We start from the raw sequence: 230,160 nt of genomic DNA, 5'->3' as shown, positions 1-230,160 counted from the left end.
TGGGCAGCGGCCAGACCTACGGCGCCGACCCGCTACTGGCGCGCGCCCACCACGGCTCGGTCAGCAAGGAGCAGCGGGCCCTGGTCGAAGAGGACCTCAAGCGCGGGCTGCTCAAGGCCGTGGTGGCCACGTCGAGCCTGGAGCTGGGCATCGACATGGGCGCCGTCGACCTGGTGATCCAGGTGGAGGCGCCGCCGTCGGTGGCCAGCGGCCTGCAACGCATCGGGCGGGCCGGTCACCAGGTCGGCGAGGTGTCCCGGGGGGTGCTGTTCCCCAAGCACCGCACCGACCTGATCGGCTGCGCGGTGACCGTGCAGCGCATGCTGACCGGCGAGATCGAAACGATGCGGGTGCCCGCCAACCCGCTGGACATCCTGGCGCAGCAGACGGTGGCGGCCGCCGCGCTGGAGCCGCTGAACGCCGACCGGTGGTTCGACACGGTGCGGAGGGCCGCCCCCTTCGCGACGCTGCCGCGCAGCGTGTACGAGGCCACCCTCGACCTGCTGTCGGGCAAGTACCCGTCCACCGAGTTCGCCGAGCTGCGGCCCCGGCTGGTCTACGAGCGGGACACCGGCACGCTGACCGCGCGGCCCGGCGCGCAGCGGCTGGCCGTCACCTCCGGCGGCACCATCCCCGATCGCGGCATGTTCACGGTCTACCTCGCCAGCGAAGCGGAAAAGCCGTCGCGGGTGGGCGAACTGGACGAGGAGATGGTGTACGAGTCCCGGCCCGGCGACGTGATCTCGCTGGGCGCCACCAGTTGGCGGATCACCGAGATCACCCACGACCGGGTCCTGGTGATTCCCGCGCCCGGCCAGCCGGCCCGATTGCCGTTCTGGCGCGGCGACGACGCCGGGCGCCCGGCGGAGCTGGGCGCCGCGCTGGGGGCGTTGACCGGCGAACTGGCGGGGCTGCACCGCGAAGCATTCGAAACCCGTTGTGCGGGGTTGGGTTTCGATGCCTACGCGACCGACAACATGTGGGCGCTGCTCGACGAGCAGCGCACCGCCGCCGGGGTGGTTCCCACCGATACCACCCTGCTGGTCGAGCGGTTTCGCGACGAACTGGGCGACTGGCGGGTGATCCTGCACTCGCCGTATGGGCTGCGGGTGAACGGGCCGCTGGCGCTGGCGGTGGGCCGCCGGCTGCGCGAACGCTACGGAATCGACGAGAAGCCGACCGCCTCCGACGACGGCATCGTGGTGCGATTGCCCGACACCGGCGACACCCCGCCCGGCGCCGAACTGTTCGTCTTCGACGCCGACGAGATCGATCCCGTCGTCACCGCCGAGTTGGGCGGGTCGGCGCTGTTCGCGTCGCGGTTCCGGGAATGCGCGGCCCGCGCGCTGCTGCTGCCGCGGCGCCACCCCGGCCGCCGGTCGCCGCTGTGGCACCAGCGACAGCGGGCCGCCCAACTGCTGGACGTGGCCCGCAAATATCCCGACTTCCCGGTGGTGCTGGAGACCATCCGCGAATGCCTGCAGGACGTCTACGACGTGCCCGCCCTGGTCGCGCTGATGGCCGGCATCGCCCAGCGCAAGGTGCGGGTGGTGGAAGCGGAAACGCCGCGGCCGTCCCCGTTCGCGGCGTCCCTGCTGTTCGGCTACGTCGGCGCGTTCATGTACGAGGGCGACACCCCGCTGGCCGAGCGCCGGGCCGCCGCGCTGTCGCTGGACAGCACGCTGCTGGCCGAACTGCTCGGCCGCGTCGAGCTGCGCGAGCTGCTCGACCCGGACGTCATCGCCGCGACCGGCCGCCAGCTGCAGCACCTGTCGGAGGACCGCGCCGTCCGCGACGCCGAAGGCGTCGCGGACCTGCTGCGGCTGCTGGGCCCGATGACCGAGGAGGAGGTCGCGGCGCGGGCCGGCGGCGCCGAGGTGGGCGGCTGGCTGGAGGGCCTGCTCGCGGCGCGGCGGGCGCTGCCGGTGTCGTTCGCCGGCCGCAGCTGGTGGGTGGCCATCGAGGACATCGGCCGGCTGCGCGACGGGGTCGGGGCGCCGGTTCCGCTGGGCGTGCCGGCAGCCTTCACCGAGGCGGTGGCCGACCCGCTGGGCGAGCTGCTGGGCCGCTACGCGCGCACCCACACCCCGTTCACCACCGCGGAGGCCGCCGCCCGGTTCGGGCTGGGGCTGCGGGTGACGGCCGACGTGCTGGGCCGGCTGGCCGCCGACGGCCGCCTGGTCCGCGGCGACTTCATCGCCGCCGCCGAGATCGCATCCGGAGGCGAACAGTGGTGCGACGCAGAGGTTTTGCGCGTGTTGCGGCGGCGATCGCTGGCCGCGCTGCGCGCGCAGGTCGAACCGGTGAGCACCGCCGCGTACGGCCGCTTCCTGCCGGCCTGGCACCAGGTACCCGGCGGGCACTCCGGGCTGGACGGGCTGATGTCCGTGATCGACCAGCTTGCCGGTGTCCGGCTGCCGGCCTCGGCGATCGAACCGCTGGTGCTGGGTCCCCGGGTGCGGGACTACTCCCCCGCCATGCTCGACGAGCTGCTCGCCACCGGCGAAGTGACCTGGTCGGGCGCCGGGTCGATCTCGGCCGGCGACGGCTGGGTCGCGCTGCACGTTAGTGAATCCGCGCCGCTGACCCTGGCCGGGCCCGCCGACATCGACTTCACCGACGCCCACCGCGCGATCCTGGACACGCTGGCCGGCGGCGGCGCGTACTTCTTCCGCCAACTGGCGCAGAGTCCGATCCCGGACGCAGAGCTGAAAACCGCATTGTGGGAACTGATTTGGGCCGGTTGGGTCACCGGCGACACGTTCGCCCCGGTGCGCGCCGTGCTCGGTGGCGTGGGGAACCGCAGGCGCTCGGCCCCGGCGCACCGGTCACATCGGCCGCCGCGGCTGAGCCGATACAGCGTCGCGCACGCGCAATCCCGACCGACCGACCCGACGGTGGCGGGCCGATGGTCGGCCGTGAGCGCCCCCGAGCCGGATTCCACGGTGCGCGCCCACTACCAGGCGGAGTTGCTGCTCGGCCGCCACGGCGTGCTGACCCGGGGCGCGGTGGCGACCGAGGGCGTCACCGGCGGGTTCGCCACGCTGTACAAGGTGCTGAGCACCTTCGAGGAAGCCGGCCGCTGCCAGCGCGGCTACTTCGTCGAGTCGTTGGGCGGCGCGCAGTTCGCCGTCGCGTCGACCGTCGACCGGCTACGCAGCTACAGCGAGGGCATCGACCCCGAGCGACCGGAATACCGGGCGGTCGTGCTGGCCGCCGCCGACCCGGCCAATCCCTACGGCGCCGCGCTGCCGTGGCCCGCCTCGAGCGGCGACGGTGCGCGGCCGGGCCGCAAGGCCGGCGCGCTCGTCGTGCTGGTGGACGGCCACCTGGGCTGGTTCCTCGAGCGCGGCGGACGGTCACTGCTCACCTTCACCGACGACCCCGCGGCCCACGGCGCGGCGGCCGCGGCGCTGGCCGACCTGGTCTCCTCCCGGCGCGTCGCGTCGATCCTGGTAGAGCGCATCGACGGGACGCCCGCGCTGCAGCCCCAGCCCGGGGGGCCGAACCCGGTCGCCGAGGCGCTGGCCGAGGCCGGGTTCGCCCGCACACCGCGCGGGCTTCGGCTCCGGTAAGGCTGCGCTGGCCATGCCCGAGGGAGACACCGTCTGGCACACCGCGGCCGTCCTGCGCCAGCACCTGGCCGGGCGCATCCTGACGCGCTGCGACGTCCGCGTCCCGCGGTACGCGACCGTCGACCTCACCGGGCAGGCGGTCGACGAGGTGCTCAGCCGCGGCAAGCACCTGTTCATCCGGGTGGGCCGGGCGAGCATCCACTCCCACCTGAAGATGGACGGCAGCTGGCGGGTCGGCGACCGGCCGGTGCGCGTCGACCACCGGGCGCGAATCGTCCTGGAAGCCGGCGCCATTCGCGCCGTCGGGGTGGACCTGGGCGTGCTGGAGATCCTGGAGCGCGACCGCGACGCCGACGCCGTCGCGCATCTGGGACCCGATCTGCTGGGCGAGGATTGGGACGCCGCGCTCGCCGCCGCCAACCTGGCGGCCCACCCGGACCGGCCGCTCGCCGAGGCGCTGCTGGACCAGCGGGTGCTGGCCGGGATCGGCAACGTCTACTGCAACGAGCTGTGTTTCGTCACCGGGCACCTGCCCACCGCTCCGGTGAGCGGGGTGGCCGACCCGCGGCGGCTGGTCTCCCGCGCACGGGACATGTTGTGGCTGAACCGGTTCCGCTGGAACCGCTGCACCACCGGTGATACCCGGGACGGGCGGCAGCTGTGGGTCTACGGGCGAGCCGGGCAGAGTTGCCGTCCCTGCGGCACCCCCATCTCCTACGACGGCTCCGGCGACCGGGTCGCCTACTGGTGCCCGTCCTGCCAGCGCTGACGCGCCGAGTCCGATGGTGGCGACCCGCGGCGCCCGGCTACGCCGCGCTTGCGATCACCACGAGTCCTAATCCCGCGCGTGCGCCAGGAAGAACTCCGCGATGGCCTCCGACCCGTCGAGCGCCCGGGTGGTCGGCCCGATGATCGCCTTGGGCAGGTACTGCCTGCCGCCCGGCCACGTGTGCCCGCCGCTGTCGATCTGGTAGAAGATCACCTCGGTGGACGCCGCGCACGCCGCGGAGTCGAAGCGGTGCACGACGGTCCCGTCCCCGACGTTGGGCAGCGCCTGCACGGACGGATCGCCATGGCACCCGTCGACCGAACGCCACTTGTTCACCATGCTGTTGGCGGAGATGGAGTGGCTGACCCCGCCGCGGCCGCGCACGGCCCCGCCCTGGAACGGCACCAGCGGGTCGGCGGTGCCGTGGGCCTCCCAGACTGACACCGGCCGCGACGGGTTGCACGCCACACCCACGCCCAGGGTGCCGGCCACGGGCGCGACCGCGGCGAACACGTCGGCGCGGTCGCATGCCAGCCGGTTGGACATGAATCCCCCGTTCGACATCCCGGTGACGAAAACGTGCCCCGGGGCGATGCCGTAGTCGTTCTGCAGCTTGCCCACCAGCCCCACTAGAAAGCCGACGTCGTCGATGTGCCGGCGGTCCGCCGGCGACGCCCCCCGCCCGTCGGCCCAGCTCTTGTCGTAGCCGTCGGGATAGACCACCAGCAGGTTGTGCGCGTCGGCGACGGTGTCGAAACCGGTCAGCCCCCGCTGCCCGTTCCCGGTACCGCCGCCGCCGTGCAGGCTCAGCACCAGACCGACCGGGCTACCCGGCGGCACGTGCAGCAGGTAAGTTCGGTCCATGCCGCCGGAACGGAATGTCCCGGAAGCATCCCGAGCGCTAGCCGCCGCCACATGCCGCACACCACAGCCCACCAAGCACACCGCCACCAGGGCCAGCGACAACCACCGCGCGTACGGCATACCGTCAAGACACCGCCGGGGCCGACGCCGGAGCAAACCTGGGTGTGGCAATGGTCGCAATATCACTGATCCTGCACCGTGCCACGCCGCAACGTGCGAATATTCGGGCAGCCCCCGCTGTCAGCGAGCAACGGCACTTCGATGTCACGGGAGTATCAGAAATGACGAGGACCCCCATCCGCAACCCCGGCCTGCTGCTGTTGCTGCTGGCCGCCGGCGTCGTGCCGGCGGCCGGGCTGCTGGGCGCGCTGGGGACGGCGCCGGCCGCCCACGGCACGGCCAACGATGACGCTTTCCTCGCGGCGCTGACGGCCAAAGGCATCAACTACGAATCACCCGAGACCGCCATTCGGTCGGGTCACCTGGTGTGCCAGCGACTCGATGCCGGCGAGCCGCCGCAACAGGTGGCGAACGACATCATGACCAACAGCCATCTCGACGGCTACCACGCCGGCTACTTCGTGGGGGTGAGCATCCGGGCGTACTGCCCGAACTACGCCCCCCAGGCCTGAAAACGTAACACTCAGTTGACGGGCTCGTGACAAGCGCACGAATAAAATAAGTCTGGAAATATTCCCGAGAACTCGAAGGCCAAATGATTCCCAGACTTTTGGTCGGCGTTGCACTCGCCCTCGGCGCTGCTGGCTGGCCCGCAGCAACCGCCAACGCCGACCCAAGCCCGTTCAGCACGCTGAGCTGCAGTTGTGAGGAGACGGCTCCGGCGGGCAGCACCGACATGGTCGACTGGGGAATCCGGCAGGGCCTTTACGACCTGCCGGTCACCCGAATCGACACTTAGGGCTCACTTCCGCCCCCGCGTCCGCCGCTCGACGTAGTGGTGGTAGCGCGCGGCGCGTCGCCGGATGCGAAACGCGCTTCCGCGGGTGCGATGCGGCTGCCCGACAAGGTGTATCGGCTCGCTGTAGAACAGCATCTTGGCTAGCTCCACTAAAACCAGGTAGCACACGACAAAGGTGCCCAGCGCGGCGAAGAACTGCCACGGCAGCGGCGTGAAGCCCAAGGTCCGCGCCAGCGGTGAAATCGTCAGCCCGGCGCCGACGGCGACCACGGTGAGGCTGGTGACCGTCAGCAACGCGCTGGCCCGGCTGAAAAAGAACGGCACCATGCGGGTGCGAATGACGAAGATGATCAGCGTCTGCGTCGCAAGGGATTCCACGAACCAGCCGGTCCGGAACTCGATGGCGCCGGCGTGCAGCACGCCCAGCATCAGTCCGAACGTCAGGAAGTCGAACAGCGAGCTGATCGGTCCGAAGATCAGCATGAACCGGCGGATGAACGCGACGTTCCAATGCGACGGCGCGTGCAGCTGCGCCGCGTCGACCCGGTCGCTCGGGATCGCCAGCTGCGAGGTGTCGTAGAGCAGGTTGTTGAGCAGGATCTGGCTGGGCAGCATCGGCAGAAACGGCAACAGCGCCGACGCGGCCGCGGCGCTGAACATGTTCCCGAAATTGCTCGACGTGCCCATCAACACGTACTTGATGGTGTTGGCGAAGATGCGCCGGCCCTCGGCCACCCCGGTGGCCAGCACCCCGAGGTCCTTTTCCAGCAGCACCACGTCGGCGGCGTCCTTGGCCACGTCGGTGGCGCTGTCCACCGAGATCCCCACGTCGGCGGCGTGCAAGGCCAGCGCGTCGTTGACCCCGTCGCCCAGGAAGCCGACCGACCGCCCCTCGCGCCGCAGCGCGGCGATCAGCCGCGCCTTCTGCTCGGGGGAGATGCGCGCGAAGATGGTGTGGTTCTGCGCGATGCCGGCGAACGCGTCGTCGTCGTCCAACGCGTCGAGCTCCGCGCCGGTGATGGTGCCCTTCGATACCAAACCCATTTCGCCGCAGACCTTTTCGGCGACGCGCGGATTGTCCCCGGTGGCGATCTTCAGCTCGATGCCCAGGTCGGCCAGTTCCGACAGCGATTGGCGCGCCGCGGATTTGGGTTCGTCGGCGAACACCAGGAACCCCGCGAGCGACAGGGCGCATTCGTCCGCGCGGGTGAGTGTCGTCAGTCCCGGAGCCGGTCTCGCGGCCACGGCCACCACCCGGCGCCCGGCGGCGAACAACGCGGCGAGGGTTTCCTCCGCGGCCGGCGGGACGTCCCGGCACTGGGCCAGCACCTGCTCGGGCGCGCCCTTGACCACCAGCACCCGATTGCCGTCGTCGTCGACCAATGCCGACGTGGCCCGGCGTTCGTGGTCGAACGGCAGCATCGCCACCCGGTGCGCTGCGCCGGCCACCAATTGGTGCGCCCCCGAAGAATCCCAGAGCGCGGCGTCGAGCGAATTGGCGCTGGCCCCACCGGTTTCCGGGTCGACATCGGTGGCCAACAGCCCCAGCCGACGGACCGTGTCGCTGTGCGCACCGGCGGGATCGACCGTGTCCACCAACCGGATCCGGCCTTCGGTCAGGGTGCCGGTCTTGTCGGTGATGAGGATGTCGATGTCGCCGAGGTCCTCGATGCACACCAGCCGCTTCACGAGCACCTTCGCCTTGGCCAACTGCCGTGATCCGGTGGCCAGGCCGGTGGAGACGACGGCGGGCAGCAGCTGCGGCGTGATTCCGACCGCGATCGCCAGCGAGAACAGCACCGAGTCGATGATCGGTTTCGCCAACAGCAGGTTGCTGATCAAGATGACCACCATCAGCGCGACGGCGACCTGCAGCAGCAGGTAGGAGAACCGCCGCAACCCTACTTGGAAGGCGGTCTCGGGCTGGCGTTCGTCCAAACCCGAAGCGATCCGCCCGAATTCGGCGTTCTTCCCGGTCGCGTACACCACCCCGATGCCCTCGCCGGCGCTGACGATGGTGCCCATGAAGGCCAGGTCGGTCGCGTCGGCCAGGTCGGTTCCGGGAGGCACCGGTTCCGGTGACTTCTCCGATCCGGTCGACTCCCCGGTCAGGATGCTCTCGTTGCATTCCAGGCCGCTGACCTCGATCAGCCGGACATCGGCCGGCACGGCCTCCCCCAGCGACAACCGGATGACGTCGCCGGGCACCAGCGCGGTGACGGCGAGCGCGACGAACTCCCCGTCGCGGCGCACCACGGCGTTGTGGTGCACGCTCGCGTGCAGGTCGGCGGCCGCCCGCTCGGCGCGGTATTCGTTGATGAAGCCCAGCCCGATGCTGGCCACCAGGATGACGAAGATGATGACCGCCTGCATGCTGTCGCCCAGGAAGTACGAGACGACCGCGGTGCCGGCCAGCAGGATGAGCACCGCGTTGCGCAGTTGACGGCCCAGCACCGCAAGGACATTGACCCGGTGGGTCCGCACCGCGTTCGGCCCGTGGCGCGCCAGCCGGGCGGCGGCCTGGGCGCTGGACAACCCGGCGGCCGAGCTGTCCAGCCCGCGCAACACCTCGTTGACCGAGGCGGCCGCGACCGACGTCGTGGCCGGGGCCGCGGAATCCAGGAGCTCGGCGGTCATAACCAGTCGCGCCGTTTGAACGCCAGGTACAGCACGGCCATCAGCACGAATATCAGGCTGGTACTGGCGATGAAACCGGCGAAGTGGCCGAAGCCCGGGTACGGGACGTTCTGGCCGTAGAACCCGGTGATCGCGGTGGGGACGGCGATGATGGCCGCCCACCCGGTCAGCTTCTTCATGATGGTGTTCAGCCGCGCGTCCTGCAGCGACAGATTGGTCTCGAAAATGGTTGTGACCATGTCGCGCAACGACTCCGTCCATTCCGACACCCGGAGCACGTGGTCGTACAGGTCGCCGTACAGCGGGTCCAGCTCCGGGGCGGTCCCCACCTCGTGGCGGTGGTGTTGAATCGAGTTGACCACCTCCCGCATCGGCAGCGCCACCCGCCGCAGCGCCACCAGGTCCCGTCTCATCTGGAATGTCCGGCGCTGAAAGCCCGCCTGGCCCGGCCTGCCGTCGAACAGGTCGTCCTCGATGGCCTCTACGCAATCGTCGAGGGCCTCGACCGCCGCAAAATGACTGTCCACCACGACGTCGAGCAGTCCGTGGACCAGGGCGCCCACCCCGTACTGTTGACCGCCGATCTCCTCCCATCGCCGCGTGACCGCGGCAATGTCGAAGTCCGGCGTCAGGCGCACCGTGATCAGACCGCGGGGCAGCACGAAGGCCGAAATCCGGTGCATGGACAGCATCCGCCACGGCTCGTCGCCGACGTCCCCGGCGACCTGGACGGCATAGACGGTGAAGAACGTGTGGGTCTCGTAAGCGGTGGCCTTGACCCGCTCCGCCGCCGCCACGGCGTCTTCGACGGCCCAGGTGTTGAGGCCGAGTTCGGCCGCCAGCTCACACAGCGCGCCGTGGTCCGGCGCGCACAGATCGGCCCACACCAGCGTGTCCGCCTCGCGCAGGTACTCCGAGATATCACCGAACGCGAAGTCGTCCTGCGGCTTACCGTGGCGCCAGACGCGGCCCTGGACGTTCGGGGTGCCCTGCACGACGCTATCTTCTCAGCCCGGCCCGGCCGGCGCCTCTCAGTAGGTGGATATCTCGTCCGGCGCGGGCAGGTCGCCGCTGACCATGAAGATGACGCGGCGCCCGACCTCCACGGCGTGGTCGCCAAAGCGCTCGTAGAAGCGACCCAGTAGCGCCGCGTCCACGGCGACGGGAACGCTGTCGGTCCAGTCCTGATCCAGCAGCACCTTGAACAAATGCCGGTAGAGCTCGTCCATCGCGTCGTCTTGTTCGCGAAGTCGAGCGGCCTGCTGCGGGTCGTGGGAGATCAGCACCTGTTTGGCGCTGTCGCCCAAGGCGATTGCCACCTTGGCCATGTCGGCGAAACAGGCGCGGACGTCGTCGGGAAGTTCCCGATTCGGGTGCTCCCGCCGGGCGATCTTGGCGATGTGCACGGCCAGTGCGCCCATTCGTTCGATGTCGGCGGCGATCTGGATGGCGCTGAAGATCGCCCGCAACTCACCGGCAACCGGTTGTTGCAGCGCCAGCAGGGCGAACGCTTCTCGTTCCGCTCGCTCCCGCATCACCACCATTCGCTCATGCTCACTGATGACCTGTTCGGCGGCGCCGAGGTCGGCGTCCAACAGGGCCTCGGTCGCCCCCTTCATGGCTTCGTTGGCCAGGCCGCACATCTCGCCGAGTTGGACGGTCAGCTCGGCCAGCTGCTGGTGATAAGCGGTTCGCATAGCGTAACGGTGGCCAATGCGGGCGCTTTTCGCAAGTGACGAAAGCCCCCCGAAAAGGGCCTGAATGACTTTTTCCGCGGGCGTTACCGCCGGTTAAGCTGCCGCTGTAACCCTTGCGTCATCGTGGACGCGCGGACAATTCAGCTGAGCCCGGAGAACACGGTGCACACACGACGCGGCCTGCCCGGCCTGGGCGTGCTGACGGCTCCGTTGCGCGTCGCCGCGGTGGGCACCGAGATCGCCGCGGGCACCGCCCTGTTGGGCGGCCATGTCGCGGCCAGCATGGGCAGGTCGCTGGCGCGCGCGACGCCGGACGTTCCCGCGCTGGCGCGCGCCGCGGCGGGCGCCGTGCTCGAGGCGGTGGGCGGTCCTCCGACCCGGCGCGTCAGCGGCAACGGGCCCAGGCGCTGGATCGAGGTGCGCGGCCTCGAGGGCGAACATGCCGAAAAGATCGCCGCCGAGGTGCTAGCGGCCGTCCGGGCGCTGCCCGGGGTGCGGCAGGCCCACCTCAACCCCACCCTGGCGAGGGTGGTGGTCACGGTGGCCGACGACGGTCCGTCGGCGGCCGCGCTGTGCCGGACCGTCGCCGATGCGGAACGACCCCACCGCAGGCAGGCCGCGCGGGAACACCCGGCCACCCTGCCGGGTGACGACGCGCTGCTGATGGGGCGGATGATCGCGGCCACGGCCGCCTCGGTGGGCTTGGGCCTATCACTGACCGGCAGCCTGCTGCGGCTGCCCCGACTCCCCGATTTGGTGGCCGTGCCGCCGACGCTGGCCGACCACCTGCCGCGGCTGCGCCGGGAGTTGGAGCGACGCCTCGGGCCCGACGGCACGGATGTGCTGTTCGGCGTCGTCAACGCGACCACCGCAGCCTTGACGCTGTCGCCCACGGCGGCGGCCGCCGAGGCCGCCACCCGCACCATGCTGGTGGCCGAGGCGTTCAACGGCAGGGTGGCGTGGATTCGGCATGAACCCGGGTTGGCCGGCCAGCCGGTGCCCGACGACGCGCCCGCGGCGCCCGTGCGCAACCCGAATCCGCCGGACGGGCCCGCGGAACGCTACGCCAACCGCATCGGTATGGCCGGCATCGGCGCCGGCGCCGCGGTCGGCCTACTCACGCGCAACCCCGACGCCGCCGGCGCCGCGGCGCTGGCCGCGGTCCCCAAACCGTTGCGCACCATGCGGGAAGCGTTCGGCTGCACGATGAATCGCGGCCTCACCACCCGTCACGACGCGCTGGTGCTGCGCCCCCGCGTGTTGCGGACACTCGACCGGATCGACGCCATCATGGTCGACCCGCGAGCGCTGTACACCGACGAACTGACGGTGAGTCGCGTTCTGGGCGTTGAGGATTCGGCACGCACCCAGGCCTGGGAGGCGGTTCGGGCCGCGCTGGGAAACGACGGCTTGAAGCCGGGATGGCACCAGCTGGCCGACATTCCCGGGGCCGGCGGCACCGGCGAGGCGCTGATCAGCCCGGTCCGCGATGCGTTCGCGGCGGCGGTGCTCACCGAAGCGCGGCGGTCACAGCCGCGCGTCTACTCCCTCGACGACGACGGATTGCGTTCCCTGGCACAGGGTTTCGACCAATTGTATCCGGCGGAGGGGCCCATCGACCACGCGGTGGCGGCGGCCGTCGCGGAACTGAAGGCCGCCGGGCACACCGTTGCGCTGTTGACCACCTCGGACATGCGGGGCGCGCACCGGTCCGACGTGACGATCGGCGTGCTGCGGCCCGGACACTGCCCGCCGTGGGCCGCCGACGTCATCGCGAACGACCTGACCGGCGCCTGGCGCCTCTTGCACGCGCTGCCCGCCGCGCGCGCCGCCACCGACGGCGCCGTTCGGTTGTCGGCCTCCGCGTCGGGCCTGGGCGCGCTGATGCTGATTCCCGGTGTGCCGGGGCGCAGTTCGGCATCGGTCAACGTCGGCATGGCCGCCAGCCTGTGGTTCGGATACCGGGCGGCGATCAAGGCCCTGCGGGATCCGCTGCCCGAGCCCGAAACCAGCTACGACTGGCACGCGCTGCCCGTCGCCGAGGTGCAGCGGCTGCTACCCCGCCCGGCCGAAGAGGACCGCGAGGAGGCGCCCAGGTGGTGGCAGCGGGTGCCGCCGGCGCGCGTCCTGCACGACGCGAGCGCGGCGTCGTGGGGAGCCGTCCGCGATTTCGCCGACGAGATGCGCGGTGACCTGGCGGACCCGATCACCCCGCTGCTGGCCACCGGCGCGGCGGCCAGCGCGCTGCTCGGCTCGCCGCTGGATGCCGTCCTGGTGGGCAGCGTGCTGTTGGTCAACGCCGCCCTGTCGGCCGAGCAGCAGCTGCACGCCGAGAACGTACTGAATCGCCTGCTGGCCGTGCAGGATCCGCCGGCCAGACGGCGGGTGGGTCCGCTGGACGCGCACCGCCGCGAGAAGGTGCCGACCAAGCGGCTGCGGCTGGGCGACATCATCGAAGTCCACGCCGACGAGGTGGTCCCCGCGGATGCCCGGCTGCTGCACGCCTCGAACGTGGAGGTCGACGAGTCGACGCTGACCGGCGAATCGCTGCCGGTGGCCAAGCAGACCGAGCCCACGCCGGGAGCCCCGCTGGCCGAACGGACCTGCATGCTCTACGCCGGCACCACGGTGGTCGCGGGCACGGCGGTGGCCGTGGTCACCGCCGTGGGATCGCGGTCGGAGGTGCGCCGGGCGCTGGCGATGGCCCCGCGCAAGCTGCAGGAGATCGGGCTGCAGCGGCAGTTGCGGCACATCACGCGCCGGGCGTTGCCGTTCAGCGTGGCGGGCGGGGGCGCGGTGGGGTTGCTCAGCCTGGCCCGGGGCGCCGGGTTGCGCGAGGCCGTCTCCAGCGCGGTCACGCTGATCGTCGCCGCCATCCCGGAGGGCTTGCCACTGGTGGCGACGCTGGCCCAGCTGGCCGCCGCGCGCCGGCTCACCGGCGAATCGGTGCTGATCCGCAACCCGCACTCGGTGGAGGCGCTGGCCCGGCTGAACGTGGTGTGCTTCGACAAGACCGGGACGTTGAGCGAAAACCGGCTGAAGGTCAAGCAGGTGCGCCCGATGGCGGGCTACACCCCCGGCGCGGTGCTGGACGCGGCGTTGAGCACCAGCTATGCCAGGCACACCCACCGCGTCGAGCACGCCACCGACGACGCGATACACCGGGCGGCCGGCGATCCCGCCCTGCGCGGCGACGGATCCGGGACGCGACGCCTCACCCGGGACGCGTTTTTGCCGTTCCAGTCCGGGCGCCCGTTCGCGGCCGCGCTCGTCGGCACCCGGCTGACCCTCAAGGGCTCACCCGAGGTGCTCTCGTCGGCTTTGCTGCACGACGACCACCCGCTGACGCAACAGGTCGACGAGATGGCGGCCAACGGGTTACGGGTGCTGGCGGTGGCCGAGAGGCAACTCAGCCCGAAGGAGGCGGCGGCCGCGGCGAAGGATCCCGACCGGCTGGAGGCGCTGTGCGCCTCCGGGCTGACGCCCATCGGCCTGCTCGGACTGGCCGACACCTCGCGGGCCGCGGCCCCCGCGGTACTCAAGGAGCTCGCCGCGCGCGACATCGGCGTGCGGCTGATCACCGGCGATCACCCGGCGACCGCGGCGGTGATCGCGCAGGAGCTGGGCATCGACGTCACCGGAGACCAGGTGATCACCGGCAGCGATTGGGAGGCGCTGTCCGCCGACGGGCGGGCGGCCGCGGCCGCGTCGCGGGTGGTCTTCGCGCGGATGACACCGGAACACAAGATCGACGTGGTGCAGACCCTGGAGCGGTCCGGGCTGGTGACGGCCATGGTCGGCGACGGCGTCAACGACGCCGCCGCGATCCGGGCGGCCAGCGTGGGCATCGGGGTTGCGGCGCGGGGCAGCGACGCGGCCCGCACGGCGGCCGACGTGGTGCTGCTCGACGAGCGGATCGAGGCGCTGCTCGACGCCCTCGACGAGGGCCAGCAGCTGTGGCGGCGCGTGCAGTCCGCGGTGTCGATGCTGTTGGGCGGCAACCTCGGCGAGGTTTGCTTCGCGCTGATCACCACCGTCCTGACCGGACGTTCGGTGCTCAATACCCGCCAGATGCTGTTGGTGAACATGCTGACCGACGCGCTGCCCGCCGCGGCGCTGGCCGTCAGCCCGCAGACGGGCACCGAAGAGGTCGAGCGCGACGAGGCGGCGATGTGGCGGGCGATCGGGATCCGCGGCGCCGCCACCACGATCGGCGCCACGACGGGCTGGGCGATGGCCCGCGTGACCGGCCCGCCGCGCCGCGCGGCGACGGTCGCGCTCATCGCGCTGGTCGGCACGCAGCTCACCCAGACGCTGGTCGACTCGCGCGCGCCGCTGGTGGTGTTGACGTCGGTCGGCTCGCTGGGCGCACTCGCGGTGGTGGTCAGCACCCCGGGGCTCAGCCAGGTGTTCGGCTGCACGCCCGTGGACCCGCTCGCCTGGGGTCAGGGTCTGCTGGCCGCGGCGGTGGCCAGTTCACTGTCGGCGCTCGCCCCCGGCCTGCTGCTGCGCGCCTCCGAGGGCGTCCAGCGGCGATTGGTCGGCGGCTGATGGCGCTCGAAAACGGTTGCCATCACGTGCTGTTCACGTCTGGTATACCCCGCGTCCACTCCTTTGGGTCGCGGGCCGGTCGCGCTGGCCGTACCCTCTGGGTAGGGCGGCTATCTGAGGAAGGCAAGCGGGCGGGTGGTTGAGATGGAGCGCGATAATCGGTTGCGGCTCAAGCCTTATCGCTCGGTGTCGGAACACGTCGACGGCGCCTGGTGGCCGCGGTCGACCGACCTGGTCGAGGAGCTGCCCAGGTTGTTGACATCGCTGTCCGAACGGATGGGGCGGGTCGTGATGGTGGGCTACCGCCGCAACGGCTGGGACGAGACGCCGGCCCTGATCGAGGTCGCCGGCCACACGGTCGAGCTGCTCGGCTTCACCAGCGACGAGCCGACCAGCATCATCCTGATCGGCGAGAACGGCCGTCACATCACCCTGCAGGTGATCCGGCCGGACACCGGCGAAGCGGCGGCCCGGGAAGCGCTCGAGCGCGCGGGGATACCCGCCGACGCCGCCCCGGCCGCCCGTTCCACGGTGGCGCGATCGGTGGCCGACGTCGCGGAGAAGCTGGCCCTGCACGAGGGGCTCGGCGACGAGGAACGCACCGCCCAGATCAAGCGCTGGAGCGAGGAGGCCGCCGAGCAGTTCGTCGACGCACCGGTGCAGACCTTCGTGCCGATCCTCGTCGAACACATCGTGCGCAATCGCATGCTCGAGTCCCGCAGGACGACCCCGTCGGCCGTGCCGGCGAGCCGCCGCTGAATCGTCGACGGGGCGTTCGGTGGACGGCGCACTGATCCGCCCCGACCCGGCGCTCCTCGACGCCACCGCCGTCGTCGACAAGCTGCGCACCGACGCCGGGCAGGGATTGACCGCGGCGGAGGCCGCCCGCCGGCTCGCCGTGGTGGGCGCAAACGATATCGAGAGCGTTCCGCCGGCGCCGGCATGGCGAAAGCTGCTGGCGCAGTTTCGCAGCCCGCTGATCTACTTGCTGCTCGCCGCGCTGATCGCCTCGCTCGCGGTGTGGGCCGTCGAGGGGGCCGCCGGCTGGCCGGTCGACGCCGTGGTGATCGCCATCATCCTCTTCCTCAACGCGCTGCTGGGATACGCGCAGGAAGCCCACGCGGAGCGCGCGGTCGGCGCGCTGGCGCGGTTGGCCGCGACGTCGGCCACGGTCGTGCGCGACGGCGCGCGGCGCACCGTTCCCGCGAGCGCGCTGGTCCCCGGCGACGTGCTGCTGCTCGCCGAGGGCGATGCCGTGGCGGCCGACGCCAGGCTGCTCTCGGTCGCGGGGCTACAGGTGTCGGAGGCCGCGCTGACGGGCCTGAGTGAACCGGTGCTCAAAGACGCCCGGACGCTGACGGGGCCGCTGGCGCCGGGCGACCGAGCGGACATGGTGTTCAAGGGCACCGCGGTCACCAAGGGCGTGGGGCGGGCGGTGGTGACCGCCACGGGCATGGCCACCCAGACCGGTCAGATCGCCGGGCTGGTGCGCACGGTCGACCACCAGGCCACACCGCTGCAGCGCGAGGTGGCCCGGGCCAGCCGGCTGCTGGGGATCGCCGTCATGGTGATCGCCGCCGTGGTGATCGCGACGATTTTCCTGGTCTTCGGCATCCACAGCGCCCACGACGTGGTGACGGCCGTGCTCCTGGGCGTCTCGCTGGCCGTGGCGGCCGTACCGGAAGGCCTGCCCGCAATCATGTCCGTCGTTCTCGCCCTGGGAATGCGGCGGATGGCCGGGCTGAACGCCGTCGTCAAGGAGCTGTCTTCGGCCGAGACCCTGGGGTCGGCGTCGGTGGTGTGCTCGGGCAAGACGGGCACCCTCACGACCGGGGAGATGACGATCGTGCGGGTGGTCACCCCCCTCGGCGAGGTGAGGGTCACCGGCGCCGGATATCGGCCCGAGGGCCACCTCGAGCGTGGCGGGTCGGCGCTGGACAACGGCGACGACCTGTGGCGCCAGGCCGCGCTGGTGCTCGACGGTGGCGCCGCCGCGGCCGACGCCACGCTCGACGTGCACGACGGCCAATGGACGAGCCGGGGCGATCCCGTCGGCGCGGCCTTCCTGGTGGCCCACCGGAAGCTCGGCGACGGGCCGCGCCCGGCCCCGGCCGGCGTGACGACGGGTGACCCCGACGAGGTGCTCGGTCGCTGCACCCACCTGAGGGCCGGTGACCGGCTGCTACCGCTCGACGACTCGGCCCGGGCCACGCTCGCAAGCGATGCCGAGCGGCTCGCGCCCGACGCCCTGCACGCCGTGGCGGTCGCCTGCGAGTCGGACGGGAAACTGGTCTACCTGGGCACGGTCGGCATCACCGACCCGCCCCGCCCGGAGGCGGCGGCGGCGATCGCCGAGGCGCGCCGGGCCGGGGTGCGGGTCGTGATGATCACCGGCGACCACCCCCGGGTGGCGGCGCGCATCGCCCGCCAGCTGGGTATCGAGGACAGCGAGTCGGCCGTGTCCGGCGACGAGCTCGCCGCCCTCGACGACGATCAGCTGCGGGAAACGGTGCGCCGGCATTCGCAGTTCACCCAGGTCGATCCGGCGGACAAACAGCGCATCATCGACGCGCTTCAGGCCGAGCATGAGATCGTCGCCGTCACCGGGGAGGGCATCAACGACGCGCCGGCGCTGAAGTCGGCCGACATCGGCATCGCCATGGGCCGCACCGGCACCGAGGTCGCCAGGGAGGCGGCGAACATGATCCTCGCCGACGACAACTTCGCGACCATCGTCCAAGCCATTCGCGAAGGCCGGGGCATCTTCTCGAACATCAAGAAGTCGCTGCGCTACCTGCTGTCCTCCAACATGGGGGAAATCTTCACCGTCTTCTTCGGCGTCGTGCTCGCCGGGGCGATCGGCCTGTCGCAGGGCCACACCGTCGCGCTGCCGCTGCTGGCCACCCAGATCCTGTGGATCAACCTGCTGACCGACGGCGCGCCGGCCCTGGCGCTGGGCGTGGATCCACACACCGAAGACGTCATGAGCCGGCCGCCACGGACGGCGTCGGACCGGGTGATCGACGCCCGGATGTGGAACAACGTCGTCGTGATCGGCGCGGCGGTGGCGGCCGCCACGCTCGTCACGATCCACCTGTACGCGCCCGGCGGGCCCCTGGCGTCGTCCCTGGACACGGCCCGCACCGCGGGCTTCACCGTGCTGGTGATCACCCAGCTGATCAACGCCATCAACGCCCGCTCGGAGACGCGGACCGCCTTCCGCCGGTTCTTCGCCAACGGGTGGCTGTGGGCGGCGATCGGGCTGTCGGCGCTGCTGCAGGTGGCCGTCGTTCAGCTGCCCGTCCTCAACACGGCCTTCACCACCACGCCGCTGTCGGTGAGCCAGTGGCTGGTGTGCATCGCGATGGCCAGCACGGTCCTGTGGGTCAGCGAGATCCGCAAACTCATCCTGCGCCGGACATCACGGCCGTGATCGCCTCGATGTCGGCCGGCCCGGGCAGGCCCCAGCCGGGCTGGTAGCCCAGCAACTCGTCGACCTGCACCGTCTTCATGTCGATGTCGAGCAGTTCGATGGCCTGAAGCGGCACCAGCGCCGGGTGGGCGTAGCCACAGGTGCGGGCCAGCTGGAGCAGTTCGAAGCGCAGGGTGGCGATGTAGTTGGCGCAGCGCACCGACTTCAGCTCCGGGTCGAGGCCGCGCTGCAGCCACGGCGACTGGGTGGCGACGCCTGAGGGGCACCGGCCGGTGTGGCAGCGCTGGGCCTGGATGCAGCCGATGGAGAACATGGCGGTCCTGCCGACGTTGACCATGTCGCAGCCGGTGGCCAACGCCACCAGCGCGTTCTCCGGGATGCCCAGCTTCCCCGACCCGATGAACACCACATCGTGGTGCAACCCGTGCTCGGCGAAGGCCCGGTAGACCCGCGGAAGCGCCCACTTGAAGGGCAGGGCGACGTGGTCGCTGAACACCAGCGGCGCCGCGCCCGTGCCGCCCTCGCCGCCGTCGACGGTCACGAAGTCGACGCCGGTGCCGGTGCGGGCCATGCGCGCGGCCAGGTCACACCAGAACCGCTGCTCGCCGACCGCCGACTTGATGCCGACCGGCAGACCCGTCTCGGCCGCGATCGTCTCCACCAGCTCCAGCAGCCCGTCGACGTCACGGAACGCGGAGTGGCCGGCGGGGCTGCGGCAGTCCACCCCGGCCGGGACGCCGCGGATGGCGGCGATCTCGGGGGTGACCTTGGCGCCCGGCAGCACGCCGCCCAGGCCGGGCTTGGCGCCCTGGCTGAGCTTGATCTCGATGGCGCGGATCGTCGGCGTGGACGCCACCCGGTCGACCAGCCGGGGAAGGCTGAAGCGGCCGTCGTCGTCGCGGCACCCGAAGTAGCCGGTGCCGATCTGCCAGACCAGGTCGCCGCCGTTCAGGTGATACGGCGACACCCCGCCCTCGCCGGTGGTGTGCAGGGCTCCGGCGATCGCCGCTCCTTTGTCCAGGGCGGTGACGGCCGCGCCGCCGAGCGCGCCGAAGCTCATCCCGGAGATGTTGACCACCGACGACGGGCGGAACGCCCTGGCGCGGCCGCGCGCGCCGCCGAGCACCTTCGCCGCCGGCAACGGCACGGCCGGGTCCGGATGCTCCGGCGCGCCGGCCGGCGCCGCGACGGGGAACGCGGCGTGCTTGATGATCGGATAGTTGTGCACCCGTTCCAGGTCGTTGTCGGTGCCGAAGCCGAAGTACCGGTTGGCCAACTTCGACGACGTGTACACCCAGCGCCGCTGGTCGCGGCTGAACGGCCGCTCCTCGTCGTTGTCGGTGACGATGTACTGGCGCAGCTCGGGGCCGACCGCTTCCAGCAGGAAGCGCAGGTGCCCGACGATCGGATAGTTGCGCAGGATCGCGTGCCGGCGCTGCAGCAGGTCCCACCCCGTCAGCCCGGCCAGGCCCCCGGCGGCCAACGCGGCGATCGCGCGCGGCCTCAAGAATCGAAATTCGTGTAGACGCCCAGCAGGTCGCGGGCCGAGACGATGCCGACCAGCGCGCCGTCGCGTTCCACCAGCACGTGGCGGATGTAGCGGTCCATCATCCGGCCAGCGACCTGGTCGACCGTGGCCTCGGCGTCGCACCACACCAGCTTGGTGCTGGCCACATCGGCGGCCCGCACGTTGGCCGGGTTCTTGCCGCCGGCCATCACCCGGACGATGTCGCGCTCACTGAGCAGCGCGGCGGGCCGCGCCTCGTCGCCGACGACGATGGCCCCCACATCGGCGGTCACCATGGCCCTGGCGACGTCGGCGATCGTGGCGTTGCCGGGTACGCGCGCCACCGGGTCGCCGGTGAGGGTCGAGATCGGGATGGACCCGGGCGAAGAAATGTCAGTCACGCCCACCATGCTCGCCACAGGTGGCGGGCCTTACTAGTGACCTGAGTCCTCAATCCGCGTCCATCCGGCCCTAGCCATCGCGGGGCGCCGGGGTCAGGCTGGCGCACATGGGCTCTGTGGCACGCGAGCGGTGGATGCGGCCCGCCCAGTGGGTGGAGCCGGCCCTGGCCGCGGTGACCGTCGCCGCGCTGACGGCCGGGGGGATCGCCTGGTTGGCCGGCGCTCCGCGGGTTGCCGACGGCTGCTGGATCGCGGGCACGGTGGTGGCGGTGGTTCCCGCGGTGGTGTGGGTGCTGGCCGCGCTGCGCCGGAGGCGTTTCGGGGTGGACCTGATCGCGGTGCTGTCGTTGGTCGGCACGCTGCTGGTGGGCGAGTATCTCGCGGGCGCGTTGATCGCGGTGATGCTGGCCGGTGGGCGGGCGCTAGAGGCCGCGGCCGAACGCCGCGCCTCCCACGATCTGCGGGCGCTGCTCGAACACGCGCCGCGCTTCGCCCGCCGCCGCGCCGGGTCCGCGGTGGAGGTCATCGCGTTGGCGGAGGTGGCGGTCGGCGATGTGCTGGTGGTCCGCCCGGGCGAGGTGGTGCCCGTGGACGGGCGCATCTGCGGTGCGGTGGCGGTGCTGGACGAATCGGTCCTGACCGGCGAACCTCTGCAGGTGGAGCGCGGCGCCGGTGAACCCGTGCGCAGCGGGGCGATCAACGCGGGCAGCGCGTTTGAGATGCACGCCACGGCCACCGCCGCCGACAGCACCTACGCGCAGATCGTCCGCCTCGCCGCGGAGGCCGGGGCGGAGAACGCGCCGGTGGTACGGCTGGCCGACCGGTACGCGGCGTGGTTCTTGCCGTTGACGCTGCTGGTGGCCGGTGGGGCATGGCTGGCCAGCGGGTCAGCGGTGCGGGCGGTGGCGGTGCTGGTGGTGGCGACCCCGTGCCCGCTGTTGCTCGCGGCACCGGTCGCGATCGTGTCCGGGCTGTCGCGGGCGTCGCGGCGCGGCGTGGTGATCCGCGGCGGCGGCGCTTTGGAAAGCCTCGGCCGCGCAACGACTTTGGTGATGGACAAGACCGGCACGCTGACCATGGGGCAGCCCGCCGTCATCGACGTCGCGGCCGCGCCCGGCCGGGATGCGATCGAGATCCTGCGGGCGGCGGCCTCGGTGGATCAGATGTCTGCGCATGTGCTGGCCGAGGCGATCGTCGACGCGGCGCGGGCCCGCGGTCTGCCGCTGTCGCTGCCCACCGAGGTGGTCGAGGAACCCGGCCGCGGTATCAGCGCCACCCTGGACGGTCACCGGGTTCACGTCGGCAAACTCCCGCGGGACTCCGTGAGCCCGGATTGGGCCCGCGCGGTGGTGAACCGCGCCCTGCTGGACGGCGCGGCGATCGCGTGGGTCTGCGTCGACGGGCGGCCGACGGGCGCGGTGTTGCTGCGCGACCCGCTGCGTCGCCACGCCCCGCGCACCGTGCGCCGGTTGCGCGAGGCGGGGCTGACCCGCTTGGTCATGCTGACCGGAGACCGCGCCGAGCCCGCCCGCGAGGCCGCGGCCGTGCTGGGTCTGGACGACGTGTACGCCGAGCAAAGCCCGGCGGACAAGGTGGCCGCCGTGCGCGCCGAGAAGGACCGCGCGGTGACCGTGATGGTCGGCGACGGGGTCAACGACGCACCCGCGTTGGCCGCGGCCAGCATCGGCGTGGCGATGGGGGCCCGCGGTTCCACCGCGTCCTCGGAGGCCGCCGGCATCGTGCTGACCACGGATCGACTGGAGCGGCTGGCCGATGCGATGGACATCGCCCGCTGGTCGCGGCGCATCGCCGTGCAGAGCGCGGTCGTCGGCATGGCCCTGTCGCTGGCCGCGATGGCCGTCGCCGCCCTCGGGTACCTCCCACCGGCCGTCGGTGCACTGGTGCAGGAGGGCATCGACGTCGCCGTGATCCTCAACGCGCTGCGCGCCCTGCGCGGCGATCCGGACCTCGAGGTGGACGTCCCCGCGCCGACCGAGCGGCTGTTGCGGCGCTTCGACGCCGAACACGACGAACTGCGCGGCGCCGTCGATCTGTTGCGGGCCGCCGCCGACCGGTTGGCCGCCGCGGCCGATCCGTCGGCCCTCGAGGCGATCAGCCAGGCGCACGCGGTGCTCACCGAGCGGATCATCCCGCACGAGCGCGCCGAGGAGACGCAGCTCTACCCCGCGCTGGCCCACCCGCTGGGCACCCGCGACGCGACCGCCCCGATGAGCCGCACGCACGCGGAGATCCAACGACTCTCCGACCGGATCGGCGCCCACCTGGCGTTGGCCCACAGCGGCGGGGCGATCCTGCCCGACCAGGTCGACGACCTGCTGGCGTGTCTGTACGGGCTGCACGCCCTGCTACGCCTGCATTTTTTGCAGGAGGAGGAAAGCTACTTCACCCTGGCCGAGGACCAACCCGGCCGCCAACCGCCGAAGAGCCGTCAGGCCTTGGCGCACAGGCTATCCCGCTGACGGCGGTCGTTTCATGACGGTGCCGGGAAGCTCCGCGCCGATCTCGATGTCCTCGTAGTCGCGCCCCTCGCCCCCGCGGCCACCCTTGCCGCCCAGCGGCGGCCGCACCGGGACCATCGGGAGACCCGGCGGCTGGGACGCACCCGGCGGAAGTGCGGACACCGCGGAGGCGAGTTGCACCGGCGGCTGGGCGCCGGGCAACATGCCCACCACGGCGGGCGGCATGCTCAGCTTGCCCACCAACACGGAAACGCCCAGCGCGCCGCGGGGCGCGAACGCCCCGGCGCCGAGTGCGTTTGCGAGGGTGGCATTCGCTGACGCCAGGGACGCCCCGCCCTCCGCCAGGCCCTGCATGATGTCGGAGCCGACGCTTTGCAGCGCTTGCGCCGCGGTGAGTTGCGCGAGGTAGCTGAGCAGGTTGACGGGAAAACCGCCGGCGATGAACTGGTCGCCCCAGGTGCTGAAATAGCCGAACCAGCCGCTGTTGGGGTCGAAGGGGGTGACGCCGAGCGTGTCAAGTGTCGACCCCGTGTTGGTCGAGGCCAGGGCGTTGGCGGCGGGCATGATGTTGGCCTGGGTGGTGACGCCCGAGGGGTTGGCGACGGGCGGCGGTGACGAGAACTTTGACAGCTTGACGGCGTTCAGCGAGGTGGCGCCGTAGCGGTACATCGCCGCCGAGTTGTTCACCCACATGGCGTTGTACTCGGCTTCAGTTTCGGCGATCGCCGGGGCGTTGATTCCGAAGAAGTTGGTGGCCAGCAGCAGCGCCAAGCGCGCCCGGTTGGCGGCCACGACGGAGGGATGCACCACCGTCCAGTGCGTCAATTCGAATGCCGCAGTTACTGTTTCGACCGATGCGGCGATTTCCTCGCACTGTGCCGCGGTGGTGCGCAACCAGGCGAGGTAGGGCTCGAACGCCTGGGCCATCGCCACCGCGGAAGGGCCGGTCCAGGTCGCGGCGAGCGACGCCAGCTCGGCGGTATAGCTGGTTGCGGCGGCCTCCAATTCGGCGCTGAGCTCCTGCCACGCGCCGGCGGCATCGATCATCGACCAGGCGCCTGGTCCGGAGTGGATCAGCGCCGATGTGACCTCGGGCGGCAGCAGCCCGAAATCGATCACGTTTCGCCCCGCGAGACGGGCGCGCTCGCGCGACAGTTGATTTGCGCCGCCGTCGACCTATCCGGCCGCGAAATCCTGCTTCCGGAGTGGTGAGGAACCATCGTCGCCCCTCATCCACCGCTGGGCGGTCGGTGTATCACCTTCTTCGGAAGTTCCGCCCCGTATTCGAGGTCCTCGAACTTCTGCTGCTTGCGCTTGCGCCAACCGCTGCCCGCCGAGCTGCCCGGTGGCACCGGCATCATCGGCACCAGCGGCATGCCGGAAAGCCCGGGTTCGGCCGGCAGGGGCGACACCGAAGATGCCAGCTGCACCGGGGTTTGCGTCGCCGGCAGCAGTCCCACCACCGCGGGCGGGGCGGTCAGCTTGCCCAGCGAAACCCCGACACCCATCGCCGCCGCTGGCGCGCCCCCCGGCGCGGCCGAGACGGCGCCGGCCAGCCTGGTGATCGACGCCGCCAGCGCCCCCTCGCCCTCCGAGAGCCCCAGGCCGATGTCGCTGCCCACGCCCTGCAGCGCCTGGGCCGAGGTGTTCTGCGCCAGGTAGCTGAGCAGGTTGACCGGGAAACCGGACGAGATGAACTGGTTGCCCCAGGTGCTCCAATAGCTGAACCAACCAGCGTTGGGGTCGAAGGGGGTGACCCCGAGCTGGTCGATGGTGTTCGCCGTGGAGCCCGCGGAGTTGAGCAGAGCATTGGACACCGTCGCCTGTTGGTTGACCGGCCCCGCCTGGTTGGTGATGGTGAGCGGCGAATTGAATTGCGACAGCGACCCGGTCGCTTGCGACGATGCCGCCTGATAGCGAGTCATGGCCGCCGAGTTGTTCGCCCACATCGTCTGGTATTCGTCTTGTGTCGCTGCGATCGCCGCCGTGTTCTGCCCGAACCGGTTGGTGGCCAGCAGTTGCGCCAGCCGGGTCCGGTTGGCGGCCACCACCGAGGGATGCACCACCGAGGCCTGAACGTCACCGAACGCCAACGCCGCGGCTTCGGCCGAGGCGGCCATTTGCTGGGCCTGTTGCGCGGTCCCGCGGAGCCACAACAGGTAGGGCTGCACGGCCTGCAGCATGGCCATCGCCGACGGGCCGTCCCAGGACTCGATGAGCGACGACAACGACGAGGCGTAGCCGGATACCGTGTTCTCCAGCTCGACGGCCAAACTCTGCCACGCGGCGGCAGCCTCGATCAGCGAACCCACTCCGGGACCGGAGTGGATCAGCGTCGAGGTCACCTCGGGTGGCGCGAATAGGTCCATCACATCTCACATTGTCCTTGCCGAGTACGCGGCCGGAAAGTTTCGTTTACGAGGTTGCAAAGAGCCCGGAAACATTACGCATTCACCCCCTACGGGCGACGCTCGAATCCTTCCCAGTCGAGTCCCGGACCTGACGAACGATATACCCCTGGCGTTAGGGTAACCAAAGCGTTGGGCCGCGTCGGCTTTTTGACGGCAGTCGGCACGGCCAGCAAACGGCTCGCTCAGACGGTCACCGACGTCCCGCGGGGCACCTCGACGATGCGGTCGGCCATCTCGCGGCGCTGCATCTCCCGCGTGAAGTCGGCCAGCGGCGACGCGAAGACCCCGTAGTCGTCGAAATGCACCGGAATGGCCTTCGGCAAGGCCAGCAGCGCCACCAGCTCCGCGCCCTGGCGGCCATCCATGGTTACGGTCAGGCCGAACGGAAGCCGCGGCCCGGCCGGCAGGCGGGTCCCGCCGAGGTGCAGCACGCCCGCGTCGATGGGGTCGAACCGGGCCGGAATCTCTTTGAGTTCCGGGCCACTCACGCCTACAAGCCGGGCAGGCAGATGGGAGCTCCGTAGCAGGGCGGCGGGCCCAGCGGCCGGCGGGGAGCATCTCCCTCCCAGACGAATTGGCCGACGTTGCCCATGCCCCCAACGGGGACCCAGTACCAGTGGTGGCAGACACCCATGTCCCACCGGACGTCCGGCATCGGCAACGGTTGGCCCGGGCACCAGTCGTGCGGGACCGTGAAGTTGTCCAGGGGCACCGGGGGAATGAATTGTGGGGCGACACCGGTTTCCGCCCGGGCGGCGCCCGCGGCCAGCCCCAGACCGGCCAGCGCCAGGCCACCCGCCAGCAGCGCCCCGGTGATGGCCTTGCTGATCGTGCGATTGTTCGACATTGCCCCGCGCCTTTCCTCGACGCCGCGATGCTGAGGATCAGTATCCGCTTGCGCTATGCGATCCAGCAGACAATGAACGGTTCGCTACCGATCCCAGAAATGGCGCCGGTCTTCACGCGGGATTCAGAACGGTGGCGGCGTCGGCTTCGGGCTGCTAACCAGAAGGTGACAATGCGAGAAGGGGAATCTCGCGGCCTCCGGCGGAGGATTCGTATTGCTCGTAGCCGGGGTTCCATTGCTTGGCAAGCGCCCAGAGCCGTTCACGTTCTGGCCCGGTGACTTCCTCACTGACGAAGCGCCCTTGGAAACCACCGCCGAGAAGCGTCACGATCGGATCAGCCTTCACGTTGTGATACCAGGCGGGATGTCGGGCGCCACCGTAGTTCGATGCGACGAGGATCACGCGGTCGCCGTCGCTGAAGTAAATCAACGGTGTGGTCCGCCGGACTCCCGACTTGGCACCCGTACACGTCAATAAGACAGAGCGAGGGAAGGTACCCATCGAACTCACTCGCCCGCGCGTGAGCCGCATCAGTCCGGGATCGACGTGTGGCGAAATATGCCGGAGAAACCACTGCCCTGGCGATGACACCGCGAACTTGCCAACCATGCGCTTAGCGAGACTGCCCGCCAAGCTGTCGGCGACCGGGTCCACGCGCGGTATCGGCATTGCGTGATCGTAGCGGTGCCTATGTCGAACGGCTGGGGGCCCGCACGATGCCAGCAAGGCGCCTCAGCCATCGCCCAATTGATCAGGGCGAGAAGCGTTCACTCGTTGACCGGCCGTCAGAAGGGCGGCGGGTCCTCCTCGTCGTCGGGAGGTGGCGCCAGCGCGAAATAGTCTCCCGGGGACGGTTTTCGGGTCAGACGGGCGTCGCGGTTGTGGCGGCGTTCGGTGGCGATGCGGGTGGCGCGGTTCTGGTTGCGGGTGCGGCGTCGTCGGGGCATCATCGCGGTGCGCTGGGTGCAGTAGTGCGGGTCGGGGTCGGCTTCGGGGGCCGCGCTGGCGCCGGTGGCGCGGCACAGGCTGAGGAACAGCAGCGCGCTGCCCGGGGTGGTGTGACATAGGTGCGCCCGGCCGGGGAGGTCAAAATCAGCGTCGCGTAGGGCAGCTGCTGTTCGTGCCAGCTCCAAACGTCTTCACCAAATGATGGCACCGGATTGCTAAAGAACGTTCTAACCCGTCCGGCTGGACCTGCCTGCACGCCTGGAAAGTGGCGCCGCGAACCGCACGCCAACTCCGCCCGATCACAGCGAAATGAGCCGTACGCGCCAAACGCCGACGCCGGATCTGATAGGCACCACATAAACCTGTACTAGCCCGGGCTGGCCAGGCCCGTTGAGGGAGGCGATTCATGGCACTGCTTTCTCGCGGACATGCCGGTGCAGCGCTCGCGCTCGTCGGGGCAGTAGCGCTACTGGTGGGCGCCGCGGGTTCGGCGGCCGCCGGACCGAACGTCACCCAGATCACGCCTTTCACCTCGCCCTCAGGCAACATCGGCTGCCAGATCGACCCAGTGATGGTCCGGTGTGACATCACCGAGCACACCTGGTCGGCACCCCCCCCGGCCCGCCGACTGTCCGAGCGTCACCGGTTACGGGCAGGGCCTCACACTGCGTGCAGGCGGCCCCGCACGATTCGTGTGTGCCGGAGACACCGCGATGACCCAGGGCAACCCGCTGGCCTACGGGGACTCGATCACTGCGGGAGCGCTGCGCTGCGACAGTGCCGAATCGGGCATCACGTGCCGGGACGTCGGGACCGGTCACGGCTTCACGATCGCTCGCCAGTCCTACGACCTGTTCTGAGTGACAGGCCGGGCTGGACCTACTAGTGCAGCCCGGCGCGCAGCGCCCAAAGGCCGCGGTCGACCGCTTCGGCAGCGACGGGCAGGACGCTGGCGAAGCTGATGAAGCCCGCATAGCGTCTCTTCCAACAGCCCGTACATCAGGTAGCGCAGCAGCGCGGTCTCCGAGTCGCCGGCCCGATCCGGAACGCGCATGCGCCGACGCGGCCGGCATCGGCGAAGCTAGGGCACCGGCCTGTCGCTGACGAATTCGCGGCGGGCGCCCGTCACGGGGTCGTCGAACTCGAGGCGCTGCGCCAGCAACCGCAGCGGCGTGTTGAAGTCGTCGGCAGCCACGTCGATGACGTTGGGGTACAACGGATCACCGTCGATGGGCACCCCAAGCGAGGCCATGTGCACGCGCAGCTGGTGGGTGCGTCCGGTGCGCGGGGTCAGCCGGTACAGCCCGTCCGGGGAAACAAGTTCCACCAGCGTCTCCGCGTTCGGCGCTCCCGGTTCGCAGGCGGCCTGCAAAACGCCGCGCCGCTTGACGATCCGGCTGCGCACCACGCGCGGCAACACCAGGGCCGGATCGACGGCGGCGCGCGCCAGATATGTCTTGCGCACCAAGCCCCGCGAGAACAGCGTCTGGTATGCGCCGCGCACCTCGCGGCGGGCCGTGAAGACCAGCACCCCGGCGGTCAGCCGGTCGAGCCGATGAGCCGGGCTCAGCTCCGGCAGCCCAAGTTCCCGGCGCAGCCGCACCAGCGCCGTCTGCGCCACGTGCCGGCCCCGGGGCATGGTGGCCAGGAAGTGCGGCTTGTCGACCACCACGATGTCCGCGTCGCGGTGAAGCACCGGGATGTCAAAAGGGACGGAAACCTCTTCCGGCAGTTCGCGATAGAGGTAGACGCTGGCACCGGCCGGCAGCACCGTGGCCTCGTCGACCACCGCGCCGCCGGCGTCCACCACCTCCCCGGCCAGCACCTTCGACCGCGCCGGCGCGCCGAACCGGGCGGTCAGCTCGGCCAAAACCGGCCCCCCGCGCAGCCGCACCCGCGCCGGGCCGAGCCCGTCGCGAACGGGAAGCGGCGCCGGCCTCACCACACGCTCAATTCAAAGGCACCGGCTCGAGAATCTCGGCGCGCGCCTCCGGGGCGCTCGCCCGCAATTCGTCCGCCGACACGTCGTCGGGCTGGGCCTGGGACAGGATCTCGGCCTCCACCCGCGCGCAGTAGTTGGCAACCTCGCGCTCGACGTCCCCCGCCGACCAGCCGAGCACCGGAGCCACCACGTCGGCCACCTCGCGGGCGCAGTCGACGCCGCGGTGCGAGTACTCGATGGAGATCCGCATCCGGCGGGCCAGGATGTCCTCCAGGTGCAGCGCCCCCTCCGCCGTCACGGCGTACAGCGCCTCCACCTTCAGGTAGCCCGGCGCCTCCTTGATCGGGCTGAGCAGGTCGGCGTTTCCGGCCGCCAGGCCCAGCACGTCGCCGATCAGCGAACCGTAGCGGTCCAGCAGGTGCCGAACTCGGTACGGATGCAAACCCTGAAGGGCGGCAACGTGTTCCGCCTGATTGACCAGCGCGAAGTAACCGTCGGCGCCCAGCAGGCTGACCTTTTCGGTGATCGAGGGCGCCACCCGGGCCGGGATGAACTGCGCCGCGGCGTCGATCGCGTCGGCGGCCATCACCCGATAGGTGGTGTACTTGCCGCCGGCGATCGCCACCAGGCCCGGGGCGGGCACCGCCACGGCGTGCTCCCGGGACAGCTTGGAGGTCTCCTCGCTCTCGCCGGCCAGCAGCGGCCGCAGCCCGGCGTACACCCCGTCGATGTCGGCATGGGTCAGCGGGATGGCCAGCACGGTGTTGACGGTCTGCAGGATGTAGTCGATGTCGGCCTTGGTGGCCGCGGGGTGGGCCAGGTCCAGATCCCAGTCGGTGTCGGTAGTGCCGATGATCCAGTGGCTGCCCCACGGGATGACGAACATCACCGATTTCTCGGTGCGCAGGATGATGGCGACGTCGCTGACGATGCGGTCGCGCGGCACCACCACGTGCACGCCCTTGGAGGCGCGCACCTGAAACCGCCCGCGCTGCTTGGACAACGCCTGGATCTCGTCGGTCCATACCCCGGTCGCGTTGACCACGACGTGGCCGCGGACTTCCGTGACGGCGCCGTCCTCGGAGTCGCGGACCCGCACGCCGGTCACCCGATCGCCCTCGCGCAGCAAGGCGACCACCTGAGAGGAGGTTCGCACCACGGCGCCGTAGTGGGCGGCGGTGCGTGCGACGGTCATGGTGTGCCGGGCGTCGTCGACGACGGTGTCGTAGTAGCGGATGCCGCCGATCAACGCGCTGCGCTTGAGGCCAGGGCTCAACCGCAGTGCACCGGCCCGGGTCAGATGCTTTTGCGCGGGAACGGATTTCGCACCACCCATCCGGTCGTAGAGGAAGATGCCCGCCGCGACGTAGGGCCGTTCCCACACGCGGTTGGTCAGCGGGAACAAGAACGGCATCGGCTTGACCAGATGCGGCGCCAGGGTGGTCAGCGAGAGCTCGCGCTCGTAGAGCGCCTCGCGCACCAGCCCGAATTCCAGCTGTTCGAGGTAGCGCAGCCCGCCGTGGAACATCTTCGACGAGCGGCTCGACGTGCCCGACGCGAAATCGCGCGCCTCCACCAGCGCTACCTTGAGCCCTCGGGTGGCGGCGTCCAGCGCGCAGCCGGAGCCCACCACTCCGCCCCCGATGACGACGACGTCGAACTGCTCGGTGCCCAGCCGCTCCCAGGCCACCTCGCGATGCTGGGGTCCCAGCACGGACACCGGCGCGCCCAACTCGCTGGGCACGTGGATCGGATCGGTCACGGCAGAGGACTCCTCAGGTGTCGAACCAAGGCTAGTCGAGATCGTCGTGCGCCATCAGCCGACGAGCGGCCTCGGTTATCGATCCCGACAACGACGGGTAAACGGCGAGCGTCTGGGCCAGCTCGTTGACGGTGATCCGGTTTTGGACGGCCACGGCGATGGGCAGGATAAGCTCGGAGGCGATCGGGGCCACCACCACGCCGCCGATCACCACGCCGGTGGACTTGCGGCAGAACATCTTCACGAAACCCTGTCGCAGACCCGACATCTTGGCCCGCGCGTTGGTCCGCAGCGGCAGCATGATCGTGCGGGCCGGCACCGAACCGTCGTCGATCATCGTCTGCGGCACGCCGACGGCCGCGATCTCGGGCCGGGTGAACACCGTCGCCGCCACCGTGCGCAACCGGATCGGGCTGACGCCCTCGCCCAGCGCGTGGTACATCGCGATCCGGCCCTGCATGGCGGCCACCGAGGCCAGCGGCAGCAGGCCGGTGCAGTCTCCGGCGGCGTAGATGCCGGCCACCGAGGTCCGCGACACCCGGTCCACGGTCAAATAGCCGCCGCGGCCCAGCTCGATGCCCACCCGGTCCAGCCCGAGGCCGCCGGTGTTGGGCACCGACCCGATGGTCATCAGGGCGTGGCTGCCCTCGACGGTGCGCCCGTCGGCCAGGGTGACCAGCACGCCGTGGTCTGTGCGGGTGACCGACTGGGCGCGGGCGTTCTTGACCAACTCGACGCCGCGCTCGGAGAACGCCTCCTCCAGGACCAGCGCGGCGTCGGCGTCCTCGTAGGGCAGCACGCGGTCCCGGCTGGCGACCACCGTCACCGGCACGCCCAGCTCGGTGTAGGCGTGCACGAACTCGGCGCCGGTGACGCCCGATCCGACCACGACGAGGCGTTCGGGCAGCGCCTCGAGGTTGTAGAGCTGCCGCCAGGTCAGGATGCGCTCGCCGTCGGGCCGGGCCGACGGCAGGATCCGCGGGCTGGCGCCGGTCGCGATCAGCACGACGTCGGCCTCGTACTCGCTGACGGTGCCGTCGGCCGCGGTCGCCCTGACGCGGTGGCAGGCCAGCCCGGGCGTGGGGTCGATCAGCTCGGCGCGCCCGGCGACCACGTGCACACCCATGCCGAGCAGCTGTTCGGTGATGTCGGCCGACTGCTCCGTGGCGAGTTGCTTGACCCGGGCGTGAATCTGCGGCAGCGAGATCTTGGCGTCGTCGAGGTCGATGTCGAACCCCAGCCGCGGCGCGCGGCGCAACTCGGTGCGCAGCCAGGTCGAGGCGATGAACGTCTTGGACGGCACGCAGTCATCCAGCACGGCCGCGCCGCCGATCCCGTCGGAGTCGATCACGGTGACGTGGGTGGTGTCGGGGTGTGAGGTGGCGGCCACCAGCGCGGCTTCGTAACCGGCCGGGCCGCCACCGAGGATCACGATGCGGGTCGCCACAGCCCCAACCTAGCCGGGGAACCTGGCACCGTGCAGCGCGGCGACGATGCGCACGGCGGCGGGGGCGACGTCTAAGATTTCCCCGTGCCGCTCTACGCCGCCTACGGGTCGAACATGGATCCCGAGCAGATGCTCAAGCGCGCACCCCATTCGCCGATGGCCGGAACCGGCTGGCTGCACGGCTGGCGGTTGACGTTCGGGGGCGAGGACATCGGCTGGGAAGGCGCGCTGGCCACCGTCGTCGAAGACCCGACTTCCAAGGTGTTCGTGGTCCTCTACGACATGACCCCGGCCGACGAGAAGAACCTCGACCGGTGGGAGGGCTCGGAGTTCGGCGTCCACAAGAAGATCCGGTGCCGGGTGGAGCGCATCTCGTCGGACACCAGCACCGACCCCGTGCTCGCGTGGCTGTATGTGCTCGACGCCTGGGAGGGCGGCCTGCCCTCGGCCCGGTACCTGGGAGTGATGGCCGATGCGGCCGAAATCGCCGGAGCGCCAGCCGATTACGTGCACAACCTGCGGACTCGGCCCGCCCATAACGTCGGCCCGGGCACGGGGTGACGTTTCTCCCGCGAGCGACCGTGTTTGTACGGCGACACGCCGCATAGCGCGGCAATTTGCGGACGCTCACGCCGCCCGGGCATGCTCCAATCGCCGCTCGATGCGAGCGACGAGTTCGCGAGGCCGGCACCTCACGTCCTCGGCGATGATCGGCACGACCACCCAGCCCAAGTCCTGCAACACCCCGCCGCGCCGACGGTCACGACGGAAAGCCTCCGGCCCGCTGTGCCAGTCGACGCCGTCGTACTCGGCCGCGACGCGGTACTCGGGCCAGGCGAAGTCGAGCCGCCAGACGTTTCCCTTTAGGTCCACGACCTCGTACTGCAGTACCGGCTCGGGTAACCCGCCGTCGATCATGACCAACCGCGCCTCGCTCTCCATCGGCGACTCGGCCAGCGCGGAAGCCAACGGCAGCAACTCGCGTATGTTGACGACGCCGCGGCGCCCGGACTGCAGCGTGAGCATCCGTCTCATCTCGTCGCGGCCGCACCTTCCGCTGCGCAGCGCCGCATCCAGCGTGGCCAGGGCTCGCGGCCGGCGCAGGCTGCGGGCGACCTCTATCGCCGTCCACGCGGGCGCGGTAGCCGGCCGTCCGCCGACCGTGGTCAGTGGTGCGCCGTCCCGCCGATGCACCACCAGGCCGTCGGCCGATCGCAACCGCCGGCCATCAGGCTCGACGACGTGCAGATCGGGCGTCGCCTCCGTGTCGAAACCGTAGACTGCCGCGGCTGTACCCATGCAAGCTGCGACGCTCGTGCCGGTGGCCAGGTCAAGCCCGCGAAGTTGCAGGGCAGTTGTGAGTCGGCCCCGGCCGTAGATGCCATGCCAAACCTTATGTAGGGCACCGGCATTCACGTGTGCCTCCAGGCCGCGGCGGGAAAGGAACCGCAAGGCCTGGGCGGATGTGACGACTCCGCCCTGCGCGTCGAGCAGCATGCTGAGCTCTGGGTGCATGCCGGCCATGCTGGGCGTGCGAAGTGACGCCGACAATTCACCCTGCCGAGCGTCCGCAAACTGCCGCGCTATGCGGCGTGTCGCCGTACAAACACGGTCGCTCGCGGGAGCTAGAACAAAGCCGACTGTTCGACGATGTTGACCATCACGCGCAGGCCGATCGCCAGGGCCCGCTCGTCGAGGTCGAACGTCGGCTGGTGCAGATCGAGCTGCGGCCCCTGGCCCGACCAGACGCCCAAGCGCGCCATCGCGCCGGGAACCTCCTCGAGGTACCAGGAGAAGTCCTCACCCCCGCCCGACTGGCGGGTGTCGGCCAGCGCGTCGGGGCCGATGGCCTCGATCGCGTGGGTCAGGATGCGTGTCGAGACGTCCTCGTTGACCACCGGCGGCACGCCGCGCCGGTACTGCAGCGTGTGTTCGATGCCCAGCGGCGCCAGCAGCGCCGACACCGCCTCCCGGATGATCTCCTCGAGCCCGACCCAGGTCTGCCGGCTCGCGGTGCGGACCGTGCCGCCCAGCACCCCGGTCTGCGGGATGGCGTTGGCGGCCACCCCGGCGTTGACCGCACCCCACACCAGCACGGTGCCGTTGCGCGGGTCGATGCGGCGCGACAGCACCCCGGGCAGCCCGGTGATCAGCGTGCCGAGGCCGTAGACCAGGTCGGCGGTCAGGTGCGGCCGCGACGTGTGGCCACCGGGTGAGTACAGGGTGATCTCGATCTGGTCGGCCGCCGAGGTGATGGGGCCGTGCCGGACCGCGATCTGGCCGACCTCGAGCCGGGGGTCGCAGTGCAGGGCGAAGATCCGTGACACCCCGGTGATCGCGCCGGCGGCGATGGCGTCGATCGCGCCGCCGGGCATCAGCTCCTCGGCGGCCTGGAAGATCAGCCGCACCCCGACCGGCAGCTCCGGCACCGACGCCAGGGTCAGCGCGGTGCCGAGCAGGATCGCGGTGTGGGCGTCGTGGCCGCACGCGTGCGCGACGTTGGGCATGGTCGACGTGTAGGGCGCGCCGGTCCGCTCGGCCATGGGCAGCGCGTCCATGTCGGCCCGCAGCGCGATCCTCGGCTCCTGCTCGGGGCCGAGGTCGCAGACCAGTCCGGTGCCCCCGGGCAGCACCTTGGGGTTGAGCCCCGCGTCGGCCAACCGCTCGGCGACGAACTGGGTGGTGGCGTACTCCTGGCGGCCCAGCTCGGGGTAGCGGTGGATGTGCCGGCGCCACTCGACCAGGTCGTCGTGGTGTGCGGCCAGCCAGGAGGTGGCGGCGTCGGCGAGGCTCATGCGTGCGCCCGCCGCTCGTGCGCGGCCATGACGCGGTCGCGTTCGGCGGGCGTCTGGGCCAGCTGAACCACCGTGCGGGCCAGCATGATCGCGCCCTCGACGACAGCGCGGTCGGCGCTGGGGCCGGCGGCGGCGGTGGTGAACGCGCGCTGGTGCACCATGGCCCCGCCGGCCTCGATCCCGACGACCGGGTGGATTCCCGGCAGCAGCTGCGTCACGTTGCCCATGTCGGTGCTGCCCATGGGCAGCGCCTCCTCGAACTCGCGGCCCAACGGGTCGCGACCGAGCCGGCGCATCTCCTCGCGAAAGATGTCGGCGAGCCATTGGTCGGGCGTGAGTTCGTCGTACGCGGGTGCCGGGTTCTCGATGTCGTATTCGCAGCCGGTGGCCAGCGCACCCGCGGCGAAGCACGCGTACATCCTGCCCTCCAGCTGTTTCAGCGAATCCGATTCGAGCGCCCGCATCGCGTACTGCAGCGTCGCGTGCCCCGGGATAACGTTGACCGCCTGCCCGCCGTCGGTGACGATCCCGTGCACCAGTTGGCCCGGGGCCAGTTGCTGCCGCAACACCCCGATGGCCACCTGCGCGACGGTCACGGCGTCGGCGGCATTGATCCCCTGATGCGGCGCGACGGCGGCATGGGATTCCTTGCCACGGTAGTGCACGGTCGCTTCCGACAGGGCCAGCGAGCGGGCCGCGGCGATGTCGACGGGCCCGGGATGCAGCATCACGGCCGCCGCGACGTCGTCGAAGACGCCGGCCCGCAGCAGCAGCACCTTGCCGCCGCCCGCCTCCTCGGCGGGGGTACCGATCAGCGCCACCCGCAGGCCCAGGTCGTCGGCGACCTCGGCGAGCGCCAGCGCGGCGCCCACCGCCGACGCGGCGATGATGTTGTGCCCGCAGGCGTGCCCGATCTCGGGCAGCGCGTCGTATTCGGCGCACACCCCGACGGTCAGCGGCCCGCTGCCGAAGTCGGCGCGGAAGGCGGTGTCCAGCCCCCCGGCGGACGCGGTGATCTCGAAACCGCGCTCGGCGACCAGCGTCTGGGCCTTTGCGCAACTGCGATGCTCGGCGAACGCCAGCTCGGGCTCGGCGTGGATGGCGTGGGACAGCTCAACCAGATCGGAGCCACGTCGCCGCACGACATCCTCGACCCTGTCTGAGGGGTTGTCCAATGCGGTGGTGGGCATTCTCGCAGTATCCCACCGCGACCTTAGGGCCCGGGCTACACCAGCCGGGCGACGAATCCCGCCGCCTGTCCGGGGTAGGGCGGCACGCCGTAATCGTGGTGCGCATCCCGGTCGCGACCGCCGACGACGCACACCGGATCACCGGGGACGCAGATGTCGATGGCGCGGCCGGCGAACAGACCCGTCGTCGACAGCGGCGTGTTGAAGCGGTTGCCGGGGTTGCCGAAAACCGCGACCGCCACGACCTTGTTGGCCAGGCCGGGATCCAGCGCCGGCGCCGATCCGAAGTTGCCGATGCGCTCGCCCAGCGGCGGCACCCCGGCCAGCATCGACACCGCGGCGGCGCCCTGCGAGAAGCCGCCGAGCACCAGCTTCGTCGCCGGGCACTGGTCGGCCATCTGCGCGATGTGGTCGCGCGCGTCGTTGGCGGCGTCAGCGGTTTGCAGGAAGTTGTAGCTGGCCGGATAGTTCACCGCGTAGGCGTCGACGCTGCGCGAGCCGAGGGCCGGCTGCAGCGCGGCGAGCAGCGCATCCCCCGCGACCCCGAGGCCGGGCGGCTCGGCGGTGCCGCGGGCGAAGATGAGTTGCACATCGGGGCATCCCTCGGCCCGCGAAGTCGCCACCGGACCACCCGTGATCGAAAAAAGCGACACCGCAACGGCGACGGCCACGCCGACAACCGGCGACCTACGAAGTTTCATGCGGCAGATTTTCACATATTCCGGCAGGCACCACCGCGGCGCTAAGCTCGCCGACTGTGAACGACCCCGAACCCGGCGAGCTGGCGCGGCTGGCGGCGCGGGTCATCGGGCAGCGCACCGGCGTGCCCGAGCACGACGTCGCGATCGTGCTCGGATCGGGATGGCGCCCGGCGGCCGACGCCCTCGGCCCCCCGACCGCCGTGCTACCGCAGGCCGACGTGCCCGGGTTCGCGGCGCCGACCGCCGTCGGGCATACCGGCGAGCTGATGTCGGCGCGCGTCGGCGAGCGCCGGGTGCTGGTGCTGGTCGGCCGGGTGCACGCCTACGAGGGCCATGACCTGTGCCACGTGGTGCATCCGGTGCGGGCGGCGTGCGCCGCGGGGGCGCGCGTCGTCGTGCTCACCAATGCGGCAGGCGGCCTGCGGCCCGACCTGGCGGTCGGCCAGCCGGTGCTGATCAGCGACCACCTCAACCTGACCGCGCGCTCGCCGTTGGTCGGGCCGCAGTTCGTGGACCTGACCGACGCCTACGCGCCGCGGCTGCGGGACCTCGCCCGCCGGGTCGACCCGGGGCTGACCGAGGGCGTCTACGCCGGCCTGTCGGGGCCGCATTACGAGACGCCCGCCGAGGTGCGCATGCTGCGGGCGCTGGGCGCCGACCTGGTCGGCATGTCGACCGTGCACGAGACCATCGCGGCCCGGGCGGCCGGCGCCGAGGTGCTGGGGGTGTCGCTGGTGACCAACCTGGCCGCCGGGATCAGCGGTGCGCCGCTGAGCCACGCCGAGGTGCTCGCCGCCGGAGCCGCGTCGGCAAGCCGGATGGGCGCGCTGCTGGCGAGCGTCGTCGCCAGGTTGTAGCGCACATGACGCCCGAAGAGTGGATCGCGCACGATCCCGACCCGGCGACGGCCGCCGAACTGGCCGCCTGCGGTCCCGACGAGCTGGCGGCGCGATTCGCCCAGCCGCTCAGGTTCGGCACCGCGGGCCTGCGCGGTCCGGTGCGCGGCGGGCCCGACGCCATGAACGTCGCGGTGGTGTCGCGCGCCACCTGGGCGGTGGCGCAGGTGCTGGCCGCGCGCGGCCTGGCCGGCTCGCCGGTGATCGTCGGGCGCGACTCCCGGCACGGTTCCGCCGTTTTCGCCACGATCACCGCTGAAGTGCTTGCCGCGCATGGCTTTTCGGTGATTTTGCTGCCCGGGCCGGTGCCGACGCCGGTGGTGGCGTTCGCCGTGCGTCACACCGGTGCCGCCGCAGGGATACAGATCACCGCGTCGCACAACCCGAAGACCGACAACGGCTACAAGGTCTACGCCGACGGCGGCATCCAGATCGTCTCGCCCACCGATCGCGAGATCGAGGCCGCGATGGCCGCCGCTCCCCCGGCCGACGAAATCGACCGCGCGCCGGTGGATCCCGCGGTCACCGATCTGGTGGAGCGTTACATCGCGCGGGCCGCGGGGGTGCGGCGAGGCACCGGTTCGGTGCGGGTGGCCCTGACGCCGCTGCACGGGGTGGGCGGCGCCGTGGCCGTGGAGGCATTGCAGCGCGCGGGCTTTGGCCAGGTGCACACCGTCGGAGCGCAGTTCGCACCGGACCCCGACTTCCCCACCGTCGCCTTCCCCAACCCCGAGGAACCCGGCGCCACCGACGCGCTGCTCGCCCTGGCCGCCGACGTCACGGCCGACGTCGCGATCGCGCTGGATCCCGACGCCGACCGGTGCGCGGTCGGCATCCCCACCGGGTCGGGGTGGCGGATACTGTCCGGAGATGAAACTGGTTGGCTGCTAGGCGATTACATCTTGGGGCGGATCGCCGACCCTCGGACGGCGGTGGTGGCCAGCACCGTGGTGTCGTCGCGGATGCTGGCGGCGATCGCGCGTGACCACAAAGCCACCCACGTCGAAACCCTCACCGGATTCAAGTGGCTGGCGCGCGCCGACGCCGACGTGCCCGGCGGCACCCTGGTCTACGCCTACGAGGAGGCGATCGGGCACTGCGTCGACCCGGACGCCGTGCGCGACAAGGACGGCATCAGCGCCGCGGTGCTGGTGTGCGATCTCGTTGCCGCGCTGAGGGACCAGGGCCGCTCGGTGGCCGGCGCGCTCGATGATCTGGCGCGGCGGTACGGCGTACACGATGTCGCGGCGGTGTCGCGCCGGGTTGCCGACACCGCCGAGGCCGCCGAACTGATGCGTCGGCTGCGGGAGACACCACCGGCGGCGCTGGCCGGGTTCGGCGCAACCGTCACCGACATCACCGACGCGCTGATCTTCACCGGCGGTGACGACGAGACTTCGGTCAGGCTGGTGGTGCGGCCGTCCGGGACCGAGCCGAAGCTGAAGTGCTACATGGAGGTTCGTTGCGCGGTGGCCGGTGGCCTCGACGATGCCCGGCGGCGGGCCGGCGCGCTGCGCGACGAGCTGGTGTCCACAGCACGCAGCTTATAGGGGCTAGCGGGGCCCGTATTGGCGGTCGCCCGCATCGCCGAGACCCGGGACGATGTAGGCGTTCTCGTTGAGCCCGTCGTCGAGCGCCACGGTGAACAGATGCGCCCCGGGCACCGTTTTCTCAAGCGCGGCAACGCCTTCGGGCGCGGCCACCGCGCATAGCACCGTGATGTCGTCGGCCCCGCGCTCGAGCAGCAGCCCGACGGTGTGCTTCAACGAGCCGCCGGTGGCCAGCATCGGATCCAGCACCAGCACCGGCAGGCCGGCCAACTCGTCGGGCAGCGACTCGAAATACCCGGTCGCCTGATGGGTTTCCTCGTTGCGGGCCACGCCGACGAATCCGACCCGCGCGTGCGGCAACAATGCGAGGGCCTGATCGACCATGCCCAGCCCGGCCCGCAGCACCGGCACCAGCAGGGGCGGGTTGGCCAGCCGCACCCCGAGCGTCTCGGCCACCGGCGTGCGGATCGGGAACGTCTCGCGGGGCGCGTCGCGGGTGGCCTCGTAGACCAGCATCGCGGTCACGTCACGCAGCGCCGCCCGGAATCCGTCGCTGCCGGTGCGTTCGTCACGCATCGTCGTCAGCCGGGCCACCGCCAGCGGGTGATCGACGACGCGCACCTCCACGGTGTTCGACCCTATATAACGATCCGGCCGCATTTGGTTAACGCCCCGCGGAAACCGCCCGCGTCGGCGCCGTCGGCGCGCCACCCCCGCCCCTATGCTCCGGTGGTGCCGGGCGGAATCACGGGTTCAACAGGCTTGATGGGCAGGACATTTCGGGCCCTGCGGCTGCTCGGCGCGGTGGCCCTGGTGGGGCTGGCGGCCATTCCGCTGACCGGGCGCATAGGCCTTGCGGCAACGGCGCTCCCGCAGCCCGCGCACATCGTGATCGTGGTGGAGGAGAACCGCTCGGCGGCCAACATCATCGGCAACAAGTCGGCGCCCTTCATCACCGCGCTGGCCGCGGGCGGCGCCAACATGGTTCAGTCGTTCGCCGAAACACACCCCAGCGAGCCGAATTACCTGGCGATGTTCGCCGGCGACACCTTCGGGGTGACCAGCGACCGCTGCCCGGTCAACGCCGGCGCCGCGCCGAACCTGGGTTCCGAACTGCTGGCCGCGGGCTACACGTTCGCCGGCTTCGCCGAAGGCCTGCCGGCGGTCGGCTCGCCGGCGTGCACCGCCGGCAAGTACGCGCGCAAGCATGTGCCCTGGGCCAACTTCACCAACGTGCCACCGGCGAACTCGCTGCCGTTCTCCGCGTTCCCGATGGGAAATTACGCGAGCCTGCCCACCGTGTCGTTCGTTATCCCCAACAACGACAACAACATGCACGACGGCTCGATCGCGCAGGCCGACACCTGGCTGAACCGCCAGCTGACGGGCTACGCCAACTGGGCGATGGCCAACAACAGCCTGCTGATCGTGACGTGGGACGAGGACGACAATTCCAGTCGCAACCAGATCCCGACGATCTTCTACGGCGCGCACGTCGTCCCCGGCAACTACGGCGAGCGGATCAACCACTACAACGTGCTCTCCACGATCGAGCAGATGTACGGGCTGCCCAAGACCGGGTACGCGGCCACCGCGCCCCCGATCACCGATATCTGGGGTTAGGTCTCGGGCCAGCCGAGCCGGGCGCGTTCCCCGGCCGTCGCTATTGTGTGCCGCATGGCTGCTGACCTCGTGCCCATCCGCCTGAGCCTGTCCGACGGTGACCGCTACACGGTGTGGGCACCCCGCTGGCGGGACGCCGGCGACGAGTGGGAGGCATTCCTGGGCAAGGACGAGGACCTGTACGTCTTCGAAGGCGTCGCCGACCTGGTCGCGTTCGTGCGCTCCGACACCGACAACGACCTGGTCGACCACCCGGCGTGGAAGGACCTGACCTCGGCGCACGCGCACAAGTTCGCACCGGCCGAGGACAAGCAGTTCGATCTGGTCGCGGTCGAGGAGCTGGTCTCGGAGAAGCCGACCGAGGAGTCGGTGACCGCGCTGGCCCGCACGCTGGCGCTCGTCTCGTCCATCGGGTCGGTGTGCGAGCTCGCGGCGGTGTCGAAATTCTTCAACGGCAACCCCACGCTGGGCACCGTGTCGGGCGGGATCGACCACTTCACCGGCAAGGCCGGCCTCAAACGCTGGAACGCGATCGGCGAGATCATCGGGCGCGGCTGGGACGACGTGCTCGGCGCGATCGAGGGCATCGCCACCACCCCGGAGGTCGACGCCAAGCTGTCGGCCAAGGCCGCCGACGAGCTGGCCGAAGAGCCCGAGGAGACCGAGGAGGAAGAGGCGGACGAAGCCGAAGCCGCCGAGGAGACAAAAGAGGAGGCCGAGGAGTCGGAAGGGACCGACGACGAGGAACCCCGCGCGGCGGGCGACACCGTGATCCTGGGCAGCGACGAGGACTTCTGGGTGCAGGTGGGCATCGACCCCATTCGGATCATGACGAGTTCGGGCACCTTCTACACGCTGCGGTGCTACCTGGACGACCGTCCGATCTTCCTGGGACGCAACGGGCGGATCAGCGTGTTCAGCTCCGAGCGGGCGCTGGCTCGCTACCTCGCCGACGAGCACGACCACGACCTGGCCGACCTGAGCACCTACGACGACATCCGCACCGCGGCCACCGACGGTTCGCTGGAGGTCAAGGTCACCGAGGACAACATCTACGTGCTCAGCGGGCTGGCCGACGACATCGCCGACGGGCCGGACGCCGTGGACCGCGACCAGCTGGACCTCGCCGTCGAGCTACTCCGCGACATCGGCGACTACTCGGAGGAGGGGACGGTCGACAAGGCGCTCGACCCGGGGCGCCCGCTGGGCAAGCTGGTGGCCTACGTGCTCGAGCCGGGCTCGGTCGGCAAGCCCTCGGCGCCGTACGCCGCGGCGGTCCGCGAGTGGGAGAACTTGGAGCAATTCGTCGACGGGCGGCTCCGCAGGGAGTAGGCCCACCGTTTGACGGCCCGTTGAGTCTCATCTTTACTGGCGGGTGTCGCTTCCGGGGATCGGCCCGTTACCGCTGTACGGCTTTCAACGCCCGGGCATGCTGTTGTTCGGTTTGCTCCCGCTGGCTCTGCTGGCGGTCTACATCCTGGTCCAGGCTCGCCGTCGGCACCGCCTGCACCGGTTCACCGAGGCGCCCGTGCCCCAGTCGCCGACGCGGCACATTCCGATCGCCGTGTCGCTGCTCAGCCTGATCCTGTTGACCATCGCGCTGGCCACCCCCACCCACGACATGCGCATCCCGCGCAACCGGGCCGTCGTCGTGCTGGTCATCGACATGTCGCAGTCGATGCGGGCAACCGACGTCGCACCCAACCGGCTCAAGGCCGCCGAGGAGGCGGCCAGTCAGTTCGCCAGTCAGCTGACGCCGGGCATCAACCTCGGGCTGGTCGGCTTCGCGGGCACGCCCTACCTGCTGGTGCCGCCGACCCCGCAGCACCAGGCAACGATCGACGCGCTCAAGAAGCTCGACTTCGCCGACAGCACCGCCACGGGCGAGGCCATCTTCACCGCCCTGCACGCGGTCAGCGCCACGGCCATCACGGGTGGCGACACCCCGCCACCCGCCCGCATCGTGCTGCTGTCCGACGGCGGGGAGAACAAGCCGTCCAACCCCAGCGATCCGCACGACGGCGTGTACACGGCGGCGCGGCTGGCCCGCGACGAGGGCGTGCCCATCTCGACGATCTCGTTCGGCACCAAGACCGGTGAGATCGAGATGGACGGGCAGCGGGTCGCCGTCCCCGTCTCGACGGACCAGATGAAGACGATCGCCAAGCTGTCCGGCGGGCAGTCCTACACCGCCAGCAACATCGCCGAGCTCAACAAGAGCTACAACGCCATCGAGAAGGACATCGGCTACCGCGTCGTGGCCGGGCCGGGCAGCGCCGGGTGGTTGCGCCTGGGCGTGCTGGTCGCCCTGATCGCGACGGCGCTGGCGCTGCTGATCAACCGGCGGCTGCCGGTTTGATCGCTCAGGCGGGCAGCCGGCGGTTCAGGAACAGGCCGGCCAGGATGGCGCCGGCCATGGCGACGGACCCCAGCAGCATCCAGGCCAGGCTGGCGTCGCCCTTGACGGTTTCGTAGCCGATCTGGCGCTCGAGGGTCGCGTAGACGCTCTTCAGCGAGTCCAGGCTGTCGGCGTGGAACGACTGGCCGTCGGTGATCTCGCAGATCTTCTGCAGGGTCTGGTCGTCGACCGGAACCGGGATGGTGGCGCCCTCGTACTCGACGGTGCCGTATGGCGTCCCGAAGGAGATCGTCGAGATCTGCACCCCCTCGGCCTTGGCGGCCCTGGCGGCCGTGAACGCCCCCTGCGGGGCGTTGGGGTCCAGCGGCACGTTCTCGGCGCCGTCGGACTCCAGCACGATGCGCGCCGGTGGCGGGCCCTCGCCGCCCCCCATCACCGAGCCGACCGTCGCGATGGCCTGCAGCGCGGTGAAGAGGCCTTCGCCCGTCGCGGTTTTGGGGGCCGGCTTCAGCCGGTCGATCGCCGCCTTCACGGCCTGGCGGTTGGTCGTCGGGGACACCAGCAGCGACGCGTTGGCCGCGAACTGCACTAACCCCAGGTTGATCGCCGGCGTCAGCTCGTCGGCGAATTGCTTGCCGGCCTCCTTGGCGGCGGTGAGCCGGTCGGGGGGGACGTCGGTGGCGGCCATGGACTCCGACACGTCGATGACCAGCATCACGACCGCACGGTTGAGCGGGATGCGGACGTCGGAGGTCGGCCCGGCCATCGCGGTGGTCAGCAGCACCAGCGACACCGCCAGCAGGATCGTCGGCACGTGCCGCCACCGGCTGGGGTGCGCGGGCGCGACCCGCTCCAGCACCTCCATGTTGGCGAACCGCAGCACGCGGCGGCGGCGGGCGAACTGCAGCACGACGTAGATGCCCAGGACCAGCAGAACGACCAGCAGGACCAGGAAGAACCACGCGTTCTGGAAGCCGGTGACCGACACGGGGCCCAGCAGGGGCAGCTTCATGTGCAGCCACACTATGCGCCCGGTGGGCCCCGTGCACCGCCCCGCCGGCTCAGCCGGCGACGAGGTCGCGGCGCTGCGTGAACTTGATGTCGAGGCTGCGGAGATGGGTCTGCAGCCCGGCGTCCTGGATCGGGATCAGGTGTGCGGGCTCGTCGCTCTCGTTGTAGTGGGCGTGCCACATGCCCGGCGGGGTGGTGAAGGCGCAGCCGGCCCGCCAGTCCACCCGGGTGGGGTCGACGATGTCGCCGTGCTCGTCCAGGCGCGTGCCCAGCAGGGTGTAGCAGCCGCTGGGCGGCGCGTCGAGGATCAGGTCCAGGGCGACCGACTGGTGGCGGTGCGGGCGCTGCACCTGATTCGGCGGCAGCACGCCGAACATGGCCCACAGCACGTGGGTGATGGTCAGCGTCTGCTCCTGGTTGGCGTTGGCCAGCAGCACGCTGACCCGGCTCTTCTCGTTGGCGCCCGGGCGCGACGCGATCTCCTCCAGCTTCGCGACCGCATCCGAGCGGCGGAACTTGGTGGCGCGGAACCGCGGCCGGGTGGCGTCGGCGCCCAGGTAGCGCATCAGCGGCTCGTCGTGCACCCAGTAGATGGCCGTGTCGGTGGCCGCGTAGAAGACCGAGTGGGTGCCGGCGGGCAGGGTCAAAAAGTCGCCCTTCTCCCACTGCACCAGCTGGCCGTTGACCGCCGCGAAGCCCCGCCCGTACAGCACGTAGTACAGCTGCGAGGTGGCGTTGGGGCTGGTGTCGACCTGTTCGCCCGGACGGATGCGCAGGAAGTTGGCCAGCAGCGCGGGGCTGGTCGCCGCGCCGGTCTCGATGCCCAGCTCCTTGGACAGATCCAGCGGGATCACACCGGTCGGCCGATCGGTGTAGACCTCCGGATCGAATCGGGTGACCGGGACCCGCGGGACGTGGCCCGAGCCGATGGGGTTGGCGGCCTTGGAGTACTCGAAGTACTCGGCGTCGGAGGCCCAGTCTTGGAAACGACCTTCGAAGCCGTAGTCGGCCACGTTGATCATCGGCGCGGGAATCGTCGGGTCCAGGTTCGGGGTCACGGCTTGTTCGGTGATGGGCATTTTCGCGGCTCCTTCGAGCTGCTCGGGGCTTCTTGAGTGCGTAATGTTTTTTTCGTATCTATCTTGTATCTCAGTTGTGGCCCTGTCAAGGTGGCCATTGGTGTACCGTCACGACACTGCTGGGATACGACTTAGCTACGGAAGGCTGCAGTGGCAACGATCGACCCGCGGCCGGGCACGGCCAAGGACCGCGCGCTGGACTACGTCAAGACGCAGGTGCTCACCGGCGCGTACCCCGGCGGCGAGCTGATCAGCGAGGGCGACGTCGCCTCGGCCCTCGGAATGTCGCGCACGCCGGTGCGCGAGGCGTTCCTGCGCCTGGAGGCCGAGGGGCTGCTGCGGCTGTACCCGCAGCGCGGCGCCCTGGTCGTCCCGGTGTCGCCCGACGAGGTCCGCTCGGTGATGGAGGCGCGGCTGGTCTTGGAGCAGTTCGCCGCGACGAAGGTGGTGGGTCGCGGGCCCGCCACGTGCGCCGCGGTTTTCGAGCGGCTGTCGGGCGAGCTGCAACGGCAGCGCGCCGCCGTCGACCGCTCCGATTGGTCCGCGTTCCTCGAGGCCGACCGCGCCTTTCACGCCATCACCCTGGCCGAATCGGGGAACGCCATTTTGTCGGGTTTCTATGCGTCGCTGCGGGATCGGCAGATGCGGATGATCGGCGAATCGGCGCTGCGCGATCCGGACCGGGTGGCGACGATCCTGCACGAGCACCGCGAGATCGCCGAGGCGTTGCGCGACGCCGACGCCCAGCGAGCGTTGCGCGCGGTGCAGACGCACCTGGCCAGCACGGTGCGCGCCATCGGTCTGGCGGCCGACTTGATTTGAGCCCGGGCGAATTGTGTTAGAAGTCCGCTGATTCGGGGAAGTCCCGTCAAAGATGGCGCCCACCCTGGGCGCCGCTACGACAGGAGCTCGAAGTGATCACATCCATAATCCTCGCCATCGTGGTGGGCGCGATCATCGGTTTGGTCGCCCGCCTGGTGATGCCGGGAAAGCAGAACGTCGGCATGGTGATGACCGTCGTGATCGGCGCCGTAGGCGGCTTGATCGGCTCGGCGGTGGCCAGCGCGCTCGGATACCACAACGCCAACGGTGGCGTGGCCTGGATTCCGTTCTTCATCGGAGTGGGCGCCGCCATCGTCCTCATCGCCATCTACGAATCGCTGGCCGGTCGCCGCACCGGCACCCGGCTCCCCCGCTGAGCCGAAAGCTGCGCCGCTCGCCCACTTTTGGGCGAGCGGCGTCAGCCTGCGATCAGCACCGCGTACCGCGGCTTGATCACGTCGTCGATGATCGCCAGCCGCTCGTCGAACGGAATGAACGCCGACTTCATCGCGTTGATGGTGAACCGCTCGAGATCGCTCCAGCCGTAGCCGAAAGCCTGGACCAGCCGGGACATTTCGAGGCTCATCGTGGTATCGCTCATCAGCCGGTTGTCGGTGTTCACGGTCACCCGGAACCGGGCGCGGGCCAGCAGGTCGAACGGATGGTCCGCGATGCTTTTCACCGCACCGGTCTGCACGTTGGAGCTGGGGCACAGCTCCAGCGGAATTCGCTTGTCCCGCAGGATCGATGCCAGCCTGCCCAACCTGACTTTGCCGTCACCCAGGACGTCTATGTCATCGACGATGCGCACCCCGTGGCCCAGGCGGTCGGCGCCGCAGAACGCGATCGCCTCGTGAATCGACGGCAGCCCGAACGCCTCGCCCGCGTGGATGGTGAAGCGCGCGTTGTTGTCCCGCATGTACTCGAAGGCGTCCAGGTGCCGCGTCGGCGGGTTGCCGGCCTCGGCGCCGGCGATGTCGAAGCCGACGACTCCCTTGTCCCGGAACCGGATTGCCAGCTCGGCGATCTCCCGAGACACCGCGGCGTGCCGCATGGCGGTGACCAACAGCCGCACCACGATCGGCCGGCCCGCGGCGGTGCAGGCCTTCTCGCCGTCGGCAAAACCGGCCAGCACGGCGTCGACGATCTCGTCGAACGAGAGCCCCCGGTCGATGTGCAGCTCCGGCGCGAATCGGATCTCGGCGTAGACAACCGAGTCGGCGGCCAGGTCTTCCACGCATTCGTAGGCGACGCGATGCAGCGCCTCCGGCGTCTGCATCACCGCCACGGTGTGCGAGAACGGCTCCAGGTAACGCTCCAGCGAGCCGCTGTGCGACCGGGTGCGAAACCAGGTGGCCAGCTCGTCGACGTTGGTGGTGGGCAGCTCGTCGTAGCCGATCTGGCCGGCGATGTCCACCACGGTCGACGGGCGCAGCCCCCCGTCGAGGTGATCGTGCAGCAGGGCCTTGGGCGCCTTCTTGATCTGCTCGAGGCCCAATGGTGTTGTCACGTGGTGATCCGATCGATGATCAGCGGCCGGGGAGCCGGTGCCGTGTCGCCGACGCGGTAGCCGCCGTCCAATTCGGCCAGCGCGGCGCCGAAGCGTTCCGGGGTGTCGGTGTACAGGGTGAACAACGGGGCGCCGGCCGTGACCGGCTCGCCGGGGCGGCGGTGGATCCGGATGCCGGCGCCGGCCTGCACCCGTTCGCCCGGACGGGACCTGCCCGCGCCGAGCCGCCAAGCCGCCAGCCCCACTGCCATCGCGTCGATATCGCCCATTGTGCCGCCCCGCCCGGCGGTCACGGTCTCGGAATGCGCACCGATGGGCAACGGAACCGACAAATCCCCACCCTGGGCGGCGATCAGCCGGCGAAAGCGGTCCATCGCGGTGCCGTCGCGCAGCGTCTCGGCGGGGTCGCATCCGTCGACCCCGGCCAACTCGAGCATCTCGGAGGCCAGCCGCAGCGTCAGCTCGACCACGTCGGGCGGGCCACCGCCGGCCAGCACGTCCAGCGACTCGGCGACCTCGAGGGCGTTGCCCACCGTCGCGCCCAGCGGGCGGTTCATGTCGGTCAACAGCGCGCGGGTGGGCACCCGGTGCGCCGCGCCCAGCTCGACCATGGTGTGGGCCAGTTCGCGGCACCGCTCCGCGGAGCTCAGCAGCGCGCCGGAGCCCACCTTCACGTCGAGCACCAGCGCGCCGGTCCCCTCGGCCAGCTTCTTGCTCATCACCGAGCTGGCGATCAGCGGCAGCGACTCGACGGTGGCGGTGACGTCGCGCAGTGCGTACAGCTTGGCGTCGGCCGGGGCCAGCTCGCCCGCGGCGAAGATGGCCGCGCCGACGTCGAGAAGTTGCTCGCGCACCCGCCGGTTGGACAGCGCCGCGGTGAACCCGGCGATGGACTCGAGCTTGTCCAAGGTGCCGCCGGTGTGCCCGAGCCCCCGCCCCGACGCCTGGGGCACCGCCGCGCCGCAGGCGGCGACGACGGCCACCAGGGGCAGGGTGATCTTGTCCCCCACGCCGCCGGTGGAGTGCTTGTCCACGGTCGGCCTCGGCAGGTCGCGGAAGTCCAGCCGTGCGCCGGAGGCCAGCATCGCCGCGGTCCAGCTGGCGGTCTCGCCGCGGTCCATGCCGCGCAGGAAGATCGCCATCAGCAGCGCCGACATCTGTTCCTCGGCCACCTGGCCGTGGGTGTAGGCGTCGACGACCCACGCGATGGCGGCGTCGGACAGCCGCCCGCCGTCGCGCTTGGTCCGGATCACCGTGGGCGCGTCGAATGTGTAGTCGGTCAACGGGGTTCCCGTGGCAGGTCGGCGCTGAAGGCGTCGGGCAGCAGCTCACCGAGGCGGCGGGGCCCGGCCGGATGGTCGACCAGCAGCTCGGGGCCGCCGTGCTCCAGCAGCAGCTGGCGGCATCGCCCGCACGGCATCAGCGGGGACCCCTGCCCGTCGACGCAGGCCAGCGCGATCAGCCGGCCACCGCCGGTCGCGTGTAGGGCGCACACCACACCGCATTCGGCGCAGAGACCGAGGCCATATGAGACGTTTTCCACATTGCAGCCGGTGACCACGCGGCCGTCGTCGACCAGCGCGGCCGCCCCCACCGGGTAGCGCGAGTACGGCGCGTAGGCCCTCGCCGCGGCACTGATTGCCTTGTGGCGCAAGGTTTTCCAATCGACATCAGGCATACCCAACCCCGTTCGCCTTTGGGCACGTAAGACTGCCACCCTAACTCTGACATGGCACTTCGCTTGGCGGACTGCTCGACGCGGGCGGTCCGCGCGCCGGGTTAGGCTGAACTGCCCCGATGTCAGAAGGCGGTGAGGACTGGGTGACCAGACAGGCGACAACCGCGGATCCGGCAACACAATCTGCGCGCGGGCGGCGACCACCCCGGACCCTGTATCGGGGCGACCCCGGCATGTGGTCGTGGGTGTTGCACCGCATCAGCGGCGCGACGATCTTCTTCTTCCTGTTCGTCCACGTGCTGGACGCGGCGATGCTGCGGGTGAGCCCGCAGACCTACGACGCCGTGATCCACGACTACAAGACCCCGATCGTCGGACTGATGGAGTACGGGCTGGTGGCGGCGGTGGCATTCCACGGGCTGAACGGGATCCGCGTCATCCTCATCGACTTCTGGTCCGAGGGCCCCCGCTATCAGAAGGTGATGTTCTGGGTCGTCGGCGTCGTCTTTCTGCTGCTCATGGTTCCGGCCGGCGTAGTGATCGGCATCCACATGACCGAGCACCTGCGATGAGCAGCCCCGACCTGCAGCTCGGCCGGGGCCAGGCGGCCCCGGTGCGCCAGCGCGGCCACGACCGGCCGGCCGGCCTGGACAACCCGCGCTCGCCGCGGCGCCGGGCCGGCATCGGAAACTTCGAGAAGTTCGCGTGGCTGTTCATGCGGTTCTCCGGTGTCGCGCTGCTATTCCTAGCCGTCGGGCACCTGTTCATCATGCTGATGGTCGACGACGGCGTTTACCGCATCGACTTCAACTACGTGGCGCAGCGCTGGGGCTCGCCATTCTGGCAGTTATGGGACTTGGCGCTGTTGTGGCTGGCGCAGCTGCACGGCGGCAACGGCCTGCGCGTCATCATCGACGACTACAGCCGCAAGGACCGCACCCGGTTCTGGCTCAACAGCCTGCTGCTGTTGTCGATGGCGTTCACGCTGGTGCTCGGCACCTATGTGCTGGTGACGTTCGACCCGAATATCGGAGGCTGACATGTTTGCGCCACCTCGCCCCCGCAAGCGGGAGGTGCCCCCATCTCATCGCTTCGTCCCCCTCGCCGCTTCGCGGCTGGGTGTGCCCCCACTGCATCGTCGGCGGCGGTCGAGGTGATCGCCCAACACCGATACGACGTGGTCATCGTGGGTGCCGGCGGCGCCGGCATGCGCGCGGCGGTGGAGGCCGGTCCGCGGGTGCGGACCGCGGTGCTGACCAAGCTCTACCCCACCCGCAGCCACACCGGCGCCGCCCAGGGCGGGATGTGCGCGGCGCTGGCCAACGTCGAGGACGACAACTGGGAATGGCACACCTTCGACACCGTCAAGGGCGGCGACTACCTCGCCGACCAGGACGCGGTGGAGATCATGTGCAAGGAAGCCATCGACGCGGTGCTCGACCTGGAGAAGATGGGGATGCCGTTCAACCGCACCCCCGAGGGCCGCATCGACCAGCGCCGCTTCGGCGGGCACACCCGCGAGCACGGCAAGGCTCCGGTGCGCCGGGCCTGCTACGCCGCCGACCGCACCGGCCACATGATCCTGCAGACGCTCTACCAGAACTGCGTCCGCCACGACGTGCAGTTCTTCAACGAGTTCTACGCGCTGGACCTGGTTTTGACGCAGACCCCGAGCGGCCCAGTGGCCACCGGCGTGGTGGCCTACGAGCTGGCCACCGGTGAGATCCACGTCTTCCACGCCAAGGCCGTGGTGCTCGCTACCGGCGGGTCGGGCCGGATGTACAAGACCACCTCCAACGCGCACACACTGACCGGTGACGGCATGGGCATCGTGTTCCGCAAGGGACTTCCGTTGGAGGACATGGAGTTTCACCAGTTCCATCCGACCGGGCTGGCCGGGCTGGGCATCCTGATCTCCGAGGCCGTGCGCGGCGAGGGCGGCCGCCTGCTCAACGCCGACGGCGAGCGCTTCATGGAGCGCTACGCCCCGACCATCGTCGACCTGGCGCCGCGCGATATCGTCGCCCGCTCCATGGTGCTGGAGGTGCTGGAGGGCCGCGGCGCCGGCCCGCACAAGGACTACGTCTACATCGACGTGCGCCACCTCGGCGAGGACGTGCTCGAGACCAAGCTGCCCGACATCACCGAGTTCGCCCGCACCTACCTGGGCGTCGACCCGGTGCACGAGCTGGTCCCCGTCTACCCGACGTGCCACTACGTGATGGGTGGCATCCCCACCACCGTCACCGGACAAGTGTTGGCCGACAACACCTCTACCGTGCCGGGCCTGTACGCGGCCGGCGAATGCGCGTGCGTGTCGGTGCACGGCGCCAACCGGTTGGGCACCAATTCCCTATTGGACATCAACGTCTTCGGCCGTCGCGCCGGCATCGCCGCCGCGGACTTCGCCGGCATGCATGACTTTGTCGACATGCCGCCCAACCCGGAGGCTATGGTCGTCGGCTGGGTCGCCGACATCTTGAGTGAGCACGGCAGCGAGCGGGTGGCCGACATTCGCGGCGCGCTGCAGCAGTCGATGGACAACAACGCCGCGGTGTTCCGCACCGAGGAGACGCTCAAGCAGGCGCTGACCGACATTCACGCGCTCAAGGAGCGGTATTCCCGAATTACCGTGCACGACAAGGGAAAGCGCTTCAACAGCGACCTGCTGGAAGCCATCGAACTGGGCTTTTTGCTGGAGCTGGCCGAGGCCACCGTGGTGGGTGCGCTGAACCGCAAGGAGTCTCGCGGCGGGCACGCTCGGGAGGACTACCCGAACCGCGACGACGTCAACTACATGCGGCACACGATGGCCTACAAGGAGATTGGGGCCGATAAGCGGGGCACCGATCTGCGCAGCGACATCGCGCTGGACTTCAAGCCCGTCGTGCAGACCCGCTACGAACCAAAGGAACGGAAGTACTGATGTCCGCCGAAGTGGAGCCGCCCTTGCCGCCCGTTCCCGAGGGCGCGGTGATGGTGACCCTCAAAATCGCCCGGTTCAACCCCGACAACCCCGACGCCTTCGCCGAAACCGGTGGCTGGCAGAGCTTTCGGGTGCCCTGCCTGCCCAGCGACCGGCTGCTCAACCTGCTGATCTACATCAAGAGCTACCTGGACGGGACGCTGACCTTCCGGCGCTCCTGCGCCCACGGGGTGTGCGGCTCGGACGCCATGCGCATCAACGGGATGAACCGGCTGGCGTGCAAGGTGCTGATGCGCGACCTGCTGCCAGGAGACCGGCGCAAGGCCAAAAAGGGGGGGCTCACCGTCACGGTCGAGCCGATCCGCGGGCTGCCGGTGGAAAAGGACCTGGTGGTCGACATGGAGCCGTTCTTCGACGCCTACCGCGCGGTCAAGCCCTACCTGGTCACCAGCGGGAATCCGCCTACCCGGGAACGCATTCAGAGCCCCACCGACCGCGCCCGCTACGACGACACCACCAAGTGCATCCTGTGTGCGGCGTGCACCACCAGCTGCCCGATCTTCTGGCACGAGGGCAGCTACTACGGGCCGGCGGCGATCGTCAACGCGCACCGCTTCATCTTCGACAGCCGCGACGAGGCCGCCGCCGAGCGCCTCGACATCCTCAACGAGGTCGACGGCGTATGGCGCTGCCGCACCACGTTCAATTGCACCGAGTGCTGCCCGCGCGGCATCCAGGTCACCAAGGCGATCCAGGAGGTCAAGCGCGCGCTGATGTTTTCGCGCTAATCGGCGCGAGCGTCTGCTCGTCACAACCCGGCGATCTGTCTCGTCTGAGGGGTATGACACAGAAAACCCGCATCGAACCCCTTCCCCCGCGGCGCACCGGGCTGCTGACCCGCGCCATGTACCGGTACGCCAGGCGGCGCTTCGGCGAGGTCCCCGAACCCTTCGCCGTGACCGCCCACCATCGCAAGCTGATGGTCGCCGGCGCCGTGCACGAAACGATGGTCGACCGGGCGTCGAAGGCACTGCCCGTCAGCGTGCGTGAGCTGGCGGTGTTGTGGACCGCGCGCGCCATCGGCTGTTCATGGTGCGTCGACTTTGGGTCCATGCTGCAGCGCCTGGACGGCCTGGACATCGAGCGACTCAAAGACATCGACGATTACGCCAGCTCACCGCTTTTTACCGACGACGAGCGCGCGGCGATCCGCTACGCCGACGCGATGACGACCGACCCGCACACCGTCACCGACGAGCAGGTCGCCGACCTGCGCGCCCGGTTCGGCGACGCCGGCGTAATCGAGCTGACCTACCAGATCGGCGTGGAGAACATGCGGGCCCGGATGAACACCGCGCTGGGCATCACCGAGCAGGGCTTCAGTTCCGGTGACGCCTGCCGCGTGCCGTGGGCCGACGAGCTCCCCCAATCGGTGGACTAACGGATCGTCCGAACTGGGGAAAGACGAATCCTGCAACGAGGAGCCGAATGGTGGAAAGACATCGCCCGGGCTGACGGGGAGAGTTATCGTGAGCCCAAGATGCGAAACGCATCGCACGGGACCGGACCGGGAGAACCGAAATGGACCAACTCATCGCCCCCCCGTCCCATCAGCCGGCGCGGCAACGGCGGCTGGGTGTGGTCGATGGGCTGGGCCCCCACACCACCGCCCGGTTCTACCGACTGCTGTGCGACAAGCACCGGGCGCTCACGGGCGGTTCGTCTCCGGACGTGGTGGTGCACAGCATCTCGGTGCAGCGGCGTCTCGTCGAGGTGGCCTCGGCCGGCGCAGTGCGGCCCGAGAACTCCGAAGCGCTGCGGCATCTCGTGGCCCGGACATGTCGATCCCTCGCTGGAAGCGGCGCGGACGTGATCGCCGTCGCGTGCAACGCCACCACGGTCGATCCCTCGATCGCCACATCTACGTGCATCGGGATGGTCGAAGCGACGGGTAAGGCGCTGCGACGGCTGAACGCCCGCCGTGTCGGCCTTCTCGCGTCGAGCATCATGGTGGCCTCCGCCGCCTACGAGCGCGGCTTGGCCGACGCCGGCATCACCGTCGTGGCACCGGCCGCCCACGATCAGGAGGTGATCGACCGGTTCATCGAGTCACTGCGCTGGTCCGCGACTCCGGTCCCGGTCCCCGCGAGCTTCCTGCGGGCCGTCACCAACCTCAGCGAAGGCGTGGACGCGGTGGTGCTCGACTGCGCCGAATTCTCCGGTGTGGTCGACACGAAGATGGCGGGTAAGCCCGTCATCGACAGCGTGAGCGCGCTGGTCGACGAATCGTGTCGCGCGCTGCTGGATCCCGCCCCGACCGGCGCCGACCCGGCCTCAGGGCCGTCGCAGCGGGGAGCCGGTGAACTTCTCCGGGTTGGCTATATCCCATAGGGCGCAGACCTTTCCGTCGCGCACGGTGATCGCCGTGATCCGCGGCATCATCTCCCGATACCCGTCGGACGCGGGGCAGCCGGCCGTGTAGATCCCCAGTTCGCCGTTGACCAGTCCCAGCTGATACGAGCTGAACATCGCCGGCCCGTAGCGCTGCGCCAGGCCCAGCATGAACCGCACCACCTTGTCCGGGCCGTGGATGACCTGAACGGCGGTGGGCGCCTTGCCATTCGAATCACCGGTGAAGGTGACGTCGGGATGCAGCAGCGAAACGACGGTGTCCAGGTCGCCGGCGGCCATCGCGGCCATCAGCCGGCCGACCACCTCGGCGTGCGACGGGTCGGGCTCGGGCGGTGGCTCGGCGCTGACGGCCTTGCGGGCCCGCGACGCCGACTGCCGGGCGGCCGCCTCGGTGGTGCCCAGCACGTCGGCGATTTCGGCGAACGGCACCGCGAACCCGTCGTGCAGCACGAACGCGACCCGCTGATCGGGCGAGAGGCGCTCCAGCACCACCATCGCCGCGAACCGGGCATCCTCGCGGGCCACCACGGCCGCCAGGGGATCCGCGCCGCCGAGATCGGTCACCACCGGCTCCGGCAGCCAGTTGCCGGTGTAGGTCTCGCGCCGGTGCGCGGCCGAGCGCAACTTGTCCAGGGCCAGCCGGCTCACCACGGTGGTCAGCCAGGCCCGCAGGTCGGTGATGTCGGCGCCCTGCCCGACCCACCGCAGCCAGGCGTCCTGCACGATGTCCTCCGCATCGGCCACCGTGCCGGTGAGGCGGTAGGCGACCGACATGAGATGCGGCCGCAGGGACTCGAATTCGCTGACCTGCTGCGCTGCGGTCATGCAGCGAGCCTAGCGCGGCGACGGCGAGCGCCGGAAAGGCGCGAGTAAGGAGCCGGGCCATGAAACCCAGCGCGGCGACGGCGAGCGCCGGAACGGCGCGAGTAAGGAGCCGGGCCATGAAACCCAGCGTTAGGCTCGCACACAACATGACAGAGCACCTGTGGCTGCACTTCGCCCGGCACAGCGCCGGCATCACGCCGCCGATCATCGTCCGTGGCGACGGCGTGACGATCTTCGACGACCGTGGCAAGAGCTACCTCGACGCGCTGTCCGGGCTGTTCACCGTCCAGGTCGGCCACGGTCGCACCGAACTCGCCGAGGTCGCGGCCCGGCAGGCGAGCACGCTGGCGTACTTCCCGCTCTGGGGCTATGCCACCCCGACCGCCATCGAACTCGCCGAGCGCCTCGCGCGTTACGCCCCGGGCGACCTCAACCGGGTGTTCTTCACCACTGGCGGGACCGAGGCCGTGGAAACCGCGTGGAAGCTGGCCAAACAGTACTTCAAGCTGACCGGCAAACCCGGTAAGCACAAGGTGATTTCGCGGTCGATCGCCTACCACGGCACCACCCAGGGCGCCCTGGCGATCACCGGCCTGCCGGCGTACAAGGCGCCATTCGAACCGGTGACGCCGGGCGGCTTCCGGGTGCCCAACACGAACTTCTACCGCGCCCCCGAGCCGTTCGCCAACGACCCCAAGGCGTTTGGGCGATGGGCCGCCGACCGCATCGCCGAGGCGATCGAGTTCGAGGGCCCCGACACCGTCGCCGCGGTGTTCCTGGAGCCGGTGCAGAACGCGGGCGGCGCCATCCCCCCTCCGCCGGGCTATTTCGAACGGGTTCGCCAGATCTGCGACGAATACGACGTGCTGCTGGTCTCCGACGAGGTGATCTGCGCGTTCGGCCGGATCGGCTCGATGTTCGCCTGTGACGACTTCGGCTACGTGCCCGACATGATCACCTGCGCCAAGGGCCTGACGTCGGGCTACTCGCCGCTGGGCGCGATGATCGCCAGCGAGCGATTGTTCGAGCCGTTCAACGACGGCGCCACCATCTTCCCGCACGGCTATACCTTTGGCGGACACCCGGTTTCGACGGCCGTGGCGCTGGCCAACCTCGACATCTTCGAACGCGAGGGCCTCAACGACCGCGTCAGGCAACACGCTTCGGCCTTCCGCGCCACCCTGGAGCGGCTGTACGACCTGCCGATCGTCGGCGACGTCCGCGGCGAGGGCTACTTCTATGGCATCGAGCTGGTCAAGGACAAGGCGACCAAGGAAACGTTCAGCGCGCAGGAATGCGAACGCCTGCTGCACGGCTACGTCTCGCCCGCGCTGTTCGAGGCGGGCCTGTATTGCCGCGCCGATGACCGCGGCGATCCCGTCGTCCAGGTGGCGCCGCCGCTGATCAGCGGTCAGGCCGAGTTCGACACCATCGAATCCATCCTGCGCAGCGTGCTCCGCGAGGTGTAGCCGCCCTCGCCGAACGGCGACAAACATAACGATTCGCCGAAATACAAGTTGCCATAGCCCATCGGAGGTGTACCTTCGCCGCGATGGGCGCTCTCTAGCCGAACCTCTTAAAGGAGCCGCGGCAGGGTGAATACCGGACTGGGCAACGCGCCCTTTCTGCCGCGGATGATCACCCGCTTTGCGGTGCCGATCGTCCTGTTATGGCTGGGGCTCACCGCCTTTCTCAATATCGCCATCCCCCAGCTGGAAGTGGTCGGCAAAGCGCACTCGGTATCGCTGAGCCCGAAAGACGCCGCTGCGGTTCAGGCGATCATGCGGGTGGGTCAGCTGTTCCACGAGTTCGATTCCAACAACCGGGTGACGATCGTGCTGGAGGGCGACAAGCCACTCGATAACGATGCGCACCGGTTCTACAACGAGTTGATGCGCAAGCTTTCCGCGGACACCGGGCACGTCGCCCACATTCAGGACTTCTGGAGTGATCCGCTGACCGCAGGGGGAGCGCAAAGCCCGGATGGCAAGGCCGCGTACGTCGTGGTGTACCTCGTCGGCACCAACGAAACGCAAGCATACGACTCGGTTCACGCCGTCCGACACATCGTGGACAGCACACAGGCGCCACGCGGGCTCAAGGCATACGTCACCGGTCCGTACGCGCTGATCGCCGATCAGACTGAGGCCGGCGACGAGAGCGTGGCCAAGGTCACCCTGATCACCACCTCGGTGATCGCGGTGATGTTGCTCTTCATCTACCGATCCGTGGTCACCATGGTTCTCGTTCTGGTCATGGTCGGCATCGAGCTGGGGGCGATTCGCGGGGTCGTCGCCTTTCTCGCGTATCACAACGTTTTCGGCCTTTCGACCTTCGCAACGAACTTGCTTACCCTGCTGGCGATCGCCGCCAGCACGGACTACGCGATTTTCATGCTCGGCCGTTACCACGAGGCGCGCTACGCGGGCGAAGACCGGAATGCCGCGTTCTTCAGCATGTTTCGTGGGACCGCGCACGTGATCCTGGGCTCGGGCCTGACCATCGCCGGCGCCATGTCATGCCTGAGCCTTGCCCGGCTGCCGTACTTCAGGACGCTCGGCCCGCCCTGCGCGGTGGGCATGTTGGTCGCGGTCCTCGCCGCGCTCACGCTCGGACCCGCGGCGCTCACCGTCGCCAGCTTCTTCGGGTTCTTCGACCCCAGGCGGAGGCTGAACACACGGCGGTGGCGCCGCGTGGGCACCGCGATCGTCCGCTGGCCCGGCCCGGTGCTCGTGGGGACCTGCCTGGTGGCGTCGGTCGGCCTGCTGGCCCTGCCGAATTACACGACGACTTACGATCTGCGCAGGTTCATGTCCGCCGGCATGCCGTCCAATGTCGGGGCTGCGGCCGCGGCTCGGCACTTCTCGCCGGCCCGGCTGAACCCCGAGGTGCTTTTGATCGAATCCGATCACGACATGCGGGATCCGGTGGACATGCTGGTCCTGGACAAGATCGCGAAAGCCGTCTTTCACAGCCCCGGAATCGCCCAGGTGACGTCGATAACCCGGCCCCTGGGAACGTCCATCAAACAGACTTCGATTCCTTTCATCATCAGCATGCAAGCCGTGATGAATGCCGAGAACATGCAATTCACGAAGGACCGACTGGACGACATGGTCGTCCAGGAGCGCGCGATGGATGTATCGATCGCAACGATGCAGCGCATGTACCAAATCATGGGCGAAATCGTCGACAACACCGTCGACATGGATCACCTCACCCACGACATGTCGGACATCACCGACACCATCAGGGATCACCTGGCGGACCTATCGGATTTCCTGCGGCCCATCGGCAGCTATTTCTACTGGGAAAGACATTGCTACGACATCCCCGCCTGCTGGGCCATCCGGTCGGTGTTCGACACCTTCGACAACATCGACCAGCTGAGCCAGAAATTGGAGGGCCTCGTCACGGACCTGGACGTCCTCACCCGGCTCCTGCCGGAGATGCGGGCGCAGATGCTGCCGATGATTTCGTCGATGACCACCATGCGCGACATCCTGGTCGTCTGGCACGGCACACTTTCGACCTTCTACACCGAACAGGAGATGAACAGCAAAGATCCCGGCGCGATGGCCCGGGACTTTGACGCCGCCCAGGTGGACGATTCGTTCTACCTGCCCCAGTCGGCCTTCGACAATCCGGATTTCAAGCGCGGCCTGAGCATGTTCTTGTCGCCGGACGGCAAGGCCGCCCGCTTCATCGTCTCCCTGGACGGCGATCCCGCGACGCCCGAGGGCATCACGCGCGTCGAACCGATCCAGCAGGCGGCAAGAGAGGCGATGAAGGGAACTCCCATGCAGGGCGCCGCGATCGCCATCGGCGGCGTCGCCGCGACGTTCAAAGACCTGCAAGAGGGCGCCACCTACGATCTGCTGATCGCCGCCGTGGCCGCGATCAGTCTCATCATGATCATCATGATGATCGTCACCCGCAGCCTGATCGCCGCCGCGGTCATCGTGGGGACGGTGCTGCTGTCCCTGGGCTCCTCGTTCGGCCTGTCCGTGCTGCTCTGGCAGGACATTCTCGGCAAGGATTTGTACTGGCTGGTGTTGGCGATGTCGGTCATGCTGTTGCTGGCGGTGGGCTCGGACTACAACCTGTTGCTGATCTCGCGGCTCAAAGAGGAAATCGGCGCCGGCTTGAACACCGGAATCATCCGCGCGATGGCCGGCACCGGCGGGGTGGTGACCGCCGCCGGCATGGTCTTCGCCGTGACGATGTCGCTGTTCGTGTTCAGCGATCTGCAGATCATCGGTCAGATCGGCACCACCATCGGCCTGGGCCTGCTGTTCGACACCCTGATCGTGCGCTCGTTCATGACGCCGTCCATCGCCGCGCTGCTCGGCCGCTGGTTCTGGTGGCCGCATCCCGTGCGCCCGCGGCCCGCCAGTCAGATGCTGCGGCCCTACGCGGCCCGCCGATTGGTGCGCGCCCTGTTGCTCACGCCCGCAGAGGAGTCACCGCCGACGGCCCTGCCCTAGGCGGGCACCGCCGCGCACCGCGGCTCCGACGCGGGCGCGCCCAGTGCCGCCACGGCGGCGGCGACGGCCAGGATCAGCACGACGACGACCGGCCAGACCGTGGAGTGTTTCTGTGCGATGCCGCCGAGGGCACCGCCCAGCACCGTGGTTTCGATGGCCAGCAGCGTCGAGCAAAAGCCGATCAGCGTCCCGCGGTGGGGTTCGGCGGCGACCACGCTGATCCACGATATCGCCGCGGCGAAGACGGCCAGGGCGGCCACCGTCGCCAGTAAGAACACAGTGCCGTAGGCCCACATGTGGAACCACTGCCCGCACAACTGGGCCACGATGGACGCCACGGCGGCGGCCACACTGAGCAGGGCACTGCCCAGCAGCATGCCGCGCACTCCGAACAGCTGGTAGACCTTGCGCCACAGCGCGGAACCGATGACCAGTCCGCTGCTGGATAAAAACACCAGCACATGCAACGTGCCACTCTGGTGCGCGGTACGCAGGGCGTAGAAGGTCGTGCCCAGGGTGAGCGGGGCAAACAACAGGCACGTGATCACATAGCGGCGAAACCACGGCTGGGACCGGGCGACCGCGAAGCCCCGCCGGCAGGTGTCGCGCACGGACATCTTTGGGGCGATCGACGTGGACCGCGCCGGCCCGACGAACAGTGCCGCGAAGCCGGAGGCCGCCAGTCCGAATGCGCCCAGACACAGCAGGTCTCGGTGCAACGCCATCTTGTCGCCGGTGGCCAACCCGGGCACGACGAACAGCGCGACAACGGTGGCGACCACCGACGCGATGGCCCCCTGGACCATCAGCAGCTTCAACGCGGACAGCTTGCTGGAGACCGTGTCGGGGTAGGCGACATTGGAGACCGCGACGATCACTCCGCCCCCGGCGCTCGTCAGCAGAAATACCACCGCCGCGAGCAGGCCATTCCAGGGGATCACCGAGTCGCACAGGATCAGCGCGGCCGCGCTCGCCGCCATCGCCGCCAGCAGCAGGTGCCGCATCTGGCCCACCCGCTGCAGGACCGCCGGCGACATGGAATTTCCCACGATGGAGCCCAGCCCGTACGCCGGAAACAGCAACGCGGCCAGCCAGGTGAGGCCCAGGTGTGCGCAGATGAACGGCAGCACCACGGCTCCATTGCTGAACTGCATCCCGGCGGTGTAAAAGGCGCCCTGGGAAGGCAGGCGCGGGAACGGGTTCGTCTGCGCTGAAGCCCCCTGCAGTAACACGGCCATGACGCCGACATTATGGGCGCTGAGCAGGCAGAACTATCCTCCGATCGGACACCACCGGACGAATTGCATGTCCCCCGATTGGGGGAACCGCTCAGCCGGCGGCGGGAAGCCGCTTGACGGCGTCGACCGCCAACGCCACCTCCCGGGCCCGCGGGGCGGTCGGCTCCTTCGAGAACCGCGAGACGGCGTTACAAAGCCAGGCGAGCGCAGAACGCAGCTCGGCATCGGGTGTCGCGTCACGATGCAGCTGCAACTCCACCAACGCCCGGTCGAGCCCCGAGCGCCGGACCTGCGTCGCCTGCTCGACCCGCTTGAGCAGGTGCTTCAGCGGGCGCGGACCCGACGCGCCGGCACCATCGCGGGAACCCCGCAAGCGAGACCACAACCGATTGTTTGGAATAGCCGACAGTGTAGGGGTTGGAGCCGACCATCGGCTGACGGCCGCTTCTTAACTTCCGTCTCACCAGTCACAGCGCGGCTCCTTCGAATCGCGCGCGCGATCGCCTAGTCTGCACAAGCAATGAACTTCCTCCGCCCCGCATCGTGCCTGGCAGCGGCCCTTTTCCTGGGCGCCGCCCCGGCGACGCTGGCCGCGCCGATCGCTACAGCCGAGCCCGGCGCCGAACCCAACGCCGCCCCCGCGAACTGCCCCTTCAAGGTGAACACCCCACCCGCGGTCGATTCGTCGGAGGTTCCGCAGGCCGGCGACCCGCCGCTCCCGCTGGCGGTGCCGCCCAAGCCGGTCGGCGGCGAGGCGCTGGGCAGCTGCGGCATCGTCGCCGCGCCCGACACGCCGCCGTTGCCCACGGATGTCTCCGCCGACGCGTGGTTGGTTGCGGACTTGGACAGCGGCGCGGTGATCGCGGCCAAGGACCCGCACGGCCGGCACCGCCCCGCCAGCATCATCAAGGTGCTGGTCGCGATGGTGTCCATCAACGCGCTCAACCTGAACAAGTCGGTGCCCGGCACCGCCGAGGACGCCGCCGCCGAGGGCACCAAGGTCGGCGTCGAAGAAGGCGGGGTGTTCACCGTCAACCAGCTGCTGCATGGCCTGCTCATGCACTCCGGCAACGACGCCGCGCACGCGCTGGCCATGCAGCTCGGCGGGATGCAGCAGGCGGTGGAGAAGATCAACGTGCTGGCCGCCAAGCTCGGCGGTAAGGACACCCGGGCGGCGACGCCGTCCGGTCTGGACGGGCCCGGCATGAGCACGTCGGCCTACGACATCGGCCTGTTCTACCGATATGCCTGGCAGAACCCGACTTTCGCCGACATTGTCGCGACGCGGACGTTCGACTTTCCCGGCCACGGCGACAGCCCCGGCTACGAACTGGAAAACGACAACCAGCTGCTCTACAAGTACCCGGGCGCGCTGGGCGGCAAGACCGGTTACACCGACGACGCCGGCCAGACCTTCGTGGGCGCGGCCAACCACAATGGGCGACGCTTGATGGCCGTGCTGCTGCACGGGACGCGGCAGCCGATCGCCCCGTGGGAGCAGGCTGCACACCTGCTGGACTACGGATTCAGCACGCCGCAGGGCACCCAGGTCGGCAACCTGATCGAACCCGACCCCTCGCTGGCGCCCGCCAAGCGTGACGCCGCCGCCGACCGACAGGGCAACGGCGCGCAGGCCGCCGGGCTCATGGGATCGGCCGATGCGCTGCCGATCCGGGTGGGCGTAGCCGTCATCGGAGCGCTCATCGTGCTCAGCCTGATCATGGTCGCGCGCTCGATGAACCGCCGACCCCAGCATTAGACGGCGGCGCGGTGCCGCGCCGTATAACGATTCGCGCAAATCCGCCGATGGTTTTGCCCGTCGGCGGTAGCGTCTACGTCGCTAACGCACGGAACATGAAATTGCGGCGCGGGGCAAAGCGCGAGGGTAAAAAATGAATTCGGTTACCAGAGCCGTGAAGCGAATGTGGTTGCTGCTGGCCGTTGTCGCCATTGCCGGAGTCGCGGGGTTCGGTATCTACCGTCTCCACAGCATGTTCGGCGTTCACGGACACCCCGTTGTCAGGGTCAAGGCCGATCTCGAGGATCCGTTATTCGACCCGAAACGCGTGACCTATGAAGTCTTTGGCCCCGCCGCGACCGCAAAGATCGCCTATTTGGATCCCGAGGCGCACGTGCAACGCCTGGAAAACATTCCGCTGCCGTGGTCGCAAACTGTGACGACGACGCTGACATCGGTCACCGTCAACCTGTTGGCGCAAAGCACCGGCAGCGAGATCGGTTGCCGCATCATGGTGAACGGCGAAACCAAGGACGAACGGTCCCAGACCGGACCGAAGGCGTTGACCTTCTGCCAGGTGAACGCCGGATGAGCGAATCGCTTGTTCCACAGCTGATCCGCCGGTTTGCGGTGCCGATCGTCCTGTTATGGCTGGGGCTCACCGCCGTTCTCAACATCGCGATCCCGCAACTGGAAGTGGTCGGCAAAGCGCACTCGGTTTCGATGAGCCCCGCGGGGGGCGCTTCCATTCAGGCGCTGAGGCGCATCGGAGAGGTGTTCAAAGAGACCGGTTCGGACAACGCGGCCACGATAGTGCTGGAGGACAGCAAACCACTCGGCGATGACGCTCACCGCTTCTACAAGGAGCTGATGCGACGCCTTTCGGCCGATACCAAGCATGTCGCGCACATCCAGGACTTCTGGAGTGATCCGCTGACCGCCGGGGGATCGCAGAGCCCCGACGACAAAGCTGCGTATGCCGTGGTCTATCTCGCCGGCAACAGCGAAACGGCGGCGTACAACTCGGTGTACGCCGTGCGGCATATCGTGGACACCACGCCGAAGCCGCGCGGGCTCAAGGCATACGTGACCGGCTCGACAGCGATGATCGCCGATCAGTCGGAGGCCGGCGACAAAAGCATCGCAAGGGTCACGTTGATCACCGGGGCGGTGATCGCGGTGATGTTGCTCTTCATCTACCGATCCGTGGTCACGATGATCCTCGTGCTCGCCATGGTCGGGATCGAGCTGGGGGCGATCCGGGGAGTCGTCAGTTTTCTGGCCCACCACAACGTCTTTGGCCTCTCGACCTTCGCGGTCAATCTGCTCACGCTGCTGGCGATCGCCGCCAGCACGGACTACGCGATTTTCATGCTCGGCCGTTACCACGAGGCGCGCTACGCGGGCGAAGACCGGAATGCCGCATTCTTCAGCATGTTTCGCGGGACCGCGCACGTGATCCTGGGCTCGGGCCTGACCATCGCCGGCGCCATGTTGTGCCTGAGCTTCGCCCGGCTGCCGTACTTCAAGTCGCTCGGCCCGCCCTGCGCGGTGGGCATGTTGGTCGCGGTCCTCGCCGCGCTCACGCTCGGACCCGCGGCGCTCACCGTCGCCAGCTTCTTCGGGTTCTTCGACCCCAGGCGGAGGATGGCCACTCGGCGCTGGCGCCGCGTGGGGACCGCGATCGTCCGTTGGCCCGGCCCGGTGCTCGCGGCGACGTGCGCGGTGGCCTCCATCGGCCTGCTGGCGCTGCCGAGTTACCGGACGACCTACGATCTGCGCAGATTCATGCCGGCCAGCATGCCGTCCAATGTCGGGGCTGCGGCCGCGGCTCGACACTTCTCGCCGGCCCGGCTGAACCCCGACGTGCTGTTGATCGAGACCGACCACGACATGCGCACCCCGGTGGACATGCTCGTCCTGGACAAGATCGCGAAAGCCATCTTTCACAGCCCCGGAATCGCACAGGTGAAGGCGATAACCCGGCCCCTGGGAACGCCGATCAAACACACTTCGATCCCCTTCATCATCAGCATGCAGGGCATTGCGAATGCCGAGAACATGCAATTCATGAAGGACCGATTGGACGACATGGTGGTGCAGCAGCAGGCCATGACGGTGTCCATCGAAACCATGAAGCACATGTATGACCTGATGGGTCAGATCGTCGACAACACCGTCGACATGGATCACCTCACCCACGACATGTCGAACATCACCGACACCATCAGGGACCACCTGGCGGACCTCTCGGACTTCCTGCGACCGATCGGCAGCTATTTCTACTGGGAAAGACATTGCTACGACATCCCCGCCTGCTGGGCCATCCGGTCGGTGTTCGACACCTTCGACAACATCGACCAGCTGAGCCAGAAATTGGAGGGCCTCGTCACGGACCTGGACGTCCTCACCCGGCTCCTGCCGGAGATGCGGGCGCAGATGCTGCCGATGATTTCGACGATGACCATCATGCGCGACATGCTGGTGGTCTGGCACGGCACCCTGGTCTCGTTTTACAAGGAACAGGAGATGAACAGCAAAGATCCCGGCGCGATGGGCCGGGTCTTTGACGCCGCCCAGGTGGACGATTCGTTCTACCTGCCCCAGTCGGCCTTCGACAATCCGGATTTCAAGCGCGGGTTGAAGATGTTCTTGTCGCCGGATGGCAAGGCGGCCCGCTTCATCGTCTCCCTGGACGGCGATCCCGCGACGCCCGAGGGCATCTCGCGCGTCGAGCCGATCCAGCAGGCGGCCAAAGAGGCGATAAAGGGAACCCCCCTGCAGGGCGCCGCGATCTCGCTGGGCGGCACCGCCTCGATGTACCGGGACATCCAGGAGGGCGCTTTCTACGATCTGCTGATCGCCGGAGTGGCCGCGATCAGCCTCATTCTGATCATCATGATGATCGTCACCCGGAGCCTGATTGCCGCCGCGGTCATCGTGGGGACGGTGCTGCTGTCCCTGGGCTGCTCGTTCGGCCTGTCCGTGCTGCTGTGGCAGGACATTCTTGGCATCAACCTGTATTGGCTGGTGTTGGCGATGTCGGTGATCCTGTTGCTGGCGGTGGGCTCGGACTACAACCTGTTGCTGATCTCGCGGCTCAAAGAGGAAATCGGCGCCGGCTTGAACACCGGAATCATCCGCGCGATGGCCGGCACCGGTGGGGTGGTGACCGCCGCCGGCATGGTCTTCGCCGTGACGATGTCGCTGTTCGTGTTCAGCGATCTGCAGATCATCGGTCAGATCGGCACCACCATCGGCCTGGGCCTGCTGTTCGACACCCTGATCGTGCGCTCGTTCATGACGCCGTCCATCGCCGCGCTGCTCGGCCGCTGGTTCTGGTGGCCGCTACGGGTGCGCCCGCGGCCCGCGAGTCAGATGCTGCGGCCCTACGCGGCCCGCCGATTGGTGCGCGCCCTGTTGCTCACGCCTCCCGAGAAGTCGCCGGAGACGGCGCGACCCTAGGCGACCCTAGGCGGCCTGCAGGCAGGGCGCCGGTGCCATCGCCGAGAGCGGCCGCTCCGGGCTTGCCACCGTGCGCAGGCGGCGCACGACTGCCCGCCGCTTCTCCGCCGCCGGCGCCCCCAGAGCCGCCACAACGGTGGCGATGCCCAGGAGCAGCATGATGACGTCCGGCCAGACCGTGGTGTGAACCTGGGCGATTGCGCCGAGGGCGGCCCCCAACGCTGCGGATGCGACATTGAACAGGGTCGAGGCGAAGCCGATCAGTGTCCCGCGGTGCTCTTCGGCGGCGACGACGCTGATCCACGATATCGCCGAGGGGAAGATGGCCTGACCGGCCACGGTCGCCAGGAAGAAGGCGGTGCCGTACGCCCACATGTGGGACCACTGGCCGCTCGACTCGGCCACGATGCACAGCACGATGGCGGCGACACCGAGCAGGGCGCTGCCCAGCATCATGCCGCGCACTCCGAAGAGGCGGAGAAACTTGCGCCACAGCGCCGAACCGACGACCAGTCCGACGCTGGACAGGATCACCAGCACGCGCACACTCCCGCTCTGGTGAGCGATGCGCAGGGTGTAGAAAAACGTGCCCAGGTTGACTGGAGCGAACAACAGGTAGGTGATGACATACCGGCGGAACCACGGCTGGGTACGGGCGACCGCGAAGCCCTGGCGGTAGGTGTCTCGTACGGACATCCGCGTGGTGATCGACCCAGACCGCATCGGGCCGACGAACAGCGCCGCGATGCCGGATGCGGCCAGGCCCGTCGCGCCCAGCCACAGCAGGTCGCGGCGATACGTCATTTCGTTGCCGTGCGCCAGCATCGGCACCACCAGCAACGCGGTGGTGGTGGCCAGCACCGACCCGGTCGCGCCCTGGGTTAGCAGCAGCTCCCCACGCCGCGATGCGGACAGCTTGTTGGAGACCAGGTCGGGGTACGCGACGCAGCCGATCCCGACGACAACTCCGCTGACCACGCAGGTGAGCAGGAACACCGCGGCGGTCAAACCGCCCGTCCAGGGAATGACGGCGTCGAGCAGCACCATGGCCGCAACGGTCGCTCCGACCGCCGCGAGCAGCAGGTGGCGCATCCGGCCCGAGCGCTGCATGACCGCGGGCGAGATCGAATTTCCCGTGAGCGCGCCCATTCCGTACAAGGGGAAAATCAGCCCGGCCGCCCAGCCGAGGCCCTGGTGGGCGCAAATTATCGGCAGCACGACGGCGCAATTGCTCAGCTGCATCCCTGCCGTGTAGAGCGTGCCCTGGGACAGCAATCGCCCGAACGGGCTTCTCTGCGCCAAGGAGGGTGCGTGCGTGACGGACATAACAAAAGAATTTAGATCCGGTGAAGAGTGGGAAACATCCACCGATCGGATGCCGGGGGTGGAATTGTGAGTCCTCCGATTGGCGGACAAGGGCCCAATGAGCAGCCGGAGCGCGACACTAGACTCACCCAGATGACCAACGCCCGGGGCGGCCTATTGGTTGGATTGACCGCCGCCAGCGTCGGCCTCATCTACGGCTACGACCTGTCCATCATCGCCGGCGCGCAGCTGTACGTCACCGAGGACTTCGGGCTGTCCACGCGGCAACAGGAACTGCTGACGACGATGGTGGTGATCGGGCAGATCGCCGGGGCGCTCGGCGCGGGCGTGCTGGCCAACGCCATCGGGCGCAAGAAGTCGGTGGTGCTGCTCCTGGTCGCCTACGCGGCGTTCGCGCTGCTCGGCGCGCTCTCGGTGTCCCTGCCGATGCTGTTGACGGCCCGGCTCCTGCTGGGGTTGACACTCGGCGTGGCCGTGGTGGTGGTTCCGGTGTACGTGGCGGAATCGGCTCCGACGGCGGTGCGCGGCTCGCTGCTGACGGCCTATCAGCTGGCCATCGTCAGCGGACTCATCGTCGGCTACCTCACCGGATATCTGCTGGCGGGGACCCACAGCTGGCGCTGGATGCTGGGCCTGGCCACCGTGCCCGCACTGCTGTTGCTGCCGTTGCTGATGCGGGCGCCCGACACGGCACGGTGGTACGTGCTGAAGGGCCGCCTGGACGATGCCCGCCGGGCGCTGCTGCGCGTGGAGCCCACGGCCCAGGTCGATGACGAGCTTGCCGAGATCGGTCGCGCCCTCGGCGAGGCCGGCGGCGGCTGGTCGGAGATGCTGCGGCCACCGTATTCGCGGGCCACCGCCTTCGTGATCACGCTCGGCTTCCTGATCCAGATCACCGGCATCAACGCGATCATCTACTACTGCCCGCGGATATTCGAGGCCATGGGCTTCACGGGCAACTTCGCGCTGCTGGGGCTGCCCGCCCTGGTTCAGGTCGCCGGACTGGCGGCGGTGGGCGCGTCGCTGCTCCTCGTCGACCGGGTGGGCCGGCGCCCAATCCTGTTGTCCGGCATCGCCATGATGATCGCCGCCGACGTCGTGCTGATGGCCGTGTTCGGGCGGGGCATCGACGGTGCGGTCCTCGGGTTCGCCGGCATACTGCTGTTCATCATCGGCTACACCATGGGGTTCGGCTCCCTGGGCTGGGTGTACGCCAGCGAGAGCTTCCCGTCCCGGCTGCGGTCCATCGGGTCGAGCACGATGCTCACCTCCAACCTGGTGGCCAACGCCATCGTCGCCGCCGTGTTCCTGACCATGCTGCATTCCCTGGGCGGCGCAGGCACTTTCGCGGTGTTCGCGTCCCTGGCGGTGGTCGCGTTCGCCGTCGTCTACCGGTATGCGCCCGAGACCAAGGGCCGCCAGCTGGAGGAGATCCGGCACTTCTGGGAGAAGGGCGGCCGATGGTAACGATCGCCGCGGGCACCATGGTGCTCGACGGGCAGGCGCACCGGCCGGGCTGGCTGCAGACGGACGACGGGCGGATCCTGGCCTGCGGCGCGGGCCCCGCGCCCCGCCCGGCCGACGCGGACTTCCCGGATTGCACTGTGGTGCCCGGCTTCATCGACATGCACGTGCACGGCGGCGGCGGGGCTTCCTACACCGACGCCGACCTCGACGGCGCCGGCATCGCCGCGGCGGCGGAATTCCACCTGCGGCACGGCACCACGACGACCCTCGCCAGCCTGGTGACCACCTCGCCCGCGGAGTTGCTCGCCGGCGTACGGGCGGCCGCCGAAGCCGCCCGGCGCGGCACGGTCGCGGGCGTCCATCTGGAGGGGCCGTGGCTGAGCCGGGCCCGCTGCGGGGCGCACGACCCCGCCCAGATGCGTTACCCGGATCCGGGAGAGATCGACGCCGTGCTGGACGCGGGCGGCGGCGCGGTCCGGATGGTCACGCTGGCGCCCGAGCTGCCCGGTGCGGACGGGGCGATCCGGCGCTTTCTCGACGCCGGGGTCGTTGTGGCGGTGGGGCATACGGACGCCACGTACCAGCAGACCGAGCGCGCCATCGCCCTGGGCGCCACGGTCGGCACCCACCTGTTCAACGGGATGCCGCCGATGCACCATCGCGAGCCCGGGCCCGCGCTCGCCCTGCTCCGCCATCCGGGCGTCACCGTGGAGCTGATCGCCGACGGCGTGCACGTGCAGCCGGCCGTCGTGCACGCGGTGATCGGGGCCGCGGGACCCGAGCGGGTCGCCTTGGTCACCGATGCCATCGCCGCGGCGGGGCGCGGCGACGGGGCGTTCCGCCTCGGCACCACGGCCATCGACGTCGTGTCCGGCGTGGCACGGGTGCGCGGGACGTCGACGATCGCGGGCAGCACCGCCACCATGGACCAGCTCTTTCGCAGCGTGCATGCCGATGCGGGCCTGGCCGTCGCGGCGCAGACTACCTCGGCCACGCCGGCGCGGGCCCTCGGCCTCGAGCGGGTGGGCAGCCTGAGTGCCGGCTATGACGCCAATCTCGTTGTGCTGGATAGCGATCTGCGGGTGAGGGCGGTCATGGTGGCGGGCCGCTGGCGGGTGCGCGGCTAGCGCAGCCACCGCTTGACGCGGGAAAGGGCCAGCGCCCCAACGGCTCCCATCGCCATCGCGGTCAGCGTCTGCCGCGCTCTGATCCCCTCGTCCAGTTGCACCCGCGGGGCGATGATCACCGGCGCGGGAGGCGCCACATGGCGGGTTCGCGGGTGATCGGATGCCGTCGCCGCCCACGCGGTACAGAAGAGCACGAGATACGAGGTGATGTAGGCGAATACCATCAGGCCCAGCACCGGCCCGAAGGTGGCGCCCGCCGGGCTGCGCAGCACCACGCGCAGGTATACGGAGCCCGCCTGCTTGAACGCTTCGAAGCCGACGGCCGCGATCAGCGCGGCCCGCATCGAATCGGCCAGGCTGACCTTCTCGCGCGGCAGCCGGGCGATCATCCAGGCGAACAGCAACCACGACACCGCCGTCGAGATCACGATCGACAGCAGCCAGAAAAGCCAGTCGAAGACCACAAGCTCCGGTATCCCAAACCATTTCAGCAGCGCGGCCAACGGGGCGTCATGGCCGACAGTCGTCAGACCGACCGTGGCCATGATGACCGCGAACGTCCCGAGCATGGCCAACAGGTCGGAGAGCTTGTTGCGCACGAAGCCCGGCGACTCGATGCGCTCCTCCCACCACATCTCCGTCAACGCCTGCCGCAGATGCGATATCCAGCCCAGGCCCGCCCAGACCGCGGTGGCCAGGCCGATGATCCCCACCGACGCCCGCGCGTCGATCGCCGAGTTCATCAGGTCCAGCAGCTGATCGCCCAGCGGTCCGGTCACCTGCGACCGGATGTGGTCGTCGATCGTCCTCAGCAGCTCGGGCCGCCGGGACAGGATGAACCCGAAGGCCGCGAAACCCACCATCAGCAATGGGAATAACGCGAAGATCGTGTAATAGGTGAGGCCGGCCGCGAAGAAGCCGCCGTTGCGGCCGTCGAACCGCTGGTATGCGCGCAGGACGTGGTCGAGCCATCCGTGCCGGGCCCGCAGCCGATCGAGGATGCCCGCCTTGGCCGGCTCGCTCATGGTGAGACTCACCCTCGTTGCGGAAGGAACCCTAGCCGATCGTAGACCCGCCGAACGGTTTTGCCGGCGATATCCTCGGCGTGCTCCGCTCCCGCCGCGAGCACCCCCTCCAATTCGGCTGGGTCAGCCAGCAATTCGTCGACGCGGGCCTTGATCGGACCGACGAACTCGACGACCGCCTCGGCGGTGTCCTTCTTCAAGTCGCCGTAACCCCGTCCGGCGTAACCCTTGACGAGCTCGTCGATGCCGGTGCCGGTGACCGCCGACTGGATGGTCAGCAGGTTTGACACCCCGGGCTTGGCGTCGGTGTCGAAGCGGATCTCGCGCTCGCTGTCGGTCACCGCCGAACGAATCTTCTTCGCGGACACGGCGGGATCGTCGAGCAGGTTGATCAAGCCGGCGTCGGTGGCGGCCGATTTGCTCATCTTCGACGTCGGGTCTTGTAGGTCGTAGATCTTGGCGGTGGCCTTGGGGATCAGCAGGTCGGGAACCACGAACGTGTCGGGGAACCGGCTGTTGAAGCGCTGCGCCACGTCGCGCGCCAGCTCGAGATGCTGGCGCTGGTCCTCGCCCACCGGCACCAGCTCGGCGTCGTAGGCCAGGACGTCGGCGGCCTGCAACACCGGATAGGTGAACAGGCCCACGGTGGTGGCTTCGCCGCCTTGGCGGGCCGACTTGTCCTTGAACTGAGTCATCCGCGAGGCCTGCCCGAAACCGGTGAAGCAGCCCAGCACCCAGGCCAGCTGGGAGTGGGCGGGCACGTGGCTCTGCACGAACACGGTGCTGCGGGCGGGGTCGATGCCCAGCGCCAGGTACTGGGCGGCCGTGGCCAGGGTCCGCCGGCGCAGCGCCTCGGGATCCTGGGGAATGGTGATGGCGTGCAGGTCGACCACGCAGAACATGGCCTCGTGATCGTCCTGCAGCGCGACCCACTGGGTGATGGCGCCCAGAGCGTTCCCGAGGTGGAGCGAATCGGAGGTCGGCTGCACGCCGGAGAAAATCCGGCGGGATCCGGTAGCGGTGCTCATGATGCACCGATCTTTTCACGCGACCCTTTCCGGGAACCCACGGCCAGCTTCACGTCCGCGAGCCGCTCGGTTGCGGTACCGGCGGTACCGGCTTTAATGTCGCGGGTATGGGGACGAACACCAACACGGGGACGCGGCCACCGATCCACCTCGGCTCGGGAGAGCCGGTCCTGTTGCTGCACCCGTTCCTGCTGTCCCAGGCGGTGTGGGAGGACGTCGCCCGGCGGCTGGCCGACACCGGGCGGTACGAGGTTTTCGCCCCGACGATGGCCGGCCACAACGGCGGGCCGCCCGCGGGCACCTGGTTGCTGTCCTCGGCGGTGCTGGCCGACCACGTGGAGCACCAGATGGACGAGCTGGGCTGGGACACCGCCCACATCGTGGGCAACTCGCTCGGCGGTTGGGTCGCGTTCGAACTCGAGCGGCGCGGGCGGGCGCGCAGCGTGATGGGCATCGCCCCGGCGGGTGGATGGACGCGATGGAGCCCGGCCAAGTTCGAGGTGATCGCCAAGTTCGTCCTGGGCATCCCGCTGCTGATACTGGCCTGGCTGTTCGGCCCGAAGGTGATGCGCCTGCCGTTCAGCCGCCGGCTGGCCACCTACGCGATCAGCGCGACGCCCGACGGGGTCAGCGACGCTCAACTGCTCGGCTGCATCGACGACGTCGTCCACTGCCCCGCCTACTTCCAACTGCTGGGCAAGTCGCTGGCGCTGCACGGGCTGCGGGAGCTGGCCGAGAACGCCGTCCCGGCGCACCTGGTGATCTGCGAGAAGGACCGGATCGTGCCCGCACCCAGGTTCAGCCGGCATTTCACCACGCACCTGCCCGACGACCACCAGGTCACCAAGCTCGACGGCGTGGGGCACATCCCGATGTTCGAGGCGCCGGAGCGCGTCACCGAGGTGATCGTCGACTTCCTCGACGAGTGCACGCCGGCGACCCGGGGCGCCAACCCCTCGGCTAGTTAGCCAGCTTCTTTTCCAGGTTCTCGGCGATCGAGTTGAGGAACTCCTCGCTCTGCTGCCATTCCTGGTCGGGGCCGATGAGGATGGCGAGGTCCTTGGTCATCTTCCCGCTCTCGACCGTCTCGACGATCACGTCCTCCAGCGTCTGCGCGAACTCGATCACCTCCGGGGTGTTGTCGAGCTTGCCGCGGTGCTGCAACCCCCGCGTCCAGGCGAAGATCGAGGCGATCGGGTTGGTCGAGGTCGGCTTCCCGGCCTGGTACTGGCGGAAGTGCCGGGTGACGGTGCCGTGCGCCGCTTCGGCCTCGACCGTCTTGCCGTCGGCGGTCATCAGCACCGAAGTCATCAGCCCCAGCGAGCCGTAGCCCTGCGCGACGAGGTCGGACTGGACGTCCCCGTCGTAGTTCTTACAGGCCCACACGTAGCCGCCCTCCCACTTGAGGCAGGCCGCGACCATGTCGTCGATCAGCCGGTGCTCGTAGGTCAGCCCCTCGGCCTCGAACTTGTCCTTGAACTCCTCTTCGTAGATGCGCTGGAACTCGTCCTTGAACATGCCGTCGTAGGCCTTGAGGATGGTGTTCTTGGTGGACAGGTACACCGGCCACTTGGCGTTCAGGCCGTAGGCCAGCGAGGCGCGGGCGAAGTCCCGGACGGATTCCTTGAAGTTGTACATCCCCATCACGACGCCGCCGTCGTCGGGAATGGACACCACCTCGTGCACCATCGGCTCGCTGCCGTCGGACGGGGTGAACGTGATGGTCACGGTGCCCGGCTTGTCCACCTTGAAGTTCGTCGCCCGGTACTGGTCGCCGAACGCGTGACGACCGATGACGATCGGTTTGGTCCAGCCCGGCACCAGCCGCGGCACATTGGAGATGACGATCGGCTCGCGGAAGATGGTGCCGCCCAGGATGTTTCGGATCGTGCCGTTGGGCGACAGCCACATCTTCTTCAGGTTGAATTCGGCGACGCGGGCCTCGTCGGGGGTGATGGTGGCGCACTTGACGCCCACGCCGTGCCGCTTGATGGCATACGCGGCGTCGATGGTCACCTGGTCGTTGGTGCGGTCGCGGTTCTCGATGCCGAGGTCGTAGTACTCCAGGTTGATGTCGAGGTGCGGCAGGATCAGCATGTCCTTGATGAACTTCCAGATGACGCGGGTCATCTCGTCACCGTCGAGCTCTACAACCGGACCCTTGACCTTGATCTTGTCGGACATCGGGTCAACTCCCTATCTCGCGGCCCACACGTTACGAGCCTTGCGAAGCGGCTAGCGCTTCATTGAACGTCTTGCTCGGCCGCATCACTGCAGTCGTCTTCTCGCTGTCCGGGTAGTAGTACCCACCGATGTCGACCGTCTCGCCCTGCGCCTCGGCGAGCTCGGCCACGATGGTGTCCTCGTTCTCGCGCAGCGAGTCGGCCAGCGCGGCGAAGTGCCGGCGCAGCTCCTCGTCGTCGCATTGCGCAAGTTCCTGCGCCCAGTACAGCGCCAGGTAGAACTGGCTGCCGCGGTTGTCGAGCTCGCCGGCCTTGCGCGACGGACTCTTGTCGTTCTCCAGCAGCCTGCCGATCGCCGCGTCCAGCGTCTTGCTCAGGATCTTGGCGCGCTCGCTGTCGGTCTTGATGCCGATGTCTTCGAAACACGCACCCAGGGCGAGGAATTCGCCGAGGGAATCCCAGCGCAGGTGGTTCTCCTCGAGCAGTTGGTGGACGTGCTTGGGCGCCGAGCCGCCCGCCCCGGTCTCGTACATGCCGCCGCCGGCCATCAACGGCACGATGGACAGCATCTTGGCGCTGGTGCCCAGCTCGAGGATGGGGAACAGGTCGGTGAGGTAGTCGCGCAGGATGTTTCCGGTCGCGGCGATGGTGTCCTGCCCGCGCATCGCGCGCTCCAGCGTGTACCTCATGGCCCACACCTGCGGCATGATCTGGATCTCCAGGCCCTCGGTGTCGTGCTCCTTCAGGTATTTCTTGACCTTCTTGCGCAGCTCGACCTCGTGCGGCCGCTCGGTGTCCAGCCAGAACACCACCGTCATGCCCGAGTTTCGCGCCCGGTTGACGGCCAGCTTGACCCAGTCGCGGATCGCTTCGTCGGTGGCGATGGGCATCCGCCAGATGTCGCCTTCTTCCACGTTCTGGGTCAGCAGCACTTCCCCGGTGTCGAGGTCGACGATGTCGGCGACGCCGTCTTCGGGGATCTCGAATGTCTTGTCGTGCGAGCCGTACTCCTCGGCCTGTTGCGCCATCAGGCCGACGTTGGGCACGGTGCCCATCGTCGTCGGGTCGAACTGCCCGTGGGTCTTGCAGAAGTTGATGATCTCTTGGTAGATGCGGGAGAAGGTCGACTCGGGGTTGACGGCCTTGGTGTCCTTCGGCCGCCCGTCGGCGCCCCACATCTTGCCGCCGGCGCGGATCATCGCCGGCATCGACGCGTCCACGATCACGTCGCTGGGCGAATGAAAGTTGCTGATGCCCTTGGCCGAATCGACCATCGCCAGCTCGGGGCGGTGTTCGTGGCAGGCGTGCAGGTCGCGGATGATCTCCTCGTGCAGCGACGCGGGCAGCGACTCGATCTTGCTGTAGAGATCCACCAGTCCGTTGTTGACGTCGACGCCGAGTTCGTCGAAGAGCTCCTGGTGCTTGGCGAAGGCGTCCTTGTAGAACACCTTCACGGCGTGGCCGAAGACGATGGGGTGGGAGACCTTCATCATCGTCGCCTTGACGTGGAGCGAGAACATCACGCCCGTCTCGTAGGCGTCCTGCATCTGTTCCTCGTAGAACTCGACCAGCGCCTTCTTGCTCATGAACATGGAATCGATGACGTCGCCCTCGCGCAGCTCGACCCTGGGCTTGAGCTCGAGGGTCTTACCACTCTTGGTTGCAAGGACCATCTTCACGTTGCGCGCGCGGTCCAGCGTCATCGACTTCTCACCGTGGTAGAAGTCGCCGTGCCGCATGGTTGCGACATGAGTGCGCGAGGCCGGCGACCACTCCCCCATGCTGTGGGGGTGCCTGCGCGCGTACTCCTTGACGGCCTTGGGGGCGCGCCGGTCCGAGTTGCCCTGGCGCAGCACCGGGTTGACCGCGCTGCCCAGGCATTTGCCATAGCGAGCGCGGATTTCCTTCTCCTCGTCGGTCTTCGGGCTCTGCGGAAAGTCCGGAACCTTGAAACCCTTGCCCTGCAGCTCCTTGACGGCGGCGATCAGCTGGGGCACCGAGGCGCTGATGTTCGGCAGCTTGATGATGTTGGTGTCGGCGAGCTGCGTCAGCCGGCCCAGCTCGCCCAGGTTGTCGCCGACCCGCTGCTCTTCGGTCAGGTGTTCGGGGAACTCGGCGAGGATCCGGGCCGCCACGGAGATGTCACTGGTCTTGATCTCGATGCCCGCCGGCTCGGCGAAGGCCCGCACGATCGGCAGGAACGCGTAGGTCGCCAGCAGCGGCGCCTCGTCGGTCAGTGTGTAGATGACGGTCGGCTGTTCGGCGCTCACGGTCTCTCTTCCGGCGTGGAAAACCTTCGATTATCAGTCAGATCTGGGGAGTCAGCGTTCTTCCTGCCACGTTATCAAGGGCGTTTGGGCAGGTGTCCAGCTGCATTGGCACGAAGTCGGCACAGTAAGATAGTCTCCGTATTGGTCATGAGCGCCAGCGTCAAGCCCCGGCTTGCTGGCCGGCAACCCTCCAACCGCGGTGGGGTGCCCCGGGTGATGACCAGGTCTAGTAGCCACAGGCTGCGCGGCAAGCGCGGGTCCGCCATAACGGACCCCTGACTAGAGGGGAAGACGTGATGTGCACATATCAAGCTCCGTCGGATCGGCTCATGTGTCGACTCGTGTGTCGCTGCTGACCGCGACCCCGATACCCGATTCGCCGATCTCGAAGCAGAAAGCAAACTCACGTGAGCCCCGACAACAGCACCACCAGCAACGACACCGACCCGACCGCGCGCTGGTCGTTCGAGACCAAGCAGGTGCACGCCGGCCAGCAACCGGACCCGGCCACCAACGCGCGCGCCCTGCCGATCTACCAGACCACGTCCTACACGTTCGACGACACCACACACGCCGCGGCCCTGTTCGGGCTGGAGGTTCCGGGCAACATCTACACCCGGATCGGCAACCCGACCACCGATGTCGTCGAGCAGCGCATCGCCGCGCTCGAGGGCGGCGTGGCGGCGCTCTTCCTGAGCTCCGGGCAGGCCGCTGAGACCTTCGCCATATTGAACCTCGCATGTGCCGGGGATCACATCGTGTCCAGCCCGCGGCTCTACGGCGGCACGTACAACCTGTTCCACTATTCGCTGGCCAAGCTCGGCATAGAGGTCAGCTTCGTCGAGGATCCCGACGATCTGGACTCCTGGCAGGCCGCCGTGCGCCCGAACACGAAGGCGTTCTTCGGCGAGACCATCTCCAACCCGCAGATCGATGTGCTGGACATCCCCGGGGTGGCCGGCGTCGCGCACGCCAACGGGATACCGCTGATCGTCGACAACACCATCGCCACGCCGTACCTGATCCAGCCGTTCGCCCACGGCGCCGACATCGTGGTGCACTCGGCCACCAAGTACCTCGGCGGGCACGGCTCGGCGATCGCCGGCGTCGTCGTCGACGGCGGCACCTTCGACTGGACGCAGGGCCGCTTCCCCGGGTTCACCACGCCCGACCCGAGCTACCACGGCGTGGTGTTCGCCGAGCTCGGGCCGCCGGCCTACGCGCTCAAGGCGCGCGTGCAGCTGCTGCGTGACCTCGGGTCGGCCGCTTCGCCGTTCAACGCGTTCCTGGTCGCCCAGGGCATCGAAACGCTGAGCCTGCGCATGGAACGCCACGTCGCCAACGCGCAACGGGTGGCCGAGTACCTGGCCGGCCATGACGGCGTTTTGTCGGTCAACTACGCCGGGCTGCCCAGCTCACCGTGGTACGAGCGGGCAAAGAAGCTGGCGCCCAAGGGAACCGGCGCGGTGCTGGCCTTCGAGCTGGACGGCGGCGTCGAGGCCGGCAAGGCGTTCGTCAACGCGCTGAAGCTGCACAGCCACGTCGCCAACATCGGCGACGTGCGCTCCCTGGTCATCCACCCGGCGTCCACCACCCACGCCCAGCTCAGCCCGCAGGAGCAGCTGAGCACCGGCGTCAGCCCGGGCCTGGTGCGGCTGGCCGTCGGGATCGAGGGCATCGACGACATCCTGGCCGACCTGGATCTCGGCTTCGCCGCTGCGCGCAAGTACGGCGCGAACGCGCAAACCTCGGGCTCCGACCCGCAAGCCGTGGCGGCGTTCTAAGGGGCCCGGCGATGACGATCTCCGACGTCCCCACCCAGACGCTGCCGGCCGAAGGCGAGATCGGCCTGGTGCACATCGGCTCGCTGACCACCGAGAGCGGCGCGGTGATCGACGACGTGTGCATCGCCGTTCAGCGCTGGGGCGAGCTGTCGCCGACCCGCGACAACGTGGTGGTGGTGTTGCACGCGCTGACCGGTGACTCGCACATCACCGGGCCCGCCGGGCCCGGGCATCCCACCGGCGGCTGGTGGGACGGGGTGGCCGGGCCGGGCGCGCCGATCGACACCGACCGCTGGTGCGCGGTGGCCACCAACGTGCTGGGCGGTTGCCGCGGCTCGACCGGCCCCAGCTCGCTGGCCCGGAATGGAAAGCCTTGGGGCTCAAGGTTTCCGAAGATCTCGATACGCGACCAGGTGGAGGCCGACATCGCCGCGCTGGCCGCACTGGGGATAGACGAGGTGGCCGCCGTGGTCGGCGGATCCATGGGCGGCGCAAGGGCTTTGGAGTGGATGGTCGGCCACCCCGACCGGGTCCGGGCCGGGCTGCTGCTGGCGGTCGGGGCGCGGGCGACCGCGGACCAGATCGGCACGCAGACCACGCAGATCGCGGCCATCAAGGCCGACCCGAACTGGCAGGGCGGTGATTACCACGACACGGGGCGCACCCCGGACACCGGCCTGACCATCGCCCGGCGCTTCGCCCACCTGACCTACCGCGGGGAAGCGGAGCTCGACACCCGGTTCGGCAACGACTCGCAGGGCGCCGAGGACCCGGCGAACGGCGGCCGTTACGCGGTGCAGAGCTACCTGGAACACCAGGGCGACAAGCTGCTGGCCCGCTTCGACGCGGGCAGCTACGTCACCCTCACCGAGGCGCTGAACAGCCACGACGTCGGCCGCGGCCGCGGCGGGGTGCGCAACGCCCTGACCGGTTGCCCGGTGCCGGCCGTGGTCGGCGGCATCACCTCCGACCGGCTCTACCCGCTGCGGCTGCAGCAGGAGCTCGCCGAGCTGTTGCCGGGCTGCAGCGGCCTGCACGTCGTCGAGTCCATCTGCGGGCACGACGGCTTCCTGGTGGAATCCGAAGCGGTCGGCGAGCTGATCCGCAAGACGCTGGACTTGGCCCTCCAGACCGGCGAGGCCGAAGGCACGTGTCGGCGGTGACCCGCTCTCGCCAAGACCGCTCCCTGTCGTTCGGTTCGGCCGCCGCGGCCTACGAGCGTGGACGCCCGTCCTATCCGCCGGAGGCCATCGACTGGCTGCTGCCGCGCGGCGCGCGCCAGGTGCTGGACCTCGGTGCGGGCACCGGCAAGCTGACCACCCGGCTGGTGGAACGCGGGCTGGACGTGGTCGCCGTCGACCCGATTCCCGACATGCTGGAAGTGTTGCGCACCTCGCTGCCGGAGACCCGGGCGCTGCTGGGCACCGCGGAGGAGATCCCGTTGCCGGACAACAGCGTTGACGTCGTGCTGGTGGCGCAGGCGTGGCACTGGGTGGACCCCGAACGCGCCATTCCGGAGGTGGCCCGCGTGCTGCGGCCGGGCGGGCGGCTGGGCCTGGTGTGGAACACCCGCGACGAGCGGCTGGGCTGGGTGCGGGAGCTGGGCGAGATCATCGGCTCCGACGGTGACCGGGGCCGCTTCGACGTCACGCTGTCCGAGTCGTTCACCGAGCCTGAACGCCACCAGGTCGAGTGGACGAATTACCTTACGCCGCAAGCCCTGATCGACCTGGTCGCATCACGCAGCTACTGCATCACCTCGCCGACCGAGGTCCGCACCAGGACGCTGGACGAGGTGCGTGGGTTGCTGGCCACCCATCCGGCGCTGGCGAATGCGACCGGGCTGGCGCTGCCCTATGTCACCGTGTGCATCCGGGCGACACTGGCCGAGTAGGCGGGGCTACGGTTCGTCGTCATCCTCGTCGCGTAGGAGTTTTTCGGGGTGGTGGAAGGTGTTGGTGCGGGGTTGGCCTTTGTCGAGGTGTGGGGGCGGGATCCACTCGGTCTGGTGTTTGGCGTTCTTGCGGGTGCTCCAGCCGCCGGGTTTGAGCATCCGGTGATGCGGTCCGCAGGCGAAAGTGAGATCGTCGATGTCGGTGCGCCGGGATTGGGCGTAGTCGGTCACGTGATGGACTTCGGAGAGATAGCCGGGCACGGTACATCCGGGTGCCGAGCAGCCGCGGTCCTTGGCGTACAGGACAATTCGCTGTCCGGGTGAGGCTAGCCGCTTCGTGTGATAGAGCGCCAGAGGTTTGGCGTTGTCGAAGACGGCCAGGTACTGGTGGGCGTGGCGGGCCAGCCGGATCACATCGCTCATCGGCAACCGGGTGCCCCCGCCGGTGCGGCCGGTCCCGGCGGCGGCCTGCAGGTCTTGCAGCGTCGTCGTGACGACGATCGAGGCCGGTAACCCATTGTGCCGGCCCAGTTTTCCCGAGGCCAGCGCCGCGCGGGAGGCAGCCAGCAGCCCGTCGCGGTTGCGTTGGGCGGTGCTGCGGGCGTCACGGTCAATCGCCTCCTGGCGAGGGGCCCCATCGACACAGGGCACGTCGTCGAGCGGGTTGCACATGCCGGGTGCGGCCAGCTTGGCCAACACCGCCTCGAGGGTGGCGCGCAACTCGGGTGTGAGCAGGCCGCGCAGCTCGGACATGCCGTCGGGGCCTTGTTTGCCCAGGGTGAGGCCGCGGCGCCGGGCGCGGTCCTCGTCGCGGTAGGTGCCGTCGGGATTGAGGCAGTCGGCGACGTGATCGGCCAGCTCAGCGAGCTGTTCGGGCCGAAAGTGGGTCCCCGCGCCGGCCAGGTCGGCCTCCACGGCCGCGCGGGTGGCCGCATCCACCGAGCCGGGCAGGTGGTGAAAGAACCGGCGGATCACCGCCACCTGGCCGCCACCCAGCTTGCCCTCCCGTTGGGCGGCGGCCGTCGCGGGCAGGATCGGCTCTAGGGGTTCGCCGGTCAGCCCGTGCCGGGGCCCGAGGTCGGTGGCCTCTTTGACCCGCCGGGAGGCTTCGGCGCGGCTGATCAACGTCGCGTCGGCGATCGCCTGCGGCAGTGTGCCGCCCAACTCCTCGGCGGTGGCCTGGCGGGCCAGGGTGTTGATCAGCGGATGCTCGATGGCCGGCAACTGCCGACGCACCTTCTCGCAGCGCTCCAGCATCCCCAGCTGTTGCTGGAAGTCCATCGCGTCCACCGGCAACGCACGGGCCCGAGCCAAGGCGGCATCAAGGTCGTCGAACACCGCGTCGACCTCGACGTCACCACGTGGACTCACACCCCCAAACTAGCCACCACCACCGACAACAAAGACCCCAAAAATCGCCACAGACGCACACTCCCGCAAATAATTTCGTCAGAAGTTCAGCCCGGAGAACATGACCCGATTGGGGTCGTACTTCTGCCGCACGGTCGTCAGCCGCGACAGGTTCGAACCGAAGTACCGCGCGGGGGCGGCGTTGGCCTCCAGGTAGTTGACGTACCCACCGACCGAGATTTGTTGCACCGCTTGGTGTGCGTTGCTCAGCCAGGTGTTCGCGGCGGCCACCTGGCTGCCCGAGGGCTCGACGTACCACTGCAGCACGGCCGACTGATTGCGCCACGGGAACGCGGTGTCGCCCGCGGCCACGTCCGCGACGGCACCGCCGAGCGGGTCGACGAGCACCGATGCCTGTCCGGCACCCACCGGCCACTGCCCGATCGCTGTGGCGATGGCGTGCGCCGCAGGGGAATCCACCGGGCCGATGACGTCGGAACCGGCAATGAAGGCACGCGCCGGGGGCGACGAGCTGCCCCCGGCCAGGAACATCACCAGATCGGTGCGGCTCATCGTCTTGTTCGACACCGCAATGGGTGCAACACCGACCGCGGACTTGATCGCGTCGACCACACCGGACCCGGCACCCGCGGGGCAGGTCGCCAACACGTGGCAATTCGGCGCCGAGCCGATCATGAGATCCACGATGCCCCAGGTGTTTCGGTCTACACCATTGAGCCAGGACTGCCAACCGACGAGCACCTGCGTGGCCGACGCGGGCGGGAAGTCGAGTCGGACGACGTCGCTGTCGGAGGTCGCGAAGGTGGAAAACGTCATCGACGTCGTCACGCCGAAATTGCCGCCGCCGCCGCCGCGAAGCGCCCAGAACAGATCCGGATTGTCGTTGGGGGAGGCGGTCACCACGTCGCCGCTGGGCAACACCACCGTGGCGGACCGCAGCGCGTCACAGGTCAGGCCCGCGTGCCGGGTGTCGGGGCCGATTCCGCCACCGAACGCGAGACCCGCGACGCCGACGGTCGGACAGCTGCCGCTGGGTATCGCTCGCCCGGCCCCGGTCAATGCCTGGTGGATAGCGTAGAGGGTGGTCGCGGGGGTGACCGTCAGGTTGTTGCCGTCGAAGGTGGCGCCACCGGGAAGGCCGCGCAGGTCGAGCACCATCGTGCCGTTCGCGGCGGAGGCGCCGACGTAGGAATGGCCGCCGCCGCGCGGGGCGATCTTGAGGTTGTTGGCCGCCGCGAACGCGACCGCCTTCTGCACGTCCGGCTGTGACGAAACCGTCACCACCGCAGCGGGAGTGGAGCCGTCGTAAAACGAGTTGAAAACCTTTTTGCTGGTGGAGAATTGAGCGCCGTTGTCCGGAAGCACGACGGCGCCACCGATGGAGGATGCCAGACCGCCCCAACCAACAGCGGGATCCGCTTCCGCCCGCGCGGTGCCCAAAACCGTGCCGGTCGCCAACATTCCGACGGCGCCGCGAAGAAATGCCTGGCGCGAGATGCCCCTCTGCAAGTAGAGCTCCGGCGGACGGCCGCTATTCGTCGTCATGTGCGGAGATTCTTAAACATTTCTCACGCGAAAGCCCGGAATTGGCGTCCGTGTCAGATCACAGTGTGGCTTCGATCCGCCGAATGGCTGGCCGATGCGCGGCGCGCGATAATCGATGCTCGAGCCGCGGCTGGCTCTCAAAAAACTTATTGTGCGAACCTTTACCCCACCGTGTCGCAAACGTGACAGTGATAGCTCAGAGTTCACAACGTGATTCGAGTGCAATCGGCGCACTCCACGACCGAGGGTGAGGCCGCATGAAGGCACCGGCGCGAACGCACCGCTGGATCTGGCTGTTTCGAAACCAGCCCCTGACCGTTCGCCTGCTGGCCGCGGCCGCCGCGCTCCTCACCGCGGCGTCGGCCTTCGCCGCGCCGGCCGGGGCGGACAACCCCGACGACAACTTCATCGACGCGCTCAACCACGCCGGCATCGACTTCGGCGAACCCGGGAACGCGATGTCGGTCGGCCAGTCCATCTGCCCGATGCTTGCCGAACCGGGCGGCAACTTCGCCGCGGCCGCGTCCAGCGTCTCCGGCCGGGGCATGTCACCCATGATGGCGCGCATGTTCACCACCATCGCGATCCAGACCTACTGCCCCGAGCAGATGGCGAACCTGGCCAATGGCAACCTTTCCGGCGTGGTTCCGCAGATGCCGGGCATGGCCGGACAGATCCCCGGCATGACCGGACAGATCCCTGGCATGGCCGGACAGATCCCCGGCATGACCGGACAGATCCCCGGCATGACCGGGCAGATCCCGGCGGCGCCGGGTATCTAGCCGGTGCCCAGCGGGTCGATCGTCCACGCGATGTAGACCATCGCGGCCGCGACCGTCGCGGTGGTGACGAAGTCAATTCCCTTGCTGCGCACCACCAAAAGGCCGCACCGATCGTCGGACAGCACCAGTCGCAGGGCCGCCGCCAGGCCCACGCCGATGCCGATCAGCAGCGAACCGCGCCGCCAGAAGCTCGCCCCCACCAGCGCGAGCGCCGTGGCGAAGGTCAGGCCGACCAGCAGGATCGGCCACTGGGCCCGGACGACGGACCGCGCGCTCATCGCCGCTCGGCCAGCTCGACGACGTTGCTCAGCAGGAACGCCCGCGTCAACGGGCCGACACCACCGGGATTCGGCGACACGTGGCCGGCCACCTCCCACACGTCGGGGTGCACGTCGCCGACCAACCCATTGTCGGTGCGGCTGACCCCGACGTCGACGACCGCGGCGCCCGGACGCACCATGTCGGCGGTCAGCATGTGCGGCACCCCGACGGCGGCCACGACGATGTCCGCCTGCCTGGTGTGCGTTGCCAGATCGCGAGTCCCGGTGTGGCACAACGTCACCGTGGCGTTCTCCGAACGGCGTGTCAGCAGCAGCCCCAACGGGCGGCCGACCGTCACACCGCGGCCGATGATCACCACGTGCGCCCCGGCGATCTCGACGTCGTAGCGCCGCAGCAGGTGCACGATCCCACGGGCGGTGCACGGCAGCGGTGCCGGAACGCTGAGCACCAGCCGGCCCAGGTTGGTCGGGTGCAGTCCGTCGGCGTCCTTGTTCGGGTCGACGCGCTCCAGCGCCGCGTTCTCGTCGAGATGCTTGGGCAGCGGCAACTGCACGATGTAGCCGGTGCAGTCGGGGTTGACGTTGAGTTCGTCGATGGTGTCTTCCAGCGTCGCGGTGCCGATGTCGGCGGGCAGATCCCGGCGGATCGACGTGATCCCGACCTTGGCGCAGTCCGCGTGCTTGCCCCGGACATAGGCCTGCGACCCGGGATCGTCACCGACCAGGATGGTGCCCAGCCCGGGGGTTCGACCCGACGCGGTCAGTGCGGCCACCCGTTGTTTGAGGTCAACGAAGATCTCGTCACGGGTGGCCTTGCCGTCCAGTGTGATTGCGCCCACGCCTGACAGTCTGGCACGCTCCCGGTATGTCAACCCCTCCGGACGTGTTCAGCCCCGCCAAGCTTGGCCCGATCACGCTGCGCAACCGCACCATCAAGTCGGCGACCTTCGAGGCCCGCACGCCCGACACCCTGGTGACCGACGACCTGATCGAATACCACCGCCTGCCCGCCGCCGGCGGCGTCGGCATGACGACCGTCGCCTATTGCGCCGTCTCCCCCGGCGGCCGCACCGAGGGCAACGGCATCTGGATGCGCCCGGAGGCGGTGCCCGGCTTCCGCCGGCTCACCGACGCCATCCACGCCGAGGGCGCCGCGGTGAGCGCGCAGATCGGCCACGCCGGGCCGGTCGCCAACGCCAAGTCCAACAAGGCCAGGGCGCTGGCGCCGGTGCGGTTCTTCAACCCGATCGGGATGCGGTTCGCCAAGAAGGCGAGCCGCGACGACATCAACGAAGTCATCGAAGGCCACGCCAACGCCGCCCGTCTGGCCATCGAAGCCGGCTTCGATGCCGTCGAAATCCATTTGGGCCACAACTATCTGGCGAGCTCGTTCCTGTCCCCGTTGATCAACCGCCGCGACGACGAGTTCGGCGGATCGCTTGAGAACCGGGCGAAGGTGGCCCGCGGCATCGTGATGGCCGTGCGGCGCGCGGTGGAGAAAGAGGGCACGCCGATCGCGGTCACCGCCAAGCTCAACATGGCCGACGGGGTGCGCGGCGGCATCAGCACCGAAGAATCGCTGAGAACCGCCAAATGGTTCGAGGAGGACGGCGGCCTGGACGCGATCGAACTCACCGCGGGCAGCTCGCTGGTCAACCCGATGTACCTGTTCCGCGGCGACGCGCCGCTCAAGGAATTCGCCGGCGCCTTCAAACCGCCGCTGAGTTGGGGCATGCGCATGACGGGCACGAAGTTCCTGCGCGAGTACCCCTACCGCGAGGCCTATTTGTTGCGCGATGCCAAGCTGTTCCGCGCGGAGCTGACGATGCCGCTGATCCTGCTCGGCGGCATCACCAACCGGGAAACGATGGACCTGGCGATGGCCGAGGGATTCGAGTTCGTCGCGATGGCCCGGGCGCTGCTGGCCGAACCGGACCTGATCAATCGGATCGCGGCCGACGGCGCCGCGCACAGCGTGCGTTCGGCATGCACCCACTGCAACCGGTGCATGCCCACGATCTACACCCGGACGCGCTGCGTGGTCACCGGTGCCCCCGATGTTTTGGCGGGCAATCGGACCTAGCGCTGACGAGAGCGGGCGCGCAAACGCACATTTGGGCCTCAGGGTGGCCTGAGGTCCACGAGATACAGTTGGTTCGATGAGCGCACCTGCCCCGCCCGTCTTGACGGTTCGCTATGACGGGTCAGAACGCACCTTCGCCGCCGGTCACGACGTGGTGGTGGGCCGTGATCTGCGCGCCGACATGCGCATCACCCACCCGCTCATCTCCCGCGCGCATCTGTTGCTGCGCTTCGACCAGGGCCGGTGGCTGGCGATCGACAACGGTTCGCTCAACGGCACTTTCGTGAACGGCCGGCGGGTGCCGGTCGTCGATATCCACGACGGCCAGTGCGTCAACATCGGCAATCCGGACGGGCCGCAGCTCGTGTTCGAGGTCGGGCGGCACCAAGGGATGGCCGGGCGCCCACCGCAAACCGAATCGATGGGCATACCGGTGGCGGCGCACCCGTCCGGGACGGCGTGGTCGGCCGCGCCGGGGGGCCCACCCGTCGCCGCCCCACCCGGCCCCCCGCCCGGGCCGCCGGGCCGCGCGCCCAGCTGGGCGTCGCCCCGACGACCGCACCCGGGCGCGCCCGGTCCCCGCCCCGCCCCGCCCGCACAACCGATGTATGCCGGCGGCGGGCGCGCGCCCGCTCCCCCGCCCCCCGCGCCGCCGCCCCCCAATTTCCAGCCGCACCCGCAGATGTCGGCGTCGCCGCAGACCGAGATGTCGCGCCCCGCACCCAAGCCGCCCGAGGTGGCGAACCTGGCGACGAAGATGTTCCAGGCGCTCAGGCCCTCGCGATCGGGGGCGCTGCAGAAGCCTTCCGGCGCGCTGACGATCGGCCGGGCCACCGACAACGACGTCGTCATCCAGGACGTCCTCGCGTCGCGCCATCACGCGTTTCTGACCCAGACGCCGCTGGGCACCGAGATCCGCGACGCGCACAGCGTCAACGGGACGTTCGTCAACGGTGTGCGGGTGGGGTCCGCTGTGCTGACCGAGGGCGACGTGGTCACCATCGGCAACGTCGACCTGGTGTTCACCCGCGGCGAGCTGCTGCGCCGCACCGAGGCCGCGACGCGCACCGGCGGCCTGGAAGTGAACTCCGTCTGCTACACCGTTGACCACGGCAAGCAGCTGCTCGACCACATCTCACTGACCGCCCGGCCCGGCACGCTGACGGCCATCATCGGCGGTTCGGGCGCCGGCAAAACAACGCTCTCGCGGGTGATCGTCGGGTACACCAGCCCCACGTCGGGGTCGGTGACCTTCGAGGGACACGACATCCATGCCGAGTACGCGACCATGCGCAGCCGGATCGGGATGGTCCCGCAGGACGACGTCGTGCACCGCCAGCTGACGGTCAACCAGGCCCTGAACTACGCCGCCGAGCTGCGGCTGCCCCCCGACACCAGCAAGGCGGAGCGGGCTCAGATCGTCGCCCAGGTCCTCGAAGAGCTCGACATGACCAAGCACGCCGAGACCCGGGTCGACAAGCTGTCCGGCGGGCAGCGCAAGCGGGCCTCGGTGGCCCTCGAGCTGCTCACCCAGCCGTCACTGCTGCTCCTCGACGAACCGACCTCCGGGCTGGACCCGGCGCTGGACCGTCAGGTGATGCTGATGCTGCGCCAGCTCGCCGACGCCGGCCGCACGGTGCTGGTGGTGACCCACTCGGTGTCCTACCTGGACGTCTGCGACCAGATCCTGCTGGTCGCGCCGGGCGGCAAGACCGCCTTCTGCGGGCCACCCGACCAGGTCGAGGCGGCCATGGGCACCCGCAACTGGGCCGACATCTTCGCCAAGGTGGGCGCCGATCCCGACGAGGCCAACCGCCGCTTCAAGGAGCGCAACCAGCGGGCAACCCAGCCGCCGTCCCCGCAAAGCCCGGCGGACCTCGGCGAACCACCGAAGATCGACCTGTGGCAGCAGCTGTCCACCATCGCCCGCCGCCAGGTTCGCCTCGTCGTATCCGACCGCGGGTACACGATCTTCCTGGCGATCCTGCCGTTCCTCATCGGCGCGTTGTCGCTGACGGTGAAGGGCCCCCACCCCGGCCTCGGCCCGGCCGACCCACTGGGTCCCGCGCCCACGCAGCCGCAGTACATCATGGTGCTGCTCAACATCGGCGCCGTCTTCATGGGCACCGCGCTTACCATCCGCGACCTGATCGGCGAGCGCGCGATCTTCCGGCGCGAACAGGCCGTCGGCCTGTCCACCACCGCCTATCTGCTGGCCAAGATCGCGGTGTTCTGCGTCTTCGCGACGGCCCAGGCGGCCGTGGCGACCATCATCGTGCGGCTGGGCAAGGGTGCGCCGACGGCACACCCGCCGTTCTTCGGCAACTCCACCTTCTCGCTGTTCGTCACCGTCGCGGGCACCTGCGTGGCTTCGGCGATGCTGGGCCTGCTGCTGTCCGCCTGCGCGCAGTCCAACGAACAGATCATGCCGCTGCTCGTGGTCTCGATCATGTCGCAGCTGGTGTTCTCCAGCGGCATGATTCCCGTCTACCAGCGCTTCGGTCTCGAGCAACTCGCCTGGCTGACGCCCGCGCGCTGGGGCTACGCCGCGGGCGCCTCGTCGATCGACTTTCCGTCGCTGGTGAAGGTCAAACAGATCCCGACCAACGACCCGATCTGGCAGCATTCGAAGCACATCTTCGTGTTCGACATGGCAATGCTGGTATTCCTGTCCATCGCCTACACCGGCTTCGTCCGGTGGTACATCCGGCTGAAACGCTGAGATGACTCAGGCCGCGGAGCACGTGCTGACGGTTCGATCCGACCGATCGAAGGGCAGCTTCGCGGCCGGACGCGACGTGGTCGTGGGAAGCGACCTGCGCGCGGACCTCCGGGTCGCGCACCCACTGGTCGGCCGCGCACACCTGTTGCTGCGCTTCGATCGCGGCAAATGGATTGCGCTGGACAACAATTCGCTGAACGGGGTGTACGTCGACGGGCAGCGGGTGCCGTGGGTCGACATCGAGGACGGCCAGACCATCAACATCGGCAAGCCCGACGGTCCGCGGATCACCTTCGAGATCGGCCACCACACCGGGACCGTGGGCATGCTCCCGCCGACCACGGAGTCGATCCCGGTCATCACGCCGCCCAGCGACGCTCCACCGCTGCGCGCACAGCCGGCCGGCCAGCGACCGCCGGCGCCGCCGCGGCAACCTCCGGCGCCGCCGCCGCGCCCCTGGGAGGGCCCGCACCGCACCACCGCCGTCCCGATCGTCCGGCCGGACGCCGCGACCCGATCGGTCCCGCCGCCGGCCGGCCCGCCCGACACGACCCCGCCGACCCAGATCGGCGTCAGCGGCCAGGTGGCGGAGTTCCCCACCACTCGGGTGAAGAACCTGGGCCCCGAATCCGAGCGCCCGACCGAGCGGCCCGGACGCGCCGCCTGGATCGGTCGCGCGCTCGACAACGACATCGTCATCCATGACGTGCTGGCCTCGCGCCACCACGCGTTCCTGACCCCGACGCCGGCCGGGCCCGAGATCCGCGACGCCAACAGCAGCAACGGCACCTTCGTCAACGGGGTCAAGGCCGCGTCCGCCGTGCTGTCCGAGGGCGACGTGGTGACCATCGGCAACGTCGACCTGGTCTTCACCGGCGGCGTCCTGGTCCGCCGCCAGGAGGCGGCGGCGCGCACCGGCGGCCTGGAGGTGCACGGCGTCGACTTCAGCGTCAACGGCAAGAACCTGCTCGAGAAGATCTCGCTGACGGCCCGCCCGGGCACGCTGACCGCGCTGATCGGCGGGTCCGGCGCGGGCAAGACCACGCTGTCGCGGCTGATCGCCGGGTACGCGACCCCGACCGCCGGGGTGGTCACGTTCGAGGGACACAACATCCACACCGAGTACGCGTCGCTGCGCACCCGCATCGGGATGGTCCCCCAGGACGACGTCGTGCACCGCCAGCTCACGGTCAACCAGGCGCTCGGCTACGCGGCCGAGCTGCGGCTGCCGCCGGACACCAGCAAGGCCGACCGCGAACAGGTCGTCGCGCAGGTGCTCGACGAGTTGGGGCTGACCCAGCACGCCGCCACCCGCGTCGACAGGCTTTCCGGCGGGCAGCGCAAGCGCGCCTCGGTGGCACTCGAGCTGCTCACCGGGCCGTCGCTGCTCATCCTCGACGAGCCGACCTCCGGCCTGGACCCGGCGCTGGACCTGCAGGTGATGACGATGCTGCGCCAGCTGGCCGACGCGGGCCGGGTGGTGCTGGTGGTCACCCACTCCCTGACCTACCTCGACGTCTGCGACCAAGTGCTGCTGATGGCGCCCGGCGGCAAGACGGCCTTTTTGGGGCCGCCCGATCGGATCGGGACGGCCATGGGCACCACCAACTGGGCGCAGATCTTCGCGAAGGTGGGCGCCGACCCCGACGAGGCCAACCGCCGGTTCCTGGCGCAGAACAAACCCCCGCCGCCCACGCAGACCGAGGCGCCCGCCGACCTCGGCGTCCCGCCGCGCACCAGCATGCGCCACCAGTTCTCCACCGTCGCCCGCCGCCAGGTTCGCCTAGTGGTCGCCGACCGCGCCTACTTCGTGTTCCTGGCGCTGCTGCCGTTCGTCATGGGTGCGCTGTCGCTGACCGTCCCCGGCACCACGGGTTTCGGCTACGCCGATCCGACGAGCGAATCGGCCGGCGAAGCCGGGACGATCCTGATGCTGCTCACCATGGCCGCCGCCTTCATGGGCACCGCGCTGACGATCCGCGACCTGATCGGGGAGCGCCCGATCTTCCGCCGCGAGCAGGCGGTCGGCCTGTCCACCACCGCGTACCTGATGGCCAAGATCGCGGTGTTCTGCGTGTTCGCCGTTGTGCAGGCGGCGATCGCGACCGCGATCGTGGTGATGGGCAAGGGTCCGCCGAAGCGGCCGGCCGTGCTGCTCGGCAACGCGACGCTCGAGCTGTTCGTCGCCGTCGCGGCGACGTGTGTGGCCGCGGCGATGCTGGGCCTGCTGCTGTCGGCGCTGGCGCGTTCCAACGAGCAGATCATGCCGCTGCTGGTGGTGTCGCTGATGATGCAGATGGTGCTGTCCGGCGGCATGGTGCCGGTGACCGACCGGATCTTCCTCGACCAGCTGTCCTGGACGGTGCCCTCGCGGTGGGGGTACGCCGCGCAGGCCTCGACGGTCGATCTGTGGACCGTGGCGCCCGGTCCGCAGAGCCCCCGGGACAGCCACTTCCAGCACACCGCGGCCACCTGGCTGTTCGACATGGGCATGCTCGCGCTGTTGTCGGTCACCTATGCCGCCGTGGTGCGCTGGCGCATCCGGCTCAAGCACTGAGCGTTTCTAGCTCGCCAGGCTTTCCAGGGCGTATTCGCTGACCGCGATCAGCGCGTCGGTCGCCGACCGGCGATCGCGGGCGTCGACCGTGATCACCGGGATGTGCGCGGGCAAGGTGAGCGCCTCGCGCACCTCCGCGACGGGGTAGCGCGGCGCGCCGTCGAACTCGTTGACCGCGACCAAGAACGGCAGGTTGCGGTGCTCGAAGAAGTCGACCGCGGCGAAGCTGTCCTCCAGGCGCCGGCAGTCCACCAACACGATCGCCCCGATGGCGCCGCGCACCAGGTCGTCCCACATGAACCAGAACCGGCGCTGACCCGGCGTCCCGAACAGGTAGAGCACCAGGTCCTGATCCAGCGTGATCCGGCCGAAGTCCATCGCGACGGTGGTGGTCCGCTTGTCCGGGGTGGCCTCCAGCGCGTCGAAGGCGGTCGAGGCGTTGGTGAGCATCGCCTCGGTGCGCAACGGCATGATCTCCGACACCGCTCCGACGAACGTCGTCTTGCCGGCGCCGAAGCCGCCGGCGATGACGATCTTCGTCGAGGCGTGAGCTCCCCCCTCAGAGCGCTCGTAAACCACGCAGCGTCCTTCCTATCAGTTCGTGGCGCTCATCTCTGGTCGAACGCTCGGACAACGTCCTGTGCACCCGAAGGTAGCCGGACAGAACCAGATCGCCGACCAGGACGCGCGTGACGCCGAGCGGGAGATCCAGCCGGGCCGAGATTTCCGCGACCGACGGGCTGCCGACGCACAGTTGAATGATCTTGCCTTTCGTGTCGTCGGCGGGCCAACTGTGGGCCAGCCCGGCCTGCAGGGTCTGAATCGGCGCTTCCACCGGGAGGTCGACGTCGGTGCCGGTCCGTCCGGACGTCAGGGTGTACGGGCGGACCAGATTCCCTCTATGTGCGGTCGGCCGGGGCTCGCGGTCGTCCATCGCGGCTCACGAGACGCCAGAGCGGCGGGTGGACTGCACCACGCCGCCGACCCGTTCCACCAGGATGGCCATCTCGTAGCCGATCTGACCGATGTCACACGACGTCGCGGCCAGCGTCGCCAGATGCGAGCCGTCGCCGACGGCCATCAACAGCAGGTAGCCGTTCTGCATCTCCACCACCGACTGCAGCACCTGGCCGCCCTCGAACAGCTGCGCGGCGCCGGTCGCGAGGCTGGCCAGACCGGAGGCCACCGCGGCCAGCTGGTCCGCGCGCTCGCGCGGGAGATGCTCGCTGGCGGCGATGGGCAGCCCGTCGACGGAAACCAGCAAGGCGTGCGCCACGCCGGGTACCTCGCGGGCGAACCGCGTCACCAGCCAGTCCAGGGAATTGCCGGGCGACGTCATTGCCGATCATCCCCTTGCTCGCGGGCGTGCGACCGGCCGGTGCGCACCCCGCCGAAGTGACTGCTGAAGGAGGCGCGAACCGCGTCGGGGTCGCGCGCCGCGGTGGCGTGCTGCGGCTCGCGGTCGGGGGCGGGCTGGTCCTGCTCGGGCAGGCCCGTCCCGTTGGCCGCGCCGGGCACCAGCCGGGCGCCGGGCGTGCGGACCGGCAGGCCGTGCTCGGCGGTGCGCGCCTCGACGGGCTTGTCCTCGGCCGCGGCGGCCAGTGTCCAACCGCGGTCCCACACCGACTGCCAATCCAGGTCGGGGCTGTTGACCAGGTCGTGCGGATCGCCCAGCATCTCCGACAGCATGCGCCGGTAGATCACGTCGTCGTCGGCCGGGGTGGACGCGCTCTTCGGGGCGGCCGGGATCGACGGGCCGGGCGCGCTCGGGGCCGGCTTGTCGGCCTCCCGCGACCGCGCCGCGAAGAATGCCGACGTGTCCGACGCCGCCCGCGGCGGCGCGGGTTGGGGCTCCGGGGCGCTCGGGGTCACCGGCGTGGCCGGGGCGGCCGGGGCGGCCGGGGTGGCCGGGGCGGCCGGTGTGGCCGGGGTGCCGCTCTCCCACCACGGGGTGGGCAGTTCGCGCCGCTGTGGCCGCGGTTCGGCGGGTTGGGCGGGCACCTCGGTGATGCCGCTGGAACCGGGATTGCGGCGCGGCAACAACGTGACCGACGGCACGGGTTCCGCGGCGGCGCGCCGCGTCGCCGGCTCGGGCCGGCGCTCCTCGGCCGGTGCTGGCTGCGCGCTGGGCGACGAAACCGCCCGGATCCGCGCGGTTCGGACCGGCTGGGCCACGCCCGCGCCCTCGAGAATCGTTGGCGGCAGGTAGATCTCGGCGGTGGTGCCGGAACCCGCCTCGTTGGCCGCCGGGCCGCGCAGCCCCACCCGGATGCCGTGCCGGGCCGCGATGCGGCCGACCACGAACAGACCCATGTGGCGGGCGTTGTCGGGGCTGACCTCACCCCCGGCCTGCAGCCGCATGTTGGCGATCCGCCGATCGCTGTCGTTCATGCCCAGCCCGGAGTCGGCGATCCGCACCACGACTCCCCCGTCGCCGCCGCGGGCGGCCGACACCCGTACAGGGGTAGCGGGCGGCGAGTAGCGCAGGGCGTTGTCGATCAGCTCGGCGAACAGATGGATGGCGCCGCCGGCGGCTGCGCCGAGCAGCGTGGTGTTCTCGGGCAGCCCGGCGATCTCGACGCGGCGGTAGTCCTCCACCTCGGACACCGCGGCATTGAGCACCGTCGACAACGGCACCGGGTCGCGCTGGTCGCGGGCGAGCTGCGCGCCGGCCAGCACCAGCAGGTTGGCGCTGTTGCGGCGCAGCCGGGCGGCGAGGTGGTCCAGCCGGAACAGGCTGTCGAGGCGCTCGGGGTCCTCCTCGTTGCGCTCCAGCCGGTCGATGAGCGACAGCTGCTGGTCGACCAGCGAGCGGCTGCGCCGCGACATGGTTTCGAACATGTCGTTGACCAGCAGCCGCAACCGGGCCTCGTCCCCGGCGAGCAACAAGGCCTGGGTGTGCAGTTCGTCGACGGCGTGGGCGACCTGGCCGATCTCCTCGGTGGTGTAGACCGGCAGCGGCTGCGGCGTCGGCTCGGCGCCGCCGGCCTTGACCCGGGCGATCTCCTCCTCGAGGTCGATGTGGGCCACCTTGAGGGCGCCGTCACGCAGCGCGCGCAGCGGCCGCACCAGCGCGCGCGCCACCAGCAGCACGACCGCCAGCGCGACCACGATGGCGGACAGCACCAGCACGGTGTCGAGGACGGCGGCGTTGCGCTTGTCGGCGGCCTGGGCGTGCACGGACTTCGTCACGGATGCGGTGGCGTCCTTGATGACCTGGTCGGCGATGTCGTCGGTGGCGTGTATCGAGCGCAGCAGGTCAGGGTTGTCGACGAGCACGCTGGCCGGGTCGGACATGATCGCCATCCGGGTCACCAGTTGCTGCTGCAGCGTCTTGGCTTCGGGCGAGCCGGCGCCGAGGACCTCGCTCATCCCGAACAACGTCGACGGCTCGGTCCCGGCCAGGGTGATCATCGAGGTCCGCAGCTGCGGCTCGGGCAGGTCGGCGCCGCGGGTGATGAGGATCTTCTGCATTGTCATCTGCCCGCGGGCCCCGACCGCCCGGCTCAGGCCTTGCGTTTGGGCGCGGATCTTCTCGTCGTCGACGCGCACCGACGCGTTGATCACGTCCTCGGCCGTCAACAGGATCGGCGCGTAGAGGGTCACCCGCTCCCGCAAACCAAGGTTGTTGTCGCCCACCTTGTTCACCAGCATCTGACCGCCGTCGAGCAGGGTGTTCACCCCCGACCGGACCTCGGGGGACACGTCGGTGTCGCGCAGCCGCGTGTCCAGTTCGTACTTGCGCGCCTCGAAGTTCTTCTTGGCCCCCTCCACGTCGCGCCCGGTGCTGCCCGCCAGCAGGGCGACGTCCAGGGCCGACATGTATTTGGTGATCACCGGCACCACGTCGGCGCGGGCCGCGGCCAGCCGCAGACCCGCCGAGTTGGCCATGGCGCCGTGGATGCGCAGCGCCCCGAAGACCGTCGCCACCATCAGCGGGACCAGCACAATCGCCAGCACCTTCCACCCCACCGGCCAGTTGCTCAGCGACCAGCTCGGGGGGCGTTTGGCCGGCGCCGCGTCGGCGCCGCGGTGCTCTGCGGATTCGGAGGCGGCCGCCTCGGCCAGGTGGGCCGGGCGGGCGAACATGGTCACGTCGCCGCGGCCGAGCGACCGGCCGCGGCGCCGATGGTCAGCGCTCGAGAAAACGAGAGGCTCATGAGACTTCCTGCTTTATCCACCCGTGCCACGCCAGATGGGCGCGATCGCGTCAACGCGGCAACCCGACGAGTATGACAGCCCGCGGCCCAGGTCACCAGAATCCGTACTGAGCAGACAGGCCCCTCCAAGGTGGGCCATCGCACGGGCGGACGAGTCTGGCAAACCTGCCCGCGAAAGATCTACGCCGGCCGCAGGACTGCGACGAGGAAATCCGAGTCGTCGGTGAACGGTCGCAGGTCCCACGCGGACAGCAGCAGGTCGGGCTTCAACCCGGCGGCCGCCGCGTCGTCGAGAAACTCGCCGAACTCGTAGTCGCGGCCGGCGCCGAAGCCGATCGCCGCGCGACCGTCGTCTCTGAGGTGGGCCCGCAGCCGGCCCAGCACCCGGCGCCGGGTGCTCGGCGCGAGGAACGTCATCACGTTGCCGGCGGACACGATCACGTCGAACGGTTCGGCGATGCCGCGGGCGGGCAGGTCGAGTTCGGCGAGATCGCCGACCAGCCAGCGCGGACCGGGATGATCATGTTCGGCGGCTTCGATCAGGGCCGGGTCGACGTCGACGCCGACGACGTGGTGACCGGCGGCGGTCAGGTACCCGCCCAGTCGGCCGGGGCCGCAGCCGGCGTCGAGGATGCGGGCGCCGCGGGGCGCCATCGCGTCCACGAAGCGGGCCTCGCCGGCCAGGTCGTCGCCGGCGCGGGCCATGGCCCGGAACCGCTCGATGTACCAGTGCGAATGACCGGGATCGACCGCGACTTTCTGCATCCAGAGGCTCTGCTCGACCATGCGACCATTATCGCGTTGTGTTCAAGCTGATGTTCTACTCGCCGCGCATCGCCCCCAACACGGGCAACGCCATCCGGACGGCGGCGGCGACCGGCTGCGAACTGCATCTGGTAGAGCCGATGGGATTCGACCTGTCCGAACCCAAGCTGCGGCGGGCCGGGCTGGACTATCACGACCTGGCCTCGGTCACCGTGCACGCGTCGCTGGCGGCCGCGTGGGAGGCGCTGTCACCGGCCCGGGTGATCGCGTTCACCTCACACGCGCCCACGTTGTTCGCCGACGTCGAATACCGGGCGGGCGATGTGTTGCTGTTCGGGCCCGAACCCACCGGGCTGGATGAGGCGACGCTGGCCGACGCGCACATCACCGAGCAGGTGCGCATCCCGATGCTGGCCGGCCGCCGCTCGCTGAACCTGGCCAACGCCGCGGCCGTCGCCGTCTACGAGGCCTGGCGACAGCACGGCTACCCGGGAGCCGTCTGAATCGCTACCACTTATCCCAGTGCGTGAGCTGCTCGGCGGGCAGCCGCTTGGCCGGGCGGAAGTCGGTGCCCTTGGTGTAGGCGATGGGGAACAGCCCGCCCTGGCTGTACGTGTCGTAGGGAATGCCCAGCACGTCGGCGACCTGCTTTTCACCGCCACCGAGCAGGTGCAGCGTCGTCCAGCACGACCCCAACCCGCGCGAGCGCAGCGCCAAACAGAAGCTCCACACCGCCGGGAACAGCGACGCCCAGAACGAGACGCCGCCCAACGGCGAGGAGTCTTCGCGGCCTGCGATGCAGGGGATCAACAACACCGGCGCCTCGTGCATGTGCTCGGCGAGGTAGGTCGCCGAGTCTCGGACCTTGCCCATCCGCTCCCCGCGGATGTCGCCGTATTGCGGCGCCGGCGCGCTCAGGTAGCCCCGGGCGTTTTTCAGGTAGACGTCGCCGATCGCCTTCTTCTTCTCCGCGTCCTCGACGAACACCCATTGCCAGCCCTGCGAATTGGAACCGGTCGGCGCCTGCAGCGCCAGCTCGAGGCATTCCATCAGGATCTCCCGGCCGACCGGCCTGTCGAAGTCCAAGCGCTTGCGGACCGAGCGGGTGGTGGTCAGGACTTCGTCGACGGACAGGTTGAGGGTCATGTCGGCGAGACTACCGCCCCTCACCGAACGTGAAGCTGCTGCGAAATTTCGCCGCGTTTTTCGCAAGAGCTTCACACTCGGCGAAAGGCTCACCGGAAGTCGCGCGACTTCGAGCCGACCGCCAGCGTGATGCGGCCCAGCCGCTCGGCGACGACGGTGACTGCGCCGCTGGCGTTTTGGACCTGGCCGCGCACCAGCAGCGCCGGCGCCGTGTTCGCCAGCTTGCGGTGCCGCGCCCACACCCCCGGCGTGCAGAGCACGTTGACCATCCCGGTCTCGTCCTCGAGGTTGAGAAACGTCACCCCCTGGGCCGTCGCGGGCCGCTGCCGATGGGTCACCGCACCGGCGATCAGCACGCGGTCGCCGTCGGGCACTTCCAGCAGCTTCTCGGCGGGCACCACGCCCATCGCGTCCAGGTCCGCCCGCAGGAACTGCGTCGGATAACTGTCCGGGGAGACGCCGGTGGCCCACACGTCGGCGGCGGCCAGTTCCAGCTCGCTCATCCCGGGCAACGCCGGGACGTGCGACGACGAGCCCACGCCGGGCAGTCGGTCCGGGCGCTGGCTGGCGGCCGCCCCGGCCGCCCACAGCGCCTCGCGCCGCGACATGGAAAAGCAGGCAAAAGCCCCGGCCGTGGCCAGCGCCTCGGCCTGGGGCACGGAGAGCTGCAGCCGCGTGGTCAGGTCGAGCAGGGAAGCGAAGGGGCCGTTGGCTTTTCGTTCCTGCACCAGCCGCTCGGCGAGGTCGTCACCGATGTGGCGGATGGCGCCCAGCCCCAGGCGCACCTCCGTTCCGGCATTCTCGAGGGTGGCGTGCGCCAGGCTGGCGTTGACGCAAGGGCCGTGCACCGTCACGCCGTGCCTGCGCGCGTCGGCCACCAGCGACTGCGGCGAATAGAAGCCCATCGGCTGCGCGCGCAGCAGCGCCGCGCAGAACGCCGCCGGGTGGTGCAGCTTGAACCAGGACGAGTAGAACACCAGCGACGCGAAACTCAGCGCGTGGCTTTCCGGGAAGCCGAAATTGGCGAAGGCCTCCAGCTTTTCGTAGGTCCGGTCGATCACGTCGTCGGGGGCGCCGTGCAGCGCACGCATGCCGTCGTAGAACCGGCCGCGCAGCCGTCGCATGCGTTCGGTCGAGCGCTTGGAGCCCATCGCGCGGCGCAGCTGGTCGGCCTCGGCGGCCGAGAAGCCGGCGCAGTCGACCGCGAGCTGCATCAGCTGTTCCTGAAAGAGCGGCACCCCCAGCGTCTTTCGCAGCGCCGGCTCCATCGACGGGTGGTCGTAGACGACCGGGTCAAGGCCGTTGCGCCGGCGGATGTAGGGGTGCACCGACCCGCCCTGGATGGGTCCGGGACGGATCAGCGCGACCTCCACCACCAGGTCGTAGAAGATCCGGGGCTTGAGCCTGGGCAACGTGGCCATCTGCGCTCGCGACTCCACCTGGAACACGCCCACGGAATCGGCGCGGGCCAGCATCTCGTACACCGCCGGCTCGGAGAGGTCGAGTTTGGCCAGGTCCACCTCGATGCCCTTGTGCTCGGCCACCAGGTCGATGGCGTAGTGCAACGCGCTGAGCATGCCCAGCCCGAGCAGGTCGAATTTCACCAAGCCGATTGCCGCACAGTCGTCTTTGTCCCACTGCAACACACTGCGGTTCGCCATGCGCGCCCACTCCACCGGGCACACGTCGGCGATCGGGCGGTCGCAGATCACCATGCCGCCGGAGTGGATCCCCATGTGCCGCGGCAGGTTCCGGATCTGGTTTGCCAGATCGACCACCTGTGGCGGAATGCCCTCGACGTCCGGCGAGTCGGCGAGCCCGTTCCAGTGGCCGATCTGCTTGCTCCACGCGTCCTGCTGGCCCTGCGAGAAGCCCAGGGCACGGGCCATGTCGCGCACCGCGATCCGGCCCCGATAGGTGATGACGTTGGCGACCTGGGCGGCGTAGTCGCGGCCGTATTTGTCGTAGACGTACTGGATGACCTTCTCGCGCTGGTCGGACTCGATGTCCATGTCGATGTCGGGCGGCCCGTCGCGGGCCGGCGACAAAAATCGCTCGAACAACAGCTCGTTGGCCACCGGATCCACCGCGGTGACGCCGAGGGCATAGCAGACCGCGGAGTTGGCCGCCGACCCCCGGCCCTGACACAGGATGTTGTTCTGACGGCAGAACCGGGCGATGTCGTGCACCACTAGGAAGTAGCCCGGAAAACGCAACCCGGCAATGACTTTCAGCTCGTGCTCGATCTGGGTGTAGGCCCGCGGCGCACGCTCGGCCGGCCCGTAGCGGTCCCGCGCGCCCGCCATGGTCAGCTGCCGCAGCCAGCTGTCCTCGGTGTGCCCGGGCGGCACGTCGAAGGGCGGCAGCTGCGGGGCGATCAACGCCAGCCCGAACGCGCACTGCTCGCCGAGCCCGGCGGCGGCGCTCACCGCGTCGGGGCACCAAGCGAACAGCCGGGCCATCTCCTCGCCGGACCGCAGGTGCGAACCCCCCAGCGGGGCCAGCCATCCGGCGGCGGTGTCCAGGGACTGCCGCGCCCGGATGGCGCCCATCGCCATGGCCAGCCGGCGCCGCGACGGCCCCGCGAAATGCGCCCCGGTGGTGGCGACGACGCCGACGCCGAAGCGCGGCGCGAGCGCGGCCAGCGCCGCGTTGCGTTCGTCGTCGAGCGGGTGACCGTGGTGGGTCAGCTCGATGCTGACCCGGTCCGCGCCGAACCGGTCCACCAGGTCGGCCAGCGCCAACCCCGCCGCGCCCGGCCCTTGCGACAGGGCCTGGCGCACATGGCCTTTGCGGCACCCGGTCAGGATGTGCCAGTGCCCGCCCGCCGCCTCGGTCAGCGTGTCGAAGTCATAGCGCGGCTTGCCCTTCTCCCCGCCGGCCAGGTGTGCGGCGGCCAGCTGCCGCGACAGCCGCCGATACCCCTCCGGGCCGCGGGCCAGCACCAGCAGGTGCGGGCCGGGCGGATCCGGCGTCTCGGTGCGGGCCCCGGCCCCCAGGGACAGCTCGGCGCCGAACACGGTGCGCAGCTCGAGTTCGGCGGCCGCCTCGGCAAACCGCACCGCGCCGTACAGGCCGTCGTGGTCGGTCAGCGCCAGGGCGCGCAACCCCAGCCGGGCAGCCTCCTCGACCAACTCCTCCGGCGTGCTGGCCCCGTCGAGGAAGCTGAACGCCGAATGCGCGTGCAGCTCGGCATATGGAACGGACGAGCGGGCCGCCCGCGGGCCGTCCGGCGGCCGGTACGTTCCGCGCTTGGACGACAAGGGGGCGTCCTCCCCCGGCCCCGCCGGCACGCCGGCATGGCGCGGCTTGCCGTCGAGCACCCGCTCCATCTCCGCCCAACTCGGCGGCCCGTTGAACCAGCCCACAGCGCGCCAGTCTATCGAATGTGTGTTCGAATTGCCTCGGGCAGGACTCGGTGTTGTTGTTCGGCGAGCGCCGCCGCAAGCGGCACCGACCGACGCTCGGCCGGGCCGACCACCGTGAGAAGGTGGGGTCATGCCACAGCCGGGACCGGTCACCATCGACCCGCGCCGCCATGACGCGGTGCTGTTCGACGCGTCCGACCCCACCCTGGAAGGGCGGCTGCGCGAGATCGGGGTAGGCACCGCGGTCTACACCGAGGACCCGTTGGAAGCGGCCCGGCGACTGCAGGTCCGGCCCGGCCGGTGCGCGGTCGTCACCGCCGACGAAGCCGGCGTCGAGGCCGCGCGCGCCGCCGGATTCGCGTTGGTCATCGGCGTCGACCGGGCGGGCCGGGGCGACGCGCTGCTAGACGCCGGCGCGGACGCGGTGGTCGCCGACCTCCGCGAGGTCGCCGTGCGCACCGGGGACCGCCGGATGTCGCAGCTGCCCGACGCGCTGACCGCCCTGGACGACCTGGCCGCGCGCCGGCCGGCGGTGTTCTTCGACTTCGACGGCACGCTGTCCGAAATCGTCAGCGAGCCCGACGCGGCCACCCCGGTCGCCGGCGCCACCGAGGCGCTGCGGCAGCTGGCCGCGCGCTGCCCGGTCGCGGTGCTGTCGGGCCGCGATCTGGCCGACGTGACGAAACGAGTAGGCGTGCAGGGGATTTGGTATGCCGGCAGCCATGGTTTCGAGCTGACCGCGCCCGACGGCACGCACCACCAGAACGACGCCGCCGCGGCGGCCATACCGGTGCTGGACGCCGCGGCCGGCGAGCTGCGCGAGCGACTGGGCACCATCCCCGGTGTGGTGGTGGAGCACAAGCGCTTTGGGGTCGCCGCTCATTACCGCAACGCCGCGCGCGACCGGGTCGGCGAGGTGGCGGCCGCGGTGCGCGCGGCGGGCCGTCGTGACGGTCTCCGGGTGACCACCGGCCGCGAGGTCATCGAGCTGCGCCCAGACCTGGACTGGGACAAGGGGAAAACGCTGCGCTGGGTGCTCGATCACCTGACCGGCTCCGGCTCGGACCCCCGCACGCCGGTCTATCTCGGCGACGACATCACCGACGAGGACGCGTTCGACGCGGTCCGCGACGGTGGTGTGCCAATCCTGGTGCGGCACTACGAAGACGGGGACCGCGCCACCGCGGCGCGGTTCGCGCTGGACAGCCCCGCGCAGGCCACCGAGTTCACCGCGCGGCTGGCACGCCGGCTGTCCGGTCAGCCCTGAACGTATTCCACGGCGCCGTCGTCGAGCACGACCCGACTGCCGGAGCCCTCGGCCCCCGAAGCCTCGGTGCGGAACACCGCCTTGCCCGGCTCGGTGCGCCAGATCAGCGTGGTCAGCGTCTCGCCGGGAAACACCGGCGAGGTGAACCGCGACTCGATCGAGGTGATGTTGGCCGCGATCCCGCCGCCGAGCTCGGCGACCAGCGCGCGGCCCGCCACCCCATAACTGCACAGCCCGTGCAGGATCGGCTTGGGGAACCCGGCCATCTCCCGGGCGAACCACGGATCGCTGTGCAGCGGGTTTCGGTCACCGGAGAGCCGATAGATCAGCGCCTGGTCCTCCCGGGTGGGCAGCGCGACGCGAGCGTCGGGCTCGCGATCCGGGAATTCCGGTGCGGTCGGCCGCTGACCCGGCTGTCCGCCGAACCCGCCCGCCTGGCGAATGACAAGCGTGGTCAGGGTTTCCGCGATCAGCGCACCCGAGTCCGGATCGGTGCCGCGGCCGCGCAGCATGATGATGGCGTTCTTGCCCTCGCCCTTGTCCTGGATGTCGGCGACCTCGGTGACCACCGACAGCTTCCCCGCGGGCGGCAGCGGCGCGTGCAGCCGAATACCCTGCGATCCGTGTAAGAGCAGGGCGTGGTTGAACGTCCCGATCTTGCCGGCCGCGCCGAAGGCCGGGCAGCAGATCACCGCGTACGTCGGCAGCACCTGCTGGTCGATGCCATGGCTGTTCTCTGTTGTGAACGACAGGTCGTCGACGCCGGCGCCCACGCCGAGCGCGTACAGCATCGTGTCCCGGTCGGTCCACTGGAAAAGCATCGGTTCGGTCACCGCGCCGACGGCACTCGGGTCAATCGCCATCTGAGCCTCCTTCGCAAGTATTTTCTCCACCTAACCATCGCAAACCCTTCCCACCGATGCCGTCGGCAGGGCAGGCTATCTCCCATGCCGAAGCGCAGCTTGGTCTCCAGCGTCTCGAAGGCGGTCGCGGCGCTGGTCGCGGTCGTCATCGTCGGCGCCTGTGGCGGATCACCACAGGCGCGCAGCATCACGGTGACGTTCATCCGGCACGCCCAGTCCGAGAGCAACGTCAGCGGGGTCATCGACACCTCGGTGCCCGGGGTCGGCCTGACCCCCGAGGGCAAGGGGCAGGCCCAGCAGGTCGCCCACCAAGCGGGCCATAAGGACTACGACGGCGTCTACGCCTCCACCATGGCCAGAGCCCAGCAGACCGCGGCGCCGTTGGCCTCCGAGCTGGGTAAGCAGGTCGAGGTGTTGCAAGGCATTCAGGAGATCAACGCCGGCTGGTTCGAGGGCAAGCCGATCGCCCAGGAGGCCGCGACGTATTTGCTGGCCCCGGCGGACTGGCTCAGGGGCGACATGCAGAACAGCATCCCGGGGTCGATCAGCGGCAAGCAGTTCAACGAACAATTCACCGCCGCCATCCAGAAGGTCTACAACAGCGGCCAGCACAACCCGGTGGTGTTCTCGCACAAGTTCGCCATCGAGTACTGGACGCTGATGAACGCGAAGAACGCCAAGAACACGCTGCTGACCAGCCACCCGCTGCCCAACATCGGGCGCGTGGTGATCACCGGCAACCCGATAACCGGGTGGACCCTGGTGGACTGGGACGGCATCCGCGACTTCCACAGTTGACCGCGTGGCGACCGCAAGCGCGGCGTAGCCGGGCGAAGCGGGTCGCGACCATAGGTAGTTGACGCGGGCGGCGGCGAGCCGCCACGATGGCTGCATGCGCTATGTCGTTACCGGCGGTACCGGGTTTATTGGTCGCCGCGTCGTGGGTCGTCTGCTGGCAGCCGAGCCCGATGCGCGGGTGTGGGTGCTGGTCCGGCGGCAGTCCCTGGGTCGCTTCGAACGGCTCGCGGCCGAGTGGGGTGAGCGGGCAAAGCCGCTGGTCGCCGGCCTGCCGGAGCTGCAGCTGACCGACGAGACCATCGCCGAGCTGGGCGGGATCGACCACGTCGTGCACTGCGCGGCCGTCTACGACATCACCGCGGGCGAAGCCGAACAGCGGGCCACCAACGTCGAAGGCACCCGCGCCGTCATCGAACTGGCGCGGCGGCTGGGCGCCACGCTGCACCACGTGTCCTCGATCGCCGTGGCGGGCGACTTCCCCGGCGAGTACACCGAGGACGACTTCGACGTCGGCCAGCGGCTGCCGACCCCGTACCACCGGACGAAGTTCGAGGCCGAGCAGCTGGTGCGGTCGGCGCCCGGACTGCGTTACCGGATCTACCGCCCGGCTGTGGTGGTGGGCGACTCGCGCACCGGGGAGATGGACAAGATCGACGGGCCGTACTACTTCTTCGGGGTGCTGGCCAGGCTGGCGGTCCTGCCCAAGGTGACGCCCATCCTGCTGCCCGACACCGGCCGCACCAACATCGTGCCGGTCGACTACGTCGCCGACGCGCTCGTCGCGCTCATGCGTGGCGACGGCATCGACGGCCGCACGTTCCACCTCACCTCTCCCAAAACCGTTGGGCTGCGCGGCATCTACCGCGGCGTCGCCAAGGCGGCCGGCCTGCCGCCGGCGCGCGGGTCGCTGCCCGGCTCGGTCGCCGCGCCGGTGCTGAAGGTGCGCGGGCGGGCCAGGGTGCTGCGCAACATGGCGGCCACCCAGTTGGGGATCCCGGCCGAGGTCTTCGACCTCGTCGACCTCAAGCCCACCTTCGTCAGCGATCAGACTCGGAAGGTGTTGCGGGGCAAGGGCATTGACCTCCCCGAGTTCTCGGATTACGCGCCCAAGCTGTGGCGGTACTGGGCCGAGCACCTCGACCCGGACCGGGCCCGCCGGGACGATCCGAAGGGGCCGCTGCACGGCCGGCACGTCATCATCACCGGTGCGTCCAGCGGCATCGGCCGCGCGGCGGCGATCGCGGTGGCCGAGCGCGGGGCGACGGTGTTCGCGCTGGCCCGCAGCGCCGACGCGCTGGATCAACTGGTCGCCGAGATCCGCGCGGGCGGCGGCGACGCCCACGCCTTCACCTGTGACGTCACCGATTCCACCTCGGTCGAGCACACCATCAAGGACATCCTGGGCCGCTTCGACCACGTCGACTACCTGGTGAACAACGCCGGGCGGTCGATCCGCCGCTCGGTGATCAACTCATGCGACCGCCTGCACGACTACGAGCGGGTGATGGCGGTCAACTACTTCGGCGCCGTGCGGATGGTGCTGGCGCTGCTGCCGCACTGGCGCGAGCGCCGCTTCGGTCACGTGGTCAACGTCTCCAGCGCCGGCGTGCAGGCGCGCAACCCCAAGTACAGCTCGTACCTGCCCACCAAGGCGGCGCTGGACGCGTTCGCCGACGTGGTCTCCTCCGAGACGCTGTCCGACCACATCACGTTCACCAATATCCATATGCCACTGGTTCGTACGCCGATGATCGCGCCGTCGCACCGGCTCAACCCGGTGCCCGCGATCAGCCCGGAACGCGCGGCCGCCATGGTGGTGCGCGGCCTGGTGGAAAAGCCGGCGCGCATCGACACCCCACTGGGCACGCTCGCCGAGGTCGGCAACTACTTCGCCCCGCGGACGTCCCGGCGCATCCTGCACCAGCTCTACCTGGGTTACCCGGACTCCGCCGCCGCCCGCGGCTTGCCCACCGAACCGGCCGCGGCTGCCCAACCGCGCAAGCCCAGGCGGCCAGTCCGTTCGGTCACCCGCGGCGTCCGGACGCCGCGAGGAGTCAAACGTCTGGTGCGCCTGGTGCCCGGGGTGCACTGGTAGGCCAAAGCGTTTCGGCCGCGCCCGATTGCGGTATTCCGGCGCGATGACCCAGATTCTTTCCGAGCGGCGGGCGGACGCCGACCCTGTGTCCGCCGCGGCCCGCCTGGTCGCCACGACGGGCGCCGCGGTGATGTCCTCGTTCGACGTGACGCGAAGCCTGGGCGTGGGCCACCAGGAGTGGACCCGGTTCGCCCGGCACTGGCAGCAGCTGGGCCCCGACCCCTACGCGGCGGAGCTGGGGGTGCAGCGGCTGCGCCGGTACGGCCAGTACTCCTTTCGCGACGGCGTGCTGCACCCGATGCCCAGGCGCACGTTCGTGCAGCCGGAGGAGTCCAACCCGCTCTACATCGGCAAGGATCGCGACTTCGAGCCGCTGACCGACTCGTTCGCGCGGGATCCGTTGCTGCACAAGGTGATCAACCTGCTGGCCCGGGTGGCGGGGGCCCTGGATGACGTGGCGGACTGGAACGTGAAGGTGCACCCGTTCCGGATTCGGTCGTTAACGGACGAGGGCGGTCATCCGACACCCGAGGGCATGCACCGCGACGGTGTCACCCTGGTCAGCTCCTTGCTGGTCGGGCGGCGCAACGCCATCGGCGGCGAGAGCACGGTGTGCGACTCCGACGGCCGGCAGCTGCTGGCGACGACGCTGGCCGAGCCCGGTACGCTGATGCTGGGCGACGACCGCCGCACCCTGCACGGTGTCTCCCCCATCCGGCCGATCGACGGCTGTCGCCCGGTGCAGCGCGACGTCCTGGTGGTCACCTTCGCCTCGGCCTGGCCGTAGGGTCGCCGCCTGCCTGACGGGCGCCGGTGATCACTTCTGCAACGTGAACTGATTGACGTCGATGTATCCGATCCGGAACATCTCGGCGCAGCCTGTCAGGTATTTCATGTACCGCTCGTAGACTTCCTCGGATTGCACCGCGATCGCCTCGTCCTTGTGGGCTTGCAGCGCGGCAGCCCAGATGTCGAGCGTCTTCGCGTAGTGCGGCTGCAGCGACTGGACGCGACTCACGGTGAAGCCGTTCGCGGTGGCGCGCTCCTGCACCATCTGGATAGACGGTAGCCGCCCACCCGGAAAGATCTCGGTCACAATGAATTTGACGAATCGGGCGAACAGAAACGATAAGGGCATGCCGCGCTCGACCATCTCCGTCGGGTGCAGCCCGGTGATGGTGTGCAGCAGCATGACCCCGTCGTCCGGCAGCAGCGAGTGCGCCAGGGTGAAGAACGCGTCGTAGCGCTCGTGCCCGAAGTGCTCGAAGGCGCCGATGCTGACGATCCGGTCGACAGGCTCGTCGAACTGCTCCCAGCCCTGCAGCAGGATACGGGCGGAACGCGGACTCTGGGACTGGCCGATCAGCCGCTCGACGTGCTCGGCCTGGTTGCGGCTCAGGGTGAGCCCGATGACGTTGACGTCGTACTTTTCCACGGCGCGCATCATGGTGGCGCCCCAACCACAGCCGACGTCGAGCAACGTCATGCCCGGTTGCAGCCCAAGTTTGCCAAGGGCGAGATCGATCTTGGCGATCTGCGCTTCTTCCAGCGTCATGTCGTCGCGCTCGAAGTAGGCGCAACTGTAGGTCTGGGTCGGGTCGAGGAATAGCCGGAAGAAGTCGTCCGACAAGTCGTAGTGCGCCTGCACATCGTCGAAGTGCGGCGTTAAATCAGTGCCCTCGGGCGGCTCCGATGTCGTTGGCATCGTGTCAGCCTAGCCGCCGAGGTAAGTATGTTTGACACAATGAACTCTCCCGTCTTCGTTGACGTCGACACCGGCGTGGATGATGCGCTGGCGCTGATGTACCTGTTCGCCAGCCCTGACGCAGACGTGGTCGGCATCGCCTCTACCGGGGGAAACGTTGGGGTGGAACAGGTTTGCGAGAATAATCTGGGCCTGCTGGAGCTATGTGGGTGCACCGGCATACCGGTTTCGAAGGGTTCCGCGGAAACACTGACCGGTCCGATGCGGCTGCCGTCAAAGGTCCACGGCCCCAGGGGATTGGGGTATGCCGACCTGCCGCCCACCGATCGCCGGCTGACCGACCACGACGCGGCGACCGCCTGGGTGCGCGCCGCACACGCCCATCCCGGTGAGCTCGTCGGCGTGGCGACGGGCCCGCTGACCAATCTGGCGCTGGCGCTGCGCGCCGAGCCGGAGCTGCCGACGCTGCTGTGCCGGCTGGTTGTGATGGGCGGTTCCTACGATCACCGGGGCAACACCACTGCGGTGGCGGAATGGAACATCAGCGTGGACCCCGAGGCCGCCGCCGAGGTCCTTGCCGCCTGGACCCCCGAAGCCGTTGGCCACGAGCGCCTTCCAATCCTGTGCGGCCTGGACCTGACCCGCAAGGTGGCGATGACGCCGGATCACCTCGCCAGGTTGGCGACCGCGGCCGGGTCGACGTCGACGCCGATGAGCGTGGACGACGAGCCCGGCACCCGGTCGACGGCGTCCAACCCGTTGATTCGGGTGATCGAGGACGCGATGCGGTTCTACCTGGAGGCCTACCACGACGTCGGCCATGGCTACCAGGCGCATCTGCACGATCCACTGGCCGCCGCCGTGGCGCTGGACCCGGGGCTCGTCACCACGCGCCCCGCGACGGTGGACATCGAGCTGACGGGGACCCTGACCCGCGCCATGACGGTGACCGATTGGTCGGGGCGGCGAGAACCCAACGTGCTGATCGGCATTGACGTGGACGCGGCGGCCTTCTTCGAGAAGTTCATCGAACGGGTTGGGCACTTCGCGCGCGGGTAAGCCCATACCTCATGAAGATTCGTCTCATCGAAGTCCTCCGCGCGGGTTGGGGCGCCGCGCTGCTGACCGCCCCGTCCCAGGTGCTGGACCACATCCATGGGGTGCAGGTCGATCGCAAGGCGCTGGTCGTCACCCGGATCCTGGGCGGGCGTCACCTCGGGCAGGCGCTGCTGTCGGGAATCGATCCCGGCCCCGAGGTGCTGGCGGCCGGCGTCTGGGTCGACACGGTGCACTCGATCACCGCGCTCGGCCTGGCCGTGGTCGACCAACGCCGGGCTCGCGGCGGGCTGACCGACGCCGTCGTCGCGGCGTCGTGGGCGGCCCTGGGTTGGCGCCACCTGCACGCGGGCAAAGCCCGAACCGACGGCCTCCGCGGGCGCGACCGGTTGGCGCGCACGGTGGTGGGGGCGCTGCCCGGCGGTCGCGGGCTGATGGCGCGGGCGCGGGCGGTACGCACCGGGCGGGCCTGAGGCACAGGCCGTTTGGCCCACGGGTTGTGGGTCGGCCCGCTCGCGCGCGGGCCTGGCTAGAACCCTTCGAGATCCGCGTGCTTGGCGCTCAACACTTTCACGCTCGTCGTGCTAGGGGACGCCAGAAATCGGTGCCGTGCGATCCGTCGTCCCGATGCGATTGGCCCTGGCCAGCACGAGGACGCCGAGCACAATCAAAGCGCCGCCGATCGCGGTGTGGGCCTGGAGGGGTTCGCCGAGCACCACACCGGTTTTCTAGCTTCACGCCAATCTGACCGTCCTACTGCACGCTGACACCGCCCGAATCGCTGTCGCTGGCCGCCAGGACGAAATCGTGGGCTTCGCCATCACAACCTTCAGCTTCGGACTCGAACAAGGGGCCATCGCAGAACTCGAGGACTTGTTGTGGAACCCACGCACGGCGGACAGGAGTCGGCAGCGCACTGATCAGCGACAGCGCCGCCTGGGCCCAATCGCACGGCTGCCGCACCCTCGAGCTCGTCATCGCTCCCAACGGCACCAACGCCGATCAGCTCTTCCGCTACTACTCCCACCACAACTTCACCGACGAGGGCCGAAGACTGCTGAGTCGACATCTCACCCACTAATACAGCACCCAAATCGTGACGCCAGACACGTTGCGGCCCACCGGATAGCACCGTTACTCGTAGCTGCCCTCGAGGTACCAGCGCCGCTGGCGGTAGCACAGCAGAAAGGCCCGCTCGTCCTCCAGCAGGACCTGCGCGCGGGCGGTGCGGCCCCTTGCCACCTCGGGATCCCACCACCGCTCGTCGACCGGCCACGGCCCGGCCCACCAGTCCAGCCGCTCGTCTCGGCCGTGCAGGGTCAGCCGCACCGGGTCGGCGGAGAGCAGCCCCCGGCTCGTCACCCGCACCGGATTGCCTTGCCCGTCAAGCAATTCCACCGGATCATCGAGCAACACCGCCGGTGACGGCTCGGGCAGCCGCCCGGGCCACGGCAGACCCGGGTCGGCCCGTGGCACCGGCTCGTCACCCAGCGGGGCCAACGTGATGCGCTCGGCCGGCCCGCGCCCGCCGGACAGCACCGGCACCCGCACCGCCTCCGGGCCGAGCAGGCCCTGCACCCGCACCAGGGCCCGGCGGGCCCGCAGCCGGTCCTCCTCACCCAAGCCACCCCACAGCGGCAACTGCAGCGCCTCGGCCGACACCACCTCCACCGCCCGCAGCCGCAACAGCGTCACCGGTGCGGTGGGCCGCGCATCGCGCGTCCGGCTGCTCAACCACCCGTCCAGTTGCCAGCGCACCCGGTCGGCGGTGGCGTCCTCGGTCAACGGCTCGGCGCACCGCCATACCCGTTGCAGCCCTTCGCCACCCTCGGTGACGGCGTGAATGGCCAGCCGGGTGCAGCCCACCCCGGCGGCCATCAGCGTCCGGTGCAGCGCGGCGGCCAGCGAGCGCCCCGCGAAGGCCGCCGCGTCGACCCGATCGATCGGCGGGTCGCAGTCCAGCACGGCCTCCAGCTCCTCCGGCGGCTCCCGCCCGGACGGTCCCCGCTCGGGTTCACCGCGCGCCAGCCGGTGTGCGACCACCCCGTCGGTGCCGAACCGGGACGCCACGTCGGTGGCCGACAACGCGGCGAACTGACCGATGGTGCGAATCCCCATCCGCCACAACAGATCCGTCAGCTCTTCCCGCCCCGGACCACACAGGCTGGGCTCGGTGGCGAGCTGACGGATCGACAGCACCGACAGGAACCTGGCGTCGCCCCCCGGCGGGACGATCCGGCCCGCGCGCGCGGCGAAGACCGCGGTGGACAACCGGTCGGCAATCCCGACCTGGCACTCGGCGCCCGCCACCGAACTCACGGCCACCGCGTCGATCAGCCGCTCGGCGGCGTCGGCCTCGGAACCGAAATAGCGGGCCGCCCCGCGCACCGGCAGCGCCAGGAGCCCGGGCCGCAGCACCTCGGCGCGCGGCACCAGGTCGTCCACCGCCGCAATGACCGCTTCGAAGAAGCGGGCGTCGCGGTCCGCGTCGGCGGTGCCGACGTGCAGCTGCGGGCACCGGGCCGCCGCCTCCCGGCGCCGCAGCCCCCGCCGCACTCCCGCCGCGCGGGCGGCCGCCGAACAGGCGATCACCCGATTGGCCAACGTGACCGCCACCGGGGCGGTCGCGGGCAGGCCGGCGGCCGCGGCCGCCGCAACCGCCGGCCAGTCCATGCACCAGATGGCCAGCACGCGGGATGCCACCGGGATTCACCCGGCTCGCGCCCGGGCGGTCACTCGCCGTCCCGCGCACACCCCGCTGACCTGCAGCCGCACCCGGCTGATCCGGCCGAATCCCGGGCGGCGGCCCGGGGTGATCTCGTAGCCACAGACCCGGGCCTGAAGCCGGGTGGGCGCCCCCTGCCAGTCACCGTCGGTGACCAACACGGTGCACCCCTTGTTGCGGGCCCGCGCCACCACCGCCCGCGCCCGGGTCTGTGGCACCCGGCGGCCACCCAGGCCGAGGACCACCAGATCCATGCCGTCGACGAGCACCGCGGCCACCTCCACCGGATCGGTGCCGGGGTCCGGTATCACCGCGACCCGGCTCAGGTCCGCCCCCATCTCCGCGGCGGCCAGCAGCCCGATGTCCGGCTGGCCGACGATTGCCACGTTGCCCCCCGTCGCCGTCACCGCGGCCACCATGCCCAGCAGCAGCGACCGGGCGCCCGAGAGCACCGCCACCGTTCCGCGCGGCAGGGGCGCCGGCAGCGACTCCGCCAGCCACCGCGGCAGCGCCAGCCGGGATTCCGATTCCGGCAGCAGGTCGTCGGCACAAGAGGCTCGGCCGGACGCGGGGCCCGGCGCCTTGCCGGTGATCACGGCCATCCGCCGGCGCAGCGATTCGAGCTGCTCAGCGCGCGTTTCCCGGCGATGATCGGGGGCGAAAGCCGCAGTCATGATCAGCCTCCTACCACCGCTCTCGCACGACTATTTTCGAAAGTATGTTCGACTGATTGAGAGTAAACACCCGCCCTCCGACAACCGTCAAGAAACTAAAGGGGCGGCTTTATGCGATCGATACCGGTGGGGCGGATGGGCCTAAAGAGGCCCGTTCGACGGGACATAAACTGGCGCGACTCCCGTCGGCGCGTCTTCGCAACTGGTTACGTGTCGTGGCCAATCCGGACTGGAAATCACTCCCACTCGATGGTGCCCGGGGGTTTGCTGGTGATGTCCAGTACCACGCGGTTGACCTCTGCCACCTCGTTGGTGATGCGGGTCGAGATGCGCTCCAGCACCTCGTAGGGCACCCGGGTCCAGTCGGCGGTCATGGCGTCCTCGCTCGACACCGGGCGCAGCACGATCGGGTGCCCGTAGGTGCGGTTGTCGCCCTGCACGCCCACCGAGCGAACCTCGCCCAGCAGCACCACCGGGCACTGCCAGATCAGGTTGTCCAGGCCGGCGGCGGTGAGTTCCTCGCGCGCGATCAAGTCGGCGCGGCGCAGGGTTTCCAGCCGCTGCGCAGTGACCTCGCCGACGATCCGGATACCAAGGCCGGGACCCGGAAAGGGTTGGCGCGCAACGATTTCCTCCGGCAGGCCAAGCTCACGCCCGACGGCGCGCACCTCGTCCTTGAACAGCAGTCGCAGCGGCTCGACGAGCTTGAACTTGAGGTCGTCGGGCAGGCCGCCGACGTTGTGGTGGCTCTTGATGTTGGCGGTCCCGCTGCCCCCGCCGGATTCCACCACGTCCGGATACAGTGTGCCCTGGACCAGAAACTCGACCTGAGAGTCACTGTCCCCCACGATGTCTCGCACCGCGCCCTCGAAGGCCCGGATGAACTGGCGGCCGATGATCTTGCGCTTGCCCTCCGGGTTGGTCACCCCCGACAGCGCCCGCAGGAAGGTGTCCGCGGCGTCGACGGTGACCAGCTTCGCGCCGGTGGCCGCCACGAAGTCGCGCTGTACCTGCGCGCGCTCGCCGGCGCGAAGCAGTCCATGGTCGACGAAAACACAGGTCAGCCGGTCGCCGATGGCGCGCTGCACCAGGGCGGCGGCCACCGCCGAGTCCACGCCGCCGGACAGCCCGCAGATCGCGCGCCCGTCGCCGATCTGTTCGCGCACCTGCTCGACCAGCGCGCCGGCGATGTTGGCGGGCGTCCACTCCGCACCGAGCCCGGCGAAGTCGTGCAGGAATCGGCTGAGCACCTGCTGGCCGTGCGGGGTGTGCATGACTTCGGGGTGGTACTGCACCCCGGCCAGGCGGCGGCTCCGGTTCTCGAAGGCGGCCACCGTCGCGCCCGGGCTGCTGGCCACCACGTCGAACCCGTCCGGTGCGGCAGTGACCGCGTCACCGTGGCTCATCCACACCGGCTGGACGCTTGGTAGCCCCGAATGCAGTTCGCCGCCAACCACTTTCAGCTCGGTGCGGCCGTATTCGCTGGTGCCGGTGTGGGCGACGGTCCCGCCCAGGGCCTGCGCCATGGCCTGGAATCCGTAGCAGATACCGAACACGGGCACGCCGAGGTCGAACACCGCGGGATCGAGCTGCGGGGCGCCTTCCTCGTAGACGCTGGACGGCCCACCGGAGAGCACCAGCGCCGACGGCTGCCGGGCCTTGATCTCGTCGATCGACGCCGTGTGCGGGATGACCTCGGAGAAGACCCGCGCCTCCCGGACACGCCGGGCGATCAGCTGCGCATATTGTGCGCCGAAGTCGACCACCAGCACGGGCCGCGGGGAGGGGGTTTCCACGCAGCCAGCTTAGTGGCTAGCGACGACCGGCCGGGCGCGGCGGTGCCTTCGGCCGAGGCGAAGAACGGGCTGATGGTGCGTTCTTCGGCGACGCGAAGACCTCGCCATCGACGCCCTGCTGGACGCCGGGGACTAACGCTCCCGGTCGGCTCGCACCACTGCGCGAGTCGATCGGAGGAGATGCGGCCCGAGGTGTCCTGGTGGGGTCGGAATCAGCCCGTACATTTCTTCGTTGGGAAGGGAGTCTCTTCGTTAGACAGGAGCCGCCCATGAGCAAGGACCCGGCGATAGGCCGGGGTAGCGCCGTCGCCCCGCGAGAACTGGTCACGGTTTCCGGCGAACCGGTCCCGATTCCTGATCCCGACCGACTCGTCCATTTGCAGTTCCGACGCTTCGCCGGCTGTCCCATCTGCAATGTTCACCTGCAGTCGATCGCGCGCCGCCACGGCGAGATCGCCAACGCCGGTATCCGTGAGGTAGTCGTATTCCACTCGACCGACGACGAATTGCGGCAATACGTCGGCGATTTGCCGTTCGCGGTGATTGGCGACCCGGCCAAGGCGTTGTACGCCGAGTTCGGTGTCGGCTCGTCGCCGCGTTCCGTGCTCGACCCCCGCGCGGTGCCGCCGACGGTGGTGGCGATGGCCCGTCCCAGCTATTGGCGAAACCGGGGCGGCATGCCGGTGACCAATCCGCATCCGACCGGCGGCCATCTGGGCCTACCCGCGGACTTTCTCATCGGCTCGAACGGCCGCGTCGTGGCGTGCAAGCGCGGCACCCACGCCAACGACCAATGGACGGTGGACGAGCTGCTGGCGCACGCCTACAGCGCGAACGCCTGACGCATCGCGCCGGCGGCCGCCGGGTCGCCCGTCACAGCGATGCGCCGCAGCGCCGCCTTTCGCTTGGCCTCGCTCGATCCCAGGCGGGCGGTCACCAGATCCGCCGCCCCGCCGGTGATCGTCACCGAGGGTTCGCCGTAGGCAGCAGCCAAGCGTCCCTGTGTCACCGCGAAGTCGAAACGCCGGCCGTCGATCTCGGCCCGGCACGTCGCCTCCAATCCGGCGGCCCGCCCGGAGTCGAAGCCGAGCAGGATCCCGGCCAAGAACCCGTTGAGTGGCGATGCCGGGCCATCATCGATCGGGTCCAGCCGGTCCAGCCCGAACCACGCGACGCTCTGCAACACCGGCAGCACCCGCTGCCAGCCCATGTCGCTGAGCGTGTAGACGGTCCGCCCGATCGGCGCGGGCAGGTCGGCGCGGTCGACGAGCCCCGCGTCCTGCAGTTCTTTGAGCCGTTCGGCCAGCAGATTGGTTGCGATGCCGGGCAACTCGGCGCGTAGGTCGCCGTAGCGGCGGGGGCCGCCGACCAGCTCGCGCAGGATCAGCAGCGTCCACCGCTCGCCCAGGACATCGAGTCCGCGGGCGATCGGGCAGTTCTGGCTGTAGGTCCTGCGCGGTGCCACCAGGCCACCCTACCAAGGCTAGACATCTTTTTCTACTTACTACTTGATTTATTTGTCTATCGACTTTACCATCTTGTTCATGCGTACCGAACCCGTATTGCGGAACCACCCGATCCCCGCGCTCGCCGTCATCTGCCTCGGCGTCTTCGTCATCAGCGTCGACGCCACCATCGTCAACGTCGCACTGCCCACCCTGTCGCGCGAGCTCGGCGCCGACACCGCGCAACTGCAATGGATCGTCGACGCCTACACCCTGGTGATGTCCGGCCTGCTGCTCTCGGCGGGCAGCCTTAGCGACCGCTACGGCAGGCGGGGCTGGCTGAACTCCGGGCTCGCATTGTTCGCGGCGACCTCCGCCGTTGCGGCACAGGTAAATTCGGCGGACGCGCTCATCGCGGCACGCGCCGCCATGGGGGTGGGCGCGGCGGTGATCTTCCCGACCACGCTGGGCCTGATCACCAACATCTTCACCGAACCGGCGGCGCGCGCCAAGGCGATCGGCCTGTGGGCGGCGATGGTCGGCGTCGGGGTGGCAGTGGGGCCGATCAGCGGCGGCTGGCTGCTCGAGCACTTCTGGTGGGGCTCGATCTTCATGGTGAACATCCCGATCGCCGCGCTGGCCATCGCCGGGGGCGCCCTGTTCGTGCCGACCTCGCGCGACGCGGCGGCACCACGCGTCGACGTCCCCGGCCTGATCCTGTCCGCGGCCGGCATCACGACGCTGGTCTACACGGTCATCCAGGCGCCGACCTGGGGATGGACCAACGTCCGGACTGCAAGCGGGTTCGCTTTGGCTGCAACTATCCTCGTCGCATTCGCACTCTGGGAGCGGCGCAGCACCCACCCCATGCTGGACGTCTCGGTGTTCGTCAACCGCCGGTTCTCCGGCGGCAGCCTGGCCGTGACGGCCGGGTTCCTGACGTTGTTCGGCTTCATCTTCGTCATCACCCAGTACTTCCAATTCATCAAGGACTACACCGCTTTTCAGAGCGGGGTGCGGCTGCTGCCGGTCGCGGTCTCCACCGCCCTGGCCAGCATTGCGGGGCCCCGGCTGGTCGAACTGGTCGGCACCACCGCCGTCGTCGCCACCGGCCTGACCGTATTCGCCGCCGGGCTGGCGTGGGCGTCCACGGCCGACGCCGCCACGCCGTACACCCAGATCGCCACACAGATGCTGCTGCTCGGCGGCGGGCTCGGCCTGACCGTTTCCCCGGCCACCGAGGCGATCATGGGATCGCTGTCCGTCGACAAGGCCGGGGTCGGCTCGGCCGTCAATGACACCACGCGCGAACTCGGGGGCACGCTCGGGGTCGCCATCGCCGGCAGCATCTTCGCCTCGGTGTACTCGGGACACCTCGGCGCGTCCGCCTTGACCGGCCTGCCCGCCGAGGCCATGCGGCATTCAATGGCATTGGCGCACCGGGTAATCGAGCAGCTGCCCGCCCAACAAGCCGGCGGCGTCCGCGCCGCGGTCGATCGCGCGTTTCTGGACGGCCTTCAGGTGAGCTCGCTGGTCTGCGCCGGCATAGCGCTGGGCGCCGCGATCGTCGTCGGCTGGTTACTGCCGGCACGTCAAACCGATAGGAAACTCCCATGAGCGACAGCACCTATGTCCTCGGCCACGCCGACGTGGAGGTGCGGCGACTCCTCCTGCAGGGGCGGCTGTACAACGACTACACCGAGCACGCACTGCGACTCGCCGGGCTGCGGCCGGGCATGCGGGTGCTCGATATCGGCTGCGGCCCCGGTGACGTGTCGTTCATCGCCGCTCGGCTGGTGGGCCCGACCGGGCGTGTCCTCGGGGTGGACGCCGCGCCCGCGATGGTCGAGCTCGCCCGCGCCCGTGCCACCGAGCAAGGCCTGCGCACAGTGCGTTTCACACAGGACGCCGTCGATGCGATCACACTGGACGAACCGGTGGACGCGGTGATCGGCCGGCTGATCCTCATGCACCTGCCCGACCCGGCCGGCACGCTGCGGCACCTGAGCTCGTTCGTGCGCCCGGGCGGCGTCGTCGCGTTCTCCGAGAACGACATCACCGCGACGCGCGCCATCCCGGACCTGCCGCTGTTCGGGCGGGTGTCGGCGGGCATCGTCCGCGCGTTCGAGGCGTTGGGCCTGTCCGCGCGGTTCGGCACCACGCTGCACACCGTCTTCACCGACGCCGGCCTGGGCGCGCCGCGCCTGACCCAGGGGACGCCGGTCGGCACCGCCGCCGACGCCGACATCCTCGCCTACGCCGCGGAAGTCTGGCGGTTGGTGTCCCCCGTCGCGGAACAGGGCGGCTTCGTCATCGAGGAGGTGAGCGACATCGACAACTTCGTGCCGCAATTTCAGCGGGAAGCGCTCGCGGCCAACGCCTTCATCACGATGCCCCCGTTGATCACCGCTTGGGCGCGGGTGCGGCCATGAACGACACGATTCCGGACCAGTACTCAACCGGACTGTCGCAGAACAACATCGAGCAGGCGCTGCTGTCCGCCGGAAAGGACCTCGGCCGCCTCGCCCCCACCGATCTGGGCCTGCTGGAAGACTTCCACACCATGGGCCGGGTGGCGACAAGCCAACTCGTAGGCCTGGTCGGCATCGCCGGTGAAAGCAAAGTGCTCGACGCCGGCAGCGGGATCGGCGGCACCGCCCGATACGTCGCCGACCGCTATGGCTGCCGGGTTACCACGGTGGATCTCACTGACGAATACTGCGATACGGCGCGTTGGCTCAATCGCCTTGTCGGCCTCGACGGCCTCATCGACGTTCACCAGGCCGACGTGACCGAATTACCTTTCGCCGACGACACTTTCGACGTCGCCATCAGCCAGCATGTCCAGATGAATGTGGCTGACAAGGCCCGCCTCTACACCGAAGCGCGCCGAGTCCTCAAGGTCGGCGGACGGCTCGCCCTGTGGGACATCACGACAGGAAAACACGGCAGACTCGACTATCCCCTGCCATGGGCCGACCAACCCTCCCGCAGCCATCTGGTCAGCGCCGACGAGTTGCGCGCCGCCGTCGAGTCCGCCGGGTTCGCCGTCGAACGCTGGAACGACCTCACCGAGCAGGCGGCCGCACTCATGCAAACCGTGCTGGCCCAGCCCGCCGGCCCCCTGAGCCTGCACGCCTTCGTCCCCGACTTCCGGCGCAAGGCCGAAAACCTCACCCGCGCCCTGGCCGACGGACGGCTTCGGGCCATTCAGGCGGTGAGCACACGATGAATGCCTTGCGGCCCAACGAGACTGCCGACCAGCGCTACACGATGACGTGGAGCGGCGGTCACGGCGAGGTGAAGTTCTTCCAGCGGTCCGACGGATCCCGGTTGCGTTACTTCACGACGGGGACCGGCCCACCGCTCGTCCTGCTGCACACCGTGCGCACCCAGCTCGACTACTTCCAGCGGGTCGTGCCCGCGCTGTGGGACGACTTCACGGTGTACGCGCTCGATCTTCCCGGAATGGGGTGGTCCGACATCGTCCCCGGCGCGCGCTACGGCGAGCCGGAAACACGCGGCGCCGTCGTCGAATTCGTCGAAACTCTCGACCTGCGTGACGTCACGCTGGCCGGCGAATCGATGGGCGCCGCGCTCGCGTTGTCGGCCTCGATCGAGCTGGACAGCGTGCGCCACGTCGTCGCCTTCAATCCCTACGACTACCCAAGCGGCCTGGAGCGCGGCAACTGGTTCGCCCGGGTGATCGGCGCGGGCGTCCGCCTGCCCAGCTCCGGACCGGTCTTCGCCCGGCTGGAAAACCGCCTCATCCTCGAAGGCGTGCTGGCCGGCGGCTTCGCCGACCGCCACGCGCTGCCGAAGGACTTCCTCACCGAGCTGCGACGCAGCGGACGTCGGCGCGGCTACCCGACCGTGAACCGGGCCGTCATGCGCAGCCTCACCGGGTTCGTCGACGCGAAAGATCGCTACCCGCAGGTGACGGCACCCGTCACGCTGGCCTACAGCGAGCACGATTGGTCGCGTCCGGCGGAGCGAGCGGACGTCGCTCGCCGGCTCGGGAGCGGCGAAACCAGCATTGTGCCCGGCGCGGGCCATTTCTCGGCGCTCGAGCGCCCAGCCGAGATGGCCCGGATCATCCGGCAAAGCACCGGAAGATGAACCGCGCGGCGTCGTGGCTGCCGGTGATGATCCGGCTGACCGCGGTCGGGTACCTGCTCTTCTTCGTGCCCGACCTGGTGTTCGCAATCACCGATCGGGCCAACGCTCTCTTCGACTGGGGCGGTGGCGGCCACCCGATAGCCGTCATGTTCTCCACCGTCTACATCGTCTGGGCGCTGTTCCTGTTCGCCTCGGCGCGGGCCCCGCTCGCCAACCGGCTGTTCCTGGATTTCAATCTCACCGCCAACTCCGCGCACTTCGCCGCCATGTTCGCCATGGCCGTGACCATGCGTGACGAGCGCGAGCACCTGGCTGGCGTGGTCGCGCTCGGACTGCTCACCACTGTGCCGTTGGCGGCCTGCTGGCTTCCGGTCCGGCGCGGGGCGCGTGCCTAAGAGGTGCTGGCGCGCAGGCAGAGCCACGCCGCGTCGGCGAGGACCTCTACATCGCTCGCGCCCGGCGGATCCTTGATGACCCCCAGCAACCAGGAACGCACCAACTCCTGGGCCGGACCCAGCCACAGTGCCTGACTGTGGGCCGGGCTCAGTGGTCGCAAGGTCCCATAGTGGGCGTGTGGGCGCCACCACGAATGCAGTGCGGTGGCGAACCGCTCGTTCAGCCGCGTCAGCTCGCTCTCGGCGGCCCGCAGCACTGCCGGCTCGGTCATCGTGATGAGGAATCGCGCCATCTGGGGGTGATCGACACACCAACGGAGGTGCATATCGACGATGGTGCGCACGGCGGTCTCCGCATCCTCATACCGCCCCAGCTCGGCGAGGAAGGCCTGCTGGTAACGGCTCACGCAGTCGACATAGACCGCGGCCGCGAGCACCTCCTTGCTAGGGAAATGGTGAAAGAGGCTGCCGTTGCTGACCCGCGCGTCGGACTGAATCTGCCGCAACGATGTCGCGTTGAGGCCTTGAACGAGAAACCGATTGAGCGCTGCCTCGATGATCGCCGCCCGGCGGTCGCCGGTGCGAACGGTTGCCGGGGTCGCTGCCATGCTGTTAGAGTACTACTCTAGACAACAAGAGTATTACTCTGGAGACGGCGATGGACCGCGAGCGCACAATCGAGCTGGCAGGACGGCTTCTCGAAGCGTGGAACACCCAGGAAGTCGAACGTGTCGTCGACTGCTATACCGCCGACGTCCGCTACCGCGACCCGAACACCCGCGGCTTTGTGCAGGGTTCCGACGCGATGCGCCGCTACCTGACGAAGCTCTTCGACCGCTGGCAGATGCACTGGACTTTGCGCGAGGCGTATCCGTTGCGCGACGACGAAGGCGCCGCGGTCCTCTGGCGTGCCAAATTCCGTTGCACAGACGACGACGCCGAGGTCGAAATCGACGGTATGGACTTGGCTTTGGCGCGGGGCGATCGGCTGAGCCGCAACGACGTCTACTTCGATCGCGCGGCGTTGGCGCCACTGGCGGAGCACCTGTCGGGCACGTTTGTTCCCCGGTAAGCGCGGACTTTTCTCAGCACCGGGGCGGGCATGGTGAACTGGTAGCGGCCAACAACCCCGACAGTGAGGATCCGCCGTGCTGGGTCTGCCAGAGAAGGTGCACGCCTGTCTGTTCGACCTCGACGGCGTGCTCACCGACACCGCCAGCGTGCACACCAAGGCCTGGAAGGCCATGTTCGACGACTACCTCTGCGAGCGGGCCCAACGCACCGGGGAGGAATTCGTGCCCTTCGATGCGGCCGCCGACTACCGCCTGTATGTCGACGGCAAGAAGCGCGAGGACGGGGTCCGTTCCTTTCTGCAGAGCCGCGGGATCGATCTGCCCGACGGCAGCCCCGACGACCCGCCAGCCGCCGAGACGGTATACGGCCTGGGCAACCGCAAGAACGAAATGTTCCAACGGATCCTGCGCAAGGACGGCGTCGAGGTCTTCGAGGGCTCGCGGCGATACCTGGAGGCGGCCTCGGCGGCGGGGCTGGGAATCGCCGTGGTGTCCTCGAGCGCCAACACCCGCGACGTCCTGGAGATCACCGGCCTGGACCGATTCATCCAGCAGCGAGTGGACGGCGTCAGGCTGCGCGACGAGCACATCGCCGGTAAGCCGGCGCCGGACTCCTACCTGCGCGGCGCCGAGTTGCTCGGCGTCGGCGCCGGCGCCGCGGCCGTGTTCGAGGACGCGATCTCGGGCGTGCAGGCCGGACATGCCGGCCACTTCGGCTTCGTGGTGGGCGTCGACCGAGTGGGTCAGGCCGACGATCTGCGGCGCAACGGCGCCGACGTGGTGGTCACCGACCTCGCCGAGCTGCTGCCGTCATGATCACCGACGAATCGTTTCCCGTCGATCCATGGCATGTCTACGAAACGAAGCTCGACCTGAACATCCTGGCCCAGTCCGAGTCGCTGTTCACCTTGTCCAACGGCCACATCGGGCTACGCGGCAACCTCGACGAGGGTGAGCCCTACGGCCTGCCCGGCACCTACCTGAACTCCTTATACGAGATCCGGCCGCTGCCCTACGCGGAGGCCGGCTACGGCTACCCGGAGGCCGGCCAGACGATCGTCGACGTCACCAACGGCAAGATCATCCGCCTGCTCGTCGAGGACGAGCCGTTCGACGTCCGCTACGGCGAATTGATCTCGCACGAACGGGTTCTCGACATGCGGGCCGGAACGATGACCCGCGAAGCGCATTGGCGCTCCCCCGCGGGCAAGGAGATCAAGCTGGTGTCCACCCGCCTGGTGTCGCTGGCCCAGCGCGGTGTCGCCGCCATCGAATACGTCGTGGAAGCGGTCGGCGAATTCGCTCGCGTGACGGTGCAGTCCGAACTGGTCACCAACGAGGACCAACCCCAGACCTCCGGCGACCCGCGGGTTTCGGCCATTCTGGAGAGCCCGCTGGTGGCAGTCGACCACGAAAACACCGACACCGGAGCGCTTCTCATGCACCGGACCCGCAGCAGCGCCCTGATGATGTCGGCCGCGATGGACCACGAGATCGACGTTCCGGGGCGCGTCGAATTTTCCACCGACGCCCGCGACGACCTGGCGCGGACCACCGTGATCTGCGGGCTGCGCCCCGGACAACAGCTGCGCATCGTGAAGTACTTGGCGTATGGCTGGTCGAGCATGCGTTCGCGTCCGGCCCTGCGCGACCAGGCCGCCGCCGCCATCCACAGCGCCCGCTACAGCGGGTGGCAGGGGTTGCTGAAGTCGCAGCGGGCCTACCTGGACGACTTCTGGGACAGCGCGGACGTCGAGGTCGAGGGCGACCCCGAAGCCCAGCAGGCGGTGCGGTTCGGGCTTTTCCACCTGTTGCAGGCCAGCGCGCGCGCCGAGCGCCGCTCGATCCCGGCCAAGGGGCTCACCGGAACCGGCTACGACGGTCACGCCTTCTGGGACACCGAAGGGTACGTGCTGCCGGTGCTCACCTACACCGCGCCGCATGCGGTGGCCGATGCGCTGCGGTGGCGGGCGTCGACGCTGGACCTCGCCAAGGATCGGGCGGCCGAGCTCGGCCTCAAGGGCGCCAGCTTTCCCTGGCGCACCATCCGCGGACAGGAGTGCTCGGCCTACTGGCCGGCGGGCACAGCGGCCTGGCACATCAACGCCGACATCGCCATGGCCTTCGAGCGGTACCGCGTCGTCACGGGTGACGAGGAGCTCGAAAAGCATTGCGGGCTAGCGGTGCTCGTCGAGACCGCACGGCTGTGGGTCTCGCTCGGTCACCACGATCGGCACGGCGTCTGGCACCTCGACGGAGTCACCGGACCCGACGAGTACACGGCGATCGTGCGGGACAACGTCTTCACCAACCTGATGGCCGCGCACAACCTGCGCACCGCCGCCGAGGCCTGCAACCGCCACCCCGAGGCGGCGCAGGCCATGGGGGTCACCACCGAGGAGACGGCTTCCTGGCGCGACGCGGCCGACGCCGCCAACATCCCCTACGACGCCGGCCTTGGGGTCCATCAGCAATGCGAAGGGTTCACCACCCTGGCGGAGTGGGACTTCGAGGAGAACCACTCCTACCCATTGCTGCTGCACGACCCATACGTGCGGCTCTATCCCGCGCAGGTGATCAAGCAGGCCGACCTGGTGCTGGCGATGCAGTGGCAGAGCCACGCGTTCACCGCGGAACAGAAGGCCCGCAACGTCGACTACTACGAGCGACGCATGGTGCGCGACTCGTCGCTGTCCGCCTGTACCCAGGCGGTGATGTGCGCAGAGGTCGGCCACCTGGAATTGGCGCACGACTACGCGTATGAGGCCGGGCTGATCGACCTGCGCGATCTGCACCACAACACCCGCGACGGCTTGCACATGGCCTCGCTGGCCGGCGCCTGGACGGCGCTGGTGGGCGGCTTCGGCGGCCTGCGCGACGACGAGGGTATCCTGTCGCTGGATCCCGCGCTGCCCGACGGCATTTCGCGGCTGCGTTTCCGGCTTCGGTGGCGCGATTTCCGGGTCACGGTCGACGTCAACCATTCCGACGTCACCTACACGGTGCGCGACGGACCGGGCGGCGCGCTCACCATCCGGCACGCGGGCGAGGAGGTCAGCCTGACCACCGACGCACCGAAAACCATTGCGCTGCGCGAGCGCAAGCCGCTGCTGCCGCCCCCGCAGCAGCCGCGGGGCCGCGCGCCGATGCACCGCCGGGCACTGTCCCGGAAGAAGTGAGCGTCAGCCGGGGTTGAGGATCCGCCCCACCTCGGCCCGCGCGGCCGCCCGTATCTCGTCGTCCGTCAGCTCGTCGAGCCCCGTGGCGGTGCGCAGGATCGGCGCGAAGAGCCGCCAACCGAATTGCAGCGCAAGGGCATTGGCGACGGCGAGCCGCGCATCGGTCTCGTCGTCGTGCAGCGGACGCACCCATTCGAGCAACGTCGCGATGGTGGGAAAGCGCTTCTGCAGCTGACCCGCCGGATACCCGTCGAGCACGGTGCGGGCCATGACGCGCATCTGCCGGTCAAGGGCCCGGTCCAGCACGTCGGCGGGCGGCTCGGAGCTCAGCAGGGCGCTCAGGTCGGCGCCCAGGTGATCGAGCACCGCGCCCACCAGTTGGTCCTTGGTGCCGAAGTGACGAAACACCAGCCCGTGGTTGACGTTCGACCGAGCGGCGATGTCGCGGATCGAGGTCGCGGCGGGGCCGCGCTCGGCGAACAGGTCGGTCGCGGCCTCCAGGATCGCCGCGGCCACCTCCGCCCGCCCGGTGGGCATTTTCCCGCGGCCTCTTGCGGGCGCTGTAGTCATGTGGCTACACTACCTGATGTAGTCGATTGACTACACCCGTCTCACGAGGATTGATGAAAAAATGACCGGTCAGATAACCGTCACGAAGCTGGGAAGCCGCATCGGTGCCCGGGTCGACGGGGTGCGCCTTGGCGGCGACCTCGACGCGGAGGCGATCGAGAGGATCCACCAGGCGCTGTTGGCCCACAAGGTGATCTTCCTCCGCCACCAGCATCACCTCGATGACGACCAGCAACTGGCGTTCGCCGGCCTGCTGGGCACGCCCGTCGGCCACCCGGCCGCCGAGGTGCTCGCCGCCAAGAACGCGCCCGTCATCACGCCGATCAACTCCGAGTACGGCAAGGCGAACCGCTGGCACACCGACGTCACGTTCGTCGCCAACTACCCGGCGGCCTCGATCCTGCGTGCGGTCACCCTGCCCCGGTATGGCGGGTCGACGCTGTGGACCAACACCGCGGCCGCCTACGACGATCTGCCCGAGCCGCTCACGTGGCTCGTCGACGACCTGTGGGCGCTGCATACCAACCGCCATGACTACGTCGCCCCCGAAGCATCGACCGACGCGCAGCGCGCGTTCCGGCAGGCCTTCGAGAAGCCGGATTTCCGGACCGAGCACCCCGTGGTGCGCGTGCACCCGGAGACCGGCGAGCGCACGCTGCTGTTGGGAGATTTCGTGCGCGGGTTCGTCGGCCTGGACAGCTACGAATCGACCGTGCTCTTCGAATTGCTGCAACGGCGAATCACCATGCCGGAGAACACTATTCGTTGGAACTGGGCCCCGGGCGACGTCGCCATCTGGGACAACCGGGCCACCCAGCACCGGGCGATCGACGACTACGACGACCAGCACCGGCTGATGCACCGCGTCACGTTGATGGGTGACGTGCCCTTCAACGTGCACCGGCAGCGCAGCCGGGTCGTCAGCGGCGCCCCGCTCGAGGCGATCGCGAGCTAACCCCAGCCGACGTGACGACCCGCATCGCCCGGCTACGCCGCGCTCGCGGTCGTCACGCGTCGGCGGCCGAGCGCACCGGGGCGATCGGCAACCAGCGCAGCGCGCCCGGTGCGCTGGCCGGCACCACCGGATGCTCCGGGGCGATCGGATCCAGCCGACGGTACGGCTGCCCCTGCGCCGGGCGCTGATCCCTTTGGCCCTTGTTCGGCCACAGCGAGGCGGCCCGTTCGGCCTGCGCGGTGATGGACAGCGACGGGTTGACGCCCAGGTTCGCCGAGATCGCGGCGCCGTCCACCACGAACATCGTGGGGTAGCCGTACACCCGGTGGTAGGGGTCGATCACGCCGTGCTCGGGGCCGTCGCCGATCGCCGCGCCGCCGAGGAAGTGCGCGGTCAGCGGGATGTTGAACAGCTCGCCCCAGGTGCCGCCGGCAACGCCGTCGATCTTCTCGGCGATGCGCCGGGTGACCCTGTTCCCGACGGGGATCCAGGCCGGGTTGGGGTCCCCGTGCCCCTGCTTGCTCGTGTACCAGCGGATGCCCAGCTTCCCGCGCTTGGTGTAGGTGGTGATCGAGTTGTCCAGGTGCTGCATGACCAGCGCGATCAGGGTGCGCTCGCTCCACTGGTGGACGTTGAGCATCCGCATCATGCGCCGCGGATCCTCGCGGGCCTGGTCCAACAGCTGCTTCCAGCGCGCCACGTCGGTGCCCTCCGGGCCGGTGCCGTCGGTCATCAGCGTCTGCAGCAGACCCATCGCGTTGGATCCCTTGCCGTAGCGACAGGGTTCGACGTGGGTGTCCGAGGTCGGGTGGATCGACGAAGTGATGGCTACGCCGTGCGTCAGGTCCAGGTTCGGGTCGACCTCGAGCTTGCCGGCGCCGACGATGGACTCGGAGTTGGTGCGGGTCAGCACGCCCAGCCGCTCAGACAGGCGCGGCAACTTGCCCTTGTCGCGCATCTTGAACAGCAGGTGCTGCGTTCCCCAGGTGCCCGCCGCCAGGATCAGGTGCGTCGCCGTGAAGGTGCGCCGGTCCCTGCGCAGCCAGCTTCCGGTGCGCACGGTGCGGACCTCCCACACCCCGTCGGGGCGCTGCTGGAAACCCTTGACCGTCGTCATCGGAATGACTTGCGCCCCAGCCGATTCCGCGAGGCCGAGGTAGTTCTTCAGCAGCGTGTTCTTGGCCCCGTAGCGACAGCCCGTCATGCAGCAACCACACTCCAGGCAGCCGGTGCGCTCCGGTCCCGCGCCGCCGAAGTACGGGTCCGGCACCGTCTTGCCGGGCGTCTTGGTGCCGTCGGGGCCGAAGAACACGCCCACCGGGGTGGGCACGAAGGTGTCACCGCAGCCCATCTCGTCGGCGACTTCCTTCAGGACGCGGTCGGCGTCGGTGAAGGTCGGGTTCGTGACCACCCCTAGCATCCGTTTCGCCTGCTCGTAGTGCGGCATCAACTCGTCGCGCCAGTCGGTGATGTGCGACCACTGCCGGTCTTTGAAGAACGGCTCCGGCGGCACGTAGAGCGTGTTGGCGTAGTTCAGGGAGCCGCCGCCCACCCCGGCGCCGGCCAGGATCATCACGTTGCGCAGCGGGTGGATCCGCTGAATGCCGTAGCAGCCCAGCTTCGGCGCCCACAGGAACTTGCGCAGGTCCCAGGACGTCTCGGCGAAATCCTCGTCGGCGAAGCGCCGCCCCGCCTCCAATACGCCTACGCGGTAGCCCTTTTCGGTCAGCCGCAGAGCGCTGACACTGCCCCCGAAACCCGAACCGATGATCAGGACGTCGTAATCCGGCCTCATCGCACCAGTATGGCCTTACTCACGGGTAACGAGCCAGCGGCCCCCGGCGGGGATCAGCTCCCGACGGTCAGCCCGACCTTCTGGAACTCCTTGAGGTCGCAATAGCCGGCCTTGGCCATCGATCGGCGCAGGCCACCGACCAGGTTCAGGGAGCCGAACGGGTCGTCGGACGGCCCGCCCAGCACCCGCTCCAGCGGCGGCCGCTCACCGAGGGCGATCTGCAGCAACGCCCCGCGGGGCAACGACGGGTGCGCCGCGGCGGCCGGCCAGAACCAGCCCCCGCCGAGCGCCTCGGCGGACTCGGCGAGCGGGGTGCCGAGCACCACGGCGTCGGCCCCGCAGGCGATCGCCTTGGCCAGCTCGCCGGAGGTGTGGATGTCGCCGTCGGCCAGCACGTGCACGTAGCGGCCGCCGGTCTCGTCGAGGTATTCGCGGCGCGCGGCGGCGGCGTCGGCGATGGCGGTGGCCATCGGCACGCTGATGCCCAACACCTCGTCGGTCGTCGTCACCCCCCTCGTCGAGCCGTAACCGACGATGACGCCGGCGGCGCCGGTGCGCATCAGGTGCAGCGCGGTGCGGTGGTCCTGCACCCCACCCGCCACCACCGGGATGTCGAGCTCGGCGATGAAGGTCTTCAGGTTCAGCGGCTCGCCGTCGCTGGCCACCCGTTCCGCGGAGACGATCGTGCCCTGGATGACCAGCAGGTCGATGCCGGCCTGCAGCAGCACCGGGGTCAGCGCCTGGGCGTTCTGCGGGCTGACCCGCACCGCCGTGGTCACGCCGGCCTCCCGGATGCGCGCGACGGCGGATCCCAACAGGTCGGGGTTGAGCGGCGCGGCGTGCAGTTCCTGCAGCAGCCGGATCGACGCCGACGGTTCGGGCTCCTTGGTGGCGGCCTCGACGAGCTGGGCGATCTTGCCCTCCACGTCGGCGTGCCGGCCGATCAGCCCCTCACCGTTGAGCACACCCAGCCCGCCCAGCCGGCCGAGCTCGATGGCGAACTCCGGCGACACCAGGGCGTCGGTCGGGTGGGCCACCACCGGGATCTCGAACCGGTAGGCGTCCAGCTGCCAGGTGGTGGACACGTCCTGCGACGACCGGGTGCGCCGCGACGGCACGATGCTGACTTCGCTCAGCTCATAGGTGCGCCGGGCGTTGCGGCCCATGCCGATTTCGACCATGCCGGCCTCAGCGCGCAAAGTAGTTCGGCGCTTCGACGGTCATGGCGACGTCGTGCGGATGGCTTTCGCGCAGTCCGGCCGAGGTGATCCGGACGAACTGCGCCTGCTGCAGCGCCTCGATGGTGGGCGAGCCGGTGTAGCCCATCGCCGCGCGCAGCCCGCCGGTGAGCTGGTGGATCACCGAGGACAGCGGACCGCGGAACGGCACCCGGCCCTCGATCCCCTCCGGCACCAGCTTGTCCTCGGAGAGCGCGTCGTCGGCGAAGTAGCGGTCCTTGGAGTACGACTTCCCCCCGGCCCTGCCCTGCATGGCGCCCAGCGACCCCATGCCGCGGTAGCTCTTGAACTGCTTGCCGTTGACGAAGATCAGCTCGCCGGGGGCCTCGGCGGTGCCGGCCAGCAGCGAGCCCAGCATGGCCGTCGAGGCGCCGGCGGCCAGCGCCTTGGCGATGTCGCCGGAATACTGCAGCCCGCCGTCGGCGATCACCGGCACGCCCGCCGGGCCGCAGGCCGCGACGGCCTCCAGGATCGCCGTGATTTGTGGCGCGCCGACCCCGGCCACCACCCGGGTGGTGCAGATCGAGCCCGGTCCCACGCCGACCTTGACCGCGTCGGCGCCGGCGTCGACCAGCGCCCGGGCCGCGGCCCGGGTGGCGACGTTCCCGCCGATCACCTCGACCTTCTCGCCCACGTCGGCCTTGAGCTTGCCAACCATGTCGAGCACCAGCCGGTTGTGCGCGTGCGCGGTGTCCACGATCAGGACGTCGGCCCCGGCGTCGACCAGCATCATCGCGCGGACCCACGCGTCGCCGCCGACGCCGACGGCGGCGCCCACCAGCAACCGGCCGTCGCTGTCCTTGGTGGCCAGCGGGTGCTGTTCGGTCTTGACGAAGTCCTTGACGGTGATCAGCCCGGTCAGCCGGCCGTGGCCGTCGACGACGGGCAGCTTCTCAATCTTGTTGCGGCGCAACAGCCCCAGCGCCGCATCGGCGCTCACCCCCTCCTGGGCGGTGATCAGCGGGGCCTTGGTCATCACCTCGGCGACCTTGCGGGTCTGGTCCACCTCGAACCGCATGTCGCGGTTGGTGATGATGCCGACCAGCGCCCCGGAGTCGTCGACCACCGGCAGGCCCGAGATCCGGAACCGGGCGCACAGCGCGTCGACCTGCGCCAGGGTGTTGTCCGGCCGGCAGGTGACCGGGTCGGTGACCATCCCGGCCTCGGAGCGCTTCACCATCTCGACCTGGCCGGCCTGCTCGGCGACCGGCAGGTTGCGGTGCAGCACGCCCATGCCACCCGCCCTGGCCATCGCGATGGCCATCCGCGACTCGGTGACCGTGTCCATCGCGGAGCTGACCAGCGGCACTTTGAGCCTTATCTTCTTGGTGAGCTGGCTGGACGTATCCGCGGTGGCGGGAACCACATCGGAAGCCGCGGGCAGCAACAAGACGTCGTCGAAGGTCAGGCCCAGCATCGCGACCTTGTGCGGGTTGTCGCCCCCGGTGGGCACCGGGTCGTCGACCAGTCCGCCCACGCGCACGTAGGGGCTGCCGACGAGGTCGGAACTGTCTTCCAGGTGGGACAAGCCACGGGTCATCGGTGGGGCCCTCCATACGATGCGGCGTGAGAACCCCATCCTATCGGCTCGCCTGCCCCATGGACCCGCTTGCCGGGGCGCGGCGCGGGCGCCAAACGGCACGGAAACGACCGGCGACTTCCCTGCTGGCGTTATCCCCGCCGGGCTGCGTAGGCTAGTGTGCGTGCGCGATCACCTTCCCCCGGGTTTGCCGCCCGATCCCTTCGCCGACGACCCCTGCGATCCGTCGGCGGCGCTCGAAGCCGTAGAGCCGGGGCAGCCCCTGGACGCCCAAGAGCGGATGGCGGTCGAGGCCGACCTGGCCGACCTGGCGGTGTACGAGGCGTTGTTGGCGCACAAGGGTATTCGCGGGCTCGTGGTGTGCTGCGACGAATGCCAGCAGGATCACTATCACGACTGGGACATGCTGCGGGCGAACCTGCTGCAGTTGCTGATCGACGGCACGGTCCGCCCCCACGAGCCGGCCTACGACCCCGAGCCGGACGCCTACGTCACGTGGGACTACTGCCGGGGATACGCGGACGCCTCGCTCAACGAGGCCACGTCCGACGCCGACGGATACCGCCGCTAGGGCGTGTCCGGCGTCACCGCCGACGTCTGCCCGTGATGCCGGTGCCTGCTCCACGACTGACTCGGCGACGGCGCGACCGACGGGCTCGGCGAAGCCCCGGACGGGGTCGACCACGCTGACGGCGTGTTCGCCGGGGGCGGCAGCGTCGCGTTCGGGTTGCGCGAGCCGACCCTGAGGTTCAACAGTTTCAGCTGATACGTCAGCTCCTGTTTGGCGGCCGGGTCGTCGATCGACTGGACCAGGCTGCTCACCTCGGTCAGTTGATTCCGGGCCTGGTCCCATTCACCCCGGTCGATCGATTCCTGCACCTTGGCCAGGTCGGCCCTGGCGGACAGCATGACCTGATTCTTCCCGTTGACCCGCGGCTGGTCGAAGAACATGGCGTGCAGCCCGTACAGCGTGGTGCCGGGACGGGCCTCGACCACCATGGCGCCGAAGCCGCTCATCACCAACAGCGCCGCGGCGACCGATCCGATCGTCGCCAGGACGCGACGGCTGCGGCGACGGTCGGCCAACCCGGTGCGCAGGGCCGTGACGGCCTCTTCGGCCGACACCAGCGCGCTGGCCGGCGGCCACCGCAAGTTGTCGCGCCAGTCCTCCAGCAGGGTGGCCATCGCGTCCGTGTCGGGGTCACCGACGTGCACCGGCCGACGCTCGGCGAGTGCGTCGAGAAGCAGGTCGGTGCGGGCGAATTCGTCCAGGGATTCAGGCACAGTCACCCGCCGCGATCATTTCGGACTTCAGCCGGGACAGCGCGCGGTGCTGGGCCACTCGGACCGCTCCCGTGGTGCTGCCGACGGCGGACGCGGTCTCCTCGGCGGACAGGCCGACGACGACGCGCAGGATCAGGATCTCGCGCTGCTTGGCGGGCAGGATCTCGAGCAGTTCGCTCATCCGGCTGACCGAATCGGCCTCGATGGCCCGCTGTTCCGGGCCCGCGTCGGACGACCAACGCTCGGGGATCACCTCGGTGGGATAGGAGAGATCGCGGCCGGCGGCGCGATGGGCGTCCGCGACCTTGTGTGCCGCTATGCCGTACAGAAAGGCGAGAAAGGGACGTCCGCGGTCCCGGTAACGCGGCAACGCCGTGATAGTTGCCAAGCACACCTCCTGTGCCACGTCATCCGCCGACAGACCACCCCGCTCGACTGTCCCGACCCGCGCGCGGCAATAGCGCACGACAATCGGACGGATGGTCTCCAGCACCTCCCGTAGTGCGTTGCTGTCCCCCGCCACGGCTTTGGCCACCACGGCGTCGAGACGATCCCCTTGAATTGTCATCGACGGCGGTATCTCCAACGTTACGAACCGGACACATCGCGGGCTAACCGGGCTAACTAACGAAATGACAATAACGGGCGCAAGGCCATTTCAAGCGGAACGCCACGTCGCACCGGCGCGCCGCACTTGGCCTGCGCAGACATCGCGAATTTCGCGCAGTTGCTGTGGCGAGAATGTGACGCTGCCGAGATCAATCAGCAAGCACGCCAACGCCCATCGAAGCGGGACCAGCCCGAGCCGGCCGGTGGCCTCCAGCGCCGCCTCCGCCACCGCCCCGGCGCGCTCGACGGATCCGGCGCCGCACAGTGCGGCCGCCAGCACCACCTCGCTCTTGACCGCGTGCCGCGCCGACGGGACGACCATGGCTCCCGCCAGCTCGGCCGCGTCGTTCGCATGGCGGACGGCGATTTCGCCGTCGCCCTGAGCCATCGCCAGCTCGGCGGCCACCCACCCACGGCGCACCGGCAGCCGGTCGGGCACCGGCCCGGCGGCCAGGACCGAGTCCGCGCGACTCAACAACGTCGTCGCGAGAGCAAAGCGGCCGACGCCCAGCGCGTCGGCCGCCAGCCCGATGAGGGCGTCGGCGCGCGCCTCGGGGTCCGCGCCGGAGACCGCCAGCGCGCGACCGTCCCAGCCGCGCGCCAATGTGTGCCAACCAAGTTGGCGCAGAAACGATCCCTGCGTGCTGTGCGCCAGCGAGACCAGCCGGCCCGCGGGGGCGCTGCGCCGCAGCGTCGCCAGGTCGCGATAGGCGCTGCCGTAGCGGCCCTGCCCGCCCGCGGCGACGGCGCGCAACCACAACTGCTCGGGTGTGACCGCCGTCGGCAGCGGCCACATACCGGGTTCGTCGCCGAAGGCGGCGGCGGCCAACTTCCGGTCAATCACAGAAGTGTGACGCATTTCAATCACAGCGATGGCAGTAAACAGTTTGTGCTGTTCGCGTTACCGAATTGTTAATCACAAGCGGTCCTGTACTAATCGCTGTCGACCCTCTCCTACCCCGTGAACTGCGAACTTTCGTATCCGTCAAGCGCCTGGTAGCACTGTGCGTGTTTCGCCAGTGGTTGACAGATGAACGCGGCGTTAATTCTTTTATAACCATTACATACTTTGCCGGGCTAAGTGGCTATTGACGCAAATTCGCCGCCGGCCCTAACGTCTACGCATGACGGGTAGTCATCGGTGACGCCGCTTCAATTCAGTCGCACAATCGCTTCGCGAACCTGACCTTAGTGGGCGTGCCGTGCAGAGAGGGAGACACCAATGCCACAGCCTGAGCAGCTACCCGGACCCAATGCCGACATCTGGAACTGGCAACTGCAGGGCTTGTGCCGCGGCGTTGACTCGTCGATGTTCTTCCACCCCGACGGTGAGCGCGGCCGCGCCCGCATGCAGCGCGAGCAGCGCGCGAAAGAAATGTGCCGCCAGTGCCCGGTGATCCAGGAGTGCCGTTCGCACGCGCTGGAAGTTGGTGAGCCCTATGGGGTTTGGGGCGGCCTCTCGGAATCCGAGCGCGACATGCTGCTGAAGGGCGACATCGGCCGCACGCGCGGCATCCGCCGCTCGGCCTAGAACGATCCCCGCCTCCGCAAGGGCGAGACAGCAGCGAAAACGTGGCGCAAGATGAGGGGCGTGGCCACATCAACTAACGGCGAGAGCGTCCCGGCCGTTTCCGAACCCACAGTCGTAGTCGGGTCGGTGGCCACCGTGGCCAGCGCCGGAGTCGCGGGATCGGTAGCCACCGTGGCCAGCGCCGGCGTTGCCGGATCGGTAGCCACCGTGGCCAGCACCGCCGTGGCCGGGTCGGCCGGCACGGCCGGCAGCGCGGCCGTCGCCGGAAGTATCGTCACCGCAATGTCTCTCGCGGTTGCCGGCAGCATCGCATGTCTGGGGTGCGCCTTCTGCCAGCGTTGCGTCGCGTGCCTGGGTTGCTTCGGTTGCAAAGCCTGCGTCGGGTGCGTGGGGTGCTACAACTGCTCGGGCCTGCGCTTCGCCGTCGGGCTGCGCGACGTGCACGTCTAAGTTTGAGGTCGGCCAGCCCGGGGTAGGCCCGGCAAATGAAAACGGGCGTATGCGTCGCGGCAGCGGCGCTCGCTGCCGCCATCGCACCGCTGGCCGCATGCGCAAACCAGCAGGGTGGCCAGGCCACCACGTCGCCGTCCTCCAGCGCGCCGCCCGGCGCGGAGCGGATGACGACGCAGTTGAAGAGCGCCGACGGAAACCAGGTCGCCACCGCCACCATCGATTTCGCCAACGGCTACGCGACGGTCACCGTGGAGGCCGGCCCCAATCAGGTCCTGAGCCCGGGTTTCCATGGGCTGCAGATACATTCGGTCGGCAGATGCGAGGCCAATTCGGCCGCGCCGGCGGGCGGCCCGACCGGGGACTTCAACTCGGCCGGAAGCGTCTACCAGGCGCCCGACCACACGGGTTTTCCCGCCAGCGGCGACCTGACCGCGTTGCAGGTGCGCAACGACGGCTCGGCCAAACTCGTCACCACCACCAACCTGTTCACCGCCTCGGACCTGAGAAACAGCTCGGGCACCGCGCTGGTCGTCCACCAGACCGCGGACAACTTGAGCACCGGTTCCACCGGTGAGTCGGGCAGGCGGGTGGCGTGCGGTGTGATCGCCGCGGCCTCGGCGACGACGACCTCGTCCAACTCGACGACGACCAGCGTCACGACGATCACCACCACCACCGCCGTGCCACCGCCGTCCACGAGCACGAGCACGAGCACCGTCACGGTCACCAGCACCCCGACGTACACGTCCGTGCCGACCACGACCGTGACGACCCCGCCCAGCCTCCCGCCACGCTGACGCCTGATCACCACGCCCGCGACGCATAACCCTCGGCGACGACACGCCGATCGCGCGCACTGGTTTCTGTTTCGAGGAACGGCCCGACGCTCCTACCCTTCTGACATGCAGACGATGCTGTTCACCCTCGGGTTGGTCCTGTTCCTCATCGGCCTGCTCACCGGATTCGCCGTTCCGGCGCTGACGAACCCACGCATGGCGCTGTCGAGCCACCTCGAGGCCGTCCTGAACGGCATGTTCCTCGTGGTCGTCGGCCTGCTCTGGCCACACCTCCACCTGCCCCACGCGTGGGGAGTCACGGCGGTCGTGCTGATCGTGTACGCCGCCTACGCGAACTGGCTCGCGACCCTGCTCGCGGCGGCGTGGGGCGCTGGGCGCAGACTTGCGCCGATCGCGGCGGCCGACCACGAGGCGTCGGCCGCGAAGGAGCGGATCGTCAGCTTTCTGTTGTTGTCGCTGGCGGTGGCGATCGTTGTCGGCGTGGGCATCGTGATCGTTGGGCTCTGATCACCCGGGCGGCAAAACGGCAAGACCCCCGTTCCTCAGCGGATACGGGGGCCTTGCCGTTCTTGCTTACTTAGTGGTGGCGACGATGCCCGTGGCCGTGGTCGTCGTGTTCGTCGGCCGGCTTGTCGACGATGGCCGTCTCGGTCGTGCAGGATGTACCACCGGGCGAGACGGCAGCTGACCTGTTACTGCCACAAACAGTCTCAGCGGGGTAGGTTGCGGGACCGTTAGCAGGAAGTTGTAAACCGATGCGGGCGCGTCCAAGTAGTGCATATATCCGGAATCGAACGTGAAGGGCCTGCTCCAGAGCGCGCTGATTACATAGCGCATCGACCAAGGAAGCTGACGGCTGTCGTGACGACACATCTGTTCCAAAGCCCGGGCGCCGGTCAGCTAGGTAGGTGCCTTCGGTTTCGGGCGCTGGCAGCGACCGCAGCTATGCCGGGCTATCGCCGCTTTCGGTGGCGGTTGGGCCGTCCACCAGTCCTAGCCGATGGCGGACGACCTGGCGGGCCAGGTCCAGGACTGCCGGGTCGTCGTGCAGTACGAATCTGGCGTCGGCGGCCAGGAGCGTCGCGTGCAGCTCGAATGCGAGCCGGTCGGGGTCCTCGGAGGCGGGAAGTTCGCGCCGCTCAACTGCGGTGGCCGCAATGTCTCGGAGCATCGCGACGAATTCGTCCTGGAAGGCGGCGATCCGTTCCTTGACGGGACCTGGGCGGGTGCCCATCTCCAGTGCCGTGGCAGCGAAGAAGCAACCGCCGGGGAAGACGCGTCGCTGCAGGTAGTTGAAGAACGCTTCGCACAGCGCTACTAGCTGGGTTAGGCCGGGCGGGGCACCGAGCGCGGGCTGTATGACTTCCGCATCGAGGATCCGCTCCGCTTCCTCAACGGTTGCCAGCTGGAGTTGCTGTTTGCTACCGAAGTGGGCGTAAAGGCCGCTCTTGCTGATGCCGGTCGCGGCGGCCAGGTTCCCTATAGAAAGGCCCTCTAGGCCGTCGACCGTGGCCAGCGATGCGGCGGTTCGCAGAATCGCGCTGCGGGTTCGTTCGCCGTCGGCGCGCGGCTGTCGTTGTGCACGGTTGCGCTGGATCATTTCGGTCACCATGTTGACAAGATAGCACGACCGATCGTACTCTCGAATTTAGCACGACCGATCGTGCTAATTGCTCACAAAGGAGCTCGATCATGTACGCAACCACCACCATCAACGGCCTGGACGTCGCCCAAATCGCCGGAACCATCGACGCCGTCACCGCCAACCCCCCTCTAGCACGGTTTCAATTCCGTGCTCGCCACGAGTGGATAGACGGCAGCCACAGCCGCACGACGATCAAGGACTTTTACGGCGTCGGACAAGAAGACGCCTCCCGGACAGCGCCGTTCACTGTCGATTCCGACGAGCCGCCAGTCCTGCTCGGTGAAAACCGGGCGCCCAACGCCAGCGAATATGTCCTCCACGCCCTTGCGTCCTGCCTCACCGGCACGATCGTTTTCCACGCCGCCGCCCGCGGCATCGCACTGGAGGGTCTGGAGGCCACCATCCAGGGAGACCTGGACGCACAGGGCGTCCTCGGGCTCAACGACAGTGTGCGCCCCGGCTACGAGAAGATCCGGGTCACGATCGAGGCCACCGGCGACGTCGATGACAATCAGCTCGCCGAGCTCGCCAGCCTCACCCGCTACTCCCCCGTCCTCGACTTAGTCAGCAACCCCGTCCCCGTTGCCATCGACCTAGTCCGGGCCTGAGCGATCCGCACGGTGTCCGCGCGACCGCGTTGTTTGGCGACGGACCTCCCGTGTGGGGGACGGCGCTAGGGCCACAGAGCCGAAGGACCGGGTCCAGAATTAGCCCCGGCCCTTCGGAACTCAGCACAACCTAGTGGTGGTGATGATGGCCATGGCCATGGCCATGGTCATCAGCCTCCTCGGCCGGCTTGTCGACGATGGCCGTCTCGGTGGTCAGCACCATCCGCGCCACCGACGCCGCGTTGAGCACCGCGGATCGCGTCACCTTCACCGGATCGATCACGCCATCGGCGAGCAAGTCGCCATAGGTGAGCTTGTCGGCGTTGAGCCCGTGACCGGCCGGCAACTCAGCGACCTTGCTCACCGCGACCGCGCCGTCCAGGCCGGCGTTGGTCGCGATCCAGTACAGCGGTGCCGCCAGCGCCTCGGCGAACACGTCGACGCCCGCGGCCTGGTCACCGGACAGCGAGCCGCGCAGTTCCTGCAGCGCGGTGCGCGCCACGATCAGGGCCGAGCCACCGCCCGCGACGATGCCCTCCTCGACGGCGGCCTTGGCGGCCGCGACGGCATCCTCGACGCTTTCCTTGCGTTCCTTGAGCGCGGTCTCGGTGGCGGCGCCCACCTTGATCACGGCCACGCCACCGGCCAGCTTGGCCAGCCGCTCCTGCAGCTTCTCGCGGTCCCACTCGGAATCGCTCTTCTCGATCTCGGCGCGCAACTGCTTGATCCGGTCTGCGACCGCATCCTTGGAGCCGCCGCCGTCGACGATGATGGTGTCGTCCTTGCTGACCACCACGCGTCGGGCCGAGCCCAGCACGTCGGTGCCCACCTCACGCAGCAGCAGGCCGGCGTCGGGGTTGATCACCTGGCCGCCGGTCACCACCGCCAGGTCCTCGAGGAAGGCCTTGCGCCGGTCGCCGAAGAACGGCGCCTTGACGGCAACCGCCTTGAGCGTCTTGCGAATCGAGTTGACGACCAGCGTCGCCAGGGCCTCGCCCTCGACGTCCTCGGCGATGATCAGCAGCGGCTTGCCCGATTCGGCGACCTTCTCCAGCATGGGCAGCAGGTCGGGCAGCGAGCTGATCTTCTCCTGGTGCAACAGGATCAGCGGTTCGTCCAGCACGGCTTCCTGCGAATCGAAGTCCGTGACGAAATATGCCGACAGGAAACCCTTGTCGAAACCGACGCCCTCGGTGAACTCCAGCTCGGTGCTCAGCGTCGAGGCCTCTTCGACGCTGACCACGCCGTCGGTACCGACCTTGCTCATCGCCTCGCCGACCAGCTCGCCCAGCTGCGGATCGCGCGACGACACCGTCGCCACCTGGGCGATGCCCTCCTTGCCGGACACCGGGGTGGCCGCCGCCAGCAGCGCCTCCGACGTCGCGTCGGCCGCCTTCGAGATTCCCACCCCGAGCTCGATCGGGTTGGCGCCGGCCGCGACCAGGCGCAGCCCGCCCTTGACCAGCGCCTGCGCCAGCACGGTCGCCGTGGTGGTGCCGTCACCGGCCACGTCGTTGGTCTTGGTGGCGACCGACTTCACCAACTGGGCGCCCAGGTTCTCGAACGGGTCTTCCAGGTCGATCTCACGCGCAACGGTGACACCGTCGTTGGTGATCGTCGGCCCGCCAAATGCCTTGGCCAGCACCACATGCCGGCCGCGCGGCCCTAGCGTCACCCTGACCGCGTCGGCGAGCGCGTTGACGCCGGCCTCGATCGCCCGGCGCGCGGTCTCGTCGTACTCAATTACCTTGCTCATCAGGCTCCTTGTTTGAAGGGTGGCGACCCGCTTCGCCGCGCTTGCGAACGCCACGTGCTTGAAGGGTGGCGACCCGCTTCGCCCGGCTTCGCCGCGCTTGCGATCGCCACTACCCGCTAACGCGCGCCGCCCCGGAAATCACCCGCGACATGCGCGGGGATCGCCGGGGCGGATCACGGTGCTTACTTCGATACGACGGCCAGCACGTCGCGCGCCGACAGGATCAGGTACTCCTCGCCGTTGTACTTGATCTCGGTGCCGCCGTACTTGCTGTAGATGACGGTGTCACCTTCCGACACGTCGAGCGGGATCCGCTTCTCACCGTCCTCGTCCCAGCGGCCGGGACCGACTGCGACGACGGTGCCTTCCTGCGGCTTCTCCTTGGCGGTGTCAGGAATGACCAGACCGGACGCGGTCGTGGTCTCGGCCTCGTTGGCCTGCACGAGAATCTTGTCCTCGAGTGGCTTGATGTTCACCTTCGCCACGATTGGAGCCCTCCACTAGTTAGATCGGGTCCGGGGCGGTCGCCCCGGAATTATCAGGGGATTCGGCAGTCGTCCGATCCCGAGCGTCGTCGTCGCGGGTGCCGACACAAGGTTTGGCCGATTGCCACCTAGCACTCTATACACGAGAGTGCTAGCACTCAAGAGCACCCCGCGGCGTCCCGGGTTTTCGCTACCAGCGATCACCTCACCTGGGCTTTTACCACCGGCAGGCCCGGATCGCTGGGCGCGTCCAGCGGCGACGGCGGCGCCCCGGCGGCTATCAGGTGCGCGGCGAAGGACGCGATCATCGCCCCGTTGTCGGTGCAGAGCCGAGGCCTGGGGATCCGCAACGTCAGCCCGGCCGCCGCGCACCGCTGCTCGGCGAGCTCCCGCAGCCGCGAATTGGCGGCCACTCCCCCGGCGATCAGCAGGGTGGAGACGCCGAGCCCCGTCGCCGCGCGCACCGCCTTGCGGGTCAGCACGTCGGCGACGGCCTCCTGGAACCCCGCGGCGACGTCGGCGTTCACCGCGTCCGGGTGGCTCTCCAGGTAGCGGGCGACGGCCGTCTTGAGCCCGGAGAAGCTGAAGGCGTACGGGTCATCGCCCGGGCCGGTCATGCCGCGCGGGAAGGCGACCGCGTCGCGATCGCCGGTGCGGGCCAGGTCGTCGAGCACCTTGCCGCCCGGGTAGCCCAGCCCCAGCAGCCGGGCCACCTTGTCGTAGGCCTCGCCGGCGGCGTCATCGACGGTGCTGCCCAGCTCGACGATCGGTTCGCCGAGGGATCGCACATGCAGCAGGTGGGTGTGTCCCCCGGACACCAGCAGCGCCACACACTCGGGCAGCGGGCCGTGTTCGTAGACGTCGGCGGCCAGGTGCCCGCCTAGGTGGTTGACGGCGTAGAACGGCACCCCCCACGCGGCCGAATACGCTTTGGCCGCAGCGACTCCCACCAACAGGGCCCCGGCCAGGCCGGGCCCGATCGTGGCGGCGACGATGTCGGGCCTGTCCAGGCCGGCCGTCGCCAATGCGCGGCGCATGGCCGGACCGAGCGCCTCCAGGTGCGCCCTCGACGCGATCTCGGGGACCACGCCGCCGAAGCGGACGTGTTCGTCGACGCTGGACGCCACCTCGTCGGCCAGCAGCGTCACCGTGCCGTCACCGTCGAGCCGCGCAATGCCGACTCCCGTTTCGTCGCAAGAGGTTTCGATCGCTAAGACGATGGTCATAAAGCCCCCCGGCGCATGGTGTAGGCGTCGGCGCCGCTGGCGCGGTAGTAGCGCCGGCGCAGGCCGATCTGCTCGAATCCCACGCTGCGGTATAGCCCGATGGCCGCCTCGTTGTCGGTGCGCACCTCCAGGAACACGACGCCCCCGTCGGCGAAGGCCAGCAGCTCGTCGAGCAACCGGCGGCCGATGCCCTGCCCCTGATACGCGGTGTCGACGCCGATGGTGTGGACCTCGTACTCGTACGGCGGGGTGCGGCCAAGCCGCGAGATTCCGGCATACCCGACGAGCGTGCCGCCGACACGCGCGCCGACGTAATGATTATGCGGGCTGGCCAGTTCCCGGTTGAAGGCCGCCGCGGGCCAGGGGTCGTCGCCGTCGAACAGCTGCCGTTCCAGCTCGGCGCAGCGCGCCGCGTCGGCGGGGGTCAACGCGCCGAGCACCACGGGCTCGCTGGTGGCGGTCACCCGCGCGCCGCCAGCGGTTTGGCGTCCGGGCGGCGAAGATACAGCGCCACCAACGGCATTGGGCGCTGCGACCAGTCGGGCACCGCGGCGACGAGCCCGGCCGGCGCGGGGAATACCGGCCCGCGGTGCGGCAGGTCGAACAGCGCCGCGTGCTCCTTCGAGCCGGCGACCGCCCGGGCCGTGCCGGGGTCGACGTCGGCGGGGGCATTGACCGCCGGGCCGTCGGTGCGCACGCCGTCGCGGTAACGGGCCCAGTAGATCTCGCGCCGGCGGGCGTCGGTGACCACCAGCGTTTCGCCGGTGGTGCGCACGCCGATGGCGTCCAGGCTGCAGACGCCGTGCACCGGGATACCCAGCGCGTGCCCGTACGCGGCGGCGGTGGCCATGCCGGCCCGCAGGCCGGTGAACGGGCCGGGGCCGCAGCCCACCACGACGGCTTCCAGGTCGCCCATCGTCAGCCCGGCATCGGCAAGGGCGGCCAGCACGTTCGGGGTGAGCCGTTCGGCGTGCGCACGGGGGTCGACAGTGACCCGCTCGCCCAGCACGGTCAGATCGTCGCGCCGCACGATCCCGGCCGTCACGGCCGGGGTCGCTGTGTCGAGGGCGAGCACGATGGTCACGAACGAATCCACTGCCAAGTGGCGATCCGCACGTCGGATCCCGTGGGGCGTTCCAGTCGAACGTCGAGGTGCCGCTCGGCGAGGCGTTCCACAATGCCCTCGCCCCACTCCACGACCACGACCGCGTCGTCGAGTTCGGTGTCGAGGTCCAGCGAGTCGAGCTCGCCCAGCAGGTCGGCGCCGTCGGTGTCCAGCAGCCGGTACATGTCGACGTGAATCATCGCCGGCCTGCCGGGCCGGCGCGGCGGGTGCACCCGCGCCAGCACGTACGACGGCGAGGTGACCGGGCCGTCGACGTCCATGGCCGCGGCAATGCCCTTGGCCAGCACGGTCTTTCCCGCGCCGAGCGGACCGGTGAGCACCACGACGTCGCCCGCGCGCAGCTCCTTGCCGAGCCTCGAGCCCAGCGCGATGGTGTCCTCGACCCGTTCCAGCGTGGCCGTGCCCTGCCCATCGGCCCTAGCCACCACGGCGGCGGAGCCTTTCCCGCATCCACCAGGCCGTCCGCGCGGCGCGGCCCGGGGTGGCCCGCCTGACCAGCCGGACCAGCCCGTCGTTGATCGCCTCGGGCTTGTCCAGCAGCGCGAGGTGGCTGGCCCCGCGGACGATGACCAGCTCGGATTGCGGCAGCGAGGCCGCCATCTTGCGGGAATAATCGTCGGGCGTCAGCAGGTCGTGGTCACCGCAGGCGATCAGTGTGGGGATGCGCAGCAAGGTCCACAGGCCCGCGGTTTCGTCGTGGGCTTCCAGGGCGTCCAGGAACTCCACCATGGTCGGGATCGGGGTGCCGTTCATCATCCGCTGCGAGAAGGCGTCCAGGCTCCGGCTGACGTGCAGGTCGCTGAAGGAGGCGGCCCGCAGGACCGGGCCGATCAGCGAGCGCGACACGTTGCGGCCGCGGTGCATCAGCTTCGGCGCCGACCGCGCGGTGAACCGGAACGCTTCCAGCGCAGGGTTTTTCAGGATCTCGCCGAGCGGGGACCTGGCGACCCCTTCGGCCGCGGAGGAGATCAGCGCGGCGCCGACGATCCGGCGCCCGTACTGGTGGGGGAATTGGCCGGCATGCGACAACACCGTCATGCCCCCCATGGAGTGGCCCACCAGCACGACCATCCCGCGCGGCGCGACCACCTGGAGCACGCTTTCCAGGTCTTTTCCGAGTTGGGTCAGCGTGTAGGTCTCGGGTGGGGCCTCGTCGGATTGCCCGTGCCCGCGCTGGTCGTAGAAGACCATCCGGACGCGGGGGCCCAACTGCTGGGGCAGCCGCGTCCGCTGGAAATGGAAGGCGCCCATCCGCAGGCAGAACCCGTGGACGAAGACCATGGTCAACGGGGCGTCCGCGGGTCCGGCTTCGCGGATGGCCAACGACACCCCGTCGGGCGTGGTGACCACGGAGCGGCGGTCGTCATCGATCCTGTCGAAATCCTCGTCGGCGTAAGGGTCTCCGGTGCCGCGGGTGCGCTGGATCATCGAGCGGCGGGCCGAGGCTCCGACGATGGTGGCGAGGGCCGTCACCCCCGTCCCACCCGCAAGCCAAGCCCTCCCGCTCTGGCGCCTGGGAGTTCTCTCACGGCTCAATGGTTCGCGCCTCGCGATAGGTCCTGGTGATGCGCCCGCGCGGGCTGGTCACCACCTCGTAGTGGATGGTGCCGAGCAGGTCGGCCCAGTCCTGCGCGGTGGGTTCCCCGCTGCTGCCGGGCCCGAACAGGATCGCCTCGTCGCCCTCGGCCACGTCGGGCCGGCCGGGACCCAGGTCGACGACGAACTGGTCCATACAGATCCGCCCGATCCCGGGCCGCCGCTTGCCGTTGATCAACACGTCCAACCGTCCGCCGAGCGACCGGAAGACGCCGTCGGCATAGCCGACCGGCAGCAGGGCCAGGTTGGTGTCGCGCTCGGCGGTCCAGGTGTGACCATACGACACGCTCTCGCCCGCACGAATCGATTTCACCAGGGCGACAGGGCATTTCACCGTCATGGCCGGCACCAGCCCCATGTCGCCGAGCTCGGGCACCGGGCTCAGGCCGTACACCGCGACGCCCGGCCGCACCAGGTCGAAGGCCAGATCGGGACGCGACATGGTCGCCGACGAGTTCGCCAGGTGCGCGACCTCGAACCGCACCCCCTGCTCGCCCGCCTGCGCCAGCATGTCGGAAAAGCGTTGGGCCTGAAGGTCATTGACGGGGTTGGCCGGCTGGTCGGCGAACACCATGTGTGACATCAGCCCGCGCAGCCGGATGGCGTCCTCGGCGACGGCCCGGCGCAGCGCGGTCAGCATCGACGGGTATAGCGCCGGGTGGACGCCGTTGCGGTTCAGCCCGGTGTCGACCTTGAGGGTGACCGTCGCGGTCCGGCCCGTCCGGCGCACCGCGTCCAGCAGCTCGTCGAGCTGGCGCTCCGACGACACCGCGATCTCCACGTCGGCCAGCAGCGCGGGCCCGAAGTCGGTACCGGGTTGATGCAGCCAGGCCAGCACCGGCGCCGCGATGCCGTCGGCGCGCAGCGCCAGCGCCTCGGCGACGGTGGCGACGCCCAGCTCGGCCGCTCCGCCGGCTAGCGCCGCGCGCGCGGCCGGCGTGGCCCCGTGACCGTAGCCGTCCGCCTTGACGACGGCCATCACCTGCGCGCGGCCGGCGTGCTCGCACAGCACCCGCACGTTGTGCTCAATGGCGCCCAAGTCCACCACGGCCTCGGCGAGGATGCCGGGCGTCAGGGATGTCGGCGTAACAACCACGGCCGCCATTGTCCCAGAATCGGCCCGGCACGCCGACCGTTGAGTCACGGCGGTCACATCAGCACCTGTGCTGGCGACACCCGATCCGCCGGCGATGAGCTGGGGATACGCGGCGTTCAGATCGTCTGGTGGCGCCCGAAGTACTTGTGATCTTCGCTATAGCCGCCGTAGCCGCTGCCGATCTCGGAGTAGTGGGCCAGGAACTCGATGCCCTTGATCCACTTCACCTGCTTGAAGCCGTGCTGTAGTTCGTTGCGCAGCCGCAGCGGCGCGCCATGACCGTAGCTCAGCGGTTCGTCGTTCATCGTGTAGGCCAGCATGGTCAGGTGGTGGCTCATCTGCTCGATGGGGTGCACGTTGTAGTAGATGCCGCCGGTGGCCCCCAGGCCCATCGAATAGAACGCCACCCATTTCGCCTCGGGCCGCGGTTTGACGATGTCCATGATCGTCCGCATCGACACCCCGCCCCATTTGGCGACGCCCGACCAGGCCTGGATGCAGAAGTGCTGGGTGATCTGCTCGTGGTAGGGCAGCGCCTTCAGCTCGTCGAGGGAGAACTCCCTCGGGTGGTCGACCAGACCCGAGATCCGCAGCCGCCAATCCCGGAAGCCGCCCTGCTCGAGCGCCTTGTATTCGTCGCTGTCCGGCAGGCGGCCGTTGTGCCAGAAGTAGGGCGAGATGTCCTTTTCGGTGAAGGCGCCCGGTTCCGGGTTCATCCGTTCCAGCAGGCGCTGCAGCGGACCGATCAGGGCGTCCCCGACCCGCTGCACGACGCGGGGGTGCCGGATGGTGACCGGGGTGGCCGCCACCCAGCCGACCGCCGTCACCACCATGGCCACGCAGAAGACGCCGAAACCGATCCAGCCGGTGTCGTCGCGGCTGGCGAACATGTGGTTGAGGTTGCGCAGCGCCTCGGTGGCGAACACCAGCGTGACGTGCACGAGGATGAAGAACAGGAAGAACACCAGCACCAGGAAGTGCAGCGAGCGGGCCGCCTGAATGCTGAGCCGCTTGCTGATCACGGTCAGGCGCATCGACAGGGCCGGGGACATCCCCAGCCCGGTGATCAGCGCGGCGGGCGCCGCGATGAACACCACCGTGAAGTAGGCCAGCAACTGCATACCGTTGTAGGCGACCCACCCGTTGTCGTTGGCCGGCCAGTCCAGCGACAGGTACTGGATCGCCACCGATGCGGCGTTGGGGAAGACGTCCCAGCTCATCGGCACCAGGTGGCGCCACTGCCCGGTGGTGAACAGCAACACGTAGAAGACCAGGCCGTTGAGCAGCCAGAGCACGTCGGTGCCCAGATGCCACCAGCGGGCCAGACCGATGGAGTGCCGGAAGCCGGGCAGCCCGAATTGGCCGGGCAGGGCGACGGTGTCGTCGTTGGCGGTCCAGTACCCCTCCGGTACCGGCGGGCCCACGCGCAGCCATTCGTCCTTGCCCGGCGTGCAGTTGCGGGAGAAGTACAGCCGCGGGTGGTCGCACAGGATCTGGATCCCGGACCGGATGATGAAGGTCATCAGGAACAGGTTGAAGAAGTGCGTCCAGCCCTCCCAGGCGTGCATCCCGGGCGGGACGCCGCGGCTGTCGGTGCCGGGGTAGCGCTGGATGAACGCCTGCACCGCCGGCATGTTGTGCAGTCCCTTGCCGATCGCCACCCCCGCGACCAGCAGCGCGAAGCCGATGGGGATGAGCCATAGCAGGTTGAACCATTTGTCGCGGCCCACCCGCAGCTTGGGCGCGGTGGCGCGTCTGGTGAGGTCGAACCCGCCGCCGTAGGTCTGCACGTCGATCTGGTCGTGGGCGGGGTGGATCTCGGCGCTGTAGGACTCCAGCGCCACCTCGACGAGTTCCACTTCCTTGAGCTGCGTGGATCCCGACGACGCGTCACCGGTCCCCGGCCAATTGATGTGCTGTACGGAATCCTTGCCGCTGCCGGACATGCCACTGCGCGTACCCGTCAGTCAGTGCGCAAAAACTTCCGTCGAACGTCGACTTGTTGCGAAGATTTCGGCCCGATCCGCCCGGCAAGTCGACGTTCGGCGGCCGGGCGCTTAGTGCGCGAAGTGCTGGGCCGCGTAGTGGCCGCCGGGCTTGAGCTTGTCCAGCGAGGTGAGCGCGGAGACGGCGTCGTCGTGCAGCGCCCGCGCCAGGTCGGCGGACAGCCCCTCGCGCACCACGATGCGCAGCACCGAGACGTCGGTGGCGTTGTCGGGCATGGCGTAGGCCGGCACTTGCCACCCGTAGGTGCGCAGCTCGTGGGAGACGTCGAACTCGGTGTAGCCCCGCTTCCCGGCGAGCCGGAAGGCGACCACCGGGATCGCCGACCCGTCGGAGATCAGCTCGCAGTGGTCGCTGACGCGCAGCTGCTCGCCCAGCCAGCGCGCCGTCCCCGACAACGCCTGCATGACCTTGCCGTAGCCGTCGCGGCCCAGCCGCAGGAAGTTGTAGTACTGGCCGACCACCTGGTTGCCGGGGCGGGAGAAGTTCAGCGTGAAGGTCGGCATGTCGCCGCCGAGGTAGTTCACCCGGAACACCAGCTCCTCGGGCAGGTATTCCTTGCTGCGCCACACCACGAACCCGACGCCGGGGTAGGTCAGCCCGTACTTGTGGCCGCTGACGTTGATCGACACCACGCGGGGCAACCGGAAGTCCCACTTCAGTTCGGGGTGCAGGAACGGCACGACGAACCCGCCGCTGGCGGCGTCGACGTGCACCGGGACGTCCACCCCGCCGCCGGCGGCCAGCCTGTCCAGCGCGCCACAGATGTCGGCGACCGGTTCCAGTTCACCGGTGTAGGTGGTGCCCAGGATCGCGACCACTCCGATGGTGTCCTCGTCGACGGCGTCCACGACCTGTTCCGGGGTGATGACGTAGCGCCCCTTTTCCATCGGCAGGTAGCGAGGCTCGACGTCGAAGTAGCGGCAGAACTTCTCCCACACCACTTGGACGTTGGAGCCCATCACCAGGTTGGGTGTCCGGCCCTTCCAATCCTTGCCGACCTTCTGGCGCCACCGCCACTTCATGGCCAGCCCGCCGAGCATGACCGCCTCGCTGGAGCCGATCGTGGACACCCCGCACGCGCTGTAGGGGTCGGCGTCGTTCAGGCCGTCGGCGTGGAACAAGTCGGCCACCATGCACACGCAGCGCTGCTCGATGGCGGCGGTGGCCGGGTATTCGTCCTTGTCGATCATGTTCTTGTCGAACGTCTCGGCCATCAGGCGCCCGGCCTCGGGGTCCATCCAGGTGGTGACGAACGTCGCCAGGTTCAGCCGGGAACTGCCGTCGAGCATCAGCTCGTCGTGGATGAAGCGGTAGGCGGCCTCGGGGTCCATCGATTCGTCGGGCATCCGCAGCGCCGGCACCGGCGAGGTGAACAGGCGGCCGGTGTAGGCGGGGGCGATGGAGTGCGCGGGCAAGGACGGATGTTGGGGCACCTGAAGAGTCCTTTCTATAGGGCGGCCAGCGCCGCCCTGATGTGCGGAACGATGCGCGACGACGACGTCGGCGCGTCACCGGGGCCCGGGTCGGCGGCCGACAGCGCCGCCGCGCGCGCGTGCACGAACGCGGCGGCCGCGGCCGCCTCGCCGGCCGGCAGGCCCGACGCGAGCAGCGCGCCGATCATGCCGGACAGCACGTCGCCCGAGCCGGCGGTGGCCGCCCAGGATTGCCCGGCCGGGTTGAGGTACACCGGGCCACCGGGATCGGCGATGACGGTGACATTCCCCTTGAGCAGCACCGTCGCCCCGAAGGTGTCGGCCAGCTTCCGGCACGCGCCCACGCGGTCGTCACCCGGCGGGTTACCCGCCAGGCGGGCGAATTCACCCGCGTGCGGGGTCAGCACCGTGGGCGCGGTCCGGTTGGCTACCAGCTCGGGGTGGGCGGCCAGGATGGTCAGCCCGTCGGCGTCGACGATCACCGGCAGGTCGGTCTCCAGCGCGAACCACAGCGCGGCGGCCCCGGCGTCGTCGGTGCCCAACCCCGGACCCACGACCCAGGATTGCACCCGCCCGGCCGACGCGGGGGTGGGCGACGCGATCACCTCCGGCCACTGGGCGAGCACCTCGCGGTGCGCGCTGCCGGCGTAGCGGACCATGCCGGAGGTCGCCGCGACGGCGGCGCCGGTGCACAGCACCGCGGCGCCGGGATATGTCGACGAGCCGGCCATCACGCCGGTCACGCCCTGGGTGTACTTGTCGTCGTGGGGTCCGGGCACCGGCCAGCGCGCGGCGACGTCGGCGGCCTCGAAGCCGAGCACGTCGGTTTCCGGCAGGTCGAGCCCGATGTCGATCAGCCTCACCCGCCCGCAATCGGCGAGCGCGTGCACGGGTTTGAGCCCGCCGAAGGTGACGGTCGCCGCGGCGTGCACCGCCGGGCCGGTGATCGCCCCCGTCGCCACGTCGATGCCGCTGGGAATGTCGACCGCGACCACCGGGATCCCGGCCTCGTCGACGGCGGCGAACACCTCGGCCGCGGCCGGGCGCAGCGGCCCGGAACCGGAGATGCCCACCACCCCGTCGATGACGAGATCGGTTGTGGGCGAGACGCTTTCGACGACACGCCCGCCAGCTTTCGTCAACGCCGCCAAGCCCTTGCGATGGGTGCGTTCCGGATTGAGCAGCACCGCGTCGGCAGCCGCGCCGCGCCGGCGCAGGAAGGTGGCGGCCCACAGCGCGTCACCGCCGTTGTCGCCGGAGCCGACGACTGCGCACACCCGGCAGCCGGCCACGCCGCCGGTGCGGGCGCGCAACTCGGCGACGATCTCGGCCGCAAGACCGAAGGCGGCGCGCCTCATCAGGGCCCCGTCGGGCAGGCTGGCCAGCAGCGGCGCTTCGGCCTGGCGGATCGCGTCTACGGAGTAGTAGTGCCGCACCAGAGCAACATTACGGGTCGGGGGCCGCGCCGTTCAGGCCGATGCCTCGGGCGATCGGCGGCGTCGCGCCATGGCCCGCAGGCGGGCCGGGCTCAACTGCCGGGGGTCCATGTGTCGTGTCATCGGGTAGAAGCAGAGCCCGACGAGGATCGAGGTGAAGTGCCCGATTGCGGTGAAGTTCAGCTCAATACGGTCCATCGCGATCAGCGGGAAGCCGAAGATGATGAACAGCACGCCCAGATAGCCCCAGCGCCACGGTCGCGCGATGTGATAGGCCAGCACGCCCATCACCCCCACCAGGAAATAGCTCACGCCGATGTCCCGGGCGTGCACCAGCCGTTCCGACGCGTCGTGCACCTCGATCGCGAGATACAGCACGCCCTCACTGAAATAGGTCGACAGGATGTGTGCGCTCAATCCCACTGTGAGCCAACGTAATTGACCTAGCCAGTGTTCGGCTGGCGCAAGGAACAGCGTGAACAGCAACAGGTACGGCGTCAGGTTGTCCCCGTCGATCCACAGCAGGCTGGAGAACAGCACATCGAGCGGATCGCGCGCCAGGCCGTGGATGTTGGTGGAGTGGTGCATCAGCATCGAGTGCAGCTGCCGCTGGGGAAGCCAGTGCTGGATGAGCGTCGTGATCAGCAGGACGATCAGCCACCCGTAGGTCAACGGCGCGCTGCTGACGTAATGCCAGACCGCGAGCCCCATGCTGCGTAGCCGGGACCGCACCGGTGCATTCGTCACGTCATCAACCTTCGCACGCTGATCGCTGCGTCGCGCCACTTACGTGGCGGCGCGGGGCGACGCTGTCATGGGCTCGACGGTGCGGGGACGGGATCGGCCGGCGCGGCCGCCTCCGGTCTCAGATGCCGCCACCAGCACATGATGTAGAGCAGCATCGAGACCACCAGGACAACGAGCACCCACAGCACGAGCGTGATGTCGATCCAGCCCCCGAAGGGTGGCGAGCCCGGCAGCGCGTTCCGCAGCGGTACCACCGCGAAGAGCATCGCGGCGTACCACGTTGTCATCGGCGGCTGGAACCTTCGCCGGTTGCGCACCGTCTGAACGGCGACGAACAGTCCCAGGCCGGCGATGGCGACGAGCACGCACAGGATGACGATTCCGAACGCCGCCGCGCTGAGCGAGCGGTGCACGCTCACCCGGTAGGGGCCATTCCCGTCGGCGGACACCTGCCAACCGGAAAGGTGGTTGACGAAGGTCACCGGCACGCGTTCGGGCACGTTCCCGGGGCCGTGCATGAGCTCGATCTCGATGGGCCCCGAACCGTAGTGGTCGAAGGGCCACTTCTCGATCTCGCCGGCGATGGTCAGCGGGACGGGGAAGACACCGGGCAGCATGCCTTTCGTCCACGTGCGGCGGGTCGGGGTGGCGACGGATCGCACTCGGAGACTGACGTCTTCGTTGAGGTGCTGGGTTTGCGGATCCAACAGGGCCGAGCCCGGCGAGATGGAAAGGTTGGCCGACAACACGCTGTAGTTCGACTGAATGTCTTCGATGACCAGCGTGGCCGAGCTCCGGTCACCGCCCGCCGGAATCTCCGGGTGGTGATGGCCGCCACCGTTGGCATACAGCGCAACCGAGGCGACGTACGCACCAACGGCGCCCACGATCAGCGCCACGATCCCATACTTCACGACCGCCCCTTACCTGAGTTGAACAACTGCCGGAAACGTCTTGAAACGAAAGGAATTTGATCCAGTCACCGGATGTCAGCCCGATGGCGCCGGGACCGGATCCGGTGGCGGGGCAACAACCTCGGGCCTCAGATGCCGCCACCAGCAGGCGATGTAGAGCAGCATCGCGATCACCAACGCGACGATCACCCAGAGCACGATGGCCACATCAATCCATGCCCCGAATGGGGGTGCGCCGGGAAGCGCGTTGCGCAGCGGTACCACCGCGAAGAGCATCGCGGCGTACCACGTCGTCATCGGGGGCTGGAACGTTCGCCGGTCACGCATCGTCTGAACGGCCACGAACAGTCCCAGGCCGGCGATGGCGATGAGCACGCCGCAAATGACGATGCCGAAGACCGCGGTGCTCGGCGCGCGCCGCACGCTCAGTCTGTACCCCTCGTGGCCGGTGATCTTGGTGGCGGAGACCTTGAATCCGGACAGGTGGTCGATGAGTCTCACCGGGATGAGTTCGGGTGGTTTCGTCGTATCGCCGCCATGGAAGAGCTGCACCTCGATCGGTCCCGAGATGTAGTTGTCGAAAGGCCAACGTTCGACGTGACCCGCGATGGTCAGCGGGAGGGGAAAGACGCCGGGAAGCATGCCCTTCGTGTAGTCGCGTCGGCTGGGCTGGGCCGATGATCTGATGCGCAACATGAGGTCTTCCTTGAGACGGTGGGTGACCGGATCCAACAGCGCGGGTCCGGGTGCGACAGCCACGTTGGCAACCACCGCGCTGTAGTTCGACTGCATCTCCTCCACGGTCAACGTCGCCATACTCTGGGTGGCCGTCTCCGCGTTGTCGCTGAGGGTGCCGGCCGAAACCCCTTCGACCGTGTTCTGGTAGAGCCCGACCAACGCGAGGTAGGTCCCGACGATGAGCACGACGAAGCCCACTGCGGCGAATCTTCTGAGCCCAGATCGCATGCTGCTCCTACCCCTGTGGACTCGATCCGTCCCAGGGGAATCTAACGGAACGGCTGCGGATCTCGCGGCGATACGGCCGAAGCGACGCTACTTATTCAACCGTGACGGACTTGGCCAGGTTTCGCGGCTTGTCAACGTCGTAACCTCGGGCCTGGGCAACCGACGCGGCGAACACCTGAAGCGGGATGGTCGACAGCAACGGCTGCAAAAGGGTTGATACCGATGGGATTTCGATCAGGTGGTCGGCGTAGGGCCGCACGGTGTCGTCGCCCTCTTCGGCGATCACGATGGTGATCGCGCCGCGGGCCTGGATCTCCCGGATGTTGGACAGCAGCTTGGCGTGCAGCGTGGCCTGGCCCTTGGGCGAGGGCATGACGACGATGACCGGCAGGTCGTCTTCGATCAGCGCGATGGGGCCGTGCTTGAGCTCGCCGGCGGCGAAGCCCTCGGCGTGCATGTAGGCCAGTTCCTTGAGTTTCAGCGCGCCTTCCAGCGCCACCGGGTAGCCGACGTGGCGGCCCAGGAACAGCACTGTCGAGGACCGGGCGAATCGATGCGCCAGGGCGGCCACCGGCTCGATCATCGCGAGCACGCGCGCGACCAGGTCCGGCATCGCCTCCAGCTCCCGGTACTCGCGCTCGACCTCGTCGGGGTATTTGGTGCCGCGGGCCTGGGCCAGGGCCAGGCCCACCAAATAGTTGGCGGTGATCTGCGCCAGGAAGGTTTTCGTTGAGGCGACGCCGATCTCGGGGCCGGCACGGGTGTACAGCACGGCATCGCATTCGCGCGGGATCTGCGAGCCGTTCGTGTTGCAGATGGCGAGCACCTTGGCCTTCTGCTCCTTGGCATGCCGGACGGCTTCGAGAGTGTCGGCCGTTTCCCCGGACTGCGAGATGGCCACCACCAGGGTGCTGCGGTCCAGCACCGGGTCCCGGTACCGGAATTCGCTGGCGAGTTCCACTTCCACCGGCAGCCGGGTCCAGTGCTCGATCGCATACTTCGCGAGCAGCCCGGAGTGATACGCGGTGCCACAGGCCACCACGAACACCTTGTCGATCTCGCGGAGCTCTTGGTCGGAGAGCCGCTGCTCGTCGAGGGTGATCCGGCCGTCGACGAAATGCCCGAGCAGGGTGTCGGCCACCGCCGCGGGCTGCTCGGCGATCTCCTTGAGCATGAAGTACTCGTAGCCGCCCTTTTCCGCGGCGGCCAGGTCCCAGTCGATGTGAAACTCGCGGTACTCGACGTCTTCGTTCCCGTCGAAGTCGGTGATCCGGTAGCCGTCCGCGGTGATCACCACGGCCTGGTCCTGGCCGAGTTCGATGGCGTCGCGGGTGTGTGGGATGAACGCGGCAACGTCGGAGCCGACGAACATCTCGCCGTCGCCGATGCCGATTACCAGCGGTGTCGAGCGGCGGGCGGCCACGATGGTGCCGGGCTCGTCGGCGTTGGTGAACACCAGGGTGAAGTGGCCCTCCAGCCGGCGCAGCACCGCCAGCACCGAGGCGGCGAAGTCACCGGCGGTCGCGCCGTGCCGGTAGGCCTGCGCCACCAGGTGCACCGCGACCTCGGTGTCGGTGTCGCTGGCGAATTCCACGCCCTGGGCCTCCAGCTCGTGGCGCAGGGCCGGGTAGTTCTCGATGATGCCGTTGTGGACGACGGCGATCTTGCCCGCGGCGTCCCGGTGCGGGTGTGCGTTGCGGTCGGTGGGGCGTCCGTGGGTGGCCCAGCGGGTGTGGCCCAGGCCGGTGGTGCCGCCCAGCGACTCCGGCGGCATTTGCGCGACCGCTTCCTCCAGGTTGGCCAGCCGGCCGGCGCGGCGGCACACGGTGAGCCCGCCTGCGCCGTTGACCAGTGCGAGGCCCGACGAGTCGTAGCCGCGGTATTCCATCCGGCGCAGCGCGTCCATGACGACCTTGCAGGCAGGCTGCTGCCCCACGTAGCCGACGATTCCGCACATTCACACCAGGGTAGTGCAGGCGGACCGCCAAGCCCGCACTCCGCGGTTGTGGTCAGGCCGCCCCGGTTTTCCCTCCCACGGACGCCGACCGTCCCCTCGATGCCGGCTTCATAAACGGTAGAAACGTTTTTCACCTGATGTATTTGTGGCGTTTTCGCCTGTGTCATCGCTCCACCGATTCACCTACTTAAGCTTCTGGATATCGGCTACCACTGGCAACCGCCGGAGCCACCAGAAAGGACACCTCGGTGACGCCCTCCTGATCACCACCGCTCGGAGAAATATCTCGTTCAACAGCGCAAATGCTGCAGAGCGCAACCCTATCTTTGTAGCAAAAGCCGCTTTATGCAGACATCAATATCGATAGTGCAGCTACCCCGTGATCGCGTTCAATACCTGTCTTTAATTTGGCTTGGATATAAAACCCAGGCCCCGGATCGTCATTGCATGTTAATCCGAATTTCGCACGCCTTCCTGGAGGAGATTCTCAATGACGTTGTCAAGCCGCCGCAGTAGTGGTTGCGGGTTGGTAGACGGCGTGGTCGCGCAGCATGGCCCACAGGACGTTGAGTCGGCGACGGGCCAGGGCCAAGACGGCTTGGGTGTGGCGTTTCCCTTCGGCGCGTTTGCGGTCGTAGTAGGTGCGCGAGGCGGGATCGGTGCGGATGCTGACCAGAGCGGACAGGTAGCAGGCGCGCAGCAGGCGCCGGTCGTAGCGGCGGGGGCGTTTGAGGTTGCCGCTGATGCGGCCCGAATCTCGCGGTACTGGGGCCAGACCCGAGACGCCGGCGAGGCGGTCGACGGAGGGGAAGGCGCTCATGTCGCCGCCGGTGGCGGCGAGGAACTCGGCGCCGAGGATGACGCCGAAGCCGGGCATGCTCAGGATGATTTCGGCGTGGCGGTGGCGGCGAAATCGGTCCTCGATCATCGCGTCGGTGTCGCCGATTTCGGTGTCGAGGGCCATCACCTCCTTAGCCAAGCGGGCGACCACGCCCGCGGCAAGCTGTTGTCCGGGCACGATGGTGTGTTGGGCGTTGGCTGCCTCGATGGCGGCGGTTGCGACCGCATCGGCGTTGCGGGCCTTGCGTTTATGCAAAAAGGCTGCCACCCGGGCGGCACCGGCCCGGCGCAGCCCGTCGGGGTTTGATAGCCGGTGAGCAGGATCAGCGCGGCCTTGCTTTTGCTGTAGTCAAAGCCACGTTCCAGGGCCGGGAAGTATTCCAGCAGCTGGGCGCGCAGCCGATTGATCGCGCGGGTGCGATCGGCCACCAGATCGGCGCGCCGACTGGTCAGGATGCGCAGTTCGACGGCGATGTCGTCGCCGGGGCGCAACGGTTGCAGGTCGCGGCGCATCCGGGCCTGATCGGCAATCACCGCAGCGTCTTTGGCGTCGGTCTTGCCGTCGCCGCGGTAGCCACCCGAGGCGTGGTGAACAGTGCGGCCGGGAATGTAGAGCAGCCGCTGCTGGGCAGCGATCAGCAGCGTGATCAGCAATGCAGCGCCGCCGGCGTTGAGGTCAATCGCCCAAGTGACTTCTCCGCCATCAGCCAGCGCCGCGACCATGTCGATCAACTCCAGCAGCGCGGCCTCGTCATTAGCGACGCGCCGCGACAGCAACGACTTGCCCTCAGCGTCGATGACCACGCCGTAATGGTCCGCTTTCCCGGCGTCCACACCAGCCCACACAGGTTGTGCCACAACCACCTCCGTTCCCGTCTCGGTTTCTATCAACCCAGCAGACGACCACGCCAGCGTGTCCTTACACAGCGATCACATCGCATCTCTCAATTAGCGGTCGAGTCGTCGCGGGACCCCGGGCGGCCAATCTCCTTCGGCCATCGAAGACAGCAAAACCATGAAAGCCATACCCGACGTCCCCGGGCAGTTGAAAGCCTACGGCCGAGCGCAACAACCACCCTCCAAGAAAGGTAAGGAGATTCTCAATGACGTTGTCAAGCCGCCGCAGTAGTGGTTGCGGGTTGGTAGACGGCGTGGTCGCGCAGCATGGCCCACAGGACGTTGAGTCGGCGACGGGCCAGGGCCAAGACGGCTTGGGTGTGGCGTTTCCCTTCGGCGCGTTTGCGGTCGTAGTAGGTGCGCGAGGCGGGATCGGTGCGGATGCTGACCAGAGCGGACAGGTAGCAGGCGCGCAGCAGGCGCCGGTCGTAGCGGCGGGGGCGTTTGAGGTTGCCGCTGATGCGGCCCGAATCTCGCGGTACTGGGGCCAGACCCGAGACGCCGGCGAGGCGGTCGACGGAGGGGAAGGCGCTCATGTCGCCGCCGGTGGCGGCGAGGAACTCGGCGCCGAGGATGACGCCGAAGCCGGGCATGCTCAGGATGATTTCGGCGTGGCGGTGGCGGCGAAATCGGTCCTCGATCATCGCGTCGGTGTCGCCGATTTCGGTGTCGAGGGCCATCACCTCCTTAGCCAAGCGGGCGACCACGCCCGCGGCAAGCTGTTGTCCGGGCACGATGGTGTGTTGGGCGTTGGCTGCCTCGATGGCGGCGGTTGCGACCGCATCGGCGTTGCGGGCCTTGCGTTTATGCAAAAAGGCTGCCACCCGGGCGGCACCGGCCCGGCGCAGCCCGTCGGGGGTTTGATAGCCGGTGAGCAGGATCAGCGCGGCCTTGCTTTTGCTGTAGTCAAAGCCACGTTCCAGGGCCGGGAAGTATTCCAGCAGCTGGGCGCGCAGCCGATTGATCGCGCGGGTGCGATCGGCCACCAGATCGGCGCGCCGACTGGTCAGGATGCGCAGTTCGACGGCGATGTCGTCGCCGGGGCGCAACGGTTGCAGGTCGCGGCGCATCCGGGCCTGATCGGCAATCACCGCAGCGTCTTTGGCGTCGGTCTTGCCGTCGCCGCGGTAGCCACCCGAGGCGTGGTGAACAGTGCGGCCGGGAATGTAGAGCAGCCGCTGCTGGGCAGCGATCAGCAGCGTGATCAGCAATGCAGCGCCGCCGGCGTTGAGGTCAATCGCCCAAGTGACTTCTCCGCCATCAGCCAGCGCCGCGACCATGTCGATCAACTCCAGCAGCGCGGCCTCGTCATTAGCGACGCGCCGCGACAGCAACGACTTGCCCTCAGCGTCGATGACCACGCCGTAATGGTCCGCTTTCCCGGCGTCCACACCAGCCCACACAGGTTGTGCCACAACCACCTCCGTTCCCGTCTCGGTTTCTATCAACCCAGCAGACGACCACGCCGGCGTGTCCTTACACAGCGATCACATCGCATCTCTCAATTAGCGGTCGAGTCGTCGCGGGACCCCGGGCGGCCAATCTCCTTCGGCCATCGAAGACAGCAAAACCATGAAAGCCATACCCGACGTCCCTGGGCAGTTGAAAGCCTACGGCCGAGCGCAACAACCACCCTCCAAGAAAGGTAAGGAACCATGACCGCTGTTCTGCTCGACGATGCGGTGACCGCGCTTCCCGCGTCCAGCCTGACGCCGGCACCCGCGCCCAACGCCGCGCCCCGGCGCCGTCACGGCGAGCCGATCGGCGGGGGCGACCCGATGGTGGACGCGGCCGCCCGGTTACTGAGCATCCCGCTGCGCCACATGTACGCGGCGCTCTGGCGGCTGGGCGTGATCGAGATCAGGGTCTAGCGGCGATGCGCTAACGTCGACGCGTGGCCCGCACCCGCAAGCTTTTCGCAGCCCTCAGCCGCCGTGGTCCGCATCGGGTTTTGCGTGGTGACCTGGCCTTCGCCGGTTTGCCGGGGGTGGTATACACCCCGGAGGCGGGGCTGGGCCTGCCCGGGGTCGCGTTCGGTCACGACTGGCTCACCGGGGCCGCCCGCTATTCCGGTCTGCTCGAACACCTGGCGTCCTGGGGCATCGTGGCCGGAGCCCCCGATACCGAGCGTGGCCTGGCCCCTTCCGTCCTGAACTTCGCGTTCGACCTCGGCACGGCGTTGGACATCGTGTCGGGCGTGCGGCTCGGGCCGGGCAAGATCAGCGTGCATCCCGCCAAGCTCGCCGTGGTCGGGCACGGTTTCGGCGGCTCGGCCGCAGTGTTCGCCGCGGCGGGCATGCCAAACAAGCTGGCCGCGGCGGCTGCACTGTTTCCCTCGGTGACCAGCCCCCCGGCCGAGGACCCGGCGAGAACACTCAAGCTCCCGGGCTTGATCCTGAGCGCGCCGGAAGACCCGAAGTCACTGACGTCGAACGCCGTGCCGCTGTCCCGCGCGTGGGACGCGGCCGCGCTGCGCGTCGTCAGCAAGGCTCACCCCGGCGGCCTCGTGGAGGGCCGACGATTGACGAAGGTGTTCGGGCTGGGCGGGCCCCACCGGCGCACGCAGCGAACGGTGCGCGCGCTGCTGACCGGTTACCTGCTCTACTCGCTGGGCGGTGACAAGTCATACCGCGAGTTCGCCGATCCCGACGCCCACCTGCCCAAGACCCAACCGCTGGATCCCGAGGCCGCCGCCGTCCCGCTCGAGGAGAAGATCGTCGCGCTGTTGAAGTGACGCGCGGCGTCTTCGTGGTATCTGTCGTTGATGCGAATCGGGATCGCTCTGGACTATTCGGGCGGCTTTCACCAGGCCGTGGACCGCGTCGTGGAACTCGAGAAGGCCGGCATCGACATCGCCGTGGTGGCCGAGGCGTACGCCTTCGACGCCGTGAGCCAGCTCGGATATCTGGCCGCCAAGACGAACACCGTCGAGTTGGCCTCGGGGGTGTTTCCCATCTACATCCGCACCCCCTCGCTGCTGGCGATGACGGCGGCGGGGCTGGATTTCGTGTCCGACGGGCGCTTCCGGCTGGGGATCGGCACGTCCGGGCCGCAGGTGATCGAGGGCTTTCACGGCGTCGAGTTCGACGCCCCGCTGGGCCGCACCCGCGAGGTCGTGGAGATCTGCCGCAAGGTGTGGCGGCGGGAACGCCTGCGGTACAACGGCAAGCACTACCAGATCCCGTTGCCGCCCGACCGCGGAACCGGTTTGGGCAAAGCCCTCAAGCTCATCAATACCCCCGTGCGCGAACGCATTCCGATCATGATCGCCGCGCTGGGGCCGAAGAATGTCGAGCTGACCGCCGAGATCGCCGAGGGCTGGCAGCCCGTCTTCTACCTGCCGGACAAGGCCGCGTCGGTGTGGGGCGAAGCGCTGGCGGCCGGTGCCGCAAAGCGGGATCCCGCGCTGGGGCCGCTGGACGTCATGGTGCACGCGTCGGTGGCCATCGGTGACAACGTCGACGAGCGGTTGGCGTGGGTCAAGCCGCAGCTGGGCCTCTACCTCGGCGGGATGGGTGCCAAGGGCCGCAATTTCTACCACGCGCTGGCGACCCGTTATGGGTTCGGTGAGGTCGCCGACCGCATCCAGGAGCTGTATCTGTCCGGCCGCAAGCGGGAGGCCATCGACGCGGTGCCCGACGAGCTGGTGCGCGGCATGTCGCTGGTCGGCCCGCGCGGTTACGTCGCCGAACGCCTGGCGGCCTTCGCCGAGGCCGGCGTGACGACGCTGCTGCTCAACCCGCTGGCCACCGACCACGCCGAGTCCGTGCGCTTCGTGGAGGAAGTACTGCGGCTGCGCCCGGCCTGAGCCGTCACTGCCCCGCCTGCGGCAGCTGGTCGGCGGCGATCTCGCAGGGCGTTTTCCCATCGGTGGCCGGCGGTGCGGGCCCGCCCGCCGCTGGAGCGTCGACCGGTGCGGGCGCGTCGACGGGTGCCTCGACCGGTGCTGGCGGGGCGTCCGCCGGCACCGGCGCGTCGACCGGCTGAGCCGCCGCGTCGGGTTTGGCCTCTTCGGTTTCCGCGACGTCGTCTTCGGCGTGGTCGGTTTCTTCGGTGTCCGGGGGCTCGTCGTCGGTGTCGTCGACCTCAACGGGATCCTCGTCGAAGGTGTCGCCGTCGTCGAGGGAGTCGTCGGTACCCCCCGGGCCGTCGCCCGCCGAGCCGAGCAGCCCGCCGACCGCATCGACGATCCTGCCGGCCAACCCGAGCAGACCCGCACCGCCGCCGCCGCCGAGCCCACCGCCCAGATCGCCCGCCGGCATGCCGGCGGCCTCACCGAGCGCGGTGCCCCAATCCGGTTGCGGCGCAGCGGGAACCGGAGCGGGCGCGACCGTCGGCGCGGTCGGCGCCGGATCCGCCTGGGTGCTCGCGGCCGCGGGCGTGACCGCGACGGCCGGCGCGGCGGGCGGGGCCGGCAGCGGCGGTTGGTAGCCGGGTCCGAGGTCACCGGGAACTTCGAAGCGCGCCGCAGGCGCGGCGGCCATCCGGTCGGTGACCATGTCGTAGGAGGCCGCCACACCGTCGCGCGTAGAGCGCATCGTCGTGAGCCAGTCGTTGCGGATCTCGTTGTCCACGTAGGGCATTACCTGTTCGCGCACCACTTGCTCGGCGGCTTGCCTATCGCCCGCGCCGGTCGTGACCGTGGCCGCGGCGGCCAGCCACGCCGGCCGTTGCGCCCGGGCGCCGTCGTCGACGGCAATGGCGGTCGCGACCTTCGAGTCGACCAGGTACCACAGGTTGTCGCGCAGCGACTCGCACCGTTGCGCCGCCGCCCGCAGTTCGGCGGCCACCGCGCCCGCGGAGTCGCCGTGGTGCTCCAGGAACCGCACCGCGGCGTCCCCGGCCGGCCCATTCCACGCCGCGGCCAGCTCGGCCACCTGGGCGCGCTGCGTCCGCAGCGCTTCCATGGCCGTGTCGCCCGCCGCCCGCAGCTCGGCGCAATCACGGTCGAGGGCGCGCAGATCGAGGCCGTCTTCGGTGTCATACCAGTCGCGGATCTGCGCGGGGTGCGCCGTCAGGTCGGGATGTCGGTAGCCCAGGACCTGGCAGGCCCGCACGTAACTCTGCGTGCGCTCGACGGCGGGCAGGCCCTCGGCGAGGCGCCCGGCGACGTCCAACCGCTCGGCCACCCTCAGGCGATCCGTTCCGCGGCATACAGTTCGGCGTCGGCGTAGCGGTCGGCGCTGGCCCGCAGGACGGCGGCGATTTCCACGGATGCGCGCGACCACCGTGCCATTTCGGCGGTCAGCCGCTGCAGCTCAACGCGCAGCGCCTCGCCGCGCGCGGTGTGCGCCCGCCCCGCACCGGCACCGCCGAACGCCAGCCTGCCCAGCCGGTCGCTGAGGGCGCGGTCGATGAGGTCGGCGGCGGCGCAGAACTGGTCGGCGACGCGGTGGGTCGCCGCGACGTCGATCTCGGTGCGGGCCACGGCGGCCGGTCGAATTCCCCTGTCGAATCTCATGCCTAATCCGACGCCCGGGCGCGCGCCCGGGTTCCGAGGAGATTCAGCGCGTGGAGCTGACCGCCTCGGCCACCCGGTTCGCGACGCGCTGGGCGATCTCGGCCTCGGGCGCCTCCACCATGACCCGGATGACGGGCTCGGTTCCGGAGGGACGCAACAGGATTCGGCCGGTGTCACCGAGTTCGGCCTCGGCGTCGCCGACCGCGGTGCGCACGGCGGGCGCCGCCGCGGCGGTGTCCTTGTCGGCGACCCGGACGTTGATCAGCACCTGGGGCAGCGTCTGCATCGGCGCGGCGAGCTCGGCCAGTGACGAGCCGGTCTGCACCATGCGCGTCATCAGCCGCAGCCCGGTGACGATGCCGTCCCCGGTGGAGCCCAGCGCGGGCATCACGATGTGCCCGGACTGCTCGCCGCCCAGGCTGTACTCGCCCGCCCGCAGTTCCTCGAGGACGTACCGGTCACCGACGCCGGTGGTGCGCACGGTGATGCCGGCGGAACGCATGGCCAGGTGCAGACCCAGGTTGCTCATCACGGTGGCCACCAGCGTGTCCGAGGCCAGCTCACCGGCCTCGCGCATCGCGAGCGCGAGCACGACCATGATGTGGTCGCCGTCGACGAGTTCGCCGTTGGCGTCGATGGCCAGGCAGCGGTCGGCGTCCCCGTCGTGGGCCAGGCCGAGGTCCGCCCGGTGCGCGATGACCGCGGAGCGCAGCGAATCCAGGTGCGTCGAGCCGCAGTTGTCGTTGATGTTCAGGCCATTGGGCTCGGCGTTGATCGCGATGACCCGCGCCCCGGCCGCGCGGTAGGCGCGCGGCGCCACCGACGAGGCCGCCCCGTGCGCGCTGTCCACCACCACGGTCAGGCCGTCGAGCCGCATCGTGCTGGCCTTGCTCAGGTGGCGCAGGTAGCGGTCGTCGGCATCCTCGGCGTCGATGACGCGGCCGATCCCGGCGCCAACCGGGCGCGACCCGGCTTCGGCCGTGACCAGTGCTTCGATCCGGTCCTCGGTCTCGTCGTCGAGCTTGCGGCCGCCGGGGCCGAAGATCTTGATGCCGTTGTCGGGCATCGGGTTGTGCGACGCCGAGATCATCACGCCGAAGTCGGCGTCATACGCGCCGGTCAGGTAGGCCACCGCGGGCGTGGGCAGCACTCCCACCCTCAGCGCGTCGACGCCCTGGCTGGTCAATCCGGCGATCACCGCGGCCTCCAGCATTTCGCCGCTGGCCCGGGGGTCGCGCCCGATCACCGCGACGCGTCGGCCCGGTCCACCGCCGCTGGCCAGATGCCGCGCGGCCGCGGCGCCCAGCTCCAGCGCCAGCTCGGCGGTCAACTCCCGGTTGGCGACCCCACGGACACCGTCGGTGCCGAATAGTCGACCCATGCGGACAAACCTCTCACAATTGACGGTTTAGCACCTAACGTGCCCGTTCTTTTCTGACCGAAACGGGGCGCGTTTGCGCGCAGACACGCCGACGAAAGCGCGCGGCTGCCCAGTTTGAGGCCCCGTCGCGGCCAGAAAGTGATGGTTGATCAGCGCTTGCTGTACTGAGGCGCCTTGCGGGCCTTCTTCAGGCCGTACTTCTTGCGCTCGGTGGCACGCGGGTCACGGGTGAGGAAGCCGGCCTTCTTCAGCGCGGGCCGGTCCTCGGGTTGCGCCAGGATCAGCGCCCGGGCGATGCCCAGGCGCAGCGCGCCGGCCTGACCCGACGGGCCGCCGCCGTGCAGGTGGGCGAAGATGTCGAAGCTCTCCACCCGGTCGACCGTGACCAGCGGGGCCTTGATGAGCTGCTGGTGCACCTTGTTGGGGAAGTAGTCCTCCAGGCTGCGGCCGTTGAGGTCGAACTTGCCGGTGCCGGGCACCAGGCGCACCCGCACCACGGCCTCCTTGCGGCGGCCGACGGTCTGGATGGGCCGGTCGAAGACGAAGGACTCGGCGGCCGCGGGGGCGGGCGCCTCGGTCGGGACGTCCGGGGTTTCCGGGGTGGCCGCAGTTTCCAGGGCCTCGGTCGTTTCGGTCACTGGGCCACCTGCTTGATCTCGTACGGAACCGGCTTTTGAGCGGCGTGCGGGTGCTCCGGGCCGGCGTAGACGTGGAGTTTGCGCTGGATCTGACGGCTGAGCTTGTTCTTGGGCAGCATGCCGACGATCGCCTTCTCGACGACGCGGTCGGGGTGCTTGTCCATCAGCTCGCCGGTCGTGCGCGAGTGCAGGCCGCCGGGATACCCCGAGTGGCGGTAGGCCAGCTTGCTCTGCAGTTTGTCGCCGCTCAGGGCGACCTTGTCGGCGTTGATGACGATGACGAAGTCACCGCCATCGACATTGGGGGCGAACGTCGGCTTGTGCTTGCCGCGCAGCAGGGTGGCTGCCGCGACGGCAAGGCGGCCAAGCACCACGTCCGTGGCGTCGATGACGTACCACGACCGCGTGGTGTCACCCGCCTTTGGCGCGTAGGTGGGCACAGCGCTTACCTTTTCTTTCTCGAGGTGGATCCCGGGTCGAGCCGGGTGCCGGTCAGGCGTTCGCGGTGGGGGCTGATCTCGGCGACCGACATTGACCCGAGGCCCCGGCGTACCGCACGCCAACCGAGCAGCTTACCGATGGGTGTCCCCGCAGGTCAAAACGACTGTGTGGTCCCGAGGCTCTCCTCCACCGGGACCACACAGACGACCATGGGTGTCGCGGCTACCGTCCCCAGACGCCGGCCGCCCGCCGATCGGCGTCCGCCACCTCGTCCGCGCCGTCGCGCACCGCGTTGCCAAGGTCGACCAGGATCTCATTCAGGGCCGTCGCCGCCTGGTGCCACTTCTGCTGCTCAACCTGGTAGGCGGCCGCCGCCTCGCGGGTCCAGAGCTGCTGCAACGGCGCGATCTGGGACCGCAGTTCGTCCAGCGCGGCGTTGAAACGGGCCGACGTGGTGTGGATTTCCTGACGCACCGAATATTCGATTTCGCCGAAGTTGTAAGACAGCACCGATTCCACGGATGATCCTCTCGGTCAGAGGTTTCCGCCGGTGGCGGCGATGTGGGTGGCGTGGGTGTGGCCGGCCTCCTGCAGAGTCGCCGCGTTGTGCCGGATGGTCTCGCCGATCGCGTGCAGGACGTGATAGAGCCGCAACGATTCGGTGTTCCAGCGATCCACCACCTCTTTGAACCGTGCGGCCGCGACCCCGCCCCACACCGACGGCGGCACTTCACTCATGCGACCGATGAATGCCTGCAGCATGGCGCGGATCTCCTCGTTGCGGGCGTCCGTGGTGCCCGCGACCGACCGCATCAGGTCGAAGTCGGTGTTCAGTGCGTGTGGTGCCGTCATACCAAGTTCGACCTCGGCGACGCTCATTTGGTTCCACCCGACTTCCTGGTTCGCTCACCCGATCGCGTGGGCGGACCGCACCGCCCGCTCGCACGCATCGCGAACGGCCTCGTCCTGACCGGGCCGGCTCTGGCATCCGAGGCCGATCCGCACCGGCCCGTCCAGCAGCACCGTCCAGCGCACGTGATGGCCGGCGCGGACTTCGCGGTACGTCACCGCCGGCCTGCCGGCGCTGATTCCGGACGGATTGAAGTCGACGAACACTCCCGCGGGCTCCGCGTCGATCGCCCGTTTCAACCGCTCGGCGGTGCCGCTCAGGGTCTCGCCCGCCACCGGCGACTGTGTGACGTGCAACGCCACTTCCGGATCCGTCGGCGAGGTGACCTGTAGCCGCGCCGACCCCGGGCCGGCGATGACACGTTGCGTAGGCCAGTCCGCGGGCACCGACACCGTCACCCGGCCTTCCACCAGAAAGGCCGCGGGCGCGGCGGCCACCTGCGCCGGGATCACCGTCCGGGGCCGCTCCACGGCGATCGCGGCCGGGGCGGTCGCGGCCAGCACGACGGCGGCCGCGCCGATGCCGCTCATCGTCCGCGCGCGGCGTCGGCCCCGATCGCCACCCGGCTCTCGCGGCTCATCGACATCGGTCACCGCCGCGCGCGCCAGCCGGGCCAGCCGGGCGTCGTCGATTCGCACCACCGTCCGCCCGATGCCCCGCGCCGCGTCAGCGATCGACCCCGCAAGGGGCGACGCACCGGGGACGGTGCTCGGCGCGTCGATCATGGCGACGTCCGCGGGCGTTCCCGCGATGACCGCCACCACCTCCTCGGCGGTGGCTTGCGGTTGGGACCTGCGGGGCACGGCGACGACATCGGCACCACCGACCGCCACGATCCGCTCGGCGATCTCCACGACCGCCGCTTTCGCACCGGCGCCGGCGGCCCTCGTCAGCAACCAAGACCGGGGCCGCGTCAGCACGTCCCCGGACACGGTCGCCGCCGCCGAACTCACCACCCCGACTCGCGCGGACGACCACCAGGACGGATGCACCACGACCATGCCCCGGCCACGCGTACAGGCCGCGGACCGCAGCGCATCCGCCCACAGGCGAGCAACGGCAACCGGGCGCTCGCCCACCAACGCCACCCGGTCGTCGACCGCGCCCAGCGCCGCCACGACCATCTCGGAAGTCCGTTCGTCGGCGAGTGCGCTTGTCGGGCAACATAATCGGCGAATCGTGCCGGGCCCGGCCTCGATGACGGTGCGGTGTGGATTCACGGCGCGCTCCAGGCCACCTGGACGAGCTGTTCGTCGTCCCCGCGGGTGAGCAGGACACCGCGGCCGGGCGGCAAACGCGCCGGGTGACGGGAGCCGAACGCCGCGTCGTCGCCTGGACATCCGCTCATCATCAATGTCATGCAGCCGAGGTCACGCAGGCCCGCCAGCAAGGGCTCGAAGAATGCGCGCTCGGCGCCCCCGCTGCGCCGCGCCATGACCAGATGCAGGCCCAGATCCGTTGCGTAGGGCAGATATTCGGTGATCGGCGCCAGCGGGTTGCCGGCCGGGCCGGCGACCAGGTCGTAATCGTCGACCACCACATAAATTTGGGGCCCGGACCACCAGGACCCGGCTCGCAGCTGCGCCTGGCTCGCGTCGGTCGGGGGCATCCGTCGCCGCAACAGGTCAAGCAGATCCGGCATCATTCCCGTCAGCGCGCCCGGTGACATCGCATAGCCGCCGAGGTGCTCGGACTCGACGACGCCGAGCAGCGAGCGCCGATAGTCGACGACCATGAGGCGGGCTTGCGTGTGGCTCTTCGTCCGGACGATCTCGCGGCACAGTGTCCGCAGTGTCGCGGTCTTCCCGCATCCGTTGTCGCCGAGCACGAGAAGGTGGGCCTGTTGGTCGAACTCGCACGTCACCGGCTGCAGCCGGCGCTCGTCGAGGCCGAGCAGGATGCGGTCGCCGGCCCGGCCTACGACGGCCTCACGCTCAATCAGCGCGGGCAGCAACGGTATCGGCGGCGCGACCGATTCGGCGGGGCGAATCTCGGCCAGGGGTAAGGCGATCATCATCTGCGACGCGTCGCTGGAAAGACCCCGGCCCGGCTGGCCTCGGGGAACGTGTTGCGCTGCTTTTCGGTCCAGTTCGGAATCGGCGGGGTCACCCAGCCGCAGCTCGATGCGGGTGCCGATCTGGTCCCGCAGCGCCGGCCTGATCTCGGCCCACCGCGACGCTGACAACACCACGTGCACGCCGAACGAAAGCCCCTGCGCCGCAACCGCGGTGATCGACGCCTCCAGCGGGCCGAGCTCCTGGCGCAGGCTCCCCCAGCCGTCGACGACGAGGAAAACATCCCCGAACGGGTCGGTGTTCGGCGATCGTCGCCGACGGTATTCGGCGATCGAAGCGACGCCGCGATCGCCGAAAATCGTCTCCCGCGAACGGATGATTGACTCGCACTCGGCAACGATCCGCGCGGCGAGCCGCGGTTCGGCCCTGCCGGCGACCGCGCCGACATGGGGGATGCTCCGTGTCGATGTCAGCGCCCCGCCGCCGAAGTCCAGGCAGTAGAACTGCACCTGGGCCGGCTCGTGAGTGGCCGCCAACGCCGTGATCAGGGTGCGCAGCGCCGTCGACTTTCCCGACTGGGGCGCCCCGACGACCGCCACATTGCCTGCGGCTCCGCGCAAATCGACCATCAGCGGTGTCCGGCGCTGCTCGAAGGGCCGGTCGACGATGCCGAGAGGAACCGTCAGGGCACCCGGCGCGGGCGCGGCGTCGCGAAGCAGGGTGCGCAGCGCGGGGGCGGTGCCCAGCGGCGGCAGCCAGACTTGGTGCGCCGGCGGTCCATGCCCGCGCAGCCGGTCCAGGACCGCGTGCAGGGCGGTCCGCTCGGACGGGCTGCCGGTCTCGTCGGCGTGGGCGACCGCGCCGGCGGTGTGTATCCCGAACGTCAGCACGGACGGCTTGGCCTCGGGTGCGGCGGCCCGAGCGACGGAGGGCGCCGGCCCCGAAACGTATGCGGCGGAGAAGCGAATCAGGTCTCCGCCGCTCGTGCGCAGGTAGCCCGCCCCGGGGGTGTTCGGCAATTCGTACGCATCGAGCGTTCCGAGCACCGAGCGTGATTCGGCCGCCGACAGGGTTTTCAGGCAGATCCGATAGGAGAGGTGGGCGTCGAGACCGCGCAGTCGGCCCTCGTCGAGTCGCTGGCTGGCCAGCAGCAGATGCATGCCCAACGACCGGCCGAGCCGCCCGATCGCCACGAACATGTCGGCGAAATCCGGATGCTGGCCGAGCAACTCGGAGAACTCGTCAACGACGATGAACAACGTGGGCAAGGCCGCCGATGTGGCACCCCCACGGCGCGCGCGTTCGTACGCGGCGGCGCTGACACAGCCCGACGCCCGCAGCAACTGCTGCCGGCGGTTCATTTCACCGGCCAACGCCTCGCGCATCCGGCCCACCAGCGGAGCCTCGTCGGCGAGATTCGTGATGACGGCGGCCACGTGTGGCGCCCGCGCGTAGTCGAGAAACGTTGCGCCGCCTTTGAAATCGATGAGCAGCAGGTTGAGCACTTCGGGTGAGTTGCGCACCATCATGCCCAGGGTGATCGTGCGCAGCAGCTCCGACTTGCCCGATCCCGTGGCCCCGACGCAGAGCCCGTGTGGACCCATGCCGTTTTCCGCGGCCTCTTTGATATCCAAATCCAACCGGGCGCCGTCGGCCCTGCTTCCGATGGGGACGCAGAGTCGGCCTCCGTGCTCTTGGTTGTGCCACAATGTAATCGGATCGAAACCGCCCACATCCTCGATCCCCACCAGCCCCGTCCACTGCGTGCCGCCGCCACGCTGAGGCGCGCCCATCCCGTGCATCGCCAAGCGGCGGGCGCACACCAGCGCGTCCAGGGGCTCCATCCGGTCGGGGCTCGGCACCGCCTGAGCATCGCCCGTGTGGCTTATCGTCACCGCTGCACCGTCGCGACCGCCGCCCACTTGGACAACGGTCGCGCCCGCGAACCCGTCGACGACCTCGTCCACATCGGCGACCACCACCGCGTGCGCCGGCCGGCCGCCGGTCAGGGCGCCCCGCGCCTCGTCCGCGCAGCGATACACCATGCGCACCGGCCCCACCCCATCGGCCGACGTCGGATGTTGGTTGTGCGGCAGCCATTTCAGCCACTCCCACTGCCGATGGTTCCGGTCATCGACCACCGCGACGATCAGCAACTGACCGGGGGGATGCAAGACGGCGAGTTGGCAGATCATCGCGCGCAACATTCCGCGGACCGCGGCCGGATCCCCGTCGAGCGTGACGCGCGGGCTTGCGCGCAGGTCGGCGGTGATCGGCGCGACAACCGTCGAATGCGTGCGCATGAAGCAGTCCAGCGCGGCGAAGGTGACCGGGTCGACGGGCTCTGCGGCCTGCGGGGCTACCAACCGGGTGGACAGCGGCTGGGTGCCGGTGCCGACCCGGACCAGGCAGAAGTCGGGGTCGGTCGCCCGCCGTTCCCACATTCGTGGCCCCCCGATCAATGTCCACAGCGCCTCGGGGTCGGGGTGGTTCCACGTCAGCGAGAAGCGCTGTGCAGCCGCCGTTTCAGTGACGGTGTCGCGCAGCCTACTGAGGTATCCGAGGTAGCGCAGGCGATCGGCGTCGATGCCGCCTCCTCGGAGGCGAGTCCGCCCCGTCAGGGCCGTCACCGCCGTCGAGGCCAGCATCATGATCGGGAAGGCCAAGAACACGGGTGCGCGGGTGGCGCCCGCCCCCGACCCCAATGCCGCCGCCACGACGCCCGTGCCGCCGACCGCCAACACGCCCGGCAGCAAGCGGGTCAGCAGGCCCGGCGGCGCCGGCGACGGTGGCTCAGGCGGCGCCTCGATGACGAGGTCCGCGGTCGCGACCGTCGGCGGCTGCCGCCGCGGCACCAGCATGAAATCCCGGGCCATCCCGTACCCTCCCGTTCGACGACCGTAGGCAGCCCCCGATCCGGCGACAAGTCACCTGTGCACAACCGCATACCCGGGGACCGGATCCTGGTTATGTTCGCGGCAATTCGACCGAGGGGGTCAGCTTTGCCTGCAACCGATCTGGAGCTGCGCCGGGTGTCAATCCATTCCGGCACCGCCGTCGCCGACCTAGCCCTGCCGGCCGGGATTCCCGTCGCCATACTCACGCCGTCGATCGTCGACATCCTGCGAGTCCGCGACGGCGACGACGGCCTGACCGGCAAGCGCTACCACCTGTCAGTCCTCGGCCGCTCCACCCTGGACCCCTCGAAGACACTGGCGCAGAGCGGCATCGGAGACGGCGCCGTTCTGCTACTGACCCAGCCCTCGGCCCCGCCGCCCGCGCCGCGCCACCACGACGCCGCGGAGGCCGTGTCGGAGGCGCTGGCGGCGGCTCGCGGGCCGGCAGCGGATGCGCGGCGCCGATTCGCGGCGCGACTCGCCGGCGTGCTGGCGGCGGGCTGCCTCACCGGCATCGGTGTGCTGGCGCTGGCCCGAGATGCGTTCGACCCCAACGCAGAACGAGACATTCCCACCACGGTGGCCGTGGCGGCAGCCGTCGGCCTGATCGCTCTGCTATCCGCTGCGGTTGCGCGCCGCGCCTATCGGGATACCGTCGCCGGGCTGGCGCTGAGCGCGATGGCCACCGCGTTTGCGGCCGTTGCCGGCTTTCTGGCGGTGCCCGGCGCCCCGGGTATCTGCAATGTGCTGCTGGCCGCGACGTCGGCGGCCGTCACGAGCGTGCTGGCGATCCGGGCTTCGGGCGGCGGCGTGATCACGTTGACCGCCGTGTCATGCGTCGCGACGGTCGTCGCCGTGGCCGCATTGGTGGGGGTGATCACCGCGGCCCCGGCGTACGCGATCGGCGCGGCATCGGCGCTGATATCGCTTGGCCTGCTTGGGGCAGCGGCGCGGATCTCGATCGTGGTGGCGGGGCTGTCGCCCCGGCTGCCGCCGGCCGCGGACATGGACGAGCGCGAAACTAACCGCGACTGCCTCGCCGCGCGAGCGCTGCGCGCCGACGCCTGGCATTCCGGCCTGCTTGCCGGGTTTTCCTCATCGGCGGCCGTCGGCGCCGTCGTCACCGTCCTGGCCGGCGCACCGCGCCTGTCTTGCCTGGCTTTCGGCGGCATCACCGGCGCTTTGCTGCTGCTGCGTGCACGTTCGGATGACGGCGGCCGGATGCTGGCGGGCGCCATCGCCGGAATCGCAGTGTTGGCAACGACATTCGGTGCCGCCGCCTGGAGCGTGCCAGGGCACGGGCCGTGGGTCGCGGCGGCGTCGGCAACGCTGGCCGCCGCGGCGATGTATATCGCCTTCGTCGCACCCGCGATATCGACTCCGCCGCCGGCACGCCGCACCGTCGAGGCGCTGGAGTGGCTGGCGCTGGTCGCCATGGTCCCGCTGACTTACTGGATATGCGGCCTCTATGACGCCGTCCGCGGACTGGATCTCGCATGAGGTCGTCGCGCGCGGCACGCCTCCTGTCGGCGTCGACGCTGGCGTCGGTATCGCTGCTGGGAGCGTCGCCGGCACAAGCGGTTTCACCGCCGCAGGTCGATGACCAACGGTTACCGAAGCCCGCGCGGCCCGCGCCACCGTGGCCGACGGTGCAACGCGAGGTTTGCGCGACGATGACGACGGGATCGCCGCCCAACCGGCCGGCCGATCTCCCCGACCTGTCGCGGGTCCGGCAACTGACCCGGGGCGCCGGGCAGCGGGTCGCGGTCATCGACACCGGCGTTTCGCGGCATAGCCTGCTAGCCGACGTGATTCCGGGCGGAGACTACGTCTCCAGCGGAGACGGCACCCAGGATTGCGACGCGCATGGCACCCTGGTGGCCGGAATCATCGCTGCGTCAACGGATTCGGCGGAATCCGGGTTAGGCGGGATGGCGCCCGAGGCCACCGTGATCGGCATTCGCCAGTCCAGCGGGAAGTTCTCCCCCGCCGCCGATCGGTCCCGCGCCGGCGTCGGCGACGTCGACACCATGGCGAAAGCCGTCCGCACCGCCGCCGATCTCGGCGCGTCGGTGATCAACATCTCCTCGGTTGCCTGCGTTCCGGTCGCATCTGCGCCCGACGACCGCGCGCTGGGCGCCGCGCTGGCCTACGCCGTGGACGTCAAGAACGCCGTCATCGTGGCCGCGGCGGGCAACACCGGCGGACCCGCGCAATGCCCGCCTCAGCGCCCGGATGTCACCCGGGAGACCGTCACGGTCGTGGTCAGCCCGGCGTGGTACGACGACTACGTGCTGACCGTCGGCTCGGTGAACACCGCGGGGGCGCCGTCGGCATTCAGCCTGGCCGGCCCCTGGGTGGACGTCGCCGCCCCCGGTGAGGCGGTCACGCCGCTCGGCTCGGAACCGGTGTCCGGCACCAGTTTTGCCGCGCCGGTGGTCAGCGGGCTGGCCGCCCTGATCCGGGCCCGGTTCCCGGGGTTGACCGCACGGCAGGTGATGCAGCGCATCGAGTCGACGGCGCATCACCCACCCGCCGGGTGGGATCCGCTCGTCGGTAACGGCACCATCGACGCGCTGGCGGCGGTCAGCACCGATCCCGGACCGCCCGCGGCCACCGCGACACCGGCGCCCGCGCCGATTGCCGCGCCGCCGCCGGCCGCACCGCCGAACACCCACGCGCGCGACATCGCATTGCGCGGCGCCGCCATCTGCCTAGCCGCGCTGGGGCTGGCGCTGACCGCCGGTGCCGCCAGGGCCCGACTACGGGGTCGCCGCGACAACGTCGCGCGGAGTTGATGCCTTCTCTCTGCTCAGCTCCGGTCCCGCCGGAAGGCTTTCCAGGACCGGCCACGGCGCCGGGTTCGGCGCCGGCAGCCCCAGGTCGTGCGCGGCGGCGTCGTCGTGGATCGCGAACCGCACCCCCGCCTCGGTGACCAGGTAGCGCGTGCCGGCCTGCACGTAGGCGCTGCGGGTGGGCGGCAGGTACACGGCGTCCAGCGCTGGACCGCGGCCGTCGGCCTGCGACAAGGTCACCGGCGTCTGACCCACCGGCAGCGGCGGCCGGCCGCCGGCAAGAAGCGTGACGCCGGACGGCGCTGCCCGCCACGAGACGCACAACGTGCCCTCGTCCGTCAGGGCGGGCGCCCGGTCGGGAAAGCTGCCGACCGGCAGCGCGTCCACGATCGGGGCGGCGCGGATCGCATCAGGTGCCACTGTGATGGCGTGGGCGGTCCCCTGGGAGTCGCTGAACCGGAGGAGATCGGCGGCCACCTGCCCGATCCGCTGGACCCCGGCGGCAAGCACCGCGTAATACTCGTCACCCCAGCCGCGCGTGACGCGCACCACACTGCCCACCGTGAATCCCGGCAGGCCGGCCGCTTTCCGGCCGGCGCCGCGGATCCGAAGCGGCCTGATCGACGGCGCCTCGGGAATGGCCTTCAGCAACGATGGCGAGACGGCCCGCGGTGCGCGGCCTTCCAGCCGGAGCGCGCGCGCCACCGCGGTGTCGGCGACGTCCACCGCGGCCCGCTGCCCGTCGTAGAGCAGGTAGGCCGGCGAACCCGAACCGGCGGCGACCAGGGCGGCTTGCCCGGAGCTCAGGCGGCGGGCGGTCGCGTCGGCCGGGCGGCCCAAGACGACCGTGGTCGCGCCGGCGCCGTCGGTATCGCAGATCGTCCAGGCCGAATCGTCCGCCGACAACGGCTCGCCGATGAACTGCGGCGCACCCGGGATGCCCAGCAGGGGCCCGCGTTTGACGCGGGCCAGCTCCGCTTCGGGCACGGGCCGGGGTTTGGCCGCCGTCGCCGCTATCAATCGCGCCGACGCCAGGTTCAGCACCGGGTGCCAGGTATCGCCTACCCGCACGTACAGCGCCCCGGATTCCCGTCCCATCACCAGCTGGGCGCCATCCAACGCCACCCGTGGACGCAGCAAAGCGAGGACCGCGGATCCGGTGACGGCGATCGCAGCCAGCACGCACCCGATCGTCAACGCCGCCGTACGCGTAGGCGAGCGGACGCTAAGGGTGTGGACATCCCCGCCCAGCAACGCGCACTCGACGCGACGCAGCAGGAATCGGTAGCCGCTGACCTGCAGCCACGTGGTCGACTGACGCGGCACTGATCCCCCCACCCGTGCGTACCGGATGCGCACACGATAGAGCGCCCTACCGCGGGGTCGCTTAATTGATCCACAGCTCAGCGAGGTTTGGAACCCTGCTTAGGGTGGGTAAAGTTGTGGCGTGAAATTTCACCGCATAGGTCGCTGCGTCGGGCTCGGGGCCTCTGCACTGGTCACCGCTTCCGGCCTGCTCGTATCCCCCGCCGCGGCGCCCATAGCCTCCGCCTTCGACTGCCCGGACGTCGAGGTCATCTTCGCCCGCGGCACCAACGAGCCGCCCGGGCTGGGCCGGGTTGGCGACGCCTTCGTGGACTCGCTGCGCCAGCAGACCGGCCTGAACATCCTGCCCTACGGGGTGAACTACGCCGCCAGCAAGCTGCAGCTGCACGGCGGTGACGGCGCCAACGACACCATCGACCGCGTCAAGAAGAGCGTGGAAACCTGCCCGAACACCAAGATCGTGCTGGGCGGCTACTCGCAGGGCGCGTCGGTGATGGACATCGTGGCGGGCGTCCCGATCGGCGGCATCACCTGGGGCAACTCGCTGCCGCCGCAATACGCCAAGAACATCGCCGCCGTCGCCACCTTCGGCGACGTGGCCGACCGCGCCGGCGGCACGCTGCCCAGCCAGAGCGCGCTGCTGGGCTCCAAGGCGATCGACCTGTGCAACCCCAACGACCCGATTTGCCACGCGGGCCCGGGTAACGAGTGGAGCGGGCACACCGAGGGCTACGTCCCCGTCTACACCACCCAGGCCGCGGCGTTCGTCGCGAGTAAGTTGCTGGCCGGCTCGGGTCAGTCGGTTCCCGGGTTCGGGCCCCCGCTGGGCCCCGTTCCGACCCAGCCCGGTGGCACGCCGTCGCCGGTGTACGGGCAGACCCCGCCCGGGTCACCACCCTCGATCCACGGCGGGACTGCTCCCGCCCCCAACGCGCCGGCCGCGCCACCCACGGTGTCTCCGCAAGCTCCTCTCGTCTGAATCGTTACCGGCCCGCGATCAACGCGCCCCTAACATCGTGGGGTGAGGCTTATTCCGTTGACGCTGGGCGCCGGGCTGCTCGCGGGGGCCGCGATAGTGGTTGCTCCCCAACTGCTTCCCCAAGCCTTCGCCTCCTGCCCCGGCGTCGAGGTGGTGTTCGCCCGGGGAACCGACGAGCCGCCCGGGGTCGGCAAGGTCGGCGGGGCGTTCGTCAACGCGCTGCGCCAGCAGACCGGCAAAAGCGTTGGCGCATACGGGGTGAACTACCCGGCCAGCAAGGACTTCCTGGCCGCGGCCGACGGCGCCAACGATGCCAGCAACCACGTCCAGCAGATGGCCGGCAAGTGCCCCAACACCAAGCTGGTGCTCGGCGGGTACTCCCAGGGTGCGGCGGTCATCGACATCGTCACGGCCGCACCGCTGCCGGGCCTCGGCTTTCGTGAGCCGCTGCCGGCCGCGGCCGCCGACCACGTCGCCGCGGTCGCCCTGTTCGGCAATCCGTCCGGCCGGGCGGGTCAGCTGATGAGCGCCCTGACGCCGGAATTCGGCGGCAAGACCATCGACTTGTGCAACCCGGGCGACCCGATCTGCTCGCCGGGTAACCGGTGGGCATCCCACCTGGGCTACGTGCCCAAATTGACAAACCAGGCCGCGAGCTTCGTCGCGACCAAGGTTTAGCGGGAGCGCAGGTCCCGGGTGACCAGGTTGCGCGCTTCCAGTTGGTCGTCGGGTGGGTAGTCGACGCGCACCAGCGTCAACCCGTGCGGCGGCGCGGCCGCGAAGTCACTGGATCGGCTTGTGGCGGTGAGTAATTCACGACACCACGAGGCCGGGCGCCGGTGCTCGCCGACGGCCAGCAGCGCCCCCACCAGCGAGCGCACCATCGACCAGCAGAACGCGTCGGCGCTGACGTGCGCGGTGATCAGATCCCCGTCGCGCGACCAATCCAGGCGCTGCAGGTCGCGGATGGTCGTGGCGTTCGGGCGATGTCGGCAGAACCCGGCGAAGTCGTGCAGCCCCACCAGATCTCGTGAAGCGGCGGCCATCGCGTCGACGTCAAGCGGCCGCGGCCAGGCGGTGACGTAACGGGCCTGCTGCGGCTCGACCCCGTACACAGCGGTCGACAGCCGATACACGTAGTGGCGCCGCAGCGCCGAGAACCGGGCGTCGAAACCGGCTGGGGCGCGGGTGATGTCGAGCACCCGGACGTCGGTGGGCAAAAACCGGCCGAGCCGGCGCACCAGCGGCACGAATTCCGCCTCGCCGGGGTGTGACGATCGCGGATAGGCGTTCGACAGCGCGTCCGGGGGCACATCGACGTGGGCCACCTGACCGGTGGCGTGCACGCCCGTGTCGGTGCGCCCGGCCGCCCGCAGCCGCATCGGCGTGCGGAAGACGGTCGTCAACGCCTCGTCGAGAACTCCGGCGACAGTACGCTGGCCGGACTGAGTCGCCCAGCCCGCGAATTCCGTTCCGTCATAGGCGATGTCGAGCCGTAGACGGACGGCCTCGCTAACTCTCGTCAGCCTCGTCAGCCTCGTCGGCCTGCTCGGCTTCGGCCCTCGCGGCCACGGCCTTCTCGGCCTTCTCCGCGGCCTTGGCTTCGGCTTCCGAGGATTCCGCGGCCTCAGCCTCACTGGTCTCGGCCGGCTCGGTCACCTCTTCGGCCGTCGGGCCGACGGCTTCCTCGGGCTCGACGGCCGCCTGAGGTGCCGCAGCCGCCGCGACAGGAGCTTCTTTGGTTTCGGGGGCCTTCTTGGAAGACTTCACCCGACGCGCCCGGTCGGCCTCCGAGGTCACCGTCTTCTCCAGCACCAACTGGATCACCGCCATCGGGGCGTTGTCGCCCTTGCGCGGCTCGACCTTGATGATGCGGGTGTAGCCGCCGTTGCGGTCGGCGAAGAACGGCCCGATCTCCTCGAACAGCTTGTGCACGACGTCCTTGTCGCGGATCTTCTTGAGCACCTCTCGACGGTTGTGCAGCGTGCCCTTTTTCGCGTGTGTGATCAGCTTCTCCGCGTACGGCCGCAACGCGCGCGCCTTCGGCTCCGTCGTCTTGATCTGGTTGTGCTCGAACAGCGACGTGGCCAGGTTGGCCAGCAGGGCCTTCTGATGCGAAGACGACCCGCCGAGGCGAGGGCCCTTGGTGGGCTTGGGCATTGCACTATCTCCTAAGTGGGGCCGACCCCCGTATCAGGTAGGGCCGGGACGGACTTCAGTTATCGGTGTCCGGTTCCTCAGCCGGCCGCTGCACGGCCGCATCGTCACCGGACGGCTATTACAGCTGTTCGGTTTCCGCGTAGTCCTGGTCGTCGTAAGCGCCCTCGGTGGACCAGGTGCCCGTGGCCACGTCGTAGCCCGCGACCTGCGACGGGTCGAAACTCGGCGGGCTGTCCTTGAGCGACAGGCCCAGCTGGTGCAGCTTGACCTTCACCTCGTCGATGGACTTCTGACCGAAGTTGCGGATGTCGAGCAGGTCGGACTCGGTGCGGCTCACCAGCTCGCCGACGGTGTGCACGCCCTCGCGCTTGAGGCAGTTGTACGACCGCACCGTAAGGTCCAGGTCGTCGATCGGCAGCGCGAACGAGGCGATGTGGTCGGCCTCGGCCGGTGACGGCCCGATCTCGATGCCCTCGGCCTCGACGTTGAGTTCGCGTGCCAGGCCGAACAATTCGACCAGGGTCTTGCCGGCCGACGCCAGCGCGTCGCGCGGCGTGATCGAGCTCTTGGTCTCGACGTCCAGGATCAGCTTGTCGAAGTCGGTGCGCTGCTCGACACGGGTCGCGTCGACCTTGTAGGTCACCTTGAGCACCGGCGAGTAGATGGAATCGACCGGGATGCGGCCGATTTCGGCACCGGAGGCCCGGTTCTGCACCGCCGGCACGTAGCCGCGGCCACGCTCGACGACGAGCTCGACCTCGAGCTTGCCCTTGTCGTTCAGCGTCGCGATGTGCATCTCGGGGTTGTGCACCGTGACACCGGCGGGCGGCACGATGTCACCCGCGGTGACCTCGCCCGGGCCCTGCTTGCGCAGGTACATGGTGACCGGCTCGTCCTCCTCCGAGGACACGACCAGTCCCTTGAGGTTCAGGATGATCGCGGTGACGTCTTCCTTCACCCCGGCGACGGTGGTGAACTCGTGCAGCACGCCGTCGATGCGAATGCTGGTGACGGCCGCGCCGGGAATCGACGACAGCAGCGTCCGGCGCAGCGAATTGCCCAGGGTGTAACCGAATCCGGGCTCGAGGGGCTCGATGACGAACTGCGAGCGGTTGTCGGTGAGCACTTCCTCCGACAGTGTGGGTCGCTGAGAGATCAGCATGGTGTTTCTTCTTCTCCTTCTCGGCACCCGCTATTTGATGCCGTTGGGGTTTCGAGCCGGCCGGCTCGAAAGTTCGTTACTTCGAGTAGAACTCGACGATCAGCTGCTCGGCGAGCGGCACGTCGATCTGCGCGCGCTCGGGCAGCTGGTGGATGAGGATGCGCTGACGCTCCCCCACGACCTGCAGCCAGCTCGGGATCGGGCGGTCTCCCGCCGTTTCCCGCGCGATCTGGAACGGCACCGTGTTCAGCGAGCCGTCCCGCACGTCGATGATGTCGTACTGCGACACCCGGTAGCTGGGCACGTTGACGTGCACGCCGTTGACACTGAAGTGGCCGTGGCTGACCAGCTGGCGGGCCATCCGCCGCGTGCGGGCGAGCCCGGCGCGGTAGACGACGTTGTCCAGTCGGCTTTCCAGGATCTTGAGCAGCTCCTCACCTGTCTTGCCGGGCTGCCGGGTTGCCTCTTCGTAGTAGCGACGGAACTGCTTCTCCATCACGCCGTAGGTGAAGCGGGCCTTCTGCTTCTCCTGCAACTGCTGCAGGTATTCGCTTTCCTTGATCCGCGCGCGGCCGTGCTGGCCGGGCGGGTAGGGACGCTTCTCGAACGCCTGGTCGCCACCGACGAGGTCGGTGCGCAGCCGGCGCGACTTGCGGGTGATGGGTCCGGTGTAACGAGCCATGATTTGTGTTCCTAGACCCTTCTGCGCTTCGGCGGACGGCAACCGTTGTGGGGCTGGGGGGTGACGTCGGAGATCGCGCCGACCTCGAGACCCGCGGCCTGCAGCGAGCGGATCGCCGTCTCCCGGCCCGAGCCCGGGCCCTTCACGAACACGTCGACCTTGCGTACGCCGTGCTCCTGCGCCTTGCGGGCGGCGTTCTCGGCGGCGAGCTGTGCGGCGAACGGGGTCGATTTACGCGAGCCCTTGAAGCCCACGTGACCCGACGACGCCCAGGCGATGACGTTGCCCTGGGGGTCGGTGATGCTCACGATCGTGTTGTTGAACGTGCTCTTGATGTGCGCGGCACCGTGGGGGATGTTCTTCTTTTCCCGCTTGCGGGTCTTCTGCCCCTTCTTGGGGGCAGAGGCTGCCTTCTTGGCTGGTGGCATGGGCGATTACCTGGCCTTCTTCTTGCCTGCGATGGTGCGCTTCGGGCCCTTGCGGGTGCGCGCATTGGTCTTGGTCCGCTGGCCGCGCACCGGCAGGCCGCGGCGGTGCCGCAGGCCCTGGTAGCAGCCGATCTCGATCTTGCGGCGAATGTCGGCCTGCACCTCGCGGCGCAGGTCACCCTCTACCTTGAGGTTCGCTTCGATGTAGTCACGCAAGTGGGTCAGCTGGTCGTCGGTCAGGTCCCTGGTGCGCAGGTCCTTGTCGATCCCCGTAGCTGCCAGGATCTCGTTCGACCGGGTACGGCCGACGCCGAAGATGTAGGTCAGCGCGATCTCCATCCGCTTGTCGCGCGGCAGATCGACGCCTACTAATCGAGCCATAGGTGGCGTTTCCTCTTTTTCTCGGCGGAGGTCTGATCCCAACCCGTTCCCGCCCCGAAGTTTGAGGCGGGGCCCGGCCTCCGTCCGGGCGTGGATGAGCGGCCTATCCGCTCAGTGGTGTTGGGAGGTCTGCATTCAGTTGTTAAGTGAGCTGGGCTTGATGGATCCTGGCGACCCGCTGCGCCCGGCTACGCCGCGCTTGCGATCGCCACTAGCCCTGACGCTGCTTGTGGCGCGGATCGGAGCAGATCACCATGACCCGCCCATGCCGACGGATCACCCTGCACTTGTCACAGATTGGCTTGACGCTCGGGTTCACCTTCACGGCTGTTCGATCCTGTTCTTTGTTGTCTGATTCGGGCTCTTACTTGTACCGGTACACGATGCGGCCCCGGGACAGGTCGTAGGGAGACAGCTCCACCACCACCCGGTCCTCGGGCAGGATGCGGATGTAGTGCTGCCGCATCTTGCCGCTGATGTGGGCGAGCACCTTGTGACCGTTCTCCAGCTCAATGCGGAACATCGCATTGGGCAGGGGCTCGACCACGCGGCCCTCGACCTCTATGGCACCGTCCTTCTTGGCCATAACTTTTTAGCAATCCTCGTCTTCGGTTTCGTATCCTGATGTGCGCCCTTACCGGCGCAGCATTCGCCCGACTAGAAACGTGGGCCGGTTACAGGAAATTCCTCAGACAGGGCACGCAAAAAGTCGGCGCGGATGACGCACCGTTGTCCCACGATACCTGGTCAGGCGCCCTGACCCAAAATCGCGGGCAGCGAAATCCGCCCGGCCGATAAACCGCCTCCTCGACCTGCCGTCAGCGCCCTGACGAGGGCATACTTAACCTCGATGACGAGCCCCGCAGGCCCCGCAACCCCCTCAGTTCAGCCTCGCAAGCCCGTGCTGCTGACCGTCGACGACGATCCCTCGGTGTCGCGCGCGGTCGCCCGCGATCTGCGCCGCCAATACGGCGACCGGCACCGGATCGTGCGCTCCGAGTCGGGTCCCGACGCCCTGGAGACGCTCAAGGAGCTCAAGCTGCGCGGCGAGACGGTCGCCGTGCTGATCGCCGACTACCGGATGCCGCAGATGAGCGGCATCGAATTCCTCGAGCAGGCGATGGACCTGTACCCCGCGGCGCGCCGCGTGCTGCTGACCGCCTACGCCGACACCCACGCCGCCATCGACGCCATCAACGTCGTCGACCTGGACCACTACCTGCTCAAGCCGTGGGATCCGCCGCAGGAGAAGTTCTACCCGGTCATCGACGCGCTGCTGGACGCCTGGCGGGCGGCCCCGGAACGCCCGATCCCGCACACCAAGGTGATCGGGCACCGCTGGTCGGAGCGGTCCTGGCAGGTGCGCGACTTCCTGGCCCGCAACGGGCTGCACTACTCGTGGTTCATGGCCGACGACCCCGACGGCGAGCGGTTGCTCAAGGCCGCCGGCCAGGACGGCCTGCGGCTGCCCGTCGTCGTCACCGAACGCGGCGACACCCTCGTCGAACCCACCGACGCGCAGCTGGCCGACACCCTGGGCCTGACCACCACGCCGTCGCAGGAGTTCTACGACCTGATCGTCATCGGCGGCGGGCCGGCGGGCCTGGCCGCCGCCGTGTACGGCGCCTCCGAGGGCCTGCGCACCGTGCTCATCGAACGCACGGCGACGGGCGGCCAGGCGGGCCAGAGCTCACGCATCGAGAACTACCTCGGCTTCCCCGACGGGGTGTCGGGCGGCCAGTTGGCCGACCGCGCCCGCCGGCAGGCCGAGAAGTTCGGGGCCGAACTCATCACCGCCCGTACCGCCACGGCGCTGGAGGTCAACGGCCCAAAGCGCACCGTGCGGTTCGCCGACGGCGGCTCGATCGACGCGCACGCCGTCATCCTGGCCACCGGCGTCGCCTACCGCCAGCTGCCGGCGGAGGGCTGCGGCGAGCTGACCGGCCGCGGCGTCTACTACGGGGCGGCCGTCTCGATCGCGTCTGAATGCGCGGGCGAGGAGGTCTACGTCGTCGGCGGGGCCAACTCCGCCGGCCAGGCCGCGATGTACCTGTCCCGCGAGGCCAAGTCGGTCACCATCGTGGTGCGCGCCCCGTCGCTGGACGCCTCGATGTCCCACTACCTGATCCAGCAGATCCAGCAGCGGCCGAACATCACCGTGCGCACCTGCACCGAGGTGCGCCGCGCCGTCGGGGACGACCACCTGGAGCGGCTGACCCTGGTCGACAACCGGACCGGGAAGACCGAGGACGTCAGCTGCGCCCGGATGTTCATCTTCATCGGCGCCGCGCCGCGCACCGAGTGGCTGGACGGGGTGCTCGCCCGCGATGACCACGGCTTCGTGCTCACCGGGCCGGACCTGCGCAACGTGTGTGGCTGGACGCTGGACCGCCCGCCCCACCACCTCGAGACCAGCGTGCCGGGCGTGTTCGCCACCGGCGACGTGCGGGCCGAGTCCGCCAAGCGCGTCGCGGCCGCGGTCGGCGAGGGGTCGATGGCCGTCATGCTGGTGCACCGCTACCTGGCGGAATCGTGACAGCCAAGACGCCGTGCGAGCCCGACGAGCTGCGCACCCTGTTCCTGTTCGAGGCGCTCACCGACGAGCAGCTCGCGGTGTTGTGCGCCAACGGGCACATCGAGAATTACGAACCGGGCCCGATCTGCGTCGAGGGTGAGCCGGCGACCTGCTTCTACGTCCTGATCGACGGCGAGCTGATGATGTCGAAGCTCTCCGGCGGCCAGGACATCGAAACCAACCGCACGTCGCAGCGTGGCGTGTATTGCGGGGCGTGGCGGGCGTTCACGGGCGGGAAGCAGAAGAGCTACGACGCCTCGGTGCACGTGACCAAGCCGTCGCGGTTCTTCGTGATGGACGCGCCGGTGTTCGCCCGGTTCATGAAGGACCAGTTCCCGATGGCCGTTCACCTGCTCGACGGCATCGCCGTCGGCACCGACCGGACCCGCCGGATCATCGACAACCGGGAGAAGTTGCTGGCGCTGGGCCGGTTGTCGGCCGGGCTGACCCATCAGCTGAACAACCCCGCGGCCGCCATCGCCCGGGCGGCGGCCGACTTGCGCGAGCGGGTCGCAGGCATGCGGCACAAGCTGGCCATGCTGGCCGACGGGACCGTCAGCCCAGAGGCGCTCAGCGCCCTGGTCCGCCTGCAGGAGGGGGTCGCCGAGCAGGTCGCCAAGTCGGCGTCGGAGCACCTGAGCGCCATGGAAACCGCCGACCGCGAGGACGCCGTCGGCGACTGGCTGGAAGACCACGGCGTCGAGGGCGGATGGGACATCGCGCCCACCTTCGTCGAAGGCGGCATCGACACCGACTGGCTGGAACGGATTTCCACGGTCAGCGACGAACTCGCATCGACCTCGCTGGAGGAGGCGATCCGGTGGCTCAACTACACCATCGAGAGCGAGCTGCTGATGAACCAGATTCTGGAAGCGAGCAAACGGATCTCGGCGCTGGTCGCCGACGCCAAACAGTATTCGCAGCTTGATCGGGCCCCGTTCCAGGTGGCCAACGTCCACGATCTGCTGCGCAGCACGCTGGTGATGTTCGCCGACCGGTTGACCAAGGACGGCGGCAAGGACGGCGCAGCAATCAACCTGGTCAAGGATTTCGACCAATCGCTTCCCGAAATCCCTTGCTACCCAGGCGATCTCAACCAGGTGTGGACCAATATCATCGACAACGCCATCGCCGCGATGCGCGACACGGGCGGCACGCTGACCGTCCGCACCTGCCGGGAGGGCCAGAGCATGGCCCGCGTCGAGATCTGCGACACCGGGCCCGGGGTGCCCGAGGACGTGCGCGGGCACATCTTCGAGCCGTTCTTCACCACCAAACCGTTCGGCGAGGGCACCGGCCTGGGGCTGGACCTGGCGTTCAACATCGTCGTCAAGAAGCATCGCGGGGACCTGCGCGTGGAGTCGGTGCCCGGCGATACCCGGTTCATCGTGCTGCTGCCGCTCGAGGTCCCGCCGGCCGCCGACGTGGACGTGGACCCTGCGGAATAGGGGCAGCGCCGCGCAGGTTGGGAACAACCATGACCGATGCAGCGAGCAAGCCCAATCTCGGCCGGTTCGGATCGTTCGGACGCGGCGTGACGCCCCAACAAGCCAAAGACATCGAAGCCCTGGGCTACGGTGCCGTGTGGGTGGGCGGGTCGCCGCCGGCCGAGCTGGCCTGGGTGGAGCCCATCCTCGAAGCGACGACCACCCTGCAGGTGGCCACGGGCATCGTCAACATCTGGACGGCGGCCGCCAAGCCGGTGGCCGAGTCTTTCCACCGCATCGACAAGGCCTACCCCGGCCGCTTCCTGCTGGGCATCGGCGTCGGCCACCCCGAGGCGCACGCCGAATACCGCAAGCCATACGACGCGCTGGCCGAGTACCTGCAGCAGCTCGACGACTACGGGGTGCCCGCCAACCGCCGGGTGGTGGCCGCGCTGGGCCCGCGCGTGCTCAAGCTGTCCGCGGAGCGCGCCGCCGGGGCGCACCCGTACCTCACCACCCCCGAGCACACCGCGCGGGCCCGCGAGCTGATCGGCCCGTCGGCGTTCCTGGCGCCCGAGCACAAGGCGGTGCTGACCACCGACCCCGAGAAGGCCCGCGCGGTCGGCCGCAGGGCGCTCGACATCTATTTCCAGCTCGCCAACTACCGCAACAACTGGAAACGGCTCGGCTTCACCGACGAGGAAGTCACCAAGCCGGGCAGCGACCGCCTGGTCGACGCGGTGGTGGCCTACGGCACGCCCGAGGCGATCGCCGCCCGGTTGAAGGAGCACCTCGACGCGGGCGCCGACCACGTGCCCGTGCAGGTCCTGACGAAGGATGAAAACCTGGTGCCGGCGTTGGCCGAATTGGCGGGGCCGCTCGGACTGAGCTAGCAGACCTACATGAGCAGGTAGATGACCGGGGCAGTAGCGCTCAAACCCGACCTTGGCCGGTTCGGTGTATGGCTACCCAACCGCTCCGTCACCCCCGAACTGGCGGCACGGATCGAGTCGCTGGGCTACGGCGCCGCGTGGATCGGCGGTTCGCCGGACGCCGAGCTGGCGTGGGTGGAACCCGCCCTGGAACGGACCACATCGCTGCAGCTGGCCACCGGGATCGTCAACATCTGGACCGCGCCCGCGCGCGCCGTCGCCGAGTCCTTCAAACGCATCGAAAAGGCCCATGCCGGAAGGTTTTTGCTGGGAATCGGGGTGGGGCATACCGAGCACACCGAGGGGTACGTCAAGCCGTACGACGCGCTGGTCTCCTACCTCGACGAGCTCGACGCCGCGATGGTGCCGACCAGCCGCCGGGTGCTCGCGGCGCTCGGGCCGCGCGTGTTGCGGCTGGCGGCGCGGCGCAGCGCCGGCGCGCACCCGTACCTGACCACCCCGGAACACACCGCCAAGGCCCGCGAACTGGTCGGGAACTCCGTGTTCCTGGCGCCCGAGCACAAGGTGGTGCTGACTACTGACGCCGAGGAAGCCCGCGCCATCGGCCGCAGGTACGCGGATTTCTACCTGGACTTGAGCAACTACGTGAACAACTGGCTGCGGCTCGGGTTCACCGAAGCCGACGTGCGCAAGCCGGGCAGCGACAGGCTGATCGACGCGGTGGTCGCCCACGGCACGCCGGAGGCGATCGCGGCCCGGTTGAAGGAGCACCTCGACGCGGGCGCCGACCACGTGGCCGTCCAGGTGCTGGACAGCGGGGACGACGACGCGCTCATCTCGGCGCTGAGCGAACTGGCCGGGCCGCTGGGGCTGACTCCCGCAAGCTGACCGATCCGCTCGGTTAGGGTTTGACCATGCGGTTACTGGTCACCGGCGGCGCTGGGTTCATCGGCGCGAACTTCGTGCACAGCACGGTCCGCGAGCACCCCGAAGACTCCGTGACGGTGCTGGACGCCATGACCTACGCCGGCCGGCGGGAGTCGCTGGCCGACGTCGAGAACGAGATCCGGCTGGTGGTGGGCGACATCTGCGACGCCGAGCTGGTCTTCCGGCTGGTCGCCGAGTCCGACGCGGTGGTGCACTTCGCCGCGGAGAGCCACGTGGACAACGCGCTGGACGACCCGGCGCCGTTCCTGCACACCAACGTGGTCGGCACGTTCACCATTCTGGAAGCGGTCCGGCGGCACGGCGTACGGCTGCACCACATTTCGACCGACGAGGTCTACGGCGACCTGGAGCTCGACGACCCCACCCGATTCACCGAGTCGACGCCCTACAACCCGTCGAGCCCGTACTCGGCCACCAAGGCCGGCGCCGACATGCTGGTCCGGGCCTGGGTGCGCTCGTACGGTGTGCGCGCGACGATCTCGAACTGCTCCAACAACTACGGGCCGTACCAGCACGTCGAGAAGTTCATCCCGCGCCAGATCACCAACATCCTGACCGGCCGGCGGTGCAAGCTGTACGGCAGCGGCGCCAACGTCCGCGACTGGATCCACGTCGACGACCACAACAGCGCCGTGCGGCGCATCCTGGAAAAGGGCGAAATCGGCCGCACGTACCTGATCAGCTCCGAGGGCGAACGCGACAACCTCAGTGTGCTGCGCACGCTGCTGAAGATGATGGGTCGCGAACCCGACGACTTCGACCACGTGCCCGACCGCGTCGGCCACGACCTGCGCTACGCCATCGACCCGTCGCTGCTGTGTGACGAACTGTCTTGGGCGCCAAAGCATACCGATTTCGAAGAGGGCTTGGGCGCCACCATTGACTGGTACCGTGCCAACGAATCGTGGTGGCGCCCTTTGAAGGACGCCGCGGAAGCCCGTTACGAAGAGCGTGGTCAGTGAGATGAAAGTTCGCGAACTCGCCATTCCCGGCGCCTGGGAGATCACCCCCACCATTCACGGCGATTCCCGTGGCTTGTTCTTCGAATGGCTTACCGACCACGCGTTCACCGAGTTCGCCGGTCACCATTTGGATGTCCGGCAGGCGAACTGTTCGGTCTCGGCCGCCGGCGTGTTGCGCGGCTTGCACTTTGCCCAACTGCCGCCGAGCCAGGCGAAATACGTGACCTGCGTGCGCGGCTCGGTGTTCGACGTTGTGGTGGATATCCGGGAGGGTTCACCGACATTCGGCCAGTGGGATTCGGTGCTGCTCGACGACAAGGACCGCAGGACGATCTATCTTTCCGAAGGCCTGGGGCACGGCTTCCTTTCCTTGCAGGACGATTCGACGGTGATGTATCTGTGCTCGGCCGAATACAACCCGCAACGCGAGCACACCATTTGCGCGACCGACCCCGCGATCGGGGTGGACTGGCCGCTGGTCAACGGCGCCGCCCCCACCCTGTCCGAGCGTGACGCCGCGGCGCCCGGCTTCGAAGAAGTTCGCGCCGCCGGGCTTTTGCCCAGCTTTGAGGAGACGCGGACGTTCATTGACGGCATGCGCAACAAATAAGCGCGCACACCGGCAATTGCAGTTCTTTCTCGGCCGGCTTCTCAGGCCGCTATGGACCGACCGGCCATTTGCCACCCAGCGGTACCGTAGGTACCGCAAACCAGCTTTCTCTGGTGTTCGGTGAGGATACGATGGCGCGATAGCGCAGTGCGGCCTACTGGGGGAGGCGAATGAAACTCGAGCAAGCCTTCGATCCGCGAAATAATGCGCTGAACGCCTGGCGGCTGGCACTGGCGGGCGAGGTGATCTTCTGGCACACCTTTCCCATCAGGGGACACGTCCCGTCGGCCCGGGCGGTTCTCCAACTACTTCTTTGCATCGGGGTGGACGGGTTTTTCGCCATCTCGGGGTTTCTCATCACCGCGAGTTGGCTCAGCAATCCGCGCCTCCGCGAGTATCTCGCCGCTCGCGCGCTCCGCATTTTGCCCGGGTTCTACGTCTGCTTGCTGGTGACCGCGTTCGTCATCGCCCCTCTCAGCGTGGCGATTCAAGGCGGCTCGCCTGGCAAGCTCATCACTTCGGGCGCCCCGCTGGACTTCGTGTTGAAGAACAGCGCCGTGGCGCTGGTGAAGTTCGATATCGGCGGCACACCGCACGGGATTCCGAGTGCAGGCGTCTGGAACGCGTCCCTGTGGTCCCTCATCTGGGAAGTGATGTGCTACCTCATCGTCGCCGTCATCGGCGTGGTCGGGCTCGCCACCCGCCGGTGGGTTTCCCTCGCGTTCCTGGTCGTGGCGACGGCCGGGGCGATGATGATGCCGCCGCTGAAATTCCCCGACGTGTTGACTCAGCACGAGGGTGACGTGCGCTCCGCCCTGCTTTTCCTGGCGTTCCGCACCGCCATCATGTTCGCGGCCGGCGCGTTCCTGTATCAGTGGCGCGACGTGATCCCCGCCCGCTGGTCGCTCGTCGCGGTGAGCGCGGTCATCGTGCTCGCGGCCGGCTCGCTGCCCGACTACCGGGTCGTCGCCGCCCTGCCCCTGGCCTACGCCGTGGTCGTGTCGGGCTCGCTGATCCGCAACAAGCACCTGAGACTCCGTACGGACCTGTCCTACGGCATGTACATCTACGCGTACCCGACCCAGCAGTTGCTGCTCGTCTGCGGGCTGATCACCCTTAATCCGCTGTTGTTCACCGGTGTGACCGCCGCGGCCACGCTACCGCTGGCGGCGGCGAGCTGGTTCCTGATCGAGAAGCCGGCGCGGTCCCTCAAACGTCGATTCAAAAAGAGATCCCTCGCCCCCCAGGACCAGGACGAAACCGCGATAACGCTGCCTGCCCACGAGGCCGCGTTGCCACCCGAGCTTCCGGGCACCGCCTAGCCGCAAACCCGCCTCGCCGGGCGCGTTCGGTCGATAGGATGACGCGGACGACGGGGGGCGAGGCATGACGGTCAGAGTCCGATGAAACTGGGGCAGGTATTCGATCCGCGCAAGAATGCGTTGAACGCGTGGCGGTTAGCGCTCGCGGCCGAGGTGATGCTTTTCCATTCCTGGCCCGTCACCGGCCACATGCCCCCCGCGGCGATCCTCCAGCTCTTCTTCTCCGTGGGGGTCGACGGGTTCTTCGCGATCTCGGGGTTCCTGATCACCAGGAGTTGGCTCACCGACCCGCGACTGCGTGACTATCTCGCCGCCCGGGGCCTGCGCATCCTGCCCGGCTTCTACGTCTGCCTGGTGGTAACGGCGTTCGTGTTCGCGCCGCTGAGCGTGCTGATCCAGGGCGGGTCGGCGATGAAGCTGCTGCAGTCCGTCGCGCCGGTCCAGTACGTACTGAGAAACGGCGCGGTGGCCTACCTCCAGCCGTCCATCGCCGGCACATTGAGTGGGGCGCCCATCGGGCCCACCTGGAACGCGTCGCTGTGGTCCCTCGTCTGGGAACTGCTGTGCTACCTCGCCGTTGCCCTCATCGGCGTCATCGGGCTGGCCAACCGCAGGTGGGTTTCTCCCGTGCTGTTGGTGGTGGCCGTCTGCGCGGCGTTGGCGTTCCCGCCGCTGACCTTCCCCGGTGTGTGGACCATCCCGCAACTGGCGGCGCGTTCGGCAATCATGTTCGCCGCCGGGGCGGTGATGTATCAGTGGCGCGACGTGATCCCCGCCCGCTGGTCACTGGTCGCGGTCAGCGTGGTCATCGTCGGTGCGGCCGGCTTCCTGCCCGACTATCGCGTCGTCGCCGCCCTTCCCCTGGCGTATGCCGTCATCGTCTCGGGTGCCCTGCTCCGCCACGAGCGGCTGCGGTTGCGGACGGACCTGTCGTACGGCGTGTACATCTATGCCTTCCCCACCCAGCAGCTGCTGGCCGTCTGCGGGCTCGCGGCTTTGCACCCAGCCGTGTTCTTCCTCATCGCGGCCCTCGCCACGCTGCCGCTGGCCGCCCTGAGTTGGTTCGTCATCGAAAAGCCCTCGATGTCCCTGAAACGCCGGCTCAGGCAGAAGTGGAGCGCCGCTCCGCCCGCCGAAGCCGGCGACGATCGTCCGGGCGACCTCGTCGCCGACCGGCGCGCCCCCAAGGCCGCCCCGGGCAGCGCCTAGCTGTCGATTGCGGGTCGATCCGAATTGATAAAAAGCCCGACACGCGCCCGGCCGCGTGACGTAATATGCCGCGGACGGCTCGGGGGCGATGTGGGCGGAGGCCAATGAACCTCGGGCAGGTATTCGATCCGCGGAAGAATGCGCTCAACGCGCTGCGTTTGGTACTGGCGGCCGAGGTGATGCTCTGGCACTCCTGGCCGGCCACCGGCCGCATGCCGCCCGCGGCGATCCTCCAGGTTTTCTTCTCGGTGGGTGTGGACGGCTTCTTTGCGATCTCGGGATTCCTGATCACCAGGAGTTGGCTCACCGACCCGCGAGTGCGTGACTATCTCGCTGCCCGGGCCCTGCGCATCCTGCCCGGTTACTACGTCTGCCTGGTCGTGACGGCGTTCGTGTTCGCACCGGTGAGCGTGCTCATTCAGGGTGGGTCCGCAATGAAGTTGCTGGGCTCGACCGGGCCGATCGAGTACGTCCTGAAGAACATCGGCGTGGCCTACCTCCAGCACGATGTCGGCGGAACCCCGCACGGCATCCCGAATTCCTACGTCTGGAACGCCTCCCTGTGGTCGCTGTTCTGGGAAGTGATGTGCTACCTCGCCGTTGCCGGCATCGGCCTGGCCGGACTCGCCAACCGGCGGTGGGTTTCCCCTGTGATGTTGGCGGTGGGCGTGTTGGCGGCCACCCAGCTGCCGCCGCTCACCTTCCCGGGCGTGTGGACCATCCCTCAGCTCGCCGTGCGCTCCGCCATCATGTTCGCGGCCGGAGCGGTGATGTACCAGTGGCGCGACGTGATCCCGGCGCGCTGGTCGCTCGTCGCGGTGAGCGTGGTCATCGTCTTCGCGGCCGGCCTGCTGCCCGATTACCGGGTCGTCGCCGCCCTTCCGCTGGCGTACGCGGTCATCGTCTCGGGCGCGCTGCTACGCCACAAGCGGCTGCGGTTACACACGGACCTGTCCTACGGCGTCTACATCTACGCCTTCCCCACTCAGCAGATGCTGGCCGTCTGCGGGCTGGCAACCCTGGATCCATTTCTGTTCTTCGCCCTCAGCGCCCTCGGCACCCTGCCGCTGGCCGCGGCGAGCTGGTTTGCGATCGAGAAGCCCTCGATGGCTCTCAAACGCCGGCTCAAACAAAAATGGGCGTACCGCTCCGACGACGACGATCACGCTGCGGCAGCCTCGAGGTGAATCATGAACCTCGGGCAAGCGTTCGATCCGCGCAAGAACGCTCTCAACGCATGGCGGTTGACGCTGGCGACCTCGGTGATCGTCGGACACTCCTTCATCCTCACGGGCCACGAATGGACGGGCGCGCGATTCATTGCCGCCGGGGGCGTCGACGGCTTCTTTGCCGTTTCCGGGTTTCTCATCACCGGTAGCTGGCTCCGCCACCCCCACCTCCGGGACTATTCCGTCGCCAGGGCCCTTCGCATCCTTCCCGGCTACTACGTCTGCCTGGTCATCACAGCGTTCGTCATCGCCCCGCTGGGCGTGGCGATTCAGGGAGGTGCGGCGCTGAAGCTCCTGCTGTCCTCCGCGCCCGTCGAGTACGTCGCGATGAACATCGGGGTGGTGATGCTCAAGGGCGACGTCGGCGGGACACCGCGCAACGTCCCATATCCGGGGAGCTGGAACAGTTCGCTGTGGACGCTCATTTTCGAGCTGGGCTGCTACGCGGCGGTCGCCGCCATCGGCAAGGCCGGGCTCGCCAACCGTCGGTGGGTTTCCCCCGCGATCTTGGCCGTGGCGGTGGTCGGCGAGGCCTTCTCGGCCCCCCTCGAGCTGGGCCAGCCGCTGGCCGGCCAGATCGCGGCTGCAACCGCGCGTTTCGCGGTCATGTTCGCCGCCGGGGCGTTGCTCTACCAGTGGCGGGACAAGATTCCCGCCCGGTGGTGGCTCGTCGGGTTGAGCGCTGTCGTCGTTGCGTTGGGCGGCACCCTGCTCCCCCATTACCGGCTACTCGGTGGGATTCCGCTCGCGTACGCCATCATCACCTCCGGTGCACTTTTGCAGAGCAAGCGCCTGAGACTACGTACGGACCTGTCGTATGGCGTGTACGTCTACGCCTTCCCGATCCAGCAGGTGCTGGTCATCTCGTGGGATGGCCTACCGAATCCGGTTGTGCACGCAGTCGTTTCGACGATGGCCACACTGCCGGTGGCCGCGCTGAGCTGGTTCCTGGTCGAGAAGCCCGCGATGTCACTCAAGTCTCGGCTGTTGACGAAGTGGGCAGCCGCCAAGCCCGCCGCCGAACAAGCCGCCGACGCGGTCGACCTCATCCCCGATAAGCCGGCGGGCGGGGTTCCCGATCCCGCCTAGTCGCCAGATCCACCGCCCACAACAGCACCGTCAGCACCTCGGCGCCAACGGCGATCGCGGCGTGTGGTGCGGGGTCCCAGCCCCGCTCCGAAAAGCCAAGAAGCCCAACCGTTCTCGATAAGAGGAACGCAGCCAGCGAACCACCCGCCACGGCGGCCGCTGCCCAGCGGAGCCATCCGGGACCGCCCAGCAGGATCAGCAGAGCTATGGCGACCGAGGCGCTGGCCTGAATCAGAAATGCGGCGCCGATGTCCGGGATGTGTCGGTAGCCATGGACATACAGGTAGGCATGGCTGGCGGCGCCGAGGGCCAACGAGGCGGCCAGGCCGACACGGAGCAGAAGAGTCATTGCAGGGCCTGATCTTTCAACGCCAGGGCGGTCTCACCCCTGGTGTAACTCACCTCGCGGATGCCGAGCGCGTAGCGAAGCTTGCCAGCCGGCAGCGTGACCGGCTTGGGCGCGGGCCCGTCGCCGGGCCGCGGCAGCGGGTATGCGGTCGTCGTCCCGCTGTAGAACGTCACGTTGCCCTCCGTCTTGGAAAACAATTGGTGCACATGCCCGTTGAGGCAGGTGACCGACGAGAACCGGCGCAGGTAGGACAGCGCCTGGGTGGCGTCGTCGGTGCCCCAGCCCCAATTCGGGTACATCGCGAACAACGGGATGTGGCTGAAAACGACGATGGGGGTATCGCTGGACAACCGCGCGACGTCCTTCTCGACGAACTCCAGCTGATCGGCGCCCAGATGCCCGAGCTTGTGCAGGTTCAACGTGTTGACCAGCGCGATCACGTGAATGCCCGCGATGTCGAAGCTGTACCAGCCGTCACCGACGGATCCCTTGCCGAAGGCGTTTCGGTACTTTCGCCCCGCGTCGTCGACCGAGTCGTGCTCCCCGGGGACGGTGAACACATGCGGCGCCTTCAAGGCGGTCATCATCTGCTTCACCTGGTCGAACTGCGCGGGGCTGGACAGGTGCGTGAGGTCTCCGGTGTGCACGACGAAATCCGGTGTGTAGCCGAGGTTGTTGACCTGGTCGATCGCGCGCCCGAAAGTGCCGGCGACGTCGGGGTTGGGCGCCCCGGTGAAGCCGATGTGGCTGTCGCTGATCTGGGCGAACCTCAGGGTGGGCCGGGCGTGCGTGCGCCCGGCCGCGCTCGTGCCGGCGACGTGCGAGATCACCTCGCCGCCGACCACGGCGAACCCGACCGCGGCCCCGAACCACGCCGTGTGCCGCATCAGCTGGCGGCGACTCATATTCGGGTTCATCGCGTCACCACCACGGTTCCGCGCATCATCGGGTGGATCGAGCAGACGTAGTCGAAAGTGCCGGCGTCGGTGAAGGTGTGGGTGAAGGTGGCCCCGGTCCCCATCCCGGGTGAGCGGAAGGAACCGTCGCTCGCGGCCACGGTGTGCGGTTCTTCGTCGCGGTTGGTCCACGTGACGGTGGTGCCCGCCGCGACGGTCAACGTGGCGGGCGCGAACGCGAAGCCGTCGATGTCGATCCGGTCGCCGCTCAGCGGAGCCGCCGGTGCGGTCGCGGACACAGGGCCCATGGGCGCGCCGGTACCGGAGCCGGTGGCGGGCCGCGAAGCCGAGCAGCCCGCCAGCAACGCGGCGGCGGCCAGCGCGGCCGCCGAAAGTTTTGCAAACTTCATGCCCGGGAATAGGGCGGCGCGTTACACCGCTCAGGCGGGCTGGTCGGGACGCGCGGGCGCGAACACCTCGATGACGCCGCCGGCCTCGCGAACCAGCAACGGCGGCAACGGCTTCGGTGCGATCGGCAGTTGATGGGTGAGCACCTGCCCGCTGGGCGAGAACGACGTCGAGTGGCAGGGGCAGCGCAAGGTGTCGTCGGGCGCGTCGAACCAGAGCCGGCACCCCTGGTGGGTGCACACCCCGGAGACGGCCTGCGGCTTGCCGTCGACGCGGCGGACGAATCCGCTGACCGAACCGAGGTCGAAGGGATGCATCGCCCCGTCGGGCACCTGTGAGCTGGCCGCCACCCGCTGCCAGGTGCCGGCGTTGGGTGTGAGCGGCGCGCCGTCGGCGGCGGGGACCCCACCGGTCTGACCGGTGAGCAGGGCGCGGTCGATGGACACCGCGGTGACCGCGGCGGCCGCGGCTGCCGACGTGCCGACGATCACCTGGCGGCGGGTGCTGCTGCGCTTCGGCGCCGCTTCTGCTCGCGCGTCGGACATCTGCTCGGCGAGGCGACGATGCAGGTCGTCGAGGAATTCCGGGCGGGGGGCCTCGCCCCTGCGCCCGGCCGCGCGCAATTCGATCGCCGTGCGCAGTTGCGCCGCCTCGAAGTCGTCGGGGGCGAACGGCCTGGGCCGCCGGCCCCGCAGCAGGTCGTCGACGTAACGGTGTAACCCTCGCGCGTTCATGGCGGGCTCCCCTCGTTGAGCTGCGCCGCCAGCCGCAGCGCGCGATGCTGGAGCACCTTGGCGTTGGCGACGCTGACCCCGAGTTCGGCGGCGCAGTCCTTGATCGAATGGCCTTGCAGGAAGCGCAGTTCCAGGATGTGCCGGTAGCGGTCCGGCAGGTTGTCGAGAACCCGGGCGACACGTTGGGGCGCGGTGCTGATCGCTTCGTCGCTCTGCGGTGGCTGCTCGATGTCGTCGATCGAGGTTATCTCCCGCCCCAGGGTCTCCCGCCAATGCGCGGCCAGCACCGTTCGCGCGGTGACCCGCAGGTATGCGCGCACCTCGCCGGCGCTCGCGGTCAGCCGCAGCGGCCGCAGCGCGGCGAGGAAGACCTCGGCGGTCAGGTCCTCGGCGTCGGCCCGGTTGCCGACCCGCACGAACAGCGTGCGATACACCCAGGACGCGTTGTCGGAGTACACGGCCTCCCAGTCGGGATAGCCGTCGTCAAAGCCGCCGTCGGGCACCGCGCGCAGCGGCCGTCCGACGGGTTCGTTCGGTGCCGCCACGTGCCTCCTCCACCCGATGAATATCGAGTCGGGTTACACCGGGTATCACGGTGCGGCGAGTGAGGTTTGTTCACTGAGCAGCTCGTCGAGTTTGGTGGCGGTGGACGAGAACACCGACTTGGCGATGCCCAGAAGGCGCGCCCGTACCCGGGGCTTCGCCGCCGCCGTCGGCAGCAGGTGGCCGATCAGGTGCCCGAAGAGGTCCAGCCGCGCGGCGGACATCCAGGCGGTCAGCTCCGGGTCGTCGAGCCAGCGCAGCTGATTGGCGTAGTCGGCCTGCGCCAGCCGCAGCCAGTCCAGGTCGGTGTCGGGATGCGGCAACGGCACGCACAGCCCGTTTTTCACCGGGTCGCCGTGGTACGCGGCTTCGACGTGGGCGATCAGCGCGGCGCTGAAGATCTGTTGACACCCGCGCACGCTTTGCAGCGTGATCTGGCCGGGGCCGAAAATGGGTGTCGCCGGCCGCTTTTCGGCGCCGTCGGCGGTGCAGTCGATGTACAGGGCGTGGCCGTCGCGTGCCAGCGTGCCGCCGTCGAGGACCATCCGGTCCGCGTCGACGCGCAACAGGTGACCCATTCGCACCACGTCGCCGATGCGCCGCAGCGCCTCGAGCTCCAGCCGGGTGACGGTCGCGCAGCGGTACATGGTCGGGCGGACCGCCGGATCGATTCGCAGCAGCAGGCCGGCGTCCTCGAGCCGCGCGAACAGGTCCTCGACCGACGTGGCGTCACGGATGGCCCGCAGCTGCGCGGTGAAGCTGTTCTTGACGACGTCGGCGAACAACGCTCCGGGCTGCATCGTCGCGCGATCCAGCAGCCAGGAGTCGCGGGGCATGATCCAGGTCAGCCGGTCCGGCGCGATGCCCTGGTCCAGCAGCCACAGGCAGCTGTCGATGCCGGTCTTGCCGGCGCCCACGACGACGTAGCGCTCGTGCGCGCCGAGCTTCGGCAGGTCGTTGGGCGGCACGCAGGTAACGCCGGGCCCGACCTCGTAGGGCGGCGGGCGCATCGAAGGCACCGTGACCCGCATGTAGGTGGCGTCGACGATGCGGCGCGCAACGCTGACGGTGTAATCGTCGCCCGCGAGCGTGGTGAAGCGGCCATCGCCGCGGTACTCGCTCATCGGGAAGTAGGTGACCCGCCCGCTCGCCAACAGCTGCCGGCGCATCACATGGTCGTAGTAGGCGCACACCTCGCCGGCGGTGGCCAACTCGTAAAGCCCTTTGTTCCAACCGATTTGGTCGATCGAGCCGCTGCCCAGGGCCAGCGAATTGACGCCGTAGAACGCCGAGGGCTGATGCAGGCGCACGAACGGGTAGGCCGTGGTCCAGTGCCCGCCCGGCTGATGGTTGCGGTCGACCAGCACCACGCGCGCGTCCGTTTCGGACACCAGCGTGTCGACGAACGCCATGCCCATGGCGCCCGCGCCGACCACCAGGTAGTCGGCCTCGATGGTGTGCATACGCCTGGAGGCTAGCGTGCTCAGCCGAGGTCGGCCGCCGCGGCGCGAATGTCGTTCAAGGCTTTGCAAGCCATCTCGGCGAGGTCCTGGTCATCGTCCGCGGCAAGCCATTCGGCGTAGGCCTCCTTGAACGCGAGCACCCCCAATTCGGCCGCCAGGGCCGCCGCCCGGGCCGGTACCCCCCGCGCGCGCAACGCGTACGCCATGGCCGCGGCGAGGCCGACCTGCTTGAGCGCGTCGCGCTCCTGCAACTCGGTGCTGCTGGCGATGACGGCTTGCAGCCGGGGGCCGAGTTCGCGGTTGAACGGTGTCATCGGCCCGGCCGCCCGCTGAAGTCCGGCGGCGACCGCGGCGAGCGGGCTCGCATCCGCGGGCGCCGAGGCGATGCCGTCGGTCAGGAGTCGCGCCAGGGTCTCCTGACCGGCCGCCAGCACCTCGCGCTTGTCGGGGAAATACCGGAAGAACGTGCTCTTGGTGAGGCCGGCCTGATCGGCGATCTCGGCCACGGTGGTCCGGTCGTAGCCCTGCTCGGAAAACAGCTGCAGCGCGGCGGCGACCAGCCGCGCCCGGGCATCCGGTTCCCATCGTGGCATCCCGCCATCGTAGGTGATGAGACTTTTATCCCATCACTCTGGTAGCGTGATGAGACATAAGTCCCATCACTCGAAGGAGTCGTTCATGCGGGTTTTCGTCACCGGTGCCACCGGCGGGGTCGGCTCGGCGGTCGTCCCCGAACTCGTCGACGCGGGCCACGAGGTCCTCGCGCTGGCTCGCTCGGACGCGTCGGCGCGGGCCGCCAAGTCCCTGGGAGCCGACGTGCTGCGCGGGGATCTCGACGACGCGGACAGCCTGCGCGAGGGCGCCGCCCATTCCGACGGAGTCATTCATCTCGCCTTCCTGCACTTCGACGATTTCGAGAAGGCGGTCGCCCAGGAGGCCGGCGCCGTCGAGGCTTTCGGCGCCGCGCTCCAGGGAAGCGGAAAGCCGTTCGTGATGGCCTCGGGCACGCCCGCCGTCCCCGGTCGTCCCGCCACCGAACGCGACTCGATGCCGACCGACGGACCCGTCGGCGGGCGCGGCCGAAACGCCGCGGCCGCTCTGGAATTGGCCGCGAAGGGCGTGCGGTCGGCGGTGGTACGCCTCCCCCGGTCCGTCCACCGGGAAGGCGGCCCGTATGGGTTCGCGTCCCTGCTGATCGAGGCCGCGCGACGAACAGGGGTATCCGGGTACGTCGGCGACGGCAGCCAGCGCTGGCCGGCCGTGCATGTCCTCGACGCCGCGCGGCTGTTTCGTCTGGTTCTCGAGGAGGCGACACCGGGCACAGTGGCGCACGCCGTCGCCGATGAGGGCGACCCGATGCGCGCACTCGCCGAAGCCATCGGGCGCGGGCTCAACGTGCCCACTGCCGCGGTCCCGGCGGAGGATTTCGGTTTCTTCGGCGCCGTCTTCGCCGTCGACCAGCCGGCGTCCAGCGAGCTGACCCGCGAGAGATTCGGTTGGCGGCCCACTCATCCGAGCCTGCTGGCGGACCTGGAGGCGGGCAATTACCCGGCGTGACACCAGGTGTCCTTGCGGCGCCCGTCGACAGTTACTAGGATATCCAAGTATCCGCCTCTCACGTGCGTACCAACCCGAGGACACCATGACCAGACAAATCCCCCACTTCATCGACGGGCAGCGCACCGCCGGCCAGTCCGCCCGCACCGCCGACGTGTTCAACCCCAGCACCGGCGAGGTGCAGGCGCAGGTGCCGATGGCGAGCAAGGCCGACATCGACGCCGCGGTGGCCTCGGCGGTCGAGGCCCAAAGGGGTTGGGCGGCGACGAATCCGCAACGCCGCGCCCGCGTGATGATGCGTTTCATCGAACTGGTCAACGACCACATGGACGAGCTCGCCGAGCTGTTGTCCCTCGAGCACGGCAAGACGGTGCCCGACGCGCGCGGCGACATCCAGCGCGGGATCGAGGTCATCGAGTTCTCCATCGGCATCCCGCACCTGCTCAAGGGCGACTACAGCGAAGGCGCCGGCCCGGGCATCGACGTCTACTCGCTGCGCCAGCCGCTGGGCGTGGTCGCCGGCATCACCCCGTTCAACTTCCCGGCCATGATCCCGCTGTGGAAGGCCGGGCCGGCGCTGGCGTGCGGCAACGCGTTCGTGCTCAAGCCGAGCGAGCGCGACCCGTCGGTCCCGGTGCGGCTGGCCGAGCTCTTCTTGGAGGCGGGCCTCCCGCCGGGCGTCTTCCAGGTCGTGCACGGCGACAAGGAGGCCGTCGACGCCATCCTGGAACACCCCGACATCCAGGCCGTGGGTTTCGTCGGCAGCTCCGACATCGCCCAGTACATCTACGCCGGGGCCGCGGCGCACGGCAAGCGGTCACAGTGCTTCGGCGGCGCCAAGAACCACATGATCGTGATGCCCGACGCGGACCTCGACCAGGCGGTCGACGCGCTGATCGGCGCCGGCTACGGCAGCGCCGGTGAACGGTGCATGGCGATCAGCGTGGCGGTCCCCGTCGGCGAGCAGACCGCAAACCGGCTGCGCGCCAGGCTCATCGACCGGATCAACAACCTGCGGGTGGGCCACAGCCTCGACCCCAAGGCCGACTACGGTCCGCTGGTCACCGAGGCCGCCCTGGCGCGGGTGCGCGACTACATCGGCCAGGGTGTGGCGGCGGGCGCCGAGTTGGTGATCGACGGCCGCGAGCGCGCCAGCGACGACCTGACCTTCGGTGACGCCAACCTCGAGGGCGGATTCTTCATCGGCCCCACGCTGTTCGACCACGTCACCCCCGACATGTCGATCTACACCGACGAGATCTTCGGGCCGGTGCTGTGCATCGTGAGGGCCAAGAATTACGAAGAAGCGGTGGCGCTTCCGTCCGAGCACGAGTACGGCAACGGCGTCGCGATCTTCACCCGCGACGGCGACGCGGCCCGCGACTTCGTGTCCCGGGTGCAGGTGGGCATGGTCGGCGTGAACGTCCCGATCCCGGTGCCGGTCGCCTACCACACCTTCGGCGGTTGGAAGCGCTCCGGCTTCGGCGACCTCAACCAGCACGGACCGGCGTCGATCCAGTTCTACACCAAGACCAAGACCGTGACGTCGCGGTGGCCGTCCGGCATCAAGGACGGCGCCGAATTCGTCATTCCCACAATGGATTAGAAACCACAATGTTCACCCTCAACGACGACGAGCGGGTCATCGCCGAGACGGCGGCCGCGTTCGCCGCCAAACGCCTCGCCCCGCACGCCCTGGAATGGGATGCCGCCAAACACTTTCCGACCGACGTGTTGCGCGAGTCGGCCGAGCTGGGCATGGCGGCGATCTATTGCCGCGAGGACGTCGGCGGCAGCGGGCTGCGCCGGCTCGACGGGGTCCGCATCTTCGAGCAGCTGGCCATCGCCGATCCGACCACCGCCGCATTCCTGTCCATCCACAACATGTGCGCGTGGATGATCGACAAGTTCGGCACCGCCGAACAGCGCAAGGCCTGGGTGCCGCGGCTGGCCTCGATGGACGTCATCGCCAGCTACTGCCTCACCGAGCCCGGCGCCGGGTCGGACGCAAGCGCGTTGAGCACCCGCGCCGTCCGGGAGGGCGGCGACTACGTCCTCGACGGCGTCAAGCAGTTCATCTCCGGCGCGGGGGCCTCGGACGTCTACGTGGTGATGGCCAGGACCGGCGGCGATGGCCCGCGCGGCATCTCGGCCTTCGTCGTCGAAAAGGGCACGGCGGGGCTCAGTTTCGGGGCCCTGGAGGAGAAGATGGGGTGGCACGCCCAGCCCACCGCGCAGGTGATCCTGGACGGCGTGCGGGTGCCCGCCGAGGCCATGTTGGGCGGCCCGGAGGGCGAGGGCGCCGGTTTCGGCATCGCCATGAACGGCCTCAACGGCGGCCGGCTCAACATCGCGGCGTGCTCGCTGGGCGGCGCCCAATCCGCCTTCGACAAGGGGGCCGCCTACGTCCGGGAGCGGGAGGCGTTCGGCAAGGCCCTGCTCGACGAGCCCACCATCCGGTTCACGCTTGCCGACATGGCCACCGGGCTGGAAACGTCGCGAATGATGTTGTGGCGGGCCGCGGATGCGTTGGACAACGACGACCCGAACAAGGTCGAGCTGTGCGCGATGGCGAAGCGCTACGTCACCGACACCTGTTTCGAGGTGGCCGACAAGGCCCTGCAGCTGCACGGCGGTTATGGCTACCTGCGTGAGTACGGTCTGGAGAAGATCGTTCGCGACCTGCGCGTGCACCGCATCCTCGAGGGGACCAACGAAATCATGCGGGTGGTCGTCGGCCGGGCCGAGGCCGCGCGAGTGCGTGCGAGCGCGTAGAAAGGCGACCATGACGAGCATCGCGTTTCTCGGCCTGGGCAACATGGGCGGGCCGATGTCGGCGAACCTGGTGGCCGCCGGCCACACCGTGCGCGGGTTCGACCCGGTGCCCGCTGCGGTCGCCGCCGCGGCCGGCAACGGGGTCACGACGTTCGACAGCGCGGCCGACGCGGTGGCCGGCGCCGACGTGGTGATCACCATGCTGCCCAACGGCGAGCTGGTGAAGCGCTGCTACGCCGACGTCTTGCCGGCCGCCAAGGCGGGCGCCCTGTTCGTCGACAGCTCGACGATTTCGGTGAACGACGCCCGCGAGGTGCACGCGCTCGCGGAGTCGCACGGGGTTTCGCAGCTGGACGCGCCCGTCTCGGGCGGGGTGAAGGGCGCCGTCGCCGGGACGCTGGCGTTCATGGTGGGCGGCGACGCCGCCGCCCTGGAGCGCGCCCGGCCCGTGCTGGAACCCATGGCGGGCAAGGTGATTCACTGCGGTGCGGCCGGGGCGGGGCAGGCCGCCAAGGTGTGCAATAACATGGTGCTGGCGGTGCAGCAGATCGCCGTCGGCGAGGCGTTCGTGCTGGCCGAGAAGCTCGGGCTTTCGGCGCAGTCCCTCTTCGACGTCATCACCGGGGCGACCGGCAACTGTTGGGCCGTGCACACCAACTGCCCGGTGCCGGGCCCGGTTCCGACGTCGCCGGCCAACAACGACTTCAAGCCGGGTTTCGCGACCGCGCTGATGAACAAGGACCTGGGCCTGGCCATGGACGCGGTGGCGTCGACGGGCTCGGCGGCGCCGCTGGGCCGGCACGCCGCCGAGATCTACGCCAAATTCGCGGCCGACCACGCCGACAAGGACTTCAGCGCGGTCATCGAGATGCTGCGCGACGGCTGACATCACCGTGCGCCGAGCGTGTACTCACTGCGAAATATGGCGCGAAAAATCGCACTCAGTACACGTTCGGCGAACGATGGCCTTTCTCGCGTTCAATCTTTTAGAAGTCGCCGGCGTTGCGCCGCAGCGTTTCGATGGATGACACCAAGGCTTCCGATTCGGCGGCGGACATCCCGATGTCGGCGAACACCTGCTCGTTGAGCGTGACGGTGGCGTCCTCGACGGTGGAGCGGCCCAGGTCGGTGATCTGCACCAGCGTGGTGCGCCCGTCGGTGGGGTGCGGCACCCGCTGCACCAGTCCGTCCGCCTCCAGCCGGCGGATCGCGTGGGTCACGCTGGTGACATGGACCTGCAGCCGGTCGGACGCCTTGGTGATCGGCAGCGCGCCGGTGCGGCTGAACGCCAGCAGCCGCAGCAACTCGTAGCGGGAGAAGCTCAGGTCGTAGGGGCGCAACGCCGTCTCGACGCGCGCCAGCAGGATCTGATGCGCGCGCATCACCGACGTCACCGCGACCATTCCCGGCGCCACGTCGGCCCAACCGGACCGCTCCCAGTTGTCGCGCGCCGCGGCGATCGGGTCACGCTTGCGCGGTCGTGAGGCAGCCACGCCCCTTCATACCGCACTTGGCGCGCGAGCGCGGCCTTTCCCCAACGCGGACAGCACCGCCAGCGTCGAGGCGCGGTTGCCCACGGTGATCCGCGCACCGCCGTCCGGGTAGCACCGCACCCGCAGGCCACCGTCGGCGAACGCCTCATGCCACAGCCCACCCCTCGGGGGCAGATACATGAAATTCGCGTGCGCGTCGGTGGTGTAGATCCCCATCGCGCTCAGGCGCATCCGGAGGTAGCAGCGTTCCGAGTTGATCAGCCGGACCCGTTGCAGCAGTTGGTCTTCCGCGCCGTACGAGGCGGCGACCGCGACCAAACTGGTGATCGGGGTGCCGAACGGCAGCTGCTGGGACCACAGGGTGCGGGCCAGCTCCCGCGATGCCACCCCGTAGCCGATCCGCAGCCCCGCCAGGCCGTACGCCTTGGAGAAGGTCCGCACCACCACCACATTGGGAAAGCGGGCTACCAACGCCGACACCGCGATGCGGTGCTCTGGCGCGGTGAACTCGATGTACGCCTCGTCGAGCAGGACGACGGTGTCGCGCGGCACACGGCGCAGGAAGGCCGAAACGGCGGCCGCGGACTCGATCGTTCCGGTGGGGTTGTGCGGCCGGCACAGCGCCACCACCCGGGCGCCGGCGGCGGCGCGGGCCAGCCCGTCGAGGTCGTGGTGACCGTGCTCGTCCAGGGGAACCGCCCGCGTCGTCAGCCGCGCCATCCGCGCGAGGATCGGGTAGCCGTCGAAGGTGGGCGTCGCCATCGCGATCGTGTCCCCCGGAGCGGTCAGCGCCTGCAGGGCCTGCAGCACGACTCCCGTCGCGCCCGCGCCCGGCACCACCTGTTCGGCGGGCACCCCGATGTGGTCGGCGATCGTGCCGCGCAGCCTCTCGGGCAGGAACTCCGGGTAGCGGTTGATGGCGTGCACCGACCGCATCAACGCCGACCGCACCGCCGGCAGTGGCGGGTACGGATTTTCGTTGAGCGCCAGCGCGAGCGGGTCCACCGCGGTGGGCAACCCGTCGGAGATGTCGCCGGCCACCGGGGGGTGCATCAGTCCCGCCCGCCCCAGCGCACCGCCGCCGCGCCGGCGAAGTCGCCGGCATGGGCGAACGCCGCCATCATGATGACGTCACCGGCCCCGAGGCGACCGTCGGAGATCGCACGGTCCAGGTTGACCGGGATCCCGGCGCCGAACAGATTGCCGCACTCGTCGAAGGTGTCTCGATGCCGTTCGGGGGGCAACTCGAGCGCCTCACGCCAGTTGCGCAGGAACACGCGGTTCGGCTGGTTGGTGACCAACAGGTCGATGTCCTTGGCGGGCAGCCCGATCCGGTCGCAGACCGCCAGCGCCACCTCGGGGACCTGCCGGTTGCCACGGGCCAGCACCTTGGTGATCTTGCTTTCGGTGAAGCCGATGCTGCCCTCCCCCGGCCCGGCCTGCCACCACTTGCGGGGCGGGTCGTAGGACAGCGTCATCTCTCCGGCGTACTCGCCGTAGGTTCGGCACTCGACGTCGAGGATGGGTGATCGGTCGCCCAGCGTGACCAGGCCCACCGCCGCGCCGTCGCCGGGCACCGCGGACTGCGCCTTGCGGCGGATGGTCGGCTGATCGAAGAATTGGCCGGCCGCGTTCTGCGCGATGGCGATCAGCGCGGTGTGCCCGGAACCGGAGGCCAGCAGTTTGCGAGCCACGTTGAGCGCCAACACGAATGCCGCGCAGCCGCCGTTGTTGAGGTCGAGCACCCAGGACGGCCGCATGCCCAGCCGGTGCGCGATGCCGCCGCCCTGGCCGTAGAAAGCCATGTCGGGCACCTGGGTGTGGGTGATCAGCACGTCGGCGCCCTCGATGACATCGTGGCCGTGCCGCTCGATCAGCCCCTGGGCCGCGCGTTCGATCATGTCGATGGAGCTCTCGTTTGGCCCGACGTGATGGCGAAACTTCGGCGCGCGAAACATGACGTTCTCGCGCAGGTCGTCGGATTCGGCGAATTGCGCGTAGTAGTCGGCGCCGATCGGCTCGCCGGGCAGATAGGTGGACACGTCGATCAGGCTGACGCGCGGCTGGCTCATGTTGCTACCTCATCCATTTCGGCGTCACCGGCAGGCCGTTGCGGTGCCGGTATTCGGCTATCGCCTTGAGGTTCTGCAGCTCCAGCGCGTGCCCGGCGCCGAACATGTCCCAGAAGTCGCCCACCCACACCGGGCGCTGCGACGGGGCGGTCTCCGGATACGGGTTGTGGTCGTAGAACGGGTGATGGCAATTGGTCCACAGCACAACCGATCCCGGCTTGTCGAGGACGACCTGTGCGTCGACGACGCGCATCAGATAGACCATCCACAGGTGCTTGCCCTGATCCCACGCGCAGTGGTAGTCGACCGTCCGCGCCGCAGGGTTGGCGATGGTCCGCGTGTAGATCTCGGTCTCCGAACCCAGCCGGTCGTAGGCCCGCCACAGTCCCGGCTCGTCGGTGGTCGTGAACCCGCGCAGGCTGTAGGTCCACTCCTCGAGGCTGCGGGTGTCGGCCATGTACTCGTAGAGCTCGTCGGGCGGGCAGGCGACGTAATCGTTGACCGTGCAGTACTGTCCGAAGACCTGGTCGTGCGGGTACACCGACCGCATCATCTCCATGATGATCGGGGTGGCGTGCTCCCGTGGGCTGGTTTCGATGCGGACCACCCCGTCGAGGGGGATGGAGATATCCTCAAGCGCTGGCAGCGACATTTGCCCTGTTCTCCTTTGCGGCCGAAATTTGTTCTGTGACAGCAGCGTTGCCTGACATCGCGGCGAGAAATGGTGCGAAGGGCGGGATTTCGTCGGCGGCGCACTCGACGCTGACCACCGCCGGGCCTTCGATGTCCAGCGCCGCCCCAAGTGCGGCCGCAAGCTCGGCCGGGTCGCGGACGTCGACCGACATCAGCCCGGGAAACATCGCCGCCAGACCGGTTCCCAGCGCGCTGGGCCGGAATCGGTTGTAGCTGTACCGGTCGCCGTAAAACAGCCGCTCGCGGGTCACGCACATGGCGTGGGCGTTGTTGTTGAACAAGATGAACGTCACGGGAAGCCGGTATTGCACGGCCGTGTGCACCTCCAGGCCGTGCATGAAGAAGGCGCCGTCCCCGGCGATCACCACGGTGCGGCCGCCCGGCCGGGGGCCGTTCGCGCGCCCGAACGCCATCCCGATCCCGGCCCCGAAGCTATAACCCATGCCGCCCATGCCGAGCGCGGCCACGAACCTGCCGCCGCGCCGCGCCGGCAGGTAGTGGATCGCGGCCGCGCCAGTGTTGCCGGCGTCGACCACGATGTCGGCCCCGTCGGGCAGCGCACGGTCCAGCACCGCCATGGCGTCGCGATACCGCACCCCCGGCCCGGGGCAGGGCGGCGGCATCAGCTCGGTGCGCCGCACCACGTCGGGCACCCGCAGGCCGTTCGGCCGTCCGTGACCGCGCAGCGCCTGGGTCAGCAGGCGCAGCGAGCCACGCAGGTCGTCGGTGTGCACATGGGTGCAGGGCAGATGGGGCCGCGTCGACCCGATCGACACGGTTCGCACGCCCGCCAGGGCGTCGTCCAGGCCCGCGCGCGCGGTCAGCGCCAGCCGGGTGCCGACGATGAGGCACACGGAGCTGGCGGCCACCGCTTCGGCCACGCTCGGGTGGCCCATGACGCCGGTCACCCCGAGCGCCGAAGACGATCCGAAACCCGGTGTCCCGGCGACGTCTTTGGCGTCGGGGACGGTGGCCACCCGGGCGCGCAGCAGGGCGCGCAGGTGCTCGAGCTCCACCCGGGCGTCGTCGCGCCCCACCTGCTCGCCGGCGATGATGGTGACCTGACCGGTTGCGCGGCGCAGTTCGGCGGCGATGGGATACGGGTTGCCGATCGGCGCGCTGTAACCGTTCGCATGCCCCGCGCGGTCAGCCACGGCGATGCGCGCCTGCTGAATGTCCTTGGGCAGCAACAACACCGCCGGGCCGCCGGTGCGCGCAGCCGCGACGGCCCGGGGCAACGCCGAGACGATGTCGGCTGGGGCCAGCACCCGCTCGCACCACACCGACACCGCCGAAAACAGCGCCCGGGCGTCCAGCGATCCGTTGCGCCCGCTGGTGTCCTGGAAACTGCCCCGGCCGTCCATCGTGGTCGCGGCCTGGCCGACCAGGGCCAGCACCGGAACCCGGCTCGCGAACGACTCGCCCAGGCCGGCGACGAGGTTCAGCGCTGCGCCGCCGGACGTGGCCGCCACCACCCCGAGCCCGGCGCCGCTGCGGCTGTACCCGTCGGCCATGGTGGCCGCCGAGAACTCGTGCTTGGCCAGCACCGCGGTGATCTCGGGCTCAAAGTGCGCGGCGTCGTAAAGATCCTCGATGTTGGCGCCGTCGACGCCGAAGACGTGGTCGACCCCGAGCGTCGCGAGGTGCCCGACGATGTGGTCGACCACCCGGTACCTGCCGGACATGCCTTCAGACACGAGCCGGGCGCTTGATCGGTTCACCCCGGCGGTGAACCGGTTACCGGCAGCCTTCGTGGTGTCTAGATGACCATCGAACTGCGCGACGTGGTGCGCGAGTACCGGGTGGGTGGTCAACCGGTCCGCGCGCTCGACGGGATCAGCCTGCGCCTCGAGTACGGTCAATTCGTGTCGGTGGTCGGCCCCTCCGGTGCGGGTAAGAGCACGTTGCTGCATCTGCTCGGCGCGCTGGACTCCCCGGATGCCGGCTCGATCACGTTCGACGGCGAGGAGATCGGCCGCCTGGGCGACGAAGAGCAGTCGCGGTTCCGCCATCACCGGGTGGGCTTCATCTTTCAGTTCTTCAACCTGCTGCCGACGCTGTCGGCCTGGGAGAACGTCGCGGTGCCCAAGTTGCTCGACGGTGTCCGGCTGGGCAGGGCCAGACCGGATGCGATCCGGTTGCTGGACCGCGTCGGCCTGGGCAACCGGACCGAGCATCGGCCTGCGGAGCTGTCCGGCGGCCAGATGCAGCGGGTGGCGGTGGCGCGCGCGCTGATGATGGACCCGCCGCTCATCCTCGCCGACGAGCCCACCGGCAACCTCGACTCGACGACGGGCGCCGCGATCCTGCGGCTGCTCGCCGGGGTGGCGCACGAGGACGGCCGCGGCCGGCTGGTGGTGATGGTGACCCACAACGCGGAGGCCGCCGCGGCGACCGATCGGGTGATCACGCTGCAGGACGGGCGGGTCGGTTCCGACGTACCGGCGGTCCCCGCGTGAGGATCACGGCGGCGGCGAGCCGACTGCGCGTGTTCAGCCTGCGTGAGCTCGCCGTGCACCGCCGCCGCACGTTCGCGTCGATCGCCGTAATGGCCGTATCCGCAACCTATCTGGTCGCGATCTTCGGGATCTTCGGATCGATCACCGGGTCGGTCAACCGGCTGGCCGACGGGATCGCCGGTGTGGCCGCGCTCGAGGTGTCGGGCAGCACCGACACCGGATTCCCCGACACGGTACTGGCCGACGTGGCCGCGGTCCCCGGCGTCGCCACCGCGGCGCCGATGATCCGAACCTCCGCGGCCACGCCGACGGGTCCGGTGCTGCTGCTCGGCGCGGACGCGAGCACCGCCGCGCTGGGCGGCGCCCTGAAGGACGCGGTCGCGCGACCCGTGCGGGCGCTGTCCTCGACGCCAGACGGCGTGCAGGTCGGGCCGCGGGTCGGCTACGCGAAAGGCCAGACGCTGCAACTGGGTTCGGGCTCGGTCACGGTCACCGAAGTGCTGGCGGGCAAGCAGGTCGCGGACCTCAACGGCGGGCACTACGTGCTTGCGCCGCTCGCGCTGGCGCAGAGCGTCACCGGCCGCCCCGGGCAGCTCGACTCGATACTGATCACCACCAAACCGGGCGCCGATGCGGCCAACGTCCGCGCCGCGGTCACCGCCGCGGTGAACGGCCGAGCCCTGGTCGCCGCCCCGAGCGTTCGGGCGGCCCGCGCCGGCGACGGCGTCAAGCTGATGAACTACATGGCCCTGCTGGGGGCGGCGATCGCGTTGGTGGTCGGCGCGTTCCTCATCTACACGACGATGACCATGGCGATCACCCAGCGCCGGCCGGTCATCTCCATGTTGCGTGCGATCGGCGGCCGGCGCGTCACCATCGTCGGCGACATGGTCGGGGAGGCGGCGGTGCTCGGCCTGTTCGGCGGGGCCATCGGGTCCGGACTGGGAATCCTGGCCGGCCACACCGCGATTGGCCGACTGCCCCCGGCGATCACGCAGGGACTCGAGGCCCGCGTCGAATACTGGTTGCCCGGTTACGCCATCCCGCTGGCCCTCGCGGCCACGGCGGCCACCAGCGTGGCCGCGTCGGCGATGGCCGCGCGGCAGGTGTACAAGGTCGCGCCGATCGAGGCGCTGGCGCCCATCGGGGCGTCGACGGCCGACGTCGTACCGCGCCGGCTGCGCGTCGCCGCCGGGGTGGGCGCCGTCGCGGTATTCGCGGTCTCGATCTGGGTTGTCATCGGCCAACGCGGCACGCTCGCGTTCGCCGCGATGGCCGCCCTGTTGAGCGCCGAGATCGCGCTCGGCTTCGCGCTCAGCGCACCCATCGTCAAGGGCACGGCCACGGCGGCACGCCTGTCCGGATCGTTCGGCGCGCTCGCCGCGGCCACCATCGAACGCGCGCCGCGACGGGTGTGGGCCACGGTGATGACCGTGCTCATTGGGGTGGTCACCACCGTCGTGATCACCGGCACCAACGCCGACATGCTCCGCTCGGCCCGCGGCGTGTTCGTCCCGGCCGCCGGCGTCGACGTGTGGGTCAGCGCGAATCCCCCGGGCAGCTACCCCACCGACCCTCTGCCGCAGGGCCTTTCCGAAAGACTGGCCGCGCTGCCCGGGGTGGGGCGGGTGACCGAGGGCGCGTCCGGGTTCGCCGTCGTCGGCGGCACCCGCGTCCTGCTCGACGGTTTCTCGGACGGAACCCGGGACCCGCTGTTCCGCGCGCTCGACGAACGCCTGCGCGCCGACGTGCTCGCCGGCCGGGGCGTCGTGCTCACCCAGAATCTCGGTGCGACGCTGCACGTCCGCGTTGGCGATCCGCTGCGGCTGCAGACGCCGCACGGCCCGCGGCAGACGGCCGTGCTGGCCCTGGTGCCGTTCTTCTCGACCGTCATCGGCACGGTGGGCATCGATCTCGATCACCTGCGGGCGTGGTTCGACCGCCCGGCCGCGACCACCCTGCAAATCGCCGCGGCCCCGGGGACGGATCCGAAGCGGCTGCTGACCGAGGTCCGCCGGGTGGTGCCGGCGCCCAACCACGTCTACGACGGGCGCGCGGCCCTGGCGGGGCTCGAGGCCCCGCTGCATCAGAGCATGTTCATCGCCAACGCCGTGTGGGTGATCGTCGTCGCCGTGGCCGCCGTCGCGCTGCTCAACACGCTGACGCTCTCGGTGCTCGAACGCCGCCGTGAGATCGGCGTGCTGCGGGCCATGGGCTCCAGCCGCCGGTTCGCCCTGCGCATGGTCCTGGCCGAGGCAGCCGGAATCGGTTGTGTGGGTGGTGTTTTCGGGCTGCTCTTCGGCCTGATCGACCAGTGGCTGTTCAGTCTGATCAGCGGGGACATCATGAATTTTCCGGTCGGCTTCCGCCTGAGCCCGATGGCCCTGGCCTTCACCGCGGGGGCGCTGGCGATCTGCCTGCTCGGCTCGCTGCCACCCGCGCGGCGGGCGGCGCGGCTGAACATCATCGAGGCCGTCAGCGTCCAGTGAGGGTGGCGAACCCTTGCAAATGAGGCTTGCACGGGAACGGGACCGGGGTGCGCGGGATGGTGCGCAGCGTCGTGGTGTCGAACCCGGCCGCGGCGATGGAATCCAGGGTTCGCCGGTTCGGCTCGCAACCGGCGGCAAGCCACGACCACGGTTTGGCGACCAGGTCCTGGAACCGGCCCATCGCGCCGTCCCCGCGCACGTGCTCGAGCACCACCAGCCTGCCGCCCGGTGCCAGCACCCGGCGGATCTCACCGAGGGTGGCGGCCACGTCGTTGACCGAACACAACACCAGGCCGATGTGTACCGAGTCAAAGCTGTTGTCGCAGAATGGAATCGACTCGCCACTGCCCTCCACGATGTCGACGGCGATGCCGTGGCGACCGGCGAGCCGGGACGCCATCCGCCGGAACGGCGCCTCCGGCTCCACGGCGGCGACCGACGTCACCGCGGCGGGCAGGAACCTCAGGTCGGTGCCCGGACCCAGGCCGAGCATCAGCAGCCGGCCGGTTGCGTTGCTGAGCGCCGCGCGGCGATACCGGTGATAGAACAGCCGGTCAAAGACCGGCTGACCGAACCGGTACACGTACGGGAACAAGGGATTACGGCGCGTCACCGAGCACCCAGATCCATTCGGAACGGTGGATATTCGTCGCGCATCAGGGACACGTACACGGCCACCCGGTAGCGCCAACGCACGATGCCCAGCAGCAGGTCGAACATGCCCGCCGGGATGGCCCCGGTGCACAACAACGTCACCGCGGCGATCACGCACAGCAGCTGCAGCAGCGGCTCCATCGACCAGCAGAGCAGGATGTGCGGGATGGCCAACAGCCACTTCACCGGCACGGCCCACCTCTTCAGCCGCTCCGGATAGTCGACCTGCAGATCACCCGGGTAGTCGGGCCGCGACGCGAACGTGAAAGGCGGATACCTGTCCGTGCTGTTCATCGGGAACCTGAAATTCATGACCCGCCACGACCAGCGCAGCACACCGACGTTGAAGTCGAATATCGGCCGCGGATACCGCCCGGTGGACAAGATGGCGACGCCCGCGACCACGGTCGACAGCGGGTAGACCAGGTACAGCCCGATCAGGATCGGGTAGTGCGGGACGGCGAGCACGCACCACTTCAACAGCCAGAGCCAGCGTGACGGGGCGTCGAAATCGCCTCGCACCCTGATGGATTCGTCCGGACGGTTCACGGGCTGGTTCGGCTTGCCGTCGCTGCCCCCAATTCCCGGTCGATCTCCGCGGACATCCGGCGGTGGCTCGTCCACAGCAGAAACGTGGTGAGGGCGCGGGCCTGCAGCCGGTCGGGGATCAGTGCGGCCGGTCGCAGCACGACCTCACCGTGCGAAACCGGCAGCGACGCCACCCGGGACACGGCCATCACCTTGCGCCGGCGGGTCTTCTCATACCTGCGCAGCGCGCCCGACACAGCGCCGTTGGAGGCGTCGCTCGCCAGATCCGACAGCGACTTGCACAGCACCATGGTGTCGAGCAGGGCCTGGTTGGTCCCCTGCGCCAGGGTCGGCGGCATCGTGTGGGCGGCATCGCCGACCAACGTGACCGGGCCGCGGCCCGCGGGCGGTATCGGATGCCGGAAATGGGGATACGGCGAGTGCGCCAGGTCGTCGTCGGTCAGGACCGCCAGCACCCGGTCGACGGCGTCGGACCACCCGGTGAAATGGCACCGGATCGTCTCGATCGGACGCTGCGGGCGCACGAAGCCGTACGACCACGGCAGGTCGAACCACCACTGCACATCGGAGCCCCCGGCCGGCCACAGGCCGAGGTTTCCCCGCTCGCCGATGACCATGAGCGCGGTGTCCCTGTCCCGGATCTCCCCAAGGCTGATCAGCCCCTGCCAACTGCACCAGCCGGTGGGCTTGGCCTCCCGAGCGCCGACACTGTCGCGGACCATCGAATGCAGGCCGTCGGCGCCGATCACCAGGTCGCCCTCGGCCGAGCTGCCGTCGTCGAACTCGATCCGCACGCCGTCGCGCGTTGCGGCCAATCCGATTGCGCGGCAGTCGCATCGGATCCGGTCGCCCGGAAAGCCGTCCAGCAACCGCTCCAGGAGCACCCGGCGCGGAACCATCCGGACCGGTGCGCCGAGCCGATTCGCCATCGCGGCCACGTCCAGCGTGGCGAGCGGACGGCCCGTGGAGGTCACGGCCCGCACGGTGGACAGCAGCTGACCGGCCCCGTCCATGTCGACGCCCAGCTGCCGGAGCACCGTCTCGCCGTTGGACCAGATCGTCACCGCACCGCCGGCCGCCCGCACCTCGGGTCGCCGCTCGAAGACCGTGACGTCGTGCCCGTCGCGCAACAACCCCCGGGCGACGGAGATGCCGCCCACCCCGGCGCCCACCACCAGGGCCCGAAGGGAGCGTCCGCCAGCCACGTGCGGCCTACATCGAACGCTGCAGCAGAACTTGGCCGGTATCGGCGGCGACCACCTGCACGGCGGCGATCTGGTCGACCGGCGTCGAGATGCTGCCCGCTGGCGTCGCGGTGTGGCCGGGTTCGGCCACCCAGGTCGCCAGCCGGGTCTGGCTGCCGTCACGGCCCACCACGACCATCGCCAGCGTGTCGTGGTGCGCGTTGAGCGGGGCCAGGCACACGCACCGCAGGTTGATGGACGTGCCCCAGTGCTGGCTGGACAGCTGCACGGTCGAGGCCAGCAGGGTGGTGCCCACCTGCGCCATCGGCGCCGAGGACGCGGTCACCTGCTGCGACGGGGACGACGAATACCCCTGCACGCCAACGAACACGCCGATCGCCAGCACCACGGCCGCGGCGGACGAGGCCACCCAGGTGACGATCCGCGCGCGACGCCGGCGCCAGCTCACCTTGGCCAGCAACGACGTCAACAGCTCGGGCGACATCTCCGGCGTCGCCGGCAATCCGGCGGCCGCACCGGACTCGTTGATCGCGGCCACTTCGTTGCGGTCGAGCTGCGACAGCAGGGCCGGCACACCGCTCAGGTCGGCGACGGCGCCCCGGCAGGCCGGACAATGCGCGAGGTGGGCCTCGAATTCGCGGCGCTCGGCGGCCGACAACGAGCCCAACACGTATGCGGCATCCCACATCGCGTACGGATCGTCGGGAGGCCCGATGCCCCGTTGCGGCGTCATCATGTCATCCATTTCCTCATCACCCCTCAAGCATCAGGAGCCCCTCAGCGGGTTACCCCAAGTTCCTGCAGAGTGAGCCGCAACGCCCGCACGGCGTAGTGTAATCGCGACTTCACCGTTCCCTCGGCGATGCCGAGGTCTGCAGCGATCTGCGCGGTGGTCCATCCGCGGTAGTAGGACCGTTCGATCACGGCCCGGTGCTCCGCGGACAGCTGCGCCATGGCGTCGGCTATCAGCAGCTTGTCCAGCGCGGCGTTCACCTCGTCCGGCGTCGACCGTTCGGGCGCGCCCGCCTCGTCCGTCGAAGCGACGACGTTGCGGAACCGCGCGCTGCGCCGGTCGTCGATGATCATGTTGCGGGCGACGGTGAACAGCCAGGCGCGGGCGGAGCGTTCCGTGTCCGCGACGACCTCCGGATGCTGCCAGGCCCGCAGCAACGTCTCCTGGACCACGTCCTCGGACTGGCTCGCGTCCCCCGTCAGCCGGAGGGCGTAACGCCACAAGACCGCCGCGTGCTCGTCGTAGAGCGCCCTCATCAGCGCGGCTTCGGCAGCCCCCGAAGCCCCCCGAGTGCCTGCCACACGAGCCACTCCATCACCTCCGACTACTGAAACGAGTCGAATGGCCGTTTAGTTCAGCCGGTTCAGCCGGCTAAGCCAGAGTCAGGATGCGCGGGCCGGCGTCGGTCACCGCGACGGTGTGCTCCCAGTGTGCCGCGCGCGAGCCGTCGGAGGTGGTGACGGTCCACTCGTCGTCGAGCACCACGGTCTTGCCCGTCCCGAGCGTCAGCATCGGTTCGATGGCCAGCACCGACCCGGGGGCCAGCAGCGGGCCGCGCCCGGGCGAGCCCTCGTTGGGCAGGAACGGGTCCATGTGCATGTGCCGGCCGATGCCGTGGCCGCCGTAGCCCTCAACGATCCCGAACGCGAGCCCGTGCCGGTCGGAGGCCGCGCGCGTGCCCGTCTCGATGGCGTGCGAGACGTCGGTCAGCCGGCTGCCGGGAACCATCGCCGCGATCCCGGCCTCCAGCGATTCCCGGGTAGCGTCGCTGAGCGCCTGGTCGGCCGCGTCGAGGGTGCCGACACCGAAGGTGATGGCGGCGTCGCCGTGCCAGCCGTCGAGCACCGCGCCGCAGTCGATGGACACCAGGTCGCCGGGCGCCAGGATCTCCGCGGCCGAGGGGATCCCGTGCACCACCCGCTCGTTGACCGACGCGCAGACCGACGCGGGGTAACCGTGGTAGCCGAGGAACGACGGAATCGCGCCCGCCTCGCGGATCACCGACTCGGCGATCTGGTCGAGGGCCAGGGTCGAGACCCCCGAGGCCGCGGCCGCCCGAACCGCCTGCAGCGCGGCCGCGACCACCGCCCCCGCCGCAGCCATCGCGTCGAGTTCGCCGGCGGTGCGCTGCGGCACGACTTTGCGACTCCGCAACCGCGCCAGCGGGTTCATGCTTACCTGCCCAACGCTTGCAGGGCGCGGGCGAACACCTCGTCCATGGTGCCGACGGCGTCGACCGTCTTGAGCTCGTCGCGGTAGTACTCCAGCAGCGGCGCGGTCTCGTCGCGGTAGACCTTCATCCGGTTGAGGATGACGTCGTCGGTGTCGTCGGCGCGGCCACGCGACTTGAGCCGTTGCAGCAACTCCTCCTGCGAGACGCGGAACTCCAGCACGGCGTCGATGTCGGTGCCCCGGCGTTCGAGCATCTTGTGCAGCGCCTCGGCCTGTTCGGTCGACCGCGGATACCCGTCCAGGATGAAGCCGTTGGCCGCGTCGGGCTCGCTCAGCCGGTCGTCGACGAGCTGGTTGGTCAGCTCCGAGGGCACCAGGTCCCCGGCGTCCAGATAGCGCTTGGCCTCGATGCCGAGTTTGGTCCCGTTCTCGATGTTGCTGCGGAAGAGTTCGCCGGTGGAAATTTGCGGGATCCCGAGCTTTTCGGAGAGCTTCTGGGCCTGCGTTCCCTTGCCCGCCCCCGGCGGCCCCAGCAAAACGACTCTCACTTCAGGAACCCTTCATAGTTGCGCTGCATCAGCTGGCTCTCGATCTGCTTGACGGTATCCAAGCCGACGCCAATCATGATCAAAACCGCGGTACCGCCGAAGGGCAAATTCTGAACGGCCCCGCCGTTGCCGATCTGCAGGAACAGGTTGGGCAGCACCGAGATGGCGCCGAGGTAGATCGAGCCCGGCAGGGTAATGCGGCTCAGCACATAACGCAGGTAGTCCGCGGTGGGCTTGCCCGGCCGGATGCCGGGGATGAACCCGCCGAACTTCTTCATTTCGTCGGCACGTTCGTCGGGGTTGAACGTGATCGACACGTAGAAGTAGGTGAAGAAGATGATCAGCCCGAAGTAGATGCCGATGTAGACGGGGTCGCTGGGGTCGGACAGGTAACTGCCGACGAACTTGTCCCACCAGCTGTTGCCCACGCCGCCGCTGCCGCTGCGGATCAGCTGGGTGATCAGGTGCGGGATGTAGATGAGCGACGACGCGAAGATGACCGGGATGACGCCGGCCTGGTTGACCTTGAGCGGCAGGTACGTCGACGTTCCGCCGTACATGCGCCGGCCCACCATGCGCTTGGCGTACTGCACCGGGATGCGGCGCTGGCCCTGCTCGACGAACACCACGCCGACGATGATGGCCAGGGTGGCGACGCAGACGGCGGCGAAGATGGCCCCGCCGCGGCTGTCCAGGATGGCCTTGCCCTCGGACGGGATGCGGGCCGCGATGCCGACGAAGATCAGCAACGACATGCCGTTGCCGATGCCGCGCTCGGTGATCAGCTCACCCATCCACATCACCAGGGCCGCGCCGGCGGTCATCACCATCACGATGACGACCAGCGTGAAGATGCTCTGGTCGGCGATGATGTCCAGCGAGCAGCCCTGCAGCAGGCCGCCGTTGGCGGCCAGCGCGACGATGCTGGTCGCCTGCAGGATCGCCAGTGCGATGGCCAGGTAGCGGGTGTACTGGGTCATCTTGGCCTGGCCGGACTGGCCTTCCTTGCGCAGTTCCTCGAAGCGCGGGATGACCACCGTGAGCAGCTGCACGATGATGCTGGCGGTGATGTAGGGCATCACGCCGACCGCGAACACCGTCAGTTTCAGCAGCGCACCGCCGGAGAACAGGTTGATCAGCGAGTAGATCTGCCCGGCCGCGCCGCCGCTGGCTTCTTTGATGCACTGCTGGACGTTCGGGAAATTGACGCCAGGGGACGGCAGAGCGGCGCCCAGCCGATAGAGAACGACGATGCCCAGCGTGAAGAGGATCTTCCGTCTCAGGTCGACTGTTCGCAGCGATGAGATGAAAGCCGAAAGCACTCTTCCTCCTGCGCAGCCGGGGGGTTTCCTGCATTACGCGCCCAACACCCGCAGGCCAGGACGTACGGCCGACCATTTTACGGCGCGTCAAACCGTGTACGAGACTAACAGCTGATGTGGGTAACTCCGTCCACGGCCGTCGGCGACCGCCCATGAAAGCACAGGAAGCCGCAAGCCGTGGAAGGTAGAGTCGCGCGTGGCTCGTTGCATTTGCTAAGTAAGTGGGAGCGCCATGACACGCACTGACCAAGACAGCTGGGACCTGGCCTCCAGCGTCGGCGCCACGGCCACGATGGTCGCCGCGGCCCGCGCGCTGGCCAGCGAGGCCACCGACCCGATCATCGACGACCCGTTCGCGGCGCCCCTGGTGCGAGCCGTGGGCCTGGAATTCTTTTGCCGCCTGGTCGACGGTGAGCTGGCGCCGCCGGACGCCGAGGACGGCGAACGGGACCTGCAGCTCGAGACGGACTCGATCGCGGTGCGGACCCGCTTCTTCGACGACTTCTTTAGGGGCGCCGCCCGGGACGGGATCCGCCAGTCGGTGATCCTCGCCGCCGGCCTCGACGCCCGCGCGTACCGGTTGAGCTGGCCGCCCGGAAGCGTCGTCTACGAGGTCGACCAGCCCAAGGTCGTCGAGTTCAAGACCGCCGCCATGGCAAAGCTGGGCGCCACCCCCAGCGCGGACCGGCGGACCGTCAGCGTCGACCTGCGCGACGATTGGCCGGAAGCGTTGCGGCGCAGCGGGTTCGACCAGGGGCAGCCCACCTCGTGGAGCGCCGAGGGCCTGCTGATGTACCTGCCGCCCGAAGCCCAGGACCGGCTCTTCGACAACATCACCGACCTCAGCGCCCCCGGCAGCAGGCTGGCCACCGAATTCCACGGCGATTCGGGCCGGACGATGAGCGAACGCGCCAAGCAGTTCAACGAGCGGTGGGCCAACCTGGGGTGTGACATCGACCTGTCGGGTTTGTTCTTCGACGGCGAGCGCAGCAATGTCGTGGACTACCTGACCGGTCGCGGATGGAACGTAACCACCCGGGAGCGCCGCGAGTACTTCGCCGACTACGGCCTCGTGTTCCCGGACGACGAGACGTCCCAGCTGCGCAACATCGTCGCCGTCACAGCGGCGCTCGGCTAGCTCAGGCGGGCCTGGCGGACGGCGCGCGCACCACCATCGGCACGGCGGGGAAGCACCAGGCCATCTCGGTGCGCGACTTGCGCAGTGCGGCGGTGCCGTAACCCTTCTTGCGGTGCTCGGGGTGGATCCAGATCCGCACGTTGACCTCGCCGCCGAGCAACTCGCCGAAGACCATGCCGACCTTCTCGCCGGAGGCGACGGCCACGAACCAGGCGGCCTCCTCGTCGTCGAGGCGCGCCAGCGCCGCGCTGATCTCGTCATCGAGGTTGCCGGCCGGGCCGCCGGAACCGTCGCCGGCGGCGCCCATGTCCTCGGTGCGGGCGGCGAAGATGTCGCGGTCCTTCTCGGCGGAGAAGGGCCGCAGTTCCAGGGTCTCCCCCGAGCTGGCCGGCCGCTCGCCCAGGGTGAAGCTGAGCTGCTTGTTCAGGTCCTCGAGTTCGGCGAGGATCTTGCGGCGCGAGTCGATGGTGAGCTGATCGAACGACATCCCCATCACCGCTTCGGCGGCCACGTGGGAGGTGTCCAGCAGGCGGACGATCGCCTCGACCGCGGCCGCCTTGTTCTCGGACTCCACCACGACATCGGCGATTTCATGCCGCCGTTCAAGGGCTTTCAGCAGGGCATCGGCGATCTCGCGACGGGCGGCTTTGCGGTCGTGGTCGGTCATTGCACCAGCCTAGAACGCCGCCCGGGGTAGTGCGCTACATCGGCGGTTTCCCAGCACCAGGAACCGCTGGTAGCGATCCTCGACCGCGGCCGCCCAGCCGGGGTCGGGCTCGACGACGCGCTCGGTGCGGGCCCAGCGCGCGGCGTCGGCGATCGAGGTCTCCAGCCCGGCGGCCATCCGCGCGAGGAAGGCGGCGCCCAGCGCCGCCCCCTCGGCCACCCCGGACACCTCCACCGGGCGGCCGGTGGCGTCGGCGACGGCCTGCATCCACGGTGCGACCCGGGTGCCGCCGCCCGTGGCGACGATGCGCGCCACCGGCGCCCCGCTCAGCTCGATGAGCTGGCGGACCACGAAGCCCGACGCCTCGTAGGCGGCCCGGCGCAGCGCGGCGGCGTCGTGGGTGAGGTCCAGGGCGTCCAGCACGGCGCGGCGGTCCGGGTCGTGGAACGGGGTGCGCTCGCCGCGGATGTAGGGCGACCACACCGGCACCCGCCCGGGCTGCGCGGCGGCCGGGTCGCCGGCGGCGACCACGCGGTCCACCCAGCCCAGGAACAGCCCGCCGGCATTGCTGGCCCCGCCGATCTGGCTCTTGCCGGCGGCCGTGTGGGGGATGGTCCACAGCCCCGGCACCTGCCGGGGCTCCCCGATGGTGGTCCACACGATCAGGGTGGTGCCGCACAGCACCAGCACGTCGCCGTCGCGGTCGGCGCCGGCCACGATCTGTTCGCACAACGCGTCGATCGCGCCGATCCCCAGCGCGGCGCCGCTGCCGTGCACCTGCCCCACGGCGGCCCCCATGCTCTGCACGCGCGGCATCTGGTCGGGCCGCGCGCCGCGTTCGGCGCACGCGTCGGGGTTCCAGCCGGTCCCCTCGAACAGCGGGTACGCCGTTGCGGCGGTGGCGAAGTCGATGACCGCCTCGCCCGCGAGCGCGTGGTTGGCCACCGCCGGCGCCGGCCAATAGCCGGCCGCGCCCGGCGCCTGGGCGGCGGTCCAGCGCAGGAACTCGGCGGCCTCGCCCAGCGCCGGCAGCGGCTGCGCCGCTTGTTGCGGCACCCGGCCCCGTTCGTCGCCGTAGAGCAGCCCCGGCGTCATCGGAACGCCGGCGGCGTCGACGGCCGTCAGCGACGGCACCATCGCCGACACGGCCACCGCGCGGACGTTCGGCCCGGGGGCCAGCTGGTTCAGGGCCGCCACCGGCCCGCGCCGCCACGCCTCGTCGGCGTCGTGCTCGAGGCGGTCGGGCGTGGGCACCCGCAACCGGTGCGGGATTCGCGCCCGCGCCGTCACCCGGCCGTCGGCGTCGGCGGCGACCGCCTTGACCGCCGTGCTGCCGACGTCGATGCCGATTGTGACGTCATCACGTGACACGGGCGTCACCGTACGCCAGCATTGGGGTTCGTGACGTCAAGACCGCGCGCCTTGGTGACCGCCCCGCTGCGGGGGCCGGGGTTCGCCAAGCTCCGGGAACTGGCCGACGTGGTCTACGACCCCTGGATCGAGCAGACCCCGCTGCGGATCTACAGCGCCGAACAACTGGCCGAGCGCATCACCTCCGAGGCCGCGGATGTCGTTGTGGTGGAAAGCGACTCGGTAAGCGGGCCGGTGTTCGAGTTGGGGGCGCGCACCCTGATTGCCGTGGCGTCCACCCGCGGCGATCCCAACAACGTCGACATCGCCGGCGCCACCGCGGCCGGTGTTCCGGTGTTGAACACCCCGGGCCGCAACGCCGACGCGGTCGCCGAGTTGACCGTGGCGCTGCTGCTGGCCGCCACCCGCCAGCTGCTGCCCGCGGACGCGGACGTCCGCAGCGGCAACATCTTTCGCGACGGCAGCATCCCCTATCAGCGGTTCCGCGGCTGGGAGGTCGCCGGGCGCACCGCCGGGCTGGTGGGCCTCGGCGCCGTCGGCCGCGCCACACAGTGGCGACTGTCCGGGCTGGGCCTGCGGGTCATCGCCCACGACCCGTACAACGACGACGCCCGGCACGGCCTGGACGAGCTGCTGGCCGAGGCCGACGTCGTCTCGCTGCACGCGCCCGTCACCGACGACACGGCCGGCATGATCGGGGCGCCGCAGTTCGCCGCCATGCGCGACGGCGTGGTCTTCCTCAACACCGCCCGCGCCCAGCTGCACGACACCGACGCGCTGGTCGACGCGCTGCGCGGCGGCAAGGTGGCCGCCGCCGGGCTGGACCACTTCGTCGGCGAATGGCTGCCCACCGACCACCCGCTGGTCGGCATGCCCAACGTCGTGCTGACGCCCCACATCGGCGGCGCCACGTGGAACACTGAGGCCCGGCAGGCGCAGATGGTGGCCGACGACCTGGAAGCCCTGCTGGCCGGCAGGACGCCCGCCCACATCGTCAACCCGGAGGTGCTACGGCCATGAAGTCCGTCGACAACCCCGAAACGGCGGTGCTGGACGCCGCCAAGGACATGCTGCGCCGGGGCTTGGTCGAGGGAACCGCGGGCAACATCTCCGCGCGGCGCTCCGACGGCAACATCGTCATCACGCCGTCGTCGGTCGACTACCGGGACATGCAGCTCGACGACCTCGTCCTGGTCGGCCCGGACGGCGCCGTGCTGCACGCCGCGGACGGCCGCTCGCCGTCGTCGGAGATGCAGCTGCACCTGGCCTGCTACCGCGCGTTCGACGACATCGGCAGCGTCATTCACAGCCATCCGGTGTGGGCCACCATGTTCGCCATTGCGCACCAATCGATCCCGGCCTGCATCGACGAGTTCGCGGTGTACTGCGGCGGGGACGTCCGCTGCACCGAGTACGCCGCGTCCGGCACGCCCGAGGTCGGCACCAACGCCGTCAGGGCGCTCGACGGCCGGGGCGCGGCGTTGATCGCCAACCACGGCCTGGTGGCCGTGGGACCGCGGCCGGACAAGGCGCTGCACATCACCGCGCTGGTGGAGCGCACCGCCCAGATCGTCTGGGGCGCAAGGGCTCTCGGCGGCCCCGTGCCCATCCCCGAGGACGTGAACCGCAACTTCGCCGGCGTGTACGGCTACCTGCGCGCGAACGCCTGATGCGCCCGGTCCGGTTCGGCCGCGCGAGCGTGGCGCGGGTCGCTGAACTCCAATTCGACCTTGCTGCAAGCCTTTTCACGCAGACGCCGCCGTCCGGCTGGCGGGACAACGCCGACCTGCTGGTGCCGGACTTTTTCGACCCCTCGACCGATCAGTGGCACATCGCGATCCAAAGCTGGGTGATCGAGGTCGACGGGCTGACCGTCGTGGTGGACACCGGGGTCGGCAACGATCGCGACCGCCCGCACATGCCGCCCCTGGACCACCTGAACACCGGATTCCTGGGCGCCCTGCGGTCCGCCGGCGTCGATCGCGCCGCCGTGGACGTGGTGGTCAACACCCACATCCACTCCGACCACGTCGGGTGGAACACGATGCTCACCAACGGTGCGTGGGTCCCCACCTTCCCCAACGCCCGGTATGTCGTCCCGGCCGCCGACTACCGCCACTTCGCGCCCGACGGGCCCGCGGCGACGCGATCGCCGCGCAACGACGAAGAAGCGGCTCAGCAGCGCGGCGACCGGTTGGTGTTCGCGGACAGCGTCGCACCGATCGCCGAGGCGGGTCAGCTCGTCCAATGGTCGGGCGACTACCAGATCAGCCCGTCGCTGCGACTGAGGCCGGCCGCCGGACACACGCCGGGCTCCTCGGTGCTGTGGCTGGACGCGGGCCGGCCGGCGGTCTTCGTCGGCGACCTCACCCACAGCCCGCTGCAACTCCGCCGGCCCGCCGACGCCTGCGCGTTCGACATGGACGCACCGGCCGCCGCGGTCACCCGCCACCGGATCTTCACCGAGGCCGTGCAAGCGAAAGCGGCCGTGATACCCGCGCACTACCCCGGTCGCGGCGGCGCCACCATCCGCGCCGTCGACGACCAATTCGACGTCGATCACTGGCTCGACATCGATACGGTGTGACCATGGTGTACCGAGTGGTCCAGTGGTCGACCGGCAACATCGGCAGGCGAGCGCTCGGCGTCCTGCTGGACCGCGACGACTTCGACGTGGTCGGCGTCCACGCCTTCGGCTCGGACAAGGTGGGCCGCGACGCGGGCGAGCTGGCGGACCAGGCCCCGGTCGGAGTTGCCGCAACCGGCGATGCCGACGCGTTGATCGAGCTCCGACCGGACTGCGTGTGTTACATGCCCCGCGCCATCGACTACGACCTGGTGCTGCGGATGCTGCGCGCCGGCATCAACGTCGTCACCACGGGCGATTTCCTGACCGGCACCCATCACCCGGCCGAACTCCCGGCGCTCGAGGAGGCGGCGCACCGGGGCGGCGCGACCTTCCTGGGCACGGGCTTCGAGCCGGGCTTCATCAACGTCGTCGCCGGCTTCCTCACCGGCGCCTGCCGGCAGGTTCGCAACGTCACGCTGGTCGAAACGTTGGACTGCACAACCTATCCCGTGTGGGAAGTGTGGAAGGTGCTCGGATTCGGCAAATCACCCCGGGAACCGGTGACGCGGATCGACCCGGCGACGCAACGGTACGGCCTGGGTTACTTCGAGACGCTGGACATGATCGCCACCATGCTCGGCGTCGAACTCGACTCCAAGGAGGCGTTCGTCGAGCCCGCGGTGCTGACCCGCGATCTGGACCTGGGGTGGGTGGGCTTCACCGCCGGCACCATTGGGGGCCAGCGCCGCACCTATCGCGGCCTTCTCGGCGGCCGGCCGGTGGTCGAGCTCGCCATCTGCTGGACCATGAGCAACGACGCGCTCGACCCGCAATGGAGCGACCCCGAGGGTTTCAGCGTGGTGATCGAGGGCACGCCACGCGTCGACGCGACGATCCGGTTCGGCGAGCCCGGGCAGGATGCGATGACCGTGTTGATGGACAGCACCGCCGTCGCCGCGGTCAACGCCATCCCGTTCGTCTGCGACGCGCGGCCCGGCGTCATCACCCCCATCGACCTGCCGATCACCGGATCCCAAGGGGCGCTGAAGGTTTGAGTCAGGCGGCCCCACCGCGCCATTTGCGGGGCGAAACGCCGTGGGTCCGGCTGAAGAGCCTGCTGAAATAGCCCGGGTCGGCAATCCCGACCCGCCCGGCCACGTCGGCTATCGGAAGGTCCGTTTCGCCAAGCAATGTGCGAGCCTCCGCCATGCGGCGTTCGGTGATCCACTCCCCCACCGTGCGTCCGGTGCGGCGCCGGACCACGGTCGTCAAATGTCCCGGTGTGATGCCGAGTTCGCCGGCGACGTCGCGCAGCGACAGCTGCTCGGCGTGCCGCCGGTCGATCACCTCGAACACCTCGGCCACCAGCGGTTCGCCGCTGCGCCGCAGCTCGGCCACCACCGGCCCGGCCAGCCGCGCGAGGTCGATCAACAGCAGGGTCAGGTGCGCCAGCGCCGCCTGCCGGTAACCGTCCTGCCGCGCGTCCAGTTCCGTTTCGATCGAACGGATCGCGGCGTCCCACGCCGACCGCCGGGCCACGGGCAGGTCGAGGCGCAGTATCCCGCCCGCCTGTCCGTGCAGGAACGGGAACAGCAGCGGGTGCGCCCGCCACGCCGGCCATGGCGATCGCGCGTCCTCGCCGAGCGCGCCCGGGTCGAAGAACACCGCCACACCGGCGTCGCGGAACTCCAGCCGGCAGGGGTCGAGCACCCGGCCCGCGGCGGCCACGTACACCAGCCCCGCGGAGGGCAGGTACCAGATTGCCGGGAAGTCGTGAATGTGGCGACCGCGCTCGATGAAATCCTCGGGACCCGACCGCGCCACCGAAACCGGGGGCGTGTCGGGATCCGTGCGGTATTCGTAAATCGGCACCCCCGCGCGCCGTCGAACCATCCGGGCAGGCCGCGTCATGTCGCCAAAAATAGTCCTATTTTCACCGAGGATCACCCAATTATTCCGCCGTTCATCGATTCACCATGGATTTCGTGACGAAACATCATCCACATGACTACTTGCCCGCCGCCGGCCACGACGCACTGCTGCCCTGCTACGACCTGATATCACGCCTGCTGGGCATCAACAAGGTTCACCAGGCCCTCATCGCACAGGCCGGGCTCGGCGACTGCCGTCGTGTCCTGGAAATCGGCTGCGGCACGGGCAATCTCATCATTCGGGCCAAACGCGGCCATCCGCAGCTGGAGGCGGTCGGTTGCGACCCCGATCCGCGCGCGCTCGACCGGGCGCGCCGCAAGGCCAACGACGTCCGTTTCGAGCACGGCTACGCCGAGCGGTTGCCCTACGCCGACGGCGAATTCGACCGGGTGCTGTCATCGATGATGCTGCACCATGTCGACGACGGCGCGAAAGCCGCTGCGGCGCAGGAGATCTTCCGGGTGCTGCGCCCCGGAGGCAGGCTGCACCTGGTCGATATCGGCGGCGACACGACCACCGACCGGAGCCTGCTGGCACGTCTCATCCGGCGCAGCCCGCACGTGGCGGGAAATCTCGGCGACGCGATTCCGCGGCTGCTGACCGCGGCGGGGTTCGACTGCGCCGAGGTCGCGTCGACGCGGCACCACGTTCTCGGGCGGTTGACCTACTACCGCGCGACCCGCCCCGCCTAGCGCTGGTCGAACGCGACCTTCACGGCACCGCTGTCGGCCTGGTTGGCGATCGCGAGGAACGCCTCGCGCCAGTGTTCGAGCGGGAAGGTGTGCGTGAGCATGGGACGCAGGTCCACCCGGCTGCCTGCCGCCAGGTCCAGGTAGTGGGCGATGGCATGCTTGCGCTGCCCGTCGACCTCCTCGACGCCGAAGGCGTTGGAACCCACGAGGTCGATCTCCTTGAAATACAAGGGGCTCCACTCCCAGCGGCCGGGCGCGTGCACGCCGGCCTTCACCAGCGTCCCGCGCGAGCGCAACACCCGCACGCCGACCTCGAACGTCTCCGGCTTGCCGACGGTGTCGTAGACGACGTCGATGGCCCCGGGGTGGGCCATCGGCAGCCCCAGCAGCGGCTGCCGCAACCGGCCGCCGCCCCACGCGACCAACTCCTCGACGACGGCCAGGCGCGGTTCGTGATCCACCACCAGCGCGGCCCCGAACCTTCGGGCCAGCTCGGCCTGGGCCGCAAAGCGCGCCACCACCGCGACGGCCACGTCCGGGTAGAGCGCCCGCAGGATCGCGACCGCACACAATCCCAGCGAGCCGGCCCCGTACACCAGGGCGCGCCCGGAGCGCGGCGGCGGGTGGCGGGTGATCGCGTGCAGGGACACCGAGAACGGGTCGGCGAACACGGCCATCTCGTCGGAAATGGCATCCGGCACGCCGAACAGCATGCTGTCGTGCGCGGGCATCAATTCGGCGTAGCCGCCCGTCACGTCGGCGGACACCCCGGTGTGGATGCCCGGCTTGATGTCCCCGTCGGTGAAGCTCCAGCACAGGCTGTAGTCGCCATCCCGGCAGGCGGGGCAGGGCGGCTCGATGCCGCGGGGCGCGCAGGACAGCCACGGGTTGAGCACCACCCGCTGCCCCACTTCTAGCCCGCGCGCCTTGCGGCCCAGCGCGACCACGTCGGCGACCACCTCGTGGCCCATGACTTGCGGGAAGGAACAGAAGGACGACATGGCGTTGTCGGCGTCGCCCTCGCCGAAATCCATCAGGATCTGCTTGGAATCCGAGCCGCAGATGCCGGTCAACCGCGGTCGGGTGAGCACCCAATCGTCGTGCGGCAGTCGCGGTTCCGGCACGTCCCGCAGGGCGGTCGGGGTGCGGCCCAGGTTCGCCGTGAGCGTGTTGGCCCCGTCGGGGACCTCGAAGGGCTCCGGCGGCACGCCGTACACCAGCGCCCTCATTGCGGCGACTCGCTGGTGTCGAGAGCCGCCGCGCCGGCGATGAACGCATCGAGGTCGGCGTTCTTGGCGTCCACGACCGCTTTCAGGTCGGGCACGTAGTGCTCGAAGCCATCGCCGTCCAGCGCCGCGATGATGCCGTCGGCCACCACGTCCGCGGCCACCTTGGGCCCCTGGTAGAGCGGCCGCTCGCTGTCGGGGTGGTCCCAGATCTCGGTGTCGACCGGACCCGGCTCGATCAGCTTCACCGAGACGCCGGAGCCGTACAGGTCGACGGCCATCGCCTCGCTCCACCCGCAGAGCGCGAATTTGCTTGCGCAATAAGCGGACTCGTGGATGATGCCGAGCCGGCCGCCGACGCTCGACACGTTGACGATCAGGCCGGATCCGCGGGCCAGCATGCGCGGCAGCAGGGCCAGGGTGAGCCGCATCGGGGCGAAGAAGTTGACCCGCATGACGTTTTCCACCTCGTCCGGGGTCAGCGCGGTGACGGGCCGGCGCTTCGGGACGGCCGCGTTGTTGATCAGCACGTCGATGCAGCCGAGTGCGTCCCACACCCCGGCGGCCAGGTCGCCCAGCGCCGCGGTGTCGGCCAGGTCGGCCACCCACATCGCCGATGCCGGCGAGGTGCGCCGGCAATCGGCCAGCACCTCGCCCAGCCGGTCCCGGCGGCGCGCGACCAGCCCCACCACCGCCCCGCGGCCGGCCAGCCGCCGGGCCAGGGCCGCGCCCAGACCGGACGAAGCGCCCGTGATGAGCACCCGATCACCCATCAGTCAAGGTTGCCGCGAATCGGGGAAAGCGTACAGTGGAAGAGGCTTGTTAAATCGGCTAAATATTAGCCGAACTACTTCTGAACAGGGGTAAACATGACCTCCACCAGGTATGAGGGAGACACCTGGGACCTGGCGTCCAGCGTGGGTGCCACGGCCACCATGGTCGCGGCATCCCGCGCGGTGGCGTCGCAGGGGCCCGACGCGCTGCTCGACGATCCGCTGGCCGACCCACTGGTCCGCGCCGTCGGCCTGGAGCCCTTCATCCGCATCGTCGACGGGCAGGTCGATTTCGAGGACGACCCGCTGTTCAACCGCAAGGCCCGCGCCGAGCAGATCACGGTGCGCACCCGGTTCTTCGACGACTTCTTCACCGCCGCCACCAAAGACGGCGTGCGGCAGGCCGTGATCCTGGCTTCCGGGCTGGACACCCGCGCCTACCGCTTGCGGTGGCCCGTGGGCACGGTGGTCTACGAGATCGACCAGCCGCAGGTCATCGCGTTCAAGACCGACACGCTGGCCGGCCTCGGTGCCGCCCCGACCGCCGAGCGCCGCGCGATCGCCATCGACCTGCGCGACGACTGGCCGGCGGCATTGCGCGACGGCGGCTTTGACGTCACGCAGCCGGCCGCGTGGAGCGCGGAAGGGCTGCTGCCCTACCTGCCGCCCGAGGCCCAGGACCGGTTGTTCGACAACATCACCGCGCTCAGCGCGCCCGGCAGCCGCCTGGCCACCGAACACATGCCCGACGGCAACGCGTTCTCCGACGAGCGGTTGCAGCGCATCAGCCAGCGCTGGCAGCGGCTCGGTTTCAACCTCAACGCCGCCGACCTGTTCTACCGGGGCGAGCGCAACATCGTCGTCGACTACTTGAGCACCCACGGCTGGCAGGTGAGGGCCCACCCAGCTCGGGAGTTGTACGCGCGGAACGGGTTTGACTTCCCCGAGGACGAGATGTCGGCCGCCTTCGGCGAACTGAGCTACGTCGCCGCGACGCTGGCGTAGCGGGTTGGCTAGGGTTTCGCCTATGTCACGCGCTCACGACGACGAGTGGGATCTGGCGTCCAGTGTGGGCGCGACCGCGACCATGGTGGCCGCCGGGCGCGCCATGGCGACGAAGGATCCCCGCGGCCTGATCCACGACCCCTTCGCCGAACCGCTGGTGCGCGCGGTGGGGGTGGACTTCTTCATCAAGATGATGGACGGCGAGCTCGACCTCGACGCGATCGAGAACGCCTCGCAGGTACGCATGCAGGCGATGGTGGACGGAATGGCGGTGCGCACCAAGTATTTCGACGACTACTTCGTCGACGCCACCGGCGGCGGGATCCGGCAGGTGGTGATCCTCGCGTCCGGCCTGGACTCGCGCGCCTACCGCCTGCCGTGGCCGGACGGCACGGTGGTCTACGAGATCGACCAGCCCCGCGTCATCGAGTTCAAGACGGACACGCTGGCCGGCATCGGCGCGGAACCGGCCGCGGCGCGGCGCGCCGTGCCGATCGACCTGCGCGCCGACTGGCCGACCGCCCTGAAGGCGGCCGGGTTCGACGCCGCGGCGCCGACCGCCTGGCTGGCCGAGGGTCTGCTGATCTACCTGCCGCCGGAAGCCCAGGACCGGTTGTTCGACAACATCACCGCGCTCAGCGTGCCCGGGAGCACGATCGCCACCGAATTCGTGCCCGGCATCGTCGATTTCGATGCCGACAAGGTGCGGGAGATGTCCGGCTCCTTCCGCGACCACGGCGTGGACATCGACATGGCTTCGCTGGTCTACGCCGGCGAGCGCAACCACGTCGTGGACTACCTGCGGTCCAAGCGCTGGGACGTCGAGGGCACCACTCGAACGGAACTGTTCCGGCGCCAGGGCATCGAGGTGCCGCCCCGCGAAAACGACGACCCGCTCGGCGAGATCATCTTCATCAGCGGCCGGCTCACCGGCTAGCTTCTAGAACCGCGACGGCCCGGGCCACAGCACGCGGGCGCCGCTCAGCGTCTGTTCGACGTTGGCCAGGACGCCGGTGACCGTGCGGCCGAGCAGCGCGGCCAACGCGTCGGGCAGCGAGGCGGCGGCAGGCTGTGACGAGGCCCGGGGCCGCACCATGTTCAGCAGCGAGGAGCTCGGATAGCTGACGATGCGGACCTCGCTGTCCACGTCCAGGCCGGCCAGCACCTTGGCCCGGCGCACCGCGGTGTGGAACCCGCCGAGTTCGTCAACCAAGCCGCGCTCGAGCGCGTCGGCACCGGTCCAGATGCGTCCCTGCGCAACGCGATCGACGGCTTCGGCAGTCAGGTTGCGCGCCTCGGCGACCCGCTGCACGAAGTCCGCGTAGAACAGGTCCGCTTCGGCTTCCCGATGGGCCTGCTGCTCCGGCGTGAACGGCGCGTCGATCGACCAGGCGTCGGCATTGGCGTTCGTGCGCACGGTATCCGACGTGACCCCCCACCGCTCCAACAGGTCGCGCACCACCAGCTTGCCGGTGATCACACCGATCGAACCGGTGACCGTCGCCGGGTTGGCGACGATGGCGTCGGCGCCCATCGACACGTAGTAGCCGCCGGAAGCGGCCACCGCGCCCATGGAAGCCACCACCGGCTTGCCGCGTTTGCGGGCCCTGGTCACCTCGCGCCAGATGCTCTCCGAGGCGGTGATCGCCCCGCCGGGACTGTTCACCCGCAGCACGATCGCGGACACCGAGTCGTCGGCGGCCGCCTCCCGTAGCGCCGCCCCGATCGTGTCGCCGCCGGCGACAGCGACGCCCAACGGGAGGAACTGGGGCCCGCCGCGTCCGTCCACGATCATGCCGTCGACGGTGACGACGGCCAGGGTCGGCTTGGGCCGGCGGCCCGGAACCTGTGGCCTGGGTGGGGCCAACCGGGAGCGGGCCGCGCCCGCGTAGCGCGCCAAGTACAGGCGAGGCGGGGCGGTGTCATCCGAAACGTCCTCCACCCCAACGAGTTCAGCGATGCGGGCGTAGGCTTCGTCGCGGAATCCGATCCGGTCGAGCAGGCCGGCGGCCACCGCGTCGTCGCGCAACAGCGGGGCGCGGTCGGCCAGCGCGTCGAGCGCTTCGGGGTCGAGCTTGCGCGATTCGGCGATCGCCCGCCACGCCTGCTCCTGCAGGCTTTCCAGCATCCGGGTGACGGCCTCGCGGTGCGCCGCTGTGAAGCCGTGTTCGGTGAAACGGTTTGCCGCCGACTTGTATTGGCCGCGCGCGACGAATTGGGGTTCGATGCCCGCCTTGTCGAACGCGTCGCGCAGGAAGGTGGCGTTGCTCGCGAAGCCGATCAGCCCGACGCTTCCCGACGGCTGCATCCACACCTCGCGGAACGCCGACGCCAGGTAATAGGACAGCGTGCCCGGGTAGGTCTCGGCCCAGGCCAGCGACGGCTTGGCGGCGGTG

At 69.4% G+C, this 230,160-nt stretch carries 206 protein-coding genes, 8 pseudogenes and 1 riboswitch (2 of these 215 only partly in view); of the genes and pseudogenes, 93 read left to right on the top strand and 121 right to left on the bottom strand.

The genetic code is table 11. The annotated features are described in order from the left end of the window. Positions 1-3,575 carry the 3' portion of an ATP-dependent helicase gene (locus KXD96_RS08945; RefSeq protein WP_260744238.1) on the top strand. Its footprint begins 970 nt before the window's first position, so only the last 3,575 of its 4,545 coding nucleotides appear in the window; the start codon falls outside the window, past its left edge; the stop codon is at positions 3,573-3,575. Between the two features lie 13 nt (positions 3,576-3,588). Next, the gene (nei2, locus tag KXD96_RS08940) at positions 3,589-4,344 is read left to right on the top strand and encodes an endonuclease VIII Nei2 (RefSeq protein WP_260744237.1); all 756 of its coding nucleotides are present in this window, start codon (positions 3,589-3,591) and stop codon (positions 4,342-4,344) included. A 66-nt stretch (positions 4,345-4,410) separates the two neighbouring features. On the opposite strand, the gene KXD96_RS08935 is transcribed toward nei2, so the two are convergent. After that, positions 4,411-5,328 carry a PHB depolymerase family esterase gene (locus KXD96_RS08935; protein WP_260744236.1) on the bottom strand — a complete coding sequence of 306 codons (918 nt, stop codon included), beginning with the start codon at positions 5,326-5,328 and terminating at the stop codon, positions 4,411-4,413. Positions 5,329-5,489: 161 nt separating this feature from the next. On the opposite strand from KXD96_RS08935, the gene KXD96_RS08930 reads away from it, so the two are divergent. After that, positions 5,490-5,840, top strand: a complete 351-nt coding sequence (locus KXD96_RS08930) for a DUF732 domain-containing protein (RefSeq protein ID WP_260744235.1) — start codon at positions 5,490-5,492, stop codon at positions 5,838-5,840. Between the two features lie 83 nt (positions 5,841-5,923). Beyond that, positions 5,924-6,127 (top strand): hypothetical protein, encoded by a 204-nt coding sequence (locus tag KXD96_RS08925; RefSeq protein WP_260744234.1) that lies wholly within the window; start codon positions 5,924-5,926, stop codon positions 6,125-6,127. Between the two features lie 3 nt (positions 6,128-6,130). On the opposite strand, the gene mgtA is transcribed toward KXD96_RS08925, so the two are convergent. Genes mgtA through phoU form a run of 3 tightly spaced genes read right to left on the bottom strand, consistent with a single transcriptional unit; the run spans position 6,131 to position 10,461 of the window. Beyond that, positions 6,131-8,764 (bottom strand): magnesium-translocating P-type ATPase, encoded by a 2,634-nt coding sequence (gene mgtA, locus KXD96_RS08920; RefSeq protein ID WP_260744233.1) that lies wholly within the window; start codon positions 8,762-8,764, stop codon positions 6,131-6,133. Next, positions 8,761-9,759: a magnesium transporter CorA family protein gene (locus KXD96_RS08915; RefSeq protein ID WP_260744232.1), complete on the bottom strand. Its 999-nt coding sequence runs from the start codon at positions 9,757-9,759 to the stop codon at positions 8,761-8,763. The genes mgtA and KXD96_RS08915 overlap by 4 nt, the downstream gene beginning before the upstream one ends. Before the next feature lie 36 nt (positions 9,760-9,795). Then, positions 9,796-10,461 (bottom strand): phosphate signaling complex protein PhoU, encoded by a 666-nt coding sequence (phoU, locus tag KXD96_RS08910; protein ID WP_260744231.1) that lies wholly within the window; start codon positions 10,459-10,461, stop codon positions 9,796-9,798. A 282-nt stretch (positions 10,462-10,743) separates the two neighbouring features. On the opposite strand from phoU, the gene KXD96_RS08905 reads away from it, so the two are divergent. From KXD96_RS08905 to KXD96_RS08895, 3 genes are all read left to right on the top strand, one after another. Continuing rightward, complete coding sequence (locus tag KXD96_RS08905) at positions 10,744-15,012, top strand: cation-translocating P-type ATPase (RefSeq protein WP_260745286.1); 4,269 nt, start codon at positions 10,744-10,746, stop codon at positions 15,010-15,012. Positions 15,013-15,156: 144 nt separating this feature from the next. Then, on the top strand, positions 15,157-15,771 hold the full coding sequence (locus KXD96_RS08900) for a DUF5994 family protein (protein ID WP_260744230.1): 615 nt from the start codon (positions 15,157-15,159) through the stop codon (positions 15,769-15,771). Positions 15,772-15,790: 19 nt separating this feature from the next. Further along, positions 15,791-18,445 (top strand): cation-translocating P-type ATPase, encoded by a 2,655-nt coding sequence (locus tag KXD96_RS08895; protein ID WP_260744229.1) that lies wholly within the window; start codon positions 15,791-15,793, stop codon positions 18,443-18,445. Here KXD96_RS08895 and KXD96_RS08890 read toward each other — a convergent pair. Together KXD96_RS08890 and KXD96_RS08885 are read right to left on the bottom strand one after the other, a co-directional pair. Beyond that, positions 18,417-19,952 (bottom strand): FMN-binding glutamate synthase family protein, encoded by a 1,536-nt coding sequence (locus tag KXD96_RS08890; protein ID WP_260744228.1) that lies wholly within the window; start codon positions 19,950-19,952, stop codon positions 18,417-18,419. The genes KXD96_RS08895 and KXD96_RS08890 overlap by 29 nt on opposite strands. Next, positions 19,949-20,362, bottom strand: a complete 414-nt coding sequence (locus KXD96_RS08885; protein ID WP_396878288.1) for a cyclic nucleotide-binding/CBS domain-containing protein — start codon at positions 20,360-20,362, stop codon at positions 19,949-19,951. Before KXD96_RS08885 ends, KXD96_RS08890 begins: the two co-directional genes overlap by 4 nt. Positions 20,363-20,460: 98 nt before the next feature. Between KXD96_RS08885 and KXD96_RS08880 the strand changes: the two genes are divergently transcribed. After that, positions 20,461-22,833 carry a heavy metal translocating P-type ATPase gene (locus tag KXD96_RS08880; RefSeq protein ID WP_260744226.1) on the top strand — a complete coding sequence of 791 codons (2,373 nt, stop codon included), beginning with the start codon at positions 20,461-20,463 and terminating at the stop codon, positions 22,831-22,833. Here KXD96_RS08880 and KXD96_RS08875 read toward each other — a convergent pair. The 6 genes and pseudogenes from KXD96_RS08875 to KXD96_RS08850 form a co-directional block, all read right to left on the bottom strand. Beyond that, positions 22,822-23,949: a PPE family protein gene (locus KXD96_RS08875; RefSeq protein ID WP_260745285.1), complete on the bottom strand. Its 1,128-nt coding sequence runs from the start codon at positions 23,947-23,949 to the stop codon at positions 22,822-22,824. The two genes, KXD96_RS08880 and KXD96_RS08875, sit on opposite strands and share 12 nt — an antisense overlap. A 113-nt stretch (positions 23,950-24,062) precedes the next feature. After that, on the bottom strand, positions 24,063-25,202 hold the full coding sequence (locus KXD96_RS08870) for a PPE family protein (protein WP_260744225.1): 1,140 nt from the start codon (positions 25,200-25,202) through the stop codon (positions 24,063-24,065). Between the two features lie 224 nt (positions 25,203-25,426). Continuing rightward, a pseudogene (locus tag KXD96_RS08865) lies at positions 25,427-25,720 on the bottom strand (MBL fold metallo-hydrolase); the annotation flags it as partial. Between the two features lie 14 nt (positions 25,721-25,734). Next, the gene (locus KXD96_RS08860; RefSeq protein ID WP_260744224.1) at positions 25,735-26,091 is read right to left on the bottom strand and encodes a hypothetical protein; all 357 of its coding nucleotides are present in this window, start codon (positions 26,089-26,091) and stop codon (positions 25,735-25,737) included. Between the two features lie 154 nt (positions 26,092-26,245). After that, entirely contained in the window at positions 26,246-26,761 is a 516-nt protein-coding gene (locus KXD96_RS08855) for a nitroreductase family deazaflavin-dependent oxidoreductase (protein ID WP_260744223.1), read from the bottom strand. A gap of 116 nt (positions 26,762-26,877) precedes the next feature. Further along, on the bottom strand, positions 26,878-27,225 hold the full coding sequence (locus KXD96_RS08850) for a hypothetical protein (protein ID WP_396878285.1): 348 nt from the start codon (positions 27,223-27,225) through the stop codon (positions 26,878-26,880). Positions 27,226-27,621: 396 nt separating this feature from the next. Between KXD96_RS08850 and KXD96_RS28625 the strand changes: the two genes are divergently transcribed. Next, complete coding sequence (locus KXD96_RS28625; RefSeq protein ID WP_313901629.1) at positions 27,622-27,900, top strand: DUF6636 domain-containing protein; 279 nt, start codon at positions 27,622-27,624, stop codon at positions 27,898-27,900. Between the two features lie 221 nt (positions 27,901-28,121). Here the strand turns inward: KXD96_RS28625 and KXD96_RS08840 are convergent, their stop codons facing one another. Genes KXD96_RS08840 through KXD96_RS08830 form a run of 3 tightly spaced genes read right to left on the bottom strand, consistent with a single transcriptional unit; the run spans position 28,122 to position 32,191 of the window. Then, on the bottom strand, positions 28,122-28,982 hold the full coding sequence (locus KXD96_RS08840) for a pseudouridine synthase (RefSeq protein WP_260744222.1): 861 nt from the start codon (positions 28,980-28,982) through the stop codon (positions 28,122-28,124). A 7-nt stretch (positions 28,983-28,989) separates the two neighbouring features. Beyond that, the gene (locus KXD96_RS08835; RefSeq protein WP_396878283.1) at positions 28,990-30,744 is read right to left on the bottom strand and encodes a glycerol-3-phosphate dehydrogenase/oxidase; all 1,755 of its coding nucleotides are present in this window, start codon (positions 30,742-30,744) and stop codon (positions 28,990-28,992) included. A 31-nt stretch (positions 30,745-30,775) separates the two neighbouring features. Then, positions 30,776-32,191: an NAD(P)H-quinone dehydrogenase gene (locus tag KXD96_RS08830; protein WP_260744221.1), complete on the bottom strand. Its 1,416-nt coding sequence runs from the start codon at positions 32,189-32,191 to the stop codon at positions 30,776-30,778. An 84-nt stretch (positions 32,192-32,275) separates the two neighbouring features. Here KXD96_RS08830 and KXD96_RS08825 point away from each other — a divergent pair, with 84 nt between their 5' ends. Further along, on the top strand, positions 32,276-32,752 hold the full coding sequence (locus tag KXD96_RS08825) for a gamma-glutamylcyclotransferase (protein WP_260744220.1): 477 nt from the start codon (positions 32,276-32,278) through the stop codon (positions 32,750-32,752). A gap of 66 nt (positions 32,753-32,818) precedes the next feature. Here the strand turns inward: KXD96_RS08825 and KXD96_RS08820 are convergent, their stop codons facing one another. From KXD96_RS08820 to KXD96_RS08805, 4 genes are all read right to left on the bottom strand, one after another. Continuing rightward, on the bottom strand, positions 32,819-33,706 hold the full coding sequence (locus tag KXD96_RS08820) for an endonuclease domain-containing protein (RefSeq protein WP_260744219.1): 888 nt from the start codon (positions 33,704-33,706) through the stop codon (positions 32,819-32,821). 110 nt (positions 33,707-33,816) lie between these two features. After that, the gene (locus tag KXD96_RS08815; protein ID WP_260744218.1) at positions 33,817-34,986 is read right to left on the bottom strand and encodes a M20 family metallopeptidase; all 1,170 of its coding nucleotides are present in this window, start codon (positions 34,984-34,986) and stop codon (positions 33,817-33,819) included. Next, positions 34,983-36,176, bottom strand: a complete 1,194-nt coding sequence (locus KXD96_RS08810) for a M20 family metallopeptidase (RefSeq protein WP_260744217.1) — start codon at positions 36,174-36,176, stop codon at positions 34,983-34,985. Before KXD96_RS08810 ends, KXD96_RS08815 begins: the two co-directional genes overlap by 4 nt. A 35-nt stretch (positions 36,177-36,211) precedes the next feature. Continuing rightward, positions 36,212-36,829 (bottom strand): cutinase family protein, encoded by a 618-nt coding sequence (locus KXD96_RS08805; protein WP_396878740.1) that lies wholly within the window; start codon positions 36,827-36,829, stop codon positions 36,212-36,214. Positions 36,830-36,933: 104 nt separating this feature from the next. Between KXD96_RS08805 and KXD96_RS08800 the strand changes: the two genes are divergently transcribed. Continuing rightward, on the top strand, positions 36,934-37,734 hold the full coding sequence (locus tag KXD96_RS08800) for a purine-nucleoside phosphorylase (RefSeq protein ID WP_260744215.1): 801 nt from the start codon (positions 36,934-36,936) through the stop codon (positions 37,732-37,734). A 5-nt stretch (positions 37,735-37,739) separates the two neighbouring features. After that, complete coding sequence (locus KXD96_RS08795) at positions 37,740-39,323, top strand: phospho-sugar mutase (RefSeq protein ID WP_260744214.1); 1,584 nt, start codon at positions 37,740-37,742, stop codon at positions 39,321-39,323. A 3-nt stretch (positions 39,324-39,326) separates the two neighbouring features. Here the strand turns inward: KXD96_RS08795 and upp are convergent, their stop codons facing one another. Continuing rightward, positions 39,327-39,950 (bottom strand): uracil phosphoribosyltransferase, encoded by a 624-nt coding sequence (upp, locus tag KXD96_RS08790; protein ID WP_260744213.1) that lies wholly within the window; start codon positions 39,948-39,950, stop codon positions 39,327-39,329. Between the two features lie 138 nt (positions 39,951-40,088). On the opposite strand from upp, the gene KXD96_RS08785 reads away from it, so the two are divergent. From KXD96_RS08785 to KXD96_RS08775, 3 genes are read left to right on the top strand one after another with little or no spacing between them, the layout of a single operon-like run. Further along, complete coding sequence (locus tag KXD96_RS08785; RefSeq protein ID WP_260744212.1) at positions 40,089-40,946, top strand: alkaline phosphatase family protein; 858 nt, start codon at positions 40,089-40,091, stop codon at positions 40,944-40,946. Between the two features lie 54 nt (positions 40,947-41,000). Further along, on the top strand, positions 41,001-42,278 hold the full coding sequence (locus KXD96_RS08780) for a primosomal protein (RefSeq protein WP_260744211.1): 1,278 nt from the start codon (positions 41,001-41,003) through the stop codon (positions 42,276-42,278). 43 nt (positions 42,279-42,321) lie between these two features. Next, complete coding sequence (locus KXD96_RS08775) at positions 42,322-43,305, top strand: VWA domain-containing protein (protein ID WP_260744210.1); 984 nt, start codon at positions 42,322-42,324, stop codon at positions 43,303-43,305. Between the two features lie 4 nt (positions 43,306-43,309). On the opposite strand, the gene KXD96_RS08770 is transcribed toward KXD96_RS08775, so the two are convergent. Together KXD96_RS08770 and KXD96_RS08765 are read right to left on the bottom strand one after the other, a co-directional pair. Further along, positions 43,310-44,317, bottom strand: coding sequence for a VWA domain-containing protein (locus KXD96_RS08770; RefSeq protein ID WP_260744209.1), 1,008 nt, complete (start codon positions 44,315-44,317; stop codon positions 43,310-43,312). A 49-nt stretch (positions 44,318-44,366) separates the two neighbouring features. Further along, positions 44,367-45,395 (bottom strand): cupin domain-containing protein, encoded by a 1,029-nt coding sequence (locus KXD96_RS08765; RefSeq protein ID WP_260744208.1) that lies wholly within the window; start codon positions 45,393-45,395, stop codon positions 44,367-44,369. 150 nt (positions 45,396-45,545) lie between these two features. On the opposite strand from KXD96_RS08765, the gene KXD96_RS08760 reads away from it, so the two are divergent. Beyond that, entirely contained in the window at positions 45,546-46,217 is a 672-nt protein-coding gene (locus tag KXD96_RS08760; protein WP_260744207.1) for a GntR family transcriptional regulator, read from the top strand. Between the two features lie 92 nt (positions 46,218-46,309). Next, a complete protein-coding gene (locus KXD96_RS08755) occupies positions 46,310-46,594 on the top strand; it encodes a GlsB/YeaQ/YmgE family stress response membrane protein (protein WP_260744206.1) in 285 nt (94 codons plus the stop codon). A 41-nt stretch (positions 46,595-46,635) separates the two neighbouring features. Here KXD96_RS08755 and KXD96_RS08750 read toward each other — a convergent pair whose 3' ends face one another. The 3 genes from KXD96_RS08750 to KXD96_RS08740 are packed head-to-tail and all read right to left on the bottom strand — an operon-like array spanning position 46,636 to position 49,405. Further along, positions 46,636-47,727 carry an adenosine deaminase gene (locus KXD96_RS08750; protein WP_260744205.1) on the bottom strand — a complete coding sequence of 364 codons (1,092 nt, stop codon included), beginning with the start codon at positions 47,725-47,727 and terminating at the stop codon, positions 46,636-46,638. Continuing rightward, positions 47,724-49,010 carry a thymidine phosphorylase gene (locus KXD96_RS08745; RefSeq protein WP_260744204.1) on the bottom strand — a complete coding sequence of 429 codons (1,287 nt, stop codon included), beginning with the start codon at positions 49,008-49,010 and terminating at the stop codon, positions 47,724-47,726. Before KXD96_RS08745 ends, KXD96_RS08750 begins: the two co-directional genes overlap by 4 nt. Continuing rightward, positions 49,007-49,405 (bottom strand): cytidine deaminase, encoded by a 399-nt coding sequence (locus tag KXD96_RS08740; RefSeq protein ID WP_260744203.1) that lies wholly within the window; start codon positions 49,403-49,405, stop codon positions 49,007-49,009. The genes KXD96_RS08745 and KXD96_RS08740 overlap by 4 nt, the downstream gene beginning before the upstream one ends. 233 nt (positions 49,406-49,638) lie before the next feature. Here KXD96_RS08740 and sdhC point away from each other — a divergent pair, with 233 nt between their 5' ends. The 6 genes and pseudogenes from sdhC (at position 49,639) to KXD96_RS08710 (ending at position 54,722) form a co-directional block, all read left to right on the top strand. Next, positions 49,639-49,977: a succinate dehydrogenase, cytochrome b556 subunit gene (sdhC, locus tag KXD96_RS08735; protein ID WP_260745283.1), complete on the top strand. Its 339-nt coding sequence runs from the start codon at positions 49,639-49,641 to the stop codon at positions 49,975-49,977. After that, positions 49,974-50,444: a succinate dehydrogenase hydrophobic membrane anchor subunit gene (locus KXD96_RS08730; RefSeq protein WP_260744202.1), complete on the top strand. Its 471-nt coding sequence runs from the start codon at positions 49,974-49,976 to the stop codon at positions 50,442-50,444. Before sdhC ends, KXD96_RS08730 begins: the two co-directional genes overlap by 4 nt. Before the next feature lie 114 nt (positions 50,445-50,558). Next, positions 50,559-52,331 carry a succinate dehydrogenase flavoprotein subunit gene (gene sdhA, locus KXD96_RS08725; protein WP_260744201.1) on the top strand — a complete coding sequence of 591 codons (1,773 nt, stop codon included), beginning with the start codon at positions 50,559-50,561 and terminating at the stop codon, positions 52,329-52,331. Continuing rightward, on the top strand, positions 52,331-53,119 hold the full coding sequence (locus KXD96_RS08720) for a succinate dehydrogenase iron-sulfur subunit (protein ID WP_260744200.1): 789 nt from the start codon (positions 52,331-52,333) through the stop codon (positions 53,117-53,119). Before sdhA ends, KXD96_RS08720 begins: the two co-directional genes overlap by 1 nt. Before the next feature lie 8 nt (positions 53,120-53,127). Further along, positions 53,128-53,772: pseudogene (locus KXD96_RS08715) on the top strand (carboxymuconolactone decarboxylase family protein); the annotation flags it as partial. A gap of 140 nt (positions 53,773-53,912) precedes the next feature. Then, positions 53,913-54,722 (top strand): aspartate/glutamate racemase family protein, encoded by an 810-nt coding sequence (locus KXD96_RS08710; RefSeq protein ID WP_260744199.1) that lies wholly within the window; start codon positions 53,913-53,915, stop codon positions 54,720-54,722. On the opposite strand, the gene KXD96_RS08705 is transcribed toward KXD96_RS08710, so the two are convergent. After that, on the bottom strand, positions 54,666-55,568 hold the full coding sequence (locus KXD96_RS08705) for a sigma-70 family RNA polymerase sigma factor (protein ID WP_260744198.1): 903 nt from the start codon (positions 55,566-55,568) through the stop codon (positions 54,666-54,668). The genes KXD96_RS08710 and KXD96_RS08705 overlap by 57 nt on opposite strands. Before the next feature lie 146 nt (positions 55,569-55,714). On the opposite strand from KXD96_RS08705, the gene KXD96_RS08700 reads away from it, so the two are divergent. Together KXD96_RS08700 and KXD96_RS08695 are read left to right on the top strand one after the other, a co-directional pair. Next, positions 55,715-57,037: an aspartate aminotransferase family protein gene (locus KXD96_RS08700; protein WP_260744197.1), complete on the top strand. Its 1,323-nt coding sequence runs from the start codon at positions 55,715-55,717 to the stop codon at positions 57,035-57,037. Between the two features lie 165 nt (positions 57,038-57,202). Continuing rightward, on the top strand, positions 57,203-60,055 hold the full coding sequence (locus KXD96_RS08695) for an RND family transporter (RefSeq protein ID WP_260745282.1): 2,853 nt from the start codon (positions 57,203-57,205) through the stop codon (positions 60,053-60,055). Positions 60,056-60,087: 32 nt separating this feature from the next. Here the strand turns inward: KXD96_RS08695 and KXD96_RS08690 are convergent. Then, a pseudogene (locus KXD96_RS08690) lies at positions 60,088-61,293 on the bottom strand (MFS transporter); the annotation flags it as partial. A gap of 91 nt (positions 61,294-61,384) precedes the next feature. Beyond that, complete coding sequence (locus KXD96_RS08685) at positions 61,385-61,678, bottom strand: hypothetical protein (protein ID WP_313901628.1); 294 nt, start codon at positions 61,676-61,678, stop codon at positions 61,385-61,387. Positions 61,679-61,813: 135 nt separating this feature from the next. Here KXD96_RS08685 and KXD96_RS08680 point away from each other — a divergent pair, with 135 nt between their 5' ends. From KXD96_RS08680 to KXD96_RS08670, 3 genes are all read left to right on the top strand, one after another. Further along, positions 61,814-63,052, top strand: a complete 1,239-nt coding sequence (locus KXD96_RS08680) for a D-alanyl-D-alanine carboxypeptidase family protein (protein WP_260744194.1) — start codon at positions 61,814-61,816, stop codon at positions 63,050-63,052. A gap of 133 nt (positions 63,053-63,185) precedes the next feature. Continuing rightward, positions 63,186-63,623, top strand: a complete 438-nt coding sequence (locus tag KXD96_RS08675) for an MmpS family protein (protein ID WP_260744193.1) — start codon at positions 63,186-63,188, stop codon at positions 63,621-63,623. Then, complete coding sequence (locus KXD96_RS08670) at positions 63,620-66,496, top strand: RND family transporter (protein ID WP_260744192.1); 2,877 nt, start codon at positions 63,620-63,622, stop codon at positions 66,494-66,496. Before KXD96_RS08675 ends, KXD96_RS08670 begins: the two co-directional genes overlap by 4 nt. 6 nt (positions 66,497-66,502) lie before the next feature. On the opposite strand, the gene KXD96_RS08665 is transcribed toward KXD96_RS08670, so the two are convergent. Further along, positions 66,503-67,822: an MFS transporter gene (locus KXD96_RS08665; RefSeq protein WP_260744191.1), complete on the bottom strand. Its 1,320-nt coding sequence runs from the start codon at positions 67,820-67,822 to the stop codon at positions 66,503-66,505. A 132-nt stretch (positions 67,823-67,954) separates the two neighbouring features. Here KXD96_RS08665 and KXD96_RS08660 point away from each other — a divergent pair, with 132 nt between their 5' ends. Next, entirely contained in the window at positions 67,955-69,289 is a 1,335-nt protein-coding gene (locus tag KXD96_RS08660; RefSeq protein WP_260744190.1) for a sugar porter family MFS transporter, read from the top strand. Then, positions 69,283-70,416 carry an N-acetylglucosamine-6-phosphate deacetylase gene (gene nagA, locus KXD96_RS08655; RefSeq protein ID WP_260744189.1) on the top strand — a complete coding sequence of 378 codons (1,134 nt, stop codon included), beginning with the start codon at positions 69,283-69,285 and terminating at the stop codon, positions 70,414-70,416. The genes KXD96_RS08660 and nagA overlap by 7 nt, the downstream gene beginning before the upstream one ends. Here nagA and yhjD read toward each other — a convergent pair. Both yhjD and trpS read right to left on the bottom strand, forming a co-directional pair. Further along, positions 70,413-71,441, bottom strand: coding sequence for an inner membrane protein YhjD (gene yhjD, locus KXD96_RS08650; RefSeq protein WP_260744188.1), 1,029 nt, complete (start codon positions 71,439-71,441; stop codon positions 70,413-70,415). The two genes, nagA and yhjD, sit on opposite strands and share 4 nt — an antisense overlap. An 8-nt stretch (positions 71,442-71,449) precedes the next feature. Continuing rightward, positions 71,450-72,469, bottom strand: coding sequence for a tryptophan--tRNA ligase (trpS, locus tag KXD96_RS08645; RefSeq protein ID WP_260744187.1), 1,020 nt, complete (start codon positions 72,467-72,469; stop codon positions 71,450-71,452). 170 nt (positions 72,470-72,639) lie between these two features. Here trpS and KXD96_RS08640 point away from each other — a divergent pair, with 170 nt between their 5' ends. Then, positions 72,640-73,437, top strand: coding sequence for an alpha/beta fold hydrolase (locus KXD96_RS08640; RefSeq protein ID WP_260745281.1), 798 nt, complete (start codon positions 72,640-72,642; stop codon positions 73,435-73,437). Here the strand turns inward: KXD96_RS08640 and KXD96_RS08635 are convergent. Together KXD96_RS08635 and KXD96_RS08630 are read right to left on the bottom strand one after the other, a co-directional pair. Next, positions 73,430-74,653, bottom strand: coding sequence for an NADP-dependent isocitrate dehydrogenase (locus KXD96_RS08635; protein WP_260744186.1), 1,224 nt, complete (start codon positions 74,651-74,653; stop codon positions 73,430-73,432). The two genes, KXD96_RS08640 and KXD96_RS08635, sit on opposite strands and share 8 nt — an antisense overlap. Before the next feature lie 31 nt (positions 74,654-74,684). After that, the gene (locus tag KXD96_RS08630; RefSeq protein WP_260744185.1) at positions 74,685-76,922 is read right to left on the bottom strand and encodes an NADP-dependent isocitrate dehydrogenase; all 2,238 of its coding nucleotides are present in this window, start codon (positions 76,920-76,922) and stop codon (positions 74,685-74,687) included. Between the two features lie 143 nt (positions 76,923-77,065). After that, a riboswitch (SAM riboswitch) is annotated at positions 77,066-77,182 on the top strand. Positions 77,183-77,329: 147 nt separating this feature from the next. Between KXD96_RS08630 and KXD96_RS08625 the strand changes: the two genes are divergently transcribed. The 3 genes from KXD96_RS08625 to KXD96_RS08615 are packed head-to-tail and all read left to right on the top strand — an operon-like array spanning position 77,330 to position 80,600. Further along, a complete protein-coding gene (locus KXD96_RS08625) occupies positions 77,330-78,706 on the top strand; it encodes a bifunctional o-acetylhomoserine/o-acetylserine sulfhydrylase (protein WP_260744184.1) in 1,377 nt (458 codons plus the stop codon). A gap of 11 nt (positions 78,707-78,717) precedes the next feature. After that, positions 78,718-79,869, top strand: coding sequence for a homoserine O-acetyltransferase (locus tag KXD96_RS08620; RefSeq protein ID WP_260744183.1), 1,152 nt, complete (start codon positions 78,718-78,720; stop codon positions 79,867-79,869). Further along, positions 79,866-80,600: a class I SAM-dependent methyltransferase gene (locus KXD96_RS08615; protein ID WP_260744182.1), complete on the top strand. Its 735-nt coding sequence runs from the start codon at positions 79,866-79,868 to the stop codon at positions 80,598-80,600. The genes KXD96_RS08620 and KXD96_RS08615 overlap by 4 nt, the downstream gene beginning before the upstream one ends. Before the next feature lie 6 nt (positions 80,601-80,606). Here the strand turns inward: KXD96_RS08615 and KXD96_RS08610 are convergent, their stop codons facing one another. Next, complete coding sequence (locus KXD96_RS08610) at positions 80,607-81,971, bottom strand: HNH endonuclease signature motif containing protein (protein ID WP_260744181.1); 1,365 nt, start codon at positions 81,969-81,971, stop codon at positions 80,607-80,609. 78 nt (positions 81,972-82,049) lie between these two features. Continuing rightward, positions 82,050-83,480 carry an FAD-binding oxidoreductase gene (locus KXD96_RS08605; RefSeq protein WP_260745280.1) on the bottom strand — a complete coding sequence of 477 codons (1,431 nt, stop codon included), beginning with the start codon at positions 83,478-83,480 and terminating at the stop codon, positions 82,050-82,052. Between the two features lie 293 nt (positions 83,481-83,773). On the opposite strand from KXD96_RS08605, the gene KXD96_RS08600 reads away from it, so the two are divergent. Next, positions 83,774-84,298, top strand: coding sequence for a DUF732 domain-containing protein (locus KXD96_RS08600; RefSeq protein ID WP_260744180.1), 525 nt, complete (start codon positions 83,774-83,776; stop codon positions 84,296-84,298). Here KXD96_RS08600 and KXD96_RS08595 read toward each other — a convergent pair. Continuing rightward, positions 84,295-84,576 (bottom strand): DUF3017 domain-containing protein, encoded by a 282-nt coding sequence (locus tag KXD96_RS08595; RefSeq protein WP_260744179.1) that lies wholly within the window; start codon positions 84,574-84,576, stop codon positions 84,295-84,297. The two genes, KXD96_RS08600 and KXD96_RS08595, sit on opposite strands and share 4 nt — an antisense overlap. Next, positions 84,573-85,418, bottom strand: coding sequence for a bifunctional methylenetetrahydrofolate dehydrogenase/methenyltetrahydrofolate cyclohydrolase (locus KXD96_RS08590; RefSeq protein WP_260744178.1), 846 nt, complete (start codon positions 85,416-85,418; stop codon positions 84,573-84,575). The genes KXD96_RS08595 and KXD96_RS08590 overlap by 4 nt, the downstream gene beginning before the upstream one ends. A 26-nt stretch (positions 85,419-85,444) precedes the next feature. Between KXD96_RS08590 and KXD96_RS08585 the strand changes: the two genes are divergently transcribed. The 3 genes from KXD96_RS08585 (at position 85,445) to KXD96_RS08575 (ending at position 91,941) form a co-directional block, all read left to right on the top strand. After that, a complete protein-coding gene (locus KXD96_RS08585; protein ID WP_260744177.1) occupies positions 85,445-86,662 on the top strand; it encodes an NADH:flavin oxidoreductase in 1,218 nt (405 codons plus the stop codon). A 76-nt stretch (positions 86,663-86,738) separates the two neighbouring features. Continuing rightward, on the top strand, positions 86,739-89,384 hold the full coding sequence (locus tag KXD96_RS08580) for an ATP-binding cassette domain-containing protein (RefSeq protein WP_260744176.1): 2,646 nt from the start codon (positions 86,739-86,741) through the stop codon (positions 89,382-89,384). Between the two features lies 1 nt (position 89,385). Further along, a complete protein-coding gene (locus KXD96_RS08575) occupies positions 89,386-91,941 on the top strand; it encodes an ATP-binding cassette domain-containing protein (protein WP_260744175.1) in 2,556 nt (851 codons plus the stop codon). Between the two features lie 6 nt (positions 91,942-91,947). Here the strand turns inward: KXD96_RS08575 and KXD96_RS08570 are convergent, their stop codons facing one another. The 5 genes from KXD96_RS08570 to KXD96_RS08550 all read right to left on the bottom strand — a co-directional run bounded on the left by KXD96_RS08570 (position 91,948) and on the right by KXD96_RS08550 (position 96,887). After that, positions 91,948-92,520 (bottom strand): ATP/GTP-binding protein, encoded by a 573-nt coding sequence (locus KXD96_RS08570; protein ID WP_260744174.1) that lies wholly within the window; start codon positions 92,518-92,520, stop codon positions 91,948-91,950. Then, on the bottom strand, positions 92,501-92,875 hold the full coding sequence (locus KXD96_RS08565) for a DUF742 domain-containing protein (RefSeq protein ID WP_260744173.1): 375 nt from the start codon (positions 92,873-92,875) through the stop codon (positions 92,501-92,503). Before KXD96_RS08565 ends, KXD96_RS08570 begins: the two co-directional genes overlap by 20 nt. A 6-nt stretch (positions 92,876-92,881) precedes the next feature. After that, positions 92,882-93,280 (bottom strand): serine protease inhibitor, encoded by a 399-nt coding sequence (locus tag KXD96_RS08560; protein WP_260744172.1) that lies wholly within the window; start codon positions 93,278-93,280, stop codon positions 92,882-92,884. After that, a complete protein-coding gene (locus KXD96_RS08555; RefSeq protein WP_260744171.1) occupies positions 93,277-96,036 on the bottom strand; it encodes an ATP-binding protein in 2,760 nt (919 codons plus the stop codon). Before KXD96_RS08555 ends, KXD96_RS08560 begins: the two co-directional genes overlap by 4 nt. Positions 96,037-96,281: 245 nt before the next feature. Then, positions 96,282-96,887, bottom strand: coding sequence for a bifunctional 2-polyprenyl-6-hydroxyphenol methylase/3-demethylubiquinol 3-O-methyltransferase UbiG (locus KXD96_RS08550; protein WP_260744170.1), 606 nt, complete (start codon positions 96,885-96,887; stop codon positions 96,282-96,284). A 17-nt stretch (positions 96,888-96,904) separates the two neighbouring features. Here KXD96_RS08550 and KXD96_RS08545 point away from each other — a divergent pair, with 17 nt between their 5' ends. Beyond that, positions 96,905-97,369, top strand: a complete 465-nt coding sequence (locus KXD96_RS08545) for a tRNA (cytidine(34)-2'-O)-methyltransferase (RefSeq protein ID WP_260744169.1) — start codon at positions 96,905-96,907, stop codon at positions 97,367-97,369. Positions 97,370-97,373: 4 nt separating this feature from the next. On the opposite strand, the gene KXD96_RS08540 is transcribed toward KXD96_RS08545, so the two are convergent. Further along, complete coding sequence (locus tag KXD96_RS08540; RefSeq protein ID WP_260744168.1) at positions 97,374-98,012, bottom strand: nitroreductase family protein; 639 nt, start codon at positions 98,010-98,012, stop codon at positions 97,374-97,376. 89 nt (positions 98,013-98,101) lie between these two features. Then, on the bottom strand, positions 98,102-101,380 hold the full coding sequence (locus tag KXD96_RS08535) for an error-prone DNA polymerase (RefSeq protein WP_260744167.1): 3,279 nt from the start codon (positions 101,378-101,380) through the stop codon (positions 98,102-98,104). Between the two features lie 130 nt (positions 101,381-101,510). On the opposite strand from KXD96_RS08535, the gene otsB reads away from it, so the two are divergent. Then, positions 101,511-102,647, top strand: coding sequence for a trehalose-phosphatase (gene otsB, locus KXD96_RS08530; RefSeq protein ID WP_260744166.1), 1,137 nt, complete (start codon positions 101,511-101,513; stop codon positions 102,645-102,647). Here otsB and KXD96_RS08525 read toward each other — a convergent pair. Continuing rightward, a complete protein-coding gene (locus tag KXD96_RS08525) occupies positions 102,638-103,510 on the bottom strand; it encodes a MaoC/PaaZ C-terminal domain-containing protein (protein WP_260744165.1) in 873 nt (290 codons plus the stop codon). The genes otsB and KXD96_RS08525 overlap by 10 nt on opposite strands. An 84-nt stretch (positions 103,511-103,594) precedes the next feature. On the opposite strand from KXD96_RS08525, the gene KXD96_RS08520 reads away from it, so the two are divergent. The 3 genes from KXD96_RS08520 to KXD96_RS08510 all read left to right on the top strand — a co-directional run bounded on the left by KXD96_RS08520 (position 103,595) and on the right by KXD96_RS08510 (position 107,190). Next, complete coding sequence (locus KXD96_RS08520) at positions 103,595-104,308, top strand: histidine phosphatase family protein (RefSeq protein ID WP_260744164.1); 714 nt, start codon at positions 103,595-103,597, stop codon at positions 104,306-104,308. 94 nt (positions 104,309-104,402) lie between these two features. Continuing rightward, positions 104,403-106,403 (top strand): SDR family oxidoreductase, encoded by a 2,001-nt coding sequence (locus KXD96_RS08515; protein ID WP_260744163.1) that lies wholly within the window; start codon positions 104,403-104,405, stop codon positions 106,401-106,403. Positions 106,404-106,446: 43 nt separating this feature from the next. Beyond that, complete coding sequence (locus tag KXD96_RS08510; RefSeq protein ID WP_260744162.1) at positions 106,447-107,190, top strand: 2OG-Fe dioxygenase family protein; 744 nt, start codon at positions 106,447-106,449, stop codon at positions 107,188-107,190. Positions 107,191-107,220: 30 nt separating this feature from the next. Here the strand turns inward: KXD96_RS08510 and cmaA1 are convergent, their stop codons facing one another. After that, the gene (cmaA1, locus tag KXD96_RS08505) at positions 107,221-108,108 is read right to left on the bottom strand and encodes a cyclopropane mycolic acid synthase CmaA1 (protein WP_260744161.1); all 888 of its coding nucleotides are present in this window, start codon (positions 108,106-108,108) and stop codon (positions 107,221-107,223) included. A gap of 39 nt (positions 108,109-108,147) precedes the next feature. Between cmaA1 and KXD96_RS08500 the strand changes: the two genes are divergently transcribed. After that, positions 108,148-109,167 (top strand): nucleoside hydrolase, encoded by a 1,020-nt coding sequence (locus KXD96_RS08500; protein WP_260744160.1) that lies wholly within the window; start codon positions 108,148-108,150, stop codon positions 109,165-109,167. A gap of 11 nt (positions 109,168-109,178) precedes the next feature. Next, positions 109,179-109,637, top strand: coding sequence for a hypothetical protein (locus tag KXD96_RS08495; protein ID WP_260744159.1), 459 nt, complete (start codon positions 109,179-109,181; stop codon positions 109,635-109,637). Between the two features lie 111 nt (positions 109,638-109,748). Here KXD96_RS08495 and KXD96_RS08490 read toward each other — a convergent pair whose 3' ends face one another. Continuing rightward, positions 109,749-109,883, bottom strand: a complete 135-nt coding sequence (locus tag KXD96_RS08490) for a hypothetical protein (RefSeq protein WP_260744158.1) — start codon at positions 109,881-109,883, stop codon at positions 109,749-109,751. Between the two features lie 44 nt (positions 109,884-109,927). On the opposite strand from KXD96_RS08490, the gene KXD96_RS28750 reads away from it, so the two are divergent. Further along, positions 109,928-110,245: a GNAT family N-acetyltransferase gene (locus KXD96_RS28750; protein WP_396878737.1), complete on the top strand. Its 318-nt coding sequence runs from the start codon at positions 109,928-109,930 to the stop codon at positions 110,243-110,245. A gap of 53 nt (positions 110,246-110,298) precedes the next feature. On the opposite strand, the gene KXD96_RS08485 is transcribed toward KXD96_RS28750, so the two are convergent. The 3 genes from KXD96_RS08485 to guaA form a co-directional block, all read right to left on the bottom strand. Next, positions 110,299-111,837, bottom strand: coding sequence for a DNA polymerase Y family protein (locus tag KXD96_RS08485; RefSeq protein ID WP_396878735.1), 1,539 nt, complete (start codon positions 111,835-111,837; stop codon positions 110,299-110,301). Between the two features lie 36 nt (positions 111,838-111,873). Beyond that, positions 111,874-112,563, bottom strand: a complete 690-nt coding sequence (locus KXD96_RS08480; protein ID WP_260744157.1) for a hypothetical protein — start codon at positions 112,561-112,563, stop codon at positions 111,874-111,876. Between the two features lie 236 nt (positions 112,564-112,799). After that, positions 112,800-114,359 (bottom strand): glutamine-hydrolyzing GMP synthase, encoded by a 1,560-nt coding sequence (gene guaA / locus KXD96_RS08475; RefSeq protein WP_260744156.1) that lies wholly within the window; start codon positions 114,357-114,359, stop codon positions 112,800-112,802. A gap of 269 nt (positions 114,360-114,628) precedes the next feature. Between guaA and KXD96_RS08470 the strand changes: the two genes are divergently transcribed. After that, positions 114,629-115,201, top strand: coding sequence for a peroxiredoxin-like family protein (locus KXD96_RS08470; RefSeq protein WP_260744155.1), 573 nt, complete (start codon positions 114,629-114,631; stop codon positions 115,199-115,201). On the opposite strand, the gene KXD96_RS08465 is transcribed toward KXD96_RS08470, so the two are convergent. Then, complete coding sequence (locus KXD96_RS08465; RefSeq protein WP_260744154.1) at positions 115,183-115,824, bottom strand: helix-turn-helix domain-containing protein; 642 nt, start codon at positions 115,822-115,824, stop codon at positions 115,183-115,185. The genes KXD96_RS08470 and KXD96_RS08465 overlap by 19 nt on opposite strands. A 79-nt stretch (positions 115,825-115,903) precedes the next feature. Here KXD96_RS08465 and KXD96_RS08460 point away from each other — a divergent pair, with 79 nt between their 5' ends. From KXD96_RS08460 to KXD96_RS08440, 5 genes are read left to right on the top strand one after another with little or no spacing between them, the layout of a single operon-like run. Then, a complete protein-coding gene (locus KXD96_RS08460; RefSeq protein WP_260744153.1) occupies positions 115,904-117,421 on the top strand; it encodes an MFS transporter in 1,518 nt (505 codons plus the stop codon). Beyond that, the gene (locus tag KXD96_RS08455) at positions 117,418-118,236 is read left to right on the top strand and encodes a class I SAM-dependent methyltransferase (protein ID WP_260744152.1); all 819 of its coding nucleotides are present in this window, start codon (positions 117,418-117,420) and stop codon (positions 118,234-118,236) included. Before KXD96_RS08460 ends, KXD96_RS08455 begins: the two co-directional genes overlap by 4 nt. After that, on the top strand, positions 118,233-119,036 hold the full coding sequence (locus KXD96_RS08450) for a class I SAM-dependent methyltransferase (protein WP_260744151.1): 804 nt from the start codon (positions 118,233-118,235) through the stop codon (positions 119,034-119,036). The genes KXD96_RS08455 and KXD96_RS08450 overlap by 4 nt, the downstream gene beginning before the upstream one ends. 5 nt (positions 119,037-119,041) lie before the next feature. Continuing rightward, entirely contained in the window at positions 119,042-119,923 is an 882-nt protein-coding gene (locus KXD96_RS08445) for an alpha/beta fold hydrolase (protein ID WP_260744150.1), read from the top strand. Continuing rightward, positions 119,920-120,318 (top strand): hypothetical protein, encoded by a 399-nt coding sequence (locus KXD96_RS08440; RefSeq protein WP_260744149.1) that lies wholly within the window; start codon positions 119,920-119,922, stop codon positions 120,316-120,318. Before KXD96_RS08445 ends, KXD96_RS08440 begins: the two co-directional genes overlap by 4 nt. Here the strand turns inward: KXD96_RS08440 and KXD96_RS08435 are convergent. Then, positions 120,315-120,926 (bottom strand): TetR/AcrR family transcriptional regulator, encoded by a 612-nt coding sequence (locus tag KXD96_RS08435; protein ID WP_260744148.1) that lies wholly within the window; start codon positions 120,924-120,926, stop codon positions 120,315-120,317. The genes KXD96_RS08440 and KXD96_RS08435 overlap by 4 nt on opposite strands. 50 nt (positions 120,927-120,976) lie before the next feature. Here KXD96_RS08435 and KXD96_RS08430 point away from each other — a divergent pair, with 50 nt between their 5' ends. The 3 genes and pseudogenes from KXD96_RS08430 to KXD96_RS08420 all read left to right on the top strand — a co-directional run bounded on the left by KXD96_RS08430 (position 120,977) and on the right by KXD96_RS08420 (position 124,570). Beyond that, entirely contained in the window at positions 120,977-121,390 is a 414-nt protein-coding gene (locus tag KXD96_RS08430; RefSeq protein ID WP_260744147.1) for a nuclear transport factor 2 family protein, read from the top strand. Between the two features lie 63 nt (positions 121,391-121,453). Beyond that, a pseudogene (locus KXD96_RS08425) lies at positions 121,454-122,207 on the top strand (beta-phosphoglucomutase family hydrolase). Beyond that, a complete protein-coding gene (locus KXD96_RS08420; protein WP_260744146.1) occupies positions 122,204-124,570 on the top strand; it encodes a glycoside hydrolase family 65 protein in 2,367 nt (788 codons plus the stop codon). Before KXD96_RS08425 ends, KXD96_RS08420 begins: the two are co-directional and overlap by 4 nt. Positions 124,571-124,573: 3 nt before the next feature. Here KXD96_RS08420 and KXD96_RS08415 read toward each other — a convergent pair whose 3' ends face one another. Further along, positions 124,574-125,140 (bottom strand): TetR/AcrR family transcriptional regulator, encoded by a 567-nt coding sequence (locus KXD96_RS08415; RefSeq protein WP_260744145.1) that lies wholly within the window; start codon positions 125,138-125,140, stop codon positions 124,574-124,576. 61 nt (positions 125,141-125,201) lie between these two features. On the opposite strand from KXD96_RS08415, the gene KXD96_RS08410 reads away from it, so the two are divergent. Beyond that, the gene (locus KXD96_RS08410; RefSeq protein WP_260744144.1) at positions 125,202-126,095 is read left to right on the top strand and encodes a TauD/TfdA family dioxygenase; all 894 of its coding nucleotides are present in this window, start codon (positions 125,202-125,204) and stop codon (positions 126,093-126,095) included. A gap of 52 nt (positions 126,096-126,147) precedes the next feature. On the opposite strand, the gene KXD96_RS08405 is transcribed toward KXD96_RS08410, so the two are convergent. From KXD96_RS08405 to guaB, 3 genes are read right to left on the bottom strand one after another with little or no spacing between them, the layout of a single operon-like run. Then, positions 126,148-127,890: a GMC oxidoreductase gene (locus tag KXD96_RS08405; RefSeq protein WP_260744143.1), complete on the bottom strand. Its 1,743-nt coding sequence runs from the start codon at positions 127,888-127,890 to the stop codon at positions 126,148-126,150. A gap of 53 nt (positions 127,891-127,943) precedes the next feature. Next, a complete protein-coding gene (locus KXD96_RS08400) occupies positions 127,944-129,071 on the bottom strand; it encodes a GuaB3 family IMP dehydrogenase-related protein (protein WP_260744142.1) in 1,128 nt (375 codons plus the stop codon). Positions 129,072-129,078: 7 nt separating this feature from the next. After that, the gene (guaB, locus tag KXD96_RS08395; RefSeq protein ID WP_260744141.1) at positions 129,079-130,668 is read right to left on the bottom strand and encodes an IMP dehydrogenase; all 1,590 of its coding nucleotides are present in this window, start codon (positions 130,666-130,668) and stop codon (positions 129,079-129,081) included. Positions 130,669-130,831: 163 nt separating this feature from the next. On the opposite strand from guaB, the gene KXD96_RS08390 reads away from it, so the two are divergent. Next, positions 130,832-131,239, top strand: a complete 408-nt coding sequence (locus KXD96_RS08390; RefSeq protein ID WP_046186907.1) for a DUF5319 domain-containing protein — start codon at positions 130,832-130,834, stop codon at positions 131,237-131,239. On the opposite strand, the gene KXD96_RS08385 is transcribed toward KXD96_RS08390, so the two are convergent. From KXD96_RS08385 to KXD96_RS08375, 3 genes are all read right to left on the bottom strand, one after another. Then, entirely contained in the window at positions 131,236-131,958 is a 723-nt protein-coding gene (locus tag KXD96_RS08385) for an anti-sigma-D factor RsdA (protein WP_260744140.1), read from the bottom strand. The genes KXD96_RS08390 and KXD96_RS08385 overlap by 4 nt on opposite strands. Beyond that, complete coding sequence (locus tag KXD96_RS08380; RefSeq protein WP_066945594.1) at positions 131,945-132,520, bottom strand: sigma-70 family RNA polymerase sigma factor; 576 nt, start codon at positions 132,518-132,520, stop codon at positions 131,945-131,947. Before KXD96_RS08380 ends, KXD96_RS08385 begins: the two co-directional genes overlap by 14 nt. 90 nt (positions 132,521-132,610) lie before the next feature. After that, the gene (locus KXD96_RS08375) at positions 132,611-133,420 is read right to left on the bottom strand and encodes a hypothetical protein (protein ID WP_260744139.1); all 810 of its coding nucleotides are present in this window, start codon (positions 133,418-133,420) and stop codon (positions 132,611-132,613) included. A 363-nt stretch (positions 133,421-133,783) separates the two neighbouring features. Here KXD96_RS08375 and KXD96_RS08370 point away from each other — a divergent pair, with 363 nt between their 5' ends. From KXD96_RS08370 to KXD96_RS08350, 4 genes are all read left to right on the top strand, one after another. After that, complete coding sequence (locus KXD96_RS08370; RefSeq protein ID WP_066907726.1) at positions 133,784-134,092, top strand: WhiB family transcriptional regulator; 309 nt, start codon at positions 133,784-133,786, stop codon at positions 134,090-134,092. A gap of 51 nt (positions 134,093-134,143) precedes the next feature. Then, positions 134,144-134,542 carry a hypothetical protein gene (locus KXD96_RS08360; RefSeq protein WP_396878250.1) on the top strand — a complete coding sequence of 133 codons (399 nt, stop codon included), beginning with the start codon at positions 134,144-134,146 and terminating at the stop codon, positions 134,540-134,542. A 35-nt stretch (positions 134,543-134,577) separates the two neighbouring features. Beyond that, the gene (locus KXD96_RS08355) at positions 134,578-135,342 is read left to right on the top strand and encodes a superoxide dismutase family protein (protein WP_260744136.1); all 765 of its coding nucleotides are present in this window, start codon (positions 134,578-134,580) and stop codon (positions 135,340-135,342) included. A 105-nt stretch (positions 135,343-135,447) separates the two neighbouring features. Further along, entirely contained in the window at positions 135,448-135,849 is a 402-nt protein-coding gene (locus tag KXD96_RS08350) for a hydrogenase (RefSeq protein ID WP_260744135.1), read from the top strand. 436 nt (positions 135,850-136,285) lie between these two features. On the opposite strand, the gene KXD96_RS08345 is transcribed toward KXD96_RS08350, so the two are convergent. Next, on the bottom strand, positions 136,286-136,942 hold the full coding sequence (locus KXD96_RS08345; RefSeq protein WP_260744134.1) for a TetR/AcrR family transcriptional regulator: 657 nt from the start codon (positions 136,940-136,942) through the stop codon (positions 136,286-136,288). A 92-nt stretch (positions 136,943-137,034) separates the two neighbouring features. Between KXD96_RS08345 and KXD96_RS08340 the strand changes: the two genes are divergently transcribed. Then, positions 137,035-137,595 carry an OsmC family protein gene (locus KXD96_RS08340; RefSeq protein ID WP_260744133.1) on the top strand — a complete coding sequence of 187 codons (561 nt, stop codon included), beginning with the start codon at positions 137,035-137,037 and terminating at the stop codon, positions 137,593-137,595. A gap of 130 nt (positions 137,596-137,725) precedes the next feature. Here the strand turns inward: KXD96_RS08340 and groL are convergent, their stop codons facing one another. The 17 genes and pseudogenes from groL to KXD96_RS08250 form a co-directional block, all read right to left on the bottom strand. Next, on the bottom strand, positions 137,726-139,351 hold the full coding sequence (gene groL, locus KXD96_RS08335; RefSeq protein WP_260744132.1) for a chaperonin GroEL: 1,626 nt from the start codon (positions 139,349-139,351) through the stop codon (positions 137,726-137,728). A gap of 182 nt (positions 139,352-139,533) precedes the next feature. Continuing rightward, the gene (groES, locus tag KXD96_RS08325) at positions 139,534-139,836 is read right to left on the bottom strand and encodes a co-chaperone GroES (protein ID WP_007167930.1); all 303 of its coding nucleotides are present in this window, start codon (positions 139,834-139,836) and stop codon (positions 139,534-139,536) included. A 200-nt stretch (positions 139,837-140,036) separates the two neighbouring features. Beyond that, positions 140,037-141,062 carry a tRNA (adenosine(37)-N6)-threonylcarbamoyltransferase complex transferase subunit TsaD gene (tsaD, locus tag KXD96_RS08320; protein WP_260744131.1) on the bottom strand — a complete coding sequence of 342 codons (1,026 nt, stop codon included), beginning with the start codon at positions 141,060-141,062 and terminating at the stop codon, positions 140,037-140,039. After that, positions 141,059-141,526 (bottom strand): ribosomal protein S18-alanine N-acetyltransferase, encoded by a 468-nt coding sequence (rimI, locus tag KXD96_RS08315; protein ID WP_260744130.1) that lies wholly within the window; start codon positions 141,524-141,526, stop codon positions 141,059-141,061. The genes tsaD and rimI overlap by 4 nt, the downstream gene beginning before the upstream one ends. Continuing rightward, the gene (gene tsaB / locus KXD96_RS08310; protein ID WP_260745278.1) at positions 141,523-142,158 is read right to left on the bottom strand and encodes a tRNA (adenosine(37)-N6)-threonylcarbamoyltransferase complex dimerization subunit type 1 TsaB; all 636 of its coding nucleotides are present in this window, start codon (positions 142,156-142,158) and stop codon (positions 141,523-141,525) included. The genes rimI and tsaB overlap by 4 nt, the downstream gene beginning before the upstream one ends. Continuing rightward, a pseudogene (gene tsaE, locus KXD96_RS08305) lies at positions 142,143-142,638 on the bottom strand (tRNA (adenosine(37)-N6)-threonylcarbamoyltransferase complex ATPase subunit type 1 TsaE). The gene tsaB and the pseudogene tsaE overlap by 16 nt, the downstream one beginning before the upstream one ends. 123 nt (positions 142,639-142,761) lie before the next feature. Next, positions 142,762-143,439: pseudogene (locus tag KXD96_RS28745) on the bottom strand (alpha/beta fold hydrolase); the annotation flags it as partial. A gap of 274 nt (positions 143,440-143,713) precedes the next feature. Next, positions 143,714-144,880, bottom strand: coding sequence for an alanine racemase (gene alr / locus KXD96_RS08295; protein WP_260745277.1), 1,167 nt, complete (start codon positions 144,878-144,880; stop codon positions 143,714-143,716). A gap of 116 nt (positions 144,881-144,996) precedes the next feature. Next, complete coding sequence (locus KXD96_RS08290) at positions 144,997-146,826, bottom strand: molybdopterin-dependent oxidoreductase (RefSeq protein ID WP_260744127.1); 1,830 nt, start codon at positions 146,824-146,826, stop codon at positions 144,997-144,999. Positions 146,827-146,937: 111 nt separating this feature from the next. Beyond that, positions 146,938-148,320, bottom strand: a complete 1,383-nt coding sequence (locus KXD96_RS08285; protein ID WP_260744126.1) for a glutamate decarboxylase — start codon at positions 148,318-148,320, stop codon at positions 146,938-146,940. A 14-nt stretch (positions 148,321-148,334) separates the two neighbouring features. After that, entirely contained in the window at positions 148,335-149,756 is a 1,422-nt protein-coding gene (locus KXD96_RS08280) for an NAD(P)H-hydrate dehydratase (RefSeq protein ID WP_260744125.1), read from the bottom strand. A gap of 33 nt (positions 149,757-149,789) precedes the next feature. After that, positions 149,790-150,467, bottom strand: a complete 678-nt coding sequence (locus KXD96_RS08275) for a rhomboid-like protein (RefSeq protein WP_260745276.1) — start codon at positions 150,465-150,467, stop codon at positions 149,790-149,792. A 101-nt stretch (positions 150,468-150,568) separates the two neighbouring features. Then, positions 150,569-151,417, bottom strand: coding sequence for a DUF4436 domain-containing protein (locus KXD96_RS08270; RefSeq protein WP_260744124.1), 849 nt, complete (start codon positions 151,415-151,417; stop codon positions 150,569-150,571). Positions 151,418-151,492: 75 nt separating this feature from the next. Then, positions 151,493-152,383 (bottom strand): DUF4436 domain-containing protein, encoded by an 891-nt coding sequence (locus KXD96_RS08265; RefSeq protein WP_260744123.1) that lies wholly within the window; start codon positions 152,381-152,383, stop codon positions 151,493-151,495. A 91-nt stretch (positions 152,384-152,474) separates the two neighbouring features. Further along, a complete protein-coding gene (gene glmS / locus KXD96_RS08260) occupies positions 152,475-154,340 on the bottom strand; it encodes a glutamine--fructose-6-phosphate transaminase (isomerizing) (RefSeq protein WP_260744122.1) in 1,866 nt (621 codons plus the stop codon). Positions 154,341-154,839: 499 nt separating this feature from the next. After that, positions 154,840-156,044 (bottom strand): annotated as a pseudogene (locus KXD96_RS08255) (IS110 family transposase). A 248-nt stretch (positions 156,045-156,292) separates the two neighbouring features. Next, positions 156,293-157,498, bottom strand: coding sequence for an IS110 family transposase (locus KXD96_RS08250; RefSeq protein ID WP_396876743.1), 1,206 nt, complete (start codon positions 157,496-157,498; stop codon positions 156,293-156,295). A gap of 234 nt (positions 157,499-157,732) precedes the next feature. Between KXD96_RS08250 and KXD96_RS08245 the strand changes: the two genes are divergently transcribed. From KXD96_RS08245 to KXD96_RS08235, 3 genes are read left to right on the top strand one after another with little or no spacing between them, the layout of a single operon-like run. Continuing rightward, positions 157,733-157,948, top strand: a complete 216-nt coding sequence (locus KXD96_RS08245) for an Rv1535 family protein (protein ID WP_260744121.1) — start codon at positions 157,733-157,735, stop codon at positions 157,946-157,948. A gap of 23 nt (positions 157,949-157,971) precedes the next feature. After that, complete coding sequence (locus tag KXD96_RS08240; RefSeq protein ID WP_260744120.1) at positions 157,972-158,811, top strand: dienelactone hydrolase family protein; 840 nt, start codon at positions 157,972-157,974, stop codon at positions 158,809-158,811. 30 nt (positions 158,812-158,841) lie between these two features. Next, positions 158,842-159,885 (top strand): LLM class F420-dependent oxidoreductase, encoded by a 1,044-nt coding sequence (locus KXD96_RS08235; protein ID WP_260744119.1) that lies wholly within the window; start codon positions 158,842-158,844, stop codon positions 159,883-159,885. 4 nt (positions 159,886-159,889) lie between these two features. Here the strand turns inward: KXD96_RS08235 and KXD96_RS08230 are convergent, their stop codons facing one another. From KXD96_RS08230 to eccCa, 9 genes are all read right to left on the bottom strand, one after another. Then, positions 159,890-161,206 (bottom strand): hypothetical protein, encoded by a 1,317-nt coding sequence (locus KXD96_RS08230; protein WP_260744118.1) that lies wholly within the window; start codon positions 161,204-161,206, stop codon positions 159,890-159,892. A 2-nt stretch (positions 161,207-161,208) separates the two neighbouring features. After that, on the bottom strand, positions 161,209-161,538 hold the full coding sequence (locus tag KXD96_RS08225) for a type VII secretion target (protein ID WP_260744117.1): 330 nt from the start codon (positions 161,536-161,538) through the stop codon (positions 161,209-161,211). Between the two features lie 43 nt (positions 161,539-161,581). After that, a complete protein-coding gene (gene glmM, locus KXD96_RS08220) occupies positions 161,582-162,919 on the bottom strand; it encodes a phosphoglucosamine mutase (RefSeq protein ID WP_260744116.1) in 1,338 nt (445 codons plus the stop codon). 149 nt (positions 162,920-163,068) lie between these two features. After that, a complete protein-coding gene (gene rpsI / locus KXD96_RS08215) occupies positions 163,069-163,557 on the bottom strand; it encodes a 30S ribosomal protein S9 (protein WP_260744115.1) in 489 nt (162 codons plus the stop codon). Beyond that, positions 163,554-163,997, bottom strand: a complete 444-nt coding sequence (gene rplM / locus KXD96_RS08210) for a 50S ribosomal protein L13 (protein WP_068059376.1) — start codon at positions 163,995-163,997, stop codon at positions 163,554-163,556. Before rplM ends, rpsI begins: the two co-directional genes overlap by 4 nt. Before the next feature lie 223 nt (positions 163,998-164,220). Further along, complete coding sequence (locus KXD96_RS08205; protein ID WP_260744114.1) at positions 164,221-164,517, bottom strand: WXG100 family type VII secretion target; 297 nt, start codon at positions 164,515-164,517, stop codon at positions 164,221-164,223. Positions 164,518-164,532: 15 nt separating this feature from the next. Then, the gene (locus KXD96_RS08200) at positions 164,533-164,850 is read right to left on the bottom strand and encodes a WXG100 family type VII secretion target (RefSeq protein WP_260745275.1); all 318 of its coding nucleotides are present in this window, start codon (positions 164,848-164,850) and stop codon (positions 164,533-164,535) included. 54 nt (positions 164,851-164,904) lie between these two features. Beyond that, positions 164,905-166,128 carry a type VII secretion-associated protein gene (locus tag KXD96_RS08195; protein ID WP_260744113.1) on the bottom strand — a complete coding sequence of 408 codons (1,224 nt, stop codon included), beginning with the start codon at positions 166,126-166,128 and terminating at the stop codon, positions 164,905-164,907. Next, positions 166,125-169,799 carry a type VII secretion protein EccCa gene (gene eccCa, locus KXD96_RS08190; RefSeq protein WP_260744112.1) on the bottom strand — a complete coding sequence of 1,225 codons (3,675 nt, stop codon included), beginning with the start codon at positions 169,797-169,799 and terminating at the stop codon, positions 166,125-166,127. Before eccCa ends, KXD96_RS08195 begins: the two co-directional genes overlap by 4 nt. 93 nt (positions 169,800-169,892) lie before the next feature. Here eccCa and eccD point away from each other — a divergent pair, with 93 nt between their 5' ends. Together eccD and mycP are read left to right on the top strand one after the other, a co-directional pair. Beyond that, positions 169,893-171,320 (top strand): type VII secretion integral membrane protein EccD, encoded by a 1,428-nt coding sequence (gene eccD, locus KXD96_RS08185; protein WP_313901627.1) that lies wholly within the window; start codon positions 169,893-169,895, stop codon positions 171,318-171,320. Then, on the top strand, positions 171,317-172,618 hold the full coding sequence (gene mycP / locus KXD96_RS08180; protein WP_260744110.1) for a type VII secretion-associated serine protease mycosin: 1,302 nt from the start codon (positions 171,317-171,319) through the stop codon (positions 172,616-172,618). The genes eccD and mycP overlap by 4 nt, the downstream gene beginning before the upstream one ends. On the opposite strand, the gene eccB is transcribed toward mycP, so the two are convergent. Continuing rightward, positions 172,583-173,941 carry a type VII secretion protein EccB gene (gene eccB / locus KXD96_RS08175; protein WP_260744109.1) on the bottom strand — a complete coding sequence of 453 codons (1,359 nt, stop codon included), beginning with the start codon at positions 173,939-173,941 and terminating at the stop codon, positions 172,583-172,585. The two genes, mycP and eccB, sit on opposite strands and share 36 nt — an antisense overlap. Positions 173,942-174,062: 121 nt before the next feature. Between eccB and KXD96_RS08170 the strand changes: the two genes are divergently transcribed. Continuing rightward, the gene (locus KXD96_RS08170; protein WP_260744108.1) at positions 174,063-174,920 is read left to right on the top strand and encodes a cutinase family protein; all 858 of its coding nucleotides are present in this window, start codon (positions 174,063-174,065) and stop codon (positions 174,918-174,920) included. A gap of 57 nt (positions 174,921-174,977) precedes the next feature. Then, positions 174,978-175,598 carry a cutinase family protein gene (locus KXD96_RS08165; RefSeq protein ID WP_260745274.1) on the top strand — a complete coding sequence of 207 codons (621 nt, stop codon included), beginning with the start codon at positions 174,978-174,980 and terminating at the stop codon, positions 175,596-175,598. Here KXD96_RS08165 and truA read toward each other — a convergent pair. The 8 genes from truA to infA form a co-directional block, all read right to left on the bottom strand. Next, positions 175,595-176,455, bottom strand: coding sequence for a tRNA pseudouridine(38-40) synthase TruA (gene truA, locus KXD96_RS08160; protein ID WP_260745273.1), 861 nt, complete (start codon positions 176,453-176,455; stop codon positions 175,595-175,597). The genes KXD96_RS08165 and truA overlap by 4 nt on opposite strands. Beyond that, positions 176,433-177,080, bottom strand: coding sequence for a 50S ribosomal protein L17 (rplQ, locus tag KXD96_RS08155; protein ID WP_260744107.1), 648 nt, complete (start codon positions 177,078-177,080; stop codon positions 176,433-176,435). Before rplQ ends, truA begins: the two co-directional genes overlap by 23 nt. 118 nt (positions 177,081-177,198) lie before the next feature. Beyond that, entirely contained in the window at positions 177,199-178,242 is a 1,044-nt protein-coding gene (locus KXD96_RS08150; RefSeq protein ID WP_260744106.1) for a DNA-directed RNA polymerase subunit alpha, read from the bottom strand. Positions 178,243-178,318: 76 nt separating this feature from the next. Then, positions 178,319-178,924, bottom strand: coding sequence for a 30S ribosomal protein S4 (gene rpsD / locus KXD96_RS08145; RefSeq protein WP_067273257.1), 606 nt, complete (start codon positions 178,922-178,924; stop codon positions 178,319-178,321). Positions 178,925-178,935: 11 nt separating this feature from the next. After that, entirely contained in the window at positions 178,936-179,352 is a 417-nt protein-coding gene (gene rpsK, locus KXD96_RS08140; protein ID WP_046182344.1) for a 30S ribosomal protein S11, read from the bottom strand. A 6-nt stretch (positions 179,353-179,358) separates the two neighbouring features. Beyond that, positions 179,359-179,733 carry a 30S ribosomal protein S13 gene (gene rpsM, locus KXD96_RS08135; RefSeq protein WP_007167900.1) on the bottom strand — a complete coding sequence of 125 codons (375 nt, stop codon included), beginning with the start codon at positions 179,731-179,733 and terminating at the stop codon, positions 179,359-179,361. Between the two features lie 211 nt (positions 179,734-179,944). Further along, positions 179,945-180,058: a 50S ribosomal protein L36 gene (gene rpmJ / locus KXD96_RS08130; protein WP_003879483.1), complete on the bottom strand. Its 114-nt coding sequence runs from the start codon at positions 180,056-180,058 to the stop codon at positions 179,945-179,947. A 39-nt stretch (positions 180,059-180,097) separates the two neighbouring features. Further along, positions 180,098-180,319 carry a translation initiation factor IF-1 gene (infA, locus tag KXD96_RS08125; protein WP_003418601.1) on the bottom strand — a complete coding sequence of 74 codons (222 nt, stop codon included), beginning with the start codon at positions 180,317-180,319 and terminating at the stop codon, positions 180,098-180,100. Between the two features lie 264 nt (positions 180,320-180,583). Here infA and KXD96_RS08120 point away from each other — a divergent pair, with 264 nt between their 5' ends. From KXD96_RS08120 to KXD96_RS08075, 10 genes are all read left to right on the top strand, one after another. Next, on the top strand, positions 180,584-182,269 hold the full coding sequence (locus KXD96_RS08120; RefSeq protein WP_260744069.1) for an FAD-dependent oxidoreductase: 1,686 nt from the start codon (positions 180,584-180,586) through the stop codon (positions 182,267-182,269). Next, a complete protein-coding gene (locus KXD96_RS08115) occupies positions 182,266-183,756 on the top strand; it encodes an ATP-binding protein (protein WP_260744068.1) in 1,491 nt (496 codons plus the stop codon). The genes KXD96_RS08120 and KXD96_RS08115 overlap by 4 nt, the downstream gene beginning before the upstream one ends. 29 nt (positions 183,757-183,785) lie before the next feature. Further along, positions 183,786-184,628 carry an LLM class F420-dependent oxidoreductase gene (locus KXD96_RS08110; RefSeq protein ID WP_260744067.1) on the top strand — a complete coding sequence of 281 codons (843 nt, stop codon included), beginning with the start codon at positions 183,786-183,788 and terminating at the stop codon, positions 184,626-184,628. Positions 184,629-184,649: 21 nt separating this feature from the next. Then, positions 184,650-185,516, top strand: a complete 867-nt coding sequence (locus KXD96_RS08105; RefSeq protein ID WP_260744066.1) for an LLM class F420-dependent oxidoreductase — start codon at positions 184,650-184,652, stop codon at positions 185,514-185,516. Between the two features lie 26 nt (positions 185,517-185,542). Continuing rightward, positions 185,543-186,538 (top strand): dTDP-glucose 4,6-dehydratase, encoded by a 996-nt coding sequence (gene rfbB, locus KXD96_RS08100; RefSeq protein ID WP_260744065.1) that lies wholly within the window; start codon positions 185,543-185,545, stop codon positions 186,536-186,538. 1 nt (position 186,539) lies between these two features. After that, positions 186,540-187,148, top strand: coding sequence for a dTDP-4-dehydrorhamnose 3,5-epimerase (gene rfbC, locus KXD96_RS08095; RefSeq protein WP_260744064.1), 609 nt, complete (start codon positions 186,540-186,542; stop codon positions 187,146-187,148). Between the two features lie 170 nt (positions 187,149-187,318). Continuing rightward, a complete protein-coding gene (locus KXD96_RS08090) occupies positions 187,319-188,470 on the top strand; it encodes an acyltransferase (protein WP_260744063.1) in 1,152 nt (383 codons plus the stop codon). An 81-nt stretch (positions 188,471-188,551) separates the two neighbouring features. Beyond that, on the top strand, positions 188,552-189,679 hold the full coding sequence (locus tag KXD96_RS08085; protein ID WP_260744062.1) for an acyltransferase: 1,128 nt from the start codon (positions 188,552-188,554) through the stop codon (positions 189,677-189,679). Positions 189,680-189,783: 104 nt separating this feature from the next. Next, entirely contained in the window at positions 189,784-190,866 is a 1,083-nt protein-coding gene (locus KXD96_RS08080) for an acyltransferase (RefSeq protein ID WP_260744061.1), read from the top strand. Positions 190,867-190,869: 3 nt separating this feature from the next. After that, complete coding sequence (locus tag KXD96_RS08075) at positions 190,870-191,997, top strand: acyltransferase (protein WP_260744060.1); 1,128 nt, start codon at positions 190,870-190,872, stop codon at positions 191,995-191,997. Here KXD96_RS08075 and KXD96_RS08070 read toward each other — a convergent pair. From KXD96_RS08070 to KXD96_RS08040, 7 genes are read right to left on the bottom strand one after another with little or no spacing between them, the layout of a single operon-like run. Beyond that, positions 191,954-192,346 carry a hypothetical protein gene (locus tag KXD96_RS08070; protein WP_260744059.1) on the bottom strand — a complete coding sequence of 131 codons (393 nt, stop codon included), beginning with the start codon at positions 192,344-192,346 and terminating at the stop codon, positions 191,954-191,956. The genes KXD96_RS08075 and KXD96_RS08070 overlap by 44 nt on opposite strands. Continuing rightward, the gene (locus KXD96_RS08065; protein WP_260744058.1) at positions 192,343-193,263 is read right to left on the bottom strand and encodes a metallophosphoesterase; all 921 of its coding nucleotides are present in this window, start codon (positions 193,261-193,263) and stop codon (positions 192,343-192,345) included. The genes KXD96_RS08070 and KXD96_RS08065 overlap by 4 nt, the downstream gene beginning before the upstream one ends. Beyond that, entirely contained in the window at positions 193,260-193,652 is a 393-nt protein-coding gene (locus KXD96_RS08060; RefSeq protein ID WP_260744057.1) for a cupredoxin family copper-binding protein, read from the bottom strand. Before KXD96_RS08060 ends, KXD96_RS08065 begins: the two co-directional genes overlap by 4 nt. Before the next feature lie 30 nt (positions 193,653-193,682). Then, positions 193,683-194,384 (bottom strand): Rieske (2Fe-2S) protein, encoded by a 702-nt coding sequence (locus tag KXD96_RS08055; RefSeq protein ID WP_260744056.1) that lies wholly within the window; start codon positions 194,382-194,384, stop codon positions 193,683-193,685. Then, positions 194,381-194,929 (bottom strand): RNA polymerase sigma factor, encoded by a 549-nt coding sequence (locus KXD96_RS08050; RefSeq protein ID WP_260744055.1) that lies wholly within the window; start codon positions 194,927-194,929, stop codon positions 194,381-194,383. Before KXD96_RS08050 ends, KXD96_RS08055 begins: the two co-directional genes overlap by 4 nt. A 45-nt stretch (positions 194,930-194,974) precedes the next feature. Beyond that, positions 194,975-196,390, bottom strand: coding sequence for an NAD(P)-binding protein (locus tag KXD96_RS08045; protein ID WP_260744054.1), 1,416 nt, complete (start codon positions 196,388-196,390; stop codon positions 194,975-194,977). Between the two features lie 20 nt (positions 196,391-196,410). Then, entirely contained in the window at positions 196,411-196,983 is a 573-nt protein-coding gene (locus tag KXD96_RS08040; RefSeq protein ID WP_260744053.1) for a TetR/AcrR family transcriptional regulator, read from the bottom strand. Positions 196,984-197,068: 85 nt separating this feature from the next. Here KXD96_RS08040 and KXD96_RS08035 point away from each other — a divergent pair, with 85 nt between their 5' ends. The 4 genes from KXD96_RS08035 (at position 197,069) to mmsB (ending at position 201,608) form a co-directional block, all read left to right on the top strand. Continuing rightward, positions 197,069-197,947, top strand: a complete 879-nt coding sequence (locus KXD96_RS08035) for an SDR family oxidoreductase (RefSeq protein ID WP_260744052.1) — start codon at positions 197,069-197,071, stop codon at positions 197,945-197,947. A gap of 85 nt (positions 197,948-198,032) precedes the next feature. Next, entirely contained in the window at positions 198,033-199,553 is a 1,521-nt protein-coding gene (locus KXD96_RS08030) for a CoA-acylating methylmalonate-semialdehyde dehydrogenase (protein ID WP_260744051.1), read from the top strand. A gap of 8 nt (positions 199,554-199,561) precedes the next feature. Further along, positions 199,562-200,722 (top strand): acyl-CoA dehydrogenase family protein, encoded by a 1,161-nt coding sequence (locus KXD96_RS08025; RefSeq protein ID WP_260744050.1) that lies wholly within the window; start codon positions 199,562-199,564, stop codon positions 200,720-200,722. A 10-nt stretch (positions 200,723-200,732) separates the two neighbouring features. Next, a complete protein-coding gene (gene mmsB, locus KXD96_RS08020; RefSeq protein ID WP_260744049.1) occupies positions 200,733-201,608 on the top strand; it encodes a 3-hydroxyisobutyrate dehydrogenase in 876 nt (291 codons plus the stop codon). Between the two features lie 100 nt (positions 201,609-201,708). On the opposite strand, the gene KXD96_RS08015 is transcribed toward mmsB, so the two are convergent. From KXD96_RS08015 to KXD96_RS07995, 5 genes and pseudogenes are all read right to left on the bottom strand, one after another. Then, positions 201,709-202,215 carry a MarR family transcriptional regulator gene (locus KXD96_RS08015; RefSeq protein WP_260744048.1) on the bottom strand — a complete coding sequence of 169 codons (507 nt, stop codon included), beginning with the start codon at positions 202,213-202,215 and terminating at the stop codon, positions 201,709-201,711. Between the two features lie 11 nt (positions 202,216-202,226). Beyond that, a pseudogene (locus KXD96_RS08010) lies at positions 202,227-203,268 on the bottom strand (pyridoxal phosphate-dependent aminotransferase); the annotation flags it as partial. After that, positions 203,268-204,287 (bottom strand): 3-oxoacyl-ACP synthase III family protein, encoded by a 1,020-nt coding sequence (locus tag KXD96_RS08005; RefSeq protein ID WP_260744046.1) that lies wholly within the window; start codon positions 204,285-204,287, stop codon positions 203,268-203,270. The gene KXD96_RS08005 and the pseudogene KXD96_RS08010, both read right to left, overlap by 1 nt. Positions 204,288-204,291: 4 nt before the next feature. Then, on the bottom strand, positions 204,292-204,939 hold the full coding sequence (locus KXD96_RS08000) for an SRPBCC family protein (protein WP_260744045.1): 648 nt from the start codon (positions 204,937-204,939) through the stop codon (positions 204,292-204,294). Further along, entirely contained in the window at positions 204,920-206,665 is a 1,746-nt protein-coding gene (locus KXD96_RS07995) for a thiamine pyrophosphate-binding protein (RefSeq protein ID WP_260745272.1), read from the bottom strand. The genes KXD96_RS08000 and KXD96_RS07995 overlap by 20 nt, the downstream gene beginning before the upstream one ends. 78 nt (positions 206,666-206,743) lie before the next feature. Here KXD96_RS07995 and KXD96_RS07990 point away from each other — a divergent pair, with 78 nt between their 5' ends. Both KXD96_RS07990 and KXD96_RS07985 read left to right on the top strand, forming a co-directional pair. Beyond that, complete coding sequence (locus KXD96_RS07990; protein WP_260744044.1) at positions 206,744-207,439, top strand: ABC transporter ATP-binding protein; 696 nt, start codon at positions 206,744-206,746, stop codon at positions 207,437-207,439. Positions 207,440-207,528: 89 nt separating this feature from the next. Then, complete coding sequence (locus KXD96_RS07985) at positions 207,529-209,928, top strand: FtsX-like permease family protein (protein ID WP_260745271.1); 2,400 nt, start codon at positions 207,529-207,531, stop codon at positions 209,926-209,928. Here the strand turns inward: KXD96_RS07985 and KXD96_RS07980 are convergent. The 8 genes from KXD96_RS07980 to secY all read right to left on the bottom strand — a co-directional run bounded on the left by KXD96_RS07980 (position 209,915) and on the right by secY (position 216,391). Next, positions 209,915-210,541 (bottom strand): class I SAM-dependent methyltransferase, encoded by a 627-nt coding sequence (locus tag KXD96_RS07980; protein WP_260744043.1) that lies wholly within the window; start codon positions 210,539-210,541, stop codon positions 209,915-209,917. The genes KXD96_RS07985 and KXD96_RS07980 overlap by 14 nt on opposite strands. Then, positions 210,538-211,104, bottom strand: coding sequence for a DUF4389 domain-containing protein (locus KXD96_RS07975; protein WP_260745270.1), 567 nt, complete (start codon positions 211,102-211,104; stop codon positions 210,538-210,540). Before KXD96_RS07975 ends, KXD96_RS07980 begins: the two co-directional genes overlap by 4 nt. Before the next feature lie 23 nt (positions 211,105-211,127). After that, entirely contained in the window at positions 211,128-212,336 is a 1,209-nt protein-coding gene (locus tag KXD96_RS07970) for an NAD(P)/FAD-dependent oxidoreductase (RefSeq protein WP_260744042.1), read from the bottom strand. A gap of 7 nt (positions 212,337-212,343) precedes the next feature. Then, complete coding sequence (locus KXD96_RS07965; RefSeq protein WP_260745269.1) at positions 212,344-213,072, bottom strand: anti-sigma factor; 729 nt, start codon at positions 213,070-213,072, stop codon at positions 212,344-212,346. A 41-nt stretch (positions 213,073-213,113) separates the two neighbouring features. After that, the gene (locus tag KXD96_RS07960; RefSeq protein WP_396878729.1) at positions 213,114-213,605 is read right to left on the bottom strand and encodes a sigma-70 family RNA polymerase sigma factor; all 492 of its coding nucleotides are present in this window, start codon (positions 213,603-213,605) and stop codon (positions 213,114-213,116) included. A 115-nt stretch (positions 213,606-213,720) separates the two neighbouring features. After that, a complete protein-coding gene (gene map / locus KXD96_RS07955; protein ID WP_260744040.1) occupies positions 213,721-214,521 on the bottom strand; it encodes a type I methionyl aminopeptidase in 801 nt (266 codons plus the stop codon). Positions 214,522-214,523: 2 nt separating this feature from the next. Beyond that, positions 214,524-215,069, bottom strand: a complete 546-nt coding sequence (locus KXD96_RS07950) for an adenylate kinase (RefSeq protein ID WP_260744039.1) — start codon at positions 215,067-215,069, stop codon at positions 214,524-214,526. After that, a complete protein-coding gene (gene secY / locus KXD96_RS07945) occupies positions 215,066-216,391 on the bottom strand; it encodes a preprotein translocase subunit SecY (protein ID WP_260744038.1) in 1,326 nt (441 codons plus the stop codon). The genes KXD96_RS07950 and secY overlap by 4 nt, the downstream gene beginning before the upstream one ends. 232 nt (positions 216,392-216,623) lie before the next feature. Here secY and KXD96_RS07940 point away from each other — a divergent pair, with 232 nt between their 5' ends. Then, positions 216,624-217,529 (top strand): class I SAM-dependent methyltransferase, encoded by a 906-nt coding sequence (locus KXD96_RS07940; protein ID WP_260744037.1) that lies wholly within the window; start codon positions 216,624-216,626, stop codon positions 217,527-217,529. Between the two features lies 1 nt (position 217,530). Here KXD96_RS07940 and KXD96_RS07935 read toward each other — a convergent pair whose 3' ends face one another. Both KXD96_RS07935 and KXD96_RS07930 read right to left on the bottom strand, forming a co-directional pair. After that, complete coding sequence (locus KXD96_RS07935; RefSeq protein ID WP_260744036.1) at positions 217,531-218,196, bottom strand: GNAT family N-acetyltransferase; 666 nt, start codon at positions 218,194-218,196, stop codon at positions 217,531-217,533. Positions 218,197-218,205: 9 nt separating this feature from the next. Continuing rightward, entirely contained in the window at positions 218,206-219,567 is a 1,362-nt protein-coding gene (locus KXD96_RS07930) for an FGGY-family carbohydrate kinase (protein ID WP_260744035.1), read from the bottom strand. A gap of 30 nt (positions 219,568-219,597) precedes the next feature. Between KXD96_RS07930 and KXD96_RS07925 the strand changes: the two genes are divergently transcribed. The 4 genes from KXD96_RS07925 to KXD96_RS07910 are packed head-to-tail and all read left to right on the top strand — an operon-like array spanning position 219,598 to position 223,191. Next, positions 219,598-220,587, top strand: a complete 990-nt coding sequence (locus KXD96_RS07925; RefSeq protein ID WP_260744034.1) for an NAD(P)-dependent oxidoreductase — start codon at positions 219,598-219,600, stop codon at positions 220,585-220,587. Beyond that, positions 220,584-221,237 (top strand): L-fuculose-phosphate aldolase, encoded by a 654-nt coding sequence (locus tag KXD96_RS07920; RefSeq protein WP_260744033.1) that lies wholly within the window; start codon positions 220,584-220,586, stop codon positions 221,235-221,237. Before KXD96_RS07925 ends, KXD96_RS07920 begins: the two co-directional genes overlap by 4 nt. Beyond that, positions 221,237-222,154 carry an MBL fold metallo-hydrolase gene (locus KXD96_RS07915; protein WP_260744032.1) on the top strand — a complete coding sequence of 306 codons (918 nt, stop codon included), beginning with the start codon at positions 221,237-221,239 and terminating at the stop codon, positions 222,152-222,154. The genes KXD96_RS07920 and KXD96_RS07915 overlap by 1 nt, the downstream gene beginning before the upstream one ends. Positions 222,155-222,156: 2 nt before the next feature. Next, a complete protein-coding gene (locus KXD96_RS07910) occupies positions 222,157-223,191 on the top strand; it encodes a dihydrodipicolinate reductase (RefSeq protein WP_260744031.1) in 1,035 nt (344 codons plus the stop codon). 1 nt (position 223,192) lies between these two features. Here KXD96_RS07910 and KXD96_RS07905 read toward each other — a convergent pair whose 3' ends face one another. Further along, positions 223,193-224,047 (bottom strand): AraC family transcriptional regulator, encoded by an 855-nt coding sequence (locus tag KXD96_RS07905; protein ID WP_260744030.1) that lies wholly within the window; start codon positions 224,045-224,047, stop codon positions 223,193-223,195. 74 nt (positions 224,048-224,121) lie between these two features. Here KXD96_RS07905 and KXD96_RS07900 point away from each other — a divergent pair, with 74 nt between their 5' ends. After that, the gene (locus KXD96_RS07900) at positions 224,122-224,760 is read left to right on the top strand and encodes a class I SAM-dependent methyltransferase (RefSeq protein WP_396878217.1); all 639 of its coding nucleotides are present in this window, start codon (positions 224,122-224,124) and stop codon (positions 224,758-224,760) included. Here KXD96_RS07900 and KXD96_RS07895 read toward each other — a convergent pair. Then, positions 224,757-225,989, bottom strand: a complete 1,233-nt coding sequence (locus KXD96_RS07895) for a zinc-binding dehydrogenase (RefSeq protein WP_260744028.1) — start codon at positions 225,987-225,989, stop codon at positions 224,757-224,759. The two genes, KXD96_RS07900 and KXD96_RS07895, sit on opposite strands and share 4 nt — an antisense overlap. Next, the gene (locus tag KXD96_RS07890; protein ID WP_260744027.1) at positions 225,986-226,759 is read right to left on the bottom strand and encodes an SDR family NAD(P)-dependent oxidoreductase; all 774 of its coding nucleotides are present in this window, start codon (positions 226,757-226,759) and stop codon (positions 225,986-225,988) included. Before KXD96_RS07890 ends, KXD96_RS07895 begins: the two co-directional genes overlap by 4 nt. A gap of 96 nt (positions 226,760-226,855) precedes the next feature. On the opposite strand from KXD96_RS07890, the gene KXD96_RS07885 reads away from it, so the two are divergent. After that, positions 226,856-227,764: a class I SAM-dependent methyltransferase gene (locus tag KXD96_RS07885; protein ID WP_260744026.1), complete on the top strand. Its 909-nt coding sequence runs from the start codon at positions 226,856-226,858 to the stop codon at positions 227,762-227,764. A 22-nt stretch (positions 227,765-227,786) separates the two neighbouring features. Then, on the top strand, positions 227,787-228,701 hold the full coding sequence (locus KXD96_RS07880) for a class I SAM-dependent methyltransferase (protein WP_260744025.1): 915 nt from the start codon (positions 227,787-227,789) through the stop codon (positions 228,699-228,701). Between the two features lie 3 nt (positions 228,702-228,704). On the opposite strand, the gene sppA is transcribed toward KXD96_RS07880, so the two are convergent. Beyond that, on the bottom strand, positions 228,705-230,160 hold the 3' portion of the coding sequence (gene sppA, locus KXD96_RS07875; RefSeq protein ID WP_260744024.1) for a signal peptide peptidase SppA. 317 nt of this gene lie beyond the right edge of the window; only the last 1,456 of its 1,773 coding nucleotides appear in the window; its start codon lies off the right edge, out of view; the stop codon is at positions 228,705-228,707.

It is taken from the genome of Mycobacterium sp. SMC-2 (assembly GCF_025263485.1).
Lineage (GTDB): Bacteria > Actinomycetota > Actinomycetes > Mycobacteriales > Mycobacteriaceae > Mycobacterium.
Note: the sequence above shows the minus strand (reverse complement) of the source record. Positions and strands in the feature narration are given on the sequence as shown.

Coding starts and splice junctions, on each gene's coding strand:
- KXD96_RS08290 (WP_260744127.1), bottom strand. CDS start 146,826: ATGTCCGGCAGCGGCAAGGATTCCGTACAGCACATCAATTGGCCGGGG.
- KXD96_RS08575 (WP_260744175.1), top strand. CDS start 89,386: ATGACTCAGGCCGCGGAGCACGTGCTGACGGTTCGATCCGACCGATCG.
- KXD96_RS08670 (WP_260744192.1), top strand. CDS start 63,620: ATGAGCGAATCGCTTGTTCCACAGCTGATCCGCCGGTTTGCGGTGCCG.
- KXD96_RS08370 (WP_066907726.1), top strand. CDS start 133,784: ATGCCACAGCCTGAGCAGCTACCCGGACCCAATGCCGACATCTGGAAC.
- KXD96_RS08055 (WP_260744056.1), bottom strand. CDS start 194,384: ATGAACGCGCGAGGGTTACACCGTTACGTCGACGACCTGCTGCGGGGC.
- KXD96_RS08520 (WP_260744164.1), top strand. CDS start 103,595: ATGCCGAAGCGCAGCTTGGTCTCCAGCGTCTCGAAGGCGGTCGCGGCG.
- KXD96_RS08430 (WP_260744147.1), top strand. CDS start 120,977: ATGGACCGCGAGCGCACAATCGAGCTGGCAGGACGGCTTCTCGAAGCG.
- rpsD (WP_067273257.1), bottom strand. CDS start 178,924: ATGGCTCGTTACACCGGACCCATCACCCGCAAGTCGCGCCGGCTGCGC.
- KXD96_RS08450 (WP_260744151.1), top strand. CDS start 118,233: ATGAACGACACGATTCCGGACCAGTACTCAACCGGACTGTCGCAGAAC.
- KXD96_RS08730 (WP_260744202.1), top strand. CDS start 49,974: ATGAGCAGCCCCGACCTGCAGCTCGGCCGGGGCCAGGCGGCCCCGGTG.
- KXD96_RS08810 (WP_260744217.1), bottom strand. CDS start 36,176: ATGCCCACCACCGCATTGGACAACCCCTCAGACAGGGTCGAGGATGTC.
- cmaA1 (WP_260744161.1), bottom strand. CDS start 108,108: ATGCCAACGACATCGGAGCCGCCCGAGGGCACTGATTTAACGCCGCAC.
- KXD96_RS08420 (WP_260744146.1), top strand. CDS start 122,204: ATGATCACCGACGAATCGTTTCCCGTCGATCCATGGCATGTCTACGAA.
- KXD96_RS08795 (WP_260744214.1), top strand. CDS start 37,740: ATGACGCCCGAAGAGTGGATCGCGCACGATCCCGACCCGGCGACGGCC.
- rpsM (WP_007167900.1), bottom strand. CDS start 179,733: ATGGCTCGATTAGTAGGCGTCGATCTGCCGCGCGACAAGCGGATGGAG.
- KXD96_RS08005 (WP_260744046.1), bottom strand. CDS start 204,287: ATGAGCCAGCCGCGCGTCAGCCTGATCGACGTGTCCACCTATCTGCCC.
- KXD96_RS08245 (WP_260744121.1), top strand. CDS start 157,733: ATGACCGCTGTTCTGCTCGACGATGCGGTGACCGCGCTTCCCGCGTCC.
- KXD96_RS08360 (WP_396878250.1), top strand. CDS start 134,144: ATGAGGGGCGTGGCCACATCAACTAACGGCGAGAGCGTCCCGGCCGTT.
- KXD96_RS08880 (WP_260744226.1), top strand. CDS start 20,461: ATGGGCTCTGTGGCACGCGAGCGGTGGATGCGGCCCGCCCAGTGGGTG.
- KXD96_RS08275 (WP_260745276.1), bottom strand. CDS start 150,467: ATGGGGCTCGCGGTCTGGCATTACGTCAGCAGCGCGCCGTTGACCTAC.
- KXD96_RS08345 (WP_260744134.1), bottom strand. CDS start 136,942: ATGATCCAGCGCAACCGTGCACAACGACAGCCGCGCGCCGACGGCGAA.
- KXD96_RS08710 (WP_260744199.1), top strand. CDS start 53,913: ATGGACCAACTCATCGCCCCCCCGTCCCATCAGCCGGCGCGGCAACGG.
- KXD96_RS08080 (WP_260744061.1), top strand. CDS start 189,784: ATGAACCTCGGGCAGGTATTCGATCCGCGGAAGAATGCGCTCAACGCG.
- KXD96_RS08000 (WP_260744045.1), bottom strand. CDS start 204,939: ATGTCGCTGCCAGCGCTTGAGGATATCTCCATCCCCCTCGACGGGGTG.
- KXD96_RS08410 (WP_260744144.1), top strand. CDS start 125,202: ATGACCGGTCAGATAACCGTCACGAAGCTGGGAAGCCGCATCGGTGCC.
- KXD96_RS08525 (WP_260744165.1), bottom strand. CDS start 103,510: ATGGCGATTGACCCGAGTGCCGTCGGCGCGGTGACCGAACCGATGCTT.
- KXD96_RS08700 (WP_260744197.1), top strand. CDS start 55,715: ATGACAGAGCACCTGTGGCTGCACTTCGCCCGGCACAGCGCCGGCATC.
- KXD96_RS08375 (WP_260744139.1), bottom strand. CDS start 133,420: ATGCGTCACACTTCTGTGATTGACCGGAAGTTGGCCGCCGCCGCCTTC.
- KXD96_RS08925 (WP_260744234.1), top strand. CDS start 5,924: ATGATTCCCAGACTTTTGGTCGGCGTTGCACTCGCCCTCGGCGCTGCT.
- KXD96_RS08065 (WP_260744058.1), bottom strand. CDS start 193,263: ATGAACCCGAATATGAGTCGCCGCCAGCTGATGCGGCACACGGCGTGG.
- KXD96_RS08680 (WP_260744194.1), top strand. CDS start 61,814: ATGAACTTCCTCCGCCCCGCATCGTGCCTGGCAGCGGCCCTTTTCCTG.
- KXD96_RS07965 (WP_260745269.1), bottom strand. CDS start 213,072: ATGATGACGCCGCAACGGGGCATCGGGCCTCCCGACGATCCGTACGCG.
- KXD96_RS08460 (WP_260744153.1), top strand. CDS start 115,904: ATGCGTACCGAACCCGTATTGCGGAACCACCCGATCCCCGCGCTCGCC.
- KXD96_RS08150 (WP_260744106.1), bottom strand. CDS start 178,242: ATGCTGATCTCTCAGCGACCCACACTGTCGGAGGAAGTGCTCACCGAC.
- KXD96_RS07910 (WP_260744031.1), top strand. CDS start 222,157: ATGGTGTACCGAGTGGTCCAGTGGTCGACCGGCAACATCGGCAGGCGA.
- KXD96_RS08340 (WP_260744133.1), top strand. CDS start 137,035: ATGTACGCAACCACCACCATCAACGGCCTGGACGTCGCCCAAATCGCC.
- KXD96_RS08770 (WP_260744209.1), bottom strand. CDS start 44,317: ATGAAGCTGCCCCTGCTGGGCCCCGTGTCGGTCACCGGCTTCCAGAAC.
- yhjD (WP_260744188.1), bottom strand. CDS start 71,441: ATGAGCGAGCCGGCCAAGGCGGGCATCCTCGATCGGCTGCGGGCCCGG.
- KXD96_RS08695 (WP_260745282.1), top strand. CDS start 57,203: ATGATCACCCGCTTTGCGGTGCCGATCGTCCTGTTATGGCTGGGGCTC.
- KXD96_RS08665 (WP_260744191.1), bottom strand. CDS start 67,822: ATGTCCGTCACGCACGCACCCTCCTTGGCGCAGAGAAGCCCGTTCGGG.
- sdhC (WP_260745283.1), top strand. CDS start 49,639: ATGTGGTCGTGGGTGTTGCACCGCATCAGCGGCGCGACGATCTTCTTC.
- KXD96_RS08035 (WP_260744052.1), top strand. CDS start 197,069: ATGCGGGTTTTCGTCACCGGTGCCACCGGCGGGGTCGGCTCGGCGGTC.
- KXD96_RS08380 (WP_066945594.1), bottom strand. CDS start 132,520: ATGACAATTCAAGGGGATCGTCTCGACGCCGTGGTGGCCAAAGCCGTG.
- mgtA (WP_260744233.1), bottom strand. CDS start 8,764: ATGACCGCCGAGCTCCTGGATTCCGCGGCCCCGGCCACGACGTCGGTC.
- KXD96_RS08780 (WP_260744211.1), top strand. CDS start 41,001: ATGGCTGCTGACCTCGTGCCCATCCGCCTGAGCCTGTCCGACGGTGAC.
- KXD96_RS08550 (WP_260744170.1), bottom strand. CDS start 96,887: ATGGTCGAGCAGAGCCTCTGGATGCAGAAAGTCGCGGTCGATCCCGGT.
- KXD96_RS08870 (WP_260744225.1), bottom strand. CDS start 25,202: ATGGACCTATTCGCGCCACCCGAGGTGACCTCGACGCTGATCCACTCC.
- KXD96_RS08765 (WP_260744208.1), bottom strand. CDS start 45,395: ATGCCCATCACCGAACAAGCCGTGACCCCGAACCTGGACCCGACGATT.
- KXD96_RS08620 (WP_260744183.1), top strand. CDS start 78,718: ATGACGATCTCCGACGTCCCCACCCAGACGCTGCCGGCCGAAGGCGAG.
- nagA (WP_260744189.1), top strand. CDS start 69,283: ATGGTAACGATCGCCGCGGGCACCATGGTGCTCGACGGGCAGGCGCAC.
- KXD96_RS08820 (WP_260744219.1), bottom strand. CDS start 33,706: ATGCACCCAGAGCTCAGCATGCTGCTCGACGCGCAGGGCGGAGTCGTC.
- rpsK (WP_046182344.1), bottom strand. CDS start 179,352: ATGCCACCAGCCAAGAAGGCAGCCTCTGCCCCCAAGAAGGGGCAGAAG.
- KXD96_RS08485 (WP_396878735.1), bottom strand. CDS start 111,837: ATGGACTGGCCGGCGGTTGCGGCGGCCGCGGCCGCCGGCCTGCCCGCG.
- KXD96_RS08435 (WP_260744148.1), bottom strand. CDS start 120,926: ATGGCAGCGACCCCGGCAACCGTTCGCACCGGCGACCGCCGGGCGGCG.
- KXD96_RS08025 (WP_260744050.1), top strand. CDS start 199,562: ATGTTCACCCTCAACGACGACGAGCGGGTCATCGCCGAGACGGCGGCC.
- KXD96_RS08480 (WP_260744157.1), bottom strand. CDS start 112,563: ATGACTGCGGCTTTCGCCCCCGATCATCGCCGGGAAACGCGCGCTGAG.
- KXD96_RS08785 (WP_260744212.1), top strand. CDS start 40,089: ATGGGCAGGACATTTCGGGCCCTGCGGCTGCTCGGCGCGGTGGCCCTG.
- mycP (WP_260744110.1), top strand. CDS start 171,317: ATGAGGTCGTCGCGCGCGGCACGCCTCCTGTCGGCGTCGACGCTGGCG.
- KXD96_RS08930 (WP_260744235.1), top strand. CDS start 5,490: ATGACGAGGACCCCCATCCGCAACCCCGGCCTGCTGCTGTTGCTGCTG.
- KXD96_RS08885 (WP_396878288.1), bottom strand. CDS start 20,362: ATGGTGGGCGTGACTGACATTTCTTCGCCCGGGTCCATCCCGATCTCG.
- map (WP_260744040.1), bottom strand. CDS start 214,521: ATGAACCCGCTGGCGCGGTTGCGGAGTCGCAAAGTCGTGCCGCAGCGC.
- KXD96_RS08860 (WP_260744224.1), bottom strand. CDS start 26,091: ATGTCGAACAATCGCACGATCAGCAAGGCCATCACCGGGGCGCTGCTG.
- KXD96_RS08455 (WP_260744152.1), top strand. CDS start 117,418: ATGAGCGACAGCACCTATGTCCTCGGCCACGCCGACGTGGAGGTGCGG.
- KXD96_RS08075 (WP_260744060.1), top strand. CDS start 190,870: ATGAACCTCGGGCAAGCGTTCGATCCGCGCAAGAACGCTCTCAACGCA.
- KXD96_RS08105 (WP_260744066.1), top strand. CDS start 184,650: ATGACCGGGGCAGTAGCGCTCAAACCCGACCTTGGCCGGTTCGGTGTA.
- KXD96_RS08405 (WP_260744143.1), bottom strand. CDS start 127,890: ATGAGGCCGGATTACGACGTCCTGATCATCGGTTCGGGTTTCGGGGGC.
- glmM (WP_260744116.1), bottom strand. CDS start 162,919: ATGGGTCGACTATTCGGCACCGACGGTGTCCGTGGGGTCGCCAACCGG.
- KXD96_RS08500 (WP_260744160.1), top strand. CDS start 108,148: ATGAACTCTCCCGTCTTCGTTGACGTCGACACCGGCGTGGATGATGCG.
- KXD96_RS08400 (WP_260744142.1), bottom strand. CDS start 129,071: ATGGTCGAAATCGGCATGGGCCGCAACGCCCGGCGCACCTATGAGCTG.
- KXD96_RS07935 (WP_260744036.1), bottom strand. CDS start 218,196: ATGACCGACCACGACCGCAAAGCCGCCCGTCGCGAGATCGCCGATGCC.
- KXD96_RS08905 (WP_260745286.1), top strand. CDS start 10,744: ATGGGCAGGTCGCTGGCGCGCGCGACGCCGGACGTTCCCGCGCTGGCG.
- eccD (WP_313901627.1), top strand. CDS start 169,893: ATGTTCGCGGCAATTCGACCGAGGGGGTCAGCTTTGCCTGCAACCGAT.
- KXD96_RS07905 (WP_260744030.1), bottom strand. CDS start 224,047: ATGACGCGGCCTGCCCGGATGGTTCGACGGCGCGCGGGGGTGCCGATT.
- KXD96_RS08060 (WP_260744057.1), bottom strand. CDS start 193,652: ATGAAGTTTGCAAAACTTTCGGCGGCCGCGCTGGCCGCCGCCGCGTTG.
- KXD96_RS08070 (WP_260744059.1), bottom strand. CDS start 192,346: ATGACTCTTCTGCTCCGTGTCGGCCTGGCCGCCTCGTTGGCCCTCGGC.
- KXD96_RS08900 (WP_260744230.1), top strand. CDS start 15,157: ATGGAGCGCGATAATCGGTTGCGGCTCAAGCCTTATCGCTCGGTGTCG.
- KXD96_RS07990 (WP_260744044.1), top strand. CDS start 206,744: ATGACCATCGAACTGCGCGACGTGGTGCGCGAGTACCGGGTGGGTGGT.
- KXD96_RS08470 (WP_260744155.1), top strand. CDS start 114,629: ATGAGCAAGGACCCGGCGATAGGCCGGGGTAGCGCCGTCGCCCCGCGA.
- KXD96_RS08595 (WP_260744179.1), bottom strand. CDS start 84,576: ATGAGCGCGCGGTCCGTCGTCCGGGCCCAGTGGCCGATCCTGCTGGTC.
- KXD96_RS08225 (WP_260744117.1), bottom strand. CDS start 161,538: ATGAGATTCGACAGGGGAATTCGACCGGCCGCCGTGGCCCGCACCGAG.
- KXD96_RS08740 (WP_260744203.1), bottom strand. CDS start 49,405: ATGCCTGATGTCGATTGGAAAACCTTGCGCCACAAGGCAATCAGTGCC.
- KXD96_RS07915 (WP_260744032.1), top strand. CDS start 221,237: ATGCGCCCGGTCCGGTTCGGCCGCGCGAGCGTGGCGCGGGTCGCTGAA.
- KXD96_RS08660 (WP_260744190.1), top strand. CDS start 67,955: ATGACCAACGCCCGGGGCGGCCTATTGGTTGGATTGACCGCCGCCAGC.
- glmS (WP_260744122.1), bottom strand. CDS start 154,340: ATGTGCGGAATCGTCGGCTACGTGGGGCAGCAGCCTGCCTGCAAGGTC.
- KXD96_RS08580 (WP_260744176.1), top strand. CDS start 86,739: ATGAGCGCACCTGCCCCGCCCGTCTTGACGGTTCGCTATGACGGGTCA.
- mmsB (WP_260744049.1), top strand. CDS start 200,733: ATGACGAGCATCGCGTTTCTCGGCCTGGGCAACATGGGCGGGCCGATG.
- KXD96_RS08110 (WP_260744067.1), top strand. CDS start 183,786: ATGACCGATGCAGCGAGCAAGCCCAATCTCGGCCGGTTCGGATCGTTC.
- KXD96_RS07960 (WP_396878729.1), bottom strand. CDS start 213,605: ATGAGGGCGCTCTACGACGAGCACGCGGCGGTCTTGTGGCGTTACGCC.
- KXD96_RS08200 (WP_260745275.1), bottom strand. CDS start 164,850: ATGACGGCACCACACGCACTGAACACCGACTTCGACCTGATGCGGTCG.
- KXD96_RS08705 (WP_260744198.1), bottom strand. CDS start 55,568: ATGACCGCAGCGCAGCAGGTCAGCGAATTCGAGTCCCTGCGGCCGCAT.
- KXD96_RS08030 (WP_260744051.1), top strand. CDS start 198,033: ATGACCAGACAAATCCCCCACTTCATCGACGGGCAGCGCACCGCCGGC.
- infA (WP_003418601.1), bottom strand. CDS start 180,319: ATGGCCAAGAAGGACGGTGCCATAGAGGTCGAGGGCCGCGTGGTCGAG.
- KXD96_RS08565 (WP_260744173.1), bottom strand. CDS start 92,875: ATGGACGACCGCGAGCCCCGGCCGACCGCACATAGAGGGAATCTGGTC.
- eccCa (WP_260744112.1), bottom strand. CDS start 169,799: ATGGCCCGGGATTTCATGCTGGTGCCGCGGCGGCAGCCGCCGACGGTC.
- rfbC (WP_260744064.1), top strand. CDS start 186,540: ATGAAAGTTCGCGAACTCGCCATTCCCGGCGCCTGGGAGATCACCCCC.
- KXD96_RS08855 (WP_260744223.1), bottom strand. CDS start 26,761: ATGCCGATACCGCGCGTGGACCCGGTCGCCGACAGCTTGGCGGGCAGT.
- otsB (WP_260744166.1), top strand. CDS start 101,511: ATGCCACAGCCGGGACCGGTCACCATCGACCCGCGCCGCCATGACGCG.
- KXD96_RS07880 (WP_260744025.1), top strand. CDS start 227,787: ATGTCACGCGCTCACGACGACGAGTGGGATCTGGCGTCCAGTGTGGGC.
- tsaD (WP_260744131.1), bottom strand. CDS start 141,062: ATGACCATCGTCTTAGCGATCGAAACCTCTTGCGACGAAACGGGAGTC.
- rfbB (WP_260744065.1), top strand. CDS start 185,543: ATGCGGTTACTGGTCACCGGCGGCGCTGGGTTCATCGGCGCGAACTTC.
- KXD96_RS08635 (WP_260744186.1), bottom strand. CDS start 74,653: ATGTCCGACAAGATCAAGGTCAAGGGTCCGGTTGTAGAGCTCGACGGT.
- KXD96_RS07940 (WP_260744037.1), top strand. CDS start 216,624: ATGACACGCACTGACCAAGACAGCTGGGACCTGGCCTCCAGCGTCGGC.
- KXD96_RS08090 (WP_260744063.1), top strand. CDS start 187,319: ATGAAACTCGAGCAAGCCTTCGATCCGCGAAATAATGCGCTGAACGCC.
- KXD96_RS07985 (WP_260745271.1), top strand. CDS start 207,529: ATGGCCGTATCCGCAACCTATCTGGTCGCGATCTTCGGGATCTTCGGA.
- KXD96_RS08355 (WP_260744136.1), top strand. CDS start 134,578: ATGAAAACGGGCGTATGCGTCGCGGCAGCGGCGCTCGCTGCCGCCATC.
- KXD96_RS07895 (WP_260744028.1), bottom strand. CDS start 225,989: ATGAGGGCGCTGGTGTACGGCGTGCCGCCGGAGCCCTTCGAGGTCCCC.
- KXD96_RS08040 (WP_260744053.1), bottom strand. CDS start 196,983: ATGCCACGATGGGAACCGGATGCCCGGGCGCGGCTGGTCGCCGCCGCG.
- rplQ (WP_260744107.1), bottom strand. CDS start 177,080: ATGCCCAAGCCCACCAAGGGCCCTCGCCTCGGCGGGTCGTCTTCGCAT.
- KXD96_RS08720 (WP_260744200.1), top strand. CDS start 52,331: ATGTCCGCCGAAGTGGAGCCGCCCTTGCCGCCCGTTCCCGAGGGCGCG.
- KXD96_RS07920 (WP_260744033.1), top strand. CDS start 220,584: ATGAAGTCCGTCGACAACCCCGAAACGGCGGTGCTGGACGCCGCCAAG.
- KXD96_RS08600 (WP_260744180.1), top strand. CDS start 83,774: ATGAAGGCACCGGCGCGAACGCACCGCTGGATCTGGCTGTTTCGAAAC.
- KXD96_RS07995 (WP_260745272.1), bottom strand. CDS start 206,665: ATGTCCGGCAGGTACCGGGTGGTCGACCACATCGTCGGGCACCTCGCG.
- KXD96_RS08440 (WP_260744149.1), top strand. CDS start 119,920: ATGAACCGCGCGGCGTCGTGGCTGCCGGTGATGATCCGGCTGACCGCG.
- KXD96_RS08935 (WP_260744236.1), bottom strand. CDS start 5,328: ATGCCGTACGCGCGGTGGTTGTCGCTGGCCCTGGTGGCGGTGTGCTTG.
- KXD96_RS08350 (WP_260744135.1), top strand. CDS start 135,448: ATGCAGACGATGCTGTTCACCCTCGGGTTGGTCCTGTTCCTCATCGGC.
- groL (WP_260744132.1), bottom strand. CDS start 139,351: ATGAGCAAGGTAATTGAGTACGACGAGACCGCGCGCCGGGCGATCGAG.
- nei2 (WP_260744237.1), top strand. CDS start 3,589: ATGCCCGAGGGAGACACCGTCTGGCACACCGCGGCCGTCCTGCGCCAG.
- KXD96_RS08515 (WP_260744163.1), top strand. CDS start 104,403: ATGCGCTATGTCGTTACCGGCGGTACCGGGTTTATTGGTCGCCGCGTC.
- KXD96_RS08120 (WP_260744069.1), top strand. CDS start 180,584: ATGACGAGCCCCGCAGGCCCCGCAACCCCCTCAGTTCAGCCTCGCAAG.
- KXD96_RS08085 (WP_260744062.1), top strand. CDS start 188,552: ATGAAACTGGGGCAGGTATTCGATCCGCGCAAGAATGCGTTGAACGCG.
- KXD96_RS08675 (WP_260744193.1), top strand. CDS start 63,186: ATGAATTCGGTTACCAGAGCCGTGAAGCGAATGTGGTTGCTGCTGGCC.
- KXD96_RS08585 (WP_260744177.1), top strand. CDS start 85,445: ATGTCAACCCCTCCGGACGTGTTCAGCCCCGCCAAGCTTGGCCCGATC.
- KXD96_RS08560 (WP_260744172.1), bottom strand. CDS start 93,280: ATGACGTCGCCCGGCAATTCCCTGGACTGGCTGGTGACGCGGTTCGCC.
- guaB (WP_260744141.1), bottom strand. CDS start 130,668: ATGACCCGTGGCTTGTCCCACCTGGAAGACAGTTCCGACCTCGTCGGC.
- KXD96_RS08540 (WP_260744168.1), bottom strand. CDS start 98,012: ATGACCCTCAACCTGTCCGTCGACGAAGTCCTGACCACCACCCGCTCG.
- trpS (WP_260744187.1), bottom strand. CDS start 72,469: ATGAGCACCGCTACCGGATCCCGCCGGATTTTCTCCGGCGTGCAGCCG.
- KXD96_RS08415 (WP_260744145.1), bottom strand. CDS start 125,140: ATGACTACAGCGCCCGCAAGAGGCCGCGGGAAAATGCCCACCGGGCGG.
- KXD96_RS08265 (WP_260744123.1), bottom strand. CDS start 152,383: ATGCGATCTGGGCTCAGAAGATTCGCCGCAGTGGGCTTCGTCGTGCTC.
- KXD96_RS08045 (WP_260744054.1), bottom strand. CDS start 196,390: ATGCACACCATCGAGGCCGACTACCTGGTGGTCGGCGCGGGCGCCATG.
- KXD96_RS08235 (WP_260744119.1), top strand. CDS start 158,842: ATGCGAATCGGGATCGCTCTGGACTATTCGGGCGGCTTTCACCAGGCC.
- KXD96_RS07885 (WP_260744026.1), top strand. CDS start 226,856: ATGACCTCCACCAGGTATGAGGGAGACACCTGGGACCTGGCGTCCAGC.
- KXD96_RS08815 (WP_260744218.1), bottom strand. CDS start 34,986: ATGAGCCTCGCCGACGCCGCCACCTCCTGGCTGGCCGCACACCACGAC.
- KXD96_RS08495 (WP_260744159.1), top strand. CDS start 109,179: ATGAAGATTCGTCTCATCGAAGTCCTCCGCGCGGGTTGGGGCGCCGCG.
- phoU (WP_260744231.1), bottom strand. CDS start 10,461: ATGCGAACCGCTTATCACCAGCAGCTGGCCGAGCTGACCGTCCAACTC.
- KXD96_RS08510 (WP_260744162.1), top strand. CDS start 106,447: ATGACCCAGATTCTTTCCGAGCGGCGGGCGGACGCCGACCCTGTGTCC.
- KXD96_RS07890 (WP_260744027.1), bottom strand. CDS start 226,759: ATGGGTGATCGGGTGCTCATCACGGGCGCTTCGTCCGGTCTGGGCGCG.